We start from the raw sequence: 175,783 nt of genomic DNA on the forward strand, positions 1-175,783 counted from the left end.
CGCTAGATTCAGGTTCTAGTGTCCGCAAGGACGTGCGGGTTCAAGTCCCGCCTCGCGCACCAAAATTTCAGGCTGAAACAGATGCAAGTTATATCTGTCTCGGTCTGATTTTTTATGCTATACTGAAAGAGCATGCTTTAACTATATATTATTTATATCATAGTAAATAAAGTGTTTAAAGATTGTTGTTCCGTATTAAAATTTAACAATAGAGGTTAATAAATGGAGCTGTACATTGTGGATGCATTTACCGAACATATTTATGGAGGAAATCAGGCTGGTGTTGTTTTGCTGGATAGAACAGCAGACTTCCCAGACGCAGCCTTGATGCAGAAGATAGCTGCGGAGCTAAAGCATTCTGAAACGGCGTTTGTGAAAAGAGTCGATTCGCATCTCTTTTGTATCCGGTATTTCACCCCCGAAGGTGAAGTGGATTTATGCGGGCATGCCACAATCTCTGCGTTTACGGCTCTGCGGGAAGCAAAATTTTTACCAAGTGGTAAGTATACAGCTAAAACAGCTGCGGGGGAAATTCCGGTGACAATAGAATCGGACTGTATCTGGATGGGAATGGCATCGGGCAAGCTAATAAAAGTATTATCTGATGAGGAGGCCTCCGCTCTTTACCGGGCCTACGGGCTTTGCATAGAGGATAAGCCGGCAACATTGCAGCCATGCATTGTCAGTACAGGCCTGCCAGATATTCTTCTTCCGGTGGACAGCATAGATAAACTTACACGCGCTGCTCAAAACAAAGAAGAGGTCATCCGGCTTTCTCAAATACATAAAGTCATTGGTATTCATATGTATTATCCTGAACTATGTGCCCAAGTTACGGCGCGATGCCGAAATTTTGCCCCGCTTTATGGAATTGACGAAGAGGCGGCAACCGGCACGTCGAATGGTGCACTGTCCTATTATCTCCACAGCCAGGGCCTGATTTCAGCACAGGATGAGAACACGTTTATTCAGGGAGAGAGTATGGGGAAACCGTCAATTATCAAAAGCAGGATTGGCCGGGATAACGTAATTTGTATCGGAGGCAGTGCAGTCATTTCAATACGTGGCTGGCTCAATGCTTAATTCGTGCATAAAAAAACGATACCATTGGGGGTAATTCAAGAGCTGATGTCCCTGTTGGGATGGATTCGGAATAGCGCTTTATTTTTCGCAGGATAACAGCAAAAGGGACGAGGGCTTAAGCGCCTTCGTCCTTTTTTCGTCATGCTACTTGTGCCACCATAGAATAAGTAATCCCGAACAATGATGATAAATTCTATTAAAATCAGGAGTGGTGAAAAAATGATGTATGATAAGGAGTTGACAAATTGAATCCATTATGCTAAATTCATAACAGTGTTTTATAACAATGTTATGAAAGGAGCAGTTTCGTGGCAAAGCAAATTGAGGGCGTCTATGAGCGTGTTCTTGAATGCGCCAAAGAAGAATTCCTGAAAAGTGGATATAAGGATGCCTCGCTGAGGACGATTGCTGTTGCGGCGGGAACGACAACCGGCTCTATCTATACGCGCTTTGGAGAAAAGGAAGGCCTTTTCAGTGCGCTTGTTGAGCCTGTTGTACAGGAAATGTTGCAGATTTTCTGCCGTGCTCAGGAATTATTTCACGCGCTTGACAGGGAAACAAAAATAAGCACCATGCCTGAATATTCTTCTAAAAGCATGGAATATCTGCTGGATTATATGTATGCAAACTTTGATGTGTTCCGGCTTTTGCTTGATTCTTCCTATGGCACGAAGTACCATCACTTTATTGATGAGATGGTTCACGTCGAGGTTGAATCGACCTATCGGTATATGGAGGTGATTGGCTGCGAAAATATAAAACGAGGGATCGTTACCGAGGAGTTTCTGCATATTATTACGACAGCCTATTTCGAGGGTGTTTTTGAAGTTGTGCGCCACAACATGCAGTATGAGGAAGCAAAAAAATACATTCATATGCTGAGAGACTATCATATGGCAGGGTTTGGCACGATTTTTTCGCCCCCAAGCACATGAGAACACACAATAGTTGGTTTTTTGCGGCGGCACGAAACCAACTAAAATTAAAACTAAAAGTTAGCTGCGACTAATTATTAAGGAGGAGTAAACATGACGCAAAAAAGTCCCCTGCTGCGGATTTGGGAGCTGGGTGAATCAGAGCATAAACGCTTGTCTGGCGCAATTATCAGTGCGCTGATTGGTGTGCTGGGGGGTGTCATTCCCTACATAGCGGCAGCACAAATCATCATTGGTATGATAAATACGAATCAGGATCTGCGTTATTACCTGACTTGGTGCGGGGTGGGTCTGGCAGGCTATGTGGCAAGAACGCTATTGTATAGCTTTGCGCTGGCATTGTCCCATCAGGCGGCGTTTTCTATTTTAAAGGAAATTCGCCAAAGGGTGCTCAAGAAGCTGCCAAAGCTCCCTCTTGGTACTGTAATGGATACCAAAAGTGGCAGGCTCAAGCAAATTATTGTGGATCAGGTGGAAAGCATGGAAACCACTCTGGCACATCTGCTGCCGGAGATGACATCGAATATTATCGGTCCCATTTGTGTCTTGATCTATCTGTTAGTTTTAGATTGGCGCATGGCGCTGCTGTCTCTGGTATCCCTGCCGGTGGGGATGGTTTTCATGATGGCGATTATGAAAGGCTATGGCAAGGACTGGGAGGGCGCCGTTCAAACCACACAGGAAATGAACGAAACAATTGTCGAGTATATCAACGGCATTGAGGTAATTAAGGCATTTAATCAAGGCAAGCACTCCTATGCCAAGTTTTCAGACAGAGTGAAAGCGAATGCTTCCTACTACTACAACTGGATGAAGCGGTGCCAGTTTAACATGTCTTTGGCATATTCCATAGCGCCCACCACCTTGGTGACGGTGCTTCCTGTGGGATGGCTCTTATACCATGCAGGCAGCTTAACCATTGAAACCTTTCTCACCTGCATCATTTTGTCTCTGGGGCTGGTGACTCCTCTTTTAAAAGCCATGAGCTTTATTGATAACCTTGCAAAAATTGGGACAACCGTAGCCTCCATCGACGAGTTTTTGGAGGGGGAAGAGCAGCGGCACGCTGTGGCACCGGCAAAGCTTGCCAGCTATGACATTTCACTGCAAAATGTCTCCTTTGGATATCATGCAGACAAGGAAATTTTGCATGGAGTTACGCTCAACATTCCGGCAGGCAGTATGACAGCATTGGTTGGGCCTTCCGGCGGAGGCAAATCAACCATTGCGAAATTGATTGCGGGCTTTTGGGATGTGACCGGGGGTACCGTTTTGCTGGGCGGTGTGGATGTAAAGGAAATCCCGTTGGAGCAATTGTATGAGCAGACGGCCTTTGTGTCGCAGGATAACTACCTGTTTGATGATACGATTCTGGAAAATATCCGCATGGGAAAAAGCTCCGCTTCCAATCAGGAGGTAGAAGCTGTGGCGAAAGCGGCCGGCTGTGACAGCTTTATTCGGGAGCTTGAGCATGGCTATGAAACGAAGGTAGGTGGTGGCGGAGCCCATCTTTCCGGCGGCGAGCGACAGCGTATTTCCATTGCCCGTGCCATGCTGAAAAATGCGCCCATTGTGATTCTTGATGAGGCAACCGCCTACATAGACCCCGAAAACGAGGCTGTGATTCAGAAAGCAGTGGCAAAGCTCATCAAAGGAAAAACCGTGATTATCATTGCCCACAGATTATCGACTATTACGGATGCGGATCAGATTGTCGTGGTGCAAAACGGGAAGATTGAAGCTGTGGGAGTCCATGAGAATTTGCTTGCTGACTGTCCGCTGTATCATTCCATGTGGCAGGCGCATTTAGGCACGAAGGACGGTGATGCAGCATGATTGAAACTCTCAAAAAAATATGGCGGTTTGCCGGAACGGAACGAAAAAACATCAACAGATCACTGCGCATTGGTCTTATAAACGCCATTTTCCGGATGCTTGAAATTGGTGCCATTTATGTCGTGGTGCAGGCACTTCTTACAGGGCAAACGGACAGCGCGCCTGCTTGGACTGCGCTTGGATTGATTCTGGCAAGTATTCTGGGCGTTGCTGTGACCAAGTACTTTTCACAATTGCAGCAGACCCACGCCGGTTATTTTATGGCGGCAAACAAGCGAATTGATATTGCAAACCGACTGAAAAGTGTCCCTATGGGATATTTCAACGAAAACAGTCTGGGCGAAATCACCGGCGTTTCCACCACCATATTGGACAACGTGGAAACCGTTGCGCCCATGGTCTTAGTTGATATTTTAGGCGGGCTCATCAATGGGGCTGTATTTACAGTGATGATTCTGTTTTGGGATTGGCGCATTGGCTGCATTGTTGTGATCGGTACGGCGCTTTATCTGTTTGTTACCTCCCTGATGGACCAAAAATCCAAAAGCATCGCGCCCAACCGTCAAAAATCAGAAACCGTGATGGTCGGCGCCGTTTTGGAATACATTCAGGGAATAAGTGTGATTAAGTCCTTTAATCTTACTGGGAAAGGCGATAAAAAAGTTCAGGATGCACTGGAGTTTAATAAAAAGAGCAATCTGGCTCTGGAGAAGCTTTTTACACCGTACACAATCGCGCAAGGTGTCATACTTCAGATATTTAGTATTATCATGACGGTGGCCGCTGTTGCTTTTTGGCTTGGAGGCACCATGAGTGTTGCCAATGCGCTGATGGCTGTGATTATGTCCTTCTTAGTGTTTGCCCAAATTCAGTCGGCTGGAAGCGGGCTGTCCCTCCTGCGGGTTGTAAGCAGCTCCATCGATCATGCACAAAGAATGGATGGTATTCCCCAGCTGGATGAGCACGGCAGGGACCTGTCCCTGAAAGAACATGATATTGTGTTTGAAAATGTTTCATTTTCATATGAAAATGAAAAAATTCTCCACAATATCTCTTTAACAATTCCCGACAAAACAACCACAGCGATCATCGGGCCCAGCGGCTCCGGCAAAACCACACTGTGCAATCTGATTGCCCGCTTTTGGGACGTGGACAGCGGCAGTGTTCGGATCGGAGGGCATGATGTAAAGAAATATACGCTGGAATCCCTGATGGAACAGATCAGCATGGTGTTTCAGAATGTCTATTTATTTGCCGATACCATTGAAAATAACATCAAGTTTGGCAGACCGGACGCCACACATGAAGAGGTGGTTGCAGCAGCAAGAAAAGCCTGCTGTGAAGAGTTTATTCTGGCGCTGCCGCAAGGCTATAACACGGTCATCGGCGAAGGAGGCGCTTCTCTTTCGGGCGGAGAAAAGCAGCGCCTTTCCATTGCCCGCGCCATGCTCAAGGATTCCCCCATTGTTATTCTGGATGAGGCGACGGCAAATGTAGACCCCGAAAACGAAGATCGCCTTCAACAGGCCATTGAAGCGCTGACCAGAAACAAGACCATTATTATGATTGCCCATCGTTTAAAAACGGTTCGCAATGCCAATCAAATTTTGGTGTTGAATGACGGCCGGCTTGTACAGCAGGGCACGCACGACCAATTAATCAGTCAAGAAGGTATCTATGCCGACTTTGTCCTTGGGCGAAAAGAGGCAATCAGCTGGAAGCTATGACACCACAGAAGAGTTCATGTGCGTCCAGTATGCTGCGGCGCCAGGCGGAATAGTTACTTTTTGACTATGGTCAAAGGCGGCGGTTCAATTTGAACCGCCGCCTTGCTTATATAGCGTTTAGAAAAATGATTGTAGCATTTACGATTCGACTTCCTGAAAAAGCTCAGAAAACGCCCAATAATCCATACAACACCCCGGAGAAGTTATTTCCTTAATCATGATTGCAATGTTTTAATTCTTCACAATTGCGGATGCTGGTTCGGTTTTGTGTATTTAAACATTTAAGTTTTGCTTGACACCTTCGGACTATTGTGATAGTCTGAACGCAATTAAAGACTATTGCAATAGTCCAAAGGGGGCATAAATGATATGAGCATGAAGCTATTTGACTCAGAACTTAAAGTCATGGAGGTTTTGTGGGAGCAAGGGACAGTGCCTGCACGCAATATTGTAGATGTATTGATAGAGCGTGTTGGCTGGAACAAGAACACCACCTACACAGTGATTAAGAAATGCATTGAAAAGGGCGCCATTGAACGTGATGAGCCGGGATTTTTGTGTAAGCCGTTAGTGACCAGAGACGAGGTCCAGCAAAGCGAAACCGAGCAGCTCATTGATAAGATGTTTGGCGGCTCCAGTGAATTGTTTTTTTCAGCGTTCCTCAAAAATCAAGGGGTTTCAGAGGAAGAAGCAAAACGGCTTGCAAAACTGATTGAGGAGGCAAAGTAATTATGCTGCATTTCAGGATGGATATGCCACTATATCTCATGGCGCTTTATGGCAGCATGATGATTGTCGTGGTTTTGCTGCTCAGAGGTATTTTGAAAAACCGCCTGCCCAAGCCTGTTTTCCCATTGCTGTGGGGGCTGGTGCTGCTCAGGCTGCTGGTTCCATTTTCTCTGTCCAGTCCCATTAGTGCGCCTGTGCCGGAGTGGCCGATTCAGCATTCAAATACCTCGGCCGTTTATATAAGCAATCTTGCAGAAGACGCCGTTACACCCGGTACAGGCGCTTCGGATGCTGTGACCTATAGCTTTGCAGAAGCTTCCGACCGTGTGGCACCAGATTGGCAGCTCGCAGTGATGATTCTGTTTGGTTCAGGCTTCGCCATTACAACGGGAGTGCTGCTTGCACAAAAGATTCGGTATTCCCGGAAATTAAAAAACAGCCTGCTGGTGGAGCATAACCAAGCAATTAATAGGATTCTTCGAGACATGGGTATGGGGCACATCCTTGTAGCTACAAATGATGAGATCGCTTCACCGCTTGTATGCGGCATGCTGAATCCGCGTATTTATCTGCCATCTGGTATCAACTTTCGGCAGACCCAGCTTCTGGAGCATATCCTTACCCACGAAATCATGCATATCAAGCGCAGGGATAACTGGCTCAAGGCAGTGATGCTGGCTGCTTTGTGTCTGAACTGGTATAACCCGCTGGTGTGGTTGATGTCAAAGTGCCTATCCTCGGATTTGGAATCAGCCTGTGACGCTGCCGTGCTTCGACGGATTGATGCCGACGAACGGAAAAGCTATGCAGCCAGCCTCCTCTCTATGGCAATCACGGGAAATCGTTCTACGCTGCTTTACAGTGCTTTTTCCAAAACGGAGGTAGAGCGCCGCATAAAAAATATTTTAAGCTATCAAAAGGCCACTGCCTTTGTTCTGGCGCTTTCAGTCCTGTTTGTCATGAGCAGCACCGTCGCATTTGCGACCGGAGGACAAGCTCCGTTTTCAGCTTATTTGAGCAGTTATTGCAGCAGCACTTCTTCCCGGTGGGGTGTTAGGGCAGAGCTTGCAAGGGATATTGTATTGGGAGAAAATGCAGGGCGGCGCGCAGACAATGCAATCCTCGACGTATTGGACACGGACACTGCAAATGATCCCGAAATCATTGCCGATCGGGTGAAAGCGGCGCTTGCAAGTGAGTTTAAGGTTGAGAGAGGTGCGTTTCTGCTTACAGTCAAACTTTGCCTGATGGAAGAAGAGGTCTTGCAGGAGTATACAAAACAGGGCATTACCAAGGGACAGGATGGATTTTATATTTATAAAGGGGCAGCTGTGCGGACCTATGAGGATGAAATGCTTGGCTCTGTGCAGACCCGGCCCGTCGGCAGTGTGGACATTGCCGTTCACAGGGATCGGTTGGGGCAAATCACCTCCGTGACGGTTTTAAAACAAGGAGACGAAGACTTTGACCGCCGCAGCAAGGAAATTGAACGAAGCCGCCGCTTCAACACGGGCGTCTCATACAGCTTTGACGGCACACAGGGTAATACTTCTTTGGTCGAGCAGGATACGGCTGTCGAAGCGGGAACAGAATTTTTCAGATGAGCTGTAAGCAGCTTAAAAACCTGCGCTTTTCTCCATGCGTTTTGATCATTTCATACGCATAGTTCCAATGTTGGATGCCCTGCGCATATTGCAGAGTGAGTATCTTCGATCATTGGCTTTTTGATTGTTTTATAGTATACTAATCATAACAATTTTTCCCTAATCACATCACGTATTGGAGATTTGCATGAGCAGTAATATCGATTTTGCATGGCTGCAACAGCAGCTCCCGGAGTATCAATTTCTGTGTTCGGACCTTTCTGTGCACGGGGCGGCAGGAGTTCAAGCCGTCAGCCTGCGCACGGAGGAGCAGGTGCTTTCCGCCGTGGAATTAGGCCTGCAACGGGAGCAAATTTATTTCTCAGGGCCTAAAAAAACAGCTGCCGATTTGCCGCGCTTGTTTGGTACCTGTCGGCTTGTTGCAAATGGCTGGGAGGAGCTTCAGGAAATTGACTGGATTGCCCGGCTCCATCCGCAGGAGGGGACACTGGAGCCTGTGGGACTGCGGCTGATCCCCCAGCGCTTTGACGACGGAAAGCAGCCCGGGCTTTCGGAAGGGGTGCTCCCGGAGCTTGCGCGGAAACTTAAAAATCTTCCGGCGATTTCCGTCCGGGGCTGCTTTGTACAGGGGAAGATTGAGGGCCTCCACGGGGAGGAACTGGGTCGGTATTTTCGGGAATGCTATGAGCTGGCGAAGCGAATGACCGTCATTCTGCCCTGCGGCATGCCGTATCTGTGTATTGTAAACGGGGCAGCGGCCGCCTGCCAAAATGCCATGGAGCACCCGGAGACGTTGGAGGCGTTTTTGCGTCAGGCGAACATTGTCGCGGCCCAGAACCAAACGGCCTTTTACGCGAAGCTGCTGATGACCTGACGCAGGGAAAGTGGATTTCCCAAGAATTTTACCAAGACAGGGAAGCGGGAGCCGGTTTTACCGGCTCCCGCTTATTTGCTCTATTAATCGCTTATTTTTTTCGATAAGGCGTGTTTTCCAAAGGCAGGCTTTGGCGGAACGTTCCGTCCAGCCGGTAGTATGCGTGGGCACAGGCAGGAGCCGTGGGAATCATGCACAGCTCTCCGCAGCCCTTGGCGCCTAAAGAATAGGGCAGTTGATCCCCCTCCGCAGGTCGGCAGAGAATGACCTCCAGCTCCGGGGCCTCCGTTGCCCGCATAAAACCGATGGTGCCGAATTTGCTCTTCGGATAGCCGTCCACGCACTCAAACTTTTCGGTCACGCCATAGCCGATGCCCATGATCATGCCGCCCTCAATCTGCCCCTCCACAGACTCAATGTTGACGGGGGTTCCCACGTCGAAAGCGGAGACGGCTTTGGTGATTTTTCCTTCTTCGTTCAGCACGATCACCTGCGCGCCGTAGGAATAGGAGACGTGGCTGACGGGATTTTCTTTAATCGCCCCCAAGGGGTCGGTGAGGGCGGAGTATTCTCCGAGGAATTCCCGGCCCTCCAGCTCGGCCAGTGTTTTTCCGCTGTCCAGTGCACATTTGAGACTTTCACCGGCCCGTCGGGCGGCTTCGCCGGTCATCACCGTCTGGCGGGACGCCGTGGATGTTCCGGAGTCCGGTGTGCGCACGGTGTCTGCCGCTTCAAAGACAAACAAAGCGGGGTCCAGATTTGTTACATGGCAGATTTCCGTCAGGGTCATCTGGCCGATGCCCTGTCCCATGCAGGAGGCGGAGGTGCGAATGTGGATTTTCCCCTGCTCCACGGACAGCAGAACCCGCCCGATGTCCTTTTTCCCCATGCCCGTGCCGGAGTTTTTAAAGCCGCAGGCAATGCCCGCGTAGGGATTTGCGTGGAACACATCCTTTACTGCGTCTAAGCAGGCGGCCATATTGGTATTGGGGTCGGCGGTCTGCCCGTTGGGGAGCACATCGCCGGGCTTGATGGCGTTCCGGCGGCGGAATTCCCACGGGTCCAGCCCAGCCATCTCCGCCAGAAGGTTAATGTTCATTTCCGTTGCGAAGCAACTCTGGGTCACGCCGAAGCCCCGAAACGCGCCGGAGACGACGTTGTTGGTGTAGACGGACATACCGAAAATGTCAATGTTTTGGTAGTTGTACGGCCCGGCCGCATGGGTGCATGCCCGGTGCAGCACCGGCCCACCCAGAGAGGCGTAAGCCCCAGTATCCGCGATAATAATGCCCTTCATGCCGGTGAGGATTCCGTTTTCATCGCAGGCGGTGGTGAACTCCATCTCCATGGGGTGGCGCTTGACATGGTAATTCAAAGACTCCTGCCGGGTGTACTTCACCTTGACGGTTTTTTTGGTGACCCATGCCATCAGCGCCGCGTACTGCTGCACCGACATATCCTCTTTGCCCCCGAAGCCGCCGCCCACCAGCGCCGCGTGGCAGTGCACCCGCTCCTTGGGAAGTCTGAGCATCTTGGCGCATTCCCTCTGCACGTCGTAGACGGACTGGCAGGAGGTATAGAGCAGCAGGCCGTCGTCCCCTTCGGGCATAGCCACGCAGCATTCCGGCTCCATAAAGCCGTGCTCCTGCCAGGAGGTTTTGTATTTCCGTGTGACCACGTATCTGGAGTTTTTGATGGCCTCGTCCGCGTTGCCCCGGACCAGATTGGCGCGGCTCATTACGTTGCCGTCTTCGTGAATCATGGGTGCGTCACCCCGCAGGGCCTCAAAGGGGCTGGTGACGGGTGTAAGCTCCGTGTAATCCACGTCCACCAGCGCACAGATCTCCTCCAGCATGTCCTGCTTGTCGGTGGCAACCACCGCCAGCACGTTGCCGACATACCGCGTGATATCGCCCTCGCCCAATATCACGTCCCAGTCCTGCTTGATGTGGCCGATTTTGTTGCAGGGCACGTCCTGCTTCAGAAGGACTTCCACGCAGTCGGAGTGGGCAAGGGCGCGGGACACGTCGATGCGGTTAATCAATGCGCGGGGATATTTTGAATAGATGGGCTTGGCGTACAGTATGCCCGGAATAGTAAGATCGTCGGCAAACAGGCCGGTCCCGTTGATCTTTTCGGAGGCGTCGATGCGCTTTGCGTGCTCGTCCATGTGCAGCGAGGTGGGAGCGGGAGGGATTTCTCGTTTTTCGCGGAAAAAGTCCGCCGCCAGCAAAATCGCGTCCTCAATTTTCTTATAGCCGGTGCAGCGGCACAAGTTGCCCTTAATAGCCAGCTTCACATCCGCCCGCGTGGGATTCAAATTGGTATCCAGCAGGCTTTTGGCTGAGATAATCATACCGGGGATACAGAAGCCGCACTGCACCGCGCCCGCGGCGGCAAAGCAGTGCTCATAGACCTTCATTTCCTCCGGGGTGATGCCCTCCACGGTTATCACCTGCTTTCCCGCGAGCTTGCTTAAAGAAACCACGCAGGCCTTGGTTTTTACGCCGTCCACCAGCACGGTGCAGGTGCCGCAGGCGCCCTCGCTGCACCCGTCCTTGGTGGCGGTCAGGTGCAGGTCGTCCCGCAAAAACCGCAGAAGCTTTTTGTCGTGGGAGGACTCATACTCTTTTCCGTTAATCGAAACAGTAAGCACTTCACTCTTCCTTTCAGAAAATCCGCCCGCGGTACCAACCCCGGGCGGATTTGTGTTGGGTCAAATACCAAACTGAGTTAAAAACTCGTTCAGCAGATTCATGCACACGGTCTTGCGGTATTCCGCCGACACGCGTCCCCGGGTGAGGACCATCCGATCCCCATAGGCCCGCAGGTATTCTGCTTTCAGCCCGCGCGCTTCTTCCAAGGTTTTGCCCAGCAGCATCGCCTCCAGATCCCGATAGCGCAAAACGGTGTCCGCCACCGCGCCAAACGCGGCGGCAAGGTTGGAAATTTTGCCATCCTGCTGGGCAAACACGCCTGCAAAGGAAACCCGGGAGATGGCCAATGCGTTGCGTCCGCCGACCTTTTGGTAGTAATATAGGTCCAGCCCGGTTTTGGGCAGCAGGACTTCCGTAATCAGCTCGTCATCGGAAAGGTCCAGTTTTTTCCGGCCCAGATAAAATTCCTCCACGGGGACGATGCGCTCGCCCCGCAGGGATTGAAGCCGAATCTTTGCATCTGCCGCAAATTCAATCAAAACGGAGTCCGCCTTGGCGGAGCCATTGCCAAGATTTCCGCCGAAGGTGCCTGCGTTGCGGATGGCGGGCGCGGCGATCAGCGCCACGGCGTCCTTCATAATCTGGGGAACCCGCTCGTCTGAAAGCGCCTGCGTAAATGTCACGCCCGCGCCAATGCGGAGATAGTCCCCGTCCTCGAAAATCTGCTGCAATTCCGAAACCTTATTTAAAAACAAATAGGTTACATTGGGACGGTTTTCCACCATCAGGTCCGTGCCTCCGGCATAGGGGACCACGGCATGGGAGGCGCGGAGGTTCAGCGCCTCGTCCAGCGAGGCGGCGGCATACCCGTTTACCATAGTCCGTTTCCCTCCTTTGCAGCGGCGGATACCGCGTTGACAATCGCGTTATACCCCGTGCAGCGGCAGAGGTTTCCGGAAAGACCCTCCCGGATTTCGTCCTCTGTGGGGTGGGGGGTTTTGGAAAGCAGCGCTTCGGCGGCCAGCACCATGCCGGGAATGCAAAAGCCGCACTGCACCGCGGAAACCGCCGCAAACGCCCGGTCCAATACCGCGTAGCGCTTCGTTTCCCGGAAGCCCTCCATCGTGGTGACGGAGGAGCCGGATGCCGCGCCCATGGCAACGCAGCAGGAGTTGACCAGGACGCCGTCCATCAAAACGGAGCAGGCTCCGCACTCGCCCTCCTTGCAGCCGCACTTCACGCTGGTGGCGCGGTAAGTGTCCCGCAGAACGTCCAGCAGCCGGTCGGAAGCGTTGCCTTCGTAGGAGACTTCCTGCCCGTTGAGAACAAATCGAATCGCATCCATCTCTTATTCAGCCTCCTTCATCATCACATTCAGGGTATCCTCGGCGGTGAACGGCGCATGATGCAGCGACACTTTGCCGCCTATGGCCTGCTCCACAGCTGCCACATAGGCCCCGGGCGCGCCCACGAGGGGCAGCTCGCCCGCGCCCTTTGCACCGTAGGGGCCGTCGGGGTATTGCTCCACATGCAGCATACACTTCAGGTTCGGCACATCCTTGGTGGTGGGAATCAAATAGTCTGAGAAGGAATTGTTGCGGATGCGGCCCTTGCTGTCGTAATCCATTTTTTCAATGGAAGCGTAGCCGATGCCCTGCAAATAGCCGCCCTCCATCTGTCCGATGACGATGTTATAGTCGATGGGCGTCCCCACGTCGAAAGAGCCGTAAGCCCCCAGAATTTTGGAGATGCCCGTGCAGGTGTCCAGCTCCACTTCGATGGCGCCCACGCCCCATGCGTAGGTAGGGTACGCGTCGCCCTGGAATTTGTCCAGATAGAAGGGAATCATAAAATCAGGTTCTCTGAAATGCTCCTCCACAATCTGGTCCTCACCCTCTATCCACTGGGTGCGCAGCTTGATGGCGGCGCGGCGCAGCAGCTCTCCCACGACCATCAGGGAGCGGGAGGCCACCGTGGGGCCAGAGTCCGGAACGCGGGCGGTATCCGGGTGGTTGTAATACACCTTTTCCAGAGGAAGATTCAGCTCGTGGGCCACGATTTTGGGGAAGGTGGTCCGCAGGCCCTGCCCAATCTCACCGTTGGAGGCCAGCACCTCCACCGTTCCGTCCGGGTACTTGTGCAGCTTGCACACCGCCTTGATGTGGTCCCGTTCGCCAGAGCCGGTGAAGCCCGCCCCGTGGAACCACAGCGCCATGCCGATGCCCTTGCGGTATCTTCCGGTCTGGGGCTTCTCGTACTCCAGATGCTTTCTGCGGAAGTCGCAGGCTCGGTCCACCTCGTTAATCATCTCGGGCAGAGGGATAGGGAAGTGATACTTGCCGGAAGTGGAGGTGGCATCTCCCTGCCGGGCCAGATTGGCCTCTTTGAACTGGAGGGAATCAAGCCCCAAATCCCGGGCGATATGATTCATCATCATCTCCACGGCAAAGAAGGTCTGGGGTGCGCCGAATCCCCGGTACGCGCCGGAGGGCGTGGTATTTGTTTTCAGGGCGCGTCCGTGGACGTGCAGATTGTCAAAGCTGTAAACGCCGCTGGCGCAGATGATGCCCCGCTGCAACACCACGGGGGACAGCGTGGTGTACGCGCCGGAGTTGAACTTCACGTCGATATCCATGCCCGTGACCTTGCCGTTCTTTACCGCCACCTTGTAAACGCACAGCGAGGGGTGGCGCTTGGAGGTGAACTCCAAATCCTCCCGGCGGCCGAAGATGCAGCGGACGGGGGCGTTTGCCTTCCGCGCTGCCACGGCAACCTGACAGCCTAAAATAGAGGGAAACGCCTCTTTTCCGCCAAAGCCGCCGCCGGTTACATCCTGAAGAATGTGTACCTCGTCGGGCCGGCAGCCCAGCGCGCGCATCACCGCGCCGTGGACATAATAGGCGCACTGCATGGAGCCGTGGACGTACATATGCCCGTTTTCCTCCGGCTCCGCCATCATGCCCTGCGGCTCCAGATAAGTCTGGTCCTGATAGCCGGTGGAAAATTCCTCCTCGTAAACCTTGTCGGCCTCGGCAAAGGCTTTTTCAAGGTTTCCCTTTTCGTATTCGTAGTTGAAAAACACGGTGTCAGCCTTGCGCAGGTCCAGCATCGGCGCCAGCTCTTCGTAGGCAACCTTGATTTCCGAAAGAAGCCGGTCCACCACCTGTTCCTCCGGGCCAACCACCATTCCGATAGGCTCTCCGATGTACTCCACCGTGTCCCGGGCAAACACCGGAGTGTCATCCAGCACGATATTCACATTGTTGTCGCCGGGAACGTCGGTTTTGTCCACATAAAAATACCCGTCCGGCAATGGGGGAACCTCCACGCCCAGCACCTTGGCTCTGGCCAGGGTGGAGCGAAGGAACTTGCCGGTCAAAACGCCGTCGCCAGAATAGTCTCCGACATAAACGGAGCGCCCGGACATTTTCGGCGCGTGGTCTTTTTTTACCACAGATTCACTGATCTTTTCCATCTTACAATCCCTGCCTCCTCATTTTACAAATTCGTAGCCCTGTTTACAGCTTTGATAATCCTGCTGCGTATCCAGATCAATCCATACGCCCTCGTCGTCTACGGAAACGGTTTGAATTAAATTTTCGTGCCGCTGCCATAGCTGGCGCAACCCGCCGTCGCTCTGAAATGCAAGAATCTCTGGAATCATTTGCGCATCCACCAACGGTGGGTGTTTCCGTGCCCCGTTCAGCGTTGGAAAAATCACGCTGACGCCATTTGCGGGGCGGGCGGAAAGCAGCTTGCGGAAGGTGGACCGACGCACCACCGGCATGTCTCCCGGTAGCAGGAAAAACGCGTCGCACTCCGGCATGGCCCGGCAGCCGATTTGAATGGAGTGCAGCATGTCGGTGTTTGCGAAGTCTGGATTTCGCACGGAAATGACGCGTGTTCCATAGCGCCAGTGGAGCACCGCGTCCACCTCCGCCCCCCGATACCCCGTCACCACCACGACGGATTGGGCGCCGCCCGAGAAAACGCTGTCCACCGTATTTTCAATCAGCGTTTTGCCCCGCAGCGGCATCAGCGGCTTAAATTCACCCATGCGGGAGGAAAGCCCCGCCGCGAGAATCAGGCCGCAGACAGTGGGAGCCTCATGCATAAAAAAACCACCCCGTTTCCTCTGAGAGCAGTGCCGCGCCCAATAAAAAACGGCGCGGTGTGTCCACTCTCATTATGAAAGGGATGGTTTTTGTTCGCAACTTCTTCCTGAAAAGAACTTGCCAAATTCCATTATAGAATTTTGGTTGTTAAAAATGCCTCCTGAAACCGGCTCTGGGTGTAATGAAAAATTTCCTCCTCAAAGCGCTGATAGGCCAGCAAAAATGCGATGCCTCGCTCGGTCAGAACGGTGTTTCCCCCGTGCCGTCCGCCCTGCCGCCGCTCCACAACCGCATAGCCCAATTCGATTTCCAGCCGGTTGATCATGTCCCATGCCTTGCCGTAGGATAGAGACATGGCTCCGCAGGCCTGGCGCATATTGTGGGTGTCTTCAATCAAAAACAGCAGCAGCTTTAGCCGGGCGTTGAAAAAGGCAAATTCCCGTTCGATGCTCATGCGGATGACGGGATGGAGAATTGCGTTGTTGTGCTCCGCCAGACGGGCTTGCAGCTGCTCACGGTTGTGCACGCTGGTTAAAACGCCCTCATCCTCCACGGAAAGCCAGATCCGTTTTGCATCCAGCGTGCGAAGCGCGCCCCGCAGGCCGTCTTCACCGCCATAGGCCAGAATTTCGGGGATAATGCTGTCTGACAGCATCACGGGATGCCCCCCGCAGCCGTGGTAGGACGGCGTGACAATTTCTCCCGCCGTGTTTTTCAGCCGAATCAGCGTGTCCGGCGTGAACATAGGGACATTCACGGGGGCAAAGGCAATCCGGTCGCATTTTCCGGACAGATACCGAAGCCCAATTTTCACGGAATCCAGAAGCTGGGGCTGCTCCGGCTGCTCGCTGGAAATGAAAATCACACCGTAGTTGCTTAACTGGTATTTCACCTCGTCTTCGTCCACGCCGGTAATCACCACGATGGGGAAAATACCGGCCTGCTGAAAGGAAATAACGATTCGCTTAATGACGGGGATGGTCCCCACCTTCAGCATGGGCAGCGCGGCTTTTTTGCTGGCGGCGGCAATCAGGCCTCCGAATTTGCTGATTCTCATGTCACAGACCGTGCTCCTCTCTTAAAAACTCTGCCAACGCCGAGCTTTTCATTTATCATACACATTTTTGGGAGCATGTCAATTCCTTCATCAGGCGGGACATGGGACCAGACTGAAAAAGTATCAAACGTTTTCACGTTGACAGTTTCCAAATAACCGTTATTTCCTGCCCTGCCGGGGGGAAGCTTCTTGCTTGGAACAGGGGATAAAGGCAGGCACGCCGCGCAAAAGCGCGGCGTGCCTGCTATCTTTTCAAACGAGGGTGTTTCTTCTGCACCGCTTGGGGGCGACTGGGGAAGTAAGGTGTTTATCAGCCGTTCTCCGCCATTTTGCGGTACTTGGAATAGCGGTTTTTCGCGTCCTGCACAGCCTTTTCATAAAGCGCGTCGGCCCGGTCGGGGAAGTTGTTGGCCAGCGCCGCATAACGGTTTTCGCCCATGAGATAGCCCATGATCTTTCCGGTGTCCGGCTCGGGAGAATCCAGCTGGAAGGGATTCTTTCCCTGCTCCGTCAGGCGGGGATCATAGCGGTACAGGTGCCAATAGCCGGACTCCACAGCCTTTTTCATCTCGCTCTGGGTGCAGCTCATGCCTGCCTTGATGCCGTGTTCCAGACAGGGGCAGTAAGCGATGATGATGGACGGTCCGGGATAAGCCTCGGCTTCCCGGATGGCCTTGAGGGTCTGGGCCTGATCGTAGCCCATGGCCACCTGCGCCACGTACACGTACCCGTAGTTCATGAAAATCGCGCCCAAGTCCTTCTTGGCAATCTTCTTGCCGCCTGCGGAGAATTTCGCCACGGCGGAGGTGGGGGTGGATTTGGAGGACTGTCCGCCGGTGTTGGAGTAAACCTCGGTGTCCAGCACCAGCAGATTCACGTCCCGATTCTGGGCCAGCACGTGGTCGATGCCGCCAAAGCCGATGTCATAGGCCCAGCCGTCGCCGCCCACGGCCCAGACGGACTTCTTTGCGAGATATTCCCGGCTGTCCAGAACGAACTGAACTTCTTCTGTCTTCTCGCTGCGCTCCAGCGCGGCAATCAGCGCGTCGGACACGGCGCGGGACTGGCTCTTATCCTCCCAGCCGGTGAGATACGCTTCGATTTCGGAAGCGGCGGTTCCGGCGGCCTTCAAGCTTTCCAGCCGCAGGAACAGCTCCTTGCGGATGGCGTCCTGCGCGTGGAAGAAGCCATAGGCAAACTCAGCGTTGTCCTCAAACAGGGAGTGTTCCCACGCGGGGCCAAAGCCACGCTGGTCGCGGCAGTAGGGCAGGATGGGGGCGCCGCCGCTGTATGCGGAGGAGCAGCCCGCAGCGTTGCCGATGTACATGTGGTCGCCCACAAGCTGGCTTACAAGCTTTAAGTAGGTGGTTTCCGCGCAGCCCGCGCAGGCGGCGGAGAACTGGAAATAGGGCTTGGCAAACTGCGCAGTCTTCACGCTCTTGTCGCTGACCGCGTCCTTCTTGAGATACGCCTCGTTCATGGCGACCTCGTTGAAGTTTACCTGCTCCGGCTTCATCTCCTCAAAGGGAGTCATCACCAGCGCGTCGGCCATTTTCTCATTCTGGTTGGCGGGGCAGGCCGTCAGGCATACGCCGCAGCCCAGACAGTCGTAGGGCGAAACCTGCACGCGGAAGGAATACTGGGGAGCGTCCTTGCCAAGGCCCTTGGCGGGCACGGTGGCGAAGGAAGCGGGCACACCGGCCTGCTCCTCCTCCGTCAGCAGCACGGGGCGCAGCGCCGCGTGGGGACAGACCATGGAGCAGCGGTTGCACTGGATGCAGCTCTCGCCATTCCACTTGGGAACTGCGGTGGCTACGCCACGCTTGGAATAGACAGAGGTGCCGTTTTCCCATGTGCCGTCCAGCACGCCGTACTTCTTGAAGACGGAGATGGGCAGCTTGTCGCCCTGCTGGCGGTCCATGGGCAGAACAATGTCCCGGACAAAGGGCGTGGTTTCCAGCTCTGCGGCTGGCGCATCCTGCGCCGTGGCCCAGGATGGGGGAATTTCCACCTTCACGGCGGCGCTCACGCCTGCATCCACGGCCCGGTCGTTCAGATCCACAATTTTCTGTCCGGCCTTTTTGAAATAAGAGTTATAGTTGTTTTTCTTCATGTCCTCCACGGCCACGTCCAGAGGAATTACCTTGGTCAGGGCGAAGAAGACAGCCTGAAGGATGTTGTTGGTTCTGCCGCGCAGGCCGATTTCCTCGGCAATCTTTGCCGCGTCGATGATGTAAAACCGGGCATGCCTGCTGGCAAGCTCCCGTTTCAGCAAGGCGGGGAGGTGCTCCTCCAGCTCGGAAACCGACCACGGACAGTTAAGCAGGTAGATTCCGCCCTCCTTCAGGTCTGCGGCGGTGTCGTACTTGCTGACATAAGTGGGTGCGTGGACAGCCACAAAGTCCGCAGAGGAAACCAGATAAGTGGAGCGGATCGGCTCATCGCCAAAGCGCAGGTGAGACTGGGTCAGTCCACCGGTTTTCATGGAATCGTAGGAGAAATAGGCTTGAGCATACTTATTCGCCACCAATCCGATGGTGGTGATGGCGTTCTTATTCGCGCCTACCGTGCCGTCACCGCCAAGACCCCAGATTTTACAGGAGGTCTGCCCGGCGGGGGACAGCTCCAACTCCTGATAGTCCAAAGAGGTGTTGGTCACGTCGTCGTTGATGCCGATGGTAAAGCTGTTTTTGGGCTGGTCCTGACGAAGGTTGTCAAACACGGCGATAAACTGGCCCGGAGTGGTGTCCTTGGAGGAGAGACCATACCGTCCGCCCACAATGCGGATGTCGGTCCGGCCTGCCTGATTCAGGGCAGTGACCACGTCGAGATACAGCGGCTCGCCCACGGAGCCGGTTTCCTTGGACCGGTCCAGCACCGCGATTTTCTTACAGGTGGCGGGAATGGCCTCGGTAAAGTGCTTCACGGAGAAAGGACGGTACAGCCGAACCTGAAGCAGGCCCACCTTCCGCCCGTTGGCGTTGAGGAAGTCCACCGTTTCCTTCACCGTCTCGGAGGCAGAGCACATGATAACGGCCACTTCCTCCGCGTCGGGTGCGCCGTAATAGTTGAAGAGCTGATAGTCCCGGCCCGTCAGCTTATTGATCTCGTCCATGTAGTGCTGCACGGTGCCCGGCACGTCGGCGGCCTTTTCGTTTGCCCCCTCCTTGCACTGGAAGTACACATCGGGGTTGACGTTGTTGCCCCGGTTGGTGGGATGCTCGGGGTTGAGGGAGTTCCGGCGGAAGGAACGCAGGGCATCGGTATCCAGAAGTCCGCGCAGGTCCTCATAGTCCAGCGCCTCGATGCGCTGCATCTCGTGAGAGGTGCGGAAGCCGTCGAAACAGTGCATAAACGCATACTTGGAGCGGATGGCCGACAGATGGGCTACCGCCGCCAGATCCATGCACTCCTGCGGTGTGGCGGACATGAGCATGGCGTACCCGGTGGTACGGCAGGTCATAAAGTCCGTATGGTCGCCGAAAATGGAATGATGGTTGGAGGTGACCACTCGGGAGGCGATGTGCAGCACGTTGGGGAGGAACTGGCCGCCCATGGCGTACATGGCGGGGATCATCAGCATCAGTCCCTGTGCGGAGGTGAAGCTGGTGGTCAGCGCACCGGCCTGCAAGGAGCCGTGGCACGTGCCCGCCGCGCCGGCCTCAGACTGCATCTGAATCACGTCCACCGTGGACCCGAACAGGTTTTTCCGCCCCTTGGCAGACCATTCGTCCACCTTCTCCGCCATGGGGGAAGACGGGGTGATGGGATAGATGGCCGCAACCTCCGTAAACGCATACGCCACATGCGCCGCGGCTGTGTTGCCGTCCATCACCGCAAGCTTTTTAGTCATGGTGTTTTCCCTTCTTTTCCTTTTTTTCGCCCACTTCGGGCGCGGTTTGAGTGAAATGCAAGCTCTGTTACTACTCTGCCGAGTTCCTATATAGGAACTCGGTTTTTAAATAGGACTTTCACTATTCAGCTTTAACATAGATTTCCCGCTGTGTCAATAGGAGAATTTCCGGTTTTAAAATTTTCTGGGAATATTTATAGCCGTCTGCCCGTACGGTACGTTCCGAAAGAGACAGTTATAACTTCCGCTTGTAACCTGCCGTCCGCTGTGCTAAAGTGTTGAAAGTATCAAATGTCACTGAAATGGAGGCACAGTCTATGCCGCAGGAGCACCGCTCCACCGCCCGGGTACTGGATATTCTGGAATATCTGGCGCTTTCAAAGGATGGTGGAAGCACCTTGACGGAGCTGTCCGTGGCGCTGGATGCGCCGAAGAGCAGCCTTTTTCCCATTCTCCACACGCTCCTCAGCCGGAAGTACATCTGGCTGGACCGCCGGACAAACCGGTATTATATTGGCATCAGTGCCTATGCGCTGGGCAGCAGCTTTGCGGCCAACCAAAGCACCATGGATTTTATCTTGCAGGTGATGGAGGTCGTTGTGGAAAGCTGCGAGGAAACCTGCCAGATGGGCGTTCTGGACCGGGAAAAAGTGCTTTACATCCGCAAGGTGGACTCTCCGCAGCCCATCCGCATGATTTCCCATGTGGGAAACCGTCTGCCCGCCAACGGAACGGCCATTGGAAAGGCGCTGCTGAGCGACCTGAGTGACGAAGAGGTCCGAGCGCTGTACGCCGACGGGCTTCCCCGGCTGACGGACCATACCGTGGTGGAGTTTGACACGCTGCTGGCGCAGCTTGCGCAAATCCGAGAAACCGGCGTTGCATGGGAGCGGGAGGAATCTGCGGAGCAGCTATATTGCTGGGCCGTTCCCCTGCGCAGGGACGGGCAGACCTTTGCCGCCCTCAGCGTGGCTGTTCCGATGTTTCGCTGTTCAGAGGAGAAGAAAGCGCTGGTGCTGGACTGTCTCACGCAGGCCAAGCGGGAAATTGAGCTGATTGCCGAGGTCCGGGGCTTTCTTCCGGAGTCGATTTGAGTCTCTCAAGCGTGTCGAGGGAAGAACCAAGCTGTACAAAAGCATCCTTATAAACGCAATAAACGCAGGAAACGGCGTGAGAATTGACGGGTAACTGCGATAAAAGAATCCGTCAGGAGCAAAGCGGCCTGAAAACAGGCCGCATGGCCATCGAATCCAAATGGATTTGGATGGTATAACGGCCCATCCGCCAAAAACTACGCGGAGCCTGCCCCTTTATGGGGCAGGCTCCGCACGCTTATTTAAATGACTTTGGCGATGAACTGAATCAGATTAAAATACTTGCCGCCCTCGGCCTCCATCATTTTGATGTCTCCGGCAACAACCGGATGGTAAGCGGTCAGCCATTCATCCCATGCCTGCTTGCAGCAGCTCATTTCGCGGATATCCACAATTTCAATCCCCGCTTCTTTACGCCATAAAGCTTTCCACCAGTCAAGAGAGCGGATCGTCCTTGCCACCTCCTCATTCCAGAACGGCTTCATTTCTTCGGGCACAGTTTCCCCGAATTCGTATTTGAGGCCGGGAATGGCGATGGCAATATAGCCGCCTTTTTTCACAAGGGGAAGGAGCGACGAAAGCATTTCCTCCGTGTCGCCGAAATAGTGATAGGCGTCAACGGTAAACAGCAGGTCAAAATATCCGTTGGCAAAGGGAAGACCCTTGGTTGCATCTGCGGAAATGGGAACAGTCTTATCCTCGATCCCGATAGAGTGAAACCGCTCATAGTTTTCGGTGGGCGAAATCCAAAGGTCGGCGGCGAAAACAGACGCGCCATATTTTTCCGTAAGCAGGAGCGTTGAAAGACCGCATCCGCAGCCAAGGTCAAGGATTCGCATATGCTCGTTGATGTTCAGGTGTGACGCCAATTCCTCCGCAACCCGCAGGGCGTTTGGTCCCATCATCGTGGCCTTCAGGAACTCTAAGTGTTTATTGTCGGACATAAACCGGTTTGTGAATGAATACATGATCATTTTCCTTTCTAATGATGCCTTATAGAAAGAAAACAAAAAAAGCGCAGTATATCACTGCGCTACAAACTACATCATTATCATAAATGATGTCCGTTCAATCTGTAAGGCAGTTTTTGACAACACAAATAAGAGCAGAATACCTGCCCATTTCATGCGCGTAACTTAAATCCTTACAGGACGACCGACATCAACACACCACGCTTTCTTTCGGTTACTATATCATGCCGCTGTCATGCTGTCAATGCACGCCGTCTGGGAAATCTCCGGAGAGCCTCAAGGCGGAGGATAAAGTTAAACTTTATAGGCTTGCATTCGGTTTCTTTCACGTATACACTGAAAATAATCAGTAAAAAAGAGAGGAATATTGCATCTCCGAGGGAAAGTTTGAATTGACAGGCCGGGTTGCTTCGGTCGTGCATGGGTGCACCATGGGGCCTGCGCAAGTCCAAAAGAAAAGCAATGAAAATGAGCTTGAGAAAATTTTGAGATTTAGCTGCAATAATAAAAATACCGGGGAAGGGGGACGTGGATATGGACAAAAAAATATTATTAGCAGATGATGAAGAGGGGATTGTTGCCCTCATGAAACGCTATTTTGAGCTGTCGGGCTATATTGTGTACACCGCGTATAACGGGAAGGAAGCGCTGCAAAAGGCGGCAAATCAGCCCGACATCATTTTACTGGATATCAATATGCCCGATATTGACGGAATCACTGTCTGTCAACGGATCCGGGAGCATATTTCCTGTCCTGTTTTATTCCTGACCGCCCGGATGGAAACAAGCGACAAAATCGATGGATTTCGCGCCGGGGCGGACGATTATATTGTAAAGCCCTTTGACCTTGATGAATTGGGGGCGAGAGTGGCGGCTCATTTAAGGCGTGAAAACCGCAGGCAGGAGCAGTCTGTCGTTCGGTTCTTTGGAGAGTTGGCAATCGACTATTCCAAACGGCAGATTACCATAAAAAAGTCCGTGGTGCTGCTCTCGAAAAAGGAATTTGACATCGTAGAGCTTTTATCCATGCATGCGGGACAGGTGTTTGACCGGGAACGGATCTACGATTTGGTCTGGGGCCTTGATGGAGACGGGAGCAGTGACACGATTATGGAGCATGTCCGTAAAATAAGAGCGAAGCTTGCCGCATGTTCACAGAAAAGCTATATTGAAACCGTATGGGGGGTGGGCTATCAATGGAATGGTTGAAAAGCAGGAGCTTAAAGCAGTCGTTCTTTTTCATCAGCGCGCTGCTTTTGTGTGTCGGGCTGCTGTTATCCGCCGCGTCCTTTATGGCGTGCGTGGAACTGAGGAGCAACGCTGAAGCCTATCCCCAATATGAGATTACCGTGAATGAGACAGGGGTGCTCACGTCTTCGTATCAGAGCGGGACAGCGGAAGGGGCAAACGGGCATGCAGAAGATAGAGTATTGGATATCCTGCAATTTGCGCTGCCGCTTTTTTTCGTCGTCGGCTCCCTCATTCTGGCCGACATCACCTTTTACCGGATGAAGCTGAAAAAGCCCCTTGCCATTTTGCAAAGCAGCGCCCAGCGAATACGGAAACAGGATTTGGATTTTACCGTGCAAAAACTGTCCGATGACGAACTTGGAGCGCTTTGCGCCGCGTTTGAGGCAATGCGCGCAGAGCTTAAATCCAACACCCAGACGCTTTGGAGGGAAACGGAAGAGCGGAAGCGGCTGAATGCCGCGTTTTCTCATGATTTAAGAAATCCCGTAACGGTTTTAAAAGGCTGTGCCAATTTATTGCAGAAAAATTTGGGGGCAGAAAAAGCGGAGACGCCGGATATAAAAGAATCCCTCTCCCTGATTACCCAATACGCGGCCCGGATAGAAACCTATGTGGAAGCAATGTCCGCCGCTCAAAGATTAGAGGATTGGAACGTTTCACCACAAATTATTCCATGGTCAGTGCTTACACGGGAATTGGAGCAGGGACTGTCCTTTCTCGACAATCATGCAGAATCTAAACTCAAATTTACTTCCAGCGGCGCTGATACCGAGGTATCCGTTGACCGGTCGATTCTTCAAGGCGTGGCCGAAAATCTTGCCGGCAACGCGCTGCGGTATGCAAAGACAGCGGTCCATATCGATTTGTCCTATGATGATAAAGGAATCATTTTATGTGTCGCTGATGACGGAAAAGGCTTTTCACCGGCGCTACTTCAAAAAGGAATCCGGCCCTTTTTCAGGGATGACAACCGGGACGAGCAGGCGCATTTCGGAATGGGACTTTATGTATGTGACCTGCTTTGCAAAAAGCATGGGGGAAGGCTTCAGCTGGAAAACACGGAAGTCGGAGCAAACGTGACCGCTTGGGTTTCCTTTTGTCAGGCTTGAGAGATTTTTGAGATTGATTGCTTACACTCTCCTTATATCAAATAAGGAGAGTGTTTTTTATGATTATTGAAGCGGAAAATATTTCAAAGCTTTATGGCAGCGATGAAAACAAAGTAATTGCCTTAGACAGGGTCAACCTGAAAATCGCACCCGGTGACTTTATCTCCATTATGGGGCCGTCGGGCAGCGGGAAAAGCACGTTGCTGCATATTCTCTCCGGGCTGGATCGGCCTACGACAGGCGGGCTTTTCTATGACGGAAAAGAAATATACAGCTTTGGAGACAGGGAACTATCGGCATTTCGCAGACGAAAAATCGGCTTTGTTTTTCAGCAGTTTCAGCTGCTCCCGGTTTTGACGGCGAAGGAAAATATCATGATGCCGCTGCTGCTTGACCGAAAGCAGCCAGAGGAAGCCTATTTGGCACAGCTTACGGAGCTGCTTGGCATCAGTGATCGGTTGACCCACCTGCCCCACGAGCTGTCAGGAGGGCAGCAGCAGCGCGTGGCCATTGCCCGCGCGCTGATTGCGGAGCCGGATATTGTTTTTGCCGATGAACCCACAGGGAATCTGGACAGCAAAAGCGGCGGAGAGGTAATGGAGCTGCTGAAAAGCATCCGGGGAAAGCTGGGGAAGACGCTTGTGCTGATCACCCACGATCATCGCATCGCTGCAATGGCAGATAGACAGTTTTCCATTGAAGACGGCATTCTTTCGGAGGTGACGGCAAGATGAACTCCTACCGTACCCTTGCATGGAAAGAACTGCGGGCGCAAAGGGTCACCTCCGTTCTGATTTTAATTGCGGTCATTCTTTCCACCGTGATGACCACCGTCATCGGGCAGTCGATTGGTATTTTAAACGCCATGCAGCAAAGCCAGGCAATTAACCTGAACGGAAACCGATATGCAACCCTGCATCAACTGACGGAAGAACAGGCAAATCAATTATCCATGGATTCCCGGCTTTCTTATGCGGAAAGGGTCATTTCCATCGGGCGGGCAGACATAAAAAACCGTAAAATCTCTGTTTTACTCAGAGAGTACATGGGAAATGCCCTTTCCGCTTATCCGTCGGACGCGCAGCTTAATAGCGGCAGGCTTCCGGAGAAGGCGGGAGAAATTGCTCTGCCGCAAAATGTTTTGGACATGCTTGCGTTTCAGGGGGAACTGGGCGATTCCGTTTCGCTTGATCTTAATATCTCTCGCTTAAAAGACACAGAAGCGGGATATACATACACACGCGACTTTGTTCTGACAGGGATTTTGAAATCAAATTATGTGGGGTATGTAAGCGGCACTGTCCATGGAATTGTGGGCGCAGGTACGGCGGAAAGCGTGCTGCCCGACCGGTATATGCGATACTCCGTCGACATCCGCACCGCTGAAAAGAAGTCGTTTCAAAGCACCATCAATGAGCTGGCGTTACAGTACGGCATCCCGGAATACTGCATTCAATATAACGACACAATGCTTTCCGCGGCGGGTATCCGGTATCAATCAAATGCGGACGCTGAAACCGGAACGGGCTTTTCCTACATGGTCCTGACAGGCGTTCTGATTGGTACGCTGGTCCTGCTTGCATCCGGGCTGGTGGTCTACAATATTTTGAAAATTGCGGTGATGAAGCGTGTCAGGGAGTATGGCGTTTTAAGGGCAATGGGTGCCGAAAAGGGAAAGCTGTACCTTCTGGTTTCCTTGCAGCTTGCGATTCTGTGCGGGATTGGAATTCCCGTCGGAATTTTGCTGGGACTGTTATCTGCACGAGGCGTGACAACAGCGGCCAGCGGATTTTTCAATCCCGCTGTCTTTTTAGCAGGCTCTGAAGCGGAGCTTGCGGCGATGATCGCTGAACATGCGGGAAGCAAAATGCTCCCGCTGCTGGCCAGTGGGGGAATTACCATCGTATTTGCGCTGGTTTCTGCCATGCCGGCCGCTCAATATGCGGCCAAAGTATCGCCTACGCTTGCCATGCTGGGACAAACAACCACCATCAGGCGGCGGAATAGAAACCCCAAACGGATTCGCAGCTTTGAGGCTTTTTATGCGCGCATGAATATGAAGCGCAACCGGGGCAGAACGGCGGTTACGATTCTTTCGCTTGTGATGAGTATTACCGTTTTTGTAGCATTGCAGAGCTTTTCGGGGCTGCTGGATGCGTCTAAGGATGTTCAGAAGATGCACCTTGGGGACTACTCTGTCACAAGCCAAGGGATTGGCTTCTCTCCGGAAGAACTGGCGGAGTTAAAAAATGTTTCGGGGATTCAGTCTGTCTCCACCTTAAAATACAGCTTGTATCAGCAGGATGAAAACGGAAAATTGATCGGCATGGAAACCTCCATCAGGTTGCAGCCGGGCGAAACGATGCAGGTAATCGGTCTTGACGAAGAACGATTGGAAGGCTTGGACGCTTCTCTTCCAGAATCGGCACGGCAAGCGTTAAGGGATGGCACAGCATGCTTTATTCAAAACCCAATCCCCATTTCCGTTGATGGTGTGGACGCAAAAAATACGGTCATATCAGCGGGTGACAAAATTGCTGTAAACGGAGTTTCTTTAAACGTAATTGGAGTGCTGGATTCTCCTGTCACACTTGAAAATGAAGGCTTTGTCAATGGTGTTCAGATTGTGGCGGGTGATTCAGTCTACGACGAAATGACGCTGAAAAATGAGTACACAGAGCTCTATCCGACACTGACGCAGGAGGCGGACCGTTCTTCCGTTGAGCAGGCAATCCAGCAGCTTTGCGGAAAAAACGGAGGAACGTGGCTCTCTTATGCCAACACAGACCGGCAGCTTATGGAAAGCTACGAACAAATCAGACTGCTGGCGTGGGGGTTGATTTTATTTATCGGGCTGATCGGCATTTTAAATATCAGCAACACGGTATATACAAACATCCATACACGCGTGGCTGAAATCGGGGTTCAGCGGGCAATCGGTATGAGCGCGGGAAGCCTTTACAAAACGTTTCTCTGGGAGGGGGCGTATTACGGCATGATCGCGTCCGTAATCGGAGCCGCGGCCGGATATATTTGCACAATTTTTGTAGGCTCTGCCCAGACAGATACCGTACAGCTTGTGTCAATTCCGTTTCGCTCCATTGCGGAAGCGGCAGTTATTTCAATCGCTGCCTGCTTAACAGCGACCTATATCCCGCTGAAGAGAATTGCGAAAATGAATATTGTAGAGTCCATAGAAACAGTTGAGTAGCCCACGCAGGCCTTGTGAGATGGATACTGCTGATCATACGCCAAATTGCCCTCGGTCAGCTCCCCGAGGGCAATTCCTGTAAGACGCTGTCCAGTTTCACCCAATGAGCATGCGGTGTCCTGCGCATGAAAAGCCGAGGATGTCTTCCGGAAGCTGGTTCTATTTCCTGCAATAACGGAGCACTGATGCCAAAGACCGCCGCCGCTTGCGCCTCTTTGTGCGGGAAGCAGCCATCCATTAGACTGCCGTAAAATCACCCTGGTTTATATTTAGAATATAGTAAAGGGGGGCCATTAATCTTTCAAAGATATTCAAGAGAAGCTTTGATATTGATAAAGGAGCTAAACCATGTCAATTTATGACAATTATAGATGTTCGCGTTGTAATTCGCCGTATGGCAGCTGCTCGTGCTGCTGTGGGTATTATTGCTATCCTGCACAGGGCCTCACCGGTCCGACAGGGCCGGAAGGTCCGCAGGGTCCTCAGGGTCCTCAGGGTCCTCAGGGTCCTCAGGGTCCTCAGGGTCCGCAAGGCCCACAAGGTCCCCAGGGCCCCACCGGTCCGACAGGAGCATTTGACTCAGGCGAACCAATTTTTAACGTAATTGGTAATTCTGGCTCCGCGGAAATGGCGTTAGGCTCGGAATTGGTGTTCCAGTCAACCACGCTTGATATTACCGTAACGCAAGGCTCTGCAATTGTAACGATTGAAGACCCAAATTCCGGAGCCACCGGCCCGACCGGTCCCACTGGCCCCACCGGAGCAACCGGTGCAACTGGCTCCACCGGAGCAACCGGTGCAACTGGCCCCACCGGAGCAACCGGAGCAACTGGTGTAGGCGCAACCGGCCCGACTGGCCCCACTGGAGCAACGGGAGCGACTGGTGTAGGCGCAACTGGCCCCACTGGCCCCACCGGGCCCACTGGCGATGTAGGTCCTACCGGGCCAACCGGCGACGCAGGCCCTGCCGGGCCAACCGGCGACGCAGGCCCTACTGGGCCAACCGGCGATGCAGGACCCACCGGTCCTACCGGAGACGCAGGTCCTACCGGCCCTACCGGAGATGCAGGCCCTACCGGGCCGACCGGGGATGCAGGTCCTACCGGTCCTACCGGAGATGCAGGTCCTACCGGCCCAACCGGAGACGCAGGCCCCACTGGGCCGACCGGTGACGCAGGTCCTACCGGACCGACCGGGGATGCAGGTCCTACCGGACCGACCGGGGATGTAGGTCCTACCGGACCGACCGGAGACGCAGGTCCTACTGGGCCCACTGGGGATGCAGGCCCTACCGGGCCGACCGGGGATGCAGGTCCTACGGGGCCGACCGGAGATGCAGGACCCACCGGAGCAACGGGAGCAACTGGTGTAGGTGCTACCGGCGCTACCGGCCCCACCGGAGCAACGGGAGCGACTGGTGTAGGTGCTACCGGTGCAACTGGCCCCACCGGAGCAACCGGAGCGACTGGTGTAGGCGCAACCGGCCCGACTGGCCCCACCGGCTCCACCGGGCCGACCGGTGATGCAGGCCCTACCGGGCCGACCGGTGATGCAGGCCCCACTGGGCCGACTGGCGATGTAGGTCCTACCGGGCCGACCGGTGATGCAGGTCCTACCGGGCCGACCGGCGATGCAGGCCCTACCGGGCCGACCGGAGACACAGGTCCCACTGGACCGACCGGTGATGCAGGCCCTACCGGGCCGACCGGAGACGCAGGTCCCACTGGGCCGACCGGTGATGCAGGCCCCACTGGTCCCACCGGTGATGCAGGCCCCACCGGGCCGACCGGAGACGCAGGTCCCACTGGGCCGACTGGCGATGTAGGTCCTACCGGCCCGCAAGGTGATCCGGGTGGTCCCACAGGCCCGACTGGCGATGCAGGTCCTGAAGGGCCCACTGGTGACTCTGTTATAATTGGACTAAGTAAGTGAAACCCGCTTAATCAAAGGGTTTTTCGCTAATCTTAGTCCGATTTTTCACGCTCTTTCTCCTTTGCTCAAATCTTTTATCTAAGAAAGGAGTGCGCCGAATGTTTCCCCTCTTTTACAGCAAAAGCAGTCTCAGCAAGATTATTTTTAATCGTAACAGCCTGCATCAAATCTTCTGAGATCTATTGTTGTATGTAACAAATTCCAGTCGGATTGCCGTCAAAAAGCTTGTCTGCGAAAGTAGCGGCTATATAATATTTTATCCGAATCTGAGAAAACAGGATATTGTACTTGAGAGCGTGTTGGAGCCGGGTGGTATCGAGGCCATCAAGCGGAGTGTCACCAGCAATTTTTGGGTTGCCTATTTGCCCAGATTTGTTGTAGGAGAAGAACTGACAAACGGTTCTCCAAAAGAGTTAAAAACTGCATTGTCTGATAAAACGATTTCGGCGATTTGTACGTATCCTAAAAACAAGTGGATTAATCAGTCAATGGAGCTTTTTATTCAATTGATGAATGACAAACTAATTGACTTAAATTAGACGAAAGCTTACGATATGTGTTTGTGAGATGTTACCTTAAGCCTATATGGCAGGGTAAATTGCGGGCAGAGGGGCTTATAATATAAAGGGGCTATTAAGCCGACACTGATTTTTAGGTGTTAACCTTTTGATTTAACGTCAAAGGCATTTATGATTTACGCTTTTTACGTTTGTTCAACCTTTTGTGGATATACTTTTGTAGTAACTCAAAAAAGGAGGGTGTGTATGGTTACAATTCTTATCGTAGAAGATGACCAGATGGTGCGTCTTTTGACAAAAGCAAAACTTAGCTCGCGATATAAAGTTAAAGAAGCAGCTGATGGCAAGGATGCTTTGGAAATTCTTGACCACGAACATATTGACTTGCTCGTCGTAGATATTCAAATGCCGAACATGAATGGTTATGAGCTTGTGCGTGCCCTGCGGGAGGTCGGCAATATAACGCCGGTCATCATGCTGACGGCAATGAACACGTATGCCCATAAAAAGGACGGATTTGCTTCTGGCGTCGATGACTATATGACAAAGCCCATCGACTATGACGAACTTATTTGGCGGATTGATGCGCTGCTGCGCAGAGCGCAGATTTCCAACGAAAAGCGTATTGTGATAGGCGGCTTTTGTATGGAGCAGGATGCTTTTTCTGCGCAGTATAACGGAGAAACCATTTCGCTGACCAATAAAGAGTTTGACCTGCTGTACAAATTTCTCTCTTACCCCAATGTCGTATTTACCAAGCAACAGCTGATGGACGAGCTTTGGGGCTACGATACTGAGACGGAGTACGATACGATCAAGACCTATATCAGCCGGCTACGCAACAAGTTTTCCATGTGTGGAGCATTTGAGCTGGTATCTATTCGAGGACTTGGATATAAAGCGGTCATCCATGAGATCGGAGGCAGCGATGAAACAGGATAAAAAGGGTTCCATTTTTAGGCTGGCACAATTTCGATGGATTTTTATTGCAGACGCAATCGTAGTGATTGGCGCAGTAATGGCCTATGGGCTTATTGCAACATACTGGCTGGGTATGGGACAGGAGAATGCGCTTTCTATGCTGGCCATCATTCCGCTTATGATTCTTGCTGTTAGTTTGGGGACGTTTTTTACGCTGCGGTCTGTCCGTCGCAAAATGGGTGATCTGTTAATTGGAATCCAAGAGGTATCCGGCGGTAATCTGGAAGTACAGTTAGACAGCAAAAAGGCTGAAGAATATGCGCCGATCTATGATGGATTTAATCGTATGACGGCAGAGCTGAAAAACACAAAGACGGAGATGCAAAACTTTGTCAACGAGTTTTCTCATGAATTTAAAACGCCAATTACTTCAATATCGGGCTTTGCCCAATACCTCATTGAAACAGGCGCGGGCATTGAGTGCCCGGAACGACTTCAATATCTTCGGGTTATTGCCGATGAATCTTTGCGGTTATCCACACTGTCGCAGAACACGCTTCTGCTTTCCAAGGTGGAAGCCTGCGAAATCATCACCGAAAAAGAAGAATACAGCTTATCCGAGCAAATAAAACGGTGCGCTATTCTGCTGCTTCCGAAAATTGAGCAGAAAAAGATTGAGCTGGAGCTGGATGTAGACGAGATATCTTTTATAGGCAACGCGGAGCTGATGGAACAGGTGTGGATCAATCTTCTTAACAATGCAATCAAATTTACTCCCGAGCATGGAGAAATTAAAATTACCGCTAAACGTACACCAGGGTGGCTGACAATTAAGTTTTGCGACAGCGGAGTAGGTATGAGTGAAGAAACCGCTTCGCATATTTTTGAGAAATACTATCAGCATGACACGACCTCCGCTGTGCGAGGCAACGGGATTGGCCTTTCCATTGTTTCCCGCATCGTTTCCCTGTGCGACGGTGAAATTTGTGTGGAAAGTAAACTACAAGAGGGCAGTACCTTTATGGTCACACTGCCTGTCTGATAAATAAAAAAGAAGCGCAAACCGGACTTTAATCCGGTTTGCGCTTTTTTATTTCATATAATTTTTACTTTCATTCAACCTTCATCCATTAAGCTATGCTCATAGCACAGTAATTCTAACAATGGTGATACAAAAGGAGATTGACAATATGAGTAAGGTTTATTTGTTAACCGGCGCTGCCGGTCTGTTGGGAAGCAATATTTCCCGTCAGCTAATTGATGCAGGTGCACATGTGCGCGCACTTGTTCTAAAAGGAGATCCAGCGGCAAAATATGTGCCGGATGAGGCCGAAATTGTCTATGGCGATCTGCTTGACATTCCTTCGCTGGAAGAATTATTCAATGTTTCAGAAGGAACGGAGATCTGCATGATACATTCTGCCAGTATCGTAACACTGAATCCTGAGCCGAATCCAAAAATCCAAGCAGTCAATGTGGACGGGACGAAGAACATCATTGATATGTGCCTGAAATACCGGGCAAAGAAGCTGGTCTATATCAGTTCCACCGGTGCGATTCCGGAGCTGCCCCATGGACAGAAAATTAAGGAGGTTGATCACTTCCTTCCAACGGATGGCCTGGTTGGTTATTATTCCGTCACCAAGGCAGAAGCCACGCAGCTGATATTGGATGCTGTCAAGGCGCATCCGGAGCTGGATGCCTCTATCGTACACCCTTCCGGGATTTGCGGACCGAACGACTATGCATTTGGCCCGGTGGCACAGTTTATCATGCAGTATGCTGCCGGTGAGATGAAAATGGGCATTGAGGGCAGCTTCAACAGCGTGGATGTGCGTGATTTAGCAGCCGGTATCCTCTCCTGCTGCGATAAGGGACGGCGCGGCGAATGCTACATCATGAGCAATAGCTTGGTCAGCATGGATGAAATGTTTGGCATCATTAATAATGCCGGAAATTTTGAATATCATCCCACAATCCTTAGTGCTAACAAAGCGCATATGGCCGCCAAACTCCTGGCAATGGGAAGCAAACTCACAGGCAAACCCGCAATGCTAACCGACTTTGCCATTTACAATTTGACCCGTAACAACGATTTCGACTGCACGAAGGCACAGAAAGAGCTTGGCTTTTCCTGTCGGCCCTTCACACAAACCATTCAGGATGAAGTGGATTGGCTGCACGCTGAGGGAAAAATTACGTGTTCAGATATATTACCTAAAACGGTTTGATTTTATGTTTGTTCAACCTTTACACATTTAAAAACAGTATCTGTGTTGCCAATAGAAGAAACAATAACCACAGAAAGTGTCCGGTAACGGATGCTTTCTGTGGCTTTGTCTGCTGAAAGAGGGTTATTGCTGCAATATATACGTAACCAATCCCTCTTTTGTTCGGCAGTGCTTTTACATGAAAATCAGCATTTTTCAAAGATAGCGGCAACACCCATGCCCCCGCCAATGCATAATCCGGCCAATCCTTTTTTAGCATCGGGGCGTTTTTGCAGCTCATGCAAAAGGGTAACAATCACGCGGGCGCCGGATGCGCCAATTGGATGGCCCAGAGCAATTGCGCCGCCATTGACATTGATTTTGCCCATATCGAGGTTTAGTTCCCGGGCCACAACGATGGATTGTGCGGCAAAGGCTTCATTCGCTTCAATCAGGTCTAGATCATCCAATGTAAGGTTTGCCTTTTTTACGGCCTGCTGGATTGCGGGAATCAGCCCCACACCCATAATTTGTGGATCTGCGCCGCCCTGTCCCCAGGAAACCAGCTTAGCCATAGGTTTCAGGCTATACTTTGCGACCGCTTCTCCGGAAGCCAAAATCAGTGCTGCGGCACCGTCGTTAATCCCAGAGGAATTGGCGGCGGTGACACGTTGCTGCCCTTTGTCCGGGGCAGCATGAATCGCGGTGGGGGTGAAGGTGTGCGTAACCTGCGGATTGGGCGAGTCGGGTCCGATTGAAAAGGCACCCTTTAATTTGGCAATGCTTTCGGGCGTAACGTTCGCGCGAGGCGCCTGATCAGTCGTAAACTCGATAACTTCCTTTTTAGCTTTTACAGAAACAGGAACGATCTCGTCCTCAAATCTGCCTGATTCCTGGGCGGCCTGTGCCTTTTGCTGTGAGGAAGCGGCAAACTCGTCCATTTCCTGCCTGCTCACACCCCAAATATCGGCGATGTTTTCTGCGGTAGTGCCCATGTGATAGTCATGAAAGGCATCCCACAAGCCGTCTCTGATCATGGTGTCAATAATCTTTTTATCTCCCATGCGTGCGCCCCATCGGGTATCGCCTGAAGCATAAGGTGCAGCTGACATATTCTCAGTGCCGCCGCAAACAATGATATCTGCGTCACCACTATTAATAGCACGGGCAGCTTCTATAACAGACTTCATGCCGGAGCCGCACACCATACCCACTGTATAGGCAGGTACAGAGTAAGGCAAGCCTGCTTTAACGCTAACTTGGCGGGCTACATTCTGTCCTTGAGCGGCGGTCAAAACGCATCCAAACATCAACTCATCCACTTGATCAGGCTTCACTCCGGAACGGGTAAGAACTTCCTTTACTACAATAGCCCCAAGTTCGGAAGCAGGCGTGTTTTTAAGAGCCCCGCCCAAGGTTCCAATGGCCGTCCGGCAGCAATTAACAATATAAAGATCTTTCATTTGTATTCTCCTGCTTTTATTAATAAATATTGTTTACTTTATTTGTTAAAAATGCATTGCGTTGGTACCCCGAAACACTTCGTGCAGGATATACATTTTGCGGGCGATGTATCGCCGCTTGCCCAACGGTTAATCAGATATGGTTCGCGAATAAAAGGTCTGCAAAGCGAAAAATATTCAATTTTCGTATTGCTCACAATTTCCCTTAGCTTATTAATATCTCTGTGACCCCCAACGCAGATCACCGGTATATTTAATGCTTCGGCAAGATCTTCGGCATATTGTTTAAAATAGGATTCTGTGTCGGGAGTGACTTTTCTGATGACACCTTCATTTGGTCTGGACAATGCGGAACCGCCGCTGATTTCAATTGCACTCAAACCCGCAGCTTCAAGCATCTTACAGATTCGCTTACATTCTGCAAATGCAAGTCCTTCGTCCATAAAGTCGTCGCAATTGATTTTGGCTAAAACAGGGTATTCGGAGCCGACAGCTTCCTTGATATCACGGCAAATTTCCAGAACAACTCTTGCCCTGTTCTCCGTGGTGCCACCATATTCATCGGTTCTTCGGTTGTAGTAAGGGGTTAGAAAGCGGCTCAGTAAATAACCATGTGCCACATGGAGTTGAACGCCGTCAAATCCGGCTCTTTTTGCCCGTATGGCTCCGTTTACAAACGCGTCCTTCATGGATTGGATATCTGCTTTTGTCATCTCTGTCGCTCCAGCCACCGTGGGTTCGCCCTCAATCGCGCTGGGCGCCCATAATGCGCCGGGGTTTTTGCTGCTGCTTTGAACGCCGTTGCACACGAGCTGAACAAAAATATTGACATCGTACCGATGGACTGCGTCGGTCAGCTTCTTATATTCTGCAATGAAAGAATCATCATAAATAGCCATTTGAGTAGGCACGATCTTTTCAATATCGGTCACGTTGGTAAGTCCTGTTATAATGGTACCAACGCCGCCCTTGGCGAGCTCTTCATAATGCTCAATCAACTCTTGGGTTACATGTCCCAGCGCATCTGCACGTCCGTCGTGGGTTGCCGATCGAACAAACCTGTTTTTTAAGTTCAACCCGGAAAGTTGTGTTTCATCGAATAATGTTTTCATTTCGATATGCTCCTTCATCCTGCTTGTATAATGATGGTTTATATGTTATTTTCTTTCAGGAATCCATGAGAAGAGATAGCGCAATTCTTTAGGCGAGGCAATCGTTACATCTGACAGTTTTTCAAACCTTCCGGACAGTCCCTTCTCTAACGCCGCCAGATGGAAATGGCTTGCGCCAATTCCCACATCCACACGCTCTATGGTCTCAGGGTGTTCAGCCGTTTTAGAAGAGTCTATTTGTCCGTAAAAATGGTAAACACCATTGGATAGTACAATTCTCCATGGCTGCTTGTTGGTGGCGGAAGGTGCCAGACGCAACAGTTCTAAGGGAGATGCATATTCACCGGCATCTGCTTCGGTCAAAGGCGTATGAAAGCTGTCTTTAAAAAAGAGTTCGCTCCAGTTTTTCCGCTGGTTAGATTTCAGTGTCTTGCGGAAAAGAGATTCGGTCAGGCTTTTTTTCTCAGCTGCATACCCAATGGGTGAAATGGCCGGAAACTGTTCGTCCTTCTTCACGCCGATCGCAGATGCAAATGCATTCCGGTCAAAGGTGCCCGCCAGCCAGCAGGTTCCAATCCCCAGATTTGTTGCGTACAAAATCAGTTTTTCAAAATCATAGCCGACTGCCTCAAGGGAAAGCGCCCCTGCAGGCACAGTCGCACCGATGTAGGCTTTTGTGCCTTTAATAACGCCATAGGTTCCAAGCTTTTTCGCATTGGAATCTTTTGTCTCTAACAGGTGGAAGGATACGGGTACCCCAAACGGATTGGATAAAGCCTTGGCATATGTCATCAGCTTTTCTTTATCTGCCTCCGAAATAGGGTTTGTCTGCTGATATGTCCTCACGCTATGGCGCTGCTTCACCATTTGTTCTACGGGAAAATCCAGCTTCATTTTAATTTACCTCCAAAATAAGTTATAGCCATTGTGTATTTACTACTTTAATGGAGCACAGCAAGTTCTTTTTTCAATTGATATTTAATTGCGTTCAAATAGATCTGCCTGCTAAAACAGTTTTCTAGGATTCAAATAATTCTTGACCGAACGTTCTAGAAAGATTATAATGTATCTATTCAGCAAAGTCAATAAGAAGGTAGTCATTAAATTTTAACGCGATTAAATCTTTGTTCCATGTCAAAAAAATTTAGCAAAGCGCAGTACGCCGAAGGAAGGATAGCTATGGGAAGAAGTAAAGAATTTGATGAAGATGTTGTCTTACAGAAGGCCATGGAATTGTTTTGGAAGCAAGGATATGAAAAGACGTCGATGAGCGACCTGATAGAGCATATGGGAATTCATCGTAAAAGCTTATATGATACCTTTGGCGATAAGCGAGAATTGTATTTGAAAGCGATTGAGTCCTATGGGAAATATAGTGCGAAGAAATTGCAATCCAGAATTTCCGATGCTACAACAGCAAAACAAGCAATACAGAATGCTTTCGATTATATTATTGAGGGGAATGAAAAGGAGCGCTTGGGTTGCTTCTTTGTGAATGCAGCAGCTGAAATGGCTCCGAGCGATCAAGAAGTCGATGAGATAGTGAACCAAGCTTTTAACCAAGCGGAGCAAAGGCTGTCAGATATTATCCGTAAAGGACAACAGTCAGGTGAAATATCCTGTGATCAGGATGCGCAGATTTGGGCAGAATTTTTGCATAATACCTTAATTGGACTCCGGGTATTGGTGAGAACTTCTGCAAGCAAAGAGAAAATGCGTCGCATAAAAGATCTGTTCTTAAAGCTGCTGTTTATCTAGACATTCTAAACGTTATTAACGCAACTTCAGTGAAAGGAAACGAGAAAAATTGAGTTTTCAAATTTGGTTGCAGAACGTTATTCTGTTCGTCAATATGAAGAAAAAAAGGTGGAGGAAGAGAAGCTTAATGCGATTCTTGAAGCTGGCAGAGTAGCCCCTTCTGCCCACAATAGCCGACCAATTAAACTGATCGTCGTTCAGAGCGCGGAGGGATTGGCAAAGATAAAAAAGACGGCAAATATATATGAGGCACCCCTTGTCATAATTGCGTGCGGAGATACCAAGGCCGCAGCAGTAAGGCCCGCTGACGGAAGACCGCTTGTGGATGTAGATACGAGTATTGTGACAGATCATATGATGCTGCAGGCATGTGCGCTTGGTTTAGGTACCTGCTGGATTTGTGCGTTTGATCCCCAAAGTATAAGAAAAGAGTTTAATTTACCAGAGCATCTTGAGCCTGTCAATTTGCTTGCAATTGGATATGCGGCTGATAAGCCACTCTCCCCAGAAAAGCATGACCAGCGTCGAAAGACGATCGCTGAATTGGTTGCTTATGAAACTTTATAGCAATATGAAGGAAAGATTGGATTTATTGAAAGCGCCTGAAAAGTTACTGAGAAGCAAATCTCTTTGAACTGTACAGTAATTTAATCACAACTGTGTAAAAGCACCTTGCTCTCAGATATGTGAATTGACCCCGAGAAGTTAGACAATATTTTAAACCGAGCAACCGAAAGGGCTTGCCGTCCGTGTAAAGCGGGCGGCAAGCCCTTTCGGTTTGCTTTGATACGGTAATTGTTGTAATAATCCAGATATTTACAGGTTGTGGTGCGTCTGCCGTTCCCGGCTCCCGATCCAGTCAAAGAAGGACAACGCATACTTTGAATAGGACAATCGGCAGACCTCATATATCCCTATAGGAGTATCATTTTTATAGATGGGGGTAGGCCATGGGAAACCCTGATTTCTCCCAAATGGATTTTTCGGCATTAAAACAGGTGGATGTGCGAACAGTTAACCCGGATACGCTGGTTGACATGAACGATATAAAGGTCAATACGAAGCTGCCCAAAGAAGAACGGATACTGGATTTTATCCAACAGGTAGGAAATCCATATTGCTACCGGTGCGGCAAGGTGGTGGTCAAGATCAGCTTTAACGATACCGACGCCACGCTGGAGGACAGAATAGAAAGTTTATTGAGGATGATGTGAGATGGATAATTATTGGGCGGAGCCTGACCATGTGGGTTTGGGAAAGCTGCTGTTTTGTCTGGCCGCGCTCTGCGAAAGGGTCTATAATAGTAGTGGACTAATATTAGTAAACGCCCATTGATTCAGTCAGGTTTTGCTTCATGGCTTTTTCAATCGGGAGGGTTCGTTATGCCATTCAGCAAGGAAACAATCATTTATCATGCTGCCGGGTATTTGCGTCTGTCCAAAGAGGACGGTGACAAAACGGAAAGTGACAGCATTAGAAGTCAAAGAGATTTAATCGCCAATTTTGTAAAGTCAACGCCTGAAATCCGTCTCTGTTCGGAACGAATAGATGACGGATTCAGCGGCGTTGACTTTCATCGTCCTGCCTTCAATCTGTTGATGGAGGATGTAAAAGCCGGACGGATCAACTGTATCATTGTCAAAGACCTGTCCCGTTTCGGCAGGAACTACATCGAGGCAGGCCGGTATATTGAACGGATTTTTCCGTTTTTAGGTGTGCGCTTCATCGCCATCAACGATGGCTATGACAGCGCAAAGGAAAGAACACAATCAGATGAAATCATCATTCCTTTCAAGAACCTTGTCAACGACGCGTATTGCAGGGACATTTCTGTAAAAATCAGAAGCCAGCTTGATATAAAGCGCAAAAAAGGCGAATTCATCGGCTCCTTTACCGTATACGGTTATGTAAAATCAAAAGAAAATAAAAACCAACTGGTGATTGACACTTATGCCGCGAAGATTGTACGGGATATTTTTGCATGGAAGCTGGATGGGTTAAGTCAGCAAGGAATAGCCGACAGACTCAATAAAATCAGCGAGCCGTCCCCAATGGAATACAAACGGTTTTTGGGACTGAACTTTGCGACCAGTTTTCAGGTAAATCCCAGGGCAAAATGGTCTGCCGTTGCAATTGGACGCATCTTGAAAAATCCCATCTATGCAGGACATCTTGTGCAGGGCAAGGAAAGTACCCCCAACTACAAAATCAAACAGCGGGTTCTGAAACCTGAAGATAAATGGATTCGGGTGGAAAACACCCATGAGCCGATAATTTCGCAGGAAGTGTTTGATACAGTGAACCGTGTGCTTGCACAGGATACCCGTATCGCACCGGACGAGGAAACGGTTTACCCATTCTCCGGCTTGATTTTCTGCGCAGACTGCAAAAGCGGCATGGTACGGAAGATCGTATCCGCAGGCGGTAAGCGTTATGCCTATTATTATTGCTCCAAGAATAAAGCAGGGGACGGCTGTACGACCCACTGTATCAGTGAAAAGATGCTGCAAAAGGCGGTCCTGCAAGCACTTCAAAATCATATCGCTTCGATTCTGGATATGGAGCGGATTCTTTCGTTGATCGACACGCTTCCCATGCAAAAGGAGGAAGTCCGAAAGATTGATACACAGCTTCTGATGAAGCAGGAGGAAATCGAAAAGTATAAAAACCTCAAGGTATCTATTTATGAGGACTTGAAAAGCGGTGTGATTGATGCAGAGGAATACAGGGAATTCAAGGGCATCTACGGAAAAAAGTGTGAGGAAGCCCAGCAGGCGGCTGGGCGGCTGGAACAGGACAGAAGTACGATTCTTTTGGGAGAAGGGGCAAACAGCATTTGGGTGGAAGCCTTTAAAAAGAACCGGAATATCACCGAACTGTCCCGAAAGGTCATGGTTTCCCTGATTGAGTGGATTCATGTCTATCCCGGCAGCCGTGTGGAAATCCGGTTCCGGTATCAATATGAATATGAAAGGGCTTTGCTCTTTACTGAGAACGCTAAAGAACTGATAGCCACACCTTCTCCGACTTCAATACAGGGGGTGATGTAGGATGGCGAGAACCAGCAGAAAAACGATAGAAGCTCCCGTCCAGACTATTTTAGAGCCTTCATGGAATACCTGTATCTATGGGCGGCTGTCTTTTGAAGATGAACGGAAAAAGGAAAGCGATTCCATCGGTAATCAAATTGCCATGCTGGAACGCTATATCGAGGAAAGACCAGCCTTAAAGCTCACATCCGTTTTTAAGGACATCAATCAGACTGGAACCAACTTTGAGCGCCCCGGCTTCCATGAAATGATGGAAGCCATAAAGGACGGAAAAATCAATTGTATTGTGGTTAAAGACTTGTCCCGTTTCGGAAGAAACTACATCGAAACAGGAACTTATCTTGAAAAGATACTGCCATTTTTTCATGTGCGCTTTATCTCTGTGAACGATGGCTATGACAGCCTAAATCCCAGCAATCAGGAAGAAGTCTATGTTGTACCTTTGAAAAACCTGATTCATGATGTGTATGCCAGAGATATATCCCAAAAGACAAAATCAGGTCTTGCAGTTAAGAGACACAGAGGGGAATTTACCGGGTGTGTTGCGGCTTACGGCTACTTTAAAGCGGAGGGCGGCAAGCTGGTGATTGATGAGGAAACGGCGCCCGTTGTCCGAGATATTTTCAAATGGGCAAGGGGTGGCATGGGAGATATGCGAATTGCGCAAAAGCTCAACGAGCTGGGGATTCCCTCACCAAGCCAGTATCGCTACACAAAGGGAATCCTAAAAAGTGAACGCTATGCCAACATGCGGTATTGGTATAAAAGTGCCGTCCGCAGGATTTTAGTCAACCCGGTTTATCTTGGACACATGGTTCAGGGCAAAACCAAATCCGACCTATGGGGCAACGGTAGCTGCGTAAATTTGCCACAGGAGCAGTGGGTAGAAATCAAGCATACCCATGAACCGCTGGTAGATGAAGAAACCTTTCTGGCAGTACAGCAAATGAAACGGGAACGGGAATCTATTGTGGAGAATAGAAAGAAACCGCAGGAGTCAGGCGTTCTGCAAGGGCTGGTTTTCTGCGGTGATTGCAAGCGGAGTATGAAACGCCGCAGGATGCCCAAAGCAAACGGTACGGCGTTTTATTACTTCATCTGCGCGACTTATGAGGATATTTCCAAACACGATTGTACGAAAAAGAGAATGGATGAACCTGAGTTGTTAGACGTTCTTTATACGGCTATCCGTAAGCAGATTGACCTTACCGTGGATACAGAACGGCTGGTATCGAAACTAAATGGATCGAAAAGCTTCAGTCAGTGTCAAAATACGCTTGATGCAGAGATAGCCGAAACGGGAAAAAAGCTGTCCAGACTGTCCATGCTTAGAAGTGCCTTGTATGAGGATTATCGGGAAAAGCTCCTTGACGAAGAGGAATATCTATTTGCAAAATCCAAGTATGAGGAAGATGCAGACGTTTTGCGGAGCCGCCTTGATGAGCTGTCCCTGCAAAAGAACAGGCTTGATACCATGCTGACCCCTCAGAATCCATGGCTTACGGCTTTGAAGAAATGGCGCAAGAACAAAACCATAACGAGAGAAATGGCAGTCGAGTTGATCGAACGGGTGGAAATATTCGGGGATAAAACCGTATCCATCTGCTTTCGGTACAGGGATGAATTTCAAAATTTACTGTACTTTATTGGGGCGGATAGAGAGGCGGGGGTAGTATGAGCAAAAATCTCCTTGCACGTTATATTCGCTTGTCCCAAGAGGACGAAAACGAAGGCGAGAGCAACAGTATTACCAACCAGCGTGAGCTTCTGAATGCTTTTATTGAAAACACTCCCGACCTCTCACAGTATGAAGTGGTTGAGTTTTGTGACGACGGTTACAGCGGTACAAATTTTGACCGTCCGGGCGTGAAAGCACTGCTGGAAGAAGTCCGTGCAGGAAATATATGCTGTATCATCGTGAAAGACCTTTCCCGTTTCGGCAGAAACTATATTGATATTGGCGATTATCTGGAACAGATATTCCCCTTTTTGGGTGTCCGGTTTATCTCGGTAAACGACCGATTTGACAGCAACAATTTTGACGGCACGACCGGCGGGCTTGATGTGGGTTTCCGCAATCTGATTTATGATCTGTACAGCAAAGACCTGTCGCAAAAGGTACGGAGCGCAAAGAAAACCCGAATGGAAAAGGGCGAGTTTATGAGCAGCCATGCTCCTTACGGATATGCAAAATCGTCGGCAAACCGCAAAAAGCTGGTGATTGACGAAACAGCGGCTTCCATCGTCCGGCGTATCTTTGCCATGGCGAACGAGAGCAAAAACTCAGTCCAGATTGCCGCTGCCTTAAATTCGGAGGGTATCCCGACGCCGTATGCCTATAAGCGTCTTATGGGCTGTGACCGTAAGTACAACATAGTTGGAGATCGGAACTATTGGCATAATACGACCGTCCTGACCATTATCCGTGACGAACGCTACACGGGAAAAATGGTAAACGGGAAACACCGCACCCCCGTTATTGGGAGCAAGCATGGGAAACGAATCCCGAAAGAACAGTGGATTATCGTGCCAAATACCCATGAGGCGATTATTTCGGAAGAACTGTTTGCTTCGGTGCAGGAGCGTTTTTCTGCCCCTCAAAGAATCAGAAAAAACACCGAGGGTAGGCCCCTGTGCGGCAAAGTCGAATGCGGGATGTGTCGGCATACGATGAGAAGAAGCAACAGCTCTCCGGCGAGGGCGTATTATTATTGCGATAGCCATCAGTATGTAGCTGACAGCAAATGCTCAAGGGACAGAATTTCCGAAAGCAGCCTCATACAGACCGTTTTATCCGTGATACATACGCAGATAGCGGTCATGCTTAATATGGAACGGATTTTTGAAAAAGCGAAAACGCAAAGTCAGAACGATGTAAGTTCCCTGACGGTTCAGATGAATCAGCTCCAAGCCGTCCTTGCCAAGCTTAGAATTTCCAAAGTCAAGGCGTATGAAAAATACAAGGCTGGAACTTTGGACAGGGACAGCTACATTAGTGAAAAGATGGATACAGTCGAGCAGATTACAAAAACAGATGCCCAAATCGCAGAACTTGGAATAGCACTGCAAAGCAGCTATCAGAAGAATAGGCAGCCGTGTTCCATGGTCGAGCGCTTCAAGCGATATGAGGGATTTACGGAGCTTTCCAAAGAGATGGTTGATGAGCTGATTGACAGCATCTATATCTATGGAAGCGAAAGAATTGAAATCGTATGGAACAATGTGGATGAGTATAGCCTCGGGTCTGGGCATGGCGGCCTCTCTACTTTATCTTCAGCCTATTAGATCATTGCCCATATTCTGATTGAGTAAATTGAAAAGGCACATACATTTTAATTGTTTAAATTGCGCAAAAAGCCCCCTTTGTGTAAGTTAACAAAAAGATTATAAAAATTCTAATTTCAAATGGTGTAAACAGAAATTATCAATATGCGTATTGACAGAACGAAAGCAAAATGATATTATCCTATAAACATATAGAATTAGTATGTTTTTGAAAGGAGGGGAGAATGTTATGAGCGCAATTCTTGATCGTATTCTGCGCAGCAATTTTCGTTGTGGACGAATGCTGAATTCTCGGACCATCGGTATGGGCGAGCGCCTCGGCATGTCAGCTGACCGCTCGTTCTAGGCTGGATTATAGCCTTTTCATACCATGAGTCCGGGAGTTTGAGAACCCCGGGCTTTTTTATATAAAAAAGCGTCTGCGGCTGCTGTGGGAAGCGGCGTATCTAAGAACAACCGAAAGGAATGAAAAGGAGAGTTTATGGCAGTGGAGAAACGGGTTTCCAAGAAGCAGGCAATCTCAGACCAACAGCTTCGTCAGATTCAGCAGGCAGCCGAAAGCATTGATTATGGAGCGATTCATCTTGTGTTTCAGGATGGGGTGCTGGTGCAGATTGACCGGAGCGAAAAGATCAGGGTTTTATAAATAATGGAGTCAAATCGACTGGACATACCAGAGGTTTTACATAGCGGGAAGTTCCCGATATGTATGCCTCTGCTTTTTTTATGATTCACGGCTTTGTACACTCCATGTAATTCGTTGGCTGAACGGGGAGACGCCCCGTGCGCGAAAGGAAAAAGGAGAAGAATATGGCAGATTGCAAGCTAAGCTGTTCAGATTGCGCCGTGCTGGCGTGTCGCTCCAAAAACGAGGAGAAGTACCCAAAGTTTTGCCTGACAGCCGGTGCAGATCCCGAGCGGGTACAGGAGGTGCTGGAAATCTATCAAAATGATGAGGAATCCGGCGAAATATCCCGGGTTTCGGCCTGCATTGAGGGTGAATTTTATGGCCGCCTGACCCGTGTGGAGGAAACCATCGAGTTTATTAAACGAATGCGGTACAAAAAGGTTGGAATTGCATCCTGCGTGGGCTTAATGGGTGAGACACGCATCTTTGCTAAAATCTTGAAGGCAAATAAGATTGATTATTATGTGGTGGGCTGCAAAGTCGGTGCGATTGACAAAAGTGAAATTGGGGTACCGGACGAGAAGAAGCTCAACAAAGGCTGCGGCCACGAGTCCATGTGCAATCCGATTTTACAGGCCAAAACGCTGGAAGCAAAGGGGACGGACTTTAATATTGTCATTGGTCTGTGTGTGGGCCACGATACGCTTTTTCTCAGGCATTCTGCCGCCCCCACCACGGTCATGATTGTAAAGGACCGCGTGCTGGGCCACAACCCCGTGGCGGCGCTCTATACAGCGACTTCAATGTATTCCCGTTTTAAAAAAGAGCTGAAGCTTTAACTCCGGGATAACACAGCACAAACTGCTTAAATAGGATTGATAAATTTTTAGGAGGAGACCCCATGTCAAGAAATGCTAAAGCCATCGCCCAACGAATTTCGGAACAAATGGAAAAATCAAATTTGGACGCGCTATTGCTGACTGAGGCCGGCAGTCTTATGTATGCTACCGGGTATAAAATCCGCTGGGGCGGTACGCTGGGTGTTGTAGCACCCGATGGCACTATAACGCTGATTTGCAGTGAATTCAGTAAAGACTCGATTGCTGACGTTGTAGACGATAAATTTGTGCGGATAGTGTCCTACCCCTGCTGGATTTTCATTGAAGATTACGCGACTCCGGGGGAAGTGAAGGAAGTGCAGCCGGACCCTGACGCGATTTTTCGGATTGCGCAGAGCTATATTCCAAAAACGTCCGGCAAACCTCGCATCGGTATAGAATCTCAGAGCTTGAATTATCTCCAGTATCGGTTCCTGGCGAACGCTTACGGTGAGGATGCCCTTATTAATGCGGGCCCGGTGCTGCGTGAGGCGGCCGCCATTAAAACACCTTGGGAAATTGAAGTTCTGCGCCGCAATGCCAAGGCCTCCCAGACAGCCATGCATAAGACGGCGCATAATACGCTCCCGGGCACGACAATGGCAGAAATATTTGATATGTTCACGAAATATGCTGTTGACGCGCTGCCGGGCACGACCTCAATCTCTCACGCACACACCATTGCACATAAGTTTACCCCGACTACGATGCCGGGAGTTTTTGAAGTGAAGCTGGGCGATTTGGTGAGACTGGACGGCGGCCCTAATGGTTTAGGGTATAACTCCGACTTGGGAAGAACCTTTGCGGTGGGTGGAGCCTGCAGCGACGATAAAAAAGAAATTTTCGAGGCGCTGTGGGCGGGGCATCAGTACCAGCTTGACAATATTAAGCCCGGTGTCCGTATGTGCGATATCTTTGAGGGCACCGACCGCGCAATCAAGCGGTTCGATTTTATGAATCATTACGGTTATACCCGGGGCCATTATGGGCACTCGCTGGGCTGTGCCATAGGAGCAGAGGAATATCCGTTCATCGCCCCGAACGAAACCCGTGTTTTTGAACCCGGAATGGTTTTCTGTATCGAAACGCCCTATTACAGCTCAAAGCATCACACCTATAACATCGAGGATACGGTTTTGATTACCGAAACGGGATTAGAGCCGTTCTCATCTGCGCCGCACACGCTGTTTTATTAACCAAACCCAGATAAACTTTGAAAGAGTGACTATTATGAAAAAAATAATTTCCGCTGCCGCACTGCTGGCGACTGTCCTTTTGACCGCAACCGCCTGCGCTAACAGCGGCCCCGATTCTTCCTCACAGGGACAGGAAACAAATGAGCCGACTGTTATTCGCTTCGGCGCACGCCAGGATTATAACGGCATTTCTTACATTGATGATTCCGGAAACCTAACCGGATATGACATTGAGGTTATGAAAGCCATTGACGAAAAACTGGAGAACTACGTTTTTGAATATGATGCCGTTGGTCAAGAGGCGCTGCTGACCGGATTGGAAGCTAAGCAGTACGTCGGCGCAATCGGCGGATTCTTCTGGAGCGAAAAGCGCGCCGAGGCGTATTTATTTCCCCAGAATAATATTGGTGCATCCCTGGCCTGCCTTCAGGTGCGTCAGGAAGACATCGGCAAACTTGTGACGCTGGAGGATCTCTATGAACGGGGCGGAAAGCTTGTTCCGATTTCCCCCATCAGCGGAACTTACGGGGTTGTCGTGGATTACAATACTGCGAATCCCGATAAGCAGATTGAACTAGGCACCATTGAATGGAATTCGGTGGGAACAGAACAAATCAGCCAGTGGATTCACGACGGGGTGTATGACGCCAACGTTTCGTTAGTAAACGGCTGGGACCTTGCACAGGAGCAGGGTGTCAATACCTTTGATACCGGCATTGACCGCGACCAGCCGTTTACGTACATCAAAAGCTATACGCTTTTTGCAAAGGGACAGGAAGCCTTTGTTAAAGAATATGACAGTGCGCTGAAAGCGCTGTTGGATGATGGTACAATATCGGAAATTTATAAGCGTTACAATGGGTTCGATTTTCTTACCCTTCAGCAATCCTGATATATTCACGGTACCGGGCGGAGGGTACCGCACACATAGACTGCATACAGCCTATGTGTGCGGTAGTTTCCGGAACAGACGGAGGTTTATAATGAGTATAGAAAAGACTTTGTATTATTTAGGTTTGTTGTTGCCGAATATTCTGATCTCTCTGAAAATTATGGGGTATACTTTTTTGTTCGGTATTTTTTTCGGCGCGGTGCTTGCTGCCGGCAAATTGAGCCGACACAAGATACTGCGCCAATTAGCTTACCGATATACAAGCCTGATGCGCGGTGTCCCCACCATTATTCTGCTTTTTATTGTGTATTATGGACTTCCGGCATTATTGCGCGCAGTCGTCGGGATAGAGTTGGATGCACAAAATAAATTACTCTATATTATTGTTACGCTTGTGCTTTTCAGCTCTTCGCAGATTTCGGAGTTGATACGTGCAGCTTATGAGGCGGTTCCCAAAGGACAGATGGAGGCAGCCCTGAGTATTGGAGAAACTCAGCTGACGGCGATACGGCGAATCATTCTTCCACAGGCAGCGTTAGTGATCCTCCCCAATCTTGCGGATATGATTGTTTCGCTGATGAAGGAAGCTGCACTGGCGTTTGTCATTGGCGTGGTAGACATTTTAGGACGTATAAACCTGCTGAAACTGAATGCATACGGAAAGAACGTTGTAGAAATGTACATTGCAGGTACCCTGATATTTTGGTGTTTTTCACTGCTGACGCAACTTGTATGTTCGCTGCTGGAACGCAGGCTGTCGCGCCATAAGCTGGCATAGGAGGCGATTGGATGTTTTCATTCTCGTTTCTCCTTGCATGCCTTGCAGAGGCTGCGCGGGGTATTCCATACACCCTGCTGATTACCGTCGTTTCCATTTCCGTAGCACTGGTGGTTGGCTGCGGGTTTGCCTTGATTCGGATACACAAAATTCCGGCGCTCAACCCTCTGGTGATTCTTTTTGTTTCTCTGATTCGCGGAACACCCGTTATTGCGCAGCTGTTTCTTGTGTTTTTTTGCCTGCCGATGATGGTTATGGCGACTTTTCCAGACGTGAATCTTTATAGCGTTAATCCACTGTTCTTTGCCTTTATCGTTTTTTCCTTAAATGCGACCTCCAGTATGACCGAAATTCTTCGCTCGGCACTGTCGTCTGTGGAAAAAGGGCAGATGGAAGCATCACAATCAATCGGAATGACAAATTTTCAGGCCTATCGACGCATTATTGTTCCGCAAGCCGCAGTCACAGCCCTGCCGGCACTATGCAACCTGACCACGGGTATCCTCAAAATGACTTCGCTGGGAATGCAGATATCTGTGCTGGAGATTACTGGACGTGCGAAAACGCTGGCATCCGAAAGCTATCGGTATCTGGAGGGATTTGTAGCATGCCTTATTATTTATTTAATATTGAATTTCGTGATTGAAAAATTCTTCCGTTTTGCGGAAATCCGCATGAAGCACTACAAGGCGCTGACGATTGAATAAGGGAGGCATACATGCTTACGAATCTTCCCGGCTATGTGCCTGATTTAAATAAAACCCTTCGCAGTTTAAATTCCAACCATATTTCTGCGATGCTTCAGCCTGATGCCGAAGCGGCACTAAACTGGATAAAAGCCACGATTACGCCAAAAAGCCGCGTAGCCATCGGTGGATCAAACACGCTGCGTGATATCGGCGCAACAGATTACATTGAAGACGGTGACTTTTTGTATACCAATCGCTACGTCAAGCACGTCCCTTTCAAATTGGATGGAAGTATTCCTCAAGAAGTCGTGGAACGCTCCTATTTGGACGCATTCACAGCGGATTTTTACCTCACAAGCACCAATGCTGTTACCGAGCAAGGAGAGCTGGTGAACGTTGATGGTTTAGGGAACCGCGTGGCAGCCATTGCATACGGCCCCAAAAAAGTCATTGTAGTGGTTGGCCGCAATAAAATTGTTCCAGATATACCCGCCGCATTTGAGCGATTGGGGCAGATTATCAGCCGCGGCGGCATGGGCGAACAGCGTGGAATTGAAACACCCTGCCGAACAGTGGGAAAATGCATTGATTGTAAGAGCCACAACCGTCCCTGCTGCACCTATTCGATTGTGCGCTATCAGCACAGACCGCCAGATCATGAGGGGGCACGTATTCAGGTTTTGCTGATCGACGAAGATTTGGGGTTTTAGCGCATCGAAGAGTTCTTTGACAAGGAGACAACTATGAATAAATATAATCTGAATGATCAGATGCCAAACTTCTCTGTTCTAACCGGCACGGGTCAAACGATGCTTTCGTCGCTTGTCTCCCGCAAGCGGCGGACAGCATTGCTTTTGCTGCGTTACGCAGGTTGCCGTATTTGTCAGTATGACATGCTGCAAATTTCGAATGCATATGAGGATGTACTTTTATCCGGCGGGCAGGTTCTGATTGTGTTGCAGTCGTCGCTTCCTTCCATTCAATCCCTTCAGGAAGAGCACCGGTATCCCTTTACAATAATCAGTGACGAGCGGGGGGTACTCTATCGTGCGCTTGGTGTGGGAAGCGCTTTGTCTGCGGAGGAATTGAGTTCTCCTGCCGGTCAAGATAAGCTTGAACGGGCTGTGGCGTGTGGAATTGTCCACGGCGCTTATGAGGGGAACGAACTACAACTTCCGGCGGCATTTGTGCTTACCCCAAATCTTAAGATTCTGTTTGCGCATTACGGAAGCAGCGCGGGGGATACACCTTCACCGTTAAAGCTGGCGGCATTGATGCGTGCATAACAAAAATCCAAACAATTCCGAGAAAGGAATACTCCATGATTGAAGTAAAAGGGATACACAAGGCGTTTGGCAAAAACGAAGTGCTGAAAGGCATTGACCTTAAAGTAAAAAAAGGGGAAGTTGTTGTTGTACTCGGACCCAGTGGATCAGGAAAAACAACGCTGCTTCGCTGCATTAATTTCTTAGAAAAGGCGGACGGAGGCGAGCTGTCTATCAAAGACACGACTGTGCCGTTTGCCACTGCAACCAAACAGCAGATCCAGGCTGTCCGCAGGCAAACAGCCATGGTTTTTCAGAATTATAATCTTTTTCAAAACAAGACGGTGCTGGAAAATGTTCTGGAGGGACTGACAGTTGTCCGAAAAATTCCTGTAGCTGAAGCACGTGAGTGCGCGTGCCACGCTTTGGACAAAGTGGGACTGAACGAAAAATACGACGCTTTTCCATCTCAGCTTTCCGGAGGTCAACAGCAGCGCGTGGGCATTGCGCGTGCGGTGGCGCTCAATCCCGAGGTCATTCTTTTTGACGAACCAACCTCCGCGCTGGATCCGGAGTTGGTCGGCGGCGTGCTAAATGTTATGAAAAAGGTAGCGGAAGATGGCATCACAATGATTGTCGTCACCCATGAGATGTCATTCGCCAGTGATATTGCCAATCATATTGTTTTTATGGATGGCGGTGTTATTATTGAGGAAGGGACTCCGGATAATCTGTTTTTTCACCCAAAGCAAGAGCGAACCAAGCAGTTTCTTGAGCGCATATTACCCAAATGGGGCTACAATATTTAATAATTCTGAGGAGCTGAAAATAGCATGAGTATTTTTGATACAGTTTTAGAACGGCGGGGTACCGACAGCGCCAAATGGGGTGCACAAGGCCCCGATATTCTGCCTCTTTGGGTCGCAGATATGGATTTCGCTGCCCCTAAGCCTGTGGTAGACGCCATGGCTGAACGGCTGAAGCATCCGGTGTTTGGGTATACCAGACCGGATGATTCGGTATATCAGGCCATTATTGACCATTATCGTTTAAATCATCAGGTTACGGTGAAAAAAGAGTGGATTGTTTTTCTTCCCAATGTAAATGTGGGTGTTAATCTTGCGTGTCGCATAGCAGAGGGACAACTGATGATGACCACCCCTATCTATTCCCATATCTATATGAGACTGGCGGACGAATCAAAAAAGCAGCGTGCTGTGGTGCCGCTGCTCTGTGAGAATGGTCATTATTCCATGGACTTTGAGACAATGGAACAAAAGGCTAACGAAGAGCACATAGGCGTATTTATATTGTGCAACCCGCACAACCCGGTTGGCCGCGTATATACACGTTCAGAATTGGAAGAACTGCTGGCTTTTGCGCAGCGGCACGACATTCTTGTGGTATCAGATGAAATTCATAGTGATCTGGTGCTTTCAGGTCGCCATGTTCCCTTTTTCTCTCTGGGGGAAGCCGCGCAAGAGCACTCTATCACACTGCACGCCGCCAGTAAAACCTATAATATTCCCGGTGTACCCATCGGATTTGCCATTATCCCCAACGAAAAGCTTCGAGCAGAGTTTGCACATCAGTCTTATGGGCTTCTGCCGGGATTTTCTGCGTTTGCATTGGCAGCGCTGAAAGCCGTGTTTACCGACTGCGAAGCTTGGCGTCAGGAGCTGATTGCTTATTTACAAGAGAATCAGAGATATCTGCGTAAGCGCGTTGCATCAATTGATGGGCTGGCACTGAAAGCCGAAAATGAAGCCACTTATCTAGCATGGGTAGATGCCTCGGGAATTGGGGTTGAGCATCCCTATCGCTTCTTTTTGGAACAGGCGCGCGTGCGTTTTGGAGATGGCGAGGAATTTTCGGACAAACAATTTGTGCGCATTAACTTTGGATGTCCGCGCTCTATTTTAGAAGAGGCGTTTGATCGAATTGAAAAAGCTTTGGAGCAGATCAGGTGAAGAGAATCTGCTGAAAAGCAGGAGGCCCTTTTACCGAGCTGGCACTGCCTTCTCCAGTCGGAATCGTTACTTAAATATTTTTAGTCCTGACGTAACACCGACAGGCCCGACGGGTCCCACCGGAGATGCAGGTCCCACGGGCCCGACCGGAGATGCAGGCCCTACCGGGCCGACCGGAGATGCAGGCCCCACCGGGCCGACCGGAGATGCAGGTCCCACCGGACCGACTGGAGATGCAGGCCCCACCGGACCGACTGGTGATGCAGGCCCTACCGGGCCGACCGGTGATGCAGGTCCTACCGGGCCGACTGGCGATGCAGGTCCTACCGGACCGACCGGTGATGCAGGTCCTACCGGACCGACCGGTGATGCAGGTCCCACGGGACCGACCGGTGACGCAGGTCCCACGGGACCGACCGGAGATGCAGGTCCCACTGGGCCCACCGGAGATGCTGGTCCTATCGGACCGACCGGTGATGCAGGTCCTACGGGGCCGACCGGTGATGCAGGTCCTACGGGGCCGACCGGTGATGCAGGTCCTACGGGGCCGACCGGTGATGCAGGTCCTACGGGGCCGACCGGTGATGCAGGTCCCACTGGGCCGACCGGCGATGCTGGCCCCACCGGGCCGACCGGAGATGCAGGCCCTACCGGGCCGACCGGAGATGCAGGCCCTACCGGGCCGACCGGAGATGCAGGCCCTACCGGGCCGACCGGAGATGCAGGCCCTACCGGGCCGACCGGCGATGCAGGTCCTACCGGGCCGACTGGCGATGCAGGTCCTACCGGGCCGACTGGCGATGCAGGTCCTACCGGGCCGACTGGCGATGCAGGTCCTACCGGGCCGACCGGCGATGCAGGACCCGACGGGCCCACCGGCCCGACGGGCCCCACTGGACCCGCCGGAGACGCAGGTCTTGAAGGCCCCACCGGACCCACTGGTGATGCAGGCCCCGCCGGGGCAGATGGAGAGAATGATTTAACGACACATGGCAATGCGTTTTCAGTGCTCAACACGAGTATCCCGATAAACAATGCTACCGTGTATTTGCCCTTGCAGATAATGTTGGTTGCAAGCAATATGGCACTGAACAACAACGCTTTGGAAATTCAGGAGACCGGCCTTTATATGCTTAGCTATAGGGTCATTCTTGCTCCACAAGCGACCGCAGATACGCTTACGTTTTCCGTTTATAACACCGCTAACCAAACAGGTGTTGCGGATATTGAAATAATGCAGACGCTTTCAACCACTGAACAGATGAATATCACCGCAACGGGTCTTGCCAATTTGACAGCCGGTGAAATAATTAGTGTTGGTGCTTCAACTTCAGCTAACATCAATCTTCAATTGGCTGCGGAAGGTGTAACAGTTTCGCTTATGGCTGTGAAAATCTCCAGTTAACGTTTGGGCAGGTCTGTTTTTGCGGACAATGACAAAGAAATCTTAGGTCAAAAAAGCGAATGATAAAGCAAGGTGGCGCCGCGTAAGCAGCGCCACCTTGCTTTTTACTAAGACATGGGGAAGTACTGAGCGTGCGATCGGATTGCGCGAGCTGCTGTGCTCGCTATAATAGATACCAAAGCTGCCCAAAATCTGGAATGCCATATTAAAAAAATAGATCAGAGCCGTCACGTTCGACGGCTCTGATACTGGAGCTTGTGGTCGGAATCGAACCGACAACCTGCTCATTACGAATGAGCTGCTCTGCCATTGAGCCACACAAGCATATGTAATTCTGTGTCATCCGACACGTGAAATTTTCTGCGTTCCAATGATACTGCATTACCAACAGCCGTCTGACTGTTCGTTACACAGAGCTGGCGAATGGCGAAATGCAGAACCTAATGTAGAATAGCATATTTTTGCGGGAGCGTCAACATAATTCTCCCAAAGCTTTTAAAAGAAAACAGTGGCAATTCTTTTGAGAATGAATATCGCAGAAAAAAGCGAATAATACAAATTGTATTTTTTGCAGGAAATGGTGCGAAACACCATGGGCGATTTGACCATCAGGGCACTAGTGCGGTCAAGAGCGTGACAGCCTTTTGCAGAAAACGCCTGAATCCGCCATTAGCAGCCCGAAAAAACATAGCAGAAAAAGAAGAAACACGCTTTCTACAAAAAAATAAAAATTTACATAAGCTTTACAATAAAAACCTACTACAAAAAGTTATCCACATTTTCCACAGGGTTTTCAACAGCGAAAAATCACTGTCAAATCAATGAAAAATGGAAAATAAGATAAAAATGAAAAAACGTCAATGCATACTAAGGCCAATTTTAAAATCCGAAAATGATTTACATAATACATGAGGGCTAAAAAAATTCTACATCAACTCTAAAAATTTCAGAAGTATTTTTTTAAATTGATAGAAAAAAAACGAGCTATGCAAAAGAGAAAGTTGACTCCCTTTACAGGCACAGAGGGCAATGCACGGGTATTCATGTAAAGGCTGCATATTGCAAAAGGTTAGAAAAAATGCCGCCGGACAACTGTCCGGCGGCGGCGGAAACGAGCGGGGGTTATCGGCGAAAAGTAGGGAACTTTTGTATCAGGCGTCCAGCGGACGGGTGGCATAGGCGTTCAGGTCCATACCTGCCGTGCGCCCCGCCAGGAACTCATAATAGCCCTGCGCGCCGATCATTGCGCCGTTATCTCCGCAAAGGCGCAAGGGCGGCAGATAAAGCTTGCAGCCCGCCTTTTCACAGGCGTCCTCCAAATCCGCGCGAATCACCGAGTTGGCGGCCACGCCTCCGGCGGCGCACAGGGCCTTGTGCCCCGTCAGGGCCAGCGCGCGCATCGCCCGGGGGACCAACTCGCCGCTGACGGCTTTGGTAAAGTCACGGGCCAACGCGGCCCGGTCCAAGGGCTGGCCGGTCTGCTCGGCGCGGTGAGCCAGATTTACCACCGCGGTTTTCAGCCCGGAAAAGCTCATGTCAAGTTCCGCGCCGTCTACATGGGCGCGGGGAAGCGGGTATACGCACCCTTGAGACTGCCTGGCCAGCTCGTCCATCGGTTTTCCGCCGGGGTAGGGAAGACCCAGCACCCGGGCGGCCTTGTCAAAGCACTCGCCTGCGGCGTCGTCCCGGGTGGAGCCGAGAATGCGCAGGTCGGTATAGTCTCGCACATCGGCAATCAGCGTATTGCCGCCGGAGATGGCGAGGGCCACGAAGGGCGGCTCCAGCTCCGGGAATGCCAGATAGTTGGCGGCGATGTGGGCGCGGATGTGGTGGACGGGAATCAGGGGCTTGCCCCAGGCGAAGGCTACGGACTTGGCAAAGCTCAGCCCCACCAGCACCGCGCCGATCAGTCCCGGCGCATAGGCCACGGCCACCGCGTCGATGTCGTCCCGCCCGCAGCCGGCTTCACGTAAGGCCTGTTCCGTCAGGGCGGCGATGACTTCCACATGCTTGCGGGAGGCAAGCTCGGGGACCACGCCGCCGTATAGCGCGTGCATTTCAGCCTGTGAGGCAATTACATCGGACAGCACCCGCCGTCCGTCCGTCACCACCGCCACGGCGGTTTCGTCGCAGGTGGATTCAAAAGCCAGAATGTTCATCGGTTCCTCTCTTTTCAGCAGGGTTTACTGGTCCCAGGGCACCACCGGCAGAGGGGGGGCGTCCGGATTCAGGGGAATGCGCATGTATTTGGCGTATTTTTCTGCGCCGAATCGGCTCTCGTAAATAAAGCGGTGCTGCAGCATCAAATCCTCGTCGCTGACCGGCCCGTCGGACCAGTAAAGGGTTTTGTAGCGCACGCCGAAGGCCTCGGAGTCATAGCCCGCCAGAAGGGCATGGTTCCGGGCGTAGAAGCCCAGACGCCGCTCTGCCATGGCAGTGTCCGGGGCCTCTGTGGGGGATTCAGACTCCCCGAGAATCACCCATCCCGCGTAAAGCTCCTGCATCATTCGCAGGATTTCCCCGCCTGCGCCTCCGCCCCGCCGGGTGGGGGAGACGCACAGATAGTCCAACAGCGTCCAGCCGGGCACGCCCATCCACAAAAAACAGGCGCCTGTGATTTCGCCATCCTCCACCAGTACCAGGGGGTCGTAGCACCCGTCCTCCAGCATCTCCGTCATGGCCCGCAGGGGCTTTAGCTCGGCGGGCGGAAAGGCGGGGCGCAGAAGGGTTTCATAGACCGTCTTCAGCTCCGGGAGCGTCGCGGTTCTCAGTTCCATAGTCAAACTCCAATTTCATGATGAGCGCGTCCTCTTTCGGAAGCTCATAGTAATTTTTTCGCCGTCCCGCGGTGCGGAAGCCGTGGTGCCCGTAGAGCACAATGGCCGCCGTGTTGCTGGGGCGGACCTCCAGCGTTAAAAACGACAGGCGGTTTCCCTTCGCAAAATTGATAAATACCTGCAAAAGCTGGGCTGCAACACCCTTTTGCCGGTCCTCCGGCCGGACGGCCACGTTGGTGATATACCCCTCGTCCAAAATCACCTGAAGCCCCGCGTAGCCCACTACCCGGCCGGTTTCGTCCAGCGCGGTGAGAAAGGCGGAGCAGGCGTTGTCCAACTCCTCTGCCAGCATGTTCCGGGACCAGGGGGCAGAAAAGCACACCTTTTCCAGCGCCGCGATCTCGTCCAGATGCTCTGGGGACATGGGGACGATGCACACCTGTTTTCTCTGTTCCATAGAAGGTTCTCCTTATTCAATGCATCGGGCAGGGACCTGCGTCCCTCAGCCCTTGGCGTCCAGCCAGTTTTTGCCCCAGTGGGCGTCGGCGGTGAGGGGGACGGACAAATGAGCCACGCCCTCCATTTCCTCTTTCAGCAGGGCGGAGGCTTTCTCCGCGTCGGCTGCGGGACACTCCACAATCAGCTCATCGTGGACCTGAAGCACCAGCCGCGCCTGCGGAAGCTCGGCCTTCAGCCGTTTCCACACGGCAATCATGGCCAGCTTCATGATGTCCGCAGCCGTTCCCTGAATGGGCATGTTCAGCGCCACCCGCTCGCCAAAGGAGCGGAGATTGAAATTGCTGGAGCTAAGCTCCGGCAAATCCCGGCGGCGGCGATACAGCGTTTCCACATAGCCGTCCGCCCGGGCCTGCTCCACCACGCGGTCCATATAGGCCCGCACGCCGGGGAAGGAGGCGAAATACGCGTCCATATACGCCTTAGCCTCCTTCTGAGTGGTGCCAATGTCCTGACTGAGGGAGAAGGCGGAGATGCCGTACACAATGCCGAAGTTCACGGCCTTGGCCCGGCGGCGCATCTCGTGGGTCACGTCCTTCCGGTCCACGCCGAAGACGCGGGAGGCGGTTTCCGCATGGAAATCCCCCCCGGAGAGAAAGGCGGCGCGCATTCCCTCGTCACCGGAGATATGGGCCAATAGCCGCAGCTCAATCTGGGAATAGTCCGCGTCCACCAGTACGTTTCCAGCCTCGGGAACGAACATCCGACGGATTTCGCTGCCAAGGTCCGTCCGGGTAGGGATGTTTTGCAGGTTCGGCTCCGTGGAGGACAGCCGCCCGGTGGCGGTGACGGTCATCTGGAAGTTGGTGCGTACCCGCCCGTCCGGGTCTAGTGCTTTTAATAGCCCGTCGGCATAGGTGGATTTCAGCTTGGTCAGCTGGCGGTATTCCAGCACCGCGTCCGCCACGGGGTGTTCCCCCCGCAGCTTTTCCAGCACGTCGGCGTTGGTGGACCAGCCGGTTTTCGTCTTCTTTCCGTGGGACAGGCCCAGCCGGTCAAAGAGAACCTCACCCAACTGCTTTGGGGAGTTAATGTTGAATTCTCCGTCTGCCAGTCGATAAATATCAGTTTCCAGTTCCTCCGCCCGGCGGCTTAAAAGCCCGCCGAAATCGGACAGGGCCTTGGCATCCACCCGGCAGCCCGCCAGCTCCATCTCCGCAAGGCAGCGGCACAGGGGCAACTCAATCTCCTCAAACAGCTCCCACTGTCCCCGCTCCCTGAGCTTCGGCTCCAGCGCGGAATACAGCGCGTCCACGGCGGAAGCGTGACTGCAAAAGGCTGCTTCTGCGGATGTCCGGTCCCCCAAAAGGGCAAAGGCGTCGGGGTCCAGATGCAGGGGCTTTGGCAGCTCCTCGTTAAAATAGGAGACAAACAGCCGTCCCAAATCATAGCTCCCGGCAGTGGCGTCCAGCAAATAGGCGGCCAGCGCAGTGTCAAAGATAAATCCCTCGGCGGGCAGGCCGTTTGCCAGTAGCAGCCGCATCAAATCCTTTACGTTGTGAGAGACTTTCCTGATGCTGCCGGAGAATAGGGAGGAGAGGAGCACGTTCCAGTTTCCCTGATAGCGGTCGAAAAACAGCTCCGCTGTTACGGCAGTGTCGCCCCCCGTCTCGCAGCAGACCACCACCCCGGTGAGGTCCGGCAGGGCCAGCAGGGAAACGTGGTCCGAGCAGCGCCAAAGCTCCAGCAGCTCGCCTGCCTTGACGGTCGTTTCCACCTGCTCCACCGTGACGGTAAAGGCTTTTTCTCCCTCGGCGGGGGCGGAAGGCTCCTGCCGGAGGCCGAACCGCTCAATGAGCTTGGAAAATTCCAGCTTTAAAAATAGGGGATAGGCCTCGGACCCCGGAGCCTTGGCCGCGTTTGCCGCCGGGTCAAAGTCCAGCGGCGCGTCTGTTGCGATGGTGGCCAGCCAATAGGAGTGGCGGGCGGATTCCTCCCCCTCCGTCAGTCGCTTCAGGGCGGCGGGCTTCGCGTCAATCTCCGGCAGCTTTTCGTAAATCGCGTCAATGGAGCCATATTTTTGAATCAGGGCCATGGCGGTCTTCTCGCCCACGCCGGGAACGCCGGGGATGTTGTCCGAGCTGTCGCCCATCAGGGCCTTTAGATCAATCATGTGAATGGGATCAAAGCCGTATTCCTCCCGGAAAGACCCGGGAGTCATGTCTTTGGTGGTGGTCTGGCCCATGCGGGTGGAAACCAGCTTCACTTTCGTGGTTTCCGTGATAAGCTGGAGGGAGTCCTTGTCCCCCGTCACCACCACGCAGTCCCAACCCGCGGCCTCGCACCGGCGGGACATGACGCCCAGCCAGTCGTCGGCCTCCCAGCCCTCCGCTTCATAGCGGGGAATGTTCAGCGCGTCCAGTACCTCTTTTAAAACCGGAACCTGCATTTGAAGCTCCTCCGGCATGGGCTTCCGGGTGGCCTTATAATTCTCGTCCGCCTTGTGGCGGAAGGTGGGGGCGTGGAGGTCGAAGGCAACGCAGATCGCGTCGGGCTTTTCCTCGTCCCGCAGACGCAAAAGCGTGGTCAGAAATCCGTAAATTGCGTGAGTGTACAGCCCGTCCCGTGTGGTGAGGGGGCGGATGCCGTAATAGGCGCGGTTTAAAATGCTGTTGCCGTCGATGGCCATGAGCTTCATAGAGGGGGCCTCCGCTCTTTTGAATTTACGGCCGCGCTTTGCGCGCCGAAGCTGTCTAAAACCATAGTATACCGCATTTTACCCATAGTGGCAACCGTTATGAGCTTTCCCAAGAAGAAAAACCCCTTAGGAAGAACCTTTTGCAGTCCGTGCAGTCGGAGAAAAAAGAGAAGAAAACAGCGCTCATTTTCCCCAAAAACGCAAAAGAGGAAAAATACTCTTGAAATCCCACAATTCCTATGGCAAAATAGGAGAAAGACGGGAGGTGCGCCATGAGAATATCCACGAAGGGCCGCTATGCGCTGCGGCTGATGATGGACCTCGCCTGCTGCCCGGGCAGCGATCCGGTGGCGTTGAAGGACGTGGCGGAGCGGCAGGAGATTTCGCTGAAATATCTGGAGCAGATTGTGGGACTTTTGGGCAAGGCAGGATTCGTCCGCAGCGTCCGGGGTCCACAGGGAGGCTATCGCCTTTCCCGCGCGCCGGAGAATTATACGGTGGGGGAGATTCTCCGCCTGACGGAGGGGAGCCTTGCCCCGGTGTCCTGTCTGGAGGATGATGAAAACCTGTGTGAACGGTGCAGCCAGTGCGGGACAGTGGATTTCTGGTCCGGCCTGTACGCGGAGATCAACCGTTATATCGACAAGTTTTCTCTGGCGGATCTGGTTGCGGCGGAAGAGCGCAAGTCACAAATATAGAAACAACCTAAAAAAGAAAGCAGCAGCCTGTCGAATCCTTTCGGCAGGCTGCTGTGTATTTACGTTGCATCAGACAAATTTGATGTCCATTTCCTCCGTGTCGAACACGGCGGTGCAGTTGTGGGCCACAGTTTCGATATTCCGGATGGCGCTGCCAATGGTCAGCCGCACGCCGGGGTACACCGTGCCGCCCTCAAGGCGGCACCGATTCAGATGGCTCAACGCCTCCATCAGCTCCTGCTGGCGGGCCAGCAGGTTTTTTTCCCGCTCGGTCATCTGCACCAGACTGCTGTGGGCCGCCTGAATTTCCGAAGCGGAGCGGCGGTCCTCATGGCCCTGATCCTCCATCCGTTTTTTCAGATACATCGCCCGTTTCAGCAGTTCCGAGGCTTTGTCCCGCAGGGTTGCCAGCTCTTTCCGGTTTGCGTGGAGTTCTTCCCGGATTTCGGGCTGGACGCCCAGCGTGATTTCCGTGGCCCGACCGGACTGAGAGCCGATGGAGTTGGCTTTAATGCGGTTGACGGCGACCACCTGCCCGCCGATGATGCTGCCCCGGCTGCCTGCGGCCACCACCGAATCGCTGCAAAAAATGCGGGAGGTGAGGATGTAATCGGATTCCAGACACTCTGCGTAGACAGTGCAGTTTTCAAGATGCCTTGCCCGCACATTTTTTCCCCGGATGACGGCCTGATTGTTGCCGGACACGCCTGCGGAGATGACCACGTCGCCCCCCGCCTCCACCGAGGCGGCCTCCACCATGCCGTTAATGGATATGCTGCCTGTGGCCTTCACAGAAAACTGCTCCCGCACGTCGCCCTGAATGGTCACGTCTCCGCGAAAATCGATATTTCCTGTGGAATAATCCACGTCGGAGGTAATATTCAGGAGGTTTTTGACATGGAACTTGCCGTCCCGAAAGTCCAGGAAGCCGTCCATATCAGCAAGGAGCTTTGTGCCGTCCTCGCTAAGGGCGGTGTTGCTTCCCGCAGGGACTGGAGCGGGATTCACCGCCTTGGGAGGAACGGCAACGCCGTCCACCCGTGTTCCGGCAACACCCTCCGTGGGAGGGTGGATGTCGCAGATGGCTGTGCCCTTTTCGATGACCTGCACGCAGCTCTGGGCGCGGTAGTCCACCGTGCCGGTGTCCTCATTCCCTGAAAAGCGGGAGAAATCCCGAGGAAAATGCTCCTTTGTCCAGCCATCCTTCCCCTGTGTGGGAAGGGTGCCCCGGGCTACGGGACACAGGCGGAAATAGGGCTTTTTTGTAAAGACGGAGAACAGGGAGCGCTGGTCCACGCCAAAGGTGACGTGGGCCTCACGCAGCAGGGCCTGTCCGTCCGCCACGGTAAGATGCTTACCGTTTCCGCTGGGGGGCAGCAGAAACAGCCATGCCGCCATGCCGTCCTCAGAGAGGACGACCTGTGCCATTTCATCCACATCCGGGGGTTCGGCGGGAGTGGAAGCATCTCCTCCGGGCACAGCGGTTTTTTCGTCGGAAAGGGAAGAAGAGGGCAATTCTCCTCCGGGCGCAGGGGAAGAATTCTCTTCCGTTTTCCCGGCAGCCGCCTGTGCGGTGGCCTGGGCCTGCGCTTCCTTGGCCGCGCGGGCCTGGATAAACACTCTCTCCATCACCAGCCAGCGCTGAGCCAGCGGAAACAGATCTCTTAAAATTTTGATGATGCTTGCTTTTATATTTTCCGGGGGAATGTCCATGCCGCCCTGCGCCGAAGTGAGGGATGACAGAGCAGGCAGCCCCGGCTGGTCGTATTTTTTCCAGACCTCCGCCAGCGGGCTATCCAGCGGAATGGGGAAAAAGTTTTCCTGAATAGCGGGCTGCGCCGGCTCCTCCGGGGTAATCTGCCTGTCGGGATGCGTCTCCGGCGTCTGTTCATCGGAACCCATCTGCGGCAGTTGCTCGTCGGGGCCCGTCTCCGGCGGCTGCTCGACGCGACTTTTGTCGCGCGTGCCAAAGCCGCCAAAAAACCTTTTGAATTTCCCAGCGCTGCTTTCCGACATTATGATCACTCCCGTTTTTTCATCTGCGCCGCCCCGGATTTGGCTGTAGGGTATCGGCTGTGTGCTCTTATTCACAAAGAAAAATGTTACAGAATTGCACAATTCAGCATAATTGTACCACAAAATGTTTCCAAGGTCAAATAGATTACCGCGCTAAATTTATAAAAAACGACGACTTTAGGGCTTTTAAGTACTACAAATGCAAAAGCGGCCCCGCCGATTCCCGGCGGGGCCGCTTTTTGTCAGTCCTTTAATTTGGCGCAGTCCGCCTGTTCGCCGGAGAGCATTTGCAGCCCGTGGTCCAGCGTGGGCAGGACAGATCCCAGATTTTCCTTGGCGGCCTTGGGGCTGCCGGGGAGGTTTACAATCAGGGTCCCACCCCGGATGCCTGCCGCCGCCCGGGACAGCATGGCCCGGGGCGTGACGGACATGGACGCACACCGCATGGCCTCGGGAATCCCCGGCGTCGGGCGGTCGCAGACGGAAAGGGTGGCCTCCGGCGTCACGTCCCTGGGGGAGAAGCCGGTGCCTCCGGTGGTGAGAATCAGGCGCACGTCTCCCGCGTCGGCCCACTCCCGCAGAATGCGGGCGATTTCCTCCTGCTCATCCGGGACCACGGCGGTCCGCACGACCTCGTACCCTGCGTCTTCCAGCATTTCAGAGATCAGCGGGCCGCCTCCGTCGGGGCGCTCCCCGCGAAAGCTTCGGTCGCTGACGGTTAAAACAGCGGCTTTCCAGTTCATCAAACTCCTCCTTATGGCGCACAGTGCGTAAAATGCGTCGGATTCAGGACCTTTCCAGCAATAGAATATCCTCCGGCCTGACGGACACGGTGACGGTTTTTTCTCCATCATGCGCCGCCCACGCAGCTTTGTCAAGTTCCATCCGCAGCAGCGGCGCATTCTGCACCGCGTCAAATGGGCGCAGCAAGACAATGGTTTCAAACACATCGTCGATGACCTTTTCCACAGCGCAGGAAAAGGCGTTTTCTGCCCCTTCGGCGGCAAACCGGACGTGATGGGACCGGATACCCGCCACGCTTGTCTCGGGAGGGACGGCGCGGCCGCAGGAAAGGCTTATCCCCCATTCGGGGAGGAGGACCGTTCCAGCACCGGGCACGGCGGCGGTAAAGTTTTTGCAGCCGGAGAGTCGGGCGGCGGATTCGGTGCCGGGGGAGCGGAACAGCTCCTCCAGCGTCTGCACGGGCTGGCTCTTTCCGCCGTTCATCACGCAGACCTTGTGGCAGTTGCGCCAGGCCTCGCCCCGGTCGTGCGTGACCCATAAAACTGAGCCGGGGAAGGAAGAGAGGGTTTCCGCCAGCTCCAGTTCCAATTGATATTTAAGGTAGCTGTCCAGCGCGGAAAAGGGCTCGTCCAGCAAGATCGCCCGGGGCTGGGAGGCCAGAATGCGGGCCAGCGCCGTGCGCTGTTGCTGCCCGCCGGAAAGAGCGGCGGGGCGCTTTGCGGCCACGTCCTCCAGCCGGAACTGGCGCAGCTTTTCCGCAACTACATTGTCCCGCTTGGTCCGGTCCTTCACCGCCACGGCAATGTTCTGCGCGGCGGTCATATTGGGGAAGAGGGCGTACTGCTGGAAGAGATACCCCACCTCCCGCCGCTGGGGCGGCAGGTCGATTTTGGCGGCGCTGTCAAACAGCACCCGTCCGTCCAGCTCGATGCGCCCCTCGTCGGGGCGGAGAATGCCCGCGATGCACTTGAGCGTCACGGACTTTCCGCAGCCGGAGGCTCCCAGAAGTGCAAGTGTTCCATTCTCCGCTGTAAACTGCGCATCCAGAGAAAACGACCCCAGCCGCTTGCGGATATCCACATGAAGCATCAGCGTTTCCCCCCTCTCTGCCGGGATTCCAACAGATTCACGGCCAGCAGTACCACGGCCGAGATGGCGAGGTTCACCAGCACCCAGCGGGTGGCGCCCGCGTCGTCTCCGGTGCGCCAGAGCTGATAGACAGTGGTGGAAATGGTAGCGGTGCGGCCGGGAGTATAGCCAGCAATCATGGACGTTGCCCCGTATTCTCCCAGCGCCCGGGCAAAGGCCAGCACGGTTCCTGCTAGAATTCCCTGCTTGCAAAAGGGCATCCGCACCCTCCAGAAAATGTAGCTGCCCGAAAGGCCCAGCGTCCGCCCCGCGTCCGCCAGCGTCTCATCAAAGGACTCAAAGGCCCCCCGGGCGGTGCGGTACATCAGGGGGAACGCCACCACGACGGTTGCAAAAATGGCGCTCCACCAGGTCATCACCATTTTTACGCCAAACTGCTCCAGCACCCAAGCGCCCAGAACCCGGTTGGGTCCCAGCAGGCGCAGCAGCAGATACCCCACCACCGTGGGGGGAAGGACCAGAGGCAGCGTCAGCACCACGTCCAACACGCCCTTTACAAGCCGGGGCAAACGGGCGATGTAATACGCGGCCAGCAGGCCCAGAAAAAACACCGCCACGGTGGAGATGGCGGAAATTCTCAAAGAGTTATAGAGAGGATACCAGTCCATGGGAGCTCCTTTCTGCGGGAGACTCCCGCAAAGGCTTTCAGCGCGCAGGGAAAAGGTTGCAGAGCGGCGCGGGAAGACGATGGTCCCCGCGCCGCCCGGAAGTGTGATGTAGATTATGCGGCGGAGAAGCCCACGGCCTCAAAAATCGCCATGGACTCGGGAGTGGAGAGATAGTCGAGGAACGCCTTCGCCTCGGCGGCGTGCTGAGAACCGGAGAGCACAGCGGCGGGATAAATCACCTGACCGCACATTTCGGCGGTGGCGCTGTCCACCACGGTAAGACCGGCGGAGTACGCGTCGGTGGCGTAAATCACGCCGCAGTCCACGGAAGCCTCGGAAACCTGGGTGGTGACTTCCTTCACGTTGGAGCCGTAGGTCAGCACGCCGGCAGTGTTCAAAGCGGCCTCATCCAGCTGATAGAAGGCCAGAATCTTCTGGGTATACTGGCCCACGGGCACGTCGCTGTTGCCCATGGCCATCAGGATATCGCCGGACTTCAGGTGCTCGGCCAGCTGGTCAAAGCTCTCAATGCCCTTGGGGTTGTTTGCGGGAACCACCAGCGTTACCTTGTTTTCCAGCAGATTGATGCGGGTGGAGCCGTCGATCATGTCCAGACTGTCGGGGTTCTTCTCAGCGTCGTCCTTCAAGGAGCCGTCCAGCGCGTTCATCTGCTTCTGCGCGGCGGAGATGAACAGGTCGCAGTCCGCGCCCTCCGTGATCTGAGTCAGCAGGGTGCCGGAGGATTCGTAGGTGGGGATGACAGTGACGTTGGGCGCCACGGTCTTGTAAGCTTCAATAATCTGATCGACCGTCTCCGTCATCGACGCAGCGGCAAAGACGGTGATTTCCACCGGCTCGCCAGCAGGGGTGGAGCCAGCGGCCGAAGAACCCGCGGGAGCGGAACCGGAGCTGGAGCCGCCGGTGGAGCCGCAAGCGGCCAGAGCCAAGGCCATCGCCATGGCCAGCGTGAGTGCAAGAACTTTTTTCATGTGTACAAACCTTCCTTTCATATCTCGGCGGCACCGCCGCCAGGGGCTGCGCCCCGAAGGACGCTGTATTTCTGAACTCCCAAGGGAGATTACAGACCGTGATACTCAATTGAGGCCAACGGAATGAAAAGGGAACGCGCCCTTGTGGGCGCGAAACGCCTTTATCTGCCGAAGGGACAAATGGGCCAGTGACAGGGCTTGCAGCCAAGGCACAAGCCGCCGTTGCCAAGGGACACAATGTCAGTCCGGGTGACGGGTACGCCCGCCGCCACGCGGGGAAGCACCAGATCGAACACCGTGGCGCCCGCAAACATCACGCAGCCGGGCAGGCCCATGATGGGCACTCCGTCTGAAAAATAGCCCAAAAGAAACATGGCACCGGGCAGGACGGGTGCGCCATAGGTGACGATTTCCGCCCCAGCCGCCCGAATGCCGCCGGGAGTGTTGTCGTCGGGGTCCACGCTCATGCCGCCGGTACACAGCACCAGATCCACGCCCTGTGCGCGCACCTCACCAATCGCGGCGGCCACATTTTCCACGCCGTCGCCGGAAAAAATCTGGGTGACGGTTTCAATGCCCACGCCCGCCAGCTTCTTCTTCACAGCGGGAGTGAATCGGTCTTCAATCAGCCCGCTTTTCACTTCGCTGCCGGTGGTGACAATGCCGGCGGTTTTCAGCTTGTAGGGGTGAACGTTCAAAAGGGGCGCGGGACCTGCCGCTGCTTCTGCATCCTCCAGCGTGGACTCCGGCACAATCAGGGGGATGACCCGCATGCCCGCCAGCTTGTCCCCGGAGCGCACCGCCGTGCCGCCCTTGCGGGTGGCCAGCATCACGTCGGGGACGGAGTTCACGGCGAAAAGCCGCTCAGCGTCCACGGTAAAATAGCCGTCACATTCTGCAAACAGCTCAATTTTTCCCTCTTTAATGTCCTCCGTCCGGCGGATGTTCTGTCCCATGGACAAGCCGCACAGCCGCAGTGCTGCGTCGTCCTCGTGGAGCATTCCTGCGTTCAGCTCCCAGACGTACAGATTTTCCTTGCCCATGGAGAGAAGCACGGGAATATCCTCTTCAACCACCACATGGCCCTTGCGAAACCGGGCACCCTTGTATTCGCCGGGGATAATCTGGGTCAGGTCGTGGCACAGAACGTGGCCCACGGCCTCTCTCGTCTTGATCAGCTTCATGCCCCCGCCTCCAGAATCTCGATTTCGTCTCCGGCGCGGACGGTTCCTTCTCGCACCACCACGGCGAAAATTCCCTCGGTGGGCATGACGCACTTGCCAACGGCCTGCTTGATGGCGCAGTCATTGTGGCACTCCTTGCCGATTTGAGTGACCTCCACCTCGGTTTCCCCGATGCGCAGGCGGGTCCCCACCGGCAAATGCTTTAAATCAATTCCCACGGTGTTGATGTTTTCCGCGAAAACGCCCTCGTCCAGCGGAATGGGGCTGGAGGTGCGCATGGAATCCACGCTCTCCTCCGCCAAAAGACTGATTTGACGGTGCCAGTCTCCCGCGTGGGCGTCCCCCACGATGCCGTGGCGGAGCTTTAACTGAATTTCGGGGACGGGGTGTTTCTGGGTCCCTTTCTGTTCACTGATGTTGACGGATGTTACCTTCGCCATATGCTTCCTCCACGGCGTAGTCGCCGCTTTTCCCTCCGCTCTTTTTCAGAAGACGGATGTTTTGAATGCGCATGTCCTTCTGAACGGCCTTGCACATATCATATATGGTCAACGCCGTGGCTGAAACGGCGGTGAGTGCTTCCATTTCAACGCCCGTGACCCCACCGCAGGCGACGGTGGCGAGAATTTCCACCCGGCTGGGGCTGTCCACCAGACGGAAGGAAATGTCGATTTTCGTCAGGGGCAGGGGATGGCACATGGGAATCAGCTCCCAGGTCCGCTTGGCGGCCATAATGCCTGCCACCTGCGCCACCGCCAGAACATCGCCCTTTTTCATGGTTCCGGCCCGGATTTTCTCCAAAACCTCGGGTGAGACGAGAATTTCCCCGCCTGCCAGCGATTGGCGCGCCGTGACAGGCTTTGCCCCCACGTCCACCATGTGGGCGCGGCCCTGCTCGTTGAAATGGGTCAACTTCTGTGCCATGTGTCTACCTCTTACTATTGCAGATGCAAAGCATCTTTAAAATCATTGTGTGCGCTTTCGGCGAAGCCGGAAGCAAACGAAGCGGAGTTTGCGACATCACGCATCTCCCGTCCTCTTCGCGGAAACCTCCGGTTTCCGCGAAAGCGCAGGCGCAGCGGAGCGGTAAGAGCTTTCGCCAGAGGCGTAAGCGAGTATAGCGGAGCTTGCGACATCACGCGTCTCCCGTCCACCTCGCGGAAACCCCGGTTTCCGCGAAAGCGCAGGCGCAGCGGAGCGGTAAGAGCTTTCGCCAGAGGCGTAAGCGAGTATAGCGAAGCTTGCGACATCACGCGTCTCCCGTCCACCTCGCGGAAACCCCGGTTTCCGCGAAAGCGCAGGCGCAGCGGAGCGGTAAGAGCTTTCGCCAGAGGCGTAAGCGAGTATAGCGAAGCTTGCGACTAAGCTCAGCCGCCGATCTCGTTCATATTTCGCAGGGTGTCGCTGCCGCCCTCCGTCAGGTGGTGCCGTTCCGGCTTTTGGGCAATGCCCCGCCGGATGGCCCCCTCCAGCTCCGAGCCGTGAAGCCCTCGGAGCGGCAGCTCTGCATCGCTGTGAAGACAGGGCTTCAGCTTTCCGTCCGCCGTGACGCGGATACGGTCGCAAAGGCCGCAGAACCGGTGGCTCATGGGTCGAATCAGCCCCACCGTGCCTGCCCAGCCGGGCACGCCGTAGCGCGCCGCCGTCCCGGAGGATTTGAGGGGCCGCAGGGCGGGGACCTTTTTTAATACCGTCTCCGCCGGAATGAATCGACTTTTTTCCCACTGGGCACACTCTCCCATAGGCATCAGCTCAATAAAGCGGATTTCCCAGGGCTTACGCTCTGTCAGGGCTACAAAGTCCACGATCTCGTCGTCATTAATTCCACCCATCAGGACCACGTTGCACTTCAACTTTGCAAACCCGGCCCGTTCTGCCGCCGTAATGCCTGCCAGCGCGTCGTCCAGACAGCCCCGGCGGGTGATATGGGAGAAACGCTCGGGGCGAAGACTGTCCACACTGACGTTCAGGCGATCCACGCCCGCATCCCGCAGCGGCGCGGCCAACTCCGGCAGGAGACTGCCATTGGTGGTCAGACACAGTTCCTCCAGCCCGTCAATCGAAGAAAGGCCCCGGCAGATGTCCAGAATTCCGCCGCGCACCAGCGGCTCGCCGCCGGTGAGACGGATTTTTTTCACGCCGCAATTCACTGCTGCCTGTCCGATTTCCACGCACTCCTCCACCGACAGAATCTCCCGGTGCGGACGCTTGAAAACACCCGCCTCCGGCATACAGTAGCGGCAGCGGTAATTGCACAAATCTGTGACCGACAGCCGCAAATATCGGATTGTGCGGCCACAGCCGTCGGTCATAAGCACCTCCGTGATACTGAATAAAGGTGAACGGAATCAGTGTAGCATTTTTGGTAAAGGAAGTCAAGAAAAGATAGTTTTCTGTCATCTTGACGGGAAGAACGGGTTTGTGTTATTCTTCTAAAAGAAGAACGAAAAAGGGGGAAGGCTGATGGACTGGGCGCAGGTGCTGGGAATGCGTCCCGGTGTCACCGCCATCATCGGCGGCGGCGGAAAAACCACCCTTTTGCGCACGACGGGGGAGACGCTTGCAGCCGCTGGGTACAGCGTGCTGCTGTGCTCTACGGCGAAGATATACCCTTTCTCCGATTTGCCCTGTGTGACGGAGCCGGGAGAAGAGCCGCTGCTGGCGACACAGGCGCAAAGCAGGCTCCTTTGCGCGGGGACACTTCTGGATAATGGAAAGCTTACCGCCCCGGCGGTTCCTATGGTGCGGCTGAAAGCCCTATTCGACTATGTACTGGTGGAGGCCGACGGTTCCGCCCGCCTGCCCCTCAAGGCCCATGCACCCCACGAGCCGGTGATTCCGCCGGAGGCGGAGCAGACAATCTGCGTGGTGGGAGCTTCGGGCTTTGGAAAGCCTATCCGGGAGGCGGCCCACAGGCCGGAGCGCTATGCGGCGCTGGCGGGCGTGGGGGAGGACGACTTGGTTACGCCCAGGATTGCCGCCGCCGTGCTGATGGCGGAGGGTCTGCACAACGGGGTTTTCGTCAATCAGGCGGAGCTGGCGGAGTCTCAGGCGCGGGAATTGGTTCGATTATTAGACTGTCCCGCCGTGGCCGGGTCGTTGAAGCTGGGAAAAATATTTTAACCGCTGTTGCGGAAATGGAGGATACCAATGCTGACAGTAATTCGGGGCGCGGGGGATATCGCCACAGGAGTTGCCCTGCGCCTGTGGCGCAGCGGCCTTGCGGTGGCGATGACCGATTTACCCCGCCCCACGGCCATCCGGCGGACGGTCTGCTTTTCGCAGGCCATCGTGCTGGGCAGGGCTGGGGTGGAGGATGTGACGGCCGTCCGGGCCGAGACGGCGGAAGAAGCGCTGGCCCTGTTGGAAGAGGGCGTGATCCCAATTTTGCCGGATCCGGAGGGAGTGTGTATTCCGGAGCTGCGGCCCGATGCGATGGTAGACGCGATTCTTGCAAAGAAAAATCTGGGGACAAGGCTGACCGACGCGCCGGTTGTGGTGGCGGTGGGTCCCGGCTTTACGGCGGGAGTGGACTGCCACGCGGTGGTGGAAACCATGCGGGGGCACACCCTCGGCCGCGTGTATTATCAAGGCGCCGCTTTGCCTAACACGGGGATTCCCGGCCTGATCGGCGGCTTTTCCGGAGAGCGGGTCCTCCGTGCCCCGGCAGACGGGGTGTTTCATCAGCTGCGGGATATCGGGGCCATGGTGCAGGAGGGGGACATTGTCGCCGAGGTGGAGGGGCTTCCCATGCGGTGCACCCTCACCGGCGTGCTGCGGGGGATTCTGGCGGATGGGACGCCGGTGTTCAAGGGGATGAAGGCCGGAGACGTGGACCCCCGGGGGAAAAAGGCCAATTGCTTCACCGCCTCGGATAAGGCGCTGGCAGTGGGCGGCGGTGTACTAGAGGCCGTCCTGCACCTGACCAATGCGTCAAAAGTTTCCGTGATCCCACTTTTTGAGACGGGGAAAACGGTTTCCGGGGAGTTTGAGGGATAGGTCCATCGTCTGCAAACAAAATAGAAAGCGGCCCCGGGGAAATCAGTTCCCCGGGGCCGTTGATTTTGCTTCTTTATTGGACTTCTCACAATGAGCGCGCCTTGTGGGTATATGCGTTCCTGCGGAAAAGGGAATAAAACTGCCGCCCCAATTGCAGCCGCACATGCCGCTGGAAGACCGGCTTAATAGGCGCGTTCCATCTCCAGAACCCGCTGATACAGCCGGTCGTTCACCGGGACGGAAAGTCCGTGCTTCGCGGCAAGGCGGCGGATGGTGCCGGAGAACAGCTCCACTTCGCTTTTGCGGTGGGCTTTTCCGTCCTGCCGCATGGACGGCTCCCCGTCGGCAGGAAGGGCGCAGATGATGGAATCCCATTCCTCCACGTCCCGCTCAGACAAAGCAATTCCCTCCGCGTTGGCCACCAGAACGACCTCCCGCATGGCGCCCAGCATGGCGTCCCGGGCGGGGCCGGGGACCTGCAACCCGCCGTAGCCGCATTCATATACCATCGCAGTCTGATTGCAGCCCGTGTTGCACACCAGCTTGCTCCACAGGTGAATGCGGATGTCATCCGGCAGGACGTAGGGGAAGCCGACCCGGTCGAAAAAGGCGGTGAGTGCCCGCAGGCGGCTTTCGTCCTGTCCAGAGGGAACGCCCAACGCCAGCTCGCCGAAGTCAGAGCAGATAACATGGTTGCCCTCTTTCCGGGTGGGCATTTTCTGGGCCACGCACCACACCACCTTTTCCGCGCCAAAGGTGTCGGAGAGAATCTGTTCGCTGAACACGCCGTTGAGCGCGGAGATCATCACGGTGTCCGGCCCCACAAGATGGCGGCAGCGGTCAATGGCGTCCTCCAGTCCGCTGAATTTCACCGCGAACAGCAGTAGGTCCAGCGGTTCGCGCTCCTGCGCCATGTCGACGTATTGAAAAGCGCAACGTTCGCCGTTGAGATACACGCCTTCGTCTTGATATTTGGCGGTGCGCCCCGCGTCCGCCAGAATTTTTACGTTTTCATAGCCGGCGCCCCGGGTGAGCTGGTGGGCGAAAATCACGCCCAGCGCACCTAAGCCCACAATGCCCACGGTTTTAATCTCTTTCATGGCTGTCTCCCCCTTATCAATCATAAAAAAGGCGGGAGCCTTCCGGCTCCCGCAATGAAGGCTCAGGATGCAATTGTTTCCCGCCAGCGCAGGTCATAGGGCTCGAACTTCACCTTGCTGTATGCGTCCAGGTCCAGCTTTGTGCCGTCCCAGTCGGAGTGAAGCTCACCGGTTTGCTTGATGAGGATGTCATAGAGGATGGCATAGGTCACGCCGTCCCGCTCGTCCCGCTCCACAATGGTGGAATAGGGCAGGGTTTTGTGGTAGGTCATCTCCATGCCCTTATAATCGAAGTGGAAGCCGCAGCGCATCCGGCAGCCGTCCAGTCCTGTGTAGCGGGAGAGTTCCTTCAGGTCGTGGAGAATCGTGTCGCCGCCCTCGTCGTAAAGGTTTTCCGGTGTGGTGGCGGTGTAGTCAAAGCGGAACTGGATGGTGGCCCCGGGGATTTTGCGGAACCGCTCCAGGTAAGGCACCAAATCCGCCTTGGGATAGTCCTTGTACAGCACGCAGTTGATGCGGAAGGGGACCGCCAGACGGCTCAGCAGCGCGTCGTTGGACTCCACCACGTATTTCTGCATGTGGCGGGAGACATTGAGACAGGTGATTTTCTCCCGGTTGCGGCGGGTAAATTCCACGATGTCGCTCTCTGACTGGAACTGGGATACCGGTAGGGTGGTGTTGATATAAATTTTATGGGTAGGGGGGATGCAGTCCAGCATTACCTGCAATGCGTCCAGATCCGCCAGGGGCTCGCCGCCCGTGAACACGAAGTCGCACTCCGGGGTGATGGCGTGCATCTGCCCAATGCTTTGGCAGATTTTTTCCACGGAAAAGCCCGTCAGGTCGGCGTACTCCTCCTTGTTAATGCAGAAGGGGCAGTGGTTGTGGCAGTCATACGGGACAAAGACGGTGACGGTTGCGCCACCCTGGCGCGTCTTGTAGGGATGAATCATGTCGATCGGCCTTTCCTAAAGAATCGAGGAAACAGAGGCATGAAGCTCTCTGAAATGTTCATACGTATACGATTAAATATTCTACTGCATTATTGGGGAGAGGTCAAGGGAAACGGCAAAAAAACAATTATAAAAAAAGCAGAAAGCCGGGGAAATTCTGTGCAGGACCTGTTGAAAACAGCGATTTGCCTGCGGAAAGACCGGGCGTCGGCGTCAGATGGTCGCAGGCGGCGCTGCTTTGGCCGGGTAATTCTTTAAAAATTACACAGACTGTCTTTTGACAAATGTGAAAGGAGGGAGCGCATGAACAGGCCAAGAGCGGCGTTTTTGGGTATCATGGCGGCGGCACTTCTGCTTGTCTGCCGGGAGGATGCGGCTGTTCAGGCGACGGCGTGGGCGGAACTCTCCGAGACAAAATTCGTGGCACTGACCTTTGACGACGGTCCAAGGGCCAACACCACGGGACGGCTGCTTGACGGCCTGCGGGAGCGGGGCGCCAACGCCACATTTTTTTTGGTTGGCAGTCAGATTTCTGGAAATGAGAAGCTGGTGCGCCGCATGCGGGACGAAGGGCACCAGATCGGAAACCACTCCTGGGACCACAAGGAGCTCAAGGACGTGCCCGCCGCGGTACTGGGCGGGGAAATTGACAGCACCGACGAACTGCTGCGCAACGTCTGCGGGGACGGGGACTATTGGATTCGCCCGCCCTACGGGCTTTTGGATAAAGGGGGACGGAGCAGTGTCTCCATGCCTCTGGTTCACTGGAGCGTGGACCCGGAGGACTGGAAGCTGCGGGATGCGCAAAAAGTATGCGCCCATGTGCTGAAAAATGTCCAGCCGGGAGACATCATTTTGCTGCATGATACCTACGCCACTTCCGTGGATGCGGCGTTTCAAATTATCGACGCGCTGGAGGAGCAGGGCTATGAATTCGTCACGGTCAAGGAGCTGCTTGCACTGTACGGAGTGGTCCCCCAGGAAGGGAAGTTTTATACCAGTGCGCGGTAACATATCCTGAAAACCGCCTTTGGAAAAAACGTCTGCCGTGAGATTCTCACGGCAGACGCTTTTTCAAGAGAAATCAGATGACGTTCAAAGCAAGGGTCAGAACGATAAACACGCCGCCAATCCACTTGGTCGCCCGCGCCAGCTTCGCGTCGGCGGTTTTTGCCTTGTTCTTCGACAGGAAAGAGTCGGCCACGCCGCCGATGGAGCCGGACAGGCCCGCGCTCTTGCCGGACTGGAACAAAACCACCAGGATCAGGCACACGCCGCACAAAAGCTGCAAAATCGTTATAAAAAGCTGCATTTCAAGATTCCTCCAAAAAATCATTCCCGCAAAAGGACTGCGGAAGATATATTCACAGACTTGAATTTTACCACAGCTTCTGCGCATTGGCAAGGGATTTTTTGAAAAAGAAGGTTCTTTCTGTGGGAAAAGACAAAAAGTCGAAATTGTGTGGAACGTTTGTTTGCATTCCGCTAAGGGATGTGTTATACTGCTTAAAAGACAAAGGCAGACGAGCCCCGGCGGCATGCCGGGCATGGGGCGGGCTGTGCCGCCCCACAGCACAATGAAAGCGGAGGTGCTTCCATGGAGAAACTTTCCAAAATGCAGCAGAGGATTTACGACTATCTGGCGTCCTCCATCCGGGAACAGGGTTATCCGCCTTCGGTGCGGGAGATCGGGGAGGCGGTGGGCCTGCGGTCCCCCTCTACGGTCCATTTTCACCTGAAGCACCTGGAGGAGGCCGGTTACATTGAAAAGGGCGCGGGCAAGGGCCGGGCCATTGCCCTGACAGGCCCGTTCCAGCGTGGCCCTTCCCGGAATCCGGAGGCGCCCCCGCCCAAGCAGGTGCCCATTGTTGGAAATGTGGCGGCGGGAAGTCCCATTCTGGCGCAGGAGTGTGTGGAGGAGTATCTGACTTTTGACCCGGAAGGCCCGGAGGACGAGTATTTTGCCCTCCACGTCCGGGGAGAGTCCATGATCGACGCGGGGATTCTGGATGGGGATTTGGTGATTGTGCGCCGCAGAGAGACGGCGGTCAACGGGGAGATTGTGGTGGCCATGATTGACGACGAGGCCACGGTAAAGCGGTTTTCCCGCAGAAACGGGCGGGTCTGGCTTTTGCCGGAGAACCCGGAATACGCCCCCATTGACGGGACCCGCGCCCAGATTCTGGGCAAAGTGACCGCCGTGGTGCGGCGGTATTGAGGTCTGCCCGCTTCTCAAAACGGGGCGCTGCATCTCAAGAGATTTAGTCGATGTGTTTAAAAATCCGGGCGGACAGAGGTCGCTGACCTTTGTCCGCCCGGATTTTTATATTTGTGCTGAACTGATTTCGGGAACTGGCAGTTTCCGTTGAAATAGAAATTTAGGAACCCGAAAGCGCCGCCGGTGCTCCGATTTGTGGGCAAAAGCGGCACGTCATCCGCGGTAGCCGGAGGGATACTAGTGCCTCCGTGGCTGAGGGAAATTCTCTTACCGCGCCTGAAAAAGCCGCGTGTACTTATGAGGCAAAAGAGCCTGCGTCCCGCCCCGTCCGAAGAGGGACATATACGCTTTCGCTGCGCCTTAAACGAGTCTCGCTCAGCTTTCCCGCAGGTTTACCGTGCACTCCGCAAGATTGTAAAAGGGATTGGCGGCGGTGGGCGTGAGATTGTCCACCACACCGCTTTGCAGTAAAACGGAAAGCGTTTTAAAGCAGACGGGCAGGATGGGAGCCTGCTCCTGAAGCTGGAGGCAGACCTTCTCCAGTGTGGCGGAGGGGTTGGCAGAGCTGCGGCAGGCGGCCAGCAGCGCATCCAGCGTCGGGTCGGAAAACCCACCGTAGTTCAAAGCGCCCCCGGTGGAGAGCAGGGAGCGCAAGTCCCAGTCCGCCGTCAGCTTTATCTCGCCGTAGTAAAGGTCAAAATTTCCCGCCGCCAGCGCGGCGGAATATTCCTCCCAGGGCAGGACCCGGACGCTGATTTTAAAATCAAAGGCGGAAAGCTGCGCGGCGACATGCCGCGCGGCGGCCACCTTAAAGCTGCTTTCCTCGTTGACAATCATGTCGAGGGACAGGTGCTCGCCGCTGCTTAGGCCCGCCGAGGTCATGGCCTGCTGAAACGCGGTGTAGGAATAGGTTTTCTCAAGTCCTGCGGGATAGTCCGCCGAGACGGGAGAAACGGGAAACTGAGCTGCGTTTGCATGCCCTGAGAGAAACGCGCTGACGGCTCGTTCCCGGTCAAGCCCCAGATTCAGGGCCTGACGCACCGCCGCATTGGACAGGACGGAGGAGCGGACGTTGATTCCCACGTATTGAAAGACGGTGGAAGCCGCCTCGTAAAACTGGATACTGCCGGTGACGCTGATGGGATTGGAGCCGGTAAGGTCCGAGGTCAAAAGCTGCGTCTCGTGGGAGGTGAACTGGAACAGCATCACGTCCGCATCGTCTGCCGCCCGCAGGACAATGCGGTCTACCGGCTGTTTGCCGCCCTGCCAGTGGGGGTTGGCGGAAAGATATGCATCCGTTTCGCCGGGGGTGAGGGCGTAGGGGCCGGTTCCCACGGGCACGGTGTCTGCCGTGCCCGATTTAACGATGGGGATATCCAGCAGGGCAGGAAACGCGGTGTTGGGGGAGGATAGCTGGACGCTTACAGACCCGTCCCCCGTCGTGATGGAGGAAACATCCCGCAGCCGCGCACCATACCGCCCGGAGGCCTGCGCCCGGCGCAGCGTGTCGGCCACGTCACCGGCGGTGAGGGGTGTGCCGTCGGAAAACAGCACACCGGGGCGGAGGGAAAAGGTATACGCGGTTCCGGAGGGGTCCTGTGTATAGGTGGAGCAAAGAAGGGGCTGGGGCGCAAAAGTTTCATCCAGCTCAAAAAGCCCCTCGCACAAAAGAGCCGCCGCCGTCTGCTGAACCCCGTCCGCACAGGTGATGGGGTCCAGACTCAGCTCCGGGTACCACGGCAGTGCCAGTTCCTTCGGCAAAACGGAGGGCGCCGCTTCGGAGCCGGACGGGTCCGTGCTTTCCCCGGTCTGCCCCGGGGGAAGCTCCTCTTCCACCGCACCGGGCGAGGGAGCACAGCCGCCCAGCAGCAACGCTGCGCAGAGCAGAGAGATTAAGATTTTTTTGAAGCGCTTCATAGCTCCCTCCGTTTCCGATTGCGGCTTATACCAGTGAAATCAGCGCCGCCTGCGCGCCTCGCTGCCCGCCAACCCGGCGATAGGACCAAAACAGGTCCGGGCGGCAATGAGTGCAAAGACCGCTCACATCAATGTGTTCCGGGGAAAGGCCCGCTTTCAGCAGCCACTGGCGGTTCAGCCCCGCAAGGTCTACATGCCATTTCAATTCCCGCCGTTCAAGATAGGGCGCGGCGTCCTCGCCCAAGGCCTCGGTCATGGCTTGAGGCACGTCGCTGTCGGTTTCAAAGCAGCATTGGCCGATGCACGGCCCGATGGCCGCCACCAGCCGCTCCGGTTTTGCGCCGTACAGCCGGGTCAACTCCCCGACCGTCTTTTCAAGGATGCCCAGTGCGCAGCCCCGCCATCCGGCGTGAACCGCGCCTACGCAGCCTGCCTCCGGGTCATGGAGCAGGATAATGCCACAATCGGCGGAGAAAACGAGAAGGGGAATGTCCTTCGTATTGGTGACCAGCGCGTCGGCGGTGAAGTCCCGCTCCCGCCACAGGCCCATGCCAGCCCGTTCCTCCGTGACGGGAAGGACGGTGGTTTCATGCACCTGCCGGGCCAGCACCACATGGCGCATATCCGCGCCCACGGCGCCGCAGAAGCGGCGGTAGTTTTCCTCCACAGCGGGGCGGTCGCTTTCCCGGCTGGGGCCAAGGTTCATAGTGTCGCAGGGAGGCTTGCTCACGCCGCCCTTCCGGGTGGAAAAACCGTGGGCGATGCCGCCGCAGCGGTCTAACAGGGGAGAGGTGAAATAGACGAGGTCGTTTTCCTCATGCGTTGTCAGGGGCATGTCAGTCCTCCTTTTGGGTGATGGGCTCGTTTGAAGAAACGCCGGGGGCGGTGCTTTCCGGATGATCGGCGTTTGGGACTGCTTCGGTATCCACGCTGCCGCCCAGCCAAAGGCCCACTACTTTCACAAGGCCACAGAGCAGTAAAACACCGCCCAGACCAAGAAAGAAATCATGAACAATGGCCATGGAGAACAGGATGGAGCCAACGCCCGCGATCATCAGGGCGATTCCCAGTAAAATATGCCGGATGTCCGACAGCATATGCATTGCACTGTCACTTGCGTCGTCTTTCATAAAGCGCCCCTTTCAGTAAGAGCCGTCCCCCGCCCTCCCGGCAGGAGAACAGGGGACGGCCTGAATCGCACTGCAATTTGTCAGGAGTGATACTCCGCGCAGTCGCAGTTTTTAAACTTTTTCCCGCTGCCGCAGGGGCAGGGATCGTTGCGTCCGATTTTTGTGACCTTACGGGGCTGCTTTTTTGGAGCGGTACTGTCGCCGCCCACGTTTTCCGTCATGCCCTTGGCCACCCGCTCCCGCTTGACCTCTTCGTTGGTCTTGATGCGCACGGAGAACATCCGGCGCACCGTCTCGTTCTGGATGGCGGAAATCATTTCCTCAAACATGGTGAGGGATTCCTGCTTATAGGCGATGACGGGATCGGTATTGGCATAGGCCCGCAGGCGGATGCCCTGCTTCAAATCGTCCATGGCGTCGATGTGGTCCATCCAGTATTCGTCCACCACGCGCAGCATAATCACCCGCTCCAGCTCTCTGGCAATCGCGGGGGTGAACTCCTGCTCCCGGGCCTCGTAGGTCTTTGCGGCCTCGTCGTAGAACAGGTCGCAGAGGGCCTGCTCGGTCTTCTCCGTCAGCTCCTCCTCGGTGAAGTGGAAGGTGCCCTTGGGGAAATACAGACCCTCCAGCACTGCCAGCATCTCTTGGAAGCCCGCCTCGTCCAGCGCGGTCTGCTCGCCAAAGACCTGCGCCACCTGATCGGTGATGGCGGAGCGGGTCATGCCAAGGAGAATCTCCTTGAGGTCCTTGCCGTCCAAAACCTGCTTGCGCTGACCGTAGATGATTTCCCGCTGCTTGTTCATCACGTCGTCGTATTCCAGCACGGACTTTCTGGACTGGAAGTTCCGGGACTCCACGGTGGTTTGGGCATTTTCGATGGCCTTGGTGAGCATTTTGCTCTCGATGGGGGTGTCCTCGTCCAGATCCATTCGCTCCATGATACCGGTGATCCGGTCGCCGCCGAACAGGCGCATCAGATCATCCTCAAGGGAGATATAGAACCGGGTTTCGCCGGGGTCGCCCTGCCGGCCCGCGCGGCCGCGGAGCTGGTTGTCAATCCGGCGGGAGTCGTGGCGCTCAGTGCCGATGATGAACAGGCCGCCCGCCGCCCGGACCTTCTCCGCCACGTCGGAAATCTCCGCCTTGTGGTGGGCAAGGGCCTCGGCATACCGCTTCCGGGCGTCCAGAATCTCCTCGCTGTCGGTTTCGGCGTAACCAGTGGCCTCACCGATCAGCTCGTCGGACATACCGGCCTTGCGCAAATCCGCCTGCGCCATATACTCGGCGTTGCCGCCCAGCATGATATCGGTGCCGCGGCCCGCCATGTTGGTGGCCACGGTGACGGCGCCCAGCTTACCTGCCTGCGCGATGATTTCTGCTTCCTTTTCGTGGTTCTTGGCGTTGAGGATGCTGTGGGGGATGCCCTCATGACCCAAAAGCCCGCTTAGAATCTCGTTTTTCTCAATGGACACGGTGCCCACCAGCACGGGCTGACCCTTTTCGTGGCACTCTTTGATCTGCTGGATAACAGCGCGATATTTCCCCGCCTCCGTCTTGTACACCACGTCGTGGTTGTCCATACGCTGGTTGGGGCGGTTGGTGGGAATCTCAATGATGTCCAGATTATAGATGGTGCCGAATTCCTCCTGCTCGGTCATGGCCGTTCCGGTCATACCGGAGAGCTTTTCGTACAGGCGGAAATAATTCTGGAAGGTGATGGTGGCCAGAGTCTTGTTCTCGCTGGCAACAGTCACATGCTCCTTGGCCTCAATGGCCTGATGCAGTCCGGCGGAATACCGGCGGCCAAACATCAGACGGCCGGTGAACTCATCCACGATGATGACCTCGCCGTTTTGCACCACGTAGTCAATGTCCCGCTTCATCACGCCGTGGGCCTTGATGGCCTGATTGATGTGGTGGGACAGGGTGGAGTTTTCGGGGTCGGACAGGTTTTCAAGATGGAAGAACTGCTCCGCCTTGGTAATGCCGTTGGCGGTGAGCATGGCGGTTTTGGCCTTTTCGTCCACAATATAGTCGGCGGACTCGTTTTCGTCGTCCTCTTCCTTATTGTCCACTTCGGCCACGACCCGCTTTTTCAGGCGGGAGACGAACATCTCTGCCATGTCGTACAGCTGGGTGGATTTTTCGCCCTGCCCGGAAATAATCAGGGGGGTGCGGGCTTCGTCGATCAGGATGGAGTCCACCTCGTCCACGATGGCAAATGCGTGGCCCCGCTGCACCAGCTCCGCAGAGTAGATGCACATATTGTCCCGCAGATAGTCGAAGCCCATCTCGTTGTTGGTGCCGTATGTGATATCGGCGTTATAGGCCTCCTGCCGCTGGGCGGTGGTAAGCCCGTGGACAATCAGGCCTACCTTCAGCCCGAGGAAACGGTGAACCTTGCCCATCCAGTCGCTGTCGCGCTTGGCAAGGTAGTCGTTCACGGTGACGATGTGAACGCCTTCACCGGTCAGTGCGTTAAGATAGGCGGGGAGGGTAGCCACCAGGGTCTTGCCTTCACCGGTCTTCATCTCCGCGATGCGGCCCTGATGCAGCACCACGCCGCCCACAAGCTGCACGCGATAGGGCCGCAGGCCCAGCACGCGGTCCGCGGCCTCCCGCACGGTGGCAAATGCCTCCGGCAGAATCGCGTCCAGCGTCTCGCCGTTTGCCAGGCGCTCCTTAAACTGGGCTGTCTTGCCCCGCAGCTCTTCGTCGCTCAGCGCCTTGTACTCGTCGCTCAGCGCCTCCACTTTATCGACAATGGGATAAATCTGCTTGAGCTCGCGGGAACTGTAATCTCCGAAAATTTTCTTCATGAAGCTCATAGGTGATTAAAGATCCTTTCTGACCCGGCTTTTTGGGAGAAAAAGTCGGAATGATATTCCTTATATAAATAGGTGGTCGTCAAAAGCAACGATAAGCATACCACACCTTTTTAAAAAATGCAAAGAAAATCAGGTTTATCGAATAAAATTTACATTTGGGCAATTTCTATGTACAGCCCTGCAAAAGTGGCGGAAATTCCTTACAGCTCGCAGCTGCCCCGCTCAACCAGCGCCACCCGGCCGGTGATGCGCAGGGTGGAGACGCGCCCGTTTTCCCAATCGGCGCAAACGGTGATGGTTCCACCCGGCTGGCGGAGGTCTGCGGTGACGGCTTTTCCCGCCTGAGCGGCGAGATACGATCCCACGGCGGCGCTGCCGCTGCCGCAGCCGGATTCCCACACCGCCGTGTCGGTGGAACGGACATAGACCAGCGGAGTGATGGCGCCTGCCGCTTTGTCATAGAGCATGATGCCGCAGGCATCCGCGTCCAGCGCGGCGCACAGGGGGCGGATGGCGGAGTTCGCCGCCTCCCGGGAAAGTGAACCGGCGGGGACGATGCAGTGGACAATGCCGTCAAACACCACGGCGGGAACGGCACTCCCGCCGGGAAGCTCCGCCGTGGTAATTTCCACAGGCAGGGGCATATTTACGGTACCCCACAGTCCGTCCTCCCGCCGTTCAAGACGGCAGGTGAGAATGCCCTCGTGGCCGGAAACTTCCAGCGGCACCTCGGGGCCGGCCAGCCCGTCTCTGTCCGCGGCGTAGGCTGCGGCGGACATGGAGGCGTTTCCGCAGAACTCGCCGCCCATCATTTGCAGACGCAATACAGCGCCGGGAAGGGTGGCAGGCTCGATAAAGCCCACCTGCTCAACCTGAGGACGCTGGGCCATCAGGTTTGCCGCCACCTGGGGCTGCATGTCACGGGGAACGGGGCTGGAAACCAGCAGGGTAATATTTTTCGTGGGGTCCCAGATTGTATAATCCAGCTTCATGAACGAATCCCTCCGGTTTTCAAAAATCCGGGTAGCCGCAGGCTCCCGCATTTACAGAAGTATTTGTACAGTATAGCACGGACACGGGGCAAAGCAAACCTTTTCACCCCAAAAGTGAATTTTTTAATTTCTTTTTAGGTAAATCAGTGGTATGATATCTTTGTAGAAAAAACTGCGGCGATTTGCGCCGCTGCCCTTGCAATATGGAAGAACAACGGAACGGGAGGCAAACATGTTCAATGGCTTTACGGACGAAACGGTGGATTTTATGTGGGGCATCCGCTTCAACAATGAAAAGCCGTGGTTCGAGGCGCATAAGGAGATTTATTTATCCAGCTTTTATCGCCCGATGAAAGAGCTGGGGGACGAGCTGTACGGCTGGTTTTCAGAGCAGAGGCCGGAGCTTCCTCTGCGGGGCCGCGTTTCCCGCATCTATCGGGACGCCCGGCGGCTCCACGGGCACGGTCCCTTCAAGGACCATCTGTGGATCAGCGTGGAGGCCCCAGCGGAAAGCGTGTGGACCGTGCAGCCCTGCTTTTGGTTTGAGCTGGGACCGGACGAGTGGAGCTATGGCCTTGGATATTACGCGGCAAGCCCCTCCACCATGATGAAGCTCCGCGCCCGCATGGAGCGGGACCCCAAGACCATGGAAACCCTGACCCGGAGACTGAACCGGCAGCAGGAGTTCTCCCTCGAGGGGGAGGAGTATAAGCGCCCCAAGGAAGGTGCGCCAAGTGAGCTGCTGGCGCCATGGTATCTGAAAAAGAGCTTTTCCCTGGGCCGCAGGGACAAGCTGAACGAGATTCTCTTCACGCGGGAGCTGGTGGACCGGCTGAAGACCGGTTATGAATTTCTGCTGCCCTATTACGACTATTTTGTAACGCTGGAGGGCGATCCCGACCCGCGGGAACCCGGTTGAACGGACTTGCAAACCCTAGAGAAGGCGCGAATCATGCGGCGTAATCACACAGGCGCGCGGCTTTTAGTAAGAAGCGCACCGCACATTTAAAACTAAAACGGAGGAGACATCCATGAAAGACTATCCCCAGAGAGAACAGGCGCTGGCCCTGCTGCGCAAGTACAACGACGAGCCTTTCCACATTCAGCACGCACTGACGGTGGAGGGCGTAATGCGGTGGTACGCCGTTGAGCTGGGGCACGGTGAGGACGCGGATTTTTGGGCCACGGTGGGCCTTCTGCACGACGTGGACTTTGAAAAGTGGCCGGAGGAGCACTGCCTGAAAGCGCCGGAGCTATTGAAGGAAATCAGCTGCGGCGACGAGTTGATTCACGCGGTTTGCAGCCACGGATATGGGATTTGCTGCGACGTGGAGCCTGTGGAAGAGATGGAGAAGGTCCTTTTTGCCGCCGATGAGCTGACGGGCCTCATCGGTGCTGCGGCCCGGATGCGGCCCAGCAAGAGCTGCCAGGACATGGAGCTGAGCAGCCTGAAAAAGAAATACAAGGACAAGAAGTTTGCCGCCGGCTGCTCCCGGGACGTGATTCAGACCGGCGCGGAGCGCCTGGGCTGGGAGCTGGACGAGCTTTTGAACAGGACGCTTGCGGCAATGCGCGCCTGTGAGGATGCTGTGACCGCTGAAATGGAGGCGCTGTGAGGCGCAGTTCCAGAAGAAGCGCAACATAGAAAGCAAAGGCCCGGACATTCGTCCGGGCCTTTTTCGTTGCAATGATTTTTACCGCAAAGGTTATTCGCCCATGGGGGCGCCGCACTGGGGGCAGAACTTGCTGTCGGAGGAGGTCCCGCAGATGGGGCAGGCCTTATTGGCGCTCTGGGCGGCCTCGGAAGCCTCTTCCTTCACGGGCTTGCTGGCCTCCAGCTCGGCAATCTTCGCCTTGGCGGCGGACACCGCGTCTACCAAATCCTTCACCGCGGGGGGAATCTCACCGCTGAATTCGCTGACATACCACTCGCCGATGGCGCGGAAATTCTTATCAATCTCCCGCTGCTCGCTGGCAATGGACATGTTAATTTTCGCCAGCTCCGCGGCGTCCTTCGCCTTGTCGGCGGCAACGGCGGCAACGGCCTGCGCCTTTTTTCCAAGATCGTTCAAAAAGTCAAATGCCATGTTGAAAACCCCTTTCATTTCCCGCGCTTTCGCGCTGTATCCGTTGGAGTGCAGTCCTTAGACCAGGTTTCTTGCGCTTAGTATACATGGTCGCCGGATAAAACGCAACCGATTTTTCCAAAATTCACAGTTCGTTTTCAAGTGGATGCGGCTCCATGTAACATTGGCGGTTCTGTGGCGTGGGGGTCACGGCTCCGGCTCAATCCAGCCCCGCGCCCGTTCCACGGCCCGGCCCCACCGTCTCAGCTCCTCCCGGCAGACCGCCTCGTCCCGCACGGGCAGAAACACGTGCTGGCTGCGCCGCAGGGCGGAGAGCTGCTCAGGACTGGCCCATACGCCCGCAGCCAGTCCCGCCAGCGCCGCCGCGCCAAAGGCGGTGGTTTCCACCTGCACGGGCCGGTCCACCGGCAATCGGAGCGCGTCCGCCTGAAGCTGGAGCAGAAGATCGCTGACGGACGCGCCGCCGTCCACCCGCAAAGAGGTGATGGGGCGGCCCGCATCGGCGGCCATGGCCGTCATCAGGTCGCAGACCTGAAACGCGATGGAGTCCAGCACCGCGCGGCAGAGGTGGGCTTTCCCGGTCCCCCGGGTGGCGCCCAGAATGGTTCCCCGGGCGTACATATCCCAATAAGGCGCGCCAAGGCCGGTGAATGCCGGGACCACCAGCACGCCGCCGCTGTCTGGTACGCTCTCCGCCAGCCGGTCGCACTCCGGGGCGCTTTCAATCAGTCCCAGCTCGTCCCGCAGCCACTGGATGGCGCTGCCCGCGTTGAACACGCTGCCCTCCAGCGCATAGCAGACCCTGCCGCCAAGGCTCCACGCCACGCTGCACACCAGCCCTGCGTTTGAAATCACCGGTGCGCCGCCCACATTCATCAGGGTGAAGCAGCCTGTGCCGTAGGTGTTTTTCACCTGTCCCGGCTGAAAGCAGCCCTGACCGAACAGGGCTGCGGGCTGATCTCCCGCGCTGCCGCAGATGGGAATGCCCTCAAGGCCCTCCAGACCGGGAATCCCCTCCGCCACCGTTCCGTATTGCTGCGAATTGCCCACCGGGCGGGGCAGGAGATTCATGGGCACGTCCAGTGCACGGCACAGTTCTCCGTCCCAGTCCAGTGTATGGATGTTGAACAGCATGGTGCGGGAGGCGTTGGAGTAATCCGTCACATGGACCCGCCCGCCGGTAAGGTTCCAGATAAGCCAGGTGTCCACCGTACCGCACAGCAGTTCGCCCCGCTCCGCTCTTTTTCGGATGCCGGGGAGATTGTCCAGCATCCATTTGATTTTCGTGCCGGAAAAGTACGCGTCGATCAAAAGACCGGTTTTTTCCGTCACCGTTTTGCCAAGGCCCCGGGCCTTTAGCTCATCGCAAAGGCCTGCTGTGCGGCGGCACTGCCACACAATGGCGTTGTAGACCGGGGTGCCGGTCTTTTTATCCCAGAGAATCGTGGTTTCCCGCTGATTGGTAACGCCGATGGCCGCAATGTCCTTGGGATCGATGTGGGCGGCGTCCACCGCCTCTTGCAGCGCCCGCTTCTCCGTTTCCCAGATGTCCCGGGGGTCGTGCTCCACCCAGCCGGGCTGGGGATAAATCTGGCGGAAGGGATGCTGTGCGCGGGAGACAATCTCCCCCGAACGGTTGAACAGAATTGCCCGGGAGCTGGTGGTGCCCTGATCGAGTGCGGCGACAAAGGGTTCCATGGCAAAACCTCCTGTGGAAATTTTACGCGCTGTGTGTTATGATGCCTGTATCAGAGGTATTATAGCACAGAGGGGAGCGCGTTGCCATGGTAAAGCGCGAATTTACCGTCCTTTCTCACGATGGAAAAACCCCGCTGCACGCGGTGGAGTGGCTGCCGGAGGGGAAATGCCGGGCAGTGCTGCAAATCGCCCACGGAGTTTCGGAATATGTCCTGCGCTACGAGGAGCTTGCGGCATATCTGACGGAGCGGGGCGTTGCCGTGGTGGGAAACGACCATCTGGGTCACGGCGGGTCTGTTGCAAGCGGCGCGCCCCGGGTGTATTTTGGCCCGGCGGGGAGCTGGGATACGGTAACGGACGACCTCTACGCCCTGCGCACGCTGGAGGGACGGAAGTTTCCAGGCCTGCCCTACTTCCTGCTGGGGCACTCCATGGGGTCCTTTCTGGTCCGGACATATCTCATTCGCTATCCCGGCACGGTGGACGGCGCGATTTTAATGGGCACCGGGCAGATGCCCTCGGCACTGACAGCGGCGGGGCGGGCAGTTTCTGCCGCCGAATGCCGCCGAATCGGCGAGGAGCAGGCCAGTCCCCTTGTGCAGAAATTGGCCTTTGGCGCGTATAACAAGGCATTTGCTCCCAACCGGACGGAGTTTGACTGGGTATCCTCCGACGAAAAGACGGTGGACTTTTATGCAGCCGACCCCTGCTGTGGGGAAAATCCCAGCGTGGGGCTGTTTCGGGAGATGCTGCGGGGCATTGCGTTTATTACCAACCGGTCCAATGTGAGACGCATGAACCTGAGCACGCCGGTGCTGTTCGTCTCCGGGGAGGAGGACCCGGTGGGCGAGCGGGGACGGGGTGCGCGGCGGGCGTATCGCAGTTTTCAAAGAGCGGGCGTCCGGGATGCGGAGCTGAAGCTCTACCCCGGCGCGCGGCATGAGATTTTAAATGATGTTTGCAGGCGGGAGGTCTGCCGCGATTTGGCGGACTGGCTGCTGGCACGGGTTTTTGACGCAGGGGGGACGTAAGCGTTATGTCTTTCCCCGCAGTGCCGCCACGCTGTGGGTGACGGAGAGAATGCGGAGGGTGCACACCGCGTCGGCGGTGAAGATCAGCAGCGCCAGAAAGGTGAGTATCGGGGGAATGCGGGCGATGATCGCCTCCAGTGTTGGATGGATCAGCAAAAGCGCCATGGAGGCCAGCGCGCCCCATGCAAGGGAGAACAGGATACACACCCGTCCCTGCAAGTTTCCCTGAACGTGGGAATAGTCCCAGAATTTTACCCCCAGCAGCGCTTCACAGGCCCAGTGGTAGAGAAACTCCACCGCCGTGGCCGCTGCGGCTCCCGCTATTGGGAGCCACAAGCCCTCCCGCATGGATGGGGGCAGGGCCAGCACTGCCATGGCACCTAGCCCGTACACCGGGCACAGGGGGAGAAACAGAAGGCACCGCCGGACGGGATGTGTCTCGCCGGTGGTGCGGCGGGCGTAAACCCGTTCTAAAAAGCAGCCCACAAGGCTGTAAAAAATGAAGACCCAGAACCAGTATGCCAAATGAAAACCCTCCGTCTGTTTTTTTCAGTTTGTCCGGGGGCGGGAAATTCATGCGGCACTTTGGATAAAAATAAAGGCGAGGAGGAGCGGCATGGACGACTGGCAGATTTTGCGGCGGGAGTGTCTGGATTGCCGGAATTGCGGTCTGGCGCAGACCCGCACCACCGTGGTGTTTGGCGATGGCTGCGAGACGGCGGAGGTGCTGCTGGTGGGCGAGGGACCGGGCCAGAACGAGGACGAGCAGGGCATTCCATTTGTAGGCAAAGCGGGCCAACTGCTGGACGATATGCTGGAGATCATCGGACTGGACCGGACAAAGGTCTACGTTGCCAACACGGTGAAATGCCGTCCGCCCCAGAACCGGGACCCGCTGAATGTGGAAATGGCGGCTTGCCGGGGCTGGCTGAATCGGCAGATGGAGCTGCTGCACCCCAAGATTCTGGTGTGTCTTGGCCGCATCGCGGCCAAGGAATTGATTAAAGCTGATTTTCGCATTACCGCCGAGCATGGGCAGTGGTTTGTCAGGGACGGCGTGCAGATGACGGCGCTTTACCATCCCTCCGCCCTGCTCCGGGACCCGTCGAAACGACCGGAGACGTTTGAAGATTTGAAGGGCTTGCAGGCGAAAGTCCGGGAGCTGTGCCCGAAAACGGGGATTTGACCTTGGGGCGCAGGCGCGGCGTTTGCTTTATTATGTGTAAAAAGAAAGGTCCCGGCGAACGCTTTGCGTTCGCCGGGATCGATTTTTTATGGGAAAATAGGAAAAACTCACTCCATGGAGATGATATAGTAGTACACGGGCTGCCCGCCGGAGAGAACCGCCACCTCCGCGTCGGGACAGGCCGACTCAAACAGCTCGGCGGTTTTCCGGGCATCCTCCTCGGACACGTCCTCTCCGAAATAGACGGAGATGAAGGAACTGCCCCGTTCCCGGGCATCCTGCGCCAGCTTTTCCGTCAGTGCGGCAATCGATTTGTCGGTGCCGAACAGCCGTCCCTCTTCCAAAGCAAGGAAGTCGCCCTCTTTGATGTCGAACCCGTCAAAGTCGGAGTTTCGGGCAGCATAGGTGATCTGGGCGGTGGTGACGGAGGAAAGGGAATCGGACATAGCGGCGGTGAGGACTTCGGTATCCTGTGCCTCAAAGTCCACGTTCATCATGGCGGTGACGCCCTGAGGTACAGTTTTGGTGGGGATAACCACCACGTTTTTCTCCGTCAGGGCGGCGCACTGCTGGGCGGCCATAATGATGTTGCCGTTGTTGGGCAGGATAAACACAGTTTCGGCGGGAATGGCATTCACTCCGTCCAAGATGCTCTCGGTGGAGGGGTTCATGGTCTGCCCGCCGGACACCACGCCGTCGGCTCCCAAATCCCGGAACAGGGCCTCCAGCCCCGCCCCGGCGCATACCGCCAAAAAGCCGTATTTCTTCTCCGGCGGGGCGATGCCCCGGGGGGCTTCCTGCTCTGTCTGCGCCTCAAGCTCGGCTTCCACCGCGTCCAGATCGTCGGTGCTCTGGGCCTGCCGTCCGGCGGCCAGCGCATCTGCCTGGGTGCGCATATTTTCGATTTTGGCCAGCTCAAGCGTGCCATATTTCTGGGATTCCGTCAGCGCCGCGCCGGGAATGTTGGTATGGACGTGGACCTTGAAGGCCTCGTCGTCCTCTCCGATGACCAGACTGTCGCCGATGCTGTTCAGATAGGCCCGCAGGGGGTCCAGAGAGAGATTCGCGGAGGCCTTGCGCACAATATACACCGTGTCAAAGGCGAAGGTGATTTCATCGGAGGAAAGACCGCCGAAGTCCGCCTTCTCCTTCTCCGGCGCTCCCGCGTCGGACAGCTCCGGCATCGGCTCGCCCCGCAGCTCGGCCAGCATTCCGTCCAGTATGAGGAGGAAGCCCTTGCCGCCTGCGTCCACCACGCCGGCCTTTTTCAACACCGGGTTCATGTCGGTGGTCTGGGTCAAGGTCTCATAGCCCACGCGGATGGCGGAATCCAGCATGGCTTCCAGCTCCAGTCCTTCCGCCGCCGCGTCCACCGCCCGCTTGGCGGTGAGCCGGGAAACGGTGAGCACTGTGCCCTCCGCGGGCTTCATCACCGCCTTATAGGCGGCGGAAACGCCCTCCTGCATGGCGGCGGCGAATGTGGCCGCGTCGGCGTGTTCCCGGCCCTTCAATCCCTTGGAAATACCCCGGAACAAAAGAGAGAGAATCACGCCGGAGTTCCCCCGTGCGCCACGCAACAGGGCGGAAGCTGTGACGGAGGCGGCCCGGTCAACGCTCTCCGGGTCGCACCGGCGCAGCTCGTCCACGGCGGCGGCAATGGTCATACTCATATTGGTTCCGGTGTCTCCGTCGGGGACGGGAAACACGTTCAAATCGTTTATCGCCTGCTTCTGGGCGGACACGGCGGCCGCTCCGTGCAGCACCATCCGCTTAAAAAGCGCACCGCTGATTTGTTTGTTCATCTGTTTTGAGCCCTCCCTCGGTCACAGAGTCATGGAGTCGACGCACACATCGACCGCCTTGACCTCCACGCCGGTATTTTTGGTGACCATATAGCGCACCTCGTTCATAATGGAGCTGCACACCGCGGGAAGATTCACGCCGTTTTCAACAATGATATGAAGCTCGATGGAGACGGTGCCGTCGTCATTGGCGGTGACGCTGACGCCCTTGCTCATGGCCTCCCGCCGCAGGAGATGGACCAGACCGTCCGTCATGGAGCGATAGGCCATGCCCTTCACGCCGAAGCAGTTGGTGGCGGCAATGCCGGTGATGTTGGAAAACACGGCGCTGCTGATGGTGACGGCGCCCTGTTCGGAATTCAGTTGGATCATAAGCGCATTCTTCCTTTCCATAGGCCGGTCCCCCGGGGGAAACACCGACCGAAAATGTGCCGTTTCGCATAGTCAGTTGGTTATTATATACGATTTTACGCAAAAGCACAAGAGCAACCGGCACAATTCCGGGGGCATTTCCCCGCCGCAGATTTAAAGGCCCCATGCGCTCCGCGGGAAAAAAGAGGAAAAGTACGGATTTCTTATTGAAAAAAAACGCGCCGTGGCGTACAATTGTAAAATATTAAATTTAAACGGCCTGTGGGCCGGGAGGGACAGGCAGGGACATGAGAAGGGGTGCGCTATATGTTGCGGCATGCTATGCCGCATGGGGAGTATTGCCCCTTTTTTGGAAAACCCTGGGAACGGTGGATCCCGTATATGTGCTGTCGGCCCGGATTTTCTGGTCCATGGCCATGATGCTGCTTTTGCTGACGGTCCGGCGGGAGTGGGGCTGCGTCCGCGAGGTACTTGGCAGGCGGAGGGAGACGCTGCGTCTGGCCGGGGCCGGGGCGCTGATTACCGTGAACTGGGGCCTCTATATCTGGGCGGTCAACAACGCCCACATTCTAGACGCCAGCCTTGCTTATTATATGATGCAACCCCTGTCGGCTGTTTTGGGAACGGCGCTGTTCCGTGAGCGGCTGACGCGTTTGCAGTGGTTTGCCACGGCTTTGGCGGCGGCGGGCGTTGTGATCGCCTCCTTCCGCTTTGGCGTGTTTCCCTGGGTGGCGATGGGGATCGGCGGGAGCTTCGCGCTGTACAGCGCGGTGAAGAAGACGGTGAAGACGGACGCGAATGCGGCCCTCTTTTTTGAAACCGCCGCCGTGACGCCGCTGGCCCTTCTCTGGATCGCGGTGGCAGATGCCCGGGGCGCCGGGGCCATAGGAGTGCTTCACGGGGCGCAGTGGCTGCTGCTGCCCCTTGCCGGGGTAGTGACCACGATTCCGCTGATGCTGTTTGCCGTTGGGATTCGGACCACGTCCTTGTCATTGTCCGGCGTGCTGATGTATATAAACCCCACGCTGCAGCTTTTGCTGGGCGTGCTGGCGTTTCATGAGAAATTTACACTGACCCATGGAATTTTGTTCGGCTTCGTGTGGACAAGCCTTGCGATTTTCCTGATTTCCGACCATTTGAAACGGAAAAAAACAATGAAGGAGAGCAAACCATGCGAGTAATCACCGGCTCCGCACGGGGCAGACGGCTCAAAGAGCTGGAGGGCATGGATACCCGCCCCACCACCGACCGGGTGAAGGAGGGCCTGTTCAGCGCCCTGCAATTTGAAATTGAGGGGCGCAGGGTTTTGGACCTGTTTGCAGGCACTGGCCAGCTTGGCATTGAGGCGCTGAGCCGCGGCGCGGCAAGCTGCGTCTTTGTGGACCGGCGCGCCGACGCAGTGAAGCTGATCCGGGAAAATCTGAAGGTCACAGACCTGACCGACCGGGCCAGAGTAGTGACAGGGGACTCTTTGGAGGTTTTGTCCTCCCTGAAGGAGAAGTTTGACCTGATTCTTCTGGACCCGCCCTATGCGGCGGGGCTGCTGGAGGAGGCGTTGGAGCGTATTGTCAGGTTTGACATTTTGACGCCCCATGGTATAATTGCGGCGGAGGCTCCTGCCGAAAAAATTCTGCCGGAGCCGGCGGCCCCCTATCGGATGGGCCGCACCTACCGTTATGGGAAAATTGCCGTGACGCTTTTCCGCAGGGCGGGAGAGGGAGAGAGCGAGGAATCGGCCACATGAGAACAGCAATTTGCTCCGGCAGCTTTGACCCCATCACTCTGGGGCATTTGGATATTATCAGAAGGACGGCTGCCTGCTTCGACACGGTTTGGGTCTGCGTCAGTCCCAATGCGGCAAAGAAGAACCAGATGTTTACGCCGGAGCAAAAGCTGCGGCTGGTGGAGGCGTCGGTTGCGGAATACCCCAACGTCCATGCGGAGCTGTGGTCTGGCCTTCTGGCGGATTACGCGGTCCGCCACGGAGCGGACATCATCGTTCGCGGTGTGCGCAACGCCACGGACTGGGACATGGAGCGGGAGCTTGCACGCATCAATGAGCATCTCCGCCCGGGGCTGGAGACGCTGCTGCTTCCCGCCGCCGCAAAATATGAACATTTCAGCTCGTCCATGGCGCGGGAGATGATTCGCTACGGACAGCCTTTGGAGGAGTATCTGCCCCCTGCGGCGGCTGAGCTGGTGCGCAAGATAAGAGAAGAGACGAACAAAGAGGGAGCGTGAAGCCGATGCCCAACAATACAAATAATGATGTCAGCCGCCTGATTGACATGCTCTACGAGCAGATCGAAGACGCGAAATCCCCGGCGCTGAAGCCCAATATGAGCATGGTGGACCGGGATGAGCTTTTGGATCTGCTGGACGAGCTGCGCGCCCAGCTTCCCATCGAAATCAAGCGGGCGCAGGAGCTGCTGGCCGCCCGGGACAAATTTGTGGAGGACGCGAAGCGGGACGTGGAGCGCATGATGCGCCAGGCGGAGCTGGAGGTCAAGGCCAAGGTGTCTGACAGTGAGGTTCTCACTGCTGCCCGCCAGAAGGCACAGACCATTGTCAGCAACGCCGAAGAGCGGTCCAAGCGCCTTTATCAGGTGGCCAACGAATACGCAGAGGACGCGCTGGCCCGCACGGAGGAGGCCATTTCCATGGCGCTGGACGAGGTGAAGCAGTCCCGCATCCGCTTCCGCAGCGTCTCTGCCAACAAGATGCAGGAGCAGCGCCGTCGCCTGGACAATCCCGACGAGGGAGCAGACGGGGATTCTCAGCAGGAGGAAACCTGAAAATTTTGTGAAAAATCACCATAACGGTCTATGGAATTTTGCACCAATTCCCGTATGTGGTATGTAAGTCTTTGAAAAAAGTTCCCCAACACAACATGTTGTGTTGGGGAACTTTTTCGCTTTATGTCAACGAATGCAACTCTTTGGAACATCTGTTTCAAAATACAGAAATTTCGACAAAAGTTGGCAAAAGAACCTGATTTCATCCACGCAGAGATTCCAAAAAACCTCTTGCAATTCCAGGGAAGTTTGATTATACTCAGAGATGCGAGTGGGGATAAGTGGTGATATTAGGTGACAAGTGGTGAAAAGTCCACCTCAATCCCACAAAACGAAAGGGAGGGACCGCGCCGATGACGGGAACCAATCAGCACACAATCGACGCCAAGGGCCGTCTGGCCATCCCTGCCAAGCTGCGGGAAGAGCTGGGAGACGTGTTTTACGTCACCATCGGCCCCGATCCCTGCCTGACCATTTATTCCGACGAGAGCTGGGCACGGCTAACCGAAAAGTTCGAGGCGCTGCCCTATTCCAAGGCCCGCGCCCTGCGCCCCCTGTTTTCCAACGCTGTCCGCTGCGAGCCGGACGGACAGGGCCGCATCCTGATCCCCCAGAAGCTGCGGGAATACGCCCGCCTGAAGAAAGACGTGTCTGTCATCGGCGTAAGCTCCCGTGCAGAGATTTGGGACAGCGCCACCTGGCAGGAGCTGGAGAAGCAGGAGCTGGAAAGCGGCAACATGCTCTCCGCCATGGAAGAGTTGGATTTCTGATATGGAGTATTTGCATAAGCCCGTGCTGCTGAACGAGAGCATTGAGGCATTGAACATCCGTCCCGACGGAATCTACGTGGACGGGACCCTTGGCCGCGCCGGGCACTCAAAAGAGATTGCCCAAAGGCTGACAACCGGGCGGCTGATCTGCATTGATCGGGACGGGGCCGCTATTGACGCCGCGAAGGAGCGGCTGGCCCCTTGGCTGGACCGGGTGACGCTGGTCCGGGGCAATTTTTCCGAGCTTGCGGAGATCCTGAAAAGCTGCGGCGTTTCCGCCGCGGACGGATTGCTGTTTGATCTGGGCGTGTCGTCTCCCCAATTGGACGACGCGGCCCGTGGTTTTTCCTATATGCACGACGCGCCGCTGGACATGCGGATGGATGCTTCCGCCCACCTCACCGCCCGCCGGGTGGTGAACGAGTGGAGCGAAGCCGAGTTGCGGCGCATTCTCTATGACTACGGCGAGGAGCGGTACGCGCCCGCCATCGCCCGGGCCATTGTCCGCGCAAGAGGGGACAGGCCTGTGGAAACCACCCTTGAGCTGGTGGAGCTGATTAGGTCCGCCATGCCGGCCAAGGCCCTTAGGGAAAAACAGCACCCCGCCAAGCGGAGCTTTCAGGCCGTCCGCATCGCCGTCAATGGCGAGCTGGACGCGCTGGAGCCCATGGCCGAGGCCGCTGCCGAGGTCCTTGCCCCTGGGGGAAGGCTGGCGGTAATTACGTTTCATTCTCTCGAAGACCGCATCATAAAGCGGGCCCTGCTGGCGCAGGCCCGGGGCTGCACCTGCCCGCCGGAGTTTCCGGTGTGCGTTTGCGGCAACAAGCCGAAGCTGAAGATTCTGACCCGCAAGCCCATTGTCCCCAACGAGGAGGAGCTGGCGGAAAACCCCCGCGCCCGCAGCGCGAAGCTCCGTGTGGCGGAGAAATGCGGGTCGTGATGGCGCGGAATGCGAAAGGAGCGGACGGTATGAGGCCCAGATTTGAGGAGATTTATACGCAGGGAACTCTGACTCAGACGGAGATTTGGGTGGACCATGAGACGGGTGTGCACTATTTGTTCCACCGCAGCGGCAGCGCGGCGGGCTTAACGCCGCTGCTGGACCGGGACGGGAGCCCGGTGCTTGCGGAAAAAGAAAACTAAGGGAACGGCGTTCCCTGAAAATGCGCGAAGCGCGAACTGTGTGAAGTACAAAGGATAGGAGGAATGGGCATGGCGGCTGCGGCAGCGCGGGATTTGCGCTATCCCCGGCGAGGGGCGACAAACGGGAATCTGGCATATGATCTGGACTTTGAGCTGCGGGAGCGCCAGCTGTCCCACGCGGGGGAGCTTCCCCGGCGGCGGGAGGAGGCCGCGGCTGCTCCGCGGGTGCGGTCTGCCGCTTCAGTGCAGGTCCGGGAACGGCAGCACATTTCCTTCTTGACGGTACTGAGCTTTGGTGTCGTGGCGGCGCTGGCGGTGATGACGCTGCTGTGCTACGTGCAGCTTACAAGCTTGTCCAGCGACGTGGTGGCTTTGAACAAGGAACTGTCCACACTTCAGACTGAGAAGGTCATTCTCACCGCGCAATACGCCCAGATGTTTGATCTGGATACGGTGAAAAAAGCGGCGGAGTCCGCCGGAATGGCAAAGCCCGGCAGCGGGCAGACCTATTATCTGGACCTCAGCGGCGGAGACAGCGCTGTGGTGTACAAGGAAAAAGAGGCGGGGCTGCTGGAGCGGCTTGCGACCTCGCTGAACCACGGCGTTTACGCAGTGGTGGAATATTTCGACTGAGGCGCAATACAGTGAACAGGGGGAGTAAGAAGGAGGGCCGCTCCTTCTTACTCCCTGAACCTTACCGGGACGCGAAACGTGTCGAGCGTCGTTTTCAGGATGGAGGATATCAATGACAAAGCCAGGCAAACGCAGAAAAAGCGACGCCGCCCGCTGGGCAAACCAAACGGTCCGAAACCGGACGGTGCTGATGATGGGAATTTTGGGCATTGCGGTATTTGTGGCGCTGCTGTTCAAGCTGTACAGCCTGCAAATCGTGCGGCACGAAGAGCTGCAGGAAAAGGCCGTTGCCCAGCAGACCCGCAGCGCGGTGGTCACCGCCTCACGCGGCGCGATTTACGACAAAAACGGGGAAATCATGGCGGTTTCCGCCTCGGCGGAGACGGTGTGTATTTCTCCGCGCGATATTGAAAACAGTAAGGATACGCAGGACCCGGAGTTTGTGGCCCGGGGCCTTGCCCGCATTCTGGAGCTTGACGAGGCCGCCGTTCTCAACAAAATGGCGGATACAAACTCCCAGTATATCGAGCTGAAGAAAAAGGTGGAGCAGAAGACCGCCGACGAGGTTCGCCGCTTTATCAACGGGGAAATCGACGATGAGGGGAATGCTTTGACGAAGCTGGATGAGGATGGGAAAACCATTCTCATCAGCGACCCCTCCAAGCGCCCCGTCCGGCTTCAGGGCATTTTTCTCAACGCCGACTCCAAGCGCTATTACCCCTATGGTACGCTGGCCTCTCAGGTCATCGGATTCGTAGGCAGCGAGAATACGGGACTGTACGGTCTGGAGGCCAAGTATGAGGATGTGCTGGAGGGAACCTCCGGCCTGACCGTCACCGCCAAGACCAATACCGGCGAGGATATGCTGTATCAATACGAGCAGTATTACGACGCGGAAAACGGCGACAGCCTGATGCTGACGCTGGATGTGAGTGTCCAGTCGGTCCTTGAAAAGGGCATTGAGTCCATGGTGGATAAGTTTGGGGCGAAAAACGGCGGAACCGGCATCGTCATGAACGTGAAGACCGGCGGGATTCTCGCCATGGCCTCCTATCCCACCTTTGATTTGAACGATCCCTTCACCATTTACGATAAAAAGCTGAAAGCGCAGACCGAGGCGGATTTGGTGAAGGCGTTGGCCGGCCTTACGGAGGGGAGCGAGGAATACACCGCCGCCCGCAGCCAGGTAAACCGCGCGGCGCTGGGCGAGCAATGGCGCAACCGCTGCATCAGTGACACCTATGAGCCCGGCTCCACATTCAAGCCCGTCACACTGGCGACGGCGCTGGAGGAAGGGCTGGTGAACCTGAATTCCACCTTCACCTGCACCGGTTCCATCCGGGTGCCCGGCTGGAACAAGCCCATTTACTGCTCCAACCACAGGGGCCACGGGCTTCAGGACCTGATGCAGGCCACCGGAAATTCCTGCAACCCGGCTTTTATCACAATGGGTCTGAAAATCGGAACGGAGAAATATTATCAGTATCTGAAGTCCTTCGGACTGATGGAGAAAACCGGCATCGACGAAATCAGTGAAACCACAGGCCTGTTTGCCAGCGAAAAGGACTTTGGCACCAACGTGGTGTCTCTGGCCTCCTATTCCTTCGGCCAGACCTTCACCGTCACACCGCTTCAGGTCATCCGCGCGCAGGCCGCCACCATCAACGGCGGATACCTGCGCACGCCGTATCTGGTGGAGCAGGTGGTAGATGATCAGGGGAACGTCAAGTATCAGCACGACTCCACTCCCGTGCGTCAGGTCGTCAGCAAGGAAACATCCGACACCGTGCGCGAGTGCCTTGAGTACGTGGTGGCCTCCGGCACCGGGAAAAATGGGCAGGTGGTGGGCTACCGCGTCGGCGGAAAAACCGGTACCGCCGACAAAACCGGAAACCCCGACAAGGAAGTTGTGGTGTCCTTTATGTGCTTTGCCCCGGCGGACGATCCGGAGGTCATTATGCTCATCACCATGGATACCCCCAGCCGAAACACCGGCGTCTACGTCTCTGGCGGCAACATGGTGGCCCCCACTGCCAGCTCCGTCATGGGTGAAATTCTGCCCTATGTGGGCGTGGAGCCGGACTATACCGCCGAGCAGATGGTGGGCGCGGACATCACCGTGCCCAACGTGGTGGGCCAGACGGCGGAGGCCGCGAAGGAACGAATTACAAATCTGGGCTTTACCTGCCGCACCGTGGGCGATGGAGCAACTGTTACCGATCAGACGCCCCTTGGCGGCTCCATCATTCCCGGCAGTGCATCGGTGATCCTGTATCTGGGCGAGGAGAAGCCCAATACGCCCAGCACGGTTCCCAAGATTGTGGGTATGACCGCCGCCCAGGCAAACGCGGCGCTCACCAACGCAGGGTTGATTATGCGGGTGTCGGGCGCCACCTCCGCCAGCAGTGGAAATGTGTTTGCCCTGAACCAGTCTGTGTCGCCCGGGGCGGAGGTCCCGGCGGGAACGGTGGTCACCGTGCAGCTTGGCGCGCAGGGCAGTATGGCGGACTGACAGCTTTTGCATGGTTTTGAGCACCTTCTCCCGTATACTTTGCAAATCGCGCCGGATATACTGTGAATGGTATATTACTCACCATTCCACACTGTAAAGGGGCGTATTCAGAGATGAAATTAAAGGATTTGCTTGTCGGCGCGGAGGTGCTGGAACTTCACGCGGACGAAAACATGGAGATCTCGGGGGTCAGCTATGATTCCCGAGAGACGAAGGCGGGGGACCTGTTTGTGGCCATCAGCGGCTATGCCATGGACGGCCACGCCTATATCGGCAAGGCACAGGCGGCCGGCGCAGTGTGCACGGTCTGCGAGAAAAAGCCGGAGGGGGAGATTCCCTTCGTGCTGGTGAAGGAGTCCCGGCGGGCGCTGGCAATTCTGGGGGCCAACTGGTTTGGCCATCCGGCAAAGCAGATGGTTATGACCGCCGTCACAGGCACCAACGGAAAAACCACCACCACCTATCTTCTCAAGGCCATTCTTGAGCAGGAGGCGGGCGCGAAGGTGGGCCTGATCGGAACCAACCAGAACATGATCGGCGGGGAGATTCTCGCCACAGAGCGAACCACACCGGAGAGCTTTGAACTCCACAAGCTGTTCCGCCAAATGCTGGACGCGGGCTGCACCCATGTGGTCATGGAAACGTCGTCCCACGCACTGTACGAGGGACGGGTGCACGGAATCCGGTACGACGTGGGCGTGTTCACCAACCTGACGCAGGACCATCTGGATTTCCACGGGACCATGGAGGACTACTGCGACGCGAAAGCCATCCTGTTCCAAAACTGCGGCGTGGGTATTTACAATGCTGATGATCCGTGGTCCGGGCGGCTGCTGCAACGGGCCACCTGCGAAAAATATGCCTACGCGGTGGAGGCCCAGGCTGCCCTGCGGGCCGAGGAAATTGAGCTGGGAGCGGACCATGTGGCCTTCACCGCCGTGACGAAAAACGGGCGGGTGAAAATTTGGGTTGGCATTCCCGGCGAATTTATGGTATATAATACGCTGGACGTATTAGCAGCGGCGCTGAAGCTGGGCGTTCCCCTTGAAAAGAGCGCCGAAGCCCTGCGCCGGGTCCCCCATGTGAAGGGCCGGGTCGAGGTTGTGCCCACGCCGGGGCGGGACTATACCATTTTGATTGACTATGCCCACAGCCCTGACGGTCTTAAAAATGTGCTGACCGCTGTGAAGGGCTTTGCCAAGGGGCGCACCGTGGCCGTGTTTGGCTGCGGAGGGGACCGGGACCGGACAAAGCGGCCCCAAATGGGAAAAATCGCGGCGGAGATTGCGGACTATGTCATTGTGACCTCCGATAATCCCCGCACGGAGAAGCCCGCCGCTATCATCGACGAGATTCTCGCCGGGCTGGAGGGAACGCCCACGGCCTATGCCGTGGTGGAGGACCGGGTGGAGGCCATCCGCTTTGCCATGGACAACGCCAGGGAGGACGATGTGATCGTTCTGTGCGGCAAGGGGCACGAGACGTATCAGGAAGTGAACCACGAAAAGCGGCACATGGACGAACGGGAGATTGTGGCGGAGCATCTGGGAAGGGTGCGCTGAAGCGCCCGGAACAGCGCGCGCACCCCGTTTAAAGGACAGCTCCCGCATATGCGGAGAAGCGCGCGTTTTATACGGAGACTGCATGAGGGAAGGACCCGGCCCCGCCGGGTAAGGGGTAGGCACATGGATATTGCAAATTTGCTGGCGGCGCCGGTGAGCTTTTTTCTGACGCTTGTCATCGGGAAATTTCTGATTCCCGAGCTGCGGAAGCTGAAGGCCGGACAGGAGATTCGGGAGGATGGTCCCAAATGGCATGCCGGAAAGGCCGGGACGCCCACTATGGGCGGCATCATGTTCATCATCGGTACGGGTGTGACGGTGGTGGCCTTGGGCTGGCGGCAGATGCTGGCAGGCGAATTCGTCCATCTGTACGTCTATCTGTTTGCGCTGGTGTTCGGACTGATCGGCTTTGTGGACGACTATCGCAAGGTGCGCCAGCACCAGAACGAGGGGCTTACCGCCCGGCAGAAGTTTATTTTGCAGCTGGCGGCGGCGGTGGTGTTTTTAAGCATCATGCGCTATGAGGGCCTTTTGAGCAACCGCCTTTATATTCCCTTTGCAGACGTGACGCTGGAGCTAAACTGGGTGATGTATCTGGCCTTTGCGGCCTTTGTCATCGTGGGTTGCGTCAACGCTGTGAACCTGACCGACGGAATCGACGGGCTGGCCACCGGCGTCACCTTTGTGGTGATGATGTTTTTCGCCGGGGCCACGGTTGCGGCCTATGGGGGGCTGAGCCTGGTTTCCTCCGCCTTGGCGGGGGGACTGGCGGCGTTCTTTGTTTACAACTGCCACCCGGCAAAGACATTCATGGGCGACACCGGGAGCCTGTTTCTGGGCGGTGCGGTGGCGGCGCTGGCGTTTGCAATGGATATGCCGCTGGTGCTGGTTCCCATAGGGCTGATTTATATTGCGGAAACGGCGTCGGTCATTATTCAGGTGGCGTATTTTAAGGCCACCCATGGCAAGCGCTTTTTCAAAATGGCGCCGCTGCACCATCATCTGGAGCTGTGCGGCTGGAGCGAGGCGAAGCTTGTGACGGTGTTTTCCCTCATCACGCTGGTGGGTTGTGTCGTGGCGTGGCTGGGCATTCAGGGGAGAATTTGACGCGTCCGCCAAACGGAGAAGGGGGAGTGCCGATGGTCCGGGAACGCAAACCGAATAACGCACGGCCTCGTTCTTCCCGGGGGGACCGGGACCGAGGGTTCAGCTCCGTCCGTCGTCCCGCCGTCAGCCGGGAGACGCTTTTGGCCCGCCAGCGGGCCAAGGAGGAGCGTCTGCTTCGGGAACAGGAGGGGCGGGAACTGGCCAGAGGGCCGATTGATCTGCCCTTCTGTCTTTTGGTGCTGCTGCTGACCGCCATCGGCCTGATCATGCTGTTTTCCGCCAGCTTTCCAAGGGCCTATTACGAAAGCGGCAACCCGACCTATTACGTGTCGAAGCAGGGCGTATTCGCCATTATGGGCGTGGCGGCCATGGCATTTGTGGGAAAAATCAACTACCAGAGGTTCCGGGCCCTTGCAAAGCCCCTGCTGTTTCTGGCCATTATTTTGCTGGTGCTGGTGATTATTCCGGGCAACCCTATCGCCTTGACCCGGAACAATGCCACCCGTTGGCTGGGAATCCCCAACACCGCGCTGCAATTTCAACCCTCAGAGGTGGCAAAGCTGGCGGTGGTGCTCTATTTTTCTGATACCGTTTCCAAAAAGAAGGAGCGGATGCAGACCTTTCGTTACGGTATCCTGCCCTACAGCGTGATTCTGGTGGTGCTGGCGGGGCTGATGATGCTGGAGCCTCACCTGTCCGGAACGCTGCTGATCTTAGGCGCAGGAGCCGCCATCATGCTGGTGGGCGGTATCAGCTGGAAGTGGGTTGCCGGGGCGATGGGTGTGGCCGCGGCAGGGATGTACGCCGTGGTGGGAATCGTCGGCTACGGTGCGTCCCGCATCGCCATGTGGCACAACCCGTTTATAGACCCACGGGGAGACGGCTATCAATTGGCCCAGAGCCTGTTGTCCATCGGCTCTGGCGGGCTTTTGGGCGTGGGCCTTGGGAAAAGCCGGCAAAAATTCATGTATCTGCCGGAGGAGCACAACGACTTCGTATTTTCCATCGTGTGCGAGGAGCTGGGTCTGATTGGTGCGGCAGTGATTATGCTGCTGTTCGCGGCGCTGATTCTGCGGGGATACTGGATTGCCCTCCACGCCCGGGACCGGTTTGGGAACCTGCTGGCGGTGGGCATTACCACGCTGCTGGCTTTCCAGACCTTTTTGAACATGGCAGTGGTGACGGGGCTGCTGCCCACCACCGGCGTCTCCCTTCCCTTTTTCAGCTATGGGGGGACGGCGCTGACTATTCAGCTCTTTGAAATGGGCATTGTATTGAGCGTGTCCCGACAGATGAAAATGTGATGCGGGGCACGCAGACTTTAAGGAAGTGTTTTAAAATGGGCAACGCGCCCGGACGGGTCATTTTCACCTGCGGGGGGACGGCGGGACATGTCAATCCCGCCGTCGCTCTGGCGCAGTTGATGCTGGCGCGGAAGCCGGATACGGAGATTTTATTTGTAGGTGCGGAGCGGGGGCTTGAAAAGGACCTGATTCCAAAGGCGGGCTTCGCCTTTCGCACGGTGCACATCTCCAGCTTCCACCGCTCGATGAAGATGCCGGAAATCAAGCACAATTTAATCTCCGTGGGAAACTATCTCCGGGCGCCCAGAGAGGCGCGGCGTATTCTCCGGGAATTTCGCCCCCAGGTGGTCATCGGCACCGGGGGCTATGCCAGTTTTCCCATGGTAAAGGCGGCGGCAAAGCTGGGAATCCCCACTGCTGTCCACGAGTCCAACATGGTCCCCGGGCTGACCACCCGGCTGCTGGAGCCTTTTGCCGACCGAATTATGGTGGGCTTTGAGGAGTGCCGGGGGCAGTATCGCCATCCGGACAGGGTGGTGGTCACGGGAACGCCGGTGCGGGGCGATTTTTTTACCCGCACCAAACAGCAGGCCCGGGAGGAGCTGGGGATTCGGGACGAAAGGCCCCTGATTGTTTCATTCTGGGGCTCTCTGGGCGCGGCGGGAATGAACGGGGAAATGGCCGCGTTTTTGTCTCTGGAATCGGCAAAGGAGCCCTTTCACCACATTCACGGGGCAGGCGGGGGATACGACGCGCTGCTGCGGACGCTGAAGGAACGGGGTGTAGACCTTAAGCGGCATCCGTCGCTGGAAGTGCGGCCCTACATTTATGATATGGACCGGGCCCTCCGGGCCGCCGATCTGGTGCTGTGCCGGGCTGGCGCGTCCACCATCAGCGAGCTGACGGCGCTGGGTGTTCCGGCGCTGATTGTACCCTCTCCCTATGTGACCAACAATCATCAGGAGAAAAATGCAAGGGTTTTGGAGCGGGCGGGCGGTGCCTGCGTTTTGCTGGAGGACGATGCCAGCGGGCAGGCCCTCTTTCAAAAAGCTTGTGAAATTCTTCGGGACGACGCCCGCCGCGCGTCCATGTCCGCCGCCATGGAGAAGCTTGGCATTCCCGACGCGGCGGAGCGCATCTATCAGACGGTGTTGGAGCTGCTGTAACCCTTAAAGGCTCCCCACGCATACGATGGACTGTTGAACCATTCTGTATGCGGAGGGAATTGCATTATGAGTCAGATCATCGTAAAGGGCGGGAACGCTCTTTCCGGCTCCGTCCGGGTGCAGGGCGCCAAAAACAGCGCACTGCCCATCCTGGCGGCCACGCTTTTAAACCGGGGGGAGACGGTTCTGAAAGGCTGTCCCCGACTGCGGGATGTGGACGCGTCGGTCCGCATTCTCCGGCATCTTGGCTGCGAGGCCCGCTGGGAGGAGGATACGCTGACGGTAAACACCGCCGGCATGAATTGCTGCAATATCTCCGACGCGCTGATGCGGGAGATGCGATCCTCCGCCATTTTCCTTGGGGCCGTGCTGGCCCGCTGCGGTCAGGCGGATCTCAGCTATCCCGGGGGCTGCGAGCTGGGACCAAGACCCATTGATTTACATTTGGCAGGCCTTCGGGAGCTGGGGGCCGACATCCGGGAGGACGGCGGGCGGCTTCGCTGCTCCGCGCCCCGCCTTGTAGGGCGGAAGGTGGTGCTGAGCCTGCCCAGCGTGGGCGCCACGGAAAATCTGATGCTGGCGGCCTGCGGAGGAAGCGGCGTCACGTCCATTTACAACGCCGCGCAGGAGCCGGAGATCGTGGATTTGCAGGATTATCTGTGTGCCTGCGGCGCAAAGGTTTCCGGTGCGGGAACCTCCACCGTTACGGTAGAGGGCGGCGCGCAGCTTTTTGGCTGTACGTACACCGTGATGCCCGACCGCATTGCCGCGGCTACTTATCTCTGCGCGGCAGCAGCCGCGGGGGGAGAGGTTCGCCTGACGGGTGCCAAGGAAGGGCATTTATCCACCGTGACGGCGGCACTGCGGGAGGCGGGCTGTACCGTGGCGGCGGATGAGGAGGGCATCACCCTGCGCAGACGGCGGGCGCTGCGTGGCATCCGTCCCATTCATACCGCGCCCTATCCGGGCTTTCCCACCGACGCGCAGGCCGTTTTAATGGCGGCGCTGGCCCGCAGCCGGGGCGCAACCGTATTTGAGGAAAATATTTTTACAAACCGCTTCCGCCATGTCGACGAGCTGAGCCGCATGGGGGCGGATATCCGAGTGTCCGGCCGGGTGGCTGTGGTCAACGGGGTGGAACGGCTCCACGGCGCCTCCGTACAGTCCACGGACCTGCGGGGCGGGGCGGCGCTGTGCGTGGCCGCACTGGCGGCGGAGGGCGAAAGCGCCGTGTCCGGCGTAGAGCACATTGACCGGGGCTACGAAGACCTCGCGAAAACACTTGCAGAGCTGGGAGCCGACGTCCGCCGGGACGAGGGGAACAGCGAGGAATAGAGACAGACTGGAGTACGGCAGATGGCCAGACGAAGAAATTACAACAGAAAGCGAAGGGGGAGATTCGGACTCCTCTATAAGCTGCTGTCCGTTTTGGCCATCTGCGTCGTGATTGTGGTGGCGCTGACCCTGTTTTTCCGGGTAAATACCATTGCCATCACCGGGGAGGGCCGCTATTCCGAATCGGAAATCATTGAGGCCTCCGGCCTGAAAACAGGCGACAATTTGCTTCTGCTGAATAAATACGCCATTGCAAAGGACCTTCAGCGGAAGCTACCCTATATCGCACTGGTGCGCATCAATCGAGTCCTGCCCGACACGCTGGCAATCGACGTGGCGGAGAGCGACGCGGCTTTGGCGGTGGTGCAGGAGGGCTATACGTGGCTTGTGAGCCCGGAGGGCAAAATTGTGGAGCAGAGGGCGGTGGGTGCCGCCGCCGATTTCGCGAAAATTGAGGGCTGCGAGCTGCTTTCTCCGGCTGTGGCCACTTTTCTTCAAATGCCCACAGAGCGCCTGACACAGCAGGAGAGCCTGCTGGCGCTGATGGGCGCGCTGGACGAGCAGGAGATGCTGGGCGAGGTGAACTCCATCCGGTTGGATGATGCAGCGGTGCTGACCATGGAGTATATGGAGCGGTTTCGCGTAGAGCTGCCTTATGGCGCGGACTACGCCTATAAGCTCCGCACGCTCCGGGCAATCCTTGACAGCGGAAGAATCGAATCCAACGAGACGGGCGTCCTCCGCATGACAGGCGACAACGGTCAGAACGTGTTCATTAAGGACTGATTGGAAAAACTGCGGAAAAACTGCGGGAAGACTTGACCCGGAGCGCAAAGTGTCTTATTATTAGTAAGAATAGGGCTATGCGTGCCAATTTACACAGGCAAGGAGGAGATTCCTCCCGATACGAACGACAGCAGGAGGCAGCTTTATGGCATTTGGATTGGAAACCGGCCCGGACGCCGTGGTGAACATTAAGGTGATCGGCGTCGGCGGCGGCGGAAATAACGTGGTTAACCGCATGGTCCGCTCGGGCACCAAGGGTGTGGACTTTGTGGCCATCAATACGGACAAGCAGGCGCTGAATGTGTCCAGCGCTACCTATAAAATTCAGATCGGTGAAAAACTGACCCATGGGCAGGGTGCGGGCTCGGACCCGGAGGTGGGCCGCAAGTCCGCCGAAGAAAGCCGCAGCCAGATTGCCAAGGCGCTGGAGGACACGGACATGGTGTTCATCACCGCTGGAATGGGCGGCGGCACCGGCACAGGCGGCGCGCCCATTGTGGCGGAGATCGCCAAGGAGCTGGAGATTCTCACTGTGGCGGTGGTAACCAAGCCTTTCGGCTTTGAGGGCCGCCGCCGGATGCAGCAGGCGGAAAAGGGCATCTCGGAGCTGAAGGACAAGGTGGACTCTCTGGTCATCATCCCTAACGAGCGGCTCAAGCACGCCACGGACCAGAAAATTACATTTGCCAACGCCTTTGAAATCGCGGATGATGTGTTGCGTCAGGCAGTGCAGTCCATCTCCGATTTGATTCGGGACACCGGGTTCATTAACCTGGACTTTGCCGACGTGACCACCATTATGAAGGGCGCGGGTCTGGCCCACATGGGCGTTGGCCGCGCAGCGGGCAAGGGCAAGGCCGAGGAGGCCGCCAGGATGGCGATTTCCAGCCCCCTGCTGGAAACCTCTATCGCCGGGGCCCACGGCGTACTTATCAACGTCACCGGCTCCATGGACATCGGACTGGAGGAGGTGGAGCAGGCCGCCACGCTGGTGCAGGAGGCCGTCAACATGGACGCCATCACCATCTTCGGCGCGCAGTTTGACGAAAACCTTGAGGATGAAATCCGCGTGACCGTCATTGCCACCGGTTTTGAAAAGGTTGCCACTGAGCCTCCCGCGCGGCAGGCCGCCCCTGCTGTTCCTTCCGCTGCCTTTGCGGCTCCCTCTGTGGAGACGCCTGCGGTCCCGGCGGAGTCCGCCCCTGCGGCACAGCAAATTACAGCCGAAGTGCCCCAGCCCCTGAGTACGGTGGACGATCCCAAGCCTCAGGAGCCGGAGGACGACCCCTTTGAGGATATCTTTAAGATTTTCAGCAAGCGGGACGACTAATCCGCCTGTTCCGGCGAGAGAAGCGGACCTTTGTTTGAAGAAGCCTTTTTTCCGGGACTGAAAAATTTCGGGAAAAAACCTGCGGGGAATACAAACCCTCGCGGGAGCAAAATTCTGTGCCGGACCAAAAGGCAACAGATTTACTTAAATCCGTCAGGAGGCTTTCTGAGAGCTTTCTGACGGATTTTTTTGCCCACTGGCGCTTTTAAAAATTTACAAATTTTAGGGTAAACGCATAACTTTGCAGGGGATATTTTCAGAAACCGCCGGGGCGCGGCGCTGGAAGCTGTTTCCATGGCAGGACCGCCGGTATTTTCAACGGCAGAAATCTGCCGGTTTGCAAACAGTAACCTTGCCGGCGAAAAACAGAAGAGACAAAGAGAGAGAATGCCGGCTTCTTTTCTGAAAGCCCGGCGCGCGCCGGACTTTCAGAAAGGGGCGATTCAATGGATGAAACGGCTGAGAAAGCAAAAAATTCAAAAAGCGGCCGCAAGGGCGGGGCGGCGCTGGGGCTGGCGGCTATGCTTCTGGCGTCCGCGCTGACAGTCCCGGCGGCCGCGGCGGACCTTTCCTCCGCCCGGACGTTGGTCCCCGTGGGACACACTGTTGGTATCAAACTGTTTTCAAGAGGCGTCCTGGTGGTGAAGCTGGCGGATGGAAACACCCCCGCCAGAGCCTGCGGCCTTTCCGCAGGTGACGTCATTGTCCAGTGCGCTGGAAACCAAATTACCTCCACGGAGCAGTTTCAATCCCTTTTGCAGGATGCAGCGGGAGAAAGTGCGAAGCTGGAGGTCCGCCGGGGAAGTAAGCTGCTGGATTTAAGCATCACCGCCGACGACAACGACGGAGATGGAAGATTCGCCATCGGCGCATGGATTCGGGACAGCATGGCCGGAATCGGCACCATGACCTTTTATGACCCCGAGAGCAACACCTTCGGCGCGTTGGGCCACGGCATCACGGACGTGGACACCGCCGCGCTGATGCCCTTTTCTTCCGGTTCGATTCTGCCCTCCACCGTGAAAACGGTAAAGCGGGGCGAAACGGGCGCAGCGGGAGAGCTGAAGGGAAATTTTGACATGACGGTAGATACCGGGGACCTTTACGCAAATACCGCCAACGGCGTGTTTGGGACTCTGACGGATCAGGAGCTGATGGAGCGTTTGGGTGACAAAGCACTTCCCGTGGCAGAGAACGATCAGGTCCACACCGGAAAAGCGACAATTCTTGCAAATGTGGACGGAGACGCAGTGAAGGAATACGAAATCGAAATCACAAAAATTCTCAGCACCGACCCTGCGGGCCGAAACCTGCTTATTACGGTGACGGACCCGGAGCTTCTGGAAAAAACCGGAGGCATCGTACAGGGGATGAGTGGCTCACCTATCTTACAGGACGGACGACTGGCGGGCGCGGTGACCCACGTTTTGCTGGGCGACCCCACTCGGGGCTATGGGCTTTTGATCCGAAATATGCTGAAAAACACGTAAACATTCAAAAAATCTGTCGACTTTCCCGTAGTATCTGCATAACGGAGCAAATAAAAATGCCAAATATTTAAAATTTGCGTCTAAGATGCAATAAGGCAGTAAACAAAAGCCGCGGATGCCAGCGCCGCTTTCCTATTTAAAACTCCTTTAATAGCAAGAGAAGCTCCCGGATGGACCATCCGGGAGCTTCTTTTTATGATGTTTATGATGGTAAAAAAGGTGCCTGGATGCGAAGCAAAGCGGTAATGAAAAAAACGCAAAGTTGGATATTTTTTTACAAAAAACAATTTGTTTCCATTTGTTTCGACATATGATATAATCACCAGAAAGCGCTTCTTTCAGGAATTTTCGCGGCACGGCAGCGGCAAGAGATTGAAAAGCGGCGGTAACAAATTTAAAAGTTTAAAGTAGTGGAGAAGTATTCATGAAATCAATCAAGCTCAGACTGGTCGCAGCATTCACACTCATTATTCTGCTGGTCACAGCCGCACTGGGAGCCGCTGCAATTTATGTAGTCAGCAAGGACCTGCTTTCCGATGCCCGGGATGATCTGGGGGCTATGGCACAGGCACAGGCGCAGTACATTTCCTCTGAGAACAGCGCACAGCTTTTGTACATGGATGGGCTGGCACAGGTTCCCGCAATCACCGACAGCACGGCCTCTCTGGACGAAAAGGTTGCCTATTTCGAGGCGGAGGCCAAGCGTTCGGGCTATATTCTCTTTGGCTTTGCGGATAAAACCGGCAAGGCCGTCATTCTGAACAGCAGCCGGGAGACGAACGACGTGTCTGACCGTCCCTTTTTTCAGTCCGCCATTCAGGGAACGCCTGCTGCTTCGGATCTGATGTTCAGTAAGCTTGACGGAGAGCCGGTGCTGGTATATGCCGCCCCAGTGTATGAAAACGGAAAGATTATCGGGGTTTTATACGGCAGAAGGGACGGGCTGACCCTCAGCCAGATCTGCGAAAATGTCACTTATAAAAACACCGGATACGGATATATCGTCAACAACGAGGGCGTCAAGGTGGCCCACAAGAACATCGATCTTGTGCTCCGGCAGGACAACGACATTGAGAATGGAAAAGCCGACCCGGCGCTTGAAGCCTTGGGTACCCTCACTGAGCAGATGACCACGCGCCAGAAGGGCGGCGGCGAATATACATACAACGGCAAGGAAAAGCTGGTGGAATTCACTCCCATCGAGGGCAGCCCCTGGATTCTGGCGATGACGCTGGAAACCAACGAGGTGATTGAGCGGACGCATGTCCTCACGCAGATGCTGATGCTGCTGTGCGTGGTGATGGCGGGCGTAGGCGCGGTTGTCACATGGCTGATCAGCGGCTCTATCGCAAAGCCGATCAAGTCCATTACAAAGGCTGCCCAGCAGATTGCGGACGGGGATTTCGACGTTCAGCTTTCGGTCAAATCCAAGGATGAGCTGGGTCGTCTTTCGGATGCATTCCAGCTTACGATTCAGAGACTTGTCAATTATCAGGGATACATTGATGAAATTTCCGACGTGCTGTCCTGCGTGGCGGGCGGGGATTTGACGGTTGAACTCCAAAGAGAATACGACGGGCAGTTCAGGAAAATTAAGGATAATCTCCAGTCCATGCTGGACAATCTGGACGGGATGCTGCTGCAAATTCATCAGTCTGCGGATTTTGCGGACGGGGATGCGGAGCAGGTCGCCACGGCTGCACAGACCCTCTCCAGAGGCGCCACAGAGCAGGCCAGCGCCGTGGAGCAGCTTTCCGCCTCCATTGAGGAGGTCACCGGGCAGATTCGGCAAAATGCGGAAAACGCCAAGCTGGTGCAGGAAAAAGCGGAGTTTGCAGGGCGGGAGCTGCATAGCAGCAACAACCACATGCAGGAGATGGTTGCTGCCATGGGGGAGATTTCCTTCAAGTCCTCCGAGATTATGAAGATTATCAAAATTATTGATGACATTTCATTCCAGACCAACATTCTGGCGCTGAACGCCGCAGTGGAGGCCGCCCGCGCCGGACAGCACGGCAAGGGCTTTGCTGTGGTGGCGGACGAGGTACGAAATCTGGCGGGAAAATCGGCGGTGGCTGCAAAAGACACCACCGCCCTCATTGAGCAGACGCTGGCCGCCGTGGAAAACGGAAGCAGGACTGCGGACGTGACCGCCAAGGCTCTGGAAGCCAGCGCCAGAGAGACGGCCGAGGCCGTGGGGCTGATTGACAAGATTGCCGCCGCCTCGCAGGAGCAGGCCATGGCAATTGTCCAGATCAATCAGGGCGTGGGGCAGATTTCGTCGGTGGTCCAGACCAATGCTGCCACGGCGGAGGAGAGCGCCGCCGCCAGCCAGGAGCTGTCGGAGCAGTCCGCCCTGCTGAAGGGGCTTCTGGCCGGGTTTAAGCTGCGGCAGAACCGTACCCCCGTGGAGAAAGATTCCGCGCCCGATTTCCAGAGCGCGGGCGTTTTGGACTGAGGCGTCCGGTGCATTTTTTCCCGGAGTGATGGCCTTTTTCTTCGAAATATGCTGAAAGACAAACAGATTTGAAATGTTCCTGCCGAATTTACTGTGACAGATGCATAACGGGTCGAATAAAAAATCCCAATTATTTACAATTCCGTCTTGCAAAGACTGTCCGTTTATGGTAAATTATAGAAAACCCAATCCGAACTTTTGGGAAACCGGAAGAAATTTCAATGAAGAGATGGAGGACAGGTTGCGTTATGGAGATCTGCAGGAAAGTGGTTATAGCCGACGCCAATGAGAGCTACCGGGCGATGCTGAGGGAAACAATCGAACAGACGGGAGAATTCACGGTGGTCGCCGGCGTAGGCGACGGGAAAAACGCGCTCCGCCAGGTGCGGGAGCAGCTACCGGACTTGCTGCTGCTGGATGTGGTGCTTCCGGAGCTGGACGGCTTCGGCGTGCTGGAGCAGCTTCGCAGAGAAGAGCTTCCGACGCGGACAATGATGATCTCCTCATTTTTTACGGAACAGGTGGTGGGAGAGGCTCTTGAAAAGGGCGCGGCATTTTTTATGCCGAAACCTTTTGAAAACAGCGCACTGATGGAGCGGATGCGCTCCGTCTGCCGGCCTGTTCAACCGGTATCCCATACAAAAAGTTTAAAGAACATGGTCACCGATATTATCCATGAAATCGGCGTTCCCGCCCACATCAAGGGATATCAGTATCTGCGGGAGGCCATACTAATCGCGGTGGACGACATGGACGTGATCAATGCAGTGACAAAGGTGCTCTATCCCGAGGTAGCCCGCCGTTTTTCCACCTCGCCCTCTCGCGTGGAGCGGGCCATCCGCCACGCCATCGAGGTGGCATGGGATCGGGGCGATTTGGAAACGCTGCAAAAGTTTTTCGGCTATACCGTTTCCAACACCAAGGGCAAGCCCACCAACAGCGAGTTTATCGCCATGATCGCAGATCGGCTGGTGCTGGAGGGCCGCAGCTTCGGCGGAAGCGCGGGATAAAGGACTCTCGCCGCCCGCCTGCTTGACGCTGGCGCGGCAATATGGTATCCTTTCCGAAGGGATCAAAAGCGGAAAGGAAGCGGAACATGACGTTTACATTTCACCCCCGGGGGACCTGCTCTCAGGAGATGCATTTCCGGCTCAATGCAGAAAATGTGATTGAGGAGCTGGAGGTTGTGGGCGGCTGCAGCGGCAATTTGCAGGGCATCGCGGCACTGCTGCGGGGGATGGACGCCCGGGAGGCCGTCGATCGGCTCAAGGGCATCCGCTGCGGCATGAAGTCCACCTCCTGTCCCGACCAGGTGGCAATTGCTCTGGAGCGGGAGCTGGACCGACAGGCGGCAAATTTGGAAGAATTGGAAAAATCATAAAAAGCGGCCCGCCCTTTTTTGCGGGGCGGGCCGCTTTTTTGCGTCTTGTCGCTTTTCAGAAAATCCTCTTGACAAGGCGCGAATCAACCGTTATAATGATTTCGTTAAAGCCATAATAAAATGGCCCTTAAGTGCTGCGGGTTTCCCGGCATTCTGGAGGGAGGGAAATATAAATGTCTGAAATTCATATCAAAGAGGGCGAGAACATCGACAGCGCCCTGAAGCGTTTTAAGCGCAGCTGCGCTAAGGCGGGCGTTCTCGCGGAGGTTCGTAAGAGAGAGCACTACGAGAGCCCCAGCGTCAAGCGCCGCAAGAAGTCTGAGGCAGCTCGGAAGAACAAGAATAAGCGCTTCTATTGATTCTCGTTTGATAAAGGGCGCCGTGGAGAATTCCACGGCGCCTTTTTGTCGACTTGAAACGCAAGCCTTCAAATGGCGTGCGAGAATCGTGCCCATAGGGAAGTGGTGTTTGGGGAACAACTATTTTGGATATGCGGCGGGTGCGGGGAAGCGCCGCTTGCTCTGAAGTTCCGGAATGAGGAAAAGAGAGAAAGCCCGCGGTGCGCGCTTAGCAGGATTTTACTTTCCGAACAGCTTTCCCAAAAGGTCGCTGACCTCGGGATACTGGAAAAACGCTGCCTGAGCGCCTAGGTTTTGGCCGATGCGCAGCTTTTGCAGCAAAGTGTCTCCGTCGTCAAACAATATGAAATGGGTTTCGCCACGGCAGGCGTAGGTGAAGTACCGGGCGCACAGGTCCGGAGAGAAAAACACGGACGGCTGTTCCCGCTCCATCAGCTCCGCCAATTCCTCCCGCCGCAGAGGGCGGCCCTCTCCGGAGGGACAGGGGAGAGGGAAGTCCATCATCAGCCGTTCCAGATCCAGCGCCAGCCGCCCCGTGCTCCGGGCGGAAGCAGCGTCCCGCAGCCGCTGGGTCAGGTTACCGCCGGACAGGGCCGTGCAGACCGGGACAATTGCCGTGGGCGCGGCGGAGGCATAAGGCTCCGGCACGTAGAGCGTCAGACGATTTTTTTGAAAAAGCTTTCCCATGGTCCCCGCCAGCAGCAGCAGGTCTCCCCTGGGTTGGGGCGCTTCAAAATCCAACACCGCCCCGCCGTAGTTTCGTCGGGAGCACTCCCGCACCGCGGCGGCAGCCAGTTTTTCCGGCTCCTCCACCGTGGGCGCATCGTGGTCGCTGAGGCCCAGCAGCCCGCCCTTGGTCTGTACCAGCAGGTTCTGGCGCAGCAGGGCGGACTCCGGTCCGATGCGATAGGCCATATGGACAAAGTGACGGGTGAAACGGGACGCCTCCCGGAGCTGCTGCGGCGTAACGGCAAGATAGACCTGCAAGCCAAGACCCCCCTTGTGTGCTTTGAAAAAAATTGGTATACTAAAGATGATGAAAGATCAATTCGTAAAATGCTATGAAGGGGGAAGACTGAATATGCCTTTTTCCCTGGTACCGGACAGGCTGTTTGCCCGCTATGACGAGGTAACGCCCGATTTGCTGCGCAAGCTGGGCGTGACGCTGCTGCTGAGCGATTTGGATTTTACGCTGGCAGAGAAAAAGACACGCCGCCCCGATGGGGCGCTTAAGGACTATATCGCCGGATTGAAGGACGCGGGCATTGGCTTTGTCATCGTGTCCAACAACCGCTCGGGAAGCCGGGTAACGGAATTTTGCGACGAGCTGGGCGTGCCCTATCAGGGGCGGGCGGGAAAGCCATCTCCCCGGGGGATTCTGGCCGCCATGGAGAAAGCGGGTGGCACGGTGGACCACACCGCCATGCTGGGCGACAAGCTTTTGACCGATTGCCTGGCCGCCAAGCGGGCGGGGGTTTTAGCGCTGACCGTGGAGCCTGTGGGCGGGGCCGTGACGCTCTGGCAGAAGGTGCTTCACGCACTTCAGGCGCCCTTTAAGGCCGTTTGTTGCCGCAAATTGCGAGGAATTGATAAAAAATCCTTCTGAATTTCCCCCAATCAGCGGGAAAACCCTTGCATTCATCCCGTATCTGGGGTAAAATATCCTAGGCTATTTTGTAAATTTGAAAAGCAGAGAAAATGTCCTCCTGACGGGTCGTTTTCTCGTAGATTTGTAAGGAGGAAAAACTATGCCTACGATTACTGCCGGTGATTTCCGCAACGGTGTCACTTTCGAAATGGACGGCAAGATCATGACTGTGGTGGAGTTCCAGCACGTCAAGCCCGGAAAGGGCGCGGCGTTTGTGCGCACCAAGATGAGAAACGTGGTGACCGGCGGCGTCACCGAGACTTCCTTCAACCCCACCGCCAAGTTTGAGCAGGCGTTTGTGGAGCGCAAGGACGCGGAGTACAGCTATCAGGACGGCGACCTGTACTACTTCATGGATCCCGAAACCTATGACACGGTTCCCCTGAACCGGGACGTGCTGGGCGACGGCTTCCGCTTTGTGAAGGAGAACACGGTGTGCAAGCTCTTGAGCTACAAGGGCAGCGTCTTCTCCGTGGAGGTCCCCAACTTTATGGACCTGGTGGTGACCGAGACGGAGCCGGGCCTGAAGGGCGACACCGCCACCAACGTGACCAAGCCTGCCATCGTGGAAACCGGCGCAGAGATCAAGGTGCCTCTGTTCATCAGCACCGGAGACAAAATTAACATCGACACCCGGACAGGCGAATATCTCTCCCGCAGCAAGGACTAAACGAGAGCGCGCCTGATTCAAGAGGAGGGTTCCTCTATATTACAAACAACGAAGCAGGAAGAAAGGAGCGTGTACACGATGGAAATTACCGAGAGAGTCGCTTATCTGAAGGGGCTGGCCGAGGGCCTGGGCCTGGACACCGAATCCAAGGAGGGCAAGCTGATCACCATGATCATTGATATTCTGGACGATGTGGCCCTGGAGCTTCAGGACCATCAGGACCAGATTATCGAAATTTCCGAGGGGTTGGACGCTGTCAGCGACGACCTGGAGGACGTGGAGGAGCTCGTCTACGAGGACGACGAGCTGGAGGATGACGACGAAGACGACGACGACGATTCCGAGGACTGCTACGCCACCACCTGCCCCACCTGTGAGGAGACGGTTTACTTCGACGAGTCCATTTTGGAGGAGGGCGAAGTGGTCTGCCCCAACTGTGGGGAGAAGCTGGAATTTGACCTGTCCGACATCGAAGAATGCGACTGCGGAGAAGATCACGAGGACTGAGCGGTTTTAAAAGCATAAAAGCGGCGGCTCCATCAGGAGCCGCCGCTTTTTATGCTTATCGCTTGTCTCCGGGGCGAAACAGCAGCGCCATCAGCGTGGCAAAAATGACAGCCGCGGCAATGCCGCCCGCCGTGGCGGTGAGCCCGCCGGTAAACACGCCCAGCCACCCCTGCTCCGCAACGGCTTTCTCCACGCCCTTGGCCAAAGAGAAGCCAAAGCCGGTAAGGGGTACGGTGGCCCCTGCTCCGCCCCATTCGGCAATGGGCTTATAAACGCCCACCGCCCCAAGCAGCACGCCCGCCACCACATAGCCGGTGAGAATGCGGGCGGGGGTGAGCTTGGTTTTGTCAATCAAAATTTGCCCGATTGCGCAGAGAATGCCGCCACAGAGAAATGCTTTCAGATAGTCCATAAGAACCTCCAAACCGAGTTTTTTCTCTCCCAGCTTTTCCATGTTTGCCCGAATTATGCGGAAGGTGGGCGGCGGGGAAGAAAAAGATATGTCTACCGCTCCGTGCAGATGCACACCGCGTGGCACACGCCGGGAATGGACTCCCCCTGAAAGCTGGAGGTGGGAGAGAGCAGCGCCCCGGTGGGGGCGAAGAGAATCCGCCGCCACTTTCCCGCCCTCAGTCCCGGCAAAAGATACCCGCACAGAATCGCCGCCGAGCAGCCGCAGCCGGAGGCTCCGGCGTGCATGTCCTGCTTTTCCCGGTCATAGAGCAGCATGCCGCAGTCCAGATAGTTTTTGCTCATGTCCACGCCGTCCCGCTGGAAAAAGCCGCGGACGATGCTGTGGCCCAGCTCTCCCAAGTCGCCGGTGAGAATCAGGTCAAAGTCCGAGGGTTTTGTCTTCGTGTCCTTGAAAAAGGCGGAGATAGTGTCGTAGGCCGCAGGAGCCATGGCAGCACCCATGTTGTTCACATCGGTTACGCCCTTGTCCACGATTTTGCCGCAGGTGACATGGGTGACGAAGGGACCCTCTCCCTCCCGGCCCAGAATGCAGCAGCCGGACGCGGTGGCGGTCCATTGGGCGGTAGGGGAACGCTGGTTCCCGTACGGAACGGGCATACGATACTGTCTCTCCGCCGTGCAGAAATGAGAGGAGGTGATGGCAGCGGCCCGGTCGGCAAAGCCGCCGTCGATGCTCATGGCCGCCATAGCTAAGGATTCCCCCATGGTGGAGCAGGCGCCGTACAGCCCGAAAAAGGGAATTTCAAACTCCCGCAGACCAAAGGAGGTGCCGATGCACTGATTCAAGAGATCACCGGCAAAAATATAATCCAGATCGCCTGCGTGCAGCTTTGCCTTGTCCAGCGCCGTCTGCACCGTTTTTTGCTGCATCCGGGACTCTGCCTTTTCCCAGGTTTTCTCCCCCAGAAAGGAGTCCTCGCACAGCTCGTCGAAGCAGGCCGCCAGCGGCCCCTGCTTTTCCAGCTTTCCGCCGATGGCGGCAAAGGAGAGAATGGACGGGGGAGCGTCCAGTTGGACGGTCCGCCGTCCAACGCGTTTTTTGCTCATAAAAAAACACCGCCTTGTGATGATTTTCCATAGGTTGCCCCATTTGGAGAAAAATTATAGCAAACATCTGCAAGGGCAGTTTCCGTTCCGGAACAATGGAGCATGACGGAGGCGTGGGACTAAAAATCGCACAAAAAATGCCGTCGGGAGAACTTCTCCCGACGGCAAAGCCGCGCGTTAAAGGATTGGGCGCATTAAAACAGAGCGGGAATGGTTTCACTCAGACGGCAAAGCAAAATCGGCAGCAGGCAGGCGGGGGTCATATTCATGACCTTGATTTTGGTGATGCCCAGCATATTCAGCGACAGGGCGATAATCAGCAACGACCCTGCACAGGTCATCTCCGCGATGACCGCATCTCCAAGCAGAGGGGAAATCAGGGCCGCCAGCGCGGCAATGCTTCCTTGAAAGAGAAAGACAGTCACGGCAGAAAATGCCACGCCTACGCCCAGAGAGGAGGCGAAAATCACGGCGCTGATGCCGTCCAGCAGCGCTTTTGCAAACAGGGTGGAATGATCGCCCGTCAGCCCGTCTTGCAGCGCACCCACAATTGCCATGGCTCCCACACAGAACAGAAGGCTTGCAGCGACAAAGCCCTCCGACACAGAGGAGGCTCCGCCCGGAACCAAATGCTCCATCTTTTTCTGTACCCAATCGCCAAGAGAGCGCATCCGCCGGTCCAGATCCAGCAGCTCTCCAAGCAGTGCGCCAAAGACCATGGAGAGAATGGTAATCAGCATATTCTGCCCCGTCAGGGACCCGCTCACGCCGATATAGAGCACGCACAGCGCCACGCTTTTCATAACCAGATCCTGGAGCCGCTGCCCCAGCGTGCCGCCCTCGGCAACGGGTAGATGCCTGGCAATCCGTGTCAGGCCCAGCCCGGCTGCGGAACCGGCCAGAATGGCCAGCGCGTTAACAATCGTTCCGATCAGCATACCAACCCCTCCGTTTCCTTCAGCAGGCTGCGCACCACGGCGCTGCCCAGCAGCAGTCCGGCCGTGGCCGGGACCCACGGGTTGCTGGCGGGGACACTGCGCCGCCCCGGCGGGGGCGCTTCCATCTGCCGAACGGAGGAGACAGGTTCCTCGGGGCTGAATACCACTGGCAGATGACGAATCCCCCGGTTTTTCAGCTCCCGGCGCATCACGCGGGCCAGAGGGCAGCCGGATGTTTTTGAAATGTCCTCAATTCGCAGCAGGGAGGGGTCCAGCTTGTTTCCGGTGCCTAAAGCAGCAATGAGAGGAATATGCAGGCGCAGGGCGGTTTCCGCCAGATCCAGCTTGCAGGAGACAAGGTCGATGGCGTCTGCGATGTAATCGTACCGGCAGCCTGCGGGGAAAAACCGGTCCCGGTTTTCGGCATTGTACAAAGCATGGACAGGGTGGAGTTTCAGCGCGGGGTTAATATCCAGCAGGCGTTCGGCCATGGCCTCCGCCTTGGGGCGGCCCACGGTGGAGTGGAGGGCCTCCAGCTGGCGATTCAGGTTGGTGAGCGAGACGGCGTCGCTGTCTACCAGCGTCAGTTCGCCCACGCCGGAGCGGGCCAGACATTCCGCGGCATAGCTCCCCACTCCGCCAAGACCCAGTAAAAGCACGTGGGCGCGGGTAAGACGCGCCTGCCCATCCCGTCCCCAGAGCATTTCGTTACGCAGAAATTGATGATCCATAGCGATTTCCTCTTATCTGTCTAAGCGTTCTTTTTAGAAAAACACGGACCGGCTTTCGCCGGCCCGTGCTTCACGATGCAATTCAGCTCGCGGACACGTATTTGACGCCGCCGGTTGCCTCACCGGTGTACCCGGCGATGACACCGTCGTACCATGTGCCAAAATCCTGATTCCGCAGGGTGCTGTCCGCTTGTACCTGCCAGTAGGGGAGATTCTCACCCACAAAGTACATGATGTGATAGCCGTAATCGGTTTCCACCACGCCGGTGTCTCCGGCCTTGCGGCTGGAATCAAAGCACCAGTCGTTGAAGGTGGGCACCATCTGGCCCTGATAAATCTGCTCGTACAAACCGCCGTTGGCCTGAGAGCCGCCGTCCACGGAGTTTTCCTTGGCAAGCTGGGCGAAAGAATCCTCAGTGGCCGCGCCTGCCTGCCACTGGGCCAGAAGGTCCTCGGCCTTTGCCTTGGCCTCCTCTTTCAGCTTGGCCTGCTCCTCGTCGTAGCCGTCCTCGCCCTGCGCGATCTTGCCGGCTTCGGGCTGGAGAAGGATGTGGCGCACGTTTACGGTCTTATAGTCCTGACGATAGCGCTTACCGAAGGATACCACGTAATAGGCGGCGTTGTCCTCGTCGGCCAGAACGGCGGAGTCCCCTGCCTGACGGCCGCTGTCAAACAGCCAATCCATCAGCACGCCGGAGGAATAGGAACCGGCCTCGCCATTGGTATAGGACATCTTGTCGTTGTCCTTCGCCAGATCGGACAGGCTTTTTCCGGACTTGAAGCTGGCGTACAGCGTATCGGCGGACTGCTTGGCCGCTTTTAATGCGGCGGCGCTTTCCTCCTCGGTGGGATCCACGCTGTTTCCGTCGGCGTCCGTGGTGGCCTCGGCAGTGCCGCTGATGCGGACGCTCTGATAATCCACCACGTCATAGGTATTCCGGTTGGCGGCGTATTCGGCCTCCAGCTCCTCGTCCGTATAGGTCAGGCTGTCGTTATGGCTCTGGGAAAAGTCACTGGCCAGAATCACGCGCTTCATCTCGGCCTCGTAAACACTGCGGCTCATGGTCGAACCATAAATCTGCCGGAGGTATTTGACGATGCTCAGATTGGAGGCGGTGGCAGTGGAGGTAAGAGATTCTTCGTTAGCGTCGAACTGGGCCTGCATGGCGTCGTTCCAGACGTAGCCCTCTTCCTCCGCCTCGTCGTTCAGCGCGTAGATGGCGGACATCTGATCAATGGCCTGATCGACGAAATAGTCAAACCAAGTCTGCGTCTCGTCGCCGGGATAGGGCTGAGAGCGCAGGTCCTTGCTGGTGTCCAGCCCCATATAAGAAATATACGCGCTGTTCTGCTGGACAAAGTTCTGATAGATATTTACGAAATAGTAGTTCAGCTGGGGTACCTTCACGTCTGCCAGCACGGTCTTTTCCGCGGAGGAGGAGCCGCTGGCGGCGGGGTCCTCTGCTGAGGTAAGCTGGGTATACAGCGTGGCGGCGGTGGCATTTTTCTGGATGATGTTAGACTTCCATACCAGTACGGCCACCACCAGAAGGGCGAACAGGACGGCGATGACGGCGTACATAATGTTGCTGCGCCGGGCCTCCTTCTGCTGCTGCGCCTCCCGCGCGGTTCTGGAATGATTATCGTTTGCGCTCATTTTCGTTTCAGTCCTCTCAAAATCTTAAGTGAAGATGCGGGAAATCCCACGAATACACACCGACATATTATATAGGATAAACTGTGAAACTGCAAGCATAATTTCACGGATGCGGACGCCGGGGAATTTGCCGCCTGTCGGATTTCTCCAGCATAGTCGTCGGGGCTGAAAGCAACCTGAAAAAAGTGCCGCCGAAAGCCCCGGTTTATAAGCAGAGAATAAATAGAGGTTAAACAGAAACGAAATAAGGCAAAAAATCCATTACTTTATTGACGGAAGCCTAAGCCTTGATACGGCGTTTGGCAATTTATCCTGCGGACGCGGCGGCGCGCAGCGCGGCCACCTCGTCGCCTACCTGCAAAATATCGGGGAGGCTGAGCTCCAAAATCAGCTCGTCCTGCCCGGGGGCGCGCACCACACGCCGGATGTAGGGGGAGCGGGTCATAATCTGATTGTGTGCGCCCGCAGCCTCCTCCTCCACCATTTCCACAGATAACACCTCGTCCACCGTCAGGCCAAGACTGGTGTCGCCGCTGAGCACCAGCACCATCTCGTGAAATTCCCGGATGCGGAAAATCTCCTTGGCTTCCTCCAGCACGGAGAGAACCTTTGGCATATAAATGCTTCGAACCTCATCCAGCGCAGTCTGCTTACAATTGGCGATGGCTTCGCAATCCCCAGTGGCTTCGCACTGTTCCATCCGCTGGGCCGATTCGTGGAGCAAACGGTGGGGCTCTTCCATTCTGGACAGATGAGAGGCAAGCTCCGTACTGTCGGTTTTGAAGCTGTCGTACCACCTGCCCAGCTTGCACTTGTGGGGGTCTGTGGCCAGTGAAAAGGGTTCGCCGGTTTTAACAGAGCGCTCCAGCGCGGCAACCCAGTTAATGTGATCCTGCTTGCGTGCGTCCAGCATGGTGGTGAAGGCATCAAATTCCTCGTGAAGGGATTGCAGCTTCAAAGCAGCCCGGAGATTGAACAGGGTAACGCTGCTGCCCCGGAGGGAAAAAATTCCGGAAATATAGGGAGGCGCGTCCGGCACGGGGGTGTATTTCGGAAGCTCCATGATGGTGGAGACGTAGCGGCTGTCCGCGCAGTACAGTCCTCCGTTCAGACGGAACAGGATGGAGGGGCTTTGCACGCTGTCTTCCGCTTGATAAATGCTCATGGCAAAGAATTCCTTTCTTATTAAATATAATGAAGGGCCGTGTTCTTTAAAAATTACAATAGAAAGCGCACCACAAGGCGGGCAGAGACGGCGCGGCCCAGCTTGGTTACATTGTGGCCATTGTATCACAAAATCCGCACAATGCAAACACAAGAAACCCGCGGTAAAAAGATTTTCCGGCCTCCTGCACCCAATCTTGACAAAATGAGGCTGCGCGGTTATACTAAGCTGGATTTATGAATAGGAAAGCTGCGATGAGGAAAAGCAGTACCCGCGGACGGATGCAAAGAGAGGGGACGGACGGTGCAAGTCCCCGTGAAGTCGGCGGAGAAGTCGTTTCGGAGCATTGGCCTGAACTGGAAAGTAGGGCCAACGGGACCTCCCGTTACAGAGGCGGGCGCAAAGCGCCGGGAGAGTGCGGGAAATTCCCGAATTCAGGTGGTACCGCGGACTTTTGTTCGCCCTGAGCCGATCGGCTCAGGGCGATTTTTGTTTGGAGGGGCATATGGAAAGATTTGTATTCGATACGACCCAGGGTGCGGTACTGGAGGCTGCGGAGGAGGCGGCGCTGATGGATTGGGTCCGGGTGCGGAGCAACGCGGCCCGGGCCAGCATCCCGGTTGGGGTGATGGCCCTGTGCTTCACGGTATATTCTCTTGTGCAGAAAAACTGGGAGGCGGCGCTGTTCACGGTGTTGCTGGCGCTGATCATCATAGGTTTTTTCTTACTTCCGATGCAGCGGGGCAGGCGATTTCGTCTGGGAGTCCGGGAGGCACGGGCCCGGTGGCTGGATTTGACTGATGCGGTGCGGGCCCGGCCCATGCGCTTCGTGTTCGAGGGAGACGACTGCCGCATGCTGGACGGAAAGGGCGAGGAAATCCGCCTATGGAAAAATATCCGCATGGGTGAGGTCCGGGAGAGCAACCTGGTTTTTTGGATTCCGGCGGAGGACACCTCCGTTCTGCTGCATAAAAGTGCATTGATCGAGGGGACGGAAGATGCGTTTCGCGGGTGGCTGAAAAGTCGCAGCAAGCGCTATCGCGTTTACCGCGTGACAGAGCGTCTGCGCCGGAGTATGGAGCGGGAATAAAGCACCATAGGGCGTGCGCGAACGTCCCGCTGTTTGAGGGAGCCTGTATTTGTATAGAATTCAGATATCTGAGTATGAGGAGAGCAAGACATGAAAAAAGAACTGCCGAAGGTATATGAGCCGCAGCAGGTGGAGTCCCGCATCTACGAGAGCTGGATGGAGGGCCGCTGCTTTACGGCGGAGCCGGACCCTGAAAAGGAGCCGTTTTCCATTGTGATGCCGCCCCCCAACGTGACGGGTCAGCTCCACATGGGCCACGCGCTGGACGCGACCCTTCAGGACATCCTGACCCGCTTCAAGCGGATGCAGGGATATTCTGCCCTGTGGATTCCCGGCGTGGACCATGCGGGCATCGCCACCCAAATCAAGGTGGAAGAAGAGCTGCGGGAAAAAGAGGGCAAAACCCGGTACGACCTTGGCCGCGAGAAGTTTTTGGAGCGGGTCTGGGCATGGAAGGAAAAGTACGGCGACCGCATTGTGGAGCAGCAGAAGAAGATGGGCGTTTCCTGCGACTGGGACCGCTCTCGCTTTACCATGGACGAAACCTGTGCCCGGGCGGTGCGGGAAACCTTCTGCGACCTCTATGAAAAGGACATGATTTATAAGGGGAGCCGCATCATCAACTGGTGCCCCCACTGTGCCACCGCCCTGTCCGACGCGGAGGTGGAGTACGTGGATAAGCCGGGTCACCTGTGGCATATCCGCTATCCTTTGGCGGACGGGTCCGGCGATCTGGTGGTGGCAACCACCCGGCCTGAAACCATGATGGGCGACACCGGCGTTGCCGTGAACCCGGAGGACGAGCGGTTCAAGCACCTGATTGGCAAGAACTGCATTCTGCCCATCATGAACCGGGAGATTCCCATTGTGGGGGACGAATACTGCGAGATCGGCTTCGGCACCGGCGCGGTGAAAATGACCCCCGCCCACGACCCCAACGACTTTGAGGTGGGTTTGCGGCATAACCTGGAGATTATCCGCTGCATTGCGGACGACGGCAGAATCAACGAAAACGGCGGCCCCTACAACGGGATGGACCGCTACGAGTGCCGCAAGGCCATCGTAAAGGACCTTGAGGAGCAGGGCTATCTGGTGAAGACCGAGGATTACAGCCACAACGTGGGCACCTGCTATCGCTGCCATAACGACGTGGAGCCGCTCATTTCCGCCCAGTGGTTCGTGAAAATGGAGCCCCTTGCGAAGGAGGCCCTGCGGGTGGTGCAGGACGGCGAGGTGAAGTTCGTCCCCGAGCGGTTCTCCAAGACCTATATCAACTGGATGGAAAACGTCCACGACTGGTGCATTTCCCGCCAGCTCTGGTGGGGCCACCAGATTCCCGCGTGGTACTGCGACGAGTGCGGCCACATCAACGTGGGGCGGACGGACCCGGAGAAGTGCGAACAGTGCGGCTGCACCCACCTGACCCGGGACCCGGACGTGCTGGACACCTGGTTCTCCTCTGCCCTGTGGCCTTTCTCCACCATGGGATGGCCGGAAAAGACGGCGGATTTGAACTACTGGTATCCCACCTCCGTGATGGTTACGGGCTATGACATCATCTTCTTCTGGGTGGCCCGGATGATTTTCTCCGGCTGCGAGCAGATGAAGGAGATTCCCTTCCACACGGTTTTGATTCACGGGTTGGTCCGGGATGAAAAGGGCCGCAAAATGTCCAAGTCTCTGGGCAACGGCATCGACCCGCTGGAAATGGCCCAGGCCTACGGCGCGGACGCGCTGCGCTTCAACCTCATCACCGGTAACAGCCCCGGAAACGATACCCGGTTTTACACCGAAAAGTGCGAGGCCATGCGCAACTTCGCAAATAAAATCTGGAATGCTTCCCGTTTTGTCCAGATGAACCTGAGCATTGACTGCTGCGCCCTTCCTGCGAATCTGGAGCAGGAGGACAAGTGGGTCCTGACCAAGCTGAATGGGCTGGTCAAGGAGGTCACGGAGAATCTGGATGCCTATGAAATCGGCGTGGCCTCCGCCAAGGTATACGACTTTATCTGGGACACCTATTGCGACTGGTATATTGAGCTGACCAAAACCCGTATGAACGGCGATGATGCCCAGAGCCGCCTTGCGGCGGAGAATGTGCTGTGCTACGTGCTGATTCAGGTGCTGAAGCTGCTGCATCCCTTCATGCCGTTCATCACGGAGGAAATCTGGCAGTCCCTGCCCCGGGAGACGGGAGAAGAGGGGAGCTTCATCATGACCTCCCACTGGCCCGTGTATGACGAGGCGCTGAACTTCCCCGCCGAGACGGAGGCCATGGAAGCGGTGATGGACACTATCCGCGCCATCCGTGCGCGCCGGTCGGAGATGAACGTGCCCCCGTCCAAAAAGACGGAGCTGGTTTTGAAGACCGACGAGCCGGAGATTTTCCAGAATGCGGTGCACTTCATCACCCGCATGGCCTATGCCGAGCGCGTGACGGTTTCTGCCGCCGCACCGGAAACGCTGGACGGGTTGGTGAGCATTGTCACCCGCAAGGCCGTGGCCTATATTCCGCTGGCGGAGCTGGTGGACGTAGGAGAGGAGCTGGCCCGTATTGCCCGGGAAAAGGAAAAGGCGGTCAACGGTCTGCGCATCACAGAGGGCAAGCTGAAAAACGAAAAGTTTGTGGCAAACGCACCTGAGGCCGTGGTCAATGTGGAGCGGGAAAAGATTGCCAAGTATAAGGAACTGATTGCCCGGCTGGAGGAATCCGAGCGGGCGATGAAGGGATAAAACGGTCGAAAAAATTCCCTTGGTCGAATTTTAGAGAGATGGCGTGTCGCCTGTGGGCAATGCAAATTAAGGGGCTGGGGAAGTTATTTCCCCAGCTTCTTTGCGTTTGATTTTTTCTTATGCCACATATGAGATGCACGCCGATGGGAAGACTGTTTTGGTGAAAATTTTCATGGGAGGGAAAACGGCAAACTGTGTTTTGCCTGCTTTCTTAAAAAGTGAGGCATTAGGAAGTCCGCGTGGGAAGTGTGAAGACAACGAGCCGGGAGGGACGATGCGGTGGGTGCTGTGAGATTAGACTTGCAAATGCGAACGTTTGTGCTACAATAAAACAAATGAGCCGCAGCCGCGCTTTGGCGCGGGGAAAGGGGGGACGGCGTGGATCGGGTGATTTTGCACTGCGATATGAACAGTTTTTACGCCTCGGTGGAGCTGCTGTCCCATCCAGAGCTGCGGGACGCGCCGGTGGCGGTATGCGGCGACCCTACCTCCCGGAGGGGAATTGTGCTGGCAAAGAACGAGGCAGCCAAAAAATTTGGGGTTGTCACGGCGGAAACCATCTGGCAGGCACGGAGAAAGTGTCCCGGGCTGGTGCTGCTGCCGCCCCATCACCACCTGTATCGGGAATATTCCGAGCGGGTCAATGCCATCTACGAGGAGTATACCGATTTGGTGGAGCCCTTCAGCGTGGATGAAAGCTGGCTGGACGTGACCGGGTCCCTCCACCTGCTGGACGGAGACGGGCGGGCTGTGGCGGACCGGATTCGTGCCAGGGTAAAAAAGGAACTGGGACTGACGGTGTCCGTAGGCGTCAGTTTTAACAAGGTGTTCGCAAAGCTGGGCAGCGATTACAAAAAACCAAACGCAACTACGGTGATTTCTCCACAAAACTGGAGGGACATTGTGTGGCCCCTGCCGGTGGGAGCTTTGCTGTTTGTAGGAAAAATCGCGCAGGCAACCTTGGCACAGTTCGGCGTGCGGACCATCGGGCAGCTGGCGTCCATGGATGTGGGCCAACTGGAAACACTGATGGGGAAAGCGGGCCGTCAACTCCATGAGTATGCCAACGGTTTGGAGCATGAGCCGGTGCGGCCCCGAAGTGAGCTGGAGCCGCCAAAATCCGTAGGCAGCGGGTCCACCTTTCAGCGGGACCTGACATCCCGGAGGGAGGTGGGCGCGGCGCTGTCCCTGCTTTCCGACGAGGTGGCCATGCGGCTGCGACGCTGCGGCATGTATGCCGGGGGCGTGGCGGTCACGCTGCGCACGCCGGATTTTCAGGACCGATCCCGGCAAAAGCGCTTTGCCTCGCCTACGCACCTGATGCGGGAGCTGGCGGACGGGGCCATGGAATTGCTGGACACCTTCTGGAAGCCGCCCGCTCCTATTCGGATGCTCACCGTCACCGCCATCGCCCTGACGGAGGAGGCCGACGCCTATGAGCAGACGGACCTGTTGGATACCGCGGCCCCCCGACGGGAAAAGCAGGAGAAGCTTGAATCCGCCATGGACAAAATCCGGGGGAAATACGGAATGGGCGCGGTGCGTTTCGGCGCGCCGAGCCCGGAAAAAAAGGAGGACACGCTGTCATGACGATTGCGGAAGAGAAACAGGAACTGCGGCTGCGGGTACGGGCGCAGGAGAGGGCGCTTTCGCCCCGTTACAAGGAGGAATCCGACGCGGCGATTGCGGACCGCGTCCGCGCACTGCCGGATTATCGGGAGGCACACACCGTTTTCAGCTTTTTCGGCACCAAGCGGGAAATCAACACCCGCCCTATTCTGGAGGATGCGCTGCGGGCAGGGAAGCGGCTGTGTCTGCCGCTTTGCACCGAGGTACCGGGCATTATGGAGCTGCGGGCAGTAACCTCTTTGGACGATTTGGTTCCCGGCGTGTTCGGGATTCTGGAGCCGTCCGCAAGCTGCCCGATTCTGACGCCCGACGAGGTGGATTTTGCCGTGCTGCCGTGCCTGAGCTGCGGCCGGGCGGGCCGTCGGCTGGGTCAGGGCGGCGGGTATTACGATCGCTTTTTGACCGCTTACCGGGGCAGCGCGGTGCTTTTGTGCCGGGAGATGCTGCTCCACGAGGACATTCCTGTGGAGCCCCACGATATGCCGGTTCCGTGGGTTGTGACGGAAAAGGGGCTGTACGAGGACGGCGTTCCCGCGCGGCTTGAGTGACTTTTTGAATGTGGAAACCGCGCCGTTTATTTCCAATTTAAATGGAAAATAGTTTTAAACCGTCTTCACAAATGATAGTACGTGTGCTAAAATATAAAATGGCCGGGTGTTTTGGCAGGCCGTGTGAAAAATATGTTGACTAAAGCGTGTGGACAAATACACAATGATAAAGGAGACATTCAGATGGTGCACGAGACGATGGATTTTATTTCCAAGTTTGACCCCGAGGTTGGCGCTTCCATTAAAGAGGAATTCGCCCGCGAGCGCCGGAACATTGAGCTGATTGCCAGCGAAAACGTGGTCAGCGAGGCGGTCATGGCGGCGATGGGCACCTGCCTGACCAACAAATATGCCGAGGGATATCCCGGACACCGGTATTACGGCGGCTGCTATGCCGTGGACATCACGGAGGAGATTGCCCGCAAGCGTGTCTGCGAACTGTTTGGCTGCAATTATGCCAACGTTCAGCCCCATTCCGGGGCCAACGCCAATCTGGCCGCGTTTTTCGCGCTGGTCAAGCCCGGCGACACTGTGATGGGTATGAATCTTGCCCACGGCGGACACCTGAGCCACGGCAGCCCTGTGAATATCTCCGGAAAATATTTCAACATCATCCCCTACGGTCTGGACGAGGAGACGGAGCAGATCGACTATGATGCGCTCATCAAGCTGGCCGAGGAACACAAGCCCAAGCTGATTGTGGCGGGCGCTTCTGCCTATCCCCGTTCGATTGACTTCAAGAAGTTCCGCGAGGCGGCGGACGCGGCGGGCGCATATCTGATGGTTGACATGGCCCACATCGCGGGCTTGGTGGCTGCGGGCGAGCATCCCTCTCCCGTGCCCTATGCCGACGTGATTACCTCCACCACCCACAAGACCCTGCGGGGTCCCCGGGGCGGCCTGATCCTGTGCAATGATGAGGCTATCTACAAGAAGATCAACTCCGCCGTGTTCCCCGGCACACAGGGCGGCCCGCTGGAGCACATCATCGCGGCAAAGGCCGTGAGCTTTGGCGAGGCTCTGCGTCCGGAGTTCAAGGAGTATCAGAAGCAGGTTGTGAAAAATGCCAAGGCGCTGGCCGAGGGCCTTATCAAGGAGGGCTTCCGCCTTGTTTCCGGCGGAACGGACAACCACCTGATGCTGGTGGACGTGCGTAACTTCCACATCACCGGCAAGGAGTTTGAGCATCGGCTGGACGAGGTCCAGATTACCGTCAATAAGAACGCCATCCCCAATGACCCGGAGAAGCCCTTTGTCACCTCCGGCATCCGCGTGGGCACCCCTGCGTCCACCTCTCGCGGCTTCAAGGAGCCGGAGATGGAGAAGATTGCCCATTGGATGGCTTTGACTGCCCGAGATTTCGAGGGTACCGCAGAGCAGGTCCGCACGGAGGTCAATGCTCTGTGCGAGTCATTCCCTATTTATCAGTAAAAACGGCGAAGGCTGCGGCCTGAACCAAATGCGCCCCCGGCGGGACAGAGGTCCCGCCGGGGGCGCGATTTCGTATTCGCCGGGAAAATTGCAGCATCTGCTTTACAGGCGGTTTACAGTTGCTGGGTCCACTCTGGCTCCTTAAAGCCCACCAGAACGAAGTCTGCTCCCACCAAAATGGGACGCTTGACCAGCATTCCGTCGGTGGCGAGAAGCCTGAATTGCTCGTCCTCGGTCATAGAGGGCAGCTTTTTGGAAAGCTCCAGAGCCTTGTATTGCAGGCCACTGGTGTTAAAAAAGCGCTTGAGCGGCAGGTTGCTTTTTTTGTGCCAGACCCGTAGCTCGTCCTCGGTGGGGTTTTCCGTTTTGATATCCCTGAACTCATAGGAAGTGCCCTTCGCGTCCAAAAAAGTCCGGGCTTTTTGGCAGGTGGTGCATTTTGGATAGCATACAAACAGCATGTTAAATTCTCCTTTGTCGGTAATAGGAAGTCTTGGATATGGCGAAAGATCCAGCGCCGCGGGAATCCCGCCGCCGATGAGATGTTCTTTTTCCTGCCTGGAAAGGGTCTTGATGCGGTATTCCAGCCGGGACGCCGCTGCTCTGCCGTCCGCTTCCCACGCCGCTGCAAAGCGGACGGGCCGGCGGGCCGCCGTGTATTTTGCGCCGCCGGGAAGACGGCCCCCATGTTGGGCAAGGCGGCGGGCAAGGTCGGTGGTGATGCCGGTGTAAAGACTGCCGTCCCCGCAGCGCAGAATATAAGTATAGTACGCCGTTTCCCCTCGCCCCCCTGCAAGCTTTTTTTATCAGTATACCACAGCGTTTAACAAATGCACAGCTCTTTGGCAACCGGGAAAGGCAAAACGGGTGTTTACAGAGAGGCACCCGTTTAAAAATGTGGCAAAGAGCATTGCGGGAGATAAAAATGTTTGCTATACTGCTTTTAATATGGTTATTAAATGAAATTGGCGCAGAATAAAATAAAGAGGGTGTTTTTATGGAGTTACAGGAAATCATGCGCCAGCGCGTTTTCGCCGTGGTGGGCAACACGCTGGATTCCGAGAAATATGCCTATAAAATCAAAGAGGGTATGATCGAGAAGGGCTACACGGTTTACGCCGTGGGTAAGGAGCTACCCTCGCTCAACGACGTGCCGGAGGAAATCGACATCATCGACCTGTGCATTCATCCTGCCAAGGGGCTGGAGCTGATGCGGGCGTGCAAAAAGAGCTTCAAATGCATCGTGCTTCAGCCGGGGGCGGAAAGCGCGGAGCTGGTGGCCTATTTGGAGGAGAAGGGAATGCCTTATATCAACGGGTGCCTGCTGGTGGGCATGCGGATGTTTACCTGATTTCCGGTTTGTGATCCACCGGCCGACATCCCTCCATGTTCGTATTTTCAATAGAACGGCTAAATTTCATTTTTCCGGAAACCCTATGCAGGGGTGATGAAATGGGATTAACTTATACCGATATGTATGCGAACATTGGACCTGACCCGCAGGCGGCGGCGTATTTTAACGACCTGCCTGAGGTGATTCAGGCACAGATTCTGGCGAAGGACCCGCCGCCAAGCTCCTTGGACGCCCTGAAAAAGCTGGTCAAGGAGGCCGACTATATCTTCTGACCCGGGCCGCCTCGTTAAGAGGCGGCCATTTTTTGCGCGCATTATCCGCATCACTTAATTTTAAAACAGCGGTCTGCAAAAAATGGACGGAGCCCCGCGGCATCACCGCGGGGCTCCGTTTACACTGTTCTATTAAGGCTGTGTCAAAGGAAGTGCCAGGCACATTTTCGGACAGGCTTACTTCTTCCGATGCTTGGGGAAATAGCCTTCCTTCCGGCTCCACACAAAGCCAATCGCGGCCAGTGCAATGCCGGACAGCAGGAGGAAGAAGCTGGGGGCAACGCCGCCGGTCTGAGGAAGCTTGCCGGGAATACCGTCTTCCTCCCAGCCCGCGACCTCCGGTTCTTCGTCCAGGGCGGCGTCTTTCAGGGTATAGGACTGAGCTGCGCCGCTGGCAGGCAGGGTCACAGCCAGTGCGTCCTCAGTCAGCAAGTACCCGTCCGGTGCGGCTGTTTCGCAGACCGTGTACTTCCCGATGGGAAGGTCGGTAAAGACAGCCAGACCATTCCTGCCGGTCGTCTCTCTAGCAAAGACGCTGCCGTCCGCCGCGTACAGGGTGAATTCCGCGCCGGCCAACGGTTCACGGGCCGGATTGACCTTCATGATCCGAATGGAACCCAGAACGGAAGCGGGAATCTCAGGCTTTGCCTCGTTAACCACGGTCAAAGTACGCGTCTCGTTCTTGGACAGGGTCACGTCCTGATTTCCGGCCACGCGGACATAGCCGCTGGGAACGCGGGTTTCCGCCACGGTGTATTGCCCGGCGGGGAGATTTTCAAAGGAGACCTTTCCGTCCGTCCCGGTCGTGCCCGTTGCGACCGCGCTGCCGTCCTTGTTGTAAAGCGTAAACTCCGCACCAGAGAGGGGGGTGCCGTCCGGGTCGGTCTTCAGAACAAGGATTGTGCTCGCGTCGGCAGCGGCTTTTTTGTTGACTATAGTAAAGCTGCGGCTGGTGCCGCTGGTAGTTGAAAGCTTTAGCTCCTCGCCGCTCAGCACATAGCCGTCGGGGGCCTTAGTCTCGCGGATGGTGAAGCTGCTGTAAGCCGCCAGTCCGGTAAACTCCGCCAGGCCGCTGGGACCGGAAACCGTGCTGGCAATCGCCTTGCCCGTGGAGTCATAGAGGGTAAATTCCGCGCCTGCCAGAGGCTTGCCATCTTCATCTTCCTTCATAACCGAGGCTCTTCCGGAGGAGGGGGAGGAGGGAACGGGGGCGTTTTGAAGAGCGGGGGCCGCTGTTACGCTGCCGTTCGTATCCCAATAGACAAGCGGGAGCAGCGTCGTTTGATCGGCGTTCCACCGGACCTCCGCTTTGAGCTGCTTTTCGGTGGAGTAATAGCCGGAGGGAGGGGTGATTTCCTTGATGGTGTACGTCTCGCCCGGCGCGTTTACGGGGACGTTCTTAAATGTTACCACGCCGCTTACAGCAGTGGCGGTTGCGGTGTAGATACCGGTGGTGGGATCGATGGTGCCGCCGGTTACGGAGGCGAGGAAGCCCGCAGCGGCCTGCCCCTGAATCTGGAAGGTGCCGCCGTTGATGATTGTAGTGGCGGAGGAAGTGCTTTCCTTTGCAAAGGACACATCTGCCACAGCCGCGAGGTTAACCACTTCGGGCAGAACGGCAGTGGCGTCGATGCCCTGAGAGTCAAAGAGCGGGGTGCCGGTCAATGCGGAATTGTCGTACAGCCGGACCCGCAGACCTGTGGTGGCGCCTGTTGTCTTATAGTTGACATCCACCCAAAAGACGGGGGTAGCGTCGGGGTTGGCATTGGGGTTCAGATATCCGGCGGGAACTGTTTCATAAATGGCGTATTTCCCAAAAGGAACGTCGGAGAAGGCCACCTTGCCGGAAACAGAATCGGGATTCTGAACGGCGCCCACCTGTGCTCCGCCCGGGTAGGTTTTCAGGGCAAACTGCGCGGCGGGCAGAGGACCGATTCCCCTGTTGGGATTGGCGGAATTATTGTCGGTGCGCAGCTTGTAGAAAGCAATGTCGGGATTGACCCCGCCGTTGATGGGGGTAGCGTCGTTTTTCAGGGTCAGGGGCGTGGATACTGCGGCGTAGGTAACGCCGTCCGTCGAGTAGGTAGGCTGGGCTTCGGTGTAGCTGCCCGGCTTATAATCGACCTTAACGTAAATTTTTTCAAAGGTCTTTTCGTGGTTGTCGGGCGGGGTGATTTCCCGAATGTAGTAGTCGCCAAACTCCACGCCGGTGAACTTTACCTGACCTCTGTCGGGGTCGCCGGAGGCGGGCACACTTTGTACAAGGCTGTCGTCGGCTTTGTTATACAGCCCGAACAAGCCGCCGGAGAGGGCTTCGTTCGCCTCTCCAATTTTCTTAAGTTCCACATCCACCTTTGCAAGCGTGTTGGTGATCGTCACATTGTTTAGGTCCTGGTTTGTCTTGCTGATGGGATTGCCGTTATTAACCGTGTGGATTCTGTCGGCGGGATTGGCAGGCAGGAGATAGCCGTGGGGCGGCTTTGTTTCCTGAACCTTGAAGACCCATGCGGGCAGGTTGTTGAAAAGAGCTTCTCCGCTGGTATCGGTTTTCCGCTCAACAGCACGCAGCGCTTTACCGCCTGTGCCCTCGTTGAATGCAGTTTCATTCTTTTTGACATTGCCGTTTGCGCTGTTCAGAAGGGCAAATTCCGCACCGGACAGGTCCGTGGACGCAGTGGAGCCGGAGTTGGACGGCGCGGCGTCCGCTAATTTTTTGACGGTAATCTGATTGGCGTACATCCCGCCAATGGCGGAGGCCTCCGTCACATTGATATTGGTGACTTCCTTCCCATCCTTCATTGTGGAATCTTCCAATTCGATTTTGTTGGTGATGCCGTTGGTGGTTTCGTTCTTTTTCAGCGCGGTGTCAAATTGCAGGAGATAGGCGTTGCTGGTGTTATGAGGAAGGTAGAGCGTGAGAACGTGATTCCCGTCTTCGCCGTTATCGGCATAGGTGTAATACGCGCCCGTTTCCGCCGGTGTCTCCGTGGCCAGCTTCTTCAAGGAAACAAAGGTTTTTGCACCGGTCTGATTTCCGTCTTTGTCCACGTTGATTTCGTAAAGCTGGATGGAGTTGTCTCCGAGCACCGGCTGCCGCTCGTCAAGGGTGCTTTCCGGCCGGTCAATCAGCTCAATTTTGGCGTGCAGGGTGTCCGTGACTTTGCCATTTTGCAGAAGAACCTTGGAGGGGTTGATGACTGCCTCCCACGAAATGATTTCGTTGCTGGTGCCGATGGTTTTCTTGGAGATCATGGGATTTTTACCGGTTACGGTGTAGGTGTCCGATTCGGAGCCGCCTCCGAGATTCGTCCAATTCAGCGTTGCTGTATTGGGGAACTTGTGCTGCTTATTCGTGTCCCAGAAGCCGCTGCCGTCTCCGATTTTCTTTAGGAAGTCGTCCGTCACTTTTGTCCAGAAGGTGACGGTGAACTGGGCAGAGGTGGAGGTTGGCAGGGAGATCAGGAAGCCTTTGCTTTCATCCTCGCCGGGATACGCCTCACGCTTGGTCCCGGTCAGCTCGGCGGGAGACGAAAGGCTCACGCCATAAATCAGCTCCGTTTTGACGGATTTCGCGCTGCCGGTCATGGCCTGAATTTCAAACTTGTGGGTTGCATCGACCCACAGCTCCAAGCCCTCTGGAAGTTGATCGGAGATAGTTGCGCCCGTCAGGGGAAGCTGGTTGCGGTTGGCCACCACGGTCCACTGAATGGAGCGGTCGGCCACGTTGTAGCTGGTGCCGCGCTTGTTCAGCATTTCGAGGTTGAATTTTTTCTCGGCAGAGGCTTCGCCGGACTTGGTAAGTCCGAGCCACAGCTCCGTGTTGTTGACGAACGCTTCGGTGGTATTGGGAGAGGTGTGGCCCTTGCCCTTATACAGCTTTTCAAGGCCGCTGTCCGTCACATAGGTGTAGTATTCGATAATATAACTGTCCGTGCAGTCTGCGGTGGAGGGGAGTTCAAGGGTAAACCCGCTCTTGTCCGCACCGCTGGCAGTGAGTGTGGTTGAGCTGCCAGTCTGGGCGGAGCCAGAGAAGGCGGTGTACGTGTCAATGGTGGTAACGGCTCCGCCTGTCGTCTGGCTCTTCACGGTAAACTTGTGGTCAGTGCTGTCTATGAACAGCTCGTGCCCTGCCTGAATGAAATCCTTGACAACGGGGGCCGTCAGCTTCACATGGTTGCTGTTGACGGTGGTGGTCCACTTGATGTAACGGCTGCTTTCGCCCACAAAGTTGGCCGGGTTGGGGCCCGGGGTGGACTTGGCGATGTAGCCGTATTGCTGAGACTCCTTCTTCACCTCGCCCGTGCCGAAGGAGATGGTGGAGCCTCCGTCGCCGTTGGGGTCCCACGTCCACTCAAAGCGCGCGTTGTTGGTGAATTCCAACTGCGTGTTGTTATTAGCCACGGTGTCCCAGTCCTTCACCTTGGTGGAGTAAGTAAGCACCACGGTGTCGCCGGATTGGGGCTGGGGAGAGGCAAACAGATAGGTCAGCGTATGCTTAGGGGCAGTAGGAGGATTGGCCTCAACAAAGCTGTATTTTCCAGGCTCGTCGGCGGTTGTAGGGGAAACGGTGTCAAAAGCCGAGCCGTTATAGCTGTACTGCACAGCGGGAGTTGTGAGAAGCTCCAACTGGGGGTCCATTTCGTCAATAATTTTAGCGTTGGGAAGGGTAATTTTTATTTCGTTGCCATTGGTGTCATACGCCTTGGGGACGTTCACTGTGATTTTCCAGTTAATCCGGCCCTCTTTGTCGGGCTGAACGTTGCCGCCCTCTTTTTGAATGACGGCGCCGGAGGTCAGTTCCTTCTCCGCTTTCAGGGGATTGGTGTCGGTGGAGCTTCTATAAAGCTTGGCGGTATTTTTGAATTTTTCGGAACCAGAGTTGGCGCTGGAATTCAGTTTCGTCTCATAGGTGACGATCTGCTTACCCTCCGTACCTTCGGGGAAGGTGTAGGAAATGGAATTTGTGCCCTTGGCAATGTCCGCTTCGATAATGGTACGGGGCGAGGAATCCGTCAGGCTTTTTACCGTAAAGGAATCTGTGGCATAGGTCTGATTGGCGCTGTATGTATCCTCGAGACGATAGCCAGCAAGGCTGGTCGTGTCGGATTCTGGCGTGACCGTAACGGTCCAGCGGATGTTGCCGCTGGGAAGAAATACGCCGTTTTTATCCAGATTGACCTTGCCCGGGGCCGGTGGGGGATCGTCGGTGTCGCGCTCAATCACGACTGTCTGCGAGCCGAGACTGAAGGAGGTTTCCTCCGGTGCACCGGAGGCGATATTGTTAAAAGTACCGTTGATGGTAATATTGCCCCAGATGCCGTACTGCCCCTCAACGTTGGCGTTGAACACCACGGTGAGCGTGTTTCCGGAAATGGACGCGGTGCCGATGGTTACACCGCTGCCATCTTTTACGGTAATGCCCGATAGGGGCGAGAAAGTAAGCCCCTCGGGCAGCCGGAAGTCGAAAAAGTCGCCCTCCTCGTAGTCATAGGTCATAACGCCGGATTCGCCTTCCTCCAGATGGAAGCCCAGCTTCAGCATCAAATTTGCGCCGGAGGGGGCGTTGTAATAAATGCCGGAAGAGCCGCTGCTTGTGGGCGGAATTTCGTTACCGGTGGCGGGGTCGGTAATTTTGATTTCGCTTTTCTGTTCCGACGGGGTATAATCATTTTCGTGAATGACCAGATACTTCGTATCAGTAAGGTCCTTTAGGGAGCCCCCTGCGACAAGAGGCATCATCATCGATCCTCCGGACGGCGACTCCTGAACAGCCTGAACAAAGTTCAGCGGCAGCAGCTGCATGGCCAGCAGCACTGCCATCAGCAGGGAAAATGACTTCCCTTTTCGTGCTCTCGTGTTTCGTACTCTCATACAACAATCTCCTTCTCTGTGAATCCCACAAAATTTCTTAAAATTATGTCGCCGCACGGCGGCGAAGGCCAGATGCTGTGTTCGGCCGGGGTATCTATTGAAAACGGCTTTTGCCGGAAAGCTCGGATTTTTTAAAGTCTAATATATGAACCGCAAAAAAAGAGGCGAAAGGGGAAGTAAAACGCGGGTATATAGCATTATCCGAAAAGGTGTTTGATATGGAAGAAAAATAAATGCCTTTTCCAAAGTTGAAACACTGGAACGGGTATGATAAAATTTGTGGACCCCCTCTGCGGAGGGAGAGAAAACCGACAAAATGTGTCACTGTTGCGGCGTCCTGCCGGACATGCCGCTTTGCTTTGCCGCCTGGGCGAAAGAAGCACGCTTACGGAAAATACGAATGACAGAGGGAGAGACGATGGGGAAAAGCACTGAAAAGCGCCGAAGAGGCCCGCGCCTGATGATGGTGCTGGGCCTTGTGCTGGTGGCTGTGGCCGTGGCCATAGAGGCGGCGGATTATCCATGGGGGCGGCTGTTCGGGGTTGTCCCCGAAGCGCTGCCGGACCCTGCCCCCATTGTTCTGACCGGCGAGGATGCGGACAGTCTTCTCACCGATGAAGCCGAGCCTGTGCCGGAGGACGAGAGTGGAATTCTTCCCGGGGAGGAGACGGAGGACGGGCCGCCGGAGGCTTATGTCCGGCTGGGGATTCTCAAAATTCCATCACTTGGCGTGTCGCAGCATGTACTGGAGGGCACCGGGCGGCAGATGCGCTACGGCGTGGGTCATGTGGTGGGAACAGCGGGCCTGGGGCAGGAGGGCAACTGTGCCATCGCGGGACATCGGCCCAGTCCCTTCCGGTATCTGGACAAGCTGAGGGAGGGAGACAAGATCACCCTTGGTGAGGGGGAGACGCTGTATACCTATACAGTTTATGAGTCTTTCAGCGTGCTGCCTGAGGAAACATGGGTGCTTTCCGACATCCCCGGGGAGACGGACACACTCACACTCATCACCTGCACGCCCTATTTGGTGTCCAGCCACCGGCTGGTTGTCCGTGCGCGGCTGACCGACACCGGCGTAAATCCCTCCGCGTCCTGATTTGGAAGGGACAAAAAAGGAAAATTTTTTAAAAGATTTTTCAAAAAGCCTTGCATTTTGACACAAAGTCGCGTATACTTTAGAAAACGCATATATACGAATATGATACACAGAACGATAATAGCAAACCATCCGAAAGGATGGGACGCAAAGCCACGGGTCTAAGGTTTTGAAAAAACTATGATAGCCGGGCTGCCGAAATTGATGTCTCATTAGGAATTTAGTGAGTCCTTTTTGGTAGCAATCAAAAAGAGACTCGCTTTTCTTTTAGGCACGATTTCAACTTCTTGCGGAAGGGAGTTTTTAATCGTGAGAAGGCTGAAGAAATTTTGGGCGGTTCTTGCCGCCGCTGCTCTTACCGCCGCGCTTGCCGTTCCGGCGCAGGCTGCTTCCTGGGAAAAGGGAACGAATATGAATACATCCTCCACCGCTGCTGCGGAGAAAAAGGAAGACAAAACCCTCACTGCCGAAGAATTTTCCGCCGAGGTGCTGCGCCTGGTCAACGAGGAGCGCGCCAAGCAAGAGCTGGAACCCTTTGAAGCAGACGCTGAGCTGGCCGAGGTTGCGGCTGTACGCGCCGAGGAAAGCGCCGCCAAGTTTGCCCACGAAAGACCGGACGGACGGTCCGTTTCCACGGCATTTACAGACGAGGACGTCACGTTTATCAAGGTCGGCGAAAATCTGGGCAAGGGACATAAAACGCCGGACGAACTGGTGAAGGCTTGGATGGAGTCCAAGACACACAGGGCCAACATTCTCAGTGAAAAATTTACAGTTGCCGAGCTCGGGTTTTTCAAAAACAGCGCCGGTACAATCCATGCCGCACTCATGTTCCTCACCCCTTCGGAGAGTTGAGGAGCAGGAGCCTTTCGGATTTAAACGGCATAGCGTCCGCTTGGCGCTATGCCGTTTTTCGAGCTCGAAAAACCACGCGGACCGCGTGGTTTTTGATTTGAAAAACTGGTGAAAAACGGTGGATCTACTTTTTTCTACCGTATTTTTCCTTGAGACGCTGCAAGTAGACGTATTCCAGTACCGCCCGTCTCCCGCCTGCCCCCAGGGACAGGACGTAAGAGAGAAGCCCACCTGCTGTTGTACCGTCGATTATCTGCTCCTTCAGGGCGGAAAGGCCGTCTTTGCAGTCGGTTCTTCCCAAAAGATAATCTGTCGATACGTCATAGTAGTCGGCCAAAATGACCAGCGCCCGGATCGGAAGATCGCTTCCTCCCATCTCATACTTGGAATATTGCTGCTGCGTGGTACCAATTAAGCCGGCAATGTCGGATTGCTTTAAATCTTTGTCTTCACGCAGTCCGCGAAGAATTTCTATTGTTGTCCTCATGCATTGCACCTCTGTCGAAAATCATATCAAAACAATGGTAAATATATTGATATATACAATCTATAAGTTTAATGTCAACAAGATTACGCCTTTAAGATGTTCATAATATCTGGCGTGTATGCAGGAAAATTGAGAGCCGGGCAGTTAAGGGACGAGGCCGAGCCCAAAAGGTTCCGCGTTTTCAGGCATTATAAAAATAGACACGCAAATTTAGAGAGAAAAAAGCGCATTTCAACTGCATGGAAGGGGATATTATTTATGGGACGGATCGCAAACATGAAAATTTCCACGAAATTGGTGGCAGGCTTCTTGGCCATAGCGCTTATTGCGGGCGCGGTTGGCATCGTTGGACTTATGAATATCAATGCGTTAGCAAAGTCGGGCAGAATGCTCTACGAGAAAAACACCATGGCGGTTTTGTATTCGGGGGACGCCAATACTTCTTATCAGCGGATTCGGTACAACGTGGCCGAAATGCTGCTGATGCAGGCTGACTCGCTGAGAGACAATTACGTAAAAGAATGCGAGGCACTTCTTAAAATCATTGAAGAGGACATGGCCAACTATGAGGCGGGCATCTCCGAAGATGCCGATCAGGAACTGTTTTTTGACCTGAAATCAGACTGGGTGGATTTCAAGACTTATATGCAGCAGGGCCTTTCCTATGCAAAGGTGGGCCAGTATGACCATGTGCGGCGCGTTTTGCTGGTGGAAGCGAACGCGGTGAGCGGCAGCCTGATGGATTCGTTTACGAAAATCTATGAGTATAACTCCAATCAGGCGGCGGAAAGGGCGGCGGAGAACGATCAGCTTGCGAAAATCTCCAATCTGATTATGCTGTCCGTGATGCTGGTCGCGCTGGTGGTGGCTATTACGCTTGGAGTGCTGCTTGCCCGCGGTATCAGCAAGCCGCTGAATAAAGTCGTGGAGGCTGCCGACAGGCTTGCAAAGGGCGACTTCAATATCGATGTGGCGATCAAATCCAAGGATGAGACTGGAATGCTGGGTCGAAGCTTCACCAACATGTCTGAGACGCTCAAGGCCATTATCGAAGATCTTTCCCGCGGACTGGAGGCATTTGCCGACGGCAATTTTGCGATTGACTCCTCGTCGGACGAAATCTATACGGGTGATTACCGTCCGCTGCTGGACAACACCCGGAAAATGAGGGACAAGCTCAGTGTTGTGCTGCGGGGTGTCAGTACGGCGGCGGAGCAGGTGACGGTCGGCGCCGATCAGGTGTCCGGCGGGGCGCAGGCGCTGGCCAGCGGCTCCACCGAGCAGGCGGCCACTGTCGAGGAGCTGAACGCCTCGATTGCGCAGGTTGCCGAACAGGCTGAGAATAACCTTGCTACCATCAAGACTGCCGCCGGACATATTGAGCAGGCCGTCGGAGGAGTGAAGGGGAGCAACGAATATATGCACCAGCTCTCCACGGCAATTGGAGAAATCAGCACATCCTCCAACCAGATTGTGAGCATTACCAAGGTCATTGAAGACATTGCTTTCCAGACCAACATTCTGGCGCTGAATGCCGCCATCGAGGCTGCCCGGGCAGGCAACGCGGGCAAGGGCTTCGCCGTTGTGGCCGACGAGGTGCGCAACCTTGCCGGAAAATCTGCCGAGGCCGCCCGCCGGACGGCGGATCTGATTGGAGTTGCCGTGGCCACTGTGGCCCGGGGAACGGAAATCACCGAGAAGACGGCGCTGGAGCTGCGCAACACAGAAGTAAGCGCACAAAAGGTGGCCGAGAGCTTTGGCCTGATTGAACAGGCTTCCATGCAGCAAACTGACTCCATTGAGCAAATTCGGGACGGGCTGAACCAGATTTCTGCCGTGGTGCAGACCAACGCCGCCACAGCGGAGGAAAACTCCGCCACCAGCGAGGAGATGTCCGCTCAAGCAGTCACCCTGCGTCAGGAAGTGGGTCGGTTCAAGTTAAAAGAGGAGAGAGTCGACTTCCTCCGGGACGTGGAAAGCACCCCGACGTCCGATGCGTCCGACGGGGACGGCATGTCCGATGCGGACGGAGCGGCCCCCAATGCCGACGGTGCAGCGGCTCCCGATGCGGACATGGAAAGCAAGGCCACGCCTGCCAATTTACCCGCGGGAAAATATTGACGCAAAGGAAACGGAGAGCCGCGGGCGCGGACTTTCGGGTCTGGCCATTGCTTTGAAAAATGAGCGCCCGGTTTTCTTACAAAGTACTTAGAATACGTCTTTTGCACAGAAATGTATCACAAAAACCCGTTTCCAACCGGAAACGGGTTTTTGTTGTTTGGTGCGTGTGCCGTCTTAGGAAATCTTGCAATTTTACGTGGCGTGTGGTATGGTGGGAGGGCGAAAAACAGTGCCGCCGAAAGGCGGACATGGAAGGGGGGAGCGCCTTGCAGCAGCGCCCATTGGCGGATGAAATACGGCCCGGGACCATCGACGAGGTGGTGGGGCAAAAGCACCTTTTGGGGCCTGGTGCGGTGCTTCGCCGCCTGATTGAAAGCGGGACCTCCACCAATATGGTGTTTTACGGGCCCTCCGGGACCGGCAAGACCACCGTGGCAAACATTATCGCGGAGAAAACACAGAAAACGCTCTACCGACTCAACGCCACCACCGCCAGCCTTCAAGATGTGAAGGAGGTCATTGCAAACGTGGGGACGCTGCTGGCCCCGGGGGGGATTCTGCTGTATCTGGACGAGATACAGTATTTCAACAAGAAGCAGCAGCAGAGTTTGCTGGAGTTTATGGAAAACGGGCAGATCACCCTGATTGCCTCTACTACGGAGAATCCGTATTTTTATGTATACGGCGCGCTGCTCTCCCGCAGCACGGTGTTTGAGTTCAAGTCTGTGCCGCCTGAAGAGGTGCTGCCCGCCGTGGAGCGGGCGCTGGAAATAGAGAAGGGGCGGCAGGAACTGCCCCTTGTCTGGGAAGAGGGCCTGCCGCTGGACGTTGCCACCGCCTGCGGAGGAGATGTGCGCAAGGCGATCAACGCCGTGGAGCTTCTCTGCCGCGCGGCGCGGCCCGACAAAAACGGAGAGCTGAAGCTCACCCGGGAGGACGCGCGGCAGCTCTCCCAGCGCAGCGCCATGCGCTACGACCGGGAGGGTGACGCGCACTACGACATTTTGTCCGCGCTCCAGAAGTCCATCCGGGGCAGCGACCCGGATGCGGCGGTGCACTATCTGGGACGGCTGCTGGAGGCGGGAGATTTGCTGTCCCCCTGCCGGCGGCTGCTGGTCATCGCGGCGGAGGACATCGGCCTTGCCTATCCCATGGCAATTGCGGTGACAAAGGCGTGCGTGGACGCGGCGGTGCAGCTGGGCCTGCCGGAGGCGCAGATTCCCCTGGCGGAGGCCGCCATTCTGCTGGCCACCGCACCTAAGTCCAATTCCGCGGTGAACGCTGTGGCGGCGGCGATGGGGGATTTGAAGGCCGGGCGGACGGGGGATATCCCCCGCCAACTCCAGAATGTCCACGCGGACACCACCGGCTTTGACAGCCGACAGAACTATAAGTACCCCCACGCCTATCCGGGCCATTGGGTGGAGCAGCAATACCTGCCAGACGCGCTGAAAAACGCCCGGTATTATGAATACGGCGAGAACAAGACCGAGCAGGCCGCCCGGCGGTACTGGGAGGAAATCAAAGGCGCAGAGCGGTAAAATCCGTGGCCGCCGGGGGCTTTTCATAGCAGGCGGGAGAATAGACCCAGCGTTCCAGCGTTCCGTCGGTGATTTGATAGCGCAGGGGCACGGGATAAACAGAGGGCGTAAGCCGCTGGATGATTTGCAGCTTGATTTTCATGTGCTCAGGGCGGATGGAGCGAATGTAGACCGAAACCCGGTCCCCCTCCGCCACGTCCTCTTTCAGGTCCGCAAGTCCGGAGAGGTTGGGGGCCAGCTCCACAAAGGCCCCGTAGTCCCGGATGGAACGGACGATGCCCTGAACGGTTTCGCCGGGGGAAAAATAGCTGGCGTTTTCCATCCAGGTGCCCAGCAGCTCCCGATGGGTCATGGTGAACCGGCGGTTTTCCCGGTCAATGGACAGCACTGCCGCCAGAATTTTTTGTCCTGTGCGGAAGCGGGCCGCGGGGTGAGGGATACGGGAGACGGAGATGCGCTCGATGGGCAGCATGGCCACCACTCCGCAGCCGATGTCCAAAAACGCACCGAAGGATTCCATATGCGTCACCCGGCAGGTGAGGACCGTTCCCGGTTCCAGCGTCTCCATAAAATGCGTGATGGCCCGCTCCTGTACGGCCCGACGGGACAGGAGGGCCCGGGGTGCGCCCTTTCCGTCGGCGGTAAGGCTTGCCACCGAGAAGCAGACGGGCTTTCCCACAAGGGATAAAAGCGCGATGTCCCGTTCCGCGCCGCCAATCCATGGGGAAACGGCTTCACTCCGGGGAATCAGGCCCTCCATAGGGCCGAGGGAGACGTGGAGCGTTCGCTCCCCGTCGCACCGGATCACAGGGGCCTCCAGAATTGTGCTGTGCTCCTGGGCGTCCCGCAGCAGGGCGGGGGTAAGGGGGGCGCGGGGGCGCAGGCCCTCCGGCAGATACATTTTATTTTCCGGCATGGCAACTCTCTCCATCCGCCGCGCAGAGCGGCGCAAATTCAGCATCTGAATCACTATATGCGCCCTTTGGCGGGGGATTGACAGGAGGAATTTCATGGACTTGCATCTTCACGACCATGTGGAACTGAAAAAGCAGCATCCCTGCGGCAGCAAGCACTGGGAAATTCTGCGGGTGGGCATGGATATCAAGCTGAAATGTCTGGGCTGCGGGCACGAGCTGATGCTCCCCCGGAGCCGGGCGGAAAAGAGCATCCGAAAAATTTTGACGGAGGAGGAAAAAAACAGATGAACAAGGGAACCCGCATTGCGGCGATTGTAATTGTGGGACTGCTGGTGTTTTCGCTTTTGGCGTCGCTGGTGGTGCCGTTTATGGCGTGAGGCCGGGATTAATCCGGAGAAAGCCGTCCCGGCGGGGAGCGCTGAAAAACTCTCGCTAAAGGCGGTTTTAACGCCGCAAATCCCATTGACAATGTGAAAAAGTGTGCTAAAATAGCAACGTAATCTGAAAATGCCATGACGGAGCCAGCCGTGCGGACAGGTTTTAGCGAGGGGGAGACGGTGAAAGTCCCCCACCCAAGACTGTGCGGCAGCCACTTCCGAGCATCCCGCGACGAGCGGGACGGTTCATCCCCGATACAAAGATGGCTAAGACGCCCCGCAAGGGGATAATTAGGGTGGTACCGTGAAGCATCGCTTCGCCCCTATGCCGGGGCGGGGCGTTTTCTTTTTTATCGCAGATTTGAGAAATTTTGAGAAATACGGAGGAAACATATATGGCACATCCGGTATACGGACTGAACGAGCTGCGGGAGAAATTCCTGAGCTATTTTGAGAGCAAGGGACATCTGCGCCTGCCCAGCTTTTCCCTGATTCCCCACAACGACGCAAGCCTTCTTCTGATCAACAGCGGCATGGCCCCCATGAAAACCTGGTTTACCCGGGAGGAGGAGCCTCCCCGCAACCGGGTTTGCACCTGCCAGAAGTGCATCCGCACCGGCGACATTGAAAACATCGGAAAAACCGCCCGTCACGGCACCTATTTTGAGATGCTGGGCAATTTCTCCTTCGGCGATTACTTCAAGAAGGAAGCCATCCCCATGAGCTGGGAGTTTTTGACCGAGGTGGCGGGGCTGGAAGCGGACCGGCTGTATCCCTCCATTTACGAAGAGGATGAAGAGGCCTTTGAAATCTGGAACAAGGACATGAACATCCCTGCCGAGCGCATCTTCCGCTTCGGCAAGGCGGATAACTTCTGGGAGCACGGCCCCGGTCCCTGCGGCCCCTGCTCCGAGATTTACTATGACCGGGGCGAGAAATACGGCTGCGGTCGGCCGGAGTGCACCGTGGGCTGCGACTGCGACCGGTATATCGAAATCTGGAATAACGTCTTCTCCCAGTTTGTCAACGACGGCGAGGGCCACTACGAGGAGATGACGAATAAGAACATCGACACCGGCATGGGTCTTGAGCGGCTGGCGGTAGCCAGCCAGGGTGTGGCGTCCCTGTTCGATGTGGATACCGTAATGCACATTACCAACCATGTCAGCAAGATTACCGGCGCCCACTACGAGGAAAGCGCCAAGACCGACGTGTCCCTGCGGGTCATCACGGACCATATCCGCTCCTCCGTCATGATGATCTGCGACGGCGTACTGCCCAGCAACGAGGGGCGGGGCTATGTGCTGCGCCGCCTGCTGCGCCGCGCCGCGCGGCACGGAAAGCTGCTGGGGGTAGACGGGCCGTTCCTGTACAAGGTGGTGGCCACGGTAGCGGAGGTCAACAAGGCCGCCTATCCCGACGTGGCGGAAAAGGAAGCCTATATCACCAAGGTGGTCCGGACGGAGGAGGAGAACTTCCTCAAGACGCTGGACGCGGGCATGAAGATTTACACAGAGATGCTGGCGGCCCACAAGGAGGAGAGCAAGACTTTATTCTCCGGGGCGGACGCATTTAAGCTTTATGACACCTATGGTTTCCCTCTGGACCTGACGGCGGAAATGCTGGAGGAAGAGGGCATGCAGGTGGACGAGGCCGAATTCCGCGAGCTGATGGAGCAGCAGCGCGTCCGGGCAAGAAAGGCCCGCGAGGCGCTGGGCGACGTGGCATGGGCTGGCATTGATCTGGGTCTTGATGCAACGCCTACCCTCTTCACCGGCTACGACCACAACCAGGATTCCGGTACGGTGCTGGCCATCGTGGCGGAGGATGAGCTGCGGGACGCCATCGTCAAGGGTGCCGAGGGCGTGCTGGTGCTGGACAAAACGCCGTTTTATGCGGAGATGGGCGGACAGGTGACGGACCACGGAACCATTTCTCTTGGCGGGGCGGTGTTTGCCGTCCAAAATGTCCAGAAGGACAAGGCCGGGAAGTTCCTGCATCACGGCGTGATGGAGTCCGGCGAACTGAAAAAGGGAGACACGGTCACCTCCGTCATTGATGTGGAGCGCCGTCAGGCCGTCCGCCGCGCCCACAGCGCCACCCATCTTCTGGACGCGGCACTGAAAAAGGTGTTGGGGGACCACGTGCATCAGGCCGGTTCCTTGGTGGAGCCGGACCGGCTGCGATTCGACTTTACTCACTTCTCGGCCATCACGGCGGAGGAGCTGTCCCAAATCCAGCGGCTGGTGAACGACGAGATTTTGGCGGGCCTGCCTGTTGGCACACAGGAGCTTCCCGTGGAGGAGGCAAAAAAGCTGGGGGCCGTGGCCCTGTTCGGCGAGAAGTACGGCAAGACCGTCCGCGTGGTTTCCATGGGAGAGGGCGAGGAGTTGGCCTCCATGGAGTTCTGCGGCGGAACGCATCTGGACAACACCGCAAAGGTTGGCCCTTTCCGTATCCGGTCCGAGGCGGGCATCGCCTCCGGCGTGCGCCGGATTGAGGCCACGGTGGGCAAGGCCTCGCTGGAGACGATGAACCGCAATCAGGAACTGCTGTTCCGGGCGGCGGAGCTGCTGAAGACCAGCCCCGCGGACCTTGCGGACCGGGCGGAGCAGGTGATGCTGGAAATGCGGGAGCTGCGCCGCGAGGTGGAGCGGTATCAGGCGCAGGCTTCTCTTGGCGATGCACAGCAGTTTTTGATGTCTGCCAAGGCCGTTGGCGGCCTGAAAATCGTGACCCACAGCCGCCCGGGCACGGACGCCAACGCTCTGCGTCAGATGGGTGATTTCCTGCGGGATAAGGAACCGGGCGTGGTGGCGGTGCTGGCAAGCGCCGCAGAGGAGAAAATCACGTTCCTTGCCGTGTGCGGCAAGGAGGCTGTGGCAAAGGGCATCAAGGCGGGAGAGCTGGTGAAGCTGGTGTCCGGCATCGCGGGCGGCTCCGGCGGCGGCAAGCCCGATTCCGCCATGGGCGGCGGCAAGGACCTGTTGAAGCTGGACGACGCGCTGGCCGCGGTGGACGATTTCGTTGCGGAAAGGCTGAAATAAGATGCTGCCAAAGGACCCTGCCATTTTGCTGAGCGTGGTAAATACCAAGCTGCGGGATGATTACGCGGATCTGGAGGACCTCTGCGCCGTCGAGGATGTGGACCGGGCGGAATTGGTCAAAACTCTGGAAAAACTGGGATATCGCTATCACGCCCTGTACCGCCGGTTTATCTAAGATAAATTCACGAAGATGAATTTACCGAATATTTTTTAAGAGGGAGGACTCATGATGTCGGACTGCTTATTCTGCAAAATCGCCGCCGGGGAGATTCCCAGCGACACGCTGTATGAGGACGAGCTGTGCTATGCCTTCAGCGATATTGCGCCTCAGGCCCCGTCCCATTTTCTGGTGATTCCGAAGAGCCACATTGCCTCCGTGTCCCAGATTGACAGGAACAACAGCGCGCTGGTTGCCCACATTTTCGAGGTGATTGCAAAGCTCACCGCCGAAAAGGGCATCGGAAGCTATCGCGTGGTTTCCAACATTGGGGAGCAGGCCGGGCAGAGCGTGCCCCATCTGCACTTCCATGTGCTGGGCGGGCGGGACATGACCTGGCCTCCGGGCTGAGACAGCCCAAATTCCAGGGCCGATGACTGAAAAGGCCTGCGGTCTGAATGTGTGCGAAGGAACTGTCGAAGACGGTTCCTTCGCGCATTTTGCGAGAAAAATCCCGCCCTTCGCACTTGTTCTTTGCGGTTAAATTTGTTATACTATGCAAGTTAGGGCCGCGCGGAAGCTGCCCTTGCGGAGAGCGGAGGCTAAATGCCTGCCGCGCCGGAGAAAAGCAGCGGATGGGCTTCCCGTCCGGCGTGGTTCCGGAATCTGCCGGACGAGGTATAAAATGACAAACGACATGAGAGAATTGACGGCGGTGGTTCCGGATGCTGTTCGGGGACAGGGCCTGTACGAATGGGTGCGGGCGCTGGTGTCCTCCGTGCTGGCGGTGGTGCTGGTGTTTGCTTTCGCCGTGCGGCTGATTGGCGTGGACGGACAGTCTATGCTGCCCACGCTTCAGGACGGGGACCGACTGGCGGTTACCGTGGGCCTGCTGGCGGGGAAGTATAAGGCCGGGGACATTGTGGTTTTACGAAAGCAGAGCTTTTTGCAGGAGCCCATTGTCAAGCGGATTATCGCCGTGGGTGGGCAGACGGTGGACATTGATTTTGATGAGGGCAGCGTACAGGTGGACGGAAAGGTTTTAAACGAGCCGTACATCCGGGAGCTGACCTTTCGCTGCGACGGAACGGAGTTTCCCCTGACGGTGCCGGAGGGCTCCGTATTTGTAATGGGGGACAACCGCAACCACTCCAACGACAGCCGGGACGCGCGGCTGGGCACGGTGGATGAGGGGTATATCATCGGCAGGGCGGCGCTGATTCTGTATCCCGGCAGGGATTCGGAGACAGGGCAGCGGGATTTTTCCCGTATTGGCTTGCTCCGGTGAGGGCACAAGGAGGAAACACGTGGAAAACAGACAGAATCTGAATATTCAGTGGTATCCCGGCCACATGACCAAAACCCGGCGGATGATTGCCGACCAGCTGAAAAACGTGGACGCGGTGTGCGAGCTGCTGGATGCCCGCATTCCCATTTCCAGCCGGAACCCGGACGTGGACGAGCTGACGGCGGGAAAGCCCCGGCTGGTGGTCCTAAACCGGGCGGATCAGGCGGACCCCGCCAAGACGCGGCTGTGGGCGGCCTATTTCCGGGAAAAAGGCTATGCGGTGCTGGAGTGCAGCGCAAAGGGCGGAGACGGAGTGGAACGGTTTCCCGCCGCCGTGCGGGCCCTGCTTACGGACAAGCTGCGGGCCTACGCCGAAAAAGGGCAGGTGGGCCGCACTATGCGGGTGATGATTCTGGGAATTCCCAACGTGGGAAAATCCACCTTCATCAACCGGGTGGCAAAACGGAAAACCGCCAAAACCGAGGACCGACCCGGTGTTACCCGGGCGAAGCAGTGGGTCCCCATCGATCAGGGGCTGGAGCTGTTGGACACGCCGGGAATTCTCTGGCCCAAGTTTGAGGACCAGAGCGTGGGGCTGAATCTGGCCTTCACCGGCGCGGTGCGGGACGAGGTGATCGACATTGAGACGTTGGCCTGCAACCTTATGAGCTATCTTGCCGCCCGGTATCCGGAACAGCTTTCCGAGCGGTATAAATTTCAGCCCCAGCCGGGGGCATCCGGCTATGAATTACTGGAACAGGCCGGACAGAAGCGGGGCTTTGTGATTCGGGGCGGGGAAATCGACACGGAGCGGATGGCCAAAATCCTGCTGGACGAGTTCCGGGGCGGGAAACTTGGACGCTTTAGCCTTGAAACGCCGGAGGAGCAGGGAAATGGCTGAGATGGAACATCCGTGGAGCATTGAGGAGCAGTGCTTTGCCGCCGGGTATGAAACCGTGTGCGGCGCGGACGAGGCGGGGGCCGGCCCGCTGGCGGGACCGGTGTATGCGGCGGCGGTGATTTTGCCCCGTGGGCTGGTCATTGATGGGCTGAACGACTCGAAAACGCTGACGGAGAAAAAACGGGAGGCGCTGTTTGAAATTATCCGGGCCGAGGCCGAGGACTATTGCGTAGCATGGGTGGAAGCCGAAGAAATTGACGGCATTGACATTCTCAATGCCCGTATGAAGGCTATGCAGCTTGCCATCGACGGGCTGAAAAAGCGGCCCGATTTTGCGCTGATTGACGGGAATCGTGACCGGGGCAGCCTGTGCGCCATCACCGCGCCTCACGAAACCGTGGTGGGCGGAGACGGCAAAAGCGCATCCATCGCGGCGGCGTCCATTCTGGCGAAGGTCAGCCGGGACCGGTTTGTGACCGAAGTACTGGACAAAGAGTATCCTCTCTATCAATTCGCAAAGCACAAGGGGTACGGCACCAAGCTGCATTACGCCATGCTGGACGCTTACGGTCCCTGTCCCGCCCACCGGCGGAGCTTTTTGAAGAAATGGGAGAGGGGACGTCCATGACCACGAAAAGCGCCGGAAACCGGGGCGAGGCGGAAGTGGCCGGATATCTGCGCCGGAGGGGCTATGCGCTGCTTGCCAACCAGTGGCGATGCCGCTTCGGGGAGATTGATTTAATTGCCCGTGATACGGAGGGCCTGCTGTGCTTTGTGGAGGTGAAGCTGCGGAGCAACTTGCAGGTTGGGCTTCCAAGGGAATATGTGACCGTGGCTAAGCAGGCGCGGCTGCGGTCCGCCGCCGCGCTGTACATGAGCGTGAAGGATTTGGACGAGCCCGCACGGTTTGACGTGGCGGAGGTTTACGACGAGAATGGCGCGCTCCGGGTGGAGTATCTGGAAAACGCGTTTGAATAAGACTGCCGGGAGCCTGACGGAAGACACGCGGCGGCGCGACAAGCAGGAGGAAGAGACATGAAGTATTACAGCACGCGGGACACTGCGGTGGATCTGAGCGCGGCGCAGGCCGTGCAGCAGGGGTTGAGCCGGGACGGCGGCCTTTTGACCCCTGCGGAATTTCCAACGCTTTCACAGGAAGAACTGGAAGCCCTGCTGCCCCTGAGCTATCCCCGGCGTGCGGCGGCGGTGATGGGTCTGTACCTGACGGATTACAGCGCGGAGGAGCTGCTGGACTTTGCGGAGACGGCTTACGGCCCCACCCGGTTCGACACTGCCGCCGTGGCCCCGGTGCGGACGCTGGACGAAGCCACCCATTGCCTGGAGCTGTGGCACGGACCTACCTCCGCGTTTAAGGATTTGGCGCTTCAGATGCTGCCCCGGCTGCTGTCCGCCGCTTTGAAGAAAACGGGAGAGCGCCGGACGGCCTGCATCCTCGCGGCTACCTCCGGCGACACCGGCAAGGCCGCCATGGAGGGCTTTGCCGACGTGGAGCAGACAAAAATTCTGGTGTTTTACCCGAAGGACGGCGTTTCCGCCGTGCAGGAGGCCCAGATGCTGACGCAGCGGGGCGAAAACGTGGGTGTTTGCTCCGTGGTGGGGAATTTTGACGACGCGCAAAGCGGCGTGAAGCGCATTTTTTCCGACGAAGCCCTCCGGGAAGAACTGGACGGACGGGGCTATTTCCTCTCCTCTGCCAACTCCATCAATTGGGGCCGGATTCTGCCGCAGGTGGTCTACTATATCTCCGCCTACTGCGATCTGGTACGGGATGGAAAGCTAAAAATGGGAACGAAGGTCAACTTCTGCGTCCCCACTGGGAACTTCGGCGATATCCTTGCGGGGTATTACGCCAAAAAGATGGGCCTTCCCGTTGGAAAGCTCATCTGTGCATCCAACAAAAACGACGTGCTGACGGAGTTCTTGACCACCGGGACCTATGACCGCAACCGCAATTTCTACAACACCATCAGCCCCTCCATGGACATCCTGATTTCCTCCAATCTGGAGCGGCTGCTGTTTGACCTTTCAGGGCAGAACGGCGAACAGGTGAAGGATTATATGGACCAGTTGGCCATGAGCGGCAGCTATCGGGTGAGCGACGGGATTTTGGAGCAGATCCACGAGTTGTTCTGGGCCGGGTCCTGCGGCGAGGCGGAAACCGCCGCCGCCATCGGGCGCTATTATCGGGAGCGGAACTATCTGCTGGACACACACACCGCCGTGGCGGCGGACGTGCTGGAGCAGTACCGCGCCAAAACCGGAGATAACGCTCCCGCCGTGTTTGTATCCACCGCGTCCCCCTTCAAATTCTGCGACAGCGTGCTTGCCGCCATCGGCGAGATGGCGGAGGGTACGGGCACGGAGCTGATCGACCGGCTGCAATACGTCACCGGGAGGCCCGCTCCGTGGAGGCTGGCGGCCCTGCGGGAGAAGGAGAACCGGTTTGACCTGTGCCGGAAAAAAGAGGAGATGCCCCAGACCGTGCGGGACTTCCTCAGATAACCTCCGGGGTATCCGGCGCGGGAGGTTACAGCCTGCAAGAAATCAAGAAAAGGAGGGCGTGAATGGCCCTGTATGCAATTGGCGACCTGCATTTATCCCTGACGGCGAACAAGTCCATGGAGGTTTTCGGGGAGGCGTGGAAGGACTACGTAAATCGAATTGCCGCGTCCCTTTCCTTACTGACGGAAGAGGACACGCTGATTCTGGACGGCGACACCTCCTGGGGCATGAGCATGGAGGAGGCAGAGGCGGACTTCCGCTTTTTGGAGCAGTTTCCCGCAAAAAAGCTGCTGGTGAAAGGAAACCACGACTACTGGTGGACCACGGTGAACAAGATGAGCGGCTTTTTTGCGGAGAAGGGACTGACCAGCTTTTCCTTTCTCCACAACAACTGCCATTTTTACGGAGAATATGCCCTGTGTGGCACCCGGGGCTGGTTTCAGGAGGAGCGCCAAAAGCCCCCGGACGCAAAGGTATTGAACCGGGAGGTCATGCGGCTGGAAACTTCTCTCCGGGCGGCGGGGGACAGGCCGATTCTGTGCTTTCTCCATTATCCGCCGCTGTACAAAGGCTATCAGTGTCCCGAGATTCTGGCGCTGCTGGAAAAATACCGGGTGAAGGCCTGCTACTACGGGCATCTTCACGGGCCGGTGATCCGCCGCCGTTTTGAGGGCCAGCAGGGGGGAACCGACTTTTCCCTTATCTCTGCGGACTACTTGGAGTTCATTCCAAAAAAAATTATCGAATCATGAAAAAAGTGTGGATTTTTCCGCATTTGTCTGATATTATAAGGAATTGTACCGGCTTGCACCGGTCATGAACGGAGGAGTAAACAATATGAACGTGAAAAACTGCGAAAAACAGGAAAAAAGTACCGTCGCCCTGACTGTGGAGGTCAGCGCGGAGGAATTTGAGGCCGCTCTCGTAAAGGCATATCAGAAGATGCGCAAACAGATCAATGTGCCGGGCTTCCGTCCCGGTAAGGCTCCCCGCAAGATTATCGAGGGGATGTACGGCGCAGAGGTGTTTTTCGAGGAAGCGGTTAATATCGCCATGCCCGACGCCTACGAGGCCGCCGTGGCCGAGCAGAAGCTGGAAGTCGTGGGTTATCCTCAGGTGGATTTGGAGGGCGAGCTCACCAAAGAGGGCTTTACCTTTAAGGCTGTGGTTCCCGTTTATCCCGAGGTGAAGCTTGGCCAGTACAAGGGCCTTGAGGCCCCCAAGTCCGACGTGAAAGTCAGCGCTGCCGATGTGGACGAGCGCCTGAAGGAAATGGCCGACCGCAACACCCGGCTGGTATCTGTGGACCGGGAAGCGAAAAACGGCGACGTGGCCGTCATCGATTTCGAGGGCTTTTTGGGCGGCAAGCCCTTTGACGGGGGCAAGGGCGAGGGCCACAGCCTGGAGCTGGGCTCCGGTAGCTTTATCCCCGGCTTTGAGGAGAAGGTGGTTGGCATGAAGGCCGGCGAGGAGAAGGATCTGGACGTGACCTTCCCCGAGGACTACACTCCCGAGCTTGCCGGCAAGGCCGTGGTGTTCAAGGTGAAGCTCCACGAGGTGAAGGAGAAAGACGTTCCCGCCATGGACGACGAGTTCGCCAAGGACGTGAGCGAGTTTGACACGCTGAAGGACCTGAAGGCAGACATCGAGAAGAAGATTGCCGATGAGCGCGAGCAGGTGGCGAAGCAGGCGTTTGAGGACGCCCTGATGCAGAAGGCGGCGGAGAACATCACCGCCGAAGTGCCTGATGCGCTGGTGGAATCTCAGGCCCGCCGCTTTGTGGACAATTTCAAAAATCAGATTCAGCAGCAGGGCATTCCCTATGAGCAGTATATGCAGATGACCGGCATCACCGAGGCCAAGCTGCTGGAAGACGCGAAGGAGCCTGCTCTGCGGCAGGTCCGCATGGATCTGGCTCTGGCCGCCATCATTAAGGAGGAAAAGATCGAGATTTCCGACGAGGATGTGGAAGCCGAGTACAATACCATGGCCGGACAGTACGGCATCGAGCTGGAGAACATCAAGAAGTACCTGCCCGCCGAGCAGATCAAGGATCAGCTCAGCAGCCGCAAGGCGATTGATCTGGTGCGGGACAGCGCCATCGCCGTGGAGCCCAAGGCCGCGGAGGAGGAAGAAAAGCCCGCCAAGAAGCCCGCCGCCAAGAAGACTGCCAAGGCCGCGGACGGTGAGGAAAAGCCCGCCAAGAAGGCTGCCAAGGCCGCCGATGGCGAGGAGAAGCCCGCCAAGAAGCCCGCCGCCAAGAAGACTGCCAAGAAAGCGGACTAATCTTCCGGAAAACCGTTTACTTTTTACAGATTCGACACATTCTCTCATGGTACCTGTGGTATCATGGGAGAATGTTTCTAGACGGACCAACCCCGGCAAGGGGCCGGGGACTCCGCAGACCAGTATCAAAGTGGAGGTTATACCAATGAGTTTAGTACCTTACGTAGTGGAACAAACCAACCGTGGCGAGCGGTCCTACGATATCTTTTCCAGACTGCTGAACGACCGCATCGTCTTTTTGGGCGAGGAGGTCAACGCCACCACCGCCAGTCTGGTTGTGGCCCAGCTTCTTTATCTGGAGGCGCAGGACCCCGACAAGGACATCCAGCTGTATATCAACAGCCCCGGCGGCTCCGTCACCGACGGAATGGCCATTTACGATACCATGCAGTACGTCAAGTGTGACGTATCCACCGTGTGCGTGGGCATGTGCGCGTCCATGGGTGCGTTTTTGCTGTCCTCCGGCGCCAAGGGTAAGCGCATTGCCCTGCCCAACGCCGAAATTATGATTCACCAGCCCTCTGCCGGGACGCAGGGCCAGATTACCGACATGGCCATCCATCTCAAGCGGCTGGAAATTATCAAAAAGCGGATGAACGTCATTCTCGCGGACAACACCGGAAAGTCCCTGGAAGAAGTTACCGCCGCCTGCGAACGGGACAATTTCATGTCCGCCGACGAGGCCAAGGAATTCGGCCTGATCGACAAAATCATCACCAATCACTGATTGCGCCTTTCCGGAAAGGCAGAACTGAGGTAATACCATGCCGAATGACGACAAAAGAACTCTTCGCTGCTCCTTCTGCGGCAAGCACGAGCAGCAGGTTCACCGGATGATTCAGGGACCGGGCGTGCGCATCTGCGACGAATGCGTTCAGCTTTGCATGAGCATTTTGAACGATGGGTTCGAGGACACCGGCGCCTCCGGTTTGGAGGAAATCCCTGACAAGCTGCCCACGCCCCAGGAAATCAAGGGTGTGCTGGACCAGTATGTGATTGGGCAGGACGAAGCGAAGGTCGCCCTGTCCGTAGCGGTGTACAACCACTATAAAAGGATTTACTTCGGCGGCGACGAGGAAGTGGAGCTGCAAAAGAGCAACATTCTCATGCTGGGGCCCACCGGCTCCGGCAAGACGCTGTTTGCCCAGACGCTGGCCCGCATTCTGAAGGTCCCCTTCGCGATTGCGGACGCAACCACCCTCACCGAGGCAGGCTATGTGGGTGACGATGTGGAGAACATTCTCCTGCGCCTTTTACAGGCCGCCGACTTTGACGTGGAGCGGGCCGAGCGGGGCATTATCTACGTGGATGAGATTGACAAAATTGCCCGCAAGAGCGAAAATGTCTCCATCACCCGGGATGTGTCCGGCGAGGGCGTGCAGCAGGCTCTTTTGAAAATCGTGGAGGGCACCGTGGCCAACGTCCCCCCGCAGGGCGGACGCAAGCACCCTCATCAGGAGTTCATTCAGGTAAACACCAAGAACATCCTGTTTATCTGCGGCGGCGCGTTCGACGGGCTGGACAAAATCATCGAGCAGCGGCTGGACCAGAAAAGCATCGGCTTCGGCGCGAAGATCGAGGGGAAGAAGGAGCGGAACCTGAGCCGGATTTTGGCCGGAGTTCAGCCTCATGATGTTTTGAAATACGGCTTGATTCCCGAGCTGGTGGGCCGCCTTCCTGTGATTGCCACGCTGAACGCACTGAGCCGCGAGGATCTGGTGCGGATTCTCATGGAGCCGAAAAACGCCCTGGTGAAGCAGTATCAAAAGCTGCTGGGCTATGACAATGTGGAGCTGATTTTTGAGCAGGAGGCGCTGGAGGCTGTGGCCGACAAGGCCATTGAGCGGAACATCGGCGCGCGGGGTCTGCGGGCGGTGATGGAGTCCATGCTGACGCAGATTATGTATGACATTCCCTCCGACCCCACCATTGAAACCGTGCGGATTACCAAGGCCTGCGTGGAGGGGACGGAGCAGCCGGCGCTGGTACACGACAAGCGGCGCGCAAGCCATGCGGTGAAGCTGAACAACGGCAAAACCGAAAAGGCGGAACTGCCCGGAAGCACACCGGCCTCCGCATCCTGAGCAGCCGCAAGCCTGACATAGAAAGGGGGACGCGAGCCGCGTCTCCCTTTCTTCAATAAGAAAGGAACCTGGCCATGGAGCTGACAACCTGGAATATTCCCGTCCTGGCCCTGCGGGGCCTGACGGTTTTCCCACATATGAACATCACCTTTGATGTGGAGCGGCCTATCTCCATTGCGGCCCTGAGCCGGGCCATGGAGACGGACCAGGAAATTTTTCTGGTGACACAAAAGGAAATCGGAACGGCGGTGCCGGGAGAGAAGGACCTCTACCGGGTGGGCACCGTGTCCCACATTTCTCAGGTTCTGCGCGTGTCCGAGGGGAGCGTGCGGGTGATGGTGGAGGGCGGCCGCAGGGCGCGGATGAAGCGCCTGTGGCAGTCCGAGCCGTTTTTGCAGGCCAACGTGGAGGCACTGCCGGAGCAGAAGGAGTCCGAGGCATTTTTAAACAGTCCACGGACAGAGGCCCTCCTGCGCCAGACCGCCGTGCTGTTTGAGGAATACGCGGGAAAGGTTTCCAACCTGCCGGACGGCGTGAAAGCGCAGGTATTGGAAAGCCGGGACCCGGGGTATCTTGCGGATTTTCTGGCACAGAACGTCCAACTGCGGGCTGAGGAGCGGCAGAGCATTCTGGAGGAGACTTCCGCCTACGTCCGCCTGCGCAAGCTCAACGAATTTCTGGCCCGGGAGAACGACGTGCTGGCGTTTGAGGGCGAGATGGAGAGCAAAGTCCGATCTCAGCTTGCCCGGTCCCAGCGGGAGCAGATTTTGCGGGCCCAGATTCGGGTGATGCAGAGCGAGCTGGGTGAGAGCGAGGACGGAGACGAGGAGCTGGACGAATACCGCATGCGCATTCTCCGGCTTGACTTGTCGGAGGACACGGAAGCCCACCTGATGAAAGAGGTGGATAAACTGGGCAAGCAGCCCTATTCCAGCGCTGAGAGCGCGGTGATCCGCAACTATCTGGACGTGTGTCTGGAAATGCCATGGAACACCGTGACCCGTGAGCGGCTGAATGTGGAGGCCGCCAGAAAGATTCTGGATAAGGACCACTTTGGCCTTGAAAAGGTAAAGCAGCGGATTGTGGAGACGATTGCCGTGCGCCAGATGAACCCGGAGGGGAAGGGGCAGATCCTCTGCCTTGTCGGCCCTCCCGGCGTGGGCAAAACCTCCATTGCCGTCAGCGTTGCCAAGGCGCTGAACCGGAAGCTGGCCAGGCTGAGCCTGGGCGGCGTCCGGGACGAGGCAGATATCCGGGGCCACCGGAAAACCTACATCGGTTCCATGCCGGGGCGGATTATCGAGGCCATCAGCCGCAGTAAGTCCATGAACCCGCTGCTGCTGCTGGACGAAATCGACAAGCTGGGCAGCGACTTCCGGGGTGACCCGGCCTCCGCCCTGCTGGAGGTGCTGGATTCTGAGCAGAACCACGCCTTCCGGGACCACTTTATGGAGATTCCGGTGGATTTGAGCCGCGTCATGTTTATTACCACCGCCAACACCACCGACACCATTCCCCGTCCCTTGCTGGACCGGATGGAGGTGATTCAGCTGGGCAGCTATACCGACGAGGAAAAGCTGCAAATTGCCAGAAATCACTTGATACCCAAGCAGATGAAGGAGCACGGGCTGAAAAAATCCCAGCTTAAAATAGATGACGGGGCCATTCGCGCCCTGATTCGGGATTACACAAGAGAATCCGGCGTGCGCATTCTGGAGCGGAGGATTGCCGCCCTGTGCCGCAAGGCGGATTTGAACCTGCTCACCGGCGAGACGAAGCGCGTTGCCGTGGTGGAAGCGGATTTGCACGGACTGCTGGATATGTCGCCCTATCCCCCCGCCCTGTATTCGGAGCGGGAGGAGGTCGGTGTGGTCAACGGCCTTGCCTGGACCGAAGTTGGCGGTGAAATCCTGGAGGTAGAGGCCAACGTGATGGACGGAACCGGAAAGCTGGAGCTGACCGGAAATCTGGGCGACGTGATGAAGGAGTCCGTTCAGGCGGCGCTGAGCTGCCTGCGCAGCCGGACCGCAGTCTATGACATCGACCCGGAGTTTTACAAGAATAAGGACATTCACGTCCACTTCCCCGAGGGCGCCGTCCCCAAGGATGGACCCTCCGCGGGTATCGCTGTGGCCACGGCGCTGTGCTCCGCCCTTACCGGGCGGAAGGTCCGGGCGGGCATCGCCATGACCGGGGAAATTACTCTGCGGGGCAGGGTGCTGGCAATTGGCGGACTGAAGGAAAAAACCATGGCGGCCCTGCGCAGCGGGGTGAAAACGGTTCTGATTCCGGCGGACAACGTGCGGGATTTGGAGCAGATTGACCAGACTGTTCGTGCCGCGCTGGAGTTTATCCCCGTGGGCAATGTGGATGAGGTTTTGAGCCGGGCACTGTGTCCCGCGTTTGCCAGGAGCAGGGCGGAAAAGACGGCGGAGCAGGAGCAGACCGTGGTGGCGGCTTTCTCCCCCGTCCGGGAGACGGGTGGAGACGCGCTGCGGCAATAAGAATGTAACACGGGTCGCGTATACGGCTTTAGTGCGGCGGGCGGCAGAGCCGCGCGTGACGTGGACCGGCGGCAAAGCCGCCGGTCCCGCCCCCGCGCTTTGCGGCGCTGTATATTTAAAAATAAAAGCAAGGAAGTGATTTCCCGGTGAATTTTATGAAAGCGGAATTTGTCCGCTCGGCGGCGGACCCAAAGGATTTCCTGCGGGACGGACTGCCTCAGATGGCCTTTGCGGGCCGGTCCAACGTGGGCAAGTCCTCGGTGATCAACCGTCTGGTAGGGCGGAGAAACCTTGCCTATGTGGGTGCAACGCCGGGGAAGACCACCCAGATCAACTATTTCAAGGTTGACGGCAAAGCATGGCTGGTGGACTTACCGGGATACGGCTATGCAAAGGTGAGCCGGACGGAAAAGGAGCGGTGGGGCCGCCTGATGGAGCGGTATTTTCAGGACGAGGGCGACATTCTCACCGTGGGCGTTCTGATTGTGGACGCCCGCCACAAGCCCACCGCCGACGACGTGACCATGCACAGCTGGTTCCGGGAGAGCGGCTGCCCCGAGATCGTGATTGCCAACAAATTGGACAAGCTGAAGGCCCGTGAGGTGGAGGCAAACCTGGCCTTTATCCGCCAGACACTGGAAATGGTGGACGACGAGCCTCTGGTGCCCTTCTCCGCGGAGAAAGGTACGGGCCGGGAGCAGCTCATTGGTCTTTTGGAGGCGGTCTGCGCAAATTAAAATGACGGCTGCGTCGGGCTTCCCCGGGGAAAAAACCGGGGAAGCAGCACAGGGGGCGGCAGTCTCCTGTGCTTTTTCTTGAAAAAACTTGCTTTTCCCCTTTCCAAAGGCTATGAAATTTGATAGAATAGCGCTATCTGAAATACAACGGAGGTTTGCAAGATGGCAAAACCTGTATACAAGCGCGTCCTGCTGAAAATCAGCGGAGAGGCGCTGGCTGGGGATAAGCACTCGGGTCTTGATTTTGAAGTAATCGGCAGGGTGTGCGACGTAATTGGGCGGTGCATCGCTATGGGCGTTCAGGTGGGCGTCGTGGTGGGCGGCGGCAATTTCTGGCGCGGTGTGAAGGACGGCGGCGGAAAGCTGGAGCGTACCCGGGCCGACCACATGGGCATGCTGGCAACGGTTTTAAACTGCCTTGCAGTGGCAGACGTGATGGAGCAGCGGGGCGTGGAGGTCCGGGTGCAGACTGCCGTGGAGATGCGGTCCTTTGCCGAGCCTTATATTCGCTCCAAGGCCATTCGGCACCTTGAAAAGGGCCGTGTGGTGATCTTCGGCTGCGGCACCGGAAACCCCTATTTCTCCACGGACACCGCCGCCGTTTTGCGGGCGGCGGAGATCGGGGCGGACGTAATTCTGCTTGCCAAGAATGTGGACGGCGTGTATTCCGCCGACCCGGCGAAGGACCCCTCCGCAGTGAAATACGATTCGATCACCTATGACGACGTGCTGGCCCAGCACCTGACGGTGATGGATTCCACGGCCACGTCGTTGTCCATGGACAACCACATTCCCGTGCTTTTGTTTGCTTTGAAGGATCCTGAAAATATTATCCGCGCCGTGTGCGGGGAAAAAATCGGAACAATCGTGAAGGAGTGACCGTTATGCAGAAAGAGGAGTACAAGATTTACGAGGACAAGATGAAAAAGAGCGTCGAGTCCGTGGCGGCGGATTTTGCTGCCGTGCGTGCCGGCCGGGCCAACGCCGGGGTGCTGGACCGCATTACCGTGGATTATTACGGGACCCCCACGCCCATTCAGCAGATTGCCTCCATTGCCTCTCCGGATCCCCGGTCCCTGGTGATTCAGCCTTGGGACGCAACGGCGCTGAAGTCCATTGAAAAGGCCATTCAGAATTCGGATCTGGGCATCAATCCGCAGAACGACGGAAAAAGCCTGCGTCTTGGATTTCCCCAGCTGACGGAGGAGCGGCGCAAGGAGCTGGTGAAGCAGATTCACAAATATGCCGAGAGCGGCAAGGTGGCTGTGCGCAACATCCGCCGGGACGCCATGGAGGCGTTTAAAAAGCTGGAAAAGGCAACGGAGATTACCGAAGACGATTTGAAGCAGGCGGAGAAGGACCTTCAGAAAATGACGGACGACAGCTGCAAAAAGCTGGATGAAATGCTTGCTGCCAAGGAAAAGGAATTGATGGCAATTTGATGATCAACGAACTTTCAGGCAAGCAGGCGGGGCAGGTGGACAAAAGCCGCCTGCCCCGCCACATTGCCATCATTATGGACGGCAACGGCCGCTGGGCGAAAAAGCGGGGCCTGCCCCGCACCGCCGGGCACAAGGCCGGGGCAGAAACCTTTCGAAAAATTGCCACCTACTGCAAGAATCTGGGCGTTGAATATTTGACGGTGTATGCCTTTTCCACGGAGAACTGGAAGCGGTCCGAGACGGAGGTGGGCGCCATCATGGCGCTTTTAAGGCGGTATCTGCTGGAGGCTATCGATTCTATGGAGCGGGACAGTATCCGGCTGAAATTTTTCGGAGATATGACAGCCATCCCCCCCGAGCTGCGGTCTTTGGCCCGGGAGACGGATGAAATTACGGAGCATCTGGGCCGAGACGCCTTTCAAGCCAACATCTGCCTGAATTACGGCGGGCGGGACGAGCTTCTGCGGGCCGCCCGGCGCTTTGCCGCCGACTGCACTGCCGGGCTGCGCAAGCCCGAGGAGCTGGACGAGGCTGTGTTTTCCGGCTATCTGGACAGCGCGGGTGTTCCGGACCCGGAGCTGATTATCCGCCCCAGCGGCGAGCTGAGGCTGAGCAATTTCCTGCTCTGGCAGTGCGCCTATTCAGAATTTTATTACACGGATACCCTCTGGCCGGACTTTGACGAGGCGGAGATTGACCGGGCCGTGGCGGCCTATCAGAAACGGGACCGCCGATTTGGCGGCGTGAAGTGATCTGCTTCACAGATAAGGATTGATGGTATGTTCAAACGGGTGATGGTGGCGGTACTCGGCATCCCGGCGCTGATTTTCGTTTTGGGCTTTGCACCTCCTGCGGCTACCGTGGCGCTGAGCATGGCTCTGTGCGGCGTTGGCGCGTGGGAATTGGCCCGCGCCGTGCTGAAAAAGGGCGGAGAGAAGCTCCAGCGGCTGACGGTTCTGGTGGCGGCAGTGGTGCCGGTGGTCCTCTATGAGGAATTTGGCGCTGGCGGGGACGGAAAAGCGCGGCTGGAGATTTTGGCGGATATTCCGCGCCCTGCCATGCTGGAAAACCTGCCGCTGACTCCGGCGCTGGCGCTGGGATTTGTGCTGCTGGTGTTTCTTGGCGCGATTCTGGACTATACGGCGGAGGAACGGATCACGTTTTCGGATGTGACTGCCGCCATCTTTTCCGGGCTGGTGTTTCCGCTGATGCTCTCCTGCTTGCTGCTGCTGCGGCTGGAGGAGGCGGGGCGGCTGCTGGTGTTTGTCCCTCTGGGAATTTCCTTTGGAAGCGACACCTTCGCGCTGTTTGGCGGGATGCTGTGCGGTAGGCACAAGCTGACCCCCGTCAGCCCGAAAAAAACGGTGGAGGGGGCCGTAGGCGGTCTGCTTGGCGGCGTGATTGGACTGGCGCTGGTGAACTGCGCGGGATTGTGGCTGCTGGATGCAGCGGTTTTGTCGTGGGGACAGGTGCTTGCAGTGGGCCTTTTGGGCAGCGCGGCGGGCCAGATCGGCGATTTGAGTTTTTCCGTGATTAAGCGGGAATTTGGCGTGAAAGATTACGGAAAGCTGCTGCCGGGGCACGGCGGCGTGCTGGATCGGTTTGACAGCGTGACCTTTGTGGCTCCGCTTGTCTGGCTGGCCCTTGGCGTTCTGTGAGAAGAAGGGGTGCGTCCGCGCCTGAGATGCGGGTGTGCTGAAAAAGAGTCCATAGCCCATGGGGCATGGACGCAAGGCGGTGACGGTATGACAAAGACAATTTCACTGTTAGGCTCCACTGGTTCCATCGGAAGGCAGACGCTGGATGTGGCGGAGCAATTGAGCCTGGGCGTGGAGGCGCTGGCTGCCCGGGGCGGAAATTTAGAGCTTTTGGAGCGGCAGACGCGGCAGTTTCTGCCGCGTCTTGTGGCGTTGTACGACCCTGCGGCCGCGGAGGAATTCCGCAGCCGGGTAGGAGACTTGAACGTAAAAATTGTCTCCGGGCCCGAGGGGCTTTTGGAGGCGGCAACGATTGATGGCGCGGACACGGTAGTGGCTGCCGTGGTGGGCATGGTGGGCCTTGGGCCCACACTGGCCGCCATTGAACAGGGCAAGCGCATTGCGCTTGCCAACAAGGAGACGCTGGTATGTGCAGGGGAACTGGTGATGGACGCGGCGGACCGGCACGGGGCGGAGATTGTCCCGGTGGATTCGGAACATTCCGCCATTTTCCAGTGCCTGCGGGGCTGCGAGGACCGGCGGGAGGTAAAGCGCCTGCTGCTGACCTGTTCCGGCGGGCCGTTTTACAGAAAAAGCTTTGCGGAGCTTGAGGGCATGACGAAGCAGGATGCCTTGCGCCACCCGAACTGGAAGATGGGACCGAAAATCACGGTGGACTGCGCAACGCTGATGAACAAGGGGTTGGAGGTCATCGAGGCCATGCGCCTTTACCGTCTCCCCCTTTCTCAGGTGGATGTACTGGTTCACCGGCAGAGCATCGTGCACTCGCTGGTGGAGTATCGGGACGGGGCAGTTCTGGCCCAGCTTGGAACGGCGGATATGCGCCTTCCCATCCGCTATGCGTTTACCTATCCCCGGCGGGGGGAAAATCCGGCGGAGCCGCTGGACCTTTTGACCTGTCCGCCCCTGACCTTTGCCGCGCCGGACCGGGAGGCGTTTCCCTGCTTTGCGCTGGCGGAGTCGGCCGCGGAAACGGGAGGCACCGCCTGCGCCGTTTTGAACGGAGCCAACGAAGCGGCGGTGAGCCTGTTTTTGCAGGAGAAAATCGGCTTCAACGACATTTCCCGACTGGTGAAAAAAGCGCGGGAGGCCGTCCCGGTGGTATATCATCCAACCCTTTCGGATATTCTGAAAGCGGACGCCGACGCGCGGCGGGCTGTTTTGGCTTAGTGAGTCTCCATAGAGACGGGAAACGCCGCAGAGCGGCATCGGAACAGTTTAGTTAGGAGTATTTATGACGATTGTCTACATTCTCGCGGCGATTCTCATGTTTGGCGTGCTCATTGCACTCCACGAGTTGGGGCACTTTCTGGCCGCCAAGGCCTGCGGCGTGCAGGTCAACGAGTTTTCCATCGGCATGGGCCCAGCCCTGTTCAAAAGGCAGCGGGGTGAGACGCAATATTCCCTCCGCATTCTCCCTGTGGGCGGCTACTGCGCCATGGAGGGAGAGGATGAGGATTCTGAGAATCCTCGGGCCATTACCCGCCAGGGCTATTGGAAGCAGTTTGTAATTTTTGTGGCCGGGTCCTTTTCCAATTTCCTGACGGGCTTTTTGATTCTCTTAATTCTCTATTCCGGTGCGGAGGCGTTTTACGTGCCAACTGTCGCCGGGATAGCGCCGGAGTTCACCGCCGCCGAAGAGGAGACGCTGCAAGCGGGCGATCAGCTTTGGTCCATCAATGGGGAACGGATTTACGTCAGCGGCGACGTGTCCCTTTTGATGCGGGTGAACGCCGGAAAAGAGAAGCTGGCCGTGACGGTGCTGCGGGACGGGGAAAAGGTGTCCCTGACAGGGATTCCCCTGCAAACCTGCACCGGGCAGGACGGCAAGCCCTATCAGGGCTACGGATTTTTCTACGGCAACGAAGCTGTGCCCGCCACGGCGCTGGGTAAGGTGAAAATCGCGTGGTACAACACCGTGGATTTCGTGCGGACCGTGCGCATCAGCCTTCAGATGCTGGCGCGGGGAGACGCGGGGCTCAAGGACATGAGCGGTCCGGTGGGCATCGTCTCCACCATCACGCAGGTGGGGCAGGCATCGGAAAGCGCCCGGGACGCGCTGGACAATATCCTCTTTTTCACGGCGCTGATCGCGGTGAATCTGGCGGTGATGAATCTGCTGCCCCTTCCCGCGCTGGACGGCGGGCGGGTGCTGTTTTTAACGGTGGACGCCATCGCTATGGCGCTCTTTAAAAAGCGCATTCCTGAAAAATACGAAAACGCCATCAATTACGGCGGTCTGGTGGTATTGCTGGGCTTTATGCTGATTGTGACGCTTCACGATGTATCCCGGCTGTTCGGCTGAGGGAGGGAGTACCGATGACAAAGCAATTGCTGGTGGGCACTGTGGCCGTGGGCGGCGGTGCGCCGGTTAGCATTCAGTCCATGTGCAACACCAAAACCGACGACGTGGCCGCCACCGTGGCGCAAATCAAAGCGCTGGAGAATGCCGGGTGCGAGCTGATTCGGGTGGCTATTCCCGACAGGGCGGCGGCGGAAGCCGTGGATAAAATTAAAGAGCAAATTTCCATTCCGCTGATCGCCGACATTCACTTTAACTACAAATTTGCACTGGAGTGCGCGGAGCGGGGGATTGATGCAATCCGCATCAATCCCGGCAACATCGGTGGGGCGGAGAAAGTGAAGGCAGTGGCGGATATCTGCCGCCAGAAACGCATTCCCATCCGCATCGGCGTGAACGGCGGGTCGCTGGAGCGGGAGCTGCGGGCGAAATACGGCGGAGTGACGGCAGAGGCGCTGGTGGAAAGCGCGCTGGGCCACGCGGCCCTGCTGAACCAATTTGACTTTGACGACATCTGCATCTCCGTGAAATGCTCGGACGTGCCGCTGACCATTGCGGCCTACCGGCTGCTTGCGGAGCGGACAGAGTATCCCCTCCACCTTGGCGTTACCGAGGCGGGCACGCCGTCCATGGGGCTTGTGAAGTCCGCCATGGGCATCGGCGGGTTGCTGTGTATGGGCATTGGAGATACCATCCGGGTGACGCTGACGGCTGACCCGGTGGAGGAGATTTACGCGGCGAAGAAAATTCTCCGGGCGGCGGGGCTGCGTCATGACGGCGTGAACCTGATTGCCTGCCCCACCTGCGGACGGACGCGCATTGATTTGATTCCTCTGGCAGAGGAAGTGGAGCGGCGGCTGGACGGCTGCCGCAAGCCCATTACCGTGGCGGTGATGGGCTGCGCCGTCAACGGTCCCGGCGAGGCCGCCGCTGCCGACATCGGCATTGCGGGGGGCGACGGGGAGGGCCTGCTTTTCCGAAAGGGAGAGGTCCTCTGCAAGGTCCCGCAGGAGCGGCTGGTGGATGCGCTGATGGAGGAGATTGAGAAGCTGTGAACATCGCTGGGAAACCGGCGGTTTGTACGATACATTGAGAGCGGGTTAGGATTGAGAGAAGCTATGTCAAAAATCGCATTTTCCAACATATTTCCGGACGTAAGGCCGCTTCCGCCCCTGCGGGCGAAGCTGGACGGGGCCATGCTTGTGGGCGCGGCCATCGACAGGGCGGAGCGTACCATTGAGCTGCAAATGGAAACCCGGGCGGAGCTGGGCGGAGACGAAATCCGGGCGCTGGGGCAGGAAATTTGCACGGCGTACGGCTTTGCCGACGCGCGGATTTCCTGCGCGTGCTGTCCGATAGAGCCGGCGCGGGAAAAAACACAGGGTGCGTCTCAAGCCGGATCAGACGGAGGCCGCGGCGCGGAAAAGAAACGGGACGGAGCCGTGGGCGAAGTGTTTTACGGGGAGAAAAAGCCTGTGGGAAAAACCGTGCCCGTGGGGTCACTGGATTTGAAAACCGGAAAGGCCACGGTCATCGGCAAAATTTTCGCCTTTGAGTGCCGGGAGACGCGCCGCCCAGGACTGTGGCGCATGAGTCTGGATTTGACGGACTACACCGGGTCCCTGACGGTGCAGAAAAACCTCACCGCCGCCGAAGCCAGAAAGATGGACGGAAAATTGAAACCCGGCATGTGGGTGGCGGTGCAGGGAAAAATGGAACCTACCTGGGACGGGAAAGACATCCAGATGGCCCCCTTCCTCATTCGGGCTGCCGGGCACAAGGAACGGGAGGATACCGCCGAGGTAAAGCGGGTGGAGCTGCATCTGCATACCCGCATGAGCAGCATGGACGCGCTGACCGACCCGCAGGAGGTGGTGCGTCAGGCCATCCGCTGGGGCCATCCCGCCATTGCCATTACGGACCACGGTGTGGCCCAGTCCTTTCCGGACGCGTGGCACGCTGCCGGGGATAAAATCAAGATTCTCTATGGCATGGAGGGGTATTTCATCAACAATCTGGACGACCGGGTGGCCGTCCACGGCTTGCAGGACTGCCCCCTTGACGGAGAGTTTGTATGCTTCGACATCGAAACTACGGGCCTCAAGGTGATGCGCGAGGCGATTACGGAAATCGGCGCGGTGGTGTTGAAAAACGGAGAAATTACCGACCGGTTCCAGACCTTTGTGGACCCGGAGCGGCGGCTTACGCCGGAAATTATCGGCCTGACCGGCATCACCGACGAGATGCTGCGCGGCGCGCCCAAGCTGAAGGACGCGCTGGCGGACTTTTTGAAATTCGTGGACGGACGCCCGCTGGCGGCCCACAATGCAGAATTTGACATCGGCTTTATCCGGGAGGGCTGCAAAAAGACGGGCCTTGATTTTCACCCCACCTATATTGACTCGCTGATTCTGGCCCAGAACCTGCTGCCAAAGCTGAACAAGTATAAGCTGGACATTGTGGCGGAGGAACTGGACCTGCCCGCCTTTAACCACCACCGCGCCAGCGACGACGCGGCCACAGTGGGCTATATGCTAATCCCTTTCTTTGATATGCTGAAGAAAAAGGGTGTTGACAATCTTCAGGGAATCAACCCTGAGATGGAAAAGCTGCGTCCCCTTGGAAGCAAGTCCAACCGCTTTCCAAAGCATATTATTCTGCTGGCGAAAAACAAGGTGGGGCTGAAAAACCTCTACAAAATTATTTCCGCGTCCAACCTCAACTACTTCAAGCGGGTGCCCACGGTTCCGAAAACCCTGCTGAATCAGCACCGGGAGGGAATCATTGTGGGTGCGGCCTGCGAGGCGGGCGAGCTGTTCCGCGCCGTGGCGGACCACAAGGACTGGGACGAGCTCAGGCGTATCGCATCCTATTACGACTATCTGGAAATCCAGCCGGTGTGCAACAACCTATTTATGCTGCGAAACGGGGACGTGCAGTCAGAAGAAGATCTGCGGGAGCTGAACCGGACCATTGTGCGGCTGGGCGACGATCTGGGAAAGCCCGTGTGCGCCACAGGAGACGTACACTTCCGGGAGCCGGAGGACGAGGTATACCGCCACATTTTGCTGGCGTCGAAAAAATTCCCCGACGCGGACGCAAGTCTTCCCATTTACTTCAAGACCACCGACGAGATGCTTGCGGAATTCTCCTATCTGGGGAAGGAAAAGGCCTTTGAGGTGGTGGTGACCAATCCCCGGGCCGTGGCGGAGAGCGTGGAAACGTTCGAGCTGCTGCCAAAGGACCTGTATCCTCCCCGGCTTGAAAACTCTGAAGAAGACCTGAACCGCATGGTTTGGGAGAAGGCCCGGGAGCTTTATGGCGAAGACCTGCCTTCGCTGGTGGAGGACCGTTTGAAGGTGGAGCTGGGCGGTATCTTGGGAAAATACGACGTGGTGTACATGTCCGCCCAAAAGCTGGTGCAGCGGTCGCTGGAGAACGGCTATCTGGTGGGCTCCCGGGGCAGCGTTGGCTCGTCTTTAGTAGCCTATATGTCCGGCATTACAGAGGTCAACTCCCTGCCGCCACACTATCGCTGCTCCAAATGCAAGCACGTGGAATTTATCCAGGACGGGTCCTACGGCTGCGGTGCGGATATGCCGGACAAGAATTGTCCGGTGTGCGGCGAAAAATACGTGAAGGACGGGTTCGACATCCCCTTTGAAACCTTCTTGGGCTTCGGCGGCGGAAAGGTCCCCGATATCGACCTGAATTTCTCCGGCGAGTATCAGGCCAAGGCCCACCGCCACGCCATTGAAATGTTTGGTGAAAAGCAGGTGTTCCGGGCGGGTACCATCGGAACCCTCGCGGAAAAAACCGCCTACGGCATGGTGAAAAAGTATCTGGAGGAAGTCGGCGCCACTGCGGGCCGGGCGGAGGAAAACCGCCTGACTACCGGCTGTGTGGGCGTTCGGCGCACCACGGGCCAGCATCCCGGCGGCCTTGTTGTGGTGCCGGACGACATGGAGATTGAGGATTTCTGTCCCGTTCAGCACCCGGCGGACGACCCGGAGAGCGACATTATCACCACCCATTTTGAATATCACTGCATGGAGGCAAACCTCCTGAAGCTGGACATGCTGGGGCACGATGATCCCACCATGGTGCGCATGATGGAGGACCTGACCGGCGTGGATCCCCGCTCTATTCCGCTGGACGACGAGGATACCATGTCCATCTTCATCTCCAGCAAAATCCTAGGCTATGAACACGACGACGTGGTGGGGGAGACGGGGGCCGTGGCCATCCCGGAATTCAACACCCGGTTTACCCGCCAGATGCTGGTGGATACCCGACCGAAGGATTTTAACACGCTGGTGCGGCTTTCCGGCTTTTCCCACGGTACGGACGTGTGGCTGGGCAACGCCCGGGATTTGATTCTGGACGGGACCGCCTCCGTTTTGGAAACGGTGGGCTGCCGCGACGACATTATGCTGTATTTGATTTCCATGGGCGTGGACGCGGAGCTGAGCTTCAAAATCATGGAGTCCGTCCGAAAAGGCAAGGTGAAAAAGGGCGGATATCCGGACGGCTGGGTGGAAATTATGCGGGAGCACGACGTCCCCGAGTGGTATATCGACTCCCTCGCCAAAATCGGATATCTGTTCCCCAAGGCCCACGCCGTGGCCTACGTTATGATGGCGTTTCGTATCGCGTGGTACAAGGTGCACGAGCCGCTGGCGTTTTACGCCACGTTTTTTACCGTCCGGGCCAAGGCGTTTGACGCGGAATACTGCTGCGCGGGGATGGATGCGGTGAAGCGAAAAATCCGCGAAATTGAGAACAATAAGGACGCCACGGCGGTAGAGCAGGATTTGATGACCACGCTGGAGGTGTGCTACGAATTTTATCTGCGGGGCTTTCACTTTGACACCATCAGCATTTACGAGTCCGAGGCCACAAAGTTCAAGGTGACGGAAAACGGACTTCTCCCGCCCTTTGCTGCGGTGCGCGGACTTGGCGAGACGGCGGCGGCGGACACGGTGGAGAAGCGGAAGGGAAAGAGCTTTATCTCCATCGAGGAATTTTCCATGTGCTGCAGCAAGCTTTCCAAAACCCACATCGAGCAGCTCAAAAAGCTGGGGTCCTTTGCCGGCATGGCGGAGACCAGCCAGATTACGCTGTTTTAAAAAAGGGATTCCCGCTCCGACAAGGCCGGAACGGGAATCCCTTTTTATATGACGAACATAGGATATGACGGGCGGAATTACTTTACCGCCTGTTTTTGCGCTTTTTTAAAATCACAGTCCCGTTCCAGCGGACAGCCGTCGCATTGGGGGGACCGGGCGGTGCAGGTGTCCCGCCCGAACAGAACCATACGGTGGCAGAAGTTTGAGGATTCCCGCGCCGGGAGGACCAGCCGGAGCTGACGCTCCACCTGAAGAGGGTCCTTGCTGCCGTTCGTGATGCCGAGACGGCCGGTGATCCGGATGCAGTGGGTGTCGCAGACATAGGCGGGTTGGCCGTATATGTCGCCCAGAATGAGGTTTGCCGTCTTTCGGCCCACGCCGGGCAGGGCTGTCAGTTCCTCCATCGTGGCGGGGACCTTTCCGCCGTGCTCCAAAATCAGCTTTTGGGCGCAGGCCACAATATCCCGGGCCTTGCTGTTGAAAAATCCGCAGGAGCGGACGTACTGTCCCACTTCTGCCGCATCCGCCTCTGCAAAGCTCTGGAGCGTTGGAAACCGGGCGTACAGAGCCGGGGTGGTTTGATTCACGCGAGCGTCGGTGCACTGGGCGGCAAGCCGCACGGCGAACAAAAGCTCATAATCCTTTTCATAGTTTAAAGAGCACAGCGCATCGGGGTAAATGCTCTTCAGCGTTTCAATAATGCGCTTGACTGCCGCCTTTGCTTTCATACCGCTTCCTCCTTTTGTTCCAAAAGCCGACTGACTTCGCACCAGTATAGCGCGTTTAGCGGCGCTTGGCAACCAATTTTCCCTTTGTACGGCCCTTTTTCGAGAGGAATGGGAGAAAAGCGGACGTTTTGCGTGGGGACGATTTTGTATTGCGGGGGGGAGGAGGAGTGTGCTATAATAGCCGCAGAGCGGGATCGGCACTTTCACTTTACAGCACGTTTTTGATGCTGAACCGCTCTATTTCCGAGAGAAGCCATAGCTGGTGCGTAAGGTCCGCCAGCTCTGCCATGCATTCGGGGTCCTGCACGGTGATGAGGGCCGCGCAGCGGCGGTACATGGCGTCTGCGCTGTCTACCAGACTGTGCTGCGCCGTGATGTGAAGATAGGTCTGGCGCTTGGACCAGTCCTCATAGCTTTGGGAGAGAAGTTTTTTTGCATCCTGCCAGTTTTCGGCGGAGATGGCTTCTTCCGTTTGCTCCAACTGGGACTGCCATCGGGTCACGTCCCGCTCCATGGCGCGGCAGTTCAGCACCGAGGCGGCCAGAATCGCCGCCAGAAGAAAAATGGGGATCAGCCACGATTTCATTTGGAGTTCTCCTTTGGAATGCAGTTGATATTTCCGCCGCCGTCAAGGGTCAGCAGAAAAATCTCACGGTAATCGTTCAGGCCCTGTCGGCGTACCTGCTTTTTCAGCCAGTCCATTGTTTTTTCACACAGCTCCAGATTCCGGGAGATGAGCCGTCCGTCGTTCACCAGAACCACGGGGATGGAAATGCTGTCCTCCGCTTTCACACCCAGATCATCCGCCGACGGCGGCTGAGTTTGGGGCCAGGGCAGGACTGAGAGCTGGCCCGAGTTTTCTAGAATCGCGTATTTTACGTCTTTGATATCGCAGATGCCCTGTCCTCGGAGTTCCTCCAGTAGCTCGTCGATGGTGAAGCGGTTTTTCCGCATTGCTTCCTGACGGAGCTTGCCGTGGTCGATCAGCACCGTGGGGGACCCGCACAAAAGCCTTCGTATGCGCAGGGAATAAAGAGACAGCTGGCTTAATAGCATGGATAGAGACAGGAGCGTTAAAATCGGGATGATACCCGAGAGCAGCGGAATTCCGAAATCCTGCATGGGCACCGCGGCCAGGTCCGAGAGCATCATGGTCAGCACCAGTTCGCTGGGCTCCAGCTCACCGATCTGTCGTTTGCCCATGAGCCGCAGTCCGGCGGTGATGAAAAAATAGAGAATCACGGTCCGCAAAAACGCGGTGGCCATAAGCACATACCCCCTTTCTCTCAGTATTTGCCGGAAGAAGCGGGTGTATGCGGCAAAAAGGGCGTTACCTGTTGGAGAATGGCCGGTATCTCACCGACTACGGCGCCCGGAGAGGCGCGGATTAAAATGGACCAAGGATAAGATGGGCCCGGAACAAGTGGGCTTGCAATCTTGAACAGCAGATAAGGCTTCGCCCAAAAGCGGGGATTATCATATATCGTGCCAAGTCGCAGAAGGAGAAAGGAGGCTTACGGGAAATCCCGTCAAAAGCGCCATGTGCCCGCAGGGGTTACCCTGGGGGATAACGAGGAGAGGGGAGTATCGAGAATTCGGCGGATGCCCCTCCGCGTCCACGGATGTGTCACGCAGGTCTGAAATATGCGGGCAACCGCAAAACAAAAAGACTGCGACCGTGGGAAAAGAGACAAATCATCTGCGCGTTTGTCCTTTTGATATCCGGCCCCGGAAACCGGGACCGGCAGATGCTTTGCGGCCCTTTTGGCCTGCAAAGGACAAATTGAATATCAGGAGGATTGTCATTTATGTGTGGAATTATCGGTTATTCGGGCGGCGCACAAGCCGCCCCGATCTTGTTGGACGGCCTGGAGCGGATGGAATACCGGGGATATGACTCCGCCGGTGTGGCCGTGCGATCCGAGACGCATGGCCTTCAGGTGAGAAAATCCAAGGGCCGGTTGAAGGTCCTCAGCGACATGCTCCACGGCGGGGCGGATATGGAGGGAACCCTCGGTGTGGGCCACACCCGCTGGGCCACCCACGGAGAGCCCAACGACGTGAACGCCCATCCCCACGTCAGCGAGAGCGGCAACATTGCGCTGGTCCACAACGGCATTATTGAAAACTATATGGAAATTAAGGAGCATCTCCAGAAGCTGGGGATAAAATTTACGTCCGACACCGACTCGGAGGTGGTGGCCCAGCTATTGGAGTTTCACTACAACGAGTGCCACAACATGATGGAGGCCGTGGGCCGCGTTCTGCGGCGTATCGAGGGCTCCTATGCTTTCGGCATCATCTGCTCCGACTATCCGGATGCGCTGATTGCCGCGCGGAAGGACAGTCCGCTGATCTTAGGCTATGGCAAGGATTGCAATTTCATTGCCTCCGACGTGACGGCAGTGATTAAATACACTCGGGAAGTGGCCTATATGGACGACGGGGAAATCGCGGTGGTGACGCCCCGGGGCATCGACGTGTTTGACGGCGAGCTTGTCCCCGTGGAGAAAACCCGCCGCACCGTGGACTGGGATGTGTCCGCTGCTGAAAAGGGGGGCTATCCCCACTTCATGCTCAAGGAGATTATGGAGCAGCCGGAGGCCGTTCGCCGCACCGTCTCTCCCCGTATCCGGGAGGGCAGGATTGTGCTGGACGACGTGAAGCTGACCCGGGAGTATGCGGAAAACATATCCCGCATCTTTATTATTGCCTGTGGCTCCAGCTATCATGTGGGCATGGTAAGCAAATATATCTGGGAGAAGCTTCTGCGCCGTCCTGTGGAGGTGGTGCTGGCCAGCGAATTCCGGTACTGCGACCCGCTGGTGGATGAGCATTCTCTGGTGGCGGTCATCAGCCAGTCCGGCGAGACGCTGGATACCATGGCCGCCATGCGGGAGGCTAAGCGCCGGGGCGGACGGACGCTGGCCATCGTCAACGTGGTGGGCTCCTCCATCGCACGGGACGCGGACGACGTGTTGTACACTTGGGCGGGGCCTGAAATCGCCGTGGCTACCACCAAGGCGTATTCCACCCAGTTGGCTTTGATGGATTTAGTAGGGCTGTATCTGGGCGATTTGCTGGGTACGGTTTCAAAAGAAACGTACACCGCCGCTGTGGAGGGCATCCAGCGGCTGCCCCAGCAGATGTCGGCACTTTTGAAGGACACGGAGGATGTGAAATATTTTGCCTCCCGCTACTTTAACCACGACTCTATTTTCTTCATTGGGCGGAATCTGGACTATGCCATGGGCATGGAGGGGTCCCTGAAGCTGAAGGAAATCAGCTATATCCATTCGGAGGCCTACGCCTCCGGCGAACTGAAGCACGGCACCATCTCCCTGATTGAGACGGGGACGCTGGTGGTGGCGCTGGGAAGCTATGCGCCGCTGTTTGACAAGGCTATGAGCAACGTGGTGGAGGTGAAGGCCCGGGGGGCTGAGGTGATGGCTCTGACTACCGCCTGCCAGCGGGAAAGAATGGAGAAGACTGCGGACGCCGTGCTCTCCGTGCCGGAGACGGCGGAGATGCTTCAGCCCTCTCTGGGTGTGCTGCCGCTGCAGCTATTCTCCTATTACGTGGCGTTGCAGCGGGGTTGCGATATCGATAAGCCCCGGAACCTTGCAAAGTCTGTCACCGTGGAATAAAGACTGAACTATATGAAAAGGGCTTCCCGCCATAGGCGGGAAGCCCTTTTTGTTGGATTGGGTATATCCTACATCAGTCCAAATGTCCGCAGCAGGAAGGTCCAGCAGAAAATTGTGAAGATGGAGGTCACCGTGGTGGAGCACACCAGTTGCCCGGCAAGGGCTCCGTCAGCGCCCATGGCCACGGCCATGGGGTAGGAGGCCACGGCGGTGGGTGCCGCAAAGAAAATCATGAGGGCGCACAGCGCCCCGTCCCGAAAGCCCAGAGCAATGCTCAAAGGCAGAAAAATCAGAGGAATCACCACCATCCGGGAAAGCACTGCCAGAATCAGCGTGCGGCAGTTGGAAAGGGTCTGGCTCAGGTCCAGACTGACACCCAGGGAGATAAAGGCGATGGTGGTAGTGACGCCCGCCACGTCACTGACCACGGTATAGAGCAAATCCGGAATCCGGATATTCAGGACCAGCAGCGTCAGCGCCAAAAGTGTTGCGATAATCATGGGGTTCTTAAGGATAGACAGAAACAAATTTTTCAGGTCAGCCTTTCCCGATCGGTTCAGCTCCAGAATCAGCGTGGAAAAAATGTTCACCAGCGGCACAATCAGCGCGCCGAACAGGGCAACGATACCGATCCCCGCGCTGCCCGGCCCAAAAATAGAGGTTCCAACCGCAAGACCGAATAAAATGTAATTGGGCCGAATCATTGCCTGACCTACCGCCGCGGCGCTGTCTCCGTCCGAAAGCAGCTTGCGGGGAAGAAGCAGACCGACCACGAAGAAAAGAATCAGCATGCACACCAGTACATATAGAAAGCCCCATCCATCAATATGGGAAAGCACGTTGGATTCATAAATGTTTTTAAACAGCAACGTGGGCATGAACAGGCGGAAGCAAAGACCGTCCACTTTCCGCATGGTGGGACGGTCCATCACCTTACATTTACGAACCAAGACGCCGATTCCCATAAAAAGAGCCAGAGGAAGAACGACGCGCAGCGCCGTCATAAAGTTTTCAAACACAGTGAAGCCTCTCCTTTGCGCAATACATCCTGTAAAGTGCCATAAAATTCAGACAAAATCTATCATACCACCTTTGCAGCCCTGCCGCAACCACTTTACCGGCTAACCACCACCTCCCACAAAAGGAAAAAAGTTCTTGACAAAGGGGCAGGGGTATGGTAGTCTAACAAAGCTGTCCGGGAGGGCGGCGGCGAACTTGAAAAGAAGTGTTGAGGACTTGAAAAAAGTACTTGACAAACCATGGGAAACTGTGGTAATCTAATCGAGTTGCCGAACAAGACAACGGTTTG

155 protein-coding genes, 1 tRNA gene, 1 pseudogene, 1 riboswitch and 1 other annotated feature are annotated in these 175,783 nt (G+C 56.1%); of the genes and pseudogenes, 102 read left to right on the forward strand and 55 right to left on the reverse strand.

Features of this window, described 5'->3' with window-relative positions; translation table 11 throughout:
* Positions 1–222: 222 nt before the first annotated feature.
* The 7 genes from ABVS15_RS10525 (at position 223) to ABVS15_RS10555 (ending at position 8,788) form a co-directional block, all read left to right on the forward strand.
* Positions 223–1,083: a PhzF family phenazine biosynthesis protein gene (locus ABVS15_RS10525; protein WP_369283629.1), complete on the forward strand. Its 861-nt coding sequence runs from the start codon at positions 223–225 to the stop codon at positions 1,081–1,083.
* 308 nt (positions 1,084–1,391) lie between these two features.
* The gene (locus ABVS15_RS10530) at positions 1,392–2,018 is read left to right on the forward strand and encodes a TetR/AcrR family transcriptional regulator (RefSeq protein WP_369283630.1); all 627 of its coding nucleotides are present in this window, start codon (positions 1,392–1,394) and stop codon (positions 2,016–2,018) included.
* 93 nt (positions 2,019–2,111) lie between these two features.
* Complete coding sequence (locus ABVS15_RS10535) at positions 2,112–3,854, forward strand: ABC transporter ATP-binding protein (protein WP_369283631.1); 1,743 nt, start codon at positions 2,112–2,114, stop codon at positions 3,852–3,854.
* Positions 3,851–5,581: an ABC transporter ATP-binding protein gene (locus tag ABVS15_RS10540; protein WP_369283632.1), complete on the forward strand. Its 1,731-nt coding sequence runs from the start codon at positions 3,851–3,853 to the stop codon at positions 5,579–5,581. Before ABVS15_RS10535 ends, ABVS15_RS10540 begins: the two co-directional genes overlap by 4 nt.
* 369 nt (positions 5,582–5,950) lie before the next feature.
* Positions 5,951–6,310, forward strand: a complete 360-nt coding sequence (locus ABVS15_RS10545; RefSeq protein ID WP_369283633.1) for a BlaI/MecI/CopY family transcriptional regulator — start codon at positions 5,951–5,953, stop codon at positions 6,308–6,310.
* A gap of 2 nt (positions 6,311–6,312) precedes the next feature.
* The gene (locus tag ABVS15_RS10550; protein ID WP_369283634.1) at positions 6,313–7,914 is read left to right on the forward strand and encodes a M56 family metallopeptidase; all 1,602 of its coding nucleotides are present in this window, start codon (positions 6,313–6,315) and stop codon (positions 7,912–7,914) included.
* Between the two features lie 187 nt (positions 7,915–8,101).
* Positions 8,102–8,788, forward strand: a complete 687-nt coding sequence (locus ABVS15_RS10555; RefSeq protein ID WP_369283635.1) for a hypothetical protein — start codon at positions 8,102–8,104, stop codon at positions 8,786–8,788.
* 91 nt (positions 8,789–8,879) lie between these two features.
* Here ABVS15_RS10555 and xdh read toward each other — a convergent pair whose 3' ends face one another.
* The 7 genes from xdh to nifJ all read right to left on the reverse strand — a co-directional run bounded on the left by xdh (position 8,880) and on the right by nifJ (position 20,470).
* On the reverse strand, positions 8,880–11,444 hold the full coding sequence (xdh, locus tag ABVS15_RS10560; protein WP_369283636.1) for a selenium-dependent xanthine dehydrogenase: 2,565 nt from the start codon (positions 11,442–11,444) through the stop codon (positions 8,880–8,882).
* A 60-nt stretch (positions 11,445–11,504) separates the two neighbouring features.
* Positions 11,505–12,323, reverse strand: coding sequence for a xanthine dehydrogenase family protein subunit M (locus ABVS15_RS10565; RefSeq protein ID WP_369283637.1), 819 nt, complete (start codon positions 12,321–12,323; stop codon positions 11,505–11,507).
* The gene (locus ABVS15_RS10570; RefSeq protein WP_369283638.1) at positions 12,317–12,790 is read right to left on the reverse strand and encodes a (2Fe-2S)-binding protein; all 474 of its coding nucleotides are present in this window, start codon (positions 12,788–12,790) and stop codon (positions 12,317–12,319) included. Before ABVS15_RS10570 ends, ABVS15_RS10565 begins: the two co-directional genes overlap by 7 nt.
* 3 nt (positions 12,791–12,793) lie before the next feature.
* Complete coding sequence (locus ABVS15_RS10575; protein WP_369283639.1) at positions 12,794–14,920, reverse strand: xanthine dehydrogenase family protein molybdopterin-binding subunit; 2,127 nt, start codon at positions 14,918–14,920, stop codon at positions 12,794–12,796.
* Positions 14,921–14,938: 18 nt separating this feature from the next.
* Positions 14,939–15,559 (reverse strand): NTP transferase domain-containing protein, encoded by a 621-nt coding sequence (locus ABVS15_RS10580; protein ID WP_369283640.1) that lies wholly within the window; start codon positions 15,557–15,559, stop codon positions 14,939–14,941.
* 131 nt (positions 15,560–15,690) lie between these two features.
* Complete coding sequence (locus tag ABVS15_RS10585; protein ID WP_369283641.1) at positions 15,691–16,617, reverse strand: NTP transferase domain-containing protein; 927 nt, start codon at positions 16,615–16,617, stop codon at positions 15,691–15,693.
* Between the two features lie 310 nt (positions 16,618–16,927).
* A complete protein-coding gene (gene nifJ / locus ABVS15_RS10590; protein WP_369283642.1) occupies positions 16,928–20,470 on the reverse strand; it encodes a pyruvate:ferredoxin (flavodoxin) oxidoreductase in 3,543 nt (1,180 codons plus the stop codon).
* A 317-nt stretch (positions 20,471–20,787) separates the two neighbouring features.
* Here nifJ and ABVS15_RS10595 point away from each other — a divergent pair, with 317 nt between their 5' ends.
* Positions 20,788–21,564, forward strand: coding sequence for an IclR family transcriptional regulator (locus tag ABVS15_RS10595; RefSeq protein ID WP_369283643.1), 777 nt, complete (start codon positions 20,788–20,790; stop codon positions 21,562–21,564).
* A 242-nt stretch (positions 21,565–21,806) separates the two neighbouring features.
* Here the strand turns inward: ABVS15_RS10595 and ABVS15_RS10600 are convergent, their stop codons facing one another.
* Positions 21,807–22,532 carry a cyclopropane-fatty-acyl-phospholipid synthase family protein gene (locus ABVS15_RS10600; RefSeq protein WP_369283644.1) on the reverse strand — a complete coding sequence of 242 codons (726 nt, stop codon included), beginning with the start codon at positions 22,530–22,532 and terminating at the stop codon, positions 21,807–21,809.
* Between the two features lie 537 nt (positions 22,533–23,069).
* On the opposite strand from ABVS15_RS10600, the gene ABVS15_RS10605 reads away from it, so the two are divergent.
* From ABVS15_RS10605 to ABVS15_RS10620, 4 genes are read left to right on the forward strand one after another with little or no spacing between them, the layout of a single operon-like run.
* Positions 23,070–23,744: a response regulator transcription factor gene (locus tag ABVS15_RS10605; RefSeq protein WP_369283645.1), complete on the forward strand. Its 675-nt coding sequence runs from the start codon at positions 23,070–23,072 to the stop codon at positions 23,742–23,744.
* The gene (locus ABVS15_RS10610) at positions 23,732–24,895 is read left to right on the forward strand and encodes an ATP-binding protein (RefSeq protein WP_369283646.1); all 1,164 of its coding nucleotides are present in this window, start codon (positions 23,732–23,734) and stop codon (positions 24,893–24,895) included. The genes ABVS15_RS10605 and ABVS15_RS10610 overlap by 13 nt, the downstream gene beginning before the upstream one ends.
* Before the next feature lie 59 nt (positions 24,896–24,954).
* Complete coding sequence (locus ABVS15_RS10615) at positions 24,955–25,629, forward strand: ABC transporter ATP-binding protein (protein WP_369283647.1); 675 nt, start codon at positions 24,955–24,957, stop codon at positions 25,627–25,629.
* A complete protein-coding gene (locus ABVS15_RS10620; protein WP_369283648.1) occupies positions 25,626–28,106 on the forward strand; it encodes an ABC transporter permease in 2,481 nt (826 codons plus the stop codon). Before ABVS15_RS10615 ends, ABVS15_RS10620 begins: the two co-directional genes overlap by 4 nt.
* Positions 28,107–28,763: 657 nt before the next feature.
* Here ABVS15_RS10620 and ABVS15_RS10625 read toward each other — a convergent pair.
* Complete coding sequence (locus ABVS15_RS10625; RefSeq protein ID WP_369283649.1) at positions 28,764–29,948, reverse strand: hypothetical protein; 1,185 nt, start codon at positions 29,946–29,948, stop codon at positions 28,764–28,766.
* A gap of 275 nt (positions 29,949–30,223) precedes the next feature.
* Between ABVS15_RS10625 and ABVS15_RS10630 the strand changes: the two genes are divergently transcribed.
* The 4 genes from ABVS15_RS10630 (at position 30,224) to ABVS15_RS10645 (ending at position 33,708) form a co-directional block, all read left to right on the forward strand.
* Positions 30,224–30,577 carry a hypothetical protein gene (locus ABVS15_RS10630; protein ID WP_369283650.1) on the forward strand — a complete coding sequence of 118 codons (354 nt, stop codon included), beginning with the start codon at positions 30,224–30,226 and terminating at the stop codon, positions 30,575–30,577.
* A 225-nt stretch (positions 30,578–30,802) separates the two neighbouring features.
* The gene (locus tag ABVS15_RS10635; RefSeq protein ID WP_369283651.1) at positions 30,803–31,498 is read left to right on the forward strand and encodes a response regulator transcription factor; all 696 of its coding nucleotides are present in this window, start codon (positions 30,803–30,805) and stop codon (positions 31,496–31,498) included.
* Entirely contained in the window at positions 31,485–32,519 is a 1,035-nt protein-coding gene (locus ABVS15_RS10640; RefSeq protein WP_369283652.1) for an ATP-binding protein, read from the forward strand. Before ABVS15_RS10635 ends, ABVS15_RS10640 begins: the two co-directional genes overlap by 14 nt.
* Before the next feature lie 148 nt (positions 32,520–32,667).
* On the forward strand, positions 32,668–33,708 hold the full coding sequence (locus ABVS15_RS10645) for an NAD-dependent epimerase/dehydratase family protein (protein ID WP_369283653.1): 1,041 nt from the start codon (positions 32,668–32,670) through the stop codon (positions 33,706–33,708).
* A 185-nt stretch (positions 33,709–33,893) separates the two neighbouring features.
* Here ABVS15_RS10645 and ABVS15_RS10650 read toward each other — a convergent pair whose 3' ends face one another.
* From ABVS15_RS10650 to ABVS15_RS10660, 3 genes are read right to left on the reverse strand one after another with little or no spacing between them, the layout of a single operon-like run.
* A complete protein-coding gene (locus ABVS15_RS10650) occupies positions 33,894–35,150 on the reverse strand; it encodes an acetyl-CoA C-acetyltransferase (RefSeq protein WP_369283654.1) in 1,257 nt (418 codons plus the stop codon).
* Between the two features lie 38 nt (positions 35,151–35,188).
* The gene (locus tag ABVS15_RS10655) at positions 35,189–36,262 is read right to left on the reverse strand and encodes an NADH:flavin oxidoreductase (RefSeq protein WP_369283655.1); all 1,074 of its coding nucleotides are present in this window, start codon (positions 36,260–36,262) and stop codon (positions 35,189–35,191) included.
* Between the two features lie 45 nt (positions 36,263–36,307).
* On the reverse strand, positions 36,308–37,156 hold the full coding sequence (locus tag ABVS15_RS10660; protein ID WP_369283656.1) for a nitroreductase family protein: 849 nt from the start codon (positions 37,154–37,156) through the stop codon (positions 36,308–36,310).
* Between the two features lie 285 nt (positions 37,157–37,441).
* Between ABVS15_RS10660 and ABVS15_RS10665 the strand changes: the two genes are divergently transcribed.
* The 17 genes from ABVS15_RS10665 (at position 37,442) to ABVS15_RS10745 (ending at position 54,056) form a co-directional block, all read left to right on the forward strand.
* Positions 37,442–38,020: a TetR/AcrR family transcriptional regulator gene (locus tag ABVS15_RS10665; RefSeq protein ID WP_369283657.1), complete on the forward strand. Its 579-nt coding sequence runs from the start codon at positions 37,442–37,444 to the stop codon at positions 38,018–38,020.
* A 48-nt stretch (positions 38,021–38,068) separates the two neighbouring features.
* A complete protein-coding gene (locus tag ABVS15_RS10670; RefSeq protein WP_369283782.1) occupies positions 38,069–38,587 on the forward strand; it encodes a nitroreductase family protein in 519 nt (172 codons plus the stop codon).
* Positions 38,588–38,970: 383 nt separating this feature from the next.
* Positions 38,971–39,234 carry a DUF6870 family protein gene (locus tag ABVS15_RS10675; protein ID WP_369283659.1) on the forward strand — a complete coding sequence of 88 codons (264 nt, stop codon included), beginning with the start codon at positions 38,971–38,973 and terminating at the stop codon, positions 39,232–39,234.
* Positions 39,235–39,402: 168 nt separating this feature from the next.
* Complete coding sequence (locus ABVS15_RS10680; RefSeq protein ID WP_369283660.1) at positions 39,403–41,070, forward strand: recombinase family protein; 1,668 nt, start codon at positions 39,403–39,405, stop codon at positions 41,068–41,070.
* A 1-nt stretch (position 41,071) separates the two neighbouring features.
* Positions 41,072–42,748, forward strand: a complete 1,677-nt coding sequence (locus ABVS15_RS10685) for a recombinase family protein (protein WP_369283661.1) — start codon at positions 41,072–41,074, stop codon at positions 42,746–42,748.
* Entirely contained in the window at positions 42,745–44,355 is a 1,611-nt protein-coding gene (locus ABVS15_RS10690; protein ID WP_369283662.1) for a recombinase family protein, read from the forward strand. The genes ABVS15_RS10685 and ABVS15_RS10690 overlap by 4 nt, the downstream gene beginning before the upstream one ends.
* 481 nt (positions 44,356–44,836) lie before the next feature.
* On the forward strand, positions 44,837–45,001 hold the full coding sequence (locus tag ABVS15_RS10695) for a DUF2292 domain-containing protein (RefSeq protein ID WP_369283663.1): 165 nt from the start codon (positions 44,837–44,839) through the stop codon (positions 44,999–45,001).
* Positions 45,002–45,165: 164 nt separating this feature from the next.
* Positions 45,166–45,822, forward strand: coding sequence for a DUF1847 domain-containing protein (locus ABVS15_RS10700; protein WP_369283664.1), 657 nt, complete (start codon positions 45,166–45,168; stop codon positions 45,820–45,822).
* A 62-nt stretch (positions 45,823–45,884) separates the two neighbouring features.
* On the forward strand, positions 45,885–47,057 hold the full coding sequence (locus ABVS15_RS10705; protein ID WP_369283665.1) for a M24 family metallopeptidase: 1,173 nt from the start codon (positions 45,885–45,887) through the stop codon (positions 47,055–47,057).
* 34 nt (positions 47,058–47,091) lie between these two features.
* The gene (locus ABVS15_RS10710; RefSeq protein ID WP_369283666.1) at positions 47,092–47,949 is read left to right on the forward strand and encodes a transporter substrate-binding domain-containing protein; all 858 of its coding nucleotides are present in this window, start codon (positions 47,092–47,094) and stop codon (positions 47,947–47,949) included.
* A gap of 91 nt (positions 47,950–48,040) precedes the next feature.
* Positions 48,041–48,727: an amino acid ABC transporter permease gene (locus tag ABVS15_RS10715; protein ID WP_369283667.1), complete on the forward strand. Its 687-nt coding sequence runs from the start codon at positions 48,041–48,043 to the stop codon at positions 48,725–48,727.
* Positions 48,728–48,738: 11 nt separating this feature from the next.
* On the forward strand, positions 48,739–49,434 hold the full coding sequence (locus ABVS15_RS10720) for an amino acid ABC transporter permease (RefSeq protein ID WP_369283668.1): 696 nt from the start codon (positions 48,739–48,741) through the stop codon (positions 49,432–49,434).
* 11 nt (positions 49,435–49,445) lie between these two features.
* A complete protein-coding gene (locus tag ABVS15_RS10725; RefSeq protein WP_369283669.1) occupies positions 49,446–50,126 on the forward strand; it encodes a lactate utilization protein in 681 nt (226 codons plus the stop codon).
* Positions 50,127–50,159: 33 nt separating this feature from the next.
* Complete coding sequence (locus ABVS15_RS10730; RefSeq protein WP_369283671.1) at positions 50,160–50,702, forward strand: peroxiredoxin-like family protein; 543 nt, start codon at positions 50,160–50,162, stop codon at positions 50,700–50,702.
* 35 nt (positions 50,703–50,737) lie between these two features.
* Positions 50,738–51,490: an amino acid ABC transporter ATP-binding protein gene (locus ABVS15_RS10735; RefSeq protein WP_369283672.1), complete on the forward strand. Its 753-nt coding sequence runs from the start codon at positions 50,738–50,740 to the stop codon at positions 51,488–51,490.
* 24 nt (positions 51,491–51,514) lie between these two features.
* Complete coding sequence (locus ABVS15_RS10740; RefSeq protein WP_369283674.1) at positions 51,515–52,651, forward strand: MalY/PatB family protein; 1,137 nt, start codon at positions 51,515–51,517, stop codon at positions 52,649–52,651.
* A gap of 1,081 nt (positions 52,652–53,732) precedes the next feature.
* Positions 53,733–54,056, forward strand: coding sequence for a hypothetical protein (locus ABVS15_RS10745; RefSeq protein WP_369283675.1), 324 nt, complete (start codon positions 53,733–53,735; stop codon positions 54,054–54,056).
* A gap of 249 nt (positions 54,057–54,305) precedes the next feature.
* On the opposite strand, the gene ABVS15_RS10750 is transcribed toward ABVS15_RS10745, so the two are convergent.
* The 5 genes from ABVS15_RS10750 to polA form a co-directional block, all read right to left on the reverse strand.
* Positions 54,306–54,380, reverse strand: a tRNA-Thr gene (locus tag ABVS15_RS10750).
* Between the two features lie 827 nt (positions 54,381–55,207).
* Positions 55,208–56,215, reverse strand: coding sequence for a tRNA (adenosine(37)-N6)-threonylcarbamoyltransferase complex transferase subunit TsaD (gene tsaD / locus ABVS15_RS10755; RefSeq protein ID WP_369283676.1), 1,008 nt, complete (start codon positions 56,213–56,215; stop codon positions 55,208–55,210).
* Positions 56,216–56,239: 24 nt separating this feature from the next.
* Entirely contained in the window at positions 56,240–56,833 is a 594-nt protein-coding gene (locus ABVS15_RS10760) for a GNAT family N-acetyltransferase (RefSeq protein WP_369283677.1), read from the reverse strand.
* The gene (rimI, locus tag ABVS15_RS10765) at positions 56,787–57,290 is read right to left on the reverse strand and encodes a ribosomal protein S18-alanine N-acetyltransferase (protein WP_369283678.1); all 504 of its coding nucleotides are present in this window, start codon (positions 57,288–57,290) and stop codon (positions 56,787–56,789) included. Before rimI ends, ABVS15_RS10760 begins: the two co-directional genes overlap by 47 nt.
* Before the next feature lie 45 nt (positions 57,291–57,335).
* Positions 57,336–59,987 (reverse strand): DNA polymerase I, encoded by a 2,652-nt coding sequence (polA, locus tag ABVS15_RS10770; RefSeq protein WP_369283679.1) that lies wholly within the window; start codon positions 59,985–59,987, stop codon positions 57,336–57,338.
* 272 nt (positions 59,988–60,259) lie between these two features.
* On the opposite strand from polA, the gene ABVS15_RS10775 reads away from it, so the two are divergent.
* Positions 60,260–60,685 carry an Rrf2 family transcriptional regulator gene (locus ABVS15_RS10775; RefSeq protein WP_369283680.1) on the forward strand — a complete coding sequence of 142 codons (426 nt, stop codon included), beginning with the start codon at positions 60,260–60,262 and terminating at the stop codon, positions 60,683–60,685.
* 69 nt (positions 60,686–60,754) lie between these two features.
* Here ABVS15_RS10775 and ABVS15_RS10780 read toward each other — a convergent pair whose 3' ends face one another.
* The 9 genes from ABVS15_RS10780 to moaA form a co-directional block, all read right to left on the reverse strand.
* Positions 60,755–62,701, reverse strand: coding sequence for a DUF342 domain-containing protein (locus ABVS15_RS10780; RefSeq protein ID WP_369283681.1), 1,947 nt, complete (start codon positions 62,699–62,701; stop codon positions 60,755–60,757).
* A 242-nt stretch (positions 62,702–62,943) separates the two neighbouring features.
* Complete coding sequence (locus ABVS15_RS10785) at positions 62,944–63,444, reverse strand: molybdenum cofactor biosynthesis protein B (RefSeq protein WP_369283682.1); 501 nt, start codon at positions 63,442–63,444, stop codon at positions 62,944–62,946.
* A 43-nt stretch (positions 63,445–63,487) separates the two neighbouring features.
* A complete protein-coding gene (locus ABVS15_RS10790; protein WP_369283683.1) occupies positions 63,488–64,534 on the reverse strand; it encodes a sulfate/molybdate ABC transporter ATP-binding protein in 1,047 nt (348 codons plus the stop codon).
* Positions 64,534–65,202 carry a molybdate ABC transporter permease subunit gene (gene modB / locus ABVS15_RS10795; protein WP_369283684.1) on the reverse strand — a complete coding sequence of 223 codons (669 nt, stop codon included), beginning with the start codon at positions 65,200–65,202 and terminating at the stop codon, positions 64,534–64,536. The genes ABVS15_RS10790 and modB overlap by 1 nt, the downstream gene beginning before the upstream one ends.
* Before the next feature lie 113 nt (positions 65,203–65,315).
* Positions 65,316–66,191: a molybdate ABC transporter substrate-binding protein gene (modA, locus tag ABVS15_RS10800; RefSeq protein WP_369283685.1), complete on the reverse strand. Its 876-nt coding sequence runs from the start codon at positions 66,189–66,191 to the stop codon at positions 65,316–65,318.
* Between the two features lie 161 nt (positions 66,192–66,352).
* The gene (locus ABVS15_RS10805) at positions 66,353–67,375 is read right to left on the reverse strand and encodes a molybdopterin-binding protein (protein ID WP_369283686.1); all 1,023 of its coding nucleotides are present in this window, start codon (positions 67,373–67,375) and stop codon (positions 66,353–66,355) included.
* Complete coding sequence (locus ABVS15_RS10810; protein ID WP_369283687.1) at positions 67,372–67,815, reverse strand: MOSC domain-containing protein; 444 nt, start codon at positions 67,813–67,815, stop codon at positions 67,372–67,374. The genes ABVS15_RS10805 and ABVS15_RS10810 overlap by 4 nt, the downstream gene beginning before the upstream one ends.
* Positions 67,784–68,299: a cyclic pyranopterin monophosphate synthase MoaC gene (gene moaC / locus ABVS15_RS10815; RefSeq protein WP_369283688.1), complete on the reverse strand. Its 516-nt coding sequence runs from the start codon at positions 68,297–68,299 to the stop codon at positions 67,784–67,786. Before moaC ends, ABVS15_RS10810 begins: the two co-directional genes overlap by 32 nt.
* A 443-nt stretch (positions 68,300–68,742) precedes the next feature.
* Positions 68,743–69,687, reverse strand: a complete 945-nt coding sequence (gene moaA, locus ABVS15_RS10820) for a GTP 3',8-cyclase MoaA (RefSeq protein WP_369283689.1) — start codon at positions 69,685–69,687, stop codon at positions 68,743–68,745.
* Positions 69,688–69,838: 151 nt separating this feature from the next.
* On the opposite strand from moaA, the gene yqeC reads away from it, so the two are divergent.
* Positions 69,839–70,498 carry a selenium cofactor biosynthesis protein YqeC gene (yqeC, locus tag ABVS15_RS10825; RefSeq protein ID WP_369283690.1) on the forward strand — a complete coding sequence of 220 codons (660 nt, stop codon included), beginning with the start codon at positions 69,839–69,841 and terminating at the stop codon, positions 70,496–70,498.
* A 27-nt stretch (positions 70,499–70,525) separates the two neighbouring features.
* Complete coding sequence (gene yqeB, locus ABVS15_RS10830; RefSeq protein ID WP_369283691.1) at positions 70,526–71,374, forward strand: selenium-dependent molybdenum cofactor biosynthesis protein YqeB; 849 nt, start codon at positions 70,526–70,528, stop codon at positions 71,372–71,374.
* A gap of 182 nt (positions 71,375–71,556) precedes the next feature.
* Here yqeB and ABVS15_RS10835 read toward each other — a convergent pair whose 3' ends face one another.
* Together ABVS15_RS10835 and ABVS15_RS10840 are read right to left on the reverse strand one after the other, a co-directional pair.
* Positions 71,557–72,474 (reverse strand): ketopantoate reductase family protein, encoded by a 918-nt coding sequence (locus tag ABVS15_RS10835; protein ID WP_369283692.1) that lies wholly within the window; start codon positions 72,472–72,474, stop codon positions 71,557–71,559.
* A 62-nt stretch (positions 72,475–72,536) separates the two neighbouring features.
* Entirely contained in the window at positions 72,537–73,427 is an 891-nt protein-coding gene (locus ABVS15_RS10840; protein ID WP_369283693.1) for a hypothetical protein, read from the reverse strand.
* Between the two features lie 39 nt (positions 73,428–73,466).
* Between ABVS15_RS10840 and ABVS15_RS10845 the strand changes: the two genes are divergently transcribed.
* Positions 73,467–73,685 carry a hypothetical protein gene (locus tag ABVS15_RS10845; protein WP_369283694.1) on the forward strand — a complete coding sequence of 73 codons (219 nt, stop codon included), beginning with the start codon at positions 73,467–73,469 and terminating at the stop codon, positions 73,683–73,685.
* A gap of 45 nt (positions 73,686–73,730) precedes the next feature.
* Entirely contained in the window at positions 73,731–74,438 is a 708-nt protein-coding gene (locus tag ABVS15_RS10850) for a polysaccharide deacetylase family protein (RefSeq protein WP_369283695.1), read from the forward strand.
* A 73-nt stretch (positions 74,439–74,511) separates the two neighbouring features.
* Here ABVS15_RS10850 and secG read toward each other — a convergent pair whose 3' ends face one another.
* The gene (gene secG / locus ABVS15_RS10855; RefSeq protein ID WP_369283696.1) at positions 74,512–74,739 is read right to left on the reverse strand and encodes a preprotein translocase subunit SecG; all 228 of its coding nucleotides are present in this window, start codon (positions 74,737–74,739) and stop codon (positions 74,512–74,514) included.
* 285 nt (positions 74,740–75,024) lie between these two features.
* Here secG and lexA point away from each other — a divergent pair, with 285 nt between their 5' ends.
* Positions 75,025–75,645: a transcriptional repressor LexA gene (lexA, locus tag ABVS15_RS10860; protein ID WP_369283698.1), complete on the forward strand. Its 621-nt coding sequence runs from the start codon at positions 75,025–75,027 to the stop codon at positions 75,643–75,645.
* Between the two features lie 375 nt (positions 75,646–76,020).
* Here the strand turns inward: lexA and ABVS15_RS10865 are convergent, their stop codons facing one another.
* The 5 genes from ABVS15_RS10865 to ABVS15_RS10885 all read right to left on the reverse strand — a co-directional run bounded on the left by ABVS15_RS10865 (position 76,021) and on the right by ABVS15_RS10885 (position 82,512).
* Entirely contained in the window at positions 76,021–77,562 is a 1,542-nt protein-coding gene (locus ABVS15_RS10865; protein WP_369283699.1) for an ABC transporter substrate-binding protein, read from the reverse strand.
* 25 nt (positions 77,563–77,587) lie between these two features.
* On the reverse strand, positions 77,588–78,397 hold the full coding sequence (pgeF, locus tag ABVS15_RS10870; protein ID WP_369283700.1) for a peptidoglycan editing factor PgeF: 810 nt from the start codon (positions 78,395–78,397) through the stop codon (positions 77,588–77,590).
* Between the two features lies 1 nt (position 78,398).
* Positions 78,399–78,692: a hypothetical protein gene (locus tag ABVS15_RS10875; RefSeq protein ID WP_369283701.1), complete on the reverse strand. Its 294-nt coding sequence runs from the start codon at positions 78,690–78,692 to the stop codon at positions 78,399–78,401.
* Between the two features lie 80 nt (positions 78,693–78,772).
* The gene (gene secA / locus ABVS15_RS10880; RefSeq protein ID WP_369283702.1) at positions 78,773–81,520 is read right to left on the reverse strand and encodes a preprotein translocase subunit SecA; all 2,748 of its coding nucleotides are present in this window, start codon (positions 81,518–81,520) and stop codon (positions 78,773–78,775) included.
* A 200-nt stretch (positions 81,521–81,720) separates the two neighbouring features.
* A complete protein-coding gene (locus tag ABVS15_RS10885) occupies positions 81,721–82,512 on the reverse strand; it encodes a hypothetical protein (RefSeq protein ID WP_369283703.1) in 792 nt (263 codons plus the stop codon).
* Between the two features lie 232 nt (positions 82,513–82,744).
* Between ABVS15_RS10885 and ABVS15_RS10890 the strand changes: the two genes are divergently transcribed.
* Together ABVS15_RS10890 and ABVS15_RS10895 are read left to right on the forward strand one after the other, a co-directional pair.
* Entirely contained in the window at positions 82,745–83,431 is a 687-nt protein-coding gene (locus ABVS15_RS10890) for a DUF2461 domain-containing protein (protein WP_369283704.1), read from the forward strand.
* Between the two features lie 112 nt (positions 83,432–83,543).
* Positions 83,544–84,128, forward strand: coding sequence for a hydrolase (locus tag ABVS15_RS10895; RefSeq protein WP_369283705.1), 585 nt, complete (start codon positions 83,544–83,546; stop codon positions 84,126–84,128).
* A gap of 90 nt (positions 84,129–84,218) precedes the next feature.
* On the opposite strand, the gene ABVS15_RS10900 is transcribed toward ABVS15_RS10895, so the two are convergent.
* Entirely contained in the window at positions 84,219–84,599 is a 381-nt protein-coding gene (locus ABVS15_RS10900; RefSeq protein ID WP_369283706.1) for a zinc ribbon domain-containing protein, read from the reverse strand.
* Positions 84,600–84,785: 186 nt separating this feature from the next.
* Entirely contained in the window at positions 84,786–86,297 is a 1,512-nt protein-coding gene (gene glpK / locus ABVS15_RS10905) for a glycerol kinase GlpK (protein WP_369283707.1), read from the reverse strand.
* An 86-nt stretch (positions 86,298–86,383) separates the two neighbouring features.
* Between glpK and ABVS15_RS10910 the strand changes: the two genes are divergently transcribed.
* Positions 86,384–87,328, forward strand: a complete 945-nt coding sequence (locus ABVS15_RS10910; protein WP_369283708.1) for a lysophospholipase — start codon at positions 86,384–86,386, stop codon at positions 87,326–87,328.
* Positions 87,329–87,331: 3 nt separating this feature from the next.
* Here ABVS15_RS10910 and ABVS15_RS10915 read toward each other — a convergent pair whose 3' ends face one another.
* A complete protein-coding gene (locus ABVS15_RS10915) occupies positions 87,332–87,853 on the reverse strand; it encodes a putative ABC transporter permease (protein WP_369283709.1) in 522 nt (173 codons plus the stop codon).
* A gap of 91 nt (positions 87,854–87,944) precedes the next feature.
* On the opposite strand from ABVS15_RS10915, the gene ABVS15_RS10920 reads away from it, so the two are divergent.
* Positions 87,945–88,514, forward strand: coding sequence for a uracil-DNA glycosylase family protein (locus ABVS15_RS10920; RefSeq protein WP_369283710.1), 570 nt, complete (start codon positions 87,945–87,947; stop codon positions 88,512–88,514).
* Between the two features lie 107 nt (positions 88,515–88,621).
* On the opposite strand, the gene ABVS15_RS10925 is transcribed toward ABVS15_RS10920, so the two are convergent.
* On the reverse strand, positions 88,622–90,316 hold the full coding sequence (locus ABVS15_RS10925; RefSeq protein ID WP_369283711.1) for a DAK2 domain-containing protein: 1,695 nt from the start codon (positions 90,314–90,316) through the stop codon (positions 88,622–88,624).
* Between the two features lie 21 nt (positions 90,317–90,337).
* Positions 90,338–90,688, reverse strand: a complete 351-nt coding sequence (locus ABVS15_RS10930) for an Asp23/Gls24 family envelope stress response protein (protein ID WP_293010544.1) — start codon at positions 90,686–90,688, stop codon at positions 90,338–90,340.
* A gap of 287 nt (positions 90,689–90,975) precedes the next feature.
* On the opposite strand from ABVS15_RS10930, the gene rarD reads away from it, so the two are divergent.
* The 21 genes from rarD to rpsU all read left to right on the forward strand — a co-directional run bounded on the left by rarD (position 90,976) and on the right by rpsU (position 112,819).
* On the forward strand, positions 90,976–91,869 hold the full coding sequence (gene rarD / locus ABVS15_RS10935; RefSeq protein ID WP_369283712.1) for an EamA family transporter RarD: 894 nt from the start codon (positions 90,976–90,978) through the stop codon (positions 91,867–91,869).
* A complete protein-coding gene (rsmD, locus tag ABVS15_RS10940) occupies positions 91,860–92,432 on the forward strand; it encodes a 16S rRNA (guanine(966)-N(2))-methyltransferase RsmD (protein ID WP_369283713.1) in 573 nt (190 codons plus the stop codon). The genes rarD and rsmD overlap by 10 nt, the downstream gene beginning before the upstream one ends.
* Positions 92,429–92,929, forward strand: a complete 501-nt coding sequence (coaD, locus tag ABVS15_RS10945; protein WP_369283714.1) for a pantetheine-phosphate adenylyltransferase — start codon at positions 92,429–92,431, stop codon at positions 92,927–92,929. The genes rsmD and coaD overlap by 4 nt, the downstream gene beginning before the upstream one ends.
* Positions 92,930–92,934: 5 nt before the next feature.
* Positions 92,935–93,483: a hypothetical protein gene (locus ABVS15_RS10950; protein WP_369283715.1), complete on the forward strand. Its 549-nt coding sequence runs from the start codon at positions 92,935–92,937 to the stop codon at positions 93,481–93,483.
* A gap of 353 nt (positions 93,484–93,836) precedes the next feature.
* Positions 93,837–94,253: a division/cell wall cluster transcriptional repressor MraZ gene (mraZ, locus tag ABVS15_RS10955; protein WP_293007436.1), complete on the forward strand. Its 417-nt coding sequence runs from the start codon at positions 93,837–93,839 to the stop codon at positions 94,251–94,253.
* Between the two features lies 1 nt (position 94,254).
* Entirely contained in the window at positions 94,255–95,193 is a 939-nt protein-coding gene (gene rsmH, locus ABVS15_RS10960; protein ID WP_369283716.1) for a 16S rRNA (cytosine(1402)-N(4))-methyltransferase RsmH, read from the forward strand.
* Between the two features lie 29 nt (positions 95,194–95,222).
* The gene (locus tag ABVS15_RS10965) at positions 95,223–95,396 is read left to right on the forward strand and encodes a DUF6440 family protein (protein WP_369283717.1); all 174 of its coding nucleotides are present in this window, start codon (positions 95,223–95,225) and stop codon (positions 95,394–95,396) included.
* Between the two features lie 69 nt (positions 95,397–95,465).
* Positions 95,466–96,029, forward strand: a complete 564-nt coding sequence (locus tag ABVS15_RS10970) for a hypothetical protein (RefSeq protein WP_369283718.1) — start codon at positions 95,466–95,468, stop codon at positions 96,027–96,029.
* 112 nt (positions 96,030–96,141) lie between these two features.
* The gene (locus tag ABVS15_RS10975) at positions 96,142–98,541 is read left to right on the forward strand and encodes a penicillin-binding transpeptidase domain-containing protein (RefSeq protein ID WP_369283719.1); all 2,400 of its coding nucleotides are present in this window, start codon (positions 96,142–96,144) and stop codon (positions 98,539–98,541) included.
* 113 nt (positions 98,542–98,654) lie between these two features.
* On the forward strand, positions 98,655–100,103 hold the full coding sequence (locus ABVS15_RS10980; protein ID WP_369283720.1) for a UDP-N-acetylmuramoyl-L-alanyl-D-glutamate--2,6-diaminopimelate ligase: 1,449 nt from the start codon (positions 98,655–98,657) through the stop codon (positions 100,101–100,103).
* A gap of 123 nt (positions 100,104–100,226) precedes the next feature.
* Positions 100,227–101,210 carry a phospho-N-acetylmuramoyl-pentapeptide-transferase gene (mraY, locus tag ABVS15_RS10985; protein ID WP_369283721.1) on the forward strand — a complete coding sequence of 328 codons (984 nt, stop codon included), beginning with the start codon at positions 100,227–100,229 and terminating at the stop codon, positions 101,208–101,210.
* 32 nt (positions 101,211–101,242) lie between these two features.
* A complete protein-coding gene (gene ftsW / locus ABVS15_RS10990; protein WP_369283722.1) occupies positions 101,243–102,514 on the forward strand; it encodes a putative lipid II flippase FtsW in 1,272 nt (423 codons plus the stop codon).
* Positions 102,515–102,549: 35 nt separating this feature from the next.
* Entirely contained in the window at positions 102,550–103,680 is a 1,131-nt protein-coding gene (gene murG, locus ABVS15_RS10995; RefSeq protein ID WP_369283723.1) for an undecaprenyldiphospho-muramoylpentapeptide beta-N-acetylglucosaminyltransferase, read from the forward strand.
* 66 nt (positions 103,681–103,746) lie between these two features.
* Positions 103,747–105,015, forward strand: coding sequence for a UDP-N-acetylglucosamine 1-carboxyvinyltransferase (murA, locus tag ABVS15_RS11000; RefSeq protein WP_369283724.1), 1,269 nt, complete (start codon positions 103,747–103,749; stop codon positions 105,013–105,015).
* A gap of 21 nt (positions 105,016–105,036) precedes the next feature.
* Positions 105,037–105,801 carry a cell division protein FtsQ/DivIB gene (locus tag ABVS15_RS11005; protein WP_369283725.1) on the forward strand — a complete coding sequence of 255 codons (765 nt, stop codon included), beginning with the start codon at positions 105,037–105,039 and terminating at the stop codon, positions 105,799–105,801.
* Positions 105,802–105,946: 145 nt separating this feature from the next.
* Positions 105,947–107,131, forward strand: a complete 1,185-nt coding sequence (gene ftsZ, locus ABVS15_RS11010) for a cell division protein FtsZ (protein ID WP_369283726.1) — start codon at positions 105,947–105,949, stop codon at positions 107,129–107,131.
* Between the two features lie 446 nt (positions 107,132–107,577).
* On the forward strand, positions 107,578–108,621 hold the full coding sequence (spoIVB, locus tag ABVS15_RS11015) for a SpoIVB peptidase (protein ID WP_369283727.1): 1,044 nt from the start codon (positions 107,578–107,580) through the stop codon (positions 108,619–108,621).
* A 424-nt stretch (positions 108,622–109,045) separates the two neighbouring features.
* Positions 109,046–111,079 (forward strand): methyl-accepting chemotaxis protein, encoded by a 2,034-nt coding sequence (locus ABVS15_RS11020; RefSeq protein WP_369283728.1) that lies wholly within the window; start codon positions 109,046–109,048, stop codon positions 111,077–111,079.
* Positions 111,080–111,327: 248 nt separating this feature from the next.
* Positions 111,328–112,089, forward strand: a complete 762-nt coding sequence (spo0A, locus tag ABVS15_RS11025; RefSeq protein WP_369283729.1) for a sporulation transcription factor Spo0A — start codon at positions 111,328–111,330, stop codon at positions 112,087–112,089.
* Positions 112,090–112,175: 86 nt separating this feature from the next.
* Positions 112,176–112,460 carry a TIGR03905 family TSCPD domain-containing protein gene (locus tag ABVS15_RS11030; RefSeq protein WP_369283730.1) on the forward strand — a complete coding sequence of 95 codons (285 nt, stop codon included), beginning with the start codon at positions 112,176–112,178 and terminating at the stop codon, positions 112,458–112,460.
* Between the two features lie 173 nt (positions 112,461–112,633).
* Complete coding sequence (gene rpsU, locus ABVS15_RS11035) at positions 112,634–112,819, forward strand: 30S ribosomal protein S21 (protein WP_040659605.1); 186 nt, start codon at positions 112,634–112,636, stop codon at positions 112,817–112,819.
* Between the two features lie 219 nt (positions 112,820–113,038).
* Here rpsU and ABVS15_RS11040 read toward each other — a convergent pair whose 3' ends face one another.
* A complete protein-coding gene (locus ABVS15_RS11040) occupies positions 113,039–113,806 on the reverse strand; it encodes a hypothetical protein (protein WP_369283731.1) in 768 nt (255 codons plus the stop codon).
* A 94-nt stretch (positions 113,807–113,900) separates the two neighbouring features.
* Between ABVS15_RS11040 and ABVS15_RS11045 the strand changes: the two genes are divergently transcribed.
* The 3 genes from ABVS15_RS11045 to ABVS15_RS11055 all read left to right on the forward strand — a co-directional run bounded on the left by ABVS15_RS11045 (position 113,901) and on the right by ABVS15_RS11055 (position 115,644).
* Complete coding sequence (locus tag ABVS15_RS11045; protein ID WP_369283732.1) at positions 113,901–114,425, forward strand: YqeG family HAD IIIA-type phosphatase; 525 nt, start codon at positions 113,901–113,903, stop codon at positions 114,423–114,425.
* A gap of 142 nt (positions 114,426–114,567) precedes the next feature.
* Positions 114,568–115,137 carry an elongation factor P gene (efp, locus tag ABVS15_RS11050; protein WP_369283733.1) on the forward strand — a complete coding sequence of 190 codons (570 nt, stop codon included), beginning with the start codon at positions 114,568–114,570 and terminating at the stop codon, positions 115,135–115,137.
* 78 nt (positions 115,138–115,215) lie between these two features.
* Positions 115,216–115,644 carry a CD1247 N-terminal domain-containing protein gene (locus tag ABVS15_RS11055; protein WP_369283783.1) on the forward strand — a complete coding sequence of 143 codons (429 nt, stop codon included), beginning with the start codon at positions 115,216–115,218 and terminating at the stop codon, positions 115,642–115,644.
* Between the two features lie 55 nt (positions 115,645–115,699).
* Here ABVS15_RS11055 and spoVAE read toward each other — a convergent pair whose 3' ends face one another.
* From spoVAE to ABVS15_RS11085, 6 genes are all read right to left on the reverse strand, one after another.
* On the reverse strand, positions 115,700–116,056 hold the full coding sequence (spoVAE, locus tag ABVS15_RS11060) for a stage V sporulation protein AE (protein ID WP_369283734.1): 357 nt from the start codon (positions 116,054–116,056) through the stop codon (positions 115,700–115,702).
* 92 nt (positions 116,057–116,148) lie between these two features.
* The gene (gene spoVAD / locus ABVS15_RS11065) at positions 116,149–117,165 is read right to left on the reverse strand and encodes a stage V sporulation protein AD (RefSeq protein WP_369283735.1); all 1,017 of its coding nucleotides are present in this window, start codon (positions 117,163–117,165) and stop codon (positions 116,149–116,151) included.
* Positions 117,166–117,359: 194 nt separating this feature from the next.
* Positions 117,360–118,103, reverse strand: coding sequence for a DUF554 domain-containing protein (locus ABVS15_RS11070; protein WP_369283736.1), 744 nt, complete (start codon positions 118,101–118,103; stop codon positions 117,360–117,362).
* Complete coding sequence (locus tag ABVS15_RS11075) at positions 118,097–118,834, reverse strand: ThiF family adenylyltransferase (protein WP_369283737.1); 738 nt, start codon at positions 118,832–118,834, stop codon at positions 118,097–118,099. The genes ABVS15_RS11070 and ABVS15_RS11075 overlap by 7 nt, the downstream gene beginning before the upstream one ends.
* Positions 118,835–118,916: 82 nt before the next feature.
* Positions 118,917–120,491, reverse strand: a complete 1,575-nt coding sequence (locus ABVS15_RS11080) for a peptidylprolyl isomerase (protein WP_369283738.1) — start codon at positions 120,489–120,491, stop codon at positions 118,917–118,919.
* Between the two features lie 307 nt (positions 120,492–120,798).
* Positions 120,799–121,656, reverse strand: coding sequence for a chemotaxis protein CheW (locus tag ABVS15_RS11085; RefSeq protein WP_369283739.1), 858 nt, complete (start codon positions 121,654–121,656; stop codon positions 120,799–120,801).
* Between the two features lie 245 nt (positions 121,657–121,901).
* Positions 121,902–122,125, forward strand: a binding site (T-box leader).
* A 36-nt stretch (positions 122,126–122,161) separates the two neighbouring features.
* Here ABVS15_RS11085 and ABVS15_RS11090 point away from each other — a divergent pair.
* The 5 genes from ABVS15_RS11090 (at position 122,162) to glyA (ending at position 129,087) form a co-directional block, all read left to right on the forward strand.
* Positions 122,162–122,746, forward strand: a complete 585-nt coding sequence (locus ABVS15_RS11090; RefSeq protein ID WP_369283741.1) for a hypothetical protein — start codon at positions 122,162–122,164, stop codon at positions 122,744–122,746.
* A 90-nt stretch (positions 122,747–122,836) separates the two neighbouring features.
* Positions 122,837–125,479, forward strand: coding sequence for a valine--tRNA ligase (locus tag ABVS15_RS11095; RefSeq protein WP_369283742.1), 2,643 nt, complete (start codon positions 122,837–122,839; stop codon positions 125,477–125,479).
* A gap of 378 nt (positions 125,480–125,857) precedes the next feature.
* Entirely contained in the window at positions 125,858–127,069 is a 1,212-nt protein-coding gene (dinB, locus tag ABVS15_RS11100) for a DNA polymerase IV (protein WP_369283743.1), read from the forward strand.
* Positions 127,066–127,656, forward strand: coding sequence for a 5-formyltetrahydrofolate cyclo-ligase (locus tag ABVS15_RS11105; RefSeq protein ID WP_369283744.1), 591 nt, complete (start codon positions 127,066–127,068; stop codon positions 127,654–127,656). The genes dinB and ABVS15_RS11105 overlap by 4 nt, the downstream gene beginning before the upstream one ends.
* A 183-nt stretch (positions 127,657–127,839) precedes the next feature.
* The gene (gene glyA, locus ABVS15_RS11110; protein ID WP_369283745.1) at positions 127,840–129,087 is read left to right on the forward strand and encodes a serine hydroxymethyltransferase; all 1,248 of its coding nucleotides are present in this window, start codon (positions 127,840–127,842) and stop codon (positions 129,085–129,087) included.
* 113 nt (positions 129,088–129,200) lie between these two features.
* Here the strand turns inward: glyA and ABVS15_RS11115 are convergent, their stop codons facing one another.
* Together ABVS15_RS11115 and ABVS15_RS11120 are read right to left on the reverse strand one after the other, a co-directional pair.
* Positions 129,201–129,548 carry an arsenate reductase family protein gene (locus tag ABVS15_RS11115; RefSeq protein ID WP_369283746.1) on the reverse strand — a complete coding sequence of 116 codons (348 nt, stop codon included), beginning with the start codon at positions 129,546–129,548 and terminating at the stop codon, positions 129,201–129,203.
* 99 nt (positions 129,549–129,647) lie between these two features.
* Positions 129,648–129,845, reverse strand: a pseudogene (locus tag ABVS15_RS11120) (GIY-YIG nuclease family protein); the annotation flags it as partial.
* 239 nt (positions 129,846–130,084) lie between these two features.
* Between ABVS15_RS11120 and ABVS15_RS11125 the strand changes: the two are divergent.
* Entirely contained in the window at positions 130,085–130,438 is a 354-nt protein-coding gene (locus ABVS15_RS11125) for a CoA-binding protein (protein ID WP_369283747.1), read from the forward strand.
* A 101-nt stretch (positions 130,439–130,539) separates the two neighbouring features.
* Complete coding sequence (locus ABVS15_RS11130) at positions 130,540–130,713, forward strand: hypothetical protein (protein ID WP_294856770.1); 174 nt, start codon at positions 130,540–130,542, stop codon at positions 130,711–130,713.
* 177 nt (positions 130,714–130,890) lie between these two features.
* Here the strand turns inward: ABVS15_RS11130 and ABVS15_RS11135 are convergent, their stop codons facing one another.
* Positions 130,891–136,584 (reverse strand): SpaA isopeptide-forming pilin-related protein, encoded by a 5,694-nt coding sequence (locus tag ABVS15_RS11135; protein ID WP_369283748.1) that lies wholly within the window; start codon positions 136,582–136,584, stop codon positions 130,891–130,893.
* A 400-nt stretch (positions 136,585–136,984) separates the two neighbouring features.
* Here ABVS15_RS11135 and ABVS15_RS11140 point away from each other — a divergent pair, with 400 nt between their 5' ends.
* Both ABVS15_RS11140 and ABVS15_RS11145 read left to right on the forward strand, forming a co-directional pair.
* Positions 136,985–137,683: a class D sortase gene (locus ABVS15_RS11140; RefSeq protein ID WP_369283749.1), complete on the forward strand. Its 699-nt coding sequence runs from the start codon at positions 136,985–136,987 to the stop codon at positions 137,681–137,683.
* 112 nt (positions 137,684–137,795) lie between these two features.
* Positions 137,796–137,883, forward strand: a riboswitch (cyclic di-GMP riboswitch).
* Positions 137,884–137,992: 109 nt separating this feature from the next.
* Positions 137,993–138,538 (forward strand): CAP domain-containing protein, encoded by a 546-nt coding sequence (locus ABVS15_RS11145; RefSeq protein ID WP_369283750.1) that lies wholly within the window; start codon positions 137,993–137,995, stop codon positions 138,536–138,538.
* A gap of 124 nt (positions 138,539–138,662) precedes the next feature.
* Here ABVS15_RS11145 and ABVS15_RS11150 read toward each other — a convergent pair whose 3' ends face one another.
* A complete protein-coding gene (locus tag ABVS15_RS11150; protein WP_369283751.1) occupies positions 138,663–139,025 on the reverse strand; it encodes a helix-turn-helix domain-containing protein in 363 nt (120 codons plus the stop codon).
* A 258-nt stretch (positions 139,026–139,283) separates the two neighbouring features.
* Between ABVS15_RS11150 and ABVS15_RS11155 the strand changes: the two genes are divergently transcribed.
* Both ABVS15_RS11155 and ABVS15_RS11160 read left to right on the forward strand, forming a co-directional pair.
* Positions 139,284–141,146: a methyl-accepting chemotaxis protein gene (locus ABVS15_RS11155; RefSeq protein WP_369283752.1), complete on the forward strand. Its 1,863-nt coding sequence runs from the start codon at positions 139,284–139,286 to the stop codon at positions 141,144–141,146.
* 266 nt (positions 141,147–141,412) lie between these two features.
* Positions 141,413–142,687, forward strand: a complete 1,275-nt coding sequence (locus ABVS15_RS11160; protein WP_369283753.1) for a replication-associated recombination protein A — start codon at positions 141,413–141,415, stop codon at positions 142,685–142,687.
* Here the strand turns inward: ABVS15_RS11160 and ABVS15_RS11165 are convergent.
* On the reverse strand, positions 142,668–143,603 hold the full coding sequence (locus ABVS15_RS11165; protein ID WP_369283754.1) for a S1 RNA-binding domain-containing protein: 936 nt from the start codon (positions 143,601–143,603) through the stop codon (positions 142,668–142,670). The genes ABVS15_RS11160 and ABVS15_RS11165 overlap by 20 nt on opposite strands.
* Positions 143,604–143,697: 94 nt before the next feature.
* Between ABVS15_RS11165 and ABVS15_RS11170 the strand changes: the two genes are divergently transcribed.
* The 23 genes from ABVS15_RS11170 (at position 143,698) to ABVS15_RS11280 (ending at position 170,099) form a co-directional block, all read left to right on the forward strand.
* A complete protein-coding gene (locus tag ABVS15_RS11170) occupies positions 143,698–143,892 on the forward strand; it encodes a DUF951 domain-containing protein (protein WP_312281345.1) in 195 nt (64 codons plus the stop codon).
* 484 nt (positions 143,893–144,376) lie between these two features.
* Positions 144,377–147,028 (forward strand): alanine--tRNA ligase, encoded by a 2,652-nt coding sequence (alaS, locus tag ABVS15_RS11175; RefSeq protein ID WP_369283755.1) that lies wholly within the window; start codon positions 144,377–144,379, stop codon positions 147,026–147,028.
* 1 nt (position 147,029) lies between these two features.
* The gene (locus tag ABVS15_RS11180; RefSeq protein WP_369283756.1) at positions 147,030–147,203 is read left to right on the forward strand and encodes a DUF4250 domain-containing protein; all 174 of its coding nucleotides are present in this window, start codon (positions 147,030–147,032) and stop codon (positions 147,201–147,203) included.
* Positions 147,204–147,257: 54 nt separating this feature from the next.
* On the forward strand, positions 147,258–147,596 hold the full coding sequence (locus ABVS15_RS11185; RefSeq protein ID WP_369283757.1) for a histidine triad nucleotide-binding protein: 339 nt from the start codon (positions 147,258–147,260) through the stop codon (positions 147,594–147,596).
* Between the two features lie 274 nt (positions 147,597–147,870).
* Positions 147,871–148,473 (forward strand): signal peptidase I, encoded by a 603-nt coding sequence (lepB, locus tag ABVS15_RS11190; RefSeq protein ID WP_369283759.1) that lies wholly within the window; start codon positions 147,871–147,873, stop codon positions 148,471–148,473.
* A 19-nt stretch (positions 148,474–148,492) separates the two neighbouring features.
* Positions 148,493–149,374, forward strand: coding sequence for a ribosome biogenesis GTPase YlqF (ylqF, locus tag ABVS15_RS11195; RefSeq protein ID WP_369283760.1), 882 nt, complete (start codon positions 148,493–148,495; stop codon positions 149,372–149,374).
* Positions 149,367–150,002, forward strand: a complete 636-nt coding sequence (locus tag ABVS15_RS11200) for a ribonuclease HII (RefSeq protein ID WP_369283761.1) — start codon at positions 149,367–149,369, stop codon at positions 150,000–150,002. Before ylqF ends, ABVS15_RS11200 begins: the two co-directional genes overlap by 8 nt.
* Positions 149,999–150,352, forward strand: coding sequence for a YraN family protein (locus tag ABVS15_RS11205; protein WP_369283762.1), 354 nt, complete (start codon positions 149,999–150,001; stop codon positions 150,350–150,352). Before ABVS15_RS11200 ends, ABVS15_RS11205 begins: the two co-directional genes overlap by 4 nt.
* Before the next feature lie 57 nt (positions 150,353–150,409).
* Complete coding sequence (gene thrC, locus ABVS15_RS11210) at positions 150,410–151,897, forward strand: threonine synthase (protein ID WP_369283763.1); 1,488 nt, start codon at positions 150,410–150,412, stop codon at positions 151,895–151,897.
* 62 nt (positions 151,898–151,959) lie between these two features.
* Entirely contained in the window at positions 151,960–152,649 is a 690-nt protein-coding gene (locus tag ABVS15_RS11215) for a metallophosphoesterase (protein ID WP_369283764.1), read from the forward strand.
* 85 nt (positions 152,650–152,734) lie between these two features.
* Positions 152,735–154,183 carry a trigger factor gene (gene tig / locus ABVS15_RS11220; protein WP_369283765.1) on the forward strand — a complete coding sequence of 483 codons (1,449 nt, stop codon included), beginning with the start codon at positions 152,735–152,737 and terminating at the stop codon, positions 154,181–154,183.
* 145 nt (positions 154,184–154,328) lie between these two features.
* Complete coding sequence (locus tag ABVS15_RS11225) at positions 154,329–154,910, forward strand: ATP-dependent Clp protease proteolytic subunit (protein ID WP_369283767.1); 582 nt, start codon at positions 154,329–154,331, stop codon at positions 154,908–154,910.
* 37 nt (positions 154,911–154,947) lie between these two features.
* The gene (clpX, locus tag ABVS15_RS11230; protein WP_369283768.1) at positions 154,948–156,267 is read left to right on the forward strand and encodes an ATP-dependent Clp protease ATP-binding subunit ClpX; all 1,320 of its coding nucleotides are present in this window, start codon (positions 154,948–154,950) and stop codon (positions 156,265–156,267) included.
* A gap of 74 nt (positions 156,268–156,341) precedes the next feature.
* A complete protein-coding gene (lon, locus tag ABVS15_RS11235; protein ID WP_369283769.1) occupies positions 156,342–158,771 on the forward strand; it encodes an endopeptidase La in 2,430 nt (809 codons plus the stop codon).
* 155 nt (positions 158,772–158,926) lie between these two features.
* Positions 158,927–159,508, forward strand: a complete 582-nt coding sequence (gene yihA / locus ABVS15_RS11240) for a ribosome biogenesis GTP-binding protein YihA/YsxC (RefSeq protein ID WP_369283784.1) — start codon at positions 158,927–158,929, stop codon at positions 159,506–159,508.
* A 162-nt stretch (positions 159,509–159,670) separates the two neighbouring features.
* On the forward strand, positions 159,671–160,387 hold the full coding sequence (pyrH, locus tag ABVS15_RS11245) for a UMP kinase (protein WP_369283770.1): 717 nt from the start codon (positions 159,671–159,673) through the stop codon (positions 160,385–160,387).
* Between the two features lie 5 nt (positions 160,388–160,392).
* Positions 160,393–160,950, forward strand: a complete 558-nt coding sequence (frr, locus tag ABVS15_RS11250) for a ribosome recycling factor (RefSeq protein ID WP_369283771.1) — start codon at positions 160,393–160,395, stop codon at positions 160,948–160,950.
* Entirely contained in the window at positions 160,950–161,702 is a 753-nt protein-coding gene (locus tag ABVS15_RS11255) for an isoprenyl transferase (RefSeq protein WP_369283785.1), read from the forward strand. Before frr ends, ABVS15_RS11255 begins: the two co-directional genes overlap by 1 nt.
* A 27-nt stretch (positions 161,703–161,729) precedes the next feature.
* Positions 161,730–162,608 carry a phosphatidate cytidylyltransferase gene (locus tag ABVS15_RS11260; RefSeq protein WP_369283772.1) on the forward strand — a complete coding sequence of 293 codons (879 nt, stop codon included), beginning with the start codon at positions 161,730–161,732 and terminating at the stop codon, positions 162,606–162,608.
* A gap of 87 nt (positions 162,609–162,695) precedes the next feature.
* Positions 162,696–163,838, forward strand: coding sequence for a 1-deoxy-D-xylulose-5-phosphate reductoisomerase (locus ABVS15_RS11265; protein ID WP_369283773.1), 1,143 nt, complete (start codon positions 162,696–162,698; stop codon positions 163,836–163,838).
* 64 nt (positions 163,839–163,902) lie between these two features.
* The gene (locus tag ABVS15_RS11270) at positions 163,903–164,973 is read left to right on the forward strand and encodes an RIP metalloprotease (RefSeq protein ID WP_369283774.1); all 1,071 of its coding nucleotides are present in this window, start codon (positions 163,903–163,905) and stop codon (positions 164,971–164,973) included.
* A 14-nt stretch (positions 164,974–164,987) separates the two neighbouring features.
* The gene (gene ispG, locus ABVS15_RS11275; RefSeq protein WP_369283775.1) at positions 164,988–166,025 is read left to right on the forward strand and encodes a flavodoxin-dependent (E)-4-hydroxy-3-methylbut-2-enyl-diphosphate synthase; all 1,038 of its coding nucleotides are present in this window, start codon (positions 164,988–164,990) and stop codon (positions 166,023–166,025) included.
* A gap of 63 nt (positions 166,026–166,088) precedes the next feature.
* Positions 166,089–170,099, forward strand: coding sequence for a PolC-type DNA polymerase III (locus ABVS15_RS11280; RefSeq protein ID WP_369283776.1), 4,011 nt, complete (start codon positions 166,089–166,091; stop codon positions 170,097–170,099).
* A 77-nt stretch (positions 170,100–170,176) separates the two neighbouring features.
* Here ABVS15_RS11280 and nth read toward each other — a convergent pair whose 3' ends face one another.
* From nth to ABVS15_RS11295, 3 genes are all read right to left on the reverse strand, one after another.
* Positions 170,177–170,827, reverse strand: a complete 651-nt coding sequence (gene nth, locus ABVS15_RS11285) for an endonuclease III (RefSeq protein WP_369283777.1) — start codon at positions 170,825–170,827, stop codon at positions 170,177–170,179.
* A gap of 208 nt (positions 170,828–171,035) precedes the next feature.
* Complete coding sequence (locus ABVS15_RS11290; protein ID WP_369283778.1) at positions 171,036–171,413, reverse strand: DUF4363 family protein; 378 nt, start codon at positions 171,411–171,413, stop codon at positions 171,036–171,038.
* Entirely contained in the window at positions 171,410–172,093 is a 684-nt protein-coding gene (locus tag ABVS15_RS11295; protein ID WP_369283779.1) for a DUF421 domain-containing protein, read from the reverse strand. Before ABVS15_RS11295 ends, ABVS15_RS11290 begins: the two co-directional genes overlap by 4 nt.
* Positions 172,094–172,635: 542 nt before the next feature.
* Here ABVS15_RS11295 and glmS point away from each other — a divergent pair.
* Positions 172,636–174,474 carry a glutamine--fructose-6-phosphate transaminase (isomerizing) gene (gene glmS / locus ABVS15_RS11300; protein WP_369283780.1) on the forward strand — a complete coding sequence of 613 codons (1,839 nt, stop codon included), beginning with the start codon at positions 172,636–172,638 and terminating at the stop codon, positions 174,472–174,474.
* Between the two features lie 68 nt (positions 174,475–174,542).
* Here glmS and ABVS15_RS11305 read toward each other — a convergent pair whose 3' ends face one another.
* Complete coding sequence (locus ABVS15_RS11305) at positions 174,543–175,493, reverse strand: AEC family transporter (RefSeq protein ID WP_369283781.1); 951 nt, start codon at positions 175,491–175,493, stop codon at positions 174,543–174,545.
* Positions 175,494–175,783 lie beyond the last annotated feature (290 nt).

Origin of the sequence: Oscillibacter sp. GMB15532 (assembly GCF_041020825.1) — a bacterium.
Lineage (GTDB): Bacteria > Bacillota > Clostridia > Oscillospirales > Oscillospiraceae > Oscillibacter.

Coding starts and splice junctions, on each gene's coding strand:
- ABVS15_RS10525 (WP_369283629.1), top strand. CDS start 223: ATGGAGCTGTACATTGTGGATGCATTTACCGAACATATTTATGGAGGA.
- ABVS15_RS10535 (WP_369283631.1), top strand. CDS start 2,112: ATGACGCAAAAAAGTCCCCTGCTGCGGATTTGGGAGCTGGGTGAATCA.
- ABVS15_RS10540 (WP_369283632.1), top strand. CDS start 3,851: ATGATTGAAACTCTCAAAAAAATATGGCGGTTTGCCGGAACGGAACGA.
- ABVS15_RS10545 (WP_369283633.1), top strand. CDS start 5,951: ATGAGCATGAAGCTATTTGACTCAGAACTTAAAGTCATGGAGGTTTTG.
- ABVS15_RS10550 (WP_369283634.1), top strand. CDS start 6,313: ATGCTGCATTTCAGGATGGATATGCCACTATATCTCATGGCGCTTTAT.
- ABVS15_RS10555 (WP_369283635.1), top strand. CDS start 8,102: ATGAGCAGTAATATCGATTTTGCATGGCTGCAACAGCAGCTCCCGGAG.
- ABVS15_RS10565 (WP_369283637.1), bottom strand. CDS start 12,323: ATGGTAAACGGGTATGCCGCCGCCTCGCTGGACGAGGCGCTGAACCTC.
- ABVS15_RS10570 (WP_369283638.1), bottom strand. CDS start 12,790: ATGGATGCGATTCGATTTGTTCTCAACGGGCAGGAAGTCTCCTACGAA.
- ABVS15_RS10575 (WP_369283639.1), bottom strand. CDS start 14,920: ATGGAAAAGATCAGTGAATCTGTGGTAAAAAAAGACCACGCGCCGAAA.
- ABVS15_RS10580 (WP_369283640.1), bottom strand. CDS start 15,559: ATGCATGAGGCTCCCACTGTCTGCGGCCTGATTCTCGCGGCGGGGCTT.
- ABVS15_RS10585 (WP_369283641.1), bottom strand. CDS start 16,617: ATGAGAATCAGCAAATTCGGAGGCCTGATTGCCGCCGCCAGCAAAAAA.
- nifJ (WP_369283642.1), bottom strand. CDS start 20,470: ATGACTAAAAAGCTTGCGGTGATGGACGGCAACACAGCCGCGGCGCAT.
- ABVS15_RS10595 (WP_369283643.1), top strand. CDS start 20,788: ATGCCGCAGGAGCACCGCTCCACCGCCCGGGTACTGGATATTCTGGAA.
- ABVS15_RS10600 (WP_369283644.1), bottom strand. CDS start 22,532: ATGTATTCATTCACAAACCGGTTTATGTCCGACAATAAACACTTAGAG.
- ABVS15_RS10605 (WP_369283645.1), top strand. CDS start 23,070: ATGGACAAAAAAATATTATTAGCAGATGATGAAGAGGGGATTGTTGCC.
- ABVS15_RS10610 (WP_369283646.1), top strand. CDS start 23,732: ATGGAATGGTTGAAAAGCAGGAGCTTAAAGCAGTCGTTCTTTTTCATC.
- ABVS15_RS10615 (WP_369283647.1), top strand. CDS start 24,955: ATGATTATTGAAGCGGAAAATATTTCAAAGCTTTATGGCAGCGATGAA.
- ABVS15_RS10620 (WP_369283648.1), top strand. CDS start 25,626: ATGAACTCCTACCGTACCCTTGCATGGAAAGAACTGCGGGCGCAAAGG.
- ABVS15_RS10635 (WP_369283651.1), top strand. CDS start 30,803: ATGGTTACAATTCTTATCGTAGAAGATGACCAGATGGTGCGTCTTTTG.
- ABVS15_RS10640 (WP_369283652.1), top strand. CDS start 31,485: ATGAAACAGGATAAAAAGGGTTCCATTTTTAGGCTGGCACAATTTCGA.
- ABVS15_RS10645 (WP_369283653.1), top strand. CDS start 32,668: ATGAGTAAGGTTTATTTGTTAACCGGCGCTGCCGGTCTGTTGGGAAGC.
- ABVS15_RS10650 (WP_369283654.1), bottom strand. CDS start 35,150: ATGAAAGATCTTTATATTGTTAATTGCTGCCGGACGGCCATTGGAACC.
- ABVS15_RS10655 (WP_369283655.1), bottom strand. CDS start 36,262: ATGAAAACATTATTCGATGAAACACAACTTTCCGGGTTGAACTTAAAA.
- ABVS15_RS10660 (WP_369283656.1), bottom strand. CDS start 37,156: ATGAAGCTGGATTTTCCCGTAGAACAAATGGTGAAGCAGCGCCATAGC.
- ABVS15_RS10665 (WP_369283657.1), top strand. CDS start 37,442: ATGGGAAGAAGTAAAGAATTTGATGAAGATGTTGTCTTACAGAAGGCC.
- ABVS15_RS10675 (WP_369283659.1), top strand. CDS start 38,971: ATGGGAAACCCTGATTTCTCCCAAATGGATTTTTCGGCATTAAAACAG.
- ABVS15_RS10680 (WP_369283660.1), top strand. CDS start 39,403: ATGCCATTCAGCAAGGAAACAATCATTTATCATGCTGCCGGGTATTTG.
- ABVS15_RS10685 (WP_369283661.1), top strand. CDS start 41,072: ATGGCGAGAACCAGCAGAAAAACGATAGAAGCTCCCGTCCAGACTATT.
- ABVS15_RS10690 (WP_369283662.1), top strand. CDS start 42,745: ATGAGCAAAAATCTCCTTGCACGTTATATTCGCTTGTCCCAAGAGGAC.
- ABVS15_RS10695 (WP_369283663.1), top strand. CDS start 44,837: ATGGCAGTGGAGAAACGGGTTTCCAAGAAGCAGGCAATCTCAGACCAA.
- ABVS15_RS10700 (WP_369283664.1), top strand. CDS start 45,166: ATGGCAGATTGCAAGCTAAGCTGTTCAGATTGCGCCGTGCTGGCGTGT.
- ABVS15_RS10705 (WP_369283665.1), top strand. CDS start 45,885: ATGTCAAGAAATGCTAAAGCCATCGCCCAACGAATTTCGGAACAAATG.
- ABVS15_RS10710 (WP_369283666.1), top strand. CDS start 47,092: ATGAAAAAAATAATTTCCGCTGCCGCACTGCTGGCGACTGTCCTTTTG.
- ABVS15_RS10715 (WP_369283667.1), top strand. CDS start 48,041: ATGAGTATAGAAAAGACTTTGTATTATTTAGGTTTGTTGTTGCCGAAT.
- ABVS15_RS10720 (WP_369283668.1), top strand. CDS start 48,739: ATGTTTTCATTCTCGTTTCTCCTTGCATGCCTTGCAGAGGCTGCGCGG.
- ABVS15_RS10725 (WP_369283669.1), top strand. CDS start 49,446: ATGCTTACGAATCTTCCCGGCTATGTGCCTGATTTAAATAAAACCCTT.
- ABVS15_RS10730 (WP_369283671.1), top strand. CDS start 50,160: ATGAATAAATATAATCTGAATGATCAGATGCCAAACTTCTCTGTTCTA.
- ABVS15_RS10735 (WP_369283672.1), top strand. CDS start 50,738: ATGATTGAAGTAAAAGGGATACACAAGGCGTTTGGCAAAAACGAAGTG.
- ABVS15_RS10740 (WP_369283674.1), top strand. CDS start 51,515: ATGAGTATTTTTGATACAGTTTTAGAACGGCGGGGTACCGACAGCGCC.
- ABVS15_RS10745 (WP_369283675.1), top strand. CDS start 53,733: ATGGCACTGAACAACAACGCTTTGGAAATTCAGGAGACCGGCCTTTAT.
- tsaD (WP_369283676.1), bottom strand. CDS start 56,215: ATGAACATTCTGGCTTTTGAATCCACCTGCGACGAAACCGCCGTGGCG.
- ABVS15_RS10760 (WP_369283677.1), bottom strand. CDS start 56,833: ATGGAACTGAGAACCGCGACGCTCCCGGAGCTGAAGACGGTCTATGAA.
- rimI (WP_369283678.1), bottom strand. CDS start 57,290: ATGGAACAGAGAAAACAGGTGTGCATCGTCCCCATGTCCCCAGAGCAT.
- polA (WP_369283679.1), bottom strand. CDS start 59,987: ATGAAGCTCATGGCCATCGACGGCAACAGCATTTTAAACCGCGCCTAT.
- ABVS15_RS10775 (WP_369283680.1), top strand. CDS start 60,260: ATGAGAATATCCACGAAGGGCCGCTATGCGCTGCGGCTGATGATGGAC.
- ABVS15_RS10780 (WP_369283681.1), bottom strand. CDS start 62,701: ATGTCGGAAAGCAGCGCTGGGAAATTCAAAAGGTTTTTTGGCGGCTTT.
- ABVS15_RS10785 (WP_369283682.1), bottom strand. CDS start 63,444: ATGAACTGGAAAGCCGCTGTTTTAACCGTCAGCGACCGAAGCTTTCGC.
- ABVS15_RS10790 (WP_369283683.1), bottom strand. CDS start 64,534: ATGCTTCATGTGGATATCCGCAAGCGGCTGGGGTCGTTTTCTCTGGAT.
- modB (WP_369283684.1), bottom strand. CDS start 65,202: ATGGACTGGTATCCTCTCTATAACTCTTTGAGAATTTCCGCCATCTCC.
- modA (WP_369283685.1), bottom strand. CDS start 66,191: ATGAAAAAAGTTCTTGCACTCACGCTGGCCATGGCGATGGCCTTGGCT.
- ABVS15_RS10805 (WP_369283686.1), bottom strand. CDS start 67,375: ATGAAGCTGATCAAGACGAGAGAGGCCGTGGGCCACGTTCTGTGCCAC.
- ABVS15_RS10810 (WP_369283687.1), bottom strand. CDS start 67,815: ATGGCGAAGGTAACATCCGTCAACATCAGTGAACAGAAAGGGACCCAG.
- moaC (WP_369283688.1), bottom strand. CDS start 68,299: ATGGCACAGAAGTTGACCCATTTCAACGAGCAGGGCCGCGCCCACATG.
- moaA (WP_369283689.1), bottom strand. CDS start 69,687: ATGACCGACGGCTGTGGCCGCACAATCCGATATTTGCGGCTGTCGGTC.
- yqeC (WP_369283690.1), top strand. CDS start 69,839: ATGGACTGGGCGCAGGTGCTGGGAATGCGTCCCGGTGTCACCGCCATC.
- yqeB (WP_369283691.1), top strand. CDS start 70,526: ATGCTGACAGTAATTCGGGGCGCGGGGGATATCGCCACAGGAGTTGCC.
- ABVS15_RS10835 (WP_369283692.1), bottom strand. CDS start 72,474: ATGAAAGAGATTAAAACCGTGGGCATTGTGGGCTTAGGTGCGCTGGGC.
- ABVS15_RS10840 (WP_369283693.1), bottom strand. CDS start 73,427: ATGATTCATCCCTACAAGACGCGCCAGGGTGGCGCAACCGTCACCGTC.
- ABVS15_RS10845 (WP_369283694.1), top strand. CDS start 73,467: ATGAAGCTCTCTGAAATGTTCATACGTATACGATTAAATATTCTACTG.
- ABVS15_RS10850 (WP_369283695.1), top strand. CDS start 73,731: ATGAACAGGCCAAGAGCGGCGTTTTTGGGTATCATGGCGGCGGCACTT.
- secG (WP_369283696.1), bottom strand. CDS start 74,739: ATGCAGCTTTTTATAACGATTTTGCAGCTTTTGTGCGGCGTGTGCCTG.
- lexA (WP_369283698.1), top strand. CDS start 75,025: ATGGAGAAACTTTCCAAAATGCAGCAGAGGATTTACGACTATCTGGCG.
- ABVS15_RS10865 (WP_369283699.1), bottom strand. CDS start 77,562: ATGAAGCGCTTCAAAAAAATCTTAATCTCTCTGCTCTGCGCAGCGTTG.
- pgeF (WP_369283700.1), bottom strand. CDS start 78,397: ATGCCCCTGACAACGCATGAGGAAAACGACCTCGTCTATTTCACCTCT.
- ABVS15_RS10875 (WP_369283701.1), bottom strand. CDS start 78,692: ATGAAAGACGACGCAAGTGACAGTGCAATGCATATGCTGTCGGACATC.
- secA (WP_369283702.1), bottom strand. CDS start 81,520: ATGAGCTTCATGAAGAAAATTTTCGGAGATTACAGTTCCCGCGAGCTC.
- ABVS15_RS10885 (WP_369283703.1), bottom strand. CDS start 82,512: ATGAAGCTGGATTATACAATCTGGGACCCCACGAAAAATATTACCCTG.
- ABVS15_RS10890 (WP_369283704.1), top strand. CDS start 82,745: ATGTTCAATGGCTTTACGGACGAAACGGTGGATTTTATGTGGGGCATC.
- ABVS15_RS10895 (WP_369283705.1), top strand. CDS start 83,544: ATGAAAGACTATCCCCAGAGAGAACAGGCGCTGGCCCTGCTGCGCAAG.
- ABVS15_RS10900 (WP_369283706.1), bottom strand. CDS start 84,599: ATGGCATTTGACTTTTTGAACGATCTTGGAAAAAAGGCGCAGGCCGTT.
- glpK (WP_369283707.1), bottom strand. CDS start 86,297: ATGGAACCCTTTGTCGCCGCACTCGATCAGGGCACCACCAGCTCCCGG.
- ABVS15_RS10910 (WP_369283708.1), top strand. CDS start 86,384: ATGGTAAAGCGCGAATTTACCGTCCTTTCTCACGATGGAAAAACCCCG.
- ABVS15_RS10920 (WP_369283710.1), top strand. CDS start 87,945: ATGGACGACTGGCAGATTTTGCGGCGGGAGTGTCTGGATTGCCGGAAT.
- ABVS15_RS10925 (WP_369283711.1), bottom strand. CDS start 90,316: ATGAACAAACAAATCAGCGGTGCGCTTTTTAAGCGGATGGTGCTGCAC.
- ABVS15_RS10930 (WP_293010544.1), bottom strand. CDS start 90,688: ATGATCCAACTGAATTCCGAACAGGGCGCCGTCACCATCAGCAGCGCC.
- rarD (WP_369283712.1), top strand. CDS start 90,976: ATGAGAAGGGGTGCGCTATATGTTGCGGCATGCTATGCCGCATGGGGA.
- rsmD (WP_369283713.1), top strand. CDS start 91,860: ATGCGAGTAATCACCGGCTCCGCACGGGGCAGACGGCTCAAAGAGCTG.
- coaD (WP_369283714.1), top strand. CDS start 92,429: ATGAGAACAGCAATTTGCTCCGGCAGCTTTGACCCCATCACTCTGGGG.
- ABVS15_RS10950 (WP_369283715.1), top strand. CDS start 92,935: ATGCCCAACAATACAAATAATGATGTCAGCCGCCTGATTGACATGCTC.
- mraZ (WP_293007436.1), top strand. CDS start 93,837: ATGACGGGAACCAATCAGCACACAATCGACGCCAAGGGCCGTCTGGCC.
- rsmH (WP_369283716.1), top strand. CDS start 94,255: ATGGAGTATTTGCATAAGCCCGTGCTGCTGAACGAGAGCATTGAGGCA.
- ABVS15_RS10965 (WP_369283717.1), top strand. CDS start 95,223: ATGAGGCCCAGATTTGAGGAGATTTATACGCAGGGAACTCTGACTCAG.
- ABVS15_RS10970 (WP_369283718.1), top strand. CDS start 95,466: ATGGCGGCTGCGGCAGCGCGGGATTTGCGCTATCCCCGGCGAGGGGCG.
- ABVS15_RS10975 (WP_369283719.1), top strand. CDS start 96,142: ATGACAAAGCCAGGCAAACGCAGAAAAAGCGACGCCGCCCGCTGGGCA.
- ABVS15_RS10980 (WP_369283720.1), top strand. CDS start 98,655: ATGAAATTAAAGGATTTGCTTGTCGGCGCGGAGGTGCTGGAACTTCAC.
- mraY (WP_369283721.1), top strand. CDS start 100,227: ATGGATATTGCAAATTTGCTGGCGGCGCCGGTGAGCTTTTTTCTGACG.
- ftsW (WP_369283722.1), top strand. CDS start 101,243: ATGGTCCGGGAACGCAAACCGAATAACGCACGGCCTCGTTCTTCCCGG.
- murG (WP_369283723.1), top strand. CDS start 102,550: ATGGGCAACGCGCCCGGACGGGTCATTTTCACCTGCGGGGGGACGGCG.
- murA (WP_369283724.1), top strand. CDS start 103,747: ATGAGTCAGATCATCGTAAAGGGCGGGAACGCTCTTTCCGGCTCCGTC.
- ABVS15_RS11005 (WP_369283725.1), top strand. CDS start 105,037: ATGGCCAGACGAAGAAATTACAACAGAAAGCGAAGGGGGAGATTCGGA.
- ftsZ (WP_369283726.1), top strand. CDS start 105,947: ATGGCATTTGGATTGGAAACCGGCCCGGACGCCGTGGTGAACATTAAG.
- spoIVB (WP_369283727.1), top strand. CDS start 107,578: ATGGATGAAACGGCTGAGAAAGCAAAAAATTCAAAAAGCGGCCGCAAG.
- ABVS15_RS11020 (WP_369283728.1), top strand. CDS start 109,046: ATGAAATCAATCAAGCTCAGACTGGTCGCAGCATTCACACTCATTATT.
- spo0A (WP_369283729.1), top strand. CDS start 111,328: ATGGAGATCTGCAGGAAAGTGGTTATAGCCGACGCCAATGAGAGCTAC.
- ABVS15_RS11030 (WP_369283730.1), top strand. CDS start 112,176: ATGACGTTTACATTTCACCCCCGGGGGACCTGCTCTCAGGAGATGCAT.
- rpsU (WP_040659605.1), top strand. CDS start 112,634: ATGTCTGAAATTCATATCAAAGAGGGCGAGAACATCGACAGCGCCCTG.
- ABVS15_RS11045 (WP_369283732.1), top strand. CDS start 113,901: ATGCCTTTTTCCCTGGTACCGGACAGGCTGTTTGCCCGCTATGACGAG.
- efp (WP_369283733.1), top strand. CDS start 114,568: ATGCCTACGATTACTGCCGGTGATTTCCGCAACGGTGTCACTTTCGAA.
- ABVS15_RS11055 (WP_369283783.1), top strand. CDS start 115,216: ATGGAAATTACCGAGAGAGTCGCTTATCTGAAGGGGCTGGCCGAGGGC.
- spoVAE (WP_369283734.1), bottom strand. CDS start 116,056: ATGGACTATCTGAAAGCATTTCTCTGTGGCGGCATTCTCTGCGCAATC.
- spoVAD (WP_369283735.1), bottom strand. CDS start 117,165: ATGAGCAAAAAACGCGTTGGACGGCGGACCGTCCAACTGGACGCTCCC.
- ABVS15_RS11070 (WP_369283736.1), bottom strand. CDS start 118,103: ATGCTGATCGGAACGATTGTTAACGCGCTGGCCATTCTGGCCGGTTCC.
- ABVS15_RS11075 (WP_369283737.1), bottom strand. CDS start 118,834: ATGGATCATCAATTTCTGCGTAACGAAATGCTCTGGGGACGGGATGGG.
- ABVS15_RS11080 (WP_369283738.1), bottom strand. CDS start 120,491: ATGAGCGCAAACGATAATCATTCCAGAACCGCGCGGGAGGCGCAGCAG.
- ABVS15_RS11085 (WP_369283739.1), bottom strand. CDS start 121,656: ATGAGCATTTATCAAGCGGAAGACAGCGTGCAAAGCCCCTCCATCCTG.
- ABVS15_RS11090 (WP_369283741.1), top strand. CDS start 122,162: ATGGAAAGATTTGTATTCGATACGACCCAGGGTGCGGTACTGGAGGCT.
- ABVS15_RS11095 (WP_369283742.1), top strand. CDS start 122,837: ATGAAAAAAGAACTGCCGAAGGTATATGAGCCGCAGCAGGTGGAGTCC.
- ABVS15_RS11105 (WP_369283744.1), top strand. CDS start 127,066: ATGACGATTGCGGAAGAGAAACAGGAACTGCGGCTGCGGGTACGGGCG.
- glyA (WP_369283745.1), top strand. CDS start 127,840: ATGGTGCACGAGACGATGGATTTTATTTCCAAGTTTGACCCCGAGGTT.
- ABVS15_RS11115 (WP_369283746.1), bottom strand. CDS start 129,548: ATGCTGTTTGTATGCTATCCAAAATGCACCACCTGCCAAAAAGCCCGG.
- ABVS15_RS11125 (WP_369283747.1), top strand. CDS start 130,085: ATGGAGTTACAGGAAATCATGCGCCAGCGCGTTTTCGCCGTGGTGGGC.
- ABVS15_RS11130 (WP_294856770.1), top strand. CDS start 130,540: ATGGGATTAACTTATACCGATATGTATGCGAACATTGGACCTGACCCG.
- ABVS15_RS11135 (WP_369283748.1), bottom strand. CDS start 136,584: ATGAGAGTACGAAACACGAGAGCACGAAAAGGGAAGTCATTTTCCCTG.
- ABVS15_RS11140 (WP_369283749.1), top strand. CDS start 136,985: ATGACAGAGGGAGAGACGATGGGGAAAAGCACTGAAAAGCGCCGAAGA.
- ABVS15_RS11150 (WP_369283751.1), bottom strand. CDS start 139,025: ATGAGGACAACAATAGAAATTCTTCGCGGACTGCGTGAAGACAAAGAT.
- ABVS15_RS11155 (WP_369283752.1), top strand. CDS start 139,284: ATGGGACGGATCGCAAACATGAAAATTTCCACGAAATTGGTGGCAGGC.
- ABVS15_RS11165 (WP_369283754.1), bottom strand. CDS start 143,603: ATGCCGGAAAATAAAATGTATCTGCCGGAGGGCCTGCGCCCCCGCGCC.
- ABVS15_RS11170 (WP_312281345.1), top strand. CDS start 143,698: ATGGACTTGCATCTTCACGACCATGTGGAACTGAAAAAGCAGCATCCC.
- alaS (WP_369283755.1), top strand. CDS start 144,377: ATGGCACATCCGGTATACGGACTGAACGAGCTGCGGGAGAAATTCCTG.
- ABVS15_RS11180 (WP_369283756.1), top strand. CDS start 147,030: ATGCTGCCAAAGGACCCTGCCATTTTGCTGAGCGTGGTAAATACCAAG.
- ABVS15_RS11185 (WP_369283757.1), top strand. CDS start 147,258: ATGTCGGACTGCTTATTCTGCAAAATCGCCGCCGGGGAGATTCCCAGC.
- lepB (WP_369283759.1), top strand. CDS start 147,871: ATGACAAACGACATGAGAGAATTGACGGCGGTGGTTCCGGATGCTGTT.
- ABVS15_RS11200 (WP_369283761.1), top strand. CDS start 149,367: ATGGCTGAGATGGAACATCCGTGGAGCATTGAGGAGCAGTGCTTTGCC.
- ABVS15_RS11205 (WP_369283762.1), top strand. CDS start 149,999: ATGACCACGAAAAGCGCCGGAAACCGGGGCGAGGCGGAAGTGGCCGGA.
- thrC (WP_369283763.1), top strand. CDS start 150,410: ATGAAGTATTACAGCACGCGGGACACTGCGGTGGATCTGAGCGCGGCG.
- ABVS15_RS11215 (WP_369283764.1), top strand. CDS start 151,960: ATGGCCCTGTATGCAATTGGCGACCTGCATTTATCCCTGACGGCGAAC.
- tig (WP_369283765.1), top strand. CDS start 152,735: ATGAACGTGAAAAACTGCGAAAAACAGGAAAAAAGTACCGTCGCCCTG.
- ABVS15_RS11225 (WP_369283767.1), top strand. CDS start 154,329: ATGAGTTTAGTACCTTACGTAGTGGAACAAACCAACCGTGGCGAGCGG.
- clpX (WP_369283768.1), top strand. CDS start 154,948: ATGCCGAATGACGACAAAAGAACTCTTCGCTGCTCCTTCTGCGGCAAG.
- lon (WP_369283769.1), top strand. CDS start 156,342: ATGGAGCTGACAACCTGGAATATTCCCGTCCTGGCCCTGCGGGGCCTG.
- yihA (WP_369283784.1), top strand. CDS start 158,927: ATGAAAGCGGAATTTGTCCGCTCGGCGGCGGACCCAAAGGATTTCCTG.
- pyrH (WP_369283770.1), top strand. CDS start 159,671: ATGGCAAAACCTGTATACAAGCGCGTCCTGCTGAAAATCAGCGGAGAG.
- frr (WP_369283771.1), top strand. CDS start 160,393: ATGCAGAAAGAGGAGTACAAGATTTACGAGGACAAGATGAAAAAGAGC.
- ABVS15_RS11255 (WP_369283785.1), top strand. CDS start 160,950: ATGATCAACGAACTTTCAGGCAAGCAGGCGGGGCAGGTGGACAAAAGC.
- ABVS15_RS11260 (WP_369283772.1), top strand. CDS start 161,730: ATGTTCAAACGGGTGATGGTGGCGGTACTCGGCATCCCGGCGCTGATT.
- ABVS15_RS11265 (WP_369283773.1), top strand. CDS start 162,696: ATGACAAAGACAATTTCACTGTTAGGCTCCACTGGTTCCATCGGAAGG.
- ABVS15_RS11270 (WP_369283774.1), top strand. CDS start 163,903: ATGACGATTGTCTACATTCTCGCGGCGATTCTCATGTTTGGCGTGCTC.
- ispG (WP_369283775.1), top strand. CDS start 164,988: ATGACAAAGCAATTGCTGGTGGGCACTGTGGCCGTGGGCGGCGGTGCG.
- ABVS15_RS11280 (WP_369283776.1), top strand. CDS start 166,089: ATGTCAAAAATCGCATTTTCCAACATATTTCCGGACGTAAGGCCGCTT.
- nth (WP_369283777.1), bottom strand. CDS start 170,827: ATGAAAGCAAAGGCGGCAGTCAAGCGCATTATTGAAACGCTGAAGAGC.
- ABVS15_RS11290 (WP_369283778.1), bottom strand. CDS start 171,413: ATGAAATCGTGGCTGATCCCCATTTTTCTTCTGGCGGCGATTCTGGCC.
- ABVS15_RS11295 (WP_369283779.1), bottom strand. CDS start 172,093: ATGGCCACCGCGTTTTTGCGGACCGTGATTCTCTATTTTTTCATCACC.
- glmS (WP_369283780.1), top strand. CDS start 172,636: ATGTGTGGAATTATCGGTTATTCGGGCGGCGCACAAGCCGCCCCGATC.